Raw genomic sequence first — 230,686 nt, forward strand, 5'->3', positions numbered from 1 at the left:
AAGCGGCCGGAAGCACGTGACTTTAGTCATGTGAGGTTCACTAGCGGTAGAGAATTTCTATAAGGGATGTTGTTGCTTTTTCTTTGATTTAAATCGAATGCATAAGAAAAATGTAAGAAAATTTTCACCAAACGTCATAGATTTTCAGAAGAATATATGGTAGTATAGGGCTAACAAAAAAAGTATGTGAAAAAAAATAACAAAGCGGAAAGGAGATGCAGGTGTATGAATAAAAAATTAGCAGGTATTTTTGCAATGTGTGCTCTGTTGCTGACTGGATGTCAGGGAGCGAAAGAGAGCAGCAAGGAAATTACGCCGCCGGATACCGGATGGGGAAAAACAGTGGATGAAGTGCTTGCCGACTGGAATTTAGATCGGGATCAGGTGGAAATTTTCTCTGAGACCGAAAGTGCAGCCGCGATCGCAGTAGATACAGAAGCCACTGTTTTCGGCGAGCAAACTTCCAGAGTCATGTTTCAGTTTATCAACCTCGATCAGACCGGAGCGACGGGAAAACCGGTATTGTGCGAAGTAGACATCACCTACCCGGATGATGCCGATATGGATACCGTGAAAAAAGAGATGGAAAAATCCTACGGAAGTTCCAAAGACTCCATTACCCGCTATGAGCTGTACCAGTCGCTGGGCGACGATCAGCTCCCGGAATATACTTACAAAAAAGCAGATCAGCTTGCCGTCTGGTCCGGCGAGAGCCTGAAAGATGCGATTCCTTCCGATAAGAGCACCGAATACGAAACTGCCTGGGAAGCATACCAGCCTGGCCTTACTGCCGACAACTGGGAGAGCTACACTGAACAGACAAGCATGGCAACCGCCGTATGCGCATACGGCGCAGAAGCATTTCCAATGTTTGAAAAAAACGGTGTCAGCCTCGAAGCTTATCCGGGACTGGTATATGAGCAGGTGAAAAAGTAATATGAAATGTAACTATTCAGAGCCATGCGAAATGGAAGAAAATCGTGAATCATGCTTGCATGAATGAACGGTTTTCTGGAATTTCATATGGCGAGAAGCAACATCGAGATGCAGCGCAAGCGGAATCGAGATGGGGTTCTGAATAGTTACTATGAAATAAGAAAGTCATAAACTCCCGGCAGTGCCGGGAGTTTTTCCGTGCATAGGGAGAAGGAAAAGAGTGTGTCCCGGAAAAATTTATGATATACTGAAAAGAGAAAATTCAACTTTTGGAAGGTTCCCGGAATGTCTGTTTTGGAAGAGAGGTGATTCGCCCGTGTATTTTAAACCTGAAAGAGGAGAATCAGGAAAAACTGAAAAGCGGAGAGGCAACACAAAGAAGGGTTACGATTCCATAGAAAAATAGAGAAAAGCGTGCCTGGAGAACAGACACGCTTTTTAACGTCATGCAGAATGAAAAAGTCTGATGAATATTTGGAAGTACGATTTTAATTTGCACAATTCCGCTCACACAGGAACGCCAGCCCTTTCAGCAGAAGGTTCGGGTCATAGATATGAGGATGTAAAACGAGCGGTTCGACGAAGCGTGCCGCGCCGCCGGTGAGGATGAGGGTGGCGGGGGAGCCGAGTTCGGCTTCGATGCGCTGGACCATTCCGTCGAGCATCGCGGCCATGCCGACGATGGTGCCGGAGAGAATGCATTCTTCGGTGTTTCTGCCAATGATGCGTTTCGGGATCTGGAGGTCGAGCCGCGGGAGCTGGGCGGTCCGCTCGGAGAGGGCGCCAAGTCCCATATCGAGTCCCGGTGCGATGGCGCCGCCGCAGAAGACGCTGTTTTCCCGGATGACATTGAAGGTCGTCGCTGTTCCAAGATCCACGGTGATGACCGGCAGCGGATAATGTGCGGCGGCCCAGGCTGCATCAACGAGGCGGTCGCGGCCTACTTTTTCCGGTTCCGGGATGGAAAATGTCATGCCGAGATCACTTTCGGATGTGACGAGCAGCGGTTCTGTGCCGAACAGATTACGGACACATTCCTGCAGAAGCGTCAGAACCGACGGAACAACGCTGGAAATGATGACGCCCCGAAAGTCGGACGGGGAAAGATTCTTGTCTTCAAAAAGCTGCTCGATCGCAGATTCATACTGGCTGGCAGACCAGGTGTGGTTGATGTCAATCCGGGCTGTGAATTCGAGGGAATACGCTTGCTGCGGTGCGATCCGGACGCCGCCGAGCGTAACGGTTGTGTTCCCGATATCAATGGCTAAAATCATAAAAATACCTCGCGATTATTTTAAAAGTAGAGCTCTTTTGTACTTTTATTATAAAGCCTTTTTGCATCAATGGCAAACAGGATTGGTTGTAATCTGTTTTTCTGTCTGCTATACTTAAAACTATCATAGGAAAAAAGCTGCTTCGAGGCAGCAGAACGGAGTTACAATGGAAAATCTTGACGGAAAATGTGTTGTACTTGGTGTGACAGGCGGAATTGCCGCCTATAAAATGGCAAATGTGGCGAGCGGTCTTCGGAAAGCCGGAGCAGACGTGCATGTCATCATGACCGAAAACGCGACGCAGTTCATCACCCCGCTGACGTTCGAGACGCTGACCAACAACCGCTGCGTGGTCGATACGTTTGCGCGTGATTTTAAATATGAGGTGACGCATATTTCGCTGGCAAAAGCGGCGGATCTGATTATGATTGCCCCGGCTACCGCCAATGTGATTGCAAAAATGGCACACGGCATTGCAGATGATATGCTGACAACGGTGGTGCTCGCAGCGAAGTGCAAAAAGCTGGTCTCTCCGGCGATGAATACGGCGATGCTGGAAAATCCGATTACGCAGGATAATCTGGCGACGCTGAAAAAATACGGTTTCGGCATCATCGAGCCGACCGTGGGAATGCTGGCGTGCAAGGACGTCGGAAAAGGAAAACTGCCGGACCCGGAGGTGCTGCTCGATTATATCGCGATGGAGCTTGCCCGCGAAAAGACGCTCGCTGGTGTGCGTGTCACCGTGACTGCAGGCCCGACGCAGGAATCCCTCGATCCGGTGCGGTATCTGACGAACCATAGCAGCGGCCGCATGGGATACGCGATTGCGCGGGAGGCGATGCTCCGCGGCGCGCAGGTAACGCTGATTTCCGGCCCGGTTTCATTAGCCCCGGTTCTAGGCGTTGCGATGCGACCGGTGACGACGGCGAAGGACATGCTGGAGGCGGTGCGGGAGACATTGCCGGAGACGGATATTCTGATTAAGGCGGCCGCGGTTGCTGATTACCGGCCTGTGACGGTGGCGGATCAGAAAATCAAAAAGAAGGACGGTGACATGAGCATTCCGCTGGAGCGCACCGACGATATTCTGGGATGGGTGGAAAAGAACCGTCATCCGGGGTTGTTTGTATGCGGTTTCTCGATGGAAACCGAGAACATGGTGGAAAACTCGCGTGCAAAGCTGGAGAAGAAGCATCTGGACATGATCGCGGCAAACAATTTGAAGACAGAGGGTGCCGGCTTCGGTGTGGCGACGAATGTGGTGACGCTGATCACGAAGGACGGCATCAAGGAGCTTCCGCTCATGGGAAAAGACGAAGTGGCGGGCTGCCTGTTGGATGAGATTGCGGCGCGGCGGTGATCATGTTGAAGTGTGACTTTTTTTCGTTTCCTGGTTGACGAGGGAAAAATGAATGCGTTATAATAAGCACAGGCGCAGCGGCGCACTTTACTTTTACGAAAACAACGAACGATAGGATGGATAAACGTGGAAACGGAAACAGGGGAAGGCTATGCAGAGCTTTCTTCCGTTTCTGTTTCGTTTTTTTAAGGAGAAATTCGGATATGATATTTGAAACACATGCACATTATGACGATGAGAAATTTGATGAAGACCGCGCAGAGCTGCTTTCCTCGATGCAGGAAAACGGGATCGGGCGTATCATCAATGTCTCGGCAAATCTGGAATCACTGGAAAATACAAGAAAACTGATGGAAGCGTATCCGTTCATCTACGGCGCGTTCGGTCTTCATCCGGATGAGGTGGGCGACTTGAACGAGGATGTGATGGAGCGGATGCGGGGACTCTGCCGTCTGGAAAAGGCGGTTGCGGTCGGAGAGATTGGCCTTGATTACTACTGGGACAAGGAAAATCACGAAAAACAGCAGTATTGGTTCCGCCGTCAGATTGCGCTTGCGCGCGAGGAGAAACTTCCGATGATCATCCACAGCAGGGAAGCGGCAGCTGATACGCTCCGTGTCATGAAAGAGGAAAAATCGGAGGAGATCGGCGGCGTAATTCATTGTTTTTCCTACTCCGCAGAAATGGCGGAGGAATACCTGAAAATGGGATTTTATCTTGGCATTGGCGGTGTGGTGACGTTCAAGAATGCGAAGAAGATCAAAGAAGTGGTTCAGATGGCTCCGATGGAGCGTATTCTGCTGGAAACAGACAGTCCGTATCTGGCACCGGTTCCGTACCGGGGAAAAAGAAATTCTTCTCTGTATCTGCCGTACGTTGTGCGGGAAATTGCAGAGATCAAGGGAATTTCCGAAGAAGAAGTCATTGAGATGACAGAAAAAAATGCGGTCAGACTGTTTCAAACAGAGGAATAGGGAGCGATACCATGGGTGTTTCTTCTATTTATGTATTTGTTCGGAACAGGTTTGTCTGACCGTACAAATTGAATAGGAGAAAGCGAAAATGGTTGATAAAACAATGATGGGCGACAAATGCGCCGAGCTGGTGCGCGCCGCGATGATCGGTGCGCTCGCAGTGACACTGGGAAACCCGACAGCCGTTTATGCAGCAGAAGAGGAAACGGCCGATCCGGGACAGATTGGAATTGAGATTGCAGGGGAAGCAGCCGTTGGGGCTGCTTCTTTTTGCGTGGAGGAAGATGCGGCGGAGGAGGCACCTGCGGAAGCGGAAGAGGTGACAGAACCGGAAGGTACGCAGAATGATGAGATGGAAGAGGAAAGTGGATCCGAGGGAAAAGAAGATGAGACAGTCCCGGAGGAACCGGAACCGCAGGAGCCTGATGGCGGAGAGAATGCAGGAATGACGGAACCGGGAAAAACGGGCGAGACAGAGCCAGAGGGGCCGGAAAATGCAGAACCGGGAGAGGCAGGCGAGACAGAGCCAGAGGAGCCGGAAAATCCAGAACCGGGAGATCAGGGAGACATGCCGGAAACACCGGGAAACAGCGAAATGGATGGACCGTGGCCGGGCGAAGGGGAAGATATTTCCAACGATCCATGGCCGGGGCAGGAAGAAATCGGCGGCGGAGATGGGGAGCAGATGGAACCGCCGGAGGAAGAAAACGGATCTGCAGGAAGTGATGATGCAACTGGTGGGGACAAGACGGCAGAAGTCTCTTCGGATTCTGACTTATCACAGTCTGCGGAACCGCCAGCCGCCGAGGCTGAACCCGTCTTTTCGGCAGAGCAGGAAGCTGAGCGCACGCGGGAAAGCTACAGTGAGTGGCAGGCGGCAGAAGCTGAAAAAGTCACGATTTCCCGTATGCCGTGGCTGTTTCATACGGTTGAAAAAACATATGCTATCGCCGATGTGAATTCCTGGCTTCACGTCCGCGAAGGAAAAGGCACAAATCAGAAAATCGTCGGAATCCTGCCGAAGGGAAGCCTCTGTTATATTTTAGCGGATGCGGATTCTGACTGGGTTTATGTGGAATCCGGCGATGTCCGTGGATTTGTCTGCGCGCGGTATCTCCTGCGCGGAGAAGAGGCTGAAAAAGAGGTAAACCGTTGGCAGGAGGAAAGTTTTCCCATGGCGGAAATGTGGGTGAAGCCATGGAATAATAAGGCGTACACCTATACATATGCAACGACGAGAACACTTCTTTCTTCTGACGAAGCGCGCGGCGAGGTCCTGCAGTACGCGAAAAAATTCCTGGGAAATCCGTACGTCTGGGGCGGGACGAGTCTTACAAACGGCTGCGACTGTTCCGGCTTTGCCCAGCAGATTTTTGCTAATTTCGGGTATACCCTTCCGAGAACCTCACGCCAGCAGGCGAAAGCTGGAACACGCATTCCGGTGCAGGAGGCAAAGCCTGGTGATCTGCTGTTTTACCAGCGGGAGAGCGGGTTTATTTACCATGTCATGATTTATCTCGGTGATGGAAAAGTAATCCACGCTGGAAGCGAGGCGACGGGGATTCTGATTTCAGATTTTAACTATGAGAAATCGACAGAATTTGCTGTGCGGGTGATTTCGAAGGAAATGCGTGAGAGCAAAATAGAAACGGGAGATGTGGATAATGGGAGAAAAGAAGGAAACTCTGTGGATAACCAGACAACAGAAAACGGGAATGGTGGAAAACAGAAGGCGGGAGCAGAAAATGTGCAGAATACAAGTGCAGAAAACAGTACCGCAGGTGATCGGTTGGAAAGCGCTTCGGGAAAATATCTCGGCAATTTTAAACTGACCGCTTACTGCAACTGCGCCGTCTGCTGTGGCCGCTGGGCGAGTGGCCCGACCGCATCCGGAAAAATGCCGGTGCAGGGCCGGACCATTGCAACCGGCGTTCTGCCGTTTGGAACGAAGCTGAATATCGGCGGAAAAATTTATACGGTCGAGGACCGCGGCACGCCGTACGGCCACATTGATATCTATATGGAACGCCATGCAGACGCAGAGGAGTTCGGCGTGCGCTACGCGGATGTATATCAGTCAGAAGAAATCTGATAAAATTTGCCGATCACGGCGGCATGTGCATCCGTGCCGTGGCCGATATACGGAGTCCTTGCAATCGGGAGATCCGGTCCGGCCGCCTGGCGGACAAGCTGCGGCATATCCGGCGTCAGCTGGTCGCGTTCCATCTGGGAAAATGTTCCGAGGAGAATACCATTGATCTGTTCAAAGGCATGCATCATTTTCAGCTGGGACAGAAACGTAACCATCTGCGGAACGCCGCCGCCCATGGCTTCGAGGAGCAGGATTTTTCCGCGGAAATCCGGCTGAAAATCCGTTCCGGCGAGCTTCAGAAAACAGCGGATATTTCCGCCGATCATCACACCTTCCATGTGATCGCCCTGCAGAAATGTGCAAGGGAGGTCGAAGAGGCTGGGAGACTGCCCGGAAAAAGCGTTTTGGAACAGAGTGATCTGTTCGGCGCTGTGGTCGTACAGCAGATTTCGAACCTGATACAGCATCGACTCATTTCCAGTCGCAGTCGTGACAGCATTGACAATCGTCGTGAGATCACTGTATCCCCAGAAGCGCTTGCCGGAGGCGGCGATGACAGAAAAATCCAGATACGGTAGAACTTCATTTGCCATATCGCCGCCGGAAACATCAAAAATATCTGTGATTTCTGGGTCACAGTAAAGGTTCATCAACGCATCCGCCCGCTCCGCGCCCGTGCCGGAAAAGCCGGAACCGTTGTCGTAGAGGCAGGGGCTTAAAACAGGATCGAAGCCCAGCTCCCGCAGAATCTGACAGAGACGCGCCAGATCGGCGGAAAAGGAAGGATGCATGGGGTTGGAGCAGGCGGTAATACCAATTTTATGAGACATAAAGATTCCTTTCTCGGAGTAAAACAAGGAAAAATCTGCATTTTCGTGGCACACCGGTACAGCTTTTTCTTTGAATTTGCAAAGCAGATTTAGAGATCGCCGGTGTTTGCAGAATGCCGTTTTGGACAAAAATTATAAAGCTTTGAGGTCGTCAATCAGTGTCTGCACTTCCTCTTCCGTCGTTGCCCAGCTGGTGCAGAACCGCGCAATATTTCCGCCGTCCGCGGATTTCCCCATTGGCTCGAAAATATAGCGTTTTTCCAGAGTTTCCTTCTGCGCATCGGTGAGAATCACAAACTGCTGATTCGTAAAACTCTCCACCCAGAATGGAATCCCCTGCGCCGCAAATGCTTTGCGGAGTTTCATGGCAAGTTCATCGGCGCGGCGTGTCGCAGTAAAATAAAGATCATGCCCCAGCAGGCAGTGGAACTGCAGTCCGAGCAGCCATCCCTTTGCGAGGACAGCGCCGTTCTGTTTCATGTAGGCTTTGAACCGCTTTTTCAGCGAGTCAGCTGTAAGCACAACGGCCTCACCAAACAGCGCACCGCATTTCGTTCCGCCGAAATAGAAAACATCTGTGAGAGCAGTGAGATCCTCGAGAGAAACATCATTCTTCTCTGATCCAAGCCCGTATCCAAGCCGTGCCCCGTCCACAAACAGATACATATCATACTTCCGGCAGACCTCGTGAATCTTCGTCAGCTCCTGCAGCGAATACAGCGTTCCCTGCTCAGTCGGAAATGAAAGATATACCATCTTCGGCTCCGTCAGATACTCCGGCTCACCGCCTTCATAATAAGCCGCCGCACACGCCGCAATCTGTTCCGCCGAAATTTTACCATCCGTATTCGGCAGCTCCAGAATCTTATGCCCGGTATTTTCAATCGAAGCCGCCTCATGGCAGTTAATATGTCCGGTATCCGCCGCAATCACACTCTGCACCGGCGAAAGCGCTGCCGCCGTCACAATAAAATTCGCCTGCGTCGCCCCCGGAAAAAAATGAACCGCCGCATCCGCACAATGAATCTTCTCCCGAATCAGCTCCGCAGCCTTCTCACACCATTCATCCTCCCCATATCCACCATAACTGTTCCCATTAATAGCCCCCAGCGCCTCCAGAATCTCCGGGTGCGCACCGTGATTGTAGTCATTATTAAATCGTATCATCAGTTTATGTTCTCCTTAATTTGAATTTGAAAAATGCTGTTTCCATTATACGGCATCTGAAGGAAAACAGCAATTGGAGAACAAAAAGAGAAAATGCAAAAAAATGCAGAAGGAGGATTATCTGCATCGTACAATATTGGAGCAAGATATTTTATCCGTGAAATTTTAAAACCCTTACCGGCAACGGAAAGGTCTTTGCTGGAGGCAAAAGTTCCTGCAGTAAAGCGTAGAACCTCATGTGTTTATGCGGATTTGAGAGACTTAATTTCAGAAATGGAACTGCGAAAAGCAGCATAAACACAGGCAGATATACCGTGGACTACCTGTTATGTGGAGACCTGCCGTATCCGGCATGGAAGAAGCGCGTATCCGCGCAAGATCTAAGAAACAGGCGTATCCGCCGATATTTTGTCTGCCGCCTAAAGCGGTCTGAAGCACGTAACTTTAGTCATGTGAGGTTCAGTTCGTATAAAAACAGTATCGGAAAATAAGAAAAGAACCGACAGAGAAATCTGAGAACTAAACTAAAGATTTCCCCGCCGGTTCTTTTTCTATGCATCTATTTTCATCCATTATATATTTCGCATTGACTTTTTATATACCGATTGGTATAATGATAACAGAAACACACATAAGAAACCTGCAAAATCCAACAAAATTCGTCAAAATTGCCAAAAACTCACGCAATTCGACCATCACACACAAAAGCAGACTTCTTAAATACAAAATCAACAAAAGCATTTTAAACCAAAACAAATGCCAACTCACACGTAACAAACAACCACCCAAACACACCGCGGCCAGGCGAACTCCAGAGAGCGTCCCTTCCGCAACAAAGAGGATTCAAAATGGACAATCGTCAGCTAATCATGAACTCAGCTCTGACCCTCTTCTACGAAAGCGGGTACGACGCCGTCGGTGTTCAGCAGATCGTAGACTCCGCCGGAGTATCCAAACCAACCCTGTACTATTACTTCGGCAGCAAACAAGGCCTCCTCAAAGCCCTGCTAAACGAGCACTTTCAGCCCATGGAACAAAAACTCATCGAAGCCTCCGAAACCGGGAAAAACATCCCCGAAAAACTGTACCGCATCGCGCGTGCCTTCTTCAACGGAGCCTCCGAAGACCCGAAATTCCATATGCTGATGATGGCACTGTTCTATTCCGGAAGAAAAAGCGAAGGCTTCCGCACCGTATACCCTATGATTGACCGGTTCTATCACCTGTGCGTCGACGTCTTCGACAACGCCAGCGCCGAACTCGGCAACATGAACGGCCGTCAGGAACAATTCGCCGTAGGCTTCTCCGGAATCCTGATGCACTACCTGATGATGACAGCAGGAGATCAATCCGATCTTTCCAACCTCGTCGTCCGGGACGAAGAAGTCTACCGTCTGGTACACCAGTTCATGTATGGAATTTACTCATAACCCAAAAACAAGGAGGACAAACAAAATGGCACCATGGTATGAAGAGGCAGAATTTTATCACATCTATCCGATTGGACTGACCGGCGCGCCGAGAAAAAATGAATCGGAAGAAACCGTACACCGCTTTTCCACACTGGAACAGTGGCTTCCGCACATCGCAGATCTCGGTTGTACCGCAATCTATATCGGCCCCTTGTTTGAATCAACCACACATGGATACGACACAAAAGATTACAAACAGGTAGACCGCCGCTTAGGCGACAACGCGGACTTTGCCGCATACGTAAAAAAAGCCCACGAACTCGGCATCAAAGTCGTCGTAGACGGTGTCTTCAACCACACCGGCCGCGAATTCTTTGCCTTCCGCGACATTCAGGAAAAAAGAGAACAGTCCCCGTACTGCGGATGGTACAAAGGAATCTGGTTCGGCGGAAACACCTGCTATAACGATGGATTCTCCTACGAAGCATGGAGAAACTGCTTCGAACTCGTCAACCTGAATCTCCAGAACCAGCAGGTCCGCGACTATCTCCTTGATGTCATCGACTTCTGGATCGACGAATTCGACATCGACGGCATCCGTCTCGACTGCGCCGACTGCCTGGATTTCGGCTTCATGGAGCAGATGCGCGCACGCACATCCGCCAAAAAACAGGACTTCTGGCTGATGGGCGAAGTCATCCACGGCGACTATGCGCGCTACATCGGAGACGGCCAGCATCTGCTGCACAGTGTCACAAACTACGAGCTTCACAAAGGACTTTATTCGGGACATAACGATCATAACTACTTCGAAATTGCACATACGATCCGCCGCGAATTTGACGAAAACGGCGGCATTTACAAAGGAAAGAAACTGTACAGCTTCGTTGACAATCACGACGTAGACCGTCTGGCCAGCAAGCTGAACGTAAAAGAAAACATGATTCCAATTTATGCGCTGCTGTACTTCCTGCCGGGCATCCCGTCCATCTATTACGGATCGGAATTCGGCATCGAGGGAAGAAAAGAAGGCGGAAACGACGATCCGCTGCGTCCGGCGCTGAATCTGGAAGAACTGGAGAAAAATCCGCCGGCAGAAAAACTTCCGGCATGGATCAAAACATTATCAGACGTCAGAAAAAAACATCCTGCAGCACGAACGGGAAGATACCGCGAACTCATGCTGACCAACCGCCAGTATGCCTTTGCACGCCTAGATGAGACAGACGCTCTGATCACAGCAGTAAATAATGATGAAAACCAGAGTGCGGGAGTCTGGATTCCTGCATCTTGCGACGGAACATGGAAAAACGCGGTAACCGGAGAAGCCATTTCTCCGGAAAATGGAAAACTTTTTGTTGAAGTACCTCCGTGCGGCTGTGTTCTGATTGAAAAAGAAGCATAAAGGGGATTTTTTCTATGAAGGAAACTGCGAAAACAACGGCAAAAACAACAGCGAAAACCAGAAAAGCGCCAAAAAAACCGGCGGGCTATCAGCCAAGATTTTCTGAACTGGATCAGTACTTATTTGGCCAGGCAACCCATTACGATATTTTCCGGAAAATGGGTGCGCACCTGGACAAAAAAGACGGCAAAGTAGGAGCCTGGTTCACCGTATGGGCTCCGCATGCGGCGGAAGTATCTGTCATCGGCGAATTCAACGGCTGGGATGCCCATGCCAATGTGATGCGGAAAGTCGGCGAGGACGGCGTTTATGAAGTGTTCATTCCGGGCGTGACCGAGGGAATGATGTATAAATATTACATCCGCACACCGGACGGAAGAGAACTGTACAAAGCAGATCCATACGCATTTGCATCCGAAAAACGGCCGGGTACCGCGTCAAAAGTAGCGGAAATCGAAGGCTACCGCTGGGGTGACAGCGAATGGCTGACGAACCGCAAAAAATTTGACGTTCAGAAATCCGCGCTCTCCATCTACGAAGTGCACCCGGGCTCCTGGATGAAACATCCGTGGTCCGAATCCAACCCGGACGGATTTTACAATTACGTTCAGTTCGCACATTCGCTTGCCGATTACGTAAAAAAAATGGGCTATACCCACGTAGAGCTGATGGGAATTGCAGAGCATCCGTTTGACGGTTCCTGGGGCTATCAGGTAACGGGCTATTACGCACCGACCTCCCGCTACGGAACACCGAAAGAGTTTAAATATCTTGTTGATTATCTGCATAAAAATAAAATCGGTGTTATTCTGGACTGGGTACCGGCACACTTCCCGAAAGATGCGCACGGCCTTGCTGATTTTGATGGCCAGCCGCTGTATGAGTACGCCGACCCGAGAAAGGGCGAGCACCCGGAGTGGGGAACGAAGATCTTTGATTACGGCAAAAATGAAGTGAAAAACTTTATGCTGGCAAATGCGCTTTATTGGGTAGAAGAGTACCACGTAGACGGTCTCCGTGTCGATGCTGTTGCTTCGATGCTGTATCTCGACTACGGAAAAGAGCCGGGCCAGTGGGTGCCGAACAAGAACGGCGGAAATGAAAATCTCGAAGCCGTCGAGTTCTTCAAACACCTGAATACCCTGGTGCGCGGACGAAACAAAGGTGTCATCATGATTGCCGAGGAGTCCACAACGTGGCCGAAGGTAACGGGAAGCGTAGAGGACGGCGGCCTGCATTTCTCCTACAAATGGAACATGGGATGGATGCATGACTTCCTCGATTACATGAAGCTCGATCCATACTTCCGCAAATACAACCATAACAAGATGACCTTCGGCATGACCTATGCATTTTCCGAGAACTACATTCTGGTGCTCTCGCACGATGAGGTTGTCCACTTGAAATGCTCGATGATCAACAAAATGCCGGGCGATCTGGAGGAAAAATTCCAGAACCTGATGGTAGGCTATGCTTTCATGTTCGGGCACCCGGGCAAAAAACTTCTGTTCATGGGACAGGATTTCGGACAGCTCCGCGAGTGGAGCGAGGAACGCGAGATCGACTGGTTCCTGCTGGCAGATGAGGGGCATCAGCATCTGCAGACCTTCTTCAGTGACCTGCTGAAAATGTACCGCAAGTACCCGGCACTCTACGCGAACGACTGCGGCTACGAAGGCTTCCAGTGGATCAATGCCAACGACGGCGACCGCAGCATTTACAGCTTCGTCCGCTGGTCACCGACAGGAAAAAACAACCTGTTGTTCGTCTGCAATTTCACACCGGTCGAGCGTCCGGATTATATGTGTGGCGTACCGCGCAAAAAACAGTACCGCCTGATACTCGACAGCTCCGATATGAAATACGGCGGCCCGACCGAAAAACGCCAGGTAGCCTACCGTGCCAAAGAGGGAGAATGCGATGGCCAGCCATATCGGATTGCATATGCACTTCCGGCGTATGGTGTGGCGGTGTTCAGCTTCTAAAATAAGATAGCTACTAATTTTCATTAATATCATGACCGGCAGAGAACGAAAGAGATTTCTTAAATCTGTCGGTCATTGTGTTTTGTGTTCGAAGGAAAAGAGGTGTTGATTTGATGAAAGAAGAAAGAAAAGAGCCGATACAGATTCCGCACATCCAGACAATCAACGATCACATTTCCTATCTTACACCGACAGAACATCCACTTTCGGCAAATGTTGTGATCATCGAGGGTGATGCATTTTTCTGGGTATATGACGTGGGAAATCATCCTGCGGTTTCAGAAATTCTGCAGAAAAAGTCAGAACAGACAGGAAAAGAAATTCGGGTGATTTTATCCCATTTTCATCCCGACCATATCGGGAATCTGTCGGAGATTTCGTGCGAAGCGGTTTACCAGGGGAAAAATACGTTTCGTTATACAAAAACAGGAACTGTGATAGAAGAAGATACGTGGTTTCAGGACGGTGACGTGTGGTTACATTTATTTCCGATTCCATCGAGTCATGCCAAAGGATCGCTTGCATTGGAAGTGGATGAGACGTGGTGCTTTCTCGGGGATGCGGCATATGCGACGCAGAAAAACGGACAGACCGTTTATAATGCCGAGCGCCTGCTGGCAGAAATCCGAGTTCTGAAAAACGTGCGTGCGCCGCATTTTTTCCTAAGTCACAGCGAACCGTTTCAGCAGAACAAAGAGGATGTGCTGGAATGGATGGAAGCGATTTATGAGAAACGGAAACGAGATGAATCATATATAAAAACACCCCAGCGCTTATGACAGGGAGTCCTTCGAGGCTGAATCAGTTATGCCACTTCGGCAATTCACTTTCTTTCACCGAAACTGATTCAAGATCCATATTCGACCAATATGAGCCGATATCTGAACTTGTGAAGTATTCAAAATTGCCCGTGGAAGATTTCAGCTTTCCATTCTTGACTCCATTGCAGACATAAACCAGTTCGTAGTTTGTCCCATCCGAAAGGTTAAATCGAAAACTGGTCACATCTGCGCCTGTGATTTCCTCGACTTGTTTGTCTGTCAATGATAAGTTTTCAAACATATGATACAAGTCTGTTATATCAGTTTTTGCAACGACTATTTTCTTTTCTGCTGATACCGGTGCTCCCGCATAGTGGTACATTTCGACATTTTCAACATCTCCAACTTCAAAAGGAAAGTCGATATGGACCGTTTCTTTGCTACAGCCGACCAGTACCATCATTAAAATCAGAAAGGATATCAAATTTGTCGCTTTTTTCATATCATTGCACTCCTCGTCATGTTTTTGACAGGTCAAGAGTTCAAAAATCCTCTTGCAAGCGAGCTTGCATTAGCTTTTTGAGCCTGGTATCATGATGATTTGAGTATATCATAGTTTAACCGAATCAAGCAAGTCACCTGCTTCCATTGCGCGAAGCAATAAGCAGGGGGTTGGGACTTACTTGATTCGGTTAAAAAAACAAGGGAGATGAAAAAATGAATGAAATTATAGCTTTACAGAAATATGAAAACGAAGCACAACTTGCAAAAGAGCTGATTCGAGGATTTTGGCTGGCTCATGGTGATTATGTTATAACCGACGAAGAGGCCGCGGAGAATCTTGCTGCCTGGACAGACAAAGGGCATGTGTTTTATTTTATCTTAAAAGAAGAGATCCCCATTGGATTTGTGCATCTCGGAAGCCGCGGGGCGGAAGTTGACTGGATCGAAGATCTTTTCGTACTTCCGGAATACCAGGGAAACGGATACGGAAGTCATGCGATTGCGCTGGTCGAAGCCGAGATAAAAAAGTATTCTGAATCTGTCTATCTTGAGGTAGCTGCGCGAAATTTTGGAGCGATGAAACTCTATCATAGATTGGGATATCATTGCCTGAACACTGTGACGTTACGCAAAGATTTTCAACCGGAGAATTTTGAAGTGATTCGCAGCGAAGAGCTTTTGGGGTATCCGTTGGAAGTTAAGAAGTATATTAAGTAGAATCTCACGCCGATTTGCGCAGCAAATCCAGACCTCCCCACCGCCCGCCTCAATGTCAGCCCGGAAGTGCGTCTGTGTCGTCTGGGACTGTGCCCTAGGGCACAGTCCCAGGCGGCGCAGGTGCACTTCCGGGTGTCCGTTTTTTAAACAACCGCAACCCCCGCCATCCCCAGTACCGCCGCAATCGCAAACAGCACCAGCAGATGCACCGGATAAAACGCATAAAATGGATACTTCAGATTCAATCCTCGTTTTCCGTTATAAAAATGCACCGGGATCATCGCCAGAAAACAGGTGATTTCATTCAGGCTCAGCAGCGTAAGTACGGCGCAGCCAATTCCAATACAATACATCTTATTGTTACGCAGGTTATACATCAGAACAATCGTCAGAATTCCCATCGCACTGTAATCGGTTTTCAGCAGTGTAGCAACAGTGCATGCCGCTACGATCACCAGCAGTTTTCCAATGGAAACTTTCCAGTTGGCTCCCCGCCAGTTTGTACCGTCCTGATGCGTTTTTTCATCAATCTTCTGCAGGAAAATCATCATCACAAGGCCGATAAACAGAGTGAAAAATACATTCTGATAATTCAGATAAAACGGTTTTCCCGCAAATGCAAGGTCAAACGGAACTTCTGAAACCAGTGCGAAAATACCAAGATTCAGAGCATACTTTTTCACATCATGTGTATGTAGAAATCCCTCAATTAACAGAAAACAGAAAATTGGAAAACTGATTCGTCCGATGGCACGCATAATCATGTCCGCGTAATAAATCACAGCTGTGTTTCCTGTGGAGAGAAATGATGCGCCTCCGTCCGAAGCGTTCACCGCATCCAGAAGACCACGGGAAATCAGGATTCGGTCGAAAAGTACAGCTGCAGTGTGGTCGATCAGCATACAGACCATCGCAATGATTTTCAAGGTACTGCCGGGAATTTTACCGGCGCTTTTTACGGGTTTCGCAGTAGTAGCTGCCATATAAAACATCCTTTCTGGAACGCAAACGAAAGGCAGACTGTGCAAGCCGTCTGCGGATCAGGTTCCTGTAACGACAAACAGCAGAAAATCCTGCTGTTTTGCCAGAGTTGTAATACTATGATTATACGTTCTGAGGAGGTTAATGTCAAAGAAAAAACAGTTTGAAATAACGCAGAGTATGGAAGAATCTGCCAGTCGGGTAAATGAAAATAGAAAGCGTCTCCGGGCTCATCCCAAAACGAACGGGGCAGCGTACCAATTCGTAAACCAGAATTGGTACGCTGCCCCGTATTTTAAAATACATCCAGGTCTTTTCCGTTCACGACATATCCATCATACCCTGCATCCCGGATTTCATCCAGTATCGCAGTATCGCGCCATGCCATCTCGGCGGCAAGGTTTTTGTGGTTATCCTGTACATTCATATGGTAAATCCGGTGATACGTAACGAGCAGTTTCGGATTTGCCTTTTTTGCAACACCGGCAAGATCCGTGCTTAACGTATGCACTTCCCGGTGGTATTTCTGCCATTTTGGTTCGCGGCAGGAGATTCCGGCGGCGTATTCCACTTCGTGCAGCAGGATATCACAGCCTTTCGATTTTTCTGCCACGAGATCCAGCGGAGCGGTATCGCCGGTGATGACGATTGTGCGGTCCGGTGTGGTGAATTTATAGCCGTAGCATTCCAGTGTTCCGTGGCTGACCGGAAAAGCCTCCACCGTAACCAGGTCATCCCGGTAGACAATGCCGGATTCAATTTCTGTTACCTCAACGCGGTAGCCGGATTCGTTTGCTTTTTCGAAACCGTGAATTCGGAAATCAATGTCGGTTTCATAGGCCTGTAAGATATGATCGGTCATGTGCTGTAAGCCCTTTGGCCCGAAAACTTTCAATGGAACCGGGCGCTCCAGCACCCACGGAGTAAAAATCAGATCCGGGTACCCTGCGGTATGGTCTGTGTGAAGGTGCGTACAGAAGGCAACGGTCAGAAGATCCGGCCGCAGGGCATCCACGCCGTTAAAATAGGCGGCTGAGGCCTGGCGGACAACGCCAGGGCCAAAATCTACCAGATAAGCACGGTCACCGACCACGACAGCGGAGGAAGGTCCGTTGGCATTCGGACACGCATTTGGTGTGCCGGTTCCGAGAAGAACAAGTTTTGTCTGCATTCTTTCTCTTTTCCTTTTCTTTTTTTGTTTCTGTTTCTGTTTATGATTTTCTGTTACGATTTCTGCTTTTGCCTTATTTCTCTTCTTTTGATTCATTGTTTTTGGTTTCCGGAAGATGCTTAATGGAAATTCCGGTAAATCCATAGAAAATACTGAAAACCGGGGTCAGGTAAAGCAGGAATAAGTACGGGAAAAATGCCGACCATGCAACACCAAGTGTGCCGGCCATGTATACGCCGTAGCCATGCCATGGAATCATAGGACCAGCCATAGTTCCGGAGTCTTCGAGGCAGCGGGAAAGAATTTCCGGTGCAACCTTGCGCTCTTGAAAGACAGGTGCCATCAGACGGCCGGTCAGAACGTGTGCCATCGGCTGGGAGCAGCTGATGAGGCTGGTCACGTAACCGACAATCATCGTTGCCAGGATCATACCTCCATCGCTGTTGATTCTCTTTACAATCGCCTGAAGAATGTGATCCAGTACACCGAGTTTTTCCAGCATGCCGCCCATGCCGACAGCAAAGCAGATAATGGCTACGTACTGGAGCATGCTTCCCATGCCGCCGCGGTTTAAGATGGATTGTAATACCGGTTCTTCGATTGTGGTTGTGTAACCGTTGTAAGCTGTGCGGATGATGCCCTGCAGAGTATCGTGCTGCACAAAATAGGAAACAAATCCGGCAGCGAAGCTGGAAAGACCAAGTGCAGAGATCGCATTTACTTTGCAGAGGAGCAATACAATAATCAGGATGGCAGGGATCATGGTAATCCATCCGAGCTGGAATTCACCGTTTAAAGCATCGATGTAAACGGTAATGCTTCCCTCGGTATAGCTTCCGCTGGTCTGCTGGAAACCGAGAATAGTAAAAAGAATTAAGGTTATCACATATGTTGGAAGGGTGGTCCAGAGCATCGAGCGGATATGATCGCCAAGTTTGGCATCTGCAACGGCCGGAGCAAGGTTTGTGGTATCGGAAAGAGGACTTAATTTGTCACCGAACATGGCACCGCAGATGACAGCACCGGCTACCATGCCAGGATGGATACCCATGGCGTTTCCGATCGCCATCATGGCAACACCTGCGCTTCCGGCGGAACCATAGGAAGTACCGGTTACAATACTCAAAATGGAGCAGAACAGCAGCGTCAGAGGCAGCAGCCAGGACGGGTTAATCATTTTTAAGCCCCAGGAAATGATGGTGGCAATGGTGCCACTCTGCAGCCAGGTGCCGATCATGACACCGATGGCCATCAGAAGGCAGAGCGTCGGGACGACCATACGGATGGCATCGTATGCGCCGGCAACAATGTTGGCGTAAGAAATACCGAAAATCTTACAAAACAGATAGATAAAAATCCAGCTTGCAAACAGGCCGATCATAGGACCGCCGGTTTTCAGGCGGATACAGACTGCGACGGATACGATGATCAGCAGCAGCAAAAGCAGTGACTGTGGCAGATTGAGTTTTTTTTCTTTCGTTCCGCTCATAAAAAAATCCCCCATTCATAGGTAAAATGATTTGCCCATTCAACGCGTTAAAGTAGAAAAGACATGTAATATATTATAATGGTGAAATGCAGAAAAAGCAAGGGAAATTCTCTTGATTTTTTGTTCTATGGTTGCTATAATAAGCGTGAGTGTGGGGCGGAGGATAAACTTCGGCCCTTTTGCAGCTAACTATAAACGGAATCAACAAGATAAAGAGGTTAAATCAATGACAAGAATAGACATTATTTCAGGTTTCCTGGGCGCAGGAAAAACAACCCTGATCAAAAAACTCCTCGGAGACGCACTGAAAGGCCAGCAGGTTGTCCTGATCGAGAACGAATTCGGTGAAATCGGAATCGACGGAGGCTTCTTAAAAGATGCCGGTATCGAAATCCGTGAAATGAACTCCGGCTGCATCTGCTGCTCTCTTGTGGGAGACTTCGGCGCAGCATTAAAAGACGTTATCACCAAATATCACCCGGACCGCATCATCATCGAGCCGTCCGGCGTAGGTAAACTCTCCGACGTCATCAAAGCGGTTGACGGCGTAGAAAAAGAAGCAGGCGTAGCCCTGAATTCCGCAACAACCGTAGTCGACGTTATGAAATGCAAAATGTATCTCAGAAACTTCGGCGAATTCTTCGAGAATCAGGTAAAGAGCGCAGGAACCATCATCCTGAGCCGTACCGATAAAGCCGATACGGAAAAAGTAGAGGCAGCTGTAAAAATGCTCCGCGAACTGAATCCGGAAGCACACATTATTACCACACCGGTTGAAGTACTGGGTGGTAAGAAAGTACTCGATACGATGGAAGGTGCCATCATCAACCTTGCGCAGGTAGAAGAGGAAGAGCATCATCACCATCATCATGACCACGACGAGTGCTGCTGCGGCCATGACCACGATGAGGAGCATGAGCACCATCATCACGATCATGATGAGGACGAACATGAACATCATCACCACGACCATGACGGCGAGTGCTGCTGCGGCCACGATCACGACGAGGAGCATGAACATCATCACCACGACCATGATGACGAGTGCTGTTGCGGCCATGATCACGACCATGAGCATCATCATCACCACGATGACGAGTGCGGATGCGGTCATGATCATCATCACCATCATCACGCAGACGAAGTTTTCACAAGCTGGGGTCAGGAGACTGTGAAGACCTTTACCAAAGAGCAGATCGAAGGCATCTTAAAGAAACTTTCCGAGGATACCGCTTATGGTATGGTTCTTCGGGCCAAAGGTATGGTAGCAGGCGCCGACGGACAGTGGATCTATTTCGATATGGTTCCGGAAGAGTACGAAGTACGTGACGGAGCACCGGAATTCACCGGAAGAATCTGTGTCATCGGTTCCAAATTAGCAGAAGATAAGCTGGCAGAGCTGTTCGGACTGTAAAAATACAAAGTAGCTGCGAAAATTACGGTCCGCAGGGTACCTGTGAACTGTAGTGAAGCTGCCGCATCAGAAACAAAATCCGATGTGGCAGCTTTTTTCTTGATTTAGAGACAAAGCAAAAGGTACGCCCGGAATCTTAGCCGCAAAAGCAAGTGCAGAAAGATTCCGGGAGTACGTCAAAGACAACGGAGGTACAAAATGTACGAAGAAGACGAAGTAGAAATTCCGATTTATCTCATAACAGGATTTCTGGAGAGTGGAAAAACCTCTTTTATCAATTTTACCGTAGCACAGGACTATTTCCAGATCGACGGACCGACCCTTCTGATCACAACCGAAGAAGGTGAAGTAGAGTACGACGAAAAAGAACTGCTCAAACACAACACCGTCCTGGAAATCGTAGAAGGACCAGAGCAGTTTACCCTGGATTACCTGAAAAAACTGAACCGCAAATACCGCCCGGAGCGAATCATTCTCGAATACAACCCGCTCTGGAGCGTAAAAAAACTCGAAGAAATGGAACTGCCGCGCGGTTGGGGCATCGTACAGGAGATCGTGACCGTCGACGCAAGCTGCTTCCAGATTTATATGCAGAATATGAAATCCGTCTTCATGGAGATGGCAAAAAATGCGGATATGGTTATGTTCAACCGCTGTCGTCCGGAAGATCCGCTTCCGGCATTCCGCCGCAGCATCAAAGTAGTCAATCAGGCATGCGACGTTCTGTTTGAGAATGAAGAAGGCGAAATTGACAACATTTTTGAGGATCAGATGCCGTTTGATACCGATGCCGATGTGATCGAGATTGATGACGCCGATTACGGGATCTGGTATGTCGATATGGGCGACAACCCGGAGCGTTACGAGGGCAAGACTGTTCATTTCCGCGGTATGGTATTAAAGAGCAAGGATGTCGGAGCCGATTTCTTTGTTCCGGGCCGTATGGCAATGACCTGCTGTGCAGATGATACTTCTTTTATCGGCTATGTCTGCAAATGCGCAAGCGCCAAATCTCTCGTAATGGGTTCCTGGGTTGACGTGACTGCAACGGTAAAATGGGGCTATATGAAGGTTTACGACGGCGAAGGCCCGGTTCTGTATGCAAAAGAAATCAAACCGGCCAAAAAGCCGGAGAGCGAACTGGTATATTTTAACTAAAGAAAAAGAACAATCATACATCAGACAACAGAGGGCAGGGAAAGTTTTTTCTGCTCTCTGTTGTCTGCATTGCAGGAGGAAGTATGTTTATTATAGTAGGTTTGGGAAATCCGACGCGCCAGTATGAGGGCACGAAGCACAACGTCGGATTCGACACCATCGATTACCTGATCGACGAATATCAGATCCCGTCTTCCGGTGCAGGCCACAAGGCGCTGTTCGGAAAGGGCATGATCGCAGGCCAGAAAGTCATTGTCGCAAAGCCGATGACATATATGAACCTGAGCGGTGAGTCCGTGCGGGAGCTGGTGAACTATTACAAAGTGAATCCGGAGAGCGAGCTGATCGTGGTTTACGATGATATCAGCCTGGCGCCGGGACAGATCCGTATCCGCAAAAAAGGAAGCGCGGGCGGCCACAATGGCATCAAAAACATCATCGCCAATCTCGGTACCGACCGTTTTATGCGTGTGAAAGTCGGTGTCGGTGAGAAACCGAAAAACTGGGATCTGGCGGACTACGTGTTAAGTCCGTTTACGAAAGACGAACGTCCCCTTGTAAATCTGGCGATCGAGCATGCGGCAAAAGCGATCGAGCAGATGCTGAACGGGGATGTGGACGCAGCTATGAATGAGTATAACCGCAAATCTGCAAACCCGGCAGAGTAAGGAAAATGAAAGCGTTATTAGAACCGATCAAAGAAATTGCCCGTTTTGACGAGCTGTTCCGTGATCTGAAAAAAGGAATCGCAGGTGTGACGGTGATCTCGGGCTGTCTGGAAAGCCAGAAAGCCCACATGATCGCAGGCCTCTCCGAGGATGCCCCGGTGCGGCTTCTGATCGCGGAAAATGAATTAAAAGCAAAAGAATTATATGAGGATTACCGGCTGTACGATGCGGAGACGCTGTATTATCCGGCGAAGGACCTGATTTTCTATCAGGCAGACATTCACGGAAATCTGCTGATCCGTCAGCGGCTTCAGGTGATCCAGGCACTTCTTGAGCGGAAGGAAGTTACCATCATCACCAGTGTAGGGGGATGTATGGACTTTCTTCTGCCTCTTGGCGTGTTCGAAAAACATTGCATCCATCTGCGCAATGACAGCGAATTCGATCTGGATAAAATAAGAAAAGAGCTGGTGCGGCTCGGCTATGAGAGTACCTTTCAGGTGGAGTCGACCGGCCAGTTTTCCGTCCGCGGCGGCATTCTCGATATTTATCCGCTGACGGAACAGAACCCGATCCGGATTGAGCTCTGGGGCGATGAGATAGATTCCATCCGAAGCTTCGATGCGGAGAGCCAGCGGTCGATTGAAAACCTCGAGGAAATCACAATCTATCCGGCATCGGAGCTGATTTTAACAGAGAATACGATTGCGCGCGGTGTGAAAGCGATTAAAAAAGAGGCAAAAGCGCAGAGCACAAAGTTCCGCGACAAGATGATGACGGAGGAAGCGGCGCGTATCCGCCATGCGGCAGAGGAAATCTGCGATCAGATCGGCGAGGGCGAAATTCTGCAGGGAGCGGAGCAGTATCTTCATTATTTTTATCCGGAGACCGTCTCGTTTCTTGAGTATCTGCCGGAGAACAGCCGCATTTTCCTAGATGAGCCGAACCGCATCATCGAGTGTGCCGATGCGCTGGAAGCAGAATTTCAGGAGAGCGTGAGCCACCGTCTCGAAAAGGGATACCTCCTGCCGGGACAGGCGAAGCTGATGTGCAGTACGGCGGAGCTTGTGGCAAAACTGAACCGCTGCGGCTGTGTTGCCGTGTCGCTGATGGAGCCGCAGAAGGGCGAGTGGAATATCCGTGACGAGTTCAGTGTGACGGTGAAATCGGTTAATTCGTATAACAATCAGTTCCCGCTTCTGGTAAAAGATCTGAAATCCTGGAAAAAAGCGGGTTACCGTATTGTACTGGCGAGTCCGTCGCGGACGAGGGCGCAGCATCTGGCGGAGGACCTGCAGAATGAGGAGATTCCGGCCTTCTACAGCGAGAATGAGAAGCGTGTTCTGAAACCGGGCGAGGTCATGCTGATCCACGGCGCGGCCCGCAGAGGCTTTGAATATCCGATGCAGAAATTTGTGCTGATTACAGAGACGGATATTTTTGGAAAAGAGAAGAAGAAAAACCGGAAGAAATCGGAGTATTCCGGTCAGAAAATCCAGAATTTTGCGGATCTTTCGATCGGTGACTATGTCGTGCACGAGAGCCACGGTCTTGGTATTTACCGCGGCATCGAGAAAATTGAGATGGACCGCGTAACGCGTGATTATATGAAAATCGAGTATGCGGGCGGATCGAACCTCTATGTGCTGGCCACCCAGCTCGATACGCTGCAGAAGTATGCGTCCGGCGAAGCTGCAAAGGTGCCGAAGCTGAATAAGATCGGCGGTCAGGAATGGAATAAGACGAAAACACGGGTTCGCCATGCGGTAAAAAATATCGCACAGGATCTTGTGAAGCTGTATGCCGAGCGGCAGGCGTCATCCGGCTATCAGTTTGGAAAGGATACAATCTGGCAGAAGGAATTTGAGGAACTGTTTCCGTTTGAGGAGACGGACGATCAGCTTGCGGCGATCGAGGCGACAAAGGCGGATATGGAGAGTAAAAAGATCATGGACCGCCTGATCTGCGGCGATGTCGGATACGGCAAAACCGAGGTTGCAATCCGTGCAGCGTTCAAGGCAGTACAGGAGAGCAAACAGGTCGTCTACCTCGTTCCGACCACTATTCTGGCACAGCAGCATTACAATACGTTCGTTGAGCGCATGAAGGACTTTCCGGTGCGCGTTGATCTTCTGTGCCGGTTCCGCACGCCGGCAGAGCAGAAAAAAACGCTGGAGGATCTGAAAAAAGGACTCGTGGATATTGTCATCGGAACACACCGCGTTCTGTCGAAGGACGTAAAGTTCAAAGATCTTGGCCTTCTGATTGTCGATGAGGAGCAGCGGTTCGGCGTGACGCATAAAGAAAAAATCAAACAGCTGCAAAAAAATGTGGATGTTCTGACACTGACGGCGACGCCGATTCCACGTACCATGCACATGAGCCTGATCGGCATCCGGGATATGAGTGTGCTCGAGGAAGCACCGCAGGATCGCCAGCCGATCCAGACCTTTGTCTGTGAATACAATGAAGAAATGGTCCGCGAGGCGATTAACCGTGAACTTGCGCGGGGCGGGCAGGTTTACTATGTCTATAACCGTGTCCAGTCGATTGCGGATATGGCGAACACGATCCAGAAGCTCGTGCCGGATGCAAATGTGGGCTTTGCGCACGGGCAGATGAAGGAGCGCGAGCTCGAGAAGATCATGTACGGCTTTATCAACGGAGAGATCGATGTGCTCGTGTCAACAACGATCATTGAGACAGGACTCGATATTTCGAATGTCAACACGATGATTATCCACGATTCCGACCAGATGGGACTGTCACAGCTCTATCAGCTCCGCGGCCGTGTCGGTAGGTCGAACCGGACGTCGTATGCGTTTCTGATGTACCGCAGAAACAAGATGTTGAAGGAAGTGGCGGAGAAGCGTCTCCATGCGATCCGTGAATTTACGGAGATGGGAAGCGGCTTTAAAATTGCAATGCGTGATCTTGAGATCCGAGGCGCCGGAAATCTGCTGGGCGCAGAGCAGTCGGGCCATATGGAATCGGTTGGATACGATCTCTATTGTAAAATGCTCGCAGAGGCTGTCCAGGAGGCGAAGGGCATCGCACCGGCAGAAGCGTTCGAGACAACGATTGATCTGAATGTCAGTGCCTATATTCCGGACAGCTACATCAGCAACGAGTCTCTGAAGCTTGACACCTATAAGCGAATTGCGGCGATTGAAAATAAGGAAGAGTATGAGGACATGACGGAGGAGCTGACCGACCGCTTCGGGGAACCGCCGAAAAATGTACAGAATCTTCTGGCTGTTGCAGAACTGAAAGCGCTGGCGCACTGTGCGTATGTGACGGAGCTGAAACAGATGGGCGATTCGGTACGAGTCACCTTACAGCAGCATGCAAAAATCGATGTGGCGCGGATTCCGGAGCTGCTGCAGAAATACCGAGACGAACTGAAATTCCAGATGGAGTCGCTGGCGTTTGTCTACACGCCGCGGCGGAGAAATTCAAAGGAAAAGATCGATCTGCTGGAGAAGAGCCATGCACTGGTGGAAGATCTGCTGCAGATCACACAGGAGTGAAATACTCGCATAACCACAAAATCGTGTGAAAAAGGCGTGAACAGGGAAGAAAAAAGTTGCCCTGTATCAACAAAAAGGGTATAATAGGAAAAGCGTTTATAAAAATCGATGCAGGACCGGAAATTCGAACGTGTAAAAAGAAAAACTCTTTTTGAGCATACATTTCGCCCTGCATGAGGAGGAAGTAATGAAAAATTTAAAAGCAAAAGCAGTCTGCGTTATGCTGAGTGCTTCGATGGCAGCGATGGGACTGACTGGCTGCGGTTCCGACAATGTGGACGGAACAAAAACGGCAATTACTGTAAATGACGAGTCGATTACACTCGGACAGGCAAATTTCATGCTGAGATATCAGCAGGCAACCATGTACAATTATTATTCCAAGATGTACTCGATGTACGGAATGCAGATGCCGTCTGAGATGTACGACAAGGAAGGCGACGATGGAAAGACTACCGGGGAAACGTTCAAGGAGCAGTCTCTTGATACGATCGAAAAAGAGCTTCTGATGCGGCAGCACGCAGAGGAATACGGAATTTCCCTGACAGACGAGGAAAAACAGCAGGCGAAAGAGGCTGCACAGGCATTCGCAGATAAGAACGGTGACGATGTGATGAAAAAGCTGCACGCAACCGTTGAGGACATCCAGGATGCACTGGAGCTGTATGTTATTCAAACCAAAATTTATGATCCGATCATCGCAGATGTAGATACCGAGGTATCCGATGAAGAGGCAAAGCAGACCGCCATCAGCTACATCACGGTATCCACAGCAGGAACCGAGAAGGATGACGATGGAAAAACGATTGATTTGACGGACGAGGAAAAAGCGGCAAAGAAAGAAATCGCACAGAGATTCCTGGATCTCTTAAAAGAGTCTGAGGATCCTGCAGCCGCATCGTTTACCGATCTGCGCAAGGAGCTGAACGATCAGTTAAATGCGGAGAATACCGCAGATTCCACCGATTCTGCAGATGGCTCCGATGAGAGCAGCTCTTCTTCCGGTGCTTCCGACACAAGCGCATCCGACGCTTCAAGCGCAAGCACATCGAGCAGTTCCGACAGCGATTCCTCCTCTGAGGTTTCTTACCTGACCTCTTCCGAGACATCCTTTGGAACCGGATCGGAAAAAGACGATGACGATACCTGTTCTCTTGGAGATAAAGTAGCGGAAGAAGCAGCAAAGCTGAAGGATGGCGAGTATTATGACGGTGTCATCGAAGGCGACAATGCATATTATGTGATCCGTGTAGATAAAGCATTCGACGAGGATAAAACCGAGTCCAGAAGACAGACTATCATTTCCAACCGCAAATCGGATAAGTACAACGATACACTGGACGGATGGGTGAAGGAGAGCGATATCAAGGTCGCATCAAACTGGAAAAAACTTGAAGTAACGGACGCAGATCTGTATACGATGACAGTTGACAGCGCTTCTACAGATTCCACAGATGGAACCACAACCGACAGTACAACAACGGACAGTACCGCAACGGACAGTACAACGTCTGACAGCACGACATCAGGCAGTACCGAAACGACATCGACAAGCAGCACAGGCACTGCTTCAACGTCTTCAAGCACTGCAGAATAAAAGCATACGATACAGGACAAACGGCAGCCGGATCCGGGAGAGGGATCCGGCTGCTGTTTGTGTCTGAAAATATTTTGGAACAAAAAAAAGAAAATAATAGGGAATTTGTAGAGTAAATTGACAATAGTAAGAAGTTCATTTAAAATGAAATTACAACCAGAGTGTATCTCGCAAATTGCGGAAATAATTTTTCAGACACGCTCTAATGTTCAGGCGAAAACGATGTACCAGGAAAGAAGGTGGAGAAATGAAGAAGGCAGTAATTTCCGTACTTGTCGGTACAGCAGTATTGGCTTTCGTTGCGTGTGGAAAAAATGCTGCAACGGAAAACAGTTCCGATTCGGGTGTTTCAACGGTATCGGCATCCTCGCAGGTGGAAAATGGACAGAAAGCAACCCGTGTGAACCAGGGAACAAATTTGTCTCCGGGGTCACCGAAGAATATCCCGTCCGGTGGGGGGAACAGCTCGGGCAGGACACATCATTCGGAGACGCATCATTCGGAGACACATCATTCAGACGCGCATCATGATTGAGAATGTCGGGGTTTGCTGAACATCCGTGAACAGAAACAGACGAAGGGGTATCCAAAACGGATACCTCTTTTTTTACTTGTCGGGAAAACAATACAATGCTATACTGAACATGAATTTGACGCGAAAAGCGCGGCAGGTTCAGAAAAAAACAGCCGGGATTTGTCAGTATACGCGGACATGTGCTGCAGGTAACTCGGGCAGAATGGAGAAAAGAAAATGACAAGAGAAGAATTTGAACAGCTTGCCGGAGCAGGTGTCATTTTATTGGATGGCGCAACCGGATCAAATCTGACAAAAGCGGGAATGCCAAAAGGAGTCAGTACAGAGCTTTGGGTTCTGGAGCACCCTGATATTCTGGCAAATTTACAGAAGGCTTACGTGGAGGCGGGAAGCCAGATTGTCTATGCGCCGACCTTTGGTGCAAACAGACTGAAATTAGCGGATTATGGAAGAGAAAACGAGGTGGAGGAGCTGAATGCACGCCTGGTGGATATCTCGAAAAAAGCGCTTGCAGGAACAGGTGCGCTGATTGCGGGAGATTTTTCTACGCCGGGAAAAATGCTGCAGCCCAAAGGCGATCTTTCTTATGAAGAGCTGCTGGAATCCTACACAGAGCAGGTAACAGCGGTAGCAAATGCGGGCGTTGATCTTCTGGTAGCGGAGACGATGCTGAGCGTAGACGAAACGTGTGTCTTTATGGATGCTGCACTTTCTGTCTGCGATCTGCCGATTATGTGTTCTCTGACGCTGGAAGCAGACGGTTCTGCCCTGTTCGGCGGAAACGCTGTGGAAGCAGTTGAGACACTGCAGGAAATGGGAGCATCCGCCGTAGGACTGAACTGCTCGGTCGGACCGGATCAGCTTGAGGCAGTCGTAAATTCCATGAAAAAAGTGGCAAGAGTACCGGTTATCGTAAAACCGAATGCCGGCCTGCCGAAAATTACGCCGACCGGTGAGGCAATCTACAGCATGGATGCGCCGACGTTTGCAAGATATATGAACATTCTGGTAGACGCGGGTGCAGGCATTGTCGGCGGCTGCTGCGGAACAACACCGGAGTATATTCGTCTGGTGAAAGAAATGCTGGATGCGAGAAAGTAAATCAAAGATTACAATTCGCAGGAAACTGTGAGATGTAATGAATTCCCCTGTTGCGGACAAAATCTGTACGGGGGAATTTTTTTACGTTACCGGAAACTTCGTTGAATTTTCCGATAAAGTAAAAAGCCCTCCGGGCAGGATTCTTTCTTACAGAGAGCAAGACAAAACAGGTTTCAACGATCTGGTTTGATGGACAGTCTGGGTGGAGAAAAAAAGATAGGAAGTCTGGAAAAAAGACATGGAATTGTGGAGAAAAGTCTGGTAGAATACGTGTCGTGTGGAAAACTTTCCGTAAGAAAGGATGATGAAGGATGTATCAGAATTATATTTTTGATTTATATGGAACTCTGGTAGATATACATACGAATGAAAAGAAAGCGTATCTCTGGAAAAAAATGAGCCTGTTCTTCGGCATGAAAGGGGCCGCCTATGAGCCGAAAGAACTCCGGATGGCGTATGAGACAAAAATCAAAGAGCAGGAAGCTGCGCTTAAAATGGAATGCCGCGGCAGCCATGTACCGGAAATCGACATTGCGGATGTGTTCCGGCAACTGTTTGAGGATCAAGCTGTTTCGGTAACGGAAAAAGAAATTGCAGATCTGGCGAAAATGTTCCGTGCGATTTCGATAGAAGAACTGAAACTGTTCCCCGGCGTGCCGGAAATGCTGCAGCGTTTAAAAGACGCAGGAAAGAAGGTTTTTCTGCTGTCCAACGCACAGGCGCTTTTCACCGCGCCGGAAATTTCCCTGCTCGGCCTTACGAAATACTTTGATGGAATCCTGCTCTCATCGGATGCCGGTGTGAAAAAACCGGATCCGGCGTTTTATGAGATGCTGCTGAAGCAGTATCACCTCGATCCGGCAGAATGCCTGATGACAGGAAATGACGATATCGCTGACTGCCACGGTGCAGCCTCTGCCGGAATTGCAAGCCGTTACGTGGCAACGCGCCAGTCACCGAAAATAAACGACCCGCTGCCGGAAAACTGTGAGAAGATCGCGGCGATTGCGGAGTTATTTTAACTGAAGAGCATTCAGCAGCACTCCTGAAAAAATAATGCGAAAAAAGGGGCTGTCGCACTACGTTCATTTTCTTAGTGCAACAGCCCCTTTTGCTTATGTCAGGAAAGGAATCCTTCAGTTTTTCCGCATTCCTTTATCCCACCGGAATTTCCGATAGCAGGCATAAATCAGAACACTGCATACCAGCCATCCCGCCGGATAACCAAGTGCAATCGGAATGATGGAATCAAATATATGAGACATCACAAACAGGTAAATCTGGCGGAACACGACGAAGCTTCCGAGCATTACGATCATTGGTGTTCTGGTGTCTCCTGCGCCACGCAGGACGTTGGAATAAACCTGGTTGACGCAGCAGAGAATGTAGAACGGGGAGAGCAGATACAGGAACAGGGTTCCGTAACGAATCACAGCTGCCTCCTGGTTAAACAAATAGACCATTTGCGGAGCGAAAATCAGCAGAGGAATCATCATCACAATGGTTACAAGCTCAGCAAGCAGGAATGCGGTTGTAGCACCCTTTTTTGCACGGTCAATGTAGCTGGCACCGACGTTCTGTCCGGTGAAGGTGGTCGAAGCAAGACCAACACTCATCATCGGCAGCATCATAAACTGGTCGATTTTCATGCAGGCACTCCAGCCCGCCATAACATCCGAGCCGAATACATTGATATAGGACTGCACGAAAACGTTGGAAACGGAAGTCACCATCTGCTGGATCGCTGCCGGCAGTCCGACGCAGACGATGCGGTACAGCAAAGACCAGTCCATGCAGAGCTTTTTCCAACAGATGCGGTACGGGCCGTCTGTTGTGGTCAGCACATACAGCGTCAGAACCGCCGAAAGGCACTGTGCAATAACGGTTGCAAGCGCCACACCCTCGATTCCCATGCCGAAGGAAACGACAAACAAAAGATCGAGCACGGTATTGACAACAGCGGAAAAAATCAGGAAATACAGCGGATGGCGGGAATCGCCGACAGCGCGGAGAACGCCGGAGCCCATGTTGTAGAACATCAGACCGGCAACACCGCCAAAGTAAATTTTAAGATACGTTGCCGACTCACGGATGACGTCGTTCGGCGTACTCATCATGCGGAGCATGTACGGTGTAATGAAGATGCCGAGAATAGTAAAGACAATAGAGAGAAAAAATGTCATCACCAGTGTCGTGCTGACGGTGCGGCTGACCTTTTCATCCGCCTTTGCGCCATAATACTGAGAGATAATGACACCGGCACCGGTGGAAAGTCCCATGAAAAAGCCGATCAGAGAATTGATGATCGGACCGACAGAGCCGACGGCGGCGAGTGCTTCCTTGCCGACAAAGTTGCCGACAACGATGCTGTCAACGGTGTTGTAAAGCTGCTGGAAGAGATTTCCGGCCATCAGCGGAAGCGAGAAGAGAAGAAGCTGTTTCCAGATAGAGCCCTGGGTCATATCGCGGGCTTTGCTCTTTTGTACTGTTTTCGTCATAGTAGTCCCCTTTTTTACGTTGATTTTACCTTCTTTTTTATTGTAGCACTTTGAAGTTGTGATGGAAATATCCATTTTTGACGTGATTTTCGGACTTTGTTGATATAAACAGCCGAAAACGGAAGTGAAAAGAATTGTTTCCGAATAAATTGTCTGGTATAATAAGAAACAGATGCGTAAATGCAAAAACGACAGTTGTTTCGAAGCCTGATGAAACGGAAGGATCGTGAAGATTTTGCAGCAGTTTTTGAAAACTGCGCATCACAGAATAGGATTGGGCAGAAAGAGGGTAGCTGAAATATGGGAGATTATTTTGTATGTAGTAAAACAGATCCGGTAGTGGAGACAAAGGCGGGAAAGGTACGCGGCTTCCGCCTGAATACGACGTATGCGTTTCATGGAATCCATTACGCTGAGGCGGACCGTTTCCAGATGCCACAGCCGGTGAAACCATGGAAAGGAATCAAAAATGCGCTGGCGTACGGCTATGTATGTCCGCTTTTAAAGCAGGACGAGCCGAACATGGAGGTGCTGGTACCGCATCGTTACTGGCCGCAGGACGAGCATTGCCAGAACCTGAATGTCTGGACACAGAGTCTTGATCCGGGTGCGAAAAAGCCGGTCATGGTATGGCTCCACGGCGGCGGCTTCAGCGCCGGCTCTGCGATTGAGCATGTGGCATATGAGGGGGATCACTTAAGCGAGTTCGGTGATGTCGTTGTTGTTTCCGTGAACCATCGGCTGAATATCCTCGGTTATCTCGATCTCTCGCCGTTTGGCGAAAAATACAAAAATTCTGCGAATGCAGGAAACGCAGATATGGTAGCTGCATTGCAGTGGGTACATGACAATATCGCGGCATTCGGCGGAGACCCGGAGAATGTTACGATTTTCGGTCAGTCCGGCGGCGGTATGAAGGTAGCAACGCTGATGAATACGCCGGCAGCAGACGGCCTGTTCCAGAAGGGTATCATCGAGAGCGGTGTTTATGAGGCAAAGGTTTATCAGAAAGAGGACGGAGACGGCACCGCGATTGTGAAGGCTCTGTTAAAAGAACTGAATCTGGACGAGTCCGAGGTGGAGAAGCTTGAGACGATCCCGTATTATGAGCTGTCAAATGCGTACAATAAAGTTGAGGCAGAGGTTGCTGCGAAAGGCTGCTATATCGGACAGGGACCGATGGAGAATGGCTGGTTCCGCGGAAATCCGATCAAGTGCGGATTTACGGATCACGCTAAAACGATTCCTGTGCTGGCAGGAACCAACATCGGTGAGTTTGATTTTGGACCGGTTGTGCCGGGAAAACATGAGATGAACCGTGAGGAACAGATTGCGTTCCTGACGAGAAAATATGGTGATGCAACGCCGGAGCTGATTTCTCTTTTTGAAAAAGCATATCCGGACAAAACAATTGTGGATCTGTGGTCTGTGGATACGTTCTTCCGTCCGGACACGATCGAATTCATTCGTCAGAAATCGGAGTTTACAGAAGCGCCGACTTATTCCTATCAGTTTACCTATGAATTCCCGATCGATGGCGGAAAAGCCGCATGGCATTGTGCCGAGATTCCGTTCGTATTCCATAACATCGACCGCATCGCCGTATGCAATGTCCCGGGCGAAACAGACCGTCTGCAGGAGCGTATGGCCACCGCCTGGATCAACTTTGCCCGCTACGGAAGTCCGGAAACCCCATCCCTCCCGAACTGGCCGGCATGCACCCCAGGGGATGAAGCAACCATGATTTTCGACAGAACCTGTGAAATCCGCCGCAACTTCGATCACGAGCTGGTGAAAAAATTGGTGGAAACCGAGTATAACCCGATGACACCGGTTGTGGAAGACGAGGAAGAGGACGCGTTCTTTATTCATTAATTAATTGACTCATAGCAATCCCAGAAAAAACAGCCAGAATGTTTTGCCTCAGTTAAAAACATTCTGGCATTTTTCAACTTATGCTAAATTGAACTTAAGGCAAGAATATCGTATGATAGAGGTAGAAAGAGAAAGGCGCAGGTGGAATATGGGAGTTTATCTGAATCCGGGAAATGAAAAATTTGCAAAAGCGGTTCAGTCCGAAATTTATGTGGATAAAACAGGGCTGATCGAGTATACCAATCAGGTGATTAATACTGTGCAGAGATATGTCTGTGTCAGCCGTCCGCGGCGCTTTGGAAAATCTATGACGGCGGATATGCTGACGGCTTATTATGGGAAGGAATGCGATTCCAGAGAACTTTTTTCTGGATTGAAAATTTCTCAAAATGCTGTATTTGCACAGCACTTAAATCAATATCCTACGATTTTTTTGAATATGCAGGAATTTCTGAGCCGGAGCAAGGAAATTGGCCAGGTGATTGACCGTGTTCGAAGAATGCTGCTGCGGGAACTGAAAAACAGTTATCCGGACGTGGACTACTTTGACGATACGGATCTGGTAGAATCGCTGCAGGATATTTATGCGGCAACAAAACAGTCGTTTGTCATTATCATTGATGAATGGGACTGTGTTTTCCGGGAATATCAGCAGGATAAAAAAGCACAGGAAGAGTATCTTGATTTCCTGCGGGATTTTCTGAAAGATAAGGTTTACGTAGCACTTGCCTATCTGACGGGTATTCTGCCGATCAAAAAATATGGAACCCATTCTGCACTGAATATGTTTGATGAATTTACAATGCTTGATCCAGGGCCGCTCGCAGAATATGTAGGATTTACGGAGCAGGAAGTAGAAGAACTCTGCGGCCGGTATCAGATGGATCTGGCAGAAATTAAAAACTGGTATGACGGCTATTCGTTCCCGGGAGAAAGTTCGGTTTACAGCCCGCGTTCGGTTGTCAATGCCATGCGATTCCGGAAAATCGGCAATTACTGGAATCAGACAGAAACATTTGAAGCACTACAGTGGTATATTGATCTGAATTTTGACGGCCTGCGGGATGACGTACTGCAGATGATGGCAGGGAAAAAGATTCCGGTGAACACGGGCAGTTTTACGAATGATATGACAACTTTCCGGACAGAGGATGATGTGCTGACACTGCTGATTCATCTTGGATATCTTGGTTATGAGGAACAGAATAAATATGTTTTTATTCCGAATGCCGAGGTACAGTCAGAATATGCCAGTGCGGTAACCGTTTCCCAATGGGGAGATATTTCAAAGGCACTGAAAAATTCCGCAGATCTTCTGCAGGCTGTGTGGGAAAAACAGGAAACACAGGTAGCAGAGGGAATTCGGCTGGCACATTTTGAAACGTCACAGCTTCAGTACAATGATGAAAATGCGTTGAGCTATACGATTTCACTGGCACTGTATGCAGCACGGAATTTTTACACGGTTTACCGTGAACTGCCAGGGGGAAAAGGGTTTGCGGATCTTGTTTTCGTACCAAGAAAAAGATACCAGGACAAACCGGCGCTGGTTGTAGAACTGAAATGGGACAAAACAGCAGAGGGTGCGCTTGCGCAGATTAAGGACAAAGAATATTGCAGAAGTCTGGAAGAATATCAGGGAAACTTGCTTCTGGTAGGAATTAATTATAATAAAAAGACAAAAGAACATGTTTGCAGAATTGAGGAATATCAGAAGTAAAAGGGAGAGAAGGTATTATGAATACTGAAAATCGTAATATTCGTTTTACTTCAACGGTAATTTGCAGGATCTTTTTGGGGATTTACTTGAAGATTTGCTGGTGGGAGAGAATCAGATTCTTGAGGGAAAGACGACAAGGTGGGAAGATGAGCAGAAAAACAGTCTGATCCTGTCTTTCCCGGACACGGATACATCGGAAGAGCGCGTTATTTTTCTGGGACTGGGAAATCTGGCTCACAAACAGATCGTAAAGGGTATTTTATTTCTGGCAGTAGAAATTGCGTATCTCCTGTTTATGATCGAAGGCGGTATCAACAATCTCTATCATCTCATCACCCTGGGCGGCCGTGCGCAGGAAGAGGTGTGGAATGAGGCCAAGGGTATTTATGAATATACCGGCGGCGATATGACAATTCTGTTCCTGCTCTACGGAGTAGCAACGATTTTTATTACGGTTCTCTTCTTTATGATCTGGCGTGTCAATATGAAGAGCGCTTATGAGGTAGAGTGTCGTGCAAAGGAAGGGAAACATATCAACACCATCAAAGAGGATCTGGAAGCACTCGTTGACAAGAGACTGCACTGGACCCTGCTGACACTTCCGATTCTTGGTATTGTGATTTTCACAATCCTTCCACTGGTCTTTATGATCTGTATGGCTTTCACCAGCTACAGTAAAGTCGGCGACCATCTGACGATTTTCCACTGGGTTGGACTGAAAAATTTCAGTACGGTTCTTGGCATGGGCAACTCGATCGGCAAGACATTCTGGTCTGTTCTTGGATGGACCCTGATCTGGGCTGTGCTCGCTACCTTCCTGAACTATATTCTTGGTATGATTCTTGCGATTGTCATCAATCGTAAAACAACCCGTATCAAGGGATTCTGGAGATTCTGTTTTATGCTCTCCGCTGCAATTCCGCAGTTCGTTTCTCTTCTTCTGATGCGTACGATGTTAAAGGACAACGGCCTGATCAACAACCTCTTGGTTCAGGCCGGTCTGATCAGCAGTCCGCTTCCGTTCCTGACAAATGCGACCTGGGCGAGAGCAACGGTTGTTATCATCAACCTCTGGGTTGGTATTCCGTTTACCATGATGCAGGTTACCGGTATCTTACAGAACATTCCGGGTGAGCTTTACGAGGCAGCCCGTGTTGATGGCGCAGGTCCTGTGACAATTTTCTTTAAGATTACGCTGCCGTATATGCTGTTTGTCACGACTCCGTATCTGATTACGACGTTTACGGGTAATATCAACAACTTCAACGTTATTTATCTGCTGACTGCAGGAGCACCGGTTCCGGTCGGAGCAACCGCCGGAAAGACGGACCTTCTGGTTACCTGGCTGTACAAGCTGACGGTTGACTTACAGTACTTTAACGTTGGTGCGGTTGTCGGTATTCTTACCTTTGTCATTCTGGCTGTGGTTTCACTGATCACGTACCGGAATACTGGTTCTTACAAGAACGAGGAGGGATTCCAATAATGAATAACAAAGAGAAAAAAACACACTCCATGAAAGCGCGCGGAATGATTTCCGATGTGATTGTACATGTGGTTCTGGCACTGCTTGCGATTGTGTGGGTGATTCCGGTTCTGTGGATTGCACTCTTAAGCTTCAGTACACAGAAGGGATCTTATGTTACCAGCTTTTTCCCAAAGGGATATACGCTTCATAATTATGTGCGTCTGTTTACGGATACGCAGGTTTTGGACTTTCCGCAGATGTTTAAGAATACGTTTATCATTGCTGTGTTCAGCTGTCTGATCTCTACGGTATTCGTGCTTTCGGTTTCTTACTGTATGTCGAGAATGCGTTTTAAAATCCGTAAGACTTACATGAACATCGCGATGATCTTAGGTCTGTTCCCGGCATTTATGTCGATGGTTGCTGTCTACTATATCTTAAAGGCAGTTGGTCTTTCGGAGGGATCAATGATCCGCGTGGCATTGATTCTGGTGTACTCGGGCGGTTCCGGAGCGGGATTCCTGCTTGCAAAGGGATTTTTCGATACGGTTCCGAAGGCACTGGATGAGGCGGCTTATCTGGATGGAGCGACGAGATTCCAGGTGTTTACGAAGGTGACAATTCCGCTGAGTAAACCGGTTATTGTGTACACGACGTTGAGTGCATTTCTGGGACCGTGGCTGGACTTTATTTTCGCAAAGGTTATCTGCAGAGCGAATGCGAAGTATTATACGGTTGCACTGGGTCTGTGGAAGATGCTGGAGAAGGAGTATATCGACAGCTGGTATACTTGCTTTGCGGCGGGAGCGGTTTGCATTTCGGTGCCGATTGCGATTTTGTTTGTTGTAATGCAGAGATATTATACAGATGGGCTTTCAGGAGCCGTCAAGGGATGATTTGTGGAGCAGCCGATGAGGGGTCGGCTGCTCTATTTGTGTGTGGGGGACGGATCTGACTCCGGCGCCGTGGCACCTGCCGCACAGACGGGCGCGGTGGCATCGACGGGCGGATGATGACGTGTGGGAGGAGGTGGATTGAGGAACCGAGGCTATTCGACAGGAAATCTGATGATTTCCCGTCTCAGAGCCTCTTGACTTCCGGCCTGGATGGCCGTCCGTCATCCTCACCCCACTGCCTCCCACGCGTGCATCATCCGCATGCCGCCGATGCCAATGCGCCCGTCTGCGCGGCAGGTGCCACGACGCCGGAGCCAGATCCTGGGGTTGAAGGACGGGAGGAGGGGCTGGATCTGCCCGGAGGGCAGATCGGCGTGAGATTGTTGTGTGTGGAAGGGGAGAGTGTGTTGGAGGACGGGGAGAGGGCTGGATTCGCCCGGAGGGCGAATCGGCGTGAGTTTGTTGACTGGTGCGAAGTTTGGAGATAGAATGAAAAAAATATTTCCGGAGTTTTTTGTGCTTGATTTTATGAGAACAGAAAAGTTCCGGGAACATATTGTGTGAAATTTGGAGGTTTTGCGGTATGGATAGGATTCGACTGAATGCTTCGGAGTGGATGGATTTTCGGAGTGGAGAAAAGAAGTGTTTTTTGCTGACGAACGGACTGGGAGGTTATTGTTCGCTGACGGTGATGGGGAATGCGGCGAGGAATGATCAGGCGCTGTTGATGGGGGCACTGAAGGCGCCTACGGTGCGGGAGCATCTGATTTCGAATGTCTGGGAGACGTTGGAGGTGGATGGAGAGGAAACGGAGCTGTTTTCACAGGAGTTTGTGAATCGGACGCAGAATGTGGAGGGGTTTCGGTTTCTGGAAGGATTTGAGATGGGGAGTCTGCCGGTATGGTTTTACCGGGTGAAGGGGATTGAAATTGAGAAGACGATTGGGATGGTTCAGGGGGAGAATACGGTTCTTGTCCGGTATCGGGTGAGAAGTGGGAAGAAGGGGAGTTTTTCGGTTCGGCCGGTGATGCGGTTTGCGGCGAAGGGGGAGCAGCTGCAGGAGGGGCAGGATTTTGCGGTGGATCGGAAGTGCATTGCGAGCAATGGTGTGATTCTTTCTTATGGGACAAATGGGGAGCTTCAGATGGAGAAGGAGAGGATCTGGAGGGATTTGTTTTTTGAGCAGGATGCGCGGGATGGAAGAGATGGCATCGGAAGTGCTGTCGTGAATCATCGGATTCGGTTTGAGATGACGGGAGACGGCAGGGAGCAGGTCTTTTTTGTTGTGTATAGTCTCGCGGATGATGTGGATAAGTGGGATGAGGAAAGGATTGCGCTGTGGATAGAAGAGGAAGAGAAGCGGCAGGAGATGATTGCGGAAAAGTCCGGGATTTCTGATCCGGTGGGAAAGCGGCTGGCGGTGAGTGCGAGTCAGTATATTACGGAACGTGCATCGACAGGTGGGAAGAGTATTATGGCTGGTTTTCCTTATTTTGCGGACTGGGGGCGGGATACGATGATTTCGCTGCCGGGGTGCACGCTGGCAATTGGGGAGTATGAGGAGTGTAAGAGCATTCTTCGGACTTTTATGGCATATACAAAAGAAGGACTGATGCCGAACCTGTTTCCGGAGGGGGATGCGCTTCCGATGTATAATACGGTGGATGCGGCCCTTTTGTTTCTGGATGTGGTGTATGAGTATTACCTTGAAACAGGAGATCTGGAGTTTGTGCGCGAGGCGTTTCCGGTGATGGAGGATATTGTGTTCTGGTATCAGAAGGGAACGGATTTCCATATTAAAATGGACAGTGACGGGCTGATTATGGCCGGGGGCGGTCTGGAGCAAGTGACGTGGATGGATGTGCGGATTGACAAGGAGCTGCCGACACCGCGTCACGGGAAGCCAGTGGAGATTAATGCGTACTGGTATAATGGTCTGAGGATTCTGGAAGAGCTGGCGCCATTTGTCGGAAAGGATGGATCGGCGTATGGGAAGCTTGCGGAGCAGGTGAAGAAGAGTTTCCTCGAAAAGTTCTGGATGGAAGAGGAAGGATATCTGAAGGATGTGCTGAACGGCACGTATGAAGAGAAGCAGTTCCGATGCAATCAGGTCTTTGTGCTGGCACTTCCGTTTCAGATGGTGAGTCAGAAGCAGGGGCAGCGGATCTTACAGGCGGTCAAAGAAAAGCTGTATACGACAGCAGGACTGCGGTCATTGGAGATGGAGGATCCGGCATTTCATCCATGGATCGGCGGAAGCCAGCCGGAGCGTGACAGGGCATATCATCAGGGGACAGTCTGGGGATTTCCGCTTGGGGCGTATTTCCGTGCGGTGCTGAACTATTTCCCGAAGGAGGGAAAACAGGAAGTGCGCCGCGGACTGGACCGTCTTGCGAGCTGGATGCAGGAAGGATGTCTGTTTCATCTGGCGGAGATTTATGATGGTGCGGCGCCGGTGATGTCGAAGGGATGCTATGCGCAGGCGTGGAGTGTTGGAGAGATTCTGCGGGTTTACAAAGAAATGGAGGGAAAGAAGATGAATGCGGTGGTGAAAAGAACGCCGGCGGAGTGGAAAAGCTTTTTTGAATCGGAAGAATTTGTGGAAAACTTTACGTATGAAGGGGATGACCTCGGTGTCTCGGTGAAGAAGAGCAGGGAATGTGATGGAAACTGGCAGATGCCGAAAAAGGATGAGCAGTTTGTGACAGAGTGGAAGCTCTGGGCGCCGACAGCAATGGAGGTTTCGCTGGAGCTGTTTTCACGTGGCAGCAGCCGGGAGCACGGGGACCGAAAAATAGCCTCGATTGCGATGACGCGCGGTGAAAAGGGTGTCTGGAGTTGTGCATTGCAGGGAGCGCGGTATGGAACGTATTATACGTATCACATTCTGCACTCAGATGGCGTTTTTGATACGGTCGATCCGTACGGCGTGGCTTCTGGTGTTGATTCGGAGCGGAGTATGGTAGTAAATCTTGCAGAGACGGACCCGGTGGGCTGGGAGCAGGATAAAAGACCGGAAATCCGGCCGGAGGACCGCTGTGTGTATGAGCTTCATGTGAAGGATTTTTCAAGCGATCCGAATTCCGGTGTTTCGGATAAGCACCGTGGAAAGTTTCTGGCATTTACGGAAGAAGGCACAACGCTGAATGGAGACGGAATTCATGCGACAGGGCTCGATTACCTGAAATCGCTTGGCATTTCTCATGTGCATCTGCTTCCTGTTTTCGATTTCGGCAGTGTGCCGGAAGACGATGCGGAAGCGTTCAACTGGGGATATGACCCGGTGCAGTACAATGTGCCGGAGGGATCCTATGCAACCGATCCGTTCCACGGGGAGGTACGTATCCGGGAAATGAAGGAAATGGTTCAGGCACTGCATAAGGCCGGCATCGGTGTGATTATGGATGTGGTATACAATCATACGTACAATCTCGATTCGCCGTTTCAGAAAACAGTTCCTTACTATTATTATCGTGAATGGGAGGACGGCACGATTTCCAATGGTTCCGACTGCGGAAACGAGACAGCGAGTGAGCGGGAGATGTTCCGCCGCTTTATGGTGCGCTCGGTTTGTTACTGGGCGAAGGAATATCATATCGACGGTTTCCGCTTCGATCTGATGGCACTGCATGACACGGAGACCATGAATGCGATCCGCACAGCTCTGAACCGGATGCCGCGCGGCGAGGAGATTCTGGTTTACGGTGAACCGTGGAAAGCAGCGGCAAGCGCAATGCAGGAGGGATATTTTCCGTCGGATAAACAGAATATCGGAAGGCTGATGGATGGCATTTCCATGTTCTGCGACGATACGAGAGATTCGATCAAGGGAAGCGTTTTTATTGCCGCAGAGGGAGGCTATGTCAATGGAAAAGAGCGTCTTTCCGCAGGAATACTTTCTGCGACAGATGGCTGGATGGACGGAAAAGGAGCCTACGAGCCGCGCAATGCGAGCCAGCTGATTCCGTATGTGTCGGCACATGATAATTATACACTGTGGGATAAATTAAAACTGTCCGATCCGAAGCGGAAGGAGGATGCGGAGCCGGATTTTGGCAAGATGGATGAGCGGACGCTTTCGATGAACCGTCTGGCGGCGGGCATTGTGATGACCTGCAAGGGAATGCCGTTTTTCCAGGCGGGTGAGGAATTTGCGCGCACGAAGCATGGCGAAGGAAACAGCTTCAAATCGTCGTGGCAGCTCAACAAAATTGACTGGACACGCGCCTTAGAGCAGGAAGAGCTGGTGGACTATTACCGTGGTCTTCTCGCTCTGCGCCGAAAATTTCAGGCATACGGAACGTGCGAGCCGGACTGTAAAAAGACATTTTTCCGTGAAAACCAGATCGCAGGTTACGAACTGGAATACCCGGATGGCCACGCAGTCTGCGTCTTCTACAATCCATGGGAAAAAGAAGCTTTGCAGAAACTTCCGGAAGGAAACTGGAAACTGCTCTGCGATGGAAAACGCTGCGCAGAGGATGGAGCAGAGATGAAAGAAAGCATGATGCTTCCGGCAAAATCGATGGTTCTGCTGGCGCGGGAGTAAAATTGTAAATTTTGTCCCTTTTTGTCGGAATGCTGTCTGCGGAAACGGGCATCGATCATTCTGCCAGGCGGCGAGCGGGAATCAATTGTTTTTCGTTTAACAGAAAAATGCACTGTGGAATTGTCCGACGACGTTCCACAGTGCATTTTTATGTTTATGTGAGCAATGAGTCAGGATCTGTGCTTACACGAGATCCTGGCGATATCTAAGAGTTCGGATCATTATTCGTCCACAACTTCCAGTACATCCATCGGGCAGGCTTTCGCGCAGATACCGCAGGCGATACATTTGGAAGCCGGATTTCCCTCGGTTTTTACGATCAGGCCAAATGGACAGGCCTTCGCACAGGCTCCGCATCCCGTACATTTTTTCTTGTTGATCATGTAAACGCCCTTCGGGTTCTGGGTAATGGCGCCTTCCGGACAGGCCTCGGCACATTTACCGCACTGCGGACAGGCGATCGGGCGGACAGCCTTTTTCTCTACGATCTGCAGACATGCCTTGTCCGGATCAAATACCTTATAAAATGCCTCAGAACATGCTCCCACACAGGCAAGACAAGCCATACAGGTGCTGCCTTTTTTTACTTTCAGTTTTTTCATTTTGTTTTATCCTCCGCTTAAAGATGTTGTTTTTCCTATTTTACCATTTTTGAACTTTTTTCTCAATGATATTTCCGGAATTTGCCATCTTTTTCCTGCTTGCGGTTTTGCTTCCGTTTCGCATGGCTTTGCACAGATACAAAAAATCTTAAGAAAGCAGACGGAAAAAAAGCAGTTTTTCTTCGGAAAATATACAAAAAGAAAAATCGGAAATTTGTTATGATGAAAAGGAAGAATGTACTCTCAATCATCTCACAAAATCAGGCACAGAAAGATTTTGGGAGTACACCATAAGATCGGGAGGGGGATTTTTCATGATCCGTGAAAACAATACACTGGAATGGCAAGAGACAGCAGAACAAAAAAGAATGACACAAAGAAGGATAATACAAAGAAGAGAAAGAGCACGGAGACGAAAAAGAAAGGTATGGCGGATCCGCGGGCTGCTATTGCTGTTCGGCTGTCTTCTGTTTTTGGGCGGTGTGCGGCGCTTCCGGCAGAATCCGATCCAGCGGTATGCGAAAGCAAACGGCATTTCAATGGATCAGTACCCGGAGGAGCTGTTGTCGCTTTACGAGAGAAACAATGAGACGGAGACGTTCGTCGAAGAATATCCGTTGAAAAAAGAGGAGGAGCCGGAGATTGACCTGAGCGACCTGTCATCCGCATCGGAGGTTCCGCTTCTCTTGCAGTGGGATCAGAGATGGGGCTATCACCGATATGCCGGTGAAGTGATGGGATTAAGCGGCTGCGGACCGACAGCACTTTCCATGGTTGCCATTTTCATGACCGGCGATATCACAAAAAATCCGCGCTGGGTCGCCGATTTTGCCTCACAGAACGGCTATGCTGTAGACGGCAGCGGAACCGCCTGGTCTCTGATGCTGGAAGGAGCCCGGCAGATCGGCCTTTCCAGCAAAGAAATCCCTGTGGAACGGGAACGGGTGGAAAACAACCTGCAGGCCGGAAACCCCATCATTGCCCTGATGGGACCCGGGGAGTTTACCAGCAACGGTCATTTTATCGTTCTTACCGGATTGCAGAATGGCAGACTGAAAATCAACGACCCAAACAGCAGAAAAAATTCCGAAAAAACCTGGGATATCGATCAGGTGCTGGAACAGACAAAAGCGGTATGGGTATATTACAAATAATAAAATAGAAGACATACCCATCAAAGCCTCCGAATACACTGTAAAAACAGCGTCTTCGGAGGCTTTTTGTGAGGGACTATATCGAAGAGCGTGCTGTGGAGACAGCAATTTACATGATTGAGACGAAAGCGACCGTACGGCAGACGGCGAAAAAATTCGGAGTGAGCAAAAGTACCGTGCATAAGGATCTGACATCACGTCTGGTACAAGTGAATCCGGGTCTGGCGGCAGAGGCAAGGAAAATTCTGGATGTGAACAAGTCTGAACGCCACATTCGCGGCGGCATGGCAACGAGAGAAAAATATCTGCATCAGAAGCAGAAGTGAACGAAAGTGAACCAAAGAAGCTCTTTCCTAATTGCCTCAAATAGGGTATGATAGAGAAAGAAAATTACGAAAACAGAGGGAATTTTATGAACGATTATATCCTGGAAGTCTGTGTGGACTCGGCGGAGTCGGCGCTTGCGGCGGCAAAAGGCGGGGCAAGCCGGCTGGAGCTGTGTCAGAATCTGGTGATCGGCGGAACAACGCCGGGTTCGAAGCTGTTTGAGGTGATCCGCAGACAGACAACCATTCCGATTCATGCATTGATCCGCCCGCGGTTCGGGGATTTCTGCTACACCCCATATGAATTAGAAGAAATCCGCGAGGAAGTCGCGATGTACCGCGAACTTGGTGCAGAGGGCGTTGTGGTCGGTGTGCTGAAAGAGGATGGAACGATGAATATGGCGGCAATGGAACAGCTGATGGAGGCAGCCGACGGCATGTCCGTGACGCTGCACCGCGCGTTTGATGTCTGCCGCGATCCCAAAGAAGCGCTTGAGCAGGCGGTATCGCTTGGTATGAACACCATTCTTACCTCCGGTCAGCAGAACAGTGCGGTAAAAGGAGCAGAGCTTCTCGCCGAACTGCAGCGCCAGGCGGCGGGACGCATCCGTATTCAGGCGGGCGGCGGTATCTGCGCGGATGCGATCCGCGAGCTGTATCCGAAAACCGGCGTGACCGCCTACCATATGTCCGGAAAAATCGAACTGGCGAGCCCGATGCAGTATCGGAAAGAAAATGTGAACATGGGACTTCCATCCTTAAGCGAATACACCCTCTACCGCACCGATGTTAAAGCCGTGCGCAGCGCGAGAGCGGTACTGGAAGAACTTTAAGAAAATAAAAAAAGAAAAGAAAAGGACATAACATTATTATGAAAGCAAATACCATCAGCGGCCAGCGGCAGTATGCGTTCGTCAGCCAGTTTAACTACATCCGCGAAGCCGGAACGAAAGGCGAAGAAAAAGCAGCCTGCCGGATCGAAAAAGAACTTTCTGAAATCGCAGAAAAATGGGGGCAGGGCGAATTGCAGATCCGCCGCGAGCCGTTCGAGATTGAGACATGGCAGGTTGACGAAGCTGTCTTTACGGTCACAGAGCCATATGAGAAAACATACACCGTCCGCGGCTGCTTCGCGGCAGCCAATACCGCTCCGGAAGGCGTGGAGGCACCATTCCTCTACGTAGAAAACGGCGACCCGGTCAGCCTTTCCCATGCAGAAGGGAAAATCGTCCTGATCAACGGCGGTGCCAATGCAGAAAACTATGAAAAACTGGAAAAAGCAGGAGCCGTCGGATTTCTGATCCTGACCGGAACGCCACTGGACAAAGATGAGGACCGTCTGCCGGACTACCGCACCCTGCGCGGCGTAAAAAATCCGAAACTGCCGTGCGCCGTCATTCATTATCTTGATGCGATGGAACTGGTAGAACGGGGAGCGAGCCGTGCACGCCTCATTTTACAGCAGAAAAAAATCAGGAGAACGTCGAAAAATATCATCCTGCGCATCCCGGGAACCGAGCAGCCAGAGGAAATCCTGACGCTGACGGCTCATTACGATTCCGTTCCGCAGGGACCTGGTGCATACGACAACATGGCGGGCGCAGCGATCATCATGGAGCTGGCACACTACTTCGCCGAAAACCGCCCGAAACGGACACTGGAATGCATCTGGTTCGGCGCGGAGGAGCTGGGTCTCTGCGGAAGCCGGGCGTATGTGAAAGCGCATGAGGCAGAGCTGGCGCAGCACCGCTTCAACATGAACGTCGACCTCGCCGGACAGGCCATCGGCGGAACCGTGCTTGGCGTGGCAGCAACGAAAGAGGCATGCGACGTGATCATGGAGCACTTAAAACAGGCGGACAAAGGCGTATCGCTCATCAACAACATCTGGAGCAGCGATTCCAACACCTTCGCATGGAAGGGCATCCCGGCGATGACGCTGAACCGCGATGGTTTCGGCATGCACACCTGCCACGATACGATCGACTGGATCTCCGCCTGGTCACTGAACCGGAGCGCCGGTGTCCTGGGCGAAATTGCCGAGTATCTGGCGGATGCAGAACCATTTCCATTTGAAAGAGAAATTCCGGCAGATTTTGCGGAGAGATTAAAAGCTTATTTTGGAGAATAAAAAGGAGAGAACATCATGAGCAAAAAACCAGTATTAGTCATCATGGCAGCAGGAATGGGAAGCCGTTACGGCGGATTAAAACAGATTGATCCAGTTGACCCGTACGGAAATATGATTATCGACTTTTCCATTTATGATGCAAAACAGGCAGGTTTTGAGAAAGTCATCTTTATCATCAAAAAAGCCATCGACGAGGCATTCCGCGAGGGCATCGGCAAGCGAATTGAGAAATACATGGATGTAGAGTATGTTTACCAGGAACTCGACGTTCTCCCGAAAGGCTACGAAGTGCCGGAAGGCCGCGTCAAACCGTGGGGAACCGGTCATGCGATTCTCTGTGCGGCAGAAGCCATCGACGGCGCACCGTTCGCAGTCATCAATTCCGATGATTATTATGGAAGAACGGCATTCGAGGAGATCTACCGTCAGCTGACAACCGAGCAGGACGGCGCGACCTATCAGTACGCGATGGTTGCCTACGACCTGTACAAAACCCTGACCGACAATGGCCACGTAGCCCGCGGCATCTGCACCGCAGACGACCAGAACCACCTTGTCGGCATTCATGAGCGCACAAGAATCGAAAACCACGGCGGACAGGCCGAATACACCGAGGATGACGGCGCAACCTGGACCGGATTGCCGCAGGGAACCATCGTTTCCATGAACCTCTGGGGCTTCACACCGAGCATTCTGATCGAGCTGAAACGCCGCTTCCTGCCGTTCCTCGAGAATGTATACAAAACCAACCCGTTAAAAGGCGAATACTTCCTGCCGTTCGTTGTCGATGAACTGCTGCAGGAGAAAAAAGCGGAAGTCACCGTACTCCGCTCCTATGATAACTGGTACGGCGTAACGTACAAAGAAGACAAAGAAAATGTCATGGCAGCACTGCAGAAATTAAAAGACGAGGGCCGTTATCCGCAGAAACTGTGGGAAGAATAACAAACGAACGGTACTGGGAAATTTTCTCCATGAGTGCATCTTTCGCAATGAAAAGAAATCCTGTATAATGGATGGAAGGAAATGCAAGGAGAATACCAATGGATACCTTATATATTGTAATACCAGCCTATAATGAGTCGGAAAATATCAAAAGAACGATCGAGGAATGGTGTCCCGTCGTGGAGAAGCATAACGGCGGCGGTGCGTCCCGTCTTGTGATCATCAACGACGGAAGCCGCGACGATACGTATGAAATTGCTTCAGCAGAGTGCGAAACCCACCCGTTGCTCACCGTGCTGACGAAGCCAAACGGCGGCCACGGTTCCACCGTTCTGTACGGCTACCGCTATGCACTTGAAAACGGTGCGGACTATATCTTCCAGACCGATTCCGACGGTCAGACCGATCCGGCGGAGTTCGAAAAGTTCTGGCAGATCCGCGAGGACTACGACGCCATTTTCGGAAACCGCACAAGCCGCGGCGACGGCTTTTCCCGCGCTGTCGTGGAAAAAGTGCTGTGCGCGGTGCTCTGGACCTATTTCCACGTATCCGTGCCGGATGCAAATGCCCCGTTCCGTCTGATGAAAGCAGACTACGTGGCCGAGTATCTGCCGCTGATGCCGGAAAACTACAATCTGCCGAACGCACTGCTGACTGCCTTCGGAGCGTATTTTCACCGGAAAATCCGTTTCATCCCGATCAGCTTCAAGCCGCGTCAGGGCGGAACAAATTCCATCAACATCCGTAAAATCGTAAAAATCGGCCGTCAGGCGCTGCACGATTTCTGTGAGATTCAGAAGGCGGCTGCGAAAAAAAGAGGATAAAAAATAATATAAGAGAAGGAACGTATCCCATGTTTCATGAGATACGTTCCTTCTTTTTGTATGCTTATTTTTTATTATGGACCTTATTTTTAATAGAAGCGATGCGATCTTTTCTGATTCATGGAATCCTTTAGTGCCAGAAGTGATTCGATCAGGATCAGAAGCAGGATCACAGCGATCATGACTGCGAGGATCTGATTTGTTCGCTGATGGAACCAGGAGCCGATTCCTGTGTGTGCAGTCTGTGTATTCTCGGTCTGTGCGGCATTTTCAAGAGCTGCAGTTTCCGAAGTAATAATCTGTGCATCCGGGTCTGTTGTTCTGACAGATGGTACAATCTGCGTTGCGGCTGGAAGCTGGCTGGAAGAAGTAACAGCGGATGCGGTAACTTCCGGGTGGATGGTGGAAAGATCAACTTCTTCGTCTTCTGTAACAACTGCGCTGGCAATCGGTTCTGCTGCGATCGGTTCGGATGCAGGAACCTGTTCCGGTGCGGTTTTGGATGCAGGAGCTGCGGTTTCCGGAAGAATATTTTCCTGTGCCGGCTGTTCCGAAGCAGATGGCTGTACCACGGTCGGGGTTTCTGCCGGTGCGGATGGCTGTTCCGGAACGGATGGTTCTGGAGCGGCCGGTTCTTCCGGAACTTCCGGTACAGATGGCTCTTCTGGAAGAGATGGCTCCGGGTCAGTTGCCGGTGTTTCCGGGATTGCGGTACAGTAAACAAGAGAAGTCATCGCCGCCGAAGAATCCGTAATCACAACGGAACCGCCATTGGAAACGGCCTGTCCATTAACATAGAAGGAAATCTGATCCATATCCAGTGTGTAGCCAGGTTCCGTAACCATCGATACGGAGAACGTTCCGTTTACTTCCTCGACCGGTTCGCTGTTCTGATACAGGACATAGGAACCATCATCGGAAAGATATGACATGGTGACCGGCGCATCCATTGTGGAATCCTGAAATGTCAGGGCAGCATCGGTAAAAGCAAGGGCCGCCTGATCGGTGTTCAGATAGAATTCCAGGTCCTGTGCATCGTAATGGGTGAAGTGAATGGTAATTTCACCGGCGTCTGTATTTTCTGCACTTGGAACTGTCTCGGCTGCTGCCGAATACGGAGCGGAAAAAAATAATCCGGCCGCCAGGAGGCCTGCCATTCCGAATCTCAGAATCAAATTTCCTGTGTGTTTTTTCGTTGTCTGTGTGCTGTGTAACATATGACATCCTCCTTTCACCTGATCGGTTTCTAATGTCGGTCTGTTTTATTTTCCTGCGGTAAGTTTCACGTATAAATTGAAAGAAAAATAATTGATAAAATATAAATTTTCTTTCTTTTTAAAGATTATACCATATGTAGAAAGAAATATCATGTAAAAATAAAAAGTTAAAAGAAAATTTGAAAATGCGTCAAAAGTGGAAAAGGTTTGTAATGCATGTCGAAAAATAGAAAAAGAACTGTCACAATTTCTTAAAAAATATTTGCGGAAAAAGAGGGCAGAAAGGGCAGAATGTGAAACAAAAGCAAAATAAAAAGAAGGAAACAAGACACGGAAAAGTATTCCAGGCAGGCCGCATGCAGAAGAAAAAGTGGGAATAAAAACCGATCCAATTCGTCAAAAAAGCGGAAAAGTGGTGAAAAATTGTGGGTTCTATGAAAAAAACGATGGGAAAAGACAGGAATGTTGTCGAAATATTCTAGTTGACAAAAAGATGTAACACTGGTAGAATCGGTTTGTAACAAGTTGTAACAAAAACGTAATAATTGTTCAGGAGGTAAGTATGACATTCAAAAAAAGTTATGTGCCGGGCATCCTGGGGAGCGTGCTCACACTGACTGTCATCATGGCTGCACCCGTAAAAGCAGAGACAAAGGAAGAAACCATTTTAAATAAAACAGACTGGAGCACAATGGCTGCAGCAAACGTAGAAGGATATGTCAACATCCGCAGCGAGGCAAACGCAGATTCCGAGATCGTCGGAGTTCTGATGCCGGGCTATGCGGTTACTGTAACAGAAAAAGGAGACGAGTGGAGCAAGATCTCTTCCAATGGTGTAGAAGGCTACATAAAGAATGAATATCTGGTATTTGGGGAAGAGGCAAAAGCACATTACCGCAATATGTGCGGTATCACCGGAGTTGTTCAGGCGGACAGCCTTCGTGTCCGTGAGGCAGCATCCACAGATTCCGCGCAGGTTGGAACACTGACACAGAATGGTGAAGTCAGCATATTCGGCGAAGAGGCTGACTGGTATCAGATCCAGTACAGCGGAAGCAGCGCATACGTTCATGGAGACTATGTGACACTTTCAGAGGAGTTAAAAGGTGCTGTTTCCATGGAGGAATACCAGGCATCACAGGCCTGTGCGGCAAGCAGCGCAGCAGCAGCCTCCACAGCAGGCAGTGCATCGGTAATTTCCGCAGACAGCAATGATGTGGCAATGCTTGCAGCACTGATCGAGTGCGAGGCAGGCGGCGAGAGCTACACAGGAATGGTGGCAGTCGGAGCGGTTGTAGTAAACCGTGTCAACAGCGGTTCCTTCCCGAACAGTGTTTCCGGCGTTATTTATCAGAGTGGACAGTTTACACCGGTTGCGACCGGAACTTTCCAGAGTGTGCTCGCACGCGGAGCGAGAAGTGACTGTTACGCAGCTGCACAGGCTGCACTTGCAGGTGAGAGCCCGGTTGGCGGATGCCTGTATTTCAACAGCGGCTACGGCAGCGGAATTCAGATCGGATATCAGCATTTTTATTAAAAACAGGCGTGGAACCTTTGCAAGGGGATAGGCAGAGGGAAGACGCATTCCCATAGATTGACAGAACAGAAAAACGAGTAAGTGAACAGGGGAGACGTTCGCTTACTCGTTTTTCGTTTTATTGCAAATCGTTGTTGTCGAAGATTTTTAACAGCTTGGTCTTCCGGTTATCGGCCCGGAAGTCTGCCAGCGTCTGCCGCAGTGTCGTGTGGCGGATACGGTAGGTGTTGGACAGGAAACAGAAAAATGTGATGACCCAGAGAACCGGCCAGAGAAGTACGCATTTATGAAGCTTTGGGAACCGCAGCTTCATCTGAATATGGCCTTCGTGGAACCAGGCATGGATACCGGTGTGCTGGTAGGAACCGCTGCTGACAATTTTTCTCTGTGTATCACTGCCGAAATCGCCGTCTGCGAGAATTTTTTCCAGAAAAATGGCACAGTCAGAGGCAGAGCAGTGAACCTGCGGATCAATGGAGGCAGAAAGACCGAAATAAATACGGCAGGATTCCAGAATCAGCTCATAAAGATGAAAAATTTTCGATTCCCGGCACCAGAAGTGGATTTTTTCAAAATTAACCTCGGAGGCATAACGTTCCAGATACAGAGTGAAATCGCAGAGCAGACGGCTGCCAAAACCGCTGTAGAGGTAATGCTTGAGCATGTGATGCAGCATGTAAAACACATTTTCCGTTGGCGGCAGTACCGGATAGGTCTGACCGTAGAGTTCCACGAAAGATGGTTTCAGATGACTGGCGGAAAAAATTTCGTCCACCAGTTCATTGGCCCGGGAAAACTGATAAATACCGACGATGCGGTAATGGAGTTCCAGCGTAAAGGAGCGGCCAGTCTCGGGAAAAGTGAAGCGGTAGGTGACATGGTGATCGCTCTCCTCCGGCTCCTCCGTGTAGCCATGAGCGTTAAGAATCCGGCAGGCACGGGAAAAAGCATCTTTTTCGGGAATATAAAGATCCAGATCTCCCAGCTTCCGATATTCGGGAATGGGATAATTGGCGGCGAGACTGATGCCCTTTAAGAGAAAGCAGGGAATCTTCTCCGCAAGGAGGAGCGAAAAAGTAAGGCGTGTAAAATGTTCCAGCTGATAATAGGAGAGCAGCATCTGCTTCGTCTGCTGTTTGAGAGCAGAAAACTGCGGCTGCTGTTCAAAATATGGCAGAAGAAACGGAAGCGAACAGTGTTTTTCGGCCAGACGGTATAAGGCGGACGGATCCACACCATCAAGCGGGACCGGTTCGGACAAATCCGTGCATAAATTTTTTAAAATCTGTAAATAAACGGCATCAAGCGGCTGCATAAGATACTCCTTTGGGGAAAAGATTTTTCAAATATGTTTTAGTATATCACAAAATGGAAAAAGAAAGTGCAGAGAAATAAAACTTTATTACAGATATCAATAAAAAGCAAAATAAAGTTTACAATGCAATTGGGTAGGGCTATAATAGAACTATTAGTATCCTTGTTTTTCTCTGAGGTAAGAAAGAAAAGCAAGACGCAGAAGAATGGAGATAAAAATGACCAGAAAAGGTGATTTTGTACTCAGACAGATTGCAGACGAATATGTTCTGATTCCATATGGGGCGACGGCGGAAAAGATGAATCAGGTACTCACACTGAGTGAAACAGCAGCTTTTATTTACGAGCAGACCGGCGATGCCGTATCTGCAAAAGAGATTGCAAAACGGCTCGGAAAAGCTTACGATATGCCGGCGGAGGAAGTGCAGGAGGACGTAAACGCAGTGCTGGAAACATTCCGAAACTATGGTATCCTGGAGCGTGTTTGAAAAATCTACGAAAACGGCGAGGTAGCGTATGATAGTATTTTTAGTCGGCGGCGAGAGCAGACTGATGGATGCTCTGATCACCAAAATGGAAAAAGACGGACATAAGACATATCTGCTGACCGGAAAGCGGGATGGAAGAGGAAAGTACCGCCGCGTCTTCGAACGGTATAATTTCCCCTACGACAGCGAGAGCGTGCGGGAAATTTTTACCAATGTAAACCCGGATCTTGTTATTTTTCTCGGAGCTTACGATACCAACTATGACTGGAGTGATGCCAGAAGAGAGTCGGTCCGTTACACCGCAGATCTGACAAACCTTCTTTCGGCGTATGCATTTAAACAAAATGGTCGTTTTGTGTACCTGTCTTCCGAAGTTGTTTATGGCCGGTCTTACAGCAGCGATATCCACGAAACGGAACCGGCATCGTCCAAAAGCTTTCAGGCAATGGCGATTTTGCAGGGAGAAAATATCTGCAAAAGCTATCGTGACACCAGAGAGATGGACACGCGGGTTCTGCGCTTCGATCATATGTATGATATTCCACGGAAAGGAAAGGCCGACAATAACCCATGTTTCCAGATGATGCTGGAAATGCTGAAAACCAATCAGATTGCAGCAAACAGCCGAAATGTTTTTTCCATGATTTATCAGAGCGATGCGGTGGAGTTTGCGTACCGCGTGATGATGGCAGAGCATCCGAAATATCCGCTGTATCACATTTCTTCCGGCGAGGTCATCAGTCAGATGAAACTGGCAGAGCTGATTCAGCAGAATGCGGGAGACGGAACGACGATTCGGGATGATACCGTCGGGGAGGGCTATCGCCTGGTGCTGGATGGCAGACGGTACAGGAAAGAATTTGACGGAAAAATTTTTGTCCCATACGAAGAAGGCGTAAAAGCTGTTGTAGAGTATATGAAGAAATACAGCAGTTCCTTTTTACAGAGAGAAGATACGGGCGCCGGATGGGGCAACCGGGTCTGGAGACTGCTGGTGCGGATTTTCCGCATGCTGGCTCCGTATCTGGAAAACCTGATCTGTTTTATCCCGTTCTTTATGATTCATAACCGTGCGGTCGGCAGCCAGTATTTTGCAAAGCTGGATGCGTATCTTTTGTATGTGCTTTTGTTTGCGATTGTGTATGGACAGCAGCAGGCGATCTTCTCAGCGCTTCTGGCGACGGCTGGCTACTGTTTCCGCCAGATGTATAACCAGAGCGGTCTGGAAGTGCTGATGGATTACAGTACGTATATCTGGATGGCGCAGCTTTTTATCCTGGGCATGGTAGTCGGTTACATGCGTGACCAGATTCATCATATCAAAAAGGACGATCAGGAGGAGATCGGCTATCTGCACGGACAGCTTGGCGATATGACTGAGATCAACGACAGCAATGTGCGGATGAAACAGATTTTTGAACTGCAGCTTGTCAACCAGAAGGACAGTCTTGGAAAAATTTATGAAATTACATCGTCACTGGATCAATACGGTGCCTATGAGGTGCTTTTCTATGCAGCACAGACGATTTCCAAGCTGATGAATACGGAGGATGTGGCGGTTTACACCGTTGCCAACCAGTCGTATGCGCGTCTCTTTTCCTTTACTTCGCCGACGGCCAGAAAGCTGGGAAATTCCATCCGCTACCCGGAGATGGAAGCGATGTATACGGATCTGAAAGAACGCCGCGTATTCATCAACAAGACGATGGATGAGCGCTATCCGCTGATGGCGCAGGCCATTTATGCGGAGGATGAAATGCAGATCATTCTGATGCTGTGGGGACTTCCGTGGGACCGCATGAACCTGGCCGAGTCCAATCGTCTGACGGTCATCAGCTATCTGATTCAGAATGCGGTTGTCCGTGCAAACCGTTATCTGGAAGCACTCCGGGAGCACCGTTATCTGGGCAACAGCAGCATTTTGGAAAAAGAGGCATTTACACAGCTGGTAAGTGCGTTTTTTGAGGCAAAGCGGAATGGACTGACAGAATGTTCCCTGGTAAAGATTACCTGCGGAGAAGAAAAATATCTGGAAGCAGCAGAGGTGCTCGGAAAGAAACTGCGACAGACCGATTACGTCGGAATGCTGGATGGCGGCCTGTATGTATTGCTTTCGGATACAGAGGAAAAGAATGCGCTGGGTGTTATTACTCGTTTTGCAGAAGCTGGATATGAGAGTACAATTGCAAATGGGGAGGTGGCCGCATGAGCATAAACGGAACACTGGCGTTTGTGATCCTGTGGATCGTGAATGCTCTGATTGCGCTTGTGTATCTGCTGGTTGGAATTTTCCTTTATGTTCCGGCGTGTGATCTGAAAAGAGAGCAGGGGGAGGAGATTCAGTACGACAATCGGAGAGCATTTTTTATTCGTTTTATCGTCATGGTTCTCTGCCCGGTCGTCGGTCCGGCATTTTTTCTGTGCAGTTATCTGATTTACAAGACGGTATTCCGCCAGGCGGTCGATCTGGAAGATGTTATTTTCAGCAAGGAACGTGTGCAGACACATCTGAAAGCGGACGAGGAGCGGGAGCGCAACATGGCGCCGCTGGAAGAATCGCTTGCCGTCAGTGACAAGCGGAATATGCGTATGCTGATGCTGAATGTGATCCGCGGAGATATGCAAAAATCCCTGGAATCCATTACCATGGCACTGAACAGCGAAGATTCTGAGACATCCCATTATGCGGCCTCGGTATTGCGGGATGAGCTGAACGATTTCCGGTCCAATGTGCAGAAAATGTACACGCAGATGCAGCAGGAAACAGAGACGGAAACAGAATGTGAAGAAATGCTGATCGATTATATGAATCGAATTTTAAGTCAGAAAATTTTTACAACAATGGAGCAGACCAAGTATGTCAATATGCTGGAAGAAGCGGCCGAATCGCTGTACCAGAAAAACGGTGCACGAATTACGGCAGACCGGTACGAGGGACTGTGCCTGAAACTTCTGGATTTAAAAAAAATTCCGGAAACCGAAAAGTGGTGTATGCGTCTGGCACGGCAGCACGGAAATGCGCTGGCAGCGTATACCTGCCGGTTAAAACTGTATTTCACAATGGGGGAAAAAGAGAAATTCTTCGAAGTTTTGCAGGAACTGAAAGAGTCTGATATTATTATTGATAATGAGACGCTGGAGCTGATCCGGATTTTCAGTTAAGCAGGAAGAAAAAGAAAAGCAGAAAGGAGGAACAGAGATTATGACAATGAAATGGCTTACAATTTTACAGTTTCTGGAAATTGTCGCGGCATATGGCATTGTAACTTTGTTCCTCCCATGGCTGGTACTCCGGAAGCGGTTCCGCCGTTTTTCTGCTGCGGAACAGCTGACCGGATATTTTTTTGCGGGAAATTTTTATATCATCTATCTGGTATATCTGCTGCAGTTTCTTCATATCAGCAATCGTGTGACACTGACGGCAGGCACCGTGGGGCCGTTTCTTCTGGTGTGGATCTGGAAAAGAAGAAGTAAGATTCCAGGTGTGATCGAGTGGGTTCTGGAGAATGTAGAGCGTCTGCTGAGTGGAGAACGTGGAAAGAAAACTTCGCTTGTGCAGCTGCGAGGGACCATTTACAGGCGGTTTTTCCGTGGAAAAAGAAAGCAATGGCTGAATGTGCTGCTGGAGCTTGCTGTGATGGGGGCCGCGATTGCGGCAATTACGTATGTCTATGGGCCGAATATGATCGAAGCTTACGGTTATAAAGCCAGTGATATCCCGGTACACAACTACTGGATCAATGAGCTGGATCGGAACAACATCTGGGTTGCAGGTGTGTACCCGTATGGATTTCACATCGTGATTTATTATCTGCATATGGTGTTTGGGATCAAAACGTATGTCTTGCTGCGGATCTTTGGCGTAGTGCAGACATATTTTGTATATCTGGCAATGGTTGTGGCGCTGAAAATGGTGTGCAAGGGAAGATTTACTCCATATCTTGGCGTGCTGTTCTATGTGATGGATATTTTTAACCGGAATACGTATGCAAGATTTGAAGGTGCGCTGCCGCAGGAATTCAGTATGATCTTTATTCTGACGTCTGTCTGCATGGCGATCCGTTTTTTTCAGGAATTTGCAAAAGAGCAGAAGGCAGAAGAGAATGAAAAAAAAGAACTGGATCAAAACTGCCGTTGGTATCTGATCCAGTTTGCCATTGGATTTTCGCTTACGCTGACGATCCACTTTTACAGCACGATGATCGCCGGGCTGTTTTGCATTGGCGTTGCAGTCGGCTTTTGTTTCCGGTTTGCCCGGTGGAAGTATTTCCGCAGAATTATGGCAACGGGAATCCTGAGTGTGCTGCTTTCTGTACTGCCCATGGCGGCGGGTGTTGCGATGGGAAAAGGACTGCAGGGATCCCTGTACTGGGGATTAAGTGTTATCAATGGAGGAAAGGATGATGAAACGGAAGCGACAGATTCTCTGGTGGAAAATACAGAGCTGAGCACCATTTCGGAAAGTGAGGGGACAGAAAACAGGGATGGCGGCTCAACAGTCAGTGCATCACAGGTCGAGGCGCTGAAAAAAGCGGCTGAAGAGAAACTGGCAGAACAAGCGAAGGAGCAGCAGAAGCCATTAAAGGAACGTTTAAAAGAAAAATTTGCAGCAGTTCGAAGCAGCATTCGCGTAAATGTGATGAATGTAAAACCATATATTGTGGAAATTACCCTGGGAAGTATTGTGCTTTTGGCTGCGCTTGGAAGTTTGATGGTGCTTTTACGGGAGATTGATTTTGCGGGAGTGATTTTTTCCACTGCCTTTTATCTGCTCTGTATGTGCTGTCTGCAATGTGCATCCCTGCTGCATTTGCCGGCATTGATGGATCCAAACCGCTGCAGCATTTTCCTTTGCTATTCGGTTTGTTTTTCATGGACGCTGGGAGCAGATGCCATCGTACATCTCCTGATACGATGGTGGAAGAAAAGATGGGTCAGCAATGTTGCATCTATCCTTACTTTAGTCATAGCGGTTTCTGCTGTGATATCAAATGGTCTTCTGAGAAAGCCGATTGTTGTAGACGCTCTGGAAGATAATGGAGCGATTGCCTGCGTTACCAATATTTTAAAAGAAAACAGGAATTTCACCTGGACCATCTGCTCTGCCGATGATGAACTTCGAATGACGGAGTTTTACGGCTACCATTATGAGACCATTACTTTTCTGCGTGAACTGCAGGATCTGGAAAAAAATCCGGAGATCATTATGCCGACACAGAATGTATATTTTTTTGTGGAAAAAATTCCAATTGATTATGCGGGAAGTACCAACCACAAAGAAGTAACCGTGGAGGGAGCAGAAGCATCCCTTCCGTCAGCAGGCGGAATTGAACCGTATTTTGCAGAAAACCGGTGGTATACGATGTGCCATATTTATTACTGGACACAGAAATTTAAAGAACTTTATCCAGACGAGATGGAAGTCTATTATGAAACAGACAGTTTTATTTGTTATCGTGTACAGCAGAACGTAAACAGTCCGTACAATTTTGCAATTGATTACGGATATAACAATCCAACGCCAAAGGCAGGAAGCGAGGAAGAATAGAGATGGTTTCGCGTAGAAATTTTGTAGCAATTACAATCATTATGGCGATCGTTCTTTTCTTATTCCAGGGATTGAATGTGGCAAGAGAAAAGCTGAACTATTACGATACAAATGCATATGCGAAGGATAAAGAAACGTTAGCGGATGGAAGCGGAGCATTTGGAGCAGTGGATGCTTCCGATCAGATTAACATAGAGGGCAGCAGGGGAACCATTGTTTATATCGGAGCAGAAAAGAGCGACTCTATCGGTACCGTTGTTCAGGAATGGTGCCGGTATATGAAATATGAGTCAGCAGTCTATTCATCGATAACAAAATATGAGAAAGCAATGGAGAAAAAAGATACCAGGCTGCCGGAAATGGTGATTGTGAATTCGGAAAATATAGACTGGACAACCGTAAAGGATACCGTGGAACTGCAAAAATGTACAGAACAGGGGATTCATCTTGTATTTGCAAATCTGCCTGATGTTTCTGTGATAAAAAAGAATCAGAAATTCATGGAATTGCTTGGCATCAAAAAAATTACAGCAGATCAGGTAACGGTGAAGGGAATGGATTTGTATGCGAATCTGATGCTTGGCGGAGAAAACATTTATGAGGCGAAGAAACAGGAAGAGAAAAAGATGCAGGATCTTGAACTGACTTTTCCGTGGTTTAAACTGGCAGGTGGTACGAAAGCTTATATGAAAGGTATTCCGGAAGACAGTACCTTAAAAGTGCAGGAACATCCCGTTGCAATCTGGCGAAAAAGTACGGGAAATGCCTATGTTTTTGCAGTAAACGGAGATTATATGGAGGATGAAACGGGACTTGGAATCCTGACCGGAATGCTTTACGAGACAAGAGATTATCTGATTTACCCGGTCGTAAATGCACAGAATCTGATTGCTGCTAATTTTCCGGTTCTGACAGAGGAAAATACAGCACAGATGCAGGAGATTTACGGCAACACAGCAACAGCTGTTAACCGTGATATCATCTGGCCCTCTTTTGCTTCTGTTTATGAAAAGAATCATCTCGGACTGACCTGTATGCTGGCGCCGAAGCTTGATTACAGCAGTACAACAAAACCAGATGGCAGTATGCTGAACTATTATGTGAAACTGATTAATGAGCAAAAAGGGGAAACAGGGCTTTCCGGTACTTGTGAGTCAGAAACGGATGTGATACAGAAACTGCAGGAAGATCAGGAGTTCATGCAAAAAAAATTGAATACGTTTGCTTTTTCTTCTTTTTACGCTGGAGAACAGACGGATGAAGAAATGGAAAAAGCATTGCAGCAGCCTGTTCTTGAACAGATTCGTACGGTTGTAAAAGCCAAGGATACCGAGGGGGATATTGTAAGATATCAGAACGATCAGGTTACAAGCCAGAAAGTGATATCGGAAGAAGAGGAGCAATTTACATACCGTTCCTGGATGAAAGTAAAGAGTGTGGAATCTGCACTTGGATATACCAGTGTTCTGCTGGATTTGGATGCTATTCTTTATCCGAAAACAGAAGAGGATCGCTGGGAAAATATCGGCAAGGAATTTGCGGCGAATCTTTCTACGTACTGGAAGCTATTCTCCGGTTTTGACGGCACGACCGTATCGGAATGTGACACCAGAATCCGGACATTTCTGAATTCCCGTTATGAAGATGACAGAGAAGACAATGCCATCACATTAAGGACAACAGGAACCGATGAAACAGCGTATTATGTTCTTCGCACGCACAATGAAGATGTCAGAAAAGTTACAGGCGGAACAGCAGAAAAACTTGAAGATTCCGCGTGGCTGATTCGCGCAGAGCAAAGTGAGGTAAGGATTACGCTTGGAGCATCGGATCAACGGTATTACTATGAGAAAGGGGCGAAAAACGAATGAGAGTCTGCATTGTTGCGGAAGGATGCTACCCTTTCGTCGTAGGAGGTGTTTCAAGCTGGGTACACAGCCTGATCCAGCTGTTTCCGGAAACGGAATTTGTGATTCTTGCAATTGCGGCAAATCGTTCCCAGCGGGGAAAATATGCCTATGAATTGCCGAAAAATGTGTCTGCGGTCTATGAACTTTATCTTGACGATGTGGACTGGAGCGGCAGCAAGAAACTGCACAGAAAACGGCTGAAAAAAGAACAGTATCAGGCACTGCGCAGTCTGATTCTGGATCAGGACATCGAGTGGGATGTTTTGTTTGACCTTTTCCAGAAAGAAAATGTTTCCCTGAATGCGCTACTGATGGGGGAGGATTTTCTGAATGCGGTCAGAGACTGCTATAATCTGAAATACAGTCAGATTGTCTTTTCTGATTTCCTGTGGACGATGCGTTCGATTTATCTGCCGCTGTTTCTCACCATGCAGACGGAAATACCGCGTGCCGATTTGTACCACTGTGTTGCAACCGGTTATGCGGGGGTTCTTGGTGCCATGGCAAAACACTTCTACGGCAGCCGTCTCCTGATTTCTGAGCACGGAATTTACACCAGAGAGCGGGAAGAAGAACTGATCAAAGCCAAATGGGTAGAAGGAATCTATAAAAATATCTGGATCGATCAGTTTCGAAAAATGTCAAAGCTGGCGTACAACGAAGGGACGCTCATTACATCACTGTTTGAACATGCACGGGAACTGCAGATCGAACTTGGCTGCCCGATCGAAAAAACCATGGTCACGCCAAACGGAATCCGTGTGGAAAATCTGCAGAATATTCCGGGGAAAACGGAAGAAGATGAAGGAAAAATCAACATCGGTGCGGTACTGCGTGTGACCCCGATTAAAGATGTCAAAACGATGATTCAGGCATTTGGTTTTGCGAAAGAAAAAGATGACCGTCTGAAACTCTGGATTATGGGACCATGGGAAGAAGACCGGGAATATGCCGAGGAGTGTTTCCAGCTTGTCTCGGATATGGAAATCCCGGATGTTGTTTTTACCGGAAGAATCAATATCCGCGATTATCTTGGAAGAATGGATGTGACCATTCTGACCAGCATAAGTGAGGGACAGCCGCTGACCATTCTGGAAAGCTATGCGGCGCATAAGCCGGTGATTGCAACGGATGTCGGAAACTGCTATGGACTGATTTACGGGGAAAGTGATGATTTCGGTGCGGCCGGAATTGTCACGCATATCATGAATATTGAAGAAATCGCGCAGGCGATGCTGGATATGGCGGCAAATGAAAAAATGCGCCTGGAAATGGGAGAGACCGGCTATCGCCGTGTGATGGAGAAATATAGAGTAGAATATATGCAGAAAACATACTGGGAGATTTACCGGGATTTCGCAGAACAGATGGGGCTGGAGTGGAAGGAAGAATCGGTAAAACTGCCGGATAAGGAAAAGTAAAACCGGAGCAGGCACAAAAAAGGAGGAAGAGGATATGGCAGGAATCGGAGTTCGGCTGAATCGGATTTTTGAAAAAAATACACTTACGACAAATCTGGTTGGATTTTTCTACAGCACCGTAGTGACGGTTGCGCCCATGTTTGTCATCATTATCAATCTGATTTTAATGGAATATCTGCTGGATTTTGCCAGTGTGGGATATGTGACAAGAGAGCTGTTTTCCTGCACGATTCTTTATACCTTTATCTTTTCTCTTCTGACGGCGTCCCCGTTTAATGCGGTGCTGTCCCGCTATATGTCTGATGTGATCTACGAAGAGCGGTATCAGGATATTTTACCCTGCTATCATATTGGTATGCTTCTGAACATTGGTCTCAGCTGTCTGTTGGGGATTCCGTTCTGTCTCTGGGAACATTTTGTGGGAAAGGTACCAACCGCATATGTATTCTGTGGCTTTTGCGGTTATATCAGTCTGGTGCTTGTTTTTTACTCGATGATTTATCTTTCTATTTGCAAAGATTATCAACGGATTTCACAGTATTTTTTCTTCGGCATGCTGGTGGCATTTGTCCTTGCCCTGATTTTACACTTTATTCTGAAGTGGGAGACAACATGGAGTATGCTGTTTTCTCTGACGATCGGATTTTTTGTGACGGCAACGCTGGAAAATGCGCTGATCCGCCGGTATTTTGTGCGAAATAGCAATCATTACCGGCCGGTACTGCAGTATTTTAGGAAATATTGGAAATTGATTTTTACAAACTTTTTGTATATCCTTGGGTTATACATTCACAATTTTGTGTTCTGGACAACGGATATGCGGATGGAGATTGCAAAAAGTTTCGTATGTAACCAGCCATACGATATGGCATCCTGTCTCGCCATGTTTACCAACATTTCCGCAACGATCATCTTTATTGCGCGTGTGGAGATGAACTTTCACGAAAAATATAAACTGTACTCGGAGGCAGTCATCGGCGGAAAAGGCGCCGATATTGACAATGCGAAGAAACGGATGTTCCGTCAGCTTTCCAGTGAACTGATGACACTGGCGCGGTTACAGTTTATCATTTCTGTTGTGGTTTATCTGATCTGTGTTATTCTGCTACCAGGGGAGGGATTTTCCGGTATGACACTGAAAATTTATCCGTCACTTGCGGTTGGATATTTTATTCTGTTTCTGATGTATGCGGAAATTATCTTCCTGTATTATTTTGACGATCTGACAGGGGCAATCTGGACAGCGATCGTGTTTTGCCTGGTGACATGGATTGGCAGTCTGATTGCAACACATTTACCGGTGATCTGGTATGGCGCCGGGGTCATAGCAGGAGCATTTGCAGGATGGAGTGTGGCATATGCGAGACTGCGATGGGTAGAAAAAAACATGGACAGACATGTCTTTTGCCGTGGAAATCTGATTCCTCAGGGAAAGGGGAAACGGCCATCCGGTATGGTTTATGAAAGAAAAGCAGAGCAAGAGCAGAAGGAGGAAGCGTAAATGAGCACAGCAGCAATTGTAAAAGCTTGCGTTATTTTGATGGGAATTGGAATTATGATCGTTACCTTCGTGCTTCATGCGAAAAAGAAGCTGACCGTAAACCTGGCAGTTACCTGGGAACTGCTTGGAATTGCAGCAATCTTAAGCGGAGCGGTTCCGAGATTTTCCGGATGGAGCAGCCGGATCGGGCTTGGGAGCCTCGTTGTTCTTCTGATCACAGCGCTTCTGGTTCTGTGGGGCGTTTACCAGATGACAATTCAGATCTCTTCCCTGTTAATGAAAAACCAGGAACTGGCGATTCTGGTTTCTCTTTTGAACCAGGAGAATGAAAGAATTCTGAGAGAACTGGAAAAACTGACGGGCAAAAATGCAAGAGAGTTATAAGGGAATAGAAGAAGGAAGAACGAATGAAGAAAATTTTGTTTGTGATCAACACCCTTGGCCGGGCGGGAGCGGAAACAGCGCTGCTGGAACTTTTGCGCCGCCTGGATGCGGAGGAATATGAAATTTCACTTTACGTACTTTTGGGGCAGGGTGAAATGATTTCCCAGGTACCGCAGAGGGTACATGTGAAAAATAAGAAAATCTGTACCGCTTCTGTGCTGTCCGGTGCGGGGCGGAGAAAACTGATACAGACATCTTTTCTGGCGTTTTTCCGCCATGGTCGCACCATAAAGAAAATGCAATATGTGATACAAAATTTTTTCCGAATGAAAAAAACTGGAAACATTCAGCCGGACAAGCTGCTCTGGCGTGTAATTTCGGATGGAGCAGACCGATTTTCGGAAACCTTCGATCTGGCGGTTGCTTACCTGGAAGGCGGTTCTGCTTATTACGTTGCCGATCATGTGAATGCTAAGAAAAAAGCTGCCTTTGTCCATATTGCATACGGCAATTCCGGTTATACAAGGGAAATGGATCGGGACTGCTACGAAAAGATGGATCAGATCTTTACCGTTTCGCAGGAGACGCGCCGTCATTTTCTGGAATTTTATCCGGAATATGAGAAGAAAGTGCAGGTTTTTCACAATATTCTCGATACAGACCGGATTGCGCGTGAGGCGCAGCTGCCGGGCGGTTTTTCAGATTCCTATACAGGAATTCGAATCTTAACTGTCGGAAGACTGGCCTATCAGAAAGCATATGACATCGCAATTCCGGCCATGAAAAAGATCCGCGAAGATGGCTATGAGGCGCGATGGTATGTACTGGGAGAGGGATCCGAGAGAAATGCGCTCGAAAAGCAGATTGCAGAGCTTGGCCTGCAGGAAGATTTCCAGCTGCCGGGTGCAAAAGAGAATCTGTTTCCTTATTATGCACAGTGTGATCTCTACGTTCATGCAACACGGTTTGAAGGAAAAAGCATCGCCATCCAGGAAGCGCAGACACTTGGCTGTGCTGTGATTGCATCGGACTGTGCGGGAAACAGAGAGCAGATTGTGGACGGGGAAGATGGTCTTCTCTGTACGCTGACACCGGAAGGCATTGCCGAAAAAGTAGAAGAACTGCTGGATGATCCGAAGAAACGGGAACGGCTTGCAGCAGCGGCAAAACAGAAAATGAACGGTCAGACAGAGGAAATCTGGAAACTGCTGAATCTAATGAAATGAGGCGGACATACATATGAGACAAAAAGAGGTACTGCTGATTATTCCGGCATACAACGAGGAAAAAAATATAGAAAAGGTCATGAAACAGCTGGCGCAGCCGGAGATAGCAGATATTGTTGATGTGCTGGTCATGAACGATGCTTCTTCTGACAATACCAACTGGCTGGCGAAGGAATATGGCTGTGCGGTGGTTACTCATGTTTTTAATCTGGGATATGGCAGTGGGCTGCAGCTTGGATATAAATATGCAATCCGAAGGGGCTATTCTTATGTTATTCAGATGGATGCGGATGGGCAGCACGATGTGTGCAATATCCCGAAAATTTACCAGAGATTAAAGGAAAAAGATGATGATGGAAGAACGCCGGACATTGTGCTTGGATCCCGTTTCATGAAGGGGAGTACAGAGTTTGAAGTTTCCTTTGCAAAAAAAATGGCATTTGTCCTGTTTCGAAAAATGCTGTATTTGGCAACTGGACGGAAAATTGCGGATCCGACAACCGGACTGCAGGGTTTAAGCCGGAAAGCTGTTTTATACTATTCCAAATATAATCATTTCGATGATAAATATCCGGATACTAATATGATTACTCAGATGCTGCTTCTTGATTTTAAAGTTGTGGAGATTCCAGCTGTTATGCATGCTCGGACTTCGGGGAAAAGCATGCATTCTGGTTTGAAGCCAATCTGGTATATGATGCGGATGTTTTACAGTGTCCTGGCTGTGATTTTCCGGTGTAAGGTATTGAAAATGGATGCAGGAGCAGGACGGATTGATGTGGAGAGAGAAGATAAAAAGTATCCTGAGCTGGCAGAAGGGAAGAGAAGCTAAAGGCAGGGCAGAAAAGAAAGAATTTCCAGAACTGCGGGGAAAACAGGATAAAAAAGAGCTTTTCCAGAAAGCGATACTTCAGGAAAGCAGGAAAGCGATACAGAATCCCGGGTGTGGCTGGTATCATTTATATACTTTCAACGCGGCGCAAACCGGGGAACCGCTCTACATCGCCTGTGAAGAGGAAGAACTTGTCCTTCTCAGAATTGATATCGGAGCATTCCGGGACAAGCCGATTTCAGAACCGTCTCTGGAATGGATTCGAAGGATTCTGGCATTTTTTCGGGAGAAAAGAAAAGGAATGATCCTGCGGTTTTCCTATGATCTTGAGGGAAAAGGACTGGAGAAAGAGCCGGGCAGTATCCGTCTGGTGGAAGAACATATGCAGCAGATCGGAGAAGTCATTCGGGAATATGCGGACGATATTTTTGCAGTACAGGGAATTCTGATCGGGAACTGGGGCGAAATGCACGGTTCCCGTTATCTGACCCCGGATGCCTTTCGAACCCTGACCGATACCATGATAAAAGCAGTGGACGGCGCCTGCCCGGTTGCAGTGCGGAAACCGGCGCAGTGGCGGGAACTGACTTTGGGATGGACGGAGCAGGAAAAGAAAAAACTGACTCTGTTTAACGATGGGATATTCGGATCGGAAACGGATCTTGGAACGTATGGCACACTGTCACCGGAAACACCGGGACAGAAAATCTGCAGCCGGGAAGAAGAACTGGAATGGCAGAAAAACGAAATGTGCGGAAAATTTTGCGGCGGAGAGGCCATATGGGGAAGTGGGGCAGAACCGGCTCCTTTCGTCTCGGCCCCAAAAGCAATGGCGGATCTCGAAAGAATGCATATTTCCTATCTGAACAGTACGTATGATTTACGACGGCTGGAACAATGGAAAGCAGAAACGGTCGAGGACGAAAGCGGCCTGGAGGCAATTGGAAAACGTCTCGGCTATCGGTTTGTTGTGGAAGGTGTGGAGTTTGTTTCGGAAAGGGAAGAACTTCAGATTACACTGGAAAACAAAGGATTTGCAGAACTGACCGAAGAGGCAGACTGTTATCTGGAGCTGGAAAGAAACGGAACGCTTCAGAAAAAAATACAGATTGCAACAGATGCGAGACTCTGGAAGAGCGGAGAAAAAACCACTCTTTGCCAGAAAATAAAACTGCCTGCGGAATTAGCAGAACCAGAAGAACAGAAACTGTATCTGGCGCTGTACCGCAGGCGGGATGGAAGAACTATTTCATTTGCCAATCAGGGAGAAAAACAGGGACGCCCCTTTTTGGGAATTTTCAAAATTGACCCGATTGTTTTAATATAATTTGCTGATTTCGAGCGTACCAATCGAAAATCCATGCGTATCATGAGAAAATGTGTTTGCGGGCAAAATTTCCCTTTGCAGAACAGGATCCGTCATCTGGAAATATACCGTATAACTGCCTTTGGTGAGTCTCGCAAGCGGGAGAGAAATAGAGAGCTCTGCAGTAGTCCCCGGTATCCAGAATCTGGAATCCGAAGAGATGGGAAATGAGAAAACCTCACCATCGGAAGAAACCAGGGTGAGCTGTAAATCCAGTTTTCGATAGCAGACAGAAAAACCAACATTTTCCAGCCGTATCTGAAAATCAGACGAATCCAAAGCAGTGTCCTGGATGACATAGCGGTATCCCAGATGACGCTCGATATAATCATAGCCGGACAATCCGTTAAAAACGGAAGCTTTGTCTTTGTAAGCAGCTGCTTTCCATTTATCCAGAACCGCGGGATCGTGTTCCGAATTCAGATAGGAGACATGCATGCGCGATAAATCCTGAATGGCATGTGCGAGATCATTCAATGGGTTATCCAGAGTGACCTCGCCGCCGTTTGGGACGAAATTGCAGAGTTCATTCTGGAAGGAAAGCTCATCCTCACGAACCCAGGCGGAACGGTAAGTGTCTGCGGAGGCAGCGGTATCACCATAAGTGCCGGTATCGTTGGCCGTTCCGAGCATACCATCGTTAAACAGTCCAAGCCGGGAGGAAAGCGAACCATCAAAAGCTGTTTCCTTTGTCGGCCGTTCGGAGGAATCCAGAATTTTCCGCCTCTGTACCGGTGTGCGGACAGACAGAAAAACCGAAGGATCCGTTACCTCTGCCAGATGGTGCATCAGGGTAGTACAGTCCTCATCGGACATGTAGTGAGAATTGTTCATTTCCCCGCAGTTTCCGACAAAAATGCCCTGCATCAGAAAAACACAGTCCGTGTAGCGATTTACAACTTCAGCTGTCTGGTCCATGTGACGCAGAATTTGCTCCAGACTTTGCGGCTCTGTTTCCATTGCTTTTCCATCCCAGTCGTAGAGAAAACGTAAGATCACCTGACTGCCATGTCTCTGCCAGGCAGAGAGAATGGTATCAAGCTGGGAAAGAGCTGAATCGGAGAGATCTTCGTTTGAAAAATTCTGCAGATTCACTTCCAGCATGACAATTCCCTGCCTGTTTTTGGCGTCGGAATCAGAGGCGGCAGGAAGATTCGAGAGCGAATCGCTTCCAAGAACATAGCCATACATGTGATAAAATCCAATGTATGGATTGGATAACTCGTCTGCGGATTCTGTGCATGGTTCCGGCATGTAATTCGCACGATAAAAAGAACGGATACCAAGAAATGCGAACAGTGCAAGGAATACCAGAAGCAGAAGAAAAAACAGAAGATAAGAAAATGATTTTTTTCTATTTGTTTTCATAAAGGAAAGCCTTTCCAAAAGGGATACTGCCATTCACAGGTATCTGGAAACGGCAGCAACGATAGCAGGTATTAGATATATGATACCATTTTAATGTTACAAAATCCATGAAAACAGTGGAAAATAAGAGTGATGTAAAATTACGGAACTGTTTACCCGCGTAGCATGTTATAAAAACGAGAAGAAGGAGGAACTTATGCGCATTAAAAATTTATTCCGAAACAGTTTTTTCAGTATGCTTTCACAGTTTGCGCTTCTGATCCTCGGCTTTTTCAGCCAGCGTGCCATGAACCTGTACATGGGCGCGGAGCTGGTTGGAATGAATGGTGTTATTTCCAATGTCATCAATATCCTTTCCGTGACGGAGCTTGGCATATCCACGGCAATCGTTTACCATTTGTATGGCGCGCTTGCAAGAAAGGATGAGGCAGAGATTGCATCGCTGATGAATCTTTACCGAAAGGCATATCACGTCTTTGCTGTTCTTGTATTTGCGGCGGGAATGGCGGTTCTGCCGTTCATCCACCTTTTTATGAAAAATAACAGTTATTCGTTATCCTATATCCGCGTTCTGTATGCGATGTGGCTGGTTCGAACCGTTCTTTCTTATCTTTTAACGTACCGGAAGTCGTTGCTGATTGCGGATCAGAAAGAATACATTGCAAGCATCACCGGACTGATTTTAAATGTGGTCAGCTATCTGGCGATTATTCTGCTGGTTACATGGGAACAGAATTATCTGCTGGCGCTTGGTATTGGAACCGTAACGGAAGTCGTGCTGAATATCTGGATCAGCTGGTATGTGGAGCAGAAATATCCGTTTTTGCGCCAGCGGAGAAAAGAAAAGAGCACATCGTCTCTGACGAAAAGAATTGTAAGAGATCTGAAAAGCCTGTTTATTTCCAGAATTTCAGAAAAAATGCTGTATTGCACGGACAACCTGATTATTTCCGGTTTTATCGGGGTCGGTACGGTAGGACGATATGCAAATTACTGTATGATTACGCAGGCGATCAGCAATATTCTCACGATCCTTGCGAATACGATCCAGCCGACGGTCGGAGATTATTTTACAGAAAAAAATCGTCAGAGAAATTATGAGATTCTGCGGCAATTGACCTTTGGCTTTTTCTGCATTGCGTCGGTTGTATCGGTTGGCCTGTTTTCTCTGATTACACCATTTGTCCGTGATATCTGGCTTGGTCCTTCCTACGAACTTGGCTGGGGAATTACTGTTTTTTGTATTGTAGTATTGCTGGTTCGAATTATGGGATTGCCGCTCAGCCTTGTGATGGGCGTGACGGGACTGTTTGAAAAAGAGAAAAATGTCGGAGCATCCTCCGCACTTCTTAATCTGATCGTGTCACTGGCACTTGTAAAACCGTATGGGATGGCAGGCGTTCTGCTTGGAACCTTACTGTCTTATCTGCTGCAGATCTTGTATCGGTATATCATTTATTTCCGGGATTTCCTCGAGATGCCGGGAGAGGCGCTGCGGTATGCGCAGGATATCGGAGAGTATCTGGCAGTCATAGCGGGCGAAGTTCTGCTGATGCAGAAAATCGTACCACTGATATACGGAGCAGGCGGTATGCTTCTGTTCTGCGTCTGCTTTCTCCTGTGTATTGCGATTCCGCTGCTGCTGGATCTGGTGATCTTTGGAAGAGGCTGGAGACTTCAGAGCATTGTAACCATGGTGAAGGGAATGCGAAAAGCCTGATGCAATAGAAATTTCTCTGTGCATTTTGAAAAAAATTCGGAGAGGACAATGAAAAAATCAGTGCTTCTGAAAAAACCTGCGGAAAAAAGCCGTTACCGACCAGAAAAACGGGCGGACAGGGCGTAAAAAGAGCCAGATGGAAGAAAGCATCCGATAAATTGGATACGAAACAGAAAACGATTTTCCATTGCGTACGACACCAGTCAGTTTTCCATGAATCTGCTCCGGGGAAAGAGGTCCTTCCACTTCGGTCTGATTGTCCCCGACCAGATAGAAGCCATCCCTGGTAATTCGGCAGATGCGGTGCAGAACAAGGATTCCCTGCACACGGCGATACAGAATTACATCGCCGCGATGAAGTTCGGAAGGAACACAGTGTTCAATGACAGCTTCGTCCCGGCCCGGAAGAAAAAGAGGATACATACTGTAGCCCTGCGGTTTCAGTTTGACGGCAGAACCGTTTTTTAAAAGTTGTTCAATATCGTAAGTGTACATAAAAAACTCCATTTGGCGGATACGCCGAACCGACGAAATGCGTGGCATTTTGACGAGTGGCTCTGAATAGTTACCTGAATTTTATTATAACAGCTTACCCTGAAAATAAAAAGGATGATGAGCAGAAAAAGCATAACTTTACATACAAAACGAAAGACAGCAAATATAAGAAAACAAACACAGGAAGGGAAATCAGATTATGAGAATCAGAAGGCAGGAAGGATATTTACTGCAGAAAATCGGGAACACACATTATCTTCTGCCTTATGGGCAGAAAATAGCAGACCAGCAGCGAGGAATGGAGCTGAATGAGACCGCACGGATTCTCTGGGAAGCGCTGGAAACACCAAAAACAATGGAAGAACTTCAGCAGAAAATGATTCGCTGTTATGAAGTGCCGGAAGAAGAGCAGGAGGAACTGAAAAAAGATATTCAGGCTTTTGTGAAGGAGCTTCTTGCCTTTGGTGCGGTACGACGGGAACTTGGTTCTCCGGATGGAACTTGCGCCGGAGAATTGAAGATCGCAGGAATTTCCATTGCTGTTTATGGAAAAGAGGGCTGCATTCCAAAACAGTTTGCTTCTTTTGAGAAGAAAAGAGGAAAGGAAGAAGCAACAGAGAAAACAGAAGGAGAGGCAGCGAAAAAAACAGGAGAAAAAGAAGTGGAAGAAACGGTGATAAAAACAGAAAATAGGCAGGATGCGGCGGATCTCACGTTAGAATTGATCGAGCATGTACCGGAAAGCCACCAGAATGGAAACATTCTGATCCGGAATAAAGATCTGACAGTCTGCGCGTGGGAAGAAGGCTATGTCCTCTGGTTCCCGGCTCTTAAAAATATCTATGAAATCTGGATGAAAGCGGATGGAAGCTTCGCCTGTATTTATTACCGTCTGCCTATGACAGAAGAAGAGCAGGATTCCCTCTTTCTGGCGATCCGGCCGGTATTTCTGTTCCTGGCACAGAAAAAAGGCATGTTTGTGCTGCATTCCGCATCTCTTCTTTATCTGGAAAAAGCATGGCTGTTTTCCGGTCCGTCGGGAATGGGAAAATCGACTCATACGGCACTTTGGAAAAAACTGTTTGACACGCCGTTTCTGAACGGAGATCTGAACCTCATAGGAAAAGAGGGCGATCAGTTTGTAGTATACGGAATCCCGTGGTGCGGCACATCAGAAATTTTCACAGTCGAAAAGAAAGAGCTGGGAGGGATTGTGCTGCTGGAAAAAGCGCCGGAGGATAAAATCGTTTCCCTGACGAAAGAGCAGAAAACACTCCGTGTGATGCAGCGGATGATCTCGCCGCCCTGGACGGCAGGGCTGATGAAAAAGAATCTTGCTTTTGCGGAAGAAATTGCAAATGAAAAGCCGGTTTACTTCCTGCGCTGTACGAAAAATGATACAGCGGCAGAAGTGATGCATCACAGAATCACGGAGGATGAACTTGCGCAGGAGGCTTTAAAATGAGAAACTTGTGGACAAAAATAAAAAAATGCCTCCAGGCGGAAATGCTTCAGAAGATGTGGAAAGAATTTCTGTGGATTGCACAGTATGCCAGACGATACTGGAAAGCCATGATTTTCTATACCGCACTTGGTGTTTTCGGAACCGGTGTTTCTCTTGCGTCCAGTGTGATATCGAAAGATCTGGTTGATATTATCACCGGGCACCAGACAGGAAAACTTTTGCAGACCTTCGCACTGATGATCGGCTTTTCTTTTGGAAATACCCTGATTTCGCAGGCATCTGCGTATGCATCTACGATGATTAACCTGAAGGTAGACCGCGAAATCCAGAATGATATTTTTGCCAAGATTCTGGTCACGGACTGGGAATCGCTGACAGCGTATCATACCGGAGATCTGGTAACACGGTGGAGTTCTGATGCTTCAAATATTTCCAGTGGTATCCTGAACTGGCTGCCGAATCTTGTGATCTATACTGTGAAATTTATCAGTGCATTGGCGATTGTGGTACATTATGATCCCACCTTTGCCATTTTTGCATTGCTTGGCATCCCGTTCAGTGCGCTTCTGTCCCGCCCGCTGCTGCGCCGGATGACGAACAATAACCAGCGGAGCGCACAGATGAGTGCGAAACTTTACGGATTTAATCAGGAAGCATTTTCCAATATTCAGACAATCAAGGCATTCGATATGATCCGCTTTTATGTCGATCGCCTGAAAAATCTGCAGCAGGAATACATCAAAATGCGCCTGGATTTCCAGAAAATGTCGATTGCAACCTCGCTTCTGATGACGTTAATCAGCTATCTTGTATCTTACAGCTGCTACGGATGGGGAATTTACCGTGTCTGGAGCGGGGCAATTTCTTACGGAACCATGACCATGTTTCTGTCTCTGTCCGGTACACTGACGGGTTCCGTCAATTCGCTGGTCAGCCTTGTGCCATCGGCGATTTCTCTTGGCATCTCAGCCGGCCGTCTGATGGATATTGTGGAGATGCCGCAGGAGGACTACAGTGCGGATCGGGAAGTGGAGCAGTTTGCAGAAAAATACCGGGCAAGCGGCATCGGGCTTGCTATGGAGGACTTGAGCTATACCTACCATACGGGAACAGAAGTGTTTTCGAAAGCATCACTGGAAGCGTGGCCGCATGAAATTATTGCACTCGTCGGCCCGTCCGGCGAGGGAAAGACAACGATGCTGCGGCTGATCTTATCCTTGCTGCGTGCCCAGGGGGGAGAAGCATGGATTGGTGCAGGGGAAGACAGAGAACAACGGATTGCACTGTCGCCGTCCACAAGGAAATTGTTTTCTTATGTGCCACAGGGGAATACGATGTTTTCAGGAACAATTGCAGAAAATATGCGAAATGTGAAACCGGAAGCCACAGATGAAGAGATCGTGGAGGCGTTGAAACTGGCATGTGCATGGGAATTTGTGGAGAAACTGCCGGATGGTATTGAAAGTATGGTGAAAGAACGCGGCGGCGGATTCTCAGAAGGACAGGCACAGCGGCTTTCGATTGCGCGTGCACTGCTTCGAAAATCTCCGATTTTGCTGCTGGATGAAGCAACTTCGGCGCTCGATGTGGCGACGGAACGGAAAGTGCTGAAAAATATTATGACAGATACGTATCCGCGAACCTGCATTGTAACGACACACCGGCCGACGGTGCTTGGAATCTGTACGAGAGTGTATGCGATTCGAGGAAAGAAGTGTGAGGAGCTGGGCGAGAAAGAAATTTTGGAGATGGAGAAGGATTTCTAAAATTGAAGAAAGTTGCAGAATTGAAAGTACCTGCAAAATTTGGAGCCGAATTTGTAAAAACAGGTTACAAGCGAATAAAAAATGGAATGCCAAAAGGCATTCCATTTTTTAGAATACGGGAAGTGATCCATTAATCGGTAATGCTTACTCCAGTAATTGCAAGACCTGCATCGGAAGTAACAACCAAGTCACCGAAACCGATATTATCGGTTGGATTCTGATGATAAGCCAGTTTTACTTTCAGTGTAGTGGTTTCGTTACCGGAAATAAGTCCTGCGCCGCCAGAAACATAAGTAACATTCTGGTTGAAACTGATAGTCAGAACCTGGGCTTCCTTGGTATGATCAGCATTATGCTTTCCATTTACCTGAATACGGTAATCGCCACGTCCGTTTTCTGGAGTCTGGTGAATATATGCAGATGCAGTATAACATCCACTTGCCGCATAAACACCTTCTGCCATACCAGAATCAATTGTAACGATTGGTTTTGTGTAATTTTTAGTCATATATATTCACGTCCTTTTCTTGCAAAATCATCCTTGGTTACAATTCTTATTATAGGAGGAAAATCCCGCAAATGTCAATAGATTTGGGGTAAAAATGTTACTATTTCGATTAAAAAACAAGAACGTTCCGATAACGTAATGCCAAAATAGATGCAGATAAATTTCCGCCTCTGAATATGGAACAAAATTTACTTTTCAAACTGTGATTTCTGCGGAAAAAGTTTGGAAAAGGCATCGTTCAGTTCCCGTTTTACATGTTTATATGGGATTTCAAAATTGCTGTCATTGATGCAGATGCACTTTGCAGTCTGCTTTGTGATTGTCTTTACCAGTTCCGGGTTTTCCGGTTTTAAATTGAAGTATTTACAGAACTTGTGCGTGTTTCTTGGAACGAAATCACCACTCAGTTTCTGATATTCCCGCAGAACATATTGGCTCACATCATCTTTATGACGAAATGGGTGGCTGCAGACACCGTCTAACAATTCTTCTTCCTTTTCCCAGAAGAAACGATAAGTCTCCTTTTTCAAAGGAGACGGGCCATGAACGGTGTAAAAACCGGTAAATCGTGGAAATGCCATTTCCAGAAGATTATATCCAAAGTACATGGGAGGATATCCGATGTGAAAATAGGCACCTGGCTGCTTTTTCATGTTTTCCCGTTTGTCAAAGTACTTGGCAAGCAGCATAGTATTGTTCAGATAGATATATGGCATAATGGTATCTTCTACGTTTGCAACATCGGGCTGCAGGGCAAGCATATCAACGGGTTTTCCGTTTTCAAAAAAATCGGTTGGCTTTATTGGATGCAGCAAAAACATATCATCATTAAAATAAACAAAGTGTTCCGACAGATTTTTTATCCGGTGGAAATTCCACTCAATGGAATGCGAGTTAAAGGTGGGGAGATATTTTTCGGGAATAAAATCTTTGTGTGAAACAATCTGCAATTTTGGACATTCTGTATTGAGCCACGCCGGCAGATGACCGCATGTTACAAAATATACGTTATTTACCCATGGAGCAAAGTTTTCTATCGAACGAAATAGATACTTTAGAATTTCCCAGTCGCGATAGCGTTCAATACGGTCGTCGATATCAACAGAAACTCCTTGCTTTTTTTTGGCGTTCTGTTTTTGGCGAAACCATAAGGGGTCTGATCCGTCCACCCATGTGATGACAAAATCAATGATCTGTTTTTTCATTTGTAACGATCCTTTCGTATATTGTACCAAAAAAAACAGTATACTTTCGATAACGAAACAGTACAAAAAATCAGTTTACATTGTCAAAGTTGTTCAATTTTCTTTGTAGAAGTTGATATATTTTTTTCTTTACTTTAATAGTGAGAACGATTTATTTAGTGTTTAAGGAATTTTTTGATATAATGTATAAATGTTGTTGGTATACAATTCAGTATAATCTTTTTCCAGATATGTTTGTACAATTTGGTTTTGAATCTGCACATTGCGCCCTGTTACTATGTACATAGGCTCTCTGTGCTCGAATAAATTTTGAATATGCTGAAAAATTTCATTTGAAAGCATCGAAAAATGGTCTGCTGTAATACAGTATTTGTCATAAGGTTCAAGTCCAGACAGCAGCCATTGGGAACTTGTCTCATAATTATATACACTGGACCGCTCATTTTCTGGTATTTTATTTAAGATAGCATCTGGTAATAATGGATATATCCATTTCCAAGATTCATGATTAACAACATGACAAAAGCATCCAGACAGATAAAACGTATTTTTTTATGATCTGTTCGCCAAAGCCATATATTGATGCAACTGCTAAGTAGGAATACTGCCAGTAATGTCCAACGTGCGGAATATATCCGAAAAATGTTTTCAGGAAAAATAGGAATGGGTGTGCAAATGTTTGACCCTTTTATAACTTTAGCACAACATATACTGTGGTGTAAAGAGTGGATGAGAAATAGCTTGTTTTATAGAATAATGGAGGAATCAATACGCTGAGACATTTGTAAATGAAAACAAAAAGAAAGCAAAGTTCAGTTGACGTTTCTTTAAAAATCCGCTATATTTTGGGTACAAAGAATAGGAGAAGAGGAAAGAAAAAAGATGTTTTATCCACTGGTAAGTGTGATTATTCCGGTCTATCAGGCGGAAAAATTTCTGACGGAGTGTGTTGAGAGCGTACGAAAACAGGACTATTCAGAGTTGGAGATTGTTTTGGTGAATGACGGTTCAACAGATCGTTCCAATCAAATGTGTGAGGAACTTGCTGCAGCAGATCCAAGAATCCGTGTGATTCATCAGAATAATAAAGGCAGTGGAGCAGCCAGAAATGCAGGGATAAAAGAAGCAACAGGAAAATATCTTCTCTTCCTGGATGCAGACGACAAGCTGGACGATTCATCTGCCATACGTTCCCTTGCCGCACGGGCAGAAAGAGAGCAGGCAGATATTGTGATCGGAACATATCGCAGATGGAGGGCGAATGGCGAAAAAGTGAAATGCTGCAGTAATCTGGAAAAAGAAAACCCGGACAGCGCAGAGTTCCGGTTTCATGGATTTTTTCAAAAAGGAACGCTTTCTTACGACTGGGGAAAACTCTACCGCAAATCTTTTCTGGAGTCTCACGATTTGTGGATTCCCCCATACAGTTACGCCGAAGACAAGGCACATAATTTTAGATGCTGTGCATGCCATCCGAAATATGCTTTTGTCCCACAGAGCATCGTTCTTTACCGTGAAAATCTCCAGTCCCTGACATATCAACCGAAAAAGAATCTGATGAGAAACTGGATTTTGATTGCATCTGATTTTGAACAGTTTCTGAAAGAAAAGCATCTTTCCAGAGAATATGGAGATCTGATTTTCTTTCATCTGCTCATTGGTGCAATGTATCTTGCCAAAGAAGAAATGACATATCAAGGGAAAAAAATTCGTGTCGCGGCGAAGATATTAAAGCAATACAGCAGAAACCCGTTTGTAGAACAAAAACTGACACTAAAAGAGTGCATTCGTTATACAAGGCAGATTAAATCGCTGTTTTGGAAATTATTAGCATTTACCTTGGTACTTTTTATACAGATGCATATGTATTTTGTTGTGGCAGCTGTTTTTGTATGGATGTCAAGCCTTGGAATTGATAGTTTATAAATAAAAAATCAGTCTTTATATTTCCTTTCTTTATTTCCTTCTTGAAAGAGCTGTTTTCCAGTTTTTCATTTTTATAGCCATTCCTTTCACTTCACACAGGTGCAAAACGTTATGAAAATGTAATCTGCTTTTTCGAACGCTTTAAACATTACAAATTTCTTCGTTTCTATAACTGCATCACAACAGATAGGAGTGTGTAAAGAATGGTTGTAGCCGTTTTAAAATGAAAAGATGTGATGGAAGAATAAGAAGATCGGGTTTTCTGCGCTGTCTCTGTGCGACCAGTTCTTAAAATCCTGTCTTTTTTCTGAATATTCCACCTCTCCGCTTGCTATTTTCATTCTCATATAGTATCATGAATCCAACAGCCAAGAAATCGGAAAGGAGAGAGGAGCATGGAATATGCAGTGTACTGGCTGATTGCGCTTGTGGTTTTGCTGGTGATTGAGGCGGCAACGTTAGGTCTGGCAACCATCTGGTTTGCGGGCGGCGCCCTGATTGCTCTGATCGCAGCTATGTGCGGAGCCGGATTTGTAATTCAGATGGTCTGCTTTCTTGTTGTATCGCTGATACTTCTGATTTTTACACGTCCTGTAGCCGTCCGTTTCCTGAATAAGGATACCTTAAAAACAAATGTAGACCGCGTGATTGGAATGGAAGGGATCGTCGCAGAAGAGATTTCCAACCTGGCAGGCACCGGAAAGGTATCGCTGGGCGGAAACACCTGGACTGCGAGAACGGAAAGCGAAGGAGGCATTATCCCGAAAGAGACCGTGGTGGAAGTGCTCCGTGTGGAAGGCGTCAAGCTGATTGTAAAGGTCAAAGAAAAAGAAGGAGGAAATGAAACATGAGTGGTGGAGGAATTGCAGGAATTTTAATGATTTTTCTTCTTGTGATTGTACTGTTTATTGCAGCATCGTGTGTGAAGATCGTGCCGCAGGCCAGTGCTTACGTTGTTGAGAGTCTTGGAAAATACAAAGGCACCTGGGCAACCGGTCTTCATTTTAAGGTTCCGTTTATCGAGCGCGTGGCAATCCGCGTGAACTTAAAAGAGCAGGTGGTGGATTTCCCGCCGCAGCCGGTCATTACAAAAGATAACGTTACGATGCAGATTGATACGGTCGTATTTTTCCAGATTACCGATCCGAAGCTGTTCGCATACGGTGTTGTAAATCCGCTGATGGCCATTGAAAACCTGACCGCAACGACACTTCGAAACATCATCGGAGATCTGGAGCTGGACGAAACACTGACATCCCGTGAGATTATCAACACGAAGATGCAGGCAGCTCTCGATATCGCAACCGACCCGTGGGGCATTAAAGTCAACCGTGTTGAGCTGAAAAACATCATGCCTCCGGCAGCCATTCAGGAAGCCATGGAGAAACAGATGAAAGCAGAGCGTGAACGCCGTGAAGCAATCCTGATTGCAGAAGGTGAGAAAAAATCGACCATCCTGGTTGCCGAAGGTAAAAAACAGTCTGCGATCCTGGATGCAGAGGCAGAGAAGCAGGCAGCGATTCTTCGTGCTGAGGCAGAAAAAGAGAAACGAATCCGCGAGGCAGAAGGCCAGGCGGAGGCGATCCTCAAAGTACAGCAGGCAAATGCCGATGGTATCCGTGCCATCAAAGAGGCAGGTGCTGACGATGCGGTTCTTACCTTAAAGAGTCTCGAGGCACTTGGTGTTCTGGCGAATGGAAAAGCAACGAAGATTGTTGTTCCGTCCGATCTGCAGGGACTGGCAAGTCTGGCTACCACATTCAAGGGAATCGTGGAAGAGCAGAAAGGCCCGGCAGGGAAAGAAGGACAGAAATAAAAAAGCAGGATTCTCCCGTGAAACGCATCATGCCGGACACGGGAGAATTTTTTATTGCTCTGCATCCGGAGGGAGCTGCCACTGGCAGATTCTGTAGTTGCCGGTAAGAATAACAGAATAAAAATGTATAAAAATACATATATTATGAATAATACAAGTAAAATACGTAAAAATATACATTTCACCCCTTGACAGATGCGCCGGCCTGTTTCATAATAGAAACCATCTTAAGCGATAAAAATACATTACATACCGATATATTTAAGGAGGAACACACCATGGATTTAAAAGGACGCGATTTTCTGACATTAAAGGATTTCACCCCGGAAGAGATTTCCTATCTGCTGGATCTGTCCGCAGAGCTGAAGGATAAGAAAAAGAAAGGCATTCCGGTGGACACCCTGCGCGGTAAAAACGTTGCGCTGATCTTCGAGAAAACCAGCACCAGAACCCGCTGTTCCTTCGAAGTAGCCGCACATGATCTCGGCATGGGAACCACCTATCTTGACCCGACCGGTTCCCAGATCGGTAAAAAAGAGAGCATCAAAGATACGGCCCGCGTTCTTGCAGGAATGTATGAGGGAATTGAGTACCGTGGATTCGGCCAGGAGATCGTAGAGGAGCTGGCAAAATATTCCAAAGTCCCGGTATGGAACGGACTGACCAACGAGTACCACCCGACCCAGATGCTCGCCGATATGCTGACAATCCAGGAAGAGTTCGGCCACTTAAAAGGCATCAAACTCGTTTACATGGGCGACGCCCGCTACAACATGGGAAATTCCCTGATGATTGCATCTGCAAAAATGGGTATGGATTTTGTAGCCTGCGCACCGAAGAAATACTTCCCGAACGCGGAACTCGTTGCACAGTGTGAAGAGTATGCAAAGGAGAGCGGCGCAACCATCACCCTCACCGAGGATGTAAAAGAGGGAACGAAAGACGCCGATGTTATCTATACGGATGTCTGGGTATCCATGGGTGAGCCGGACAGCGTATGGGAGGAGAGAATCCACGATCTGACTCCGTACCGCGTGACAAAAGAAGCAATGGCAAATGCCAAGGATACCGCGGTATTCCTGCACTGCCTGCCGTCGTTCCACGATCTGAAAACAAAGATTGGAAAAGAGATCCACGACCGTTACGGACTGGATGAGATGGAAGTTACCGATGAGGTATTTGAGTCCGCACAGTCGAGAGTCTTCGAGGAAGCAGAGAACCGCATGCACACGATCAAAGCTGTGATGGCAGCAACGCTTGGTGCATAAACTTTCTGGTGGAAAAACCGGAACAGACTGTGTATAATAGAAGAATGGCAAGACACGTACAGCAGCGCTGCGGAGCACGTCTTTCGCAGCGCTGCTGTTGGTTTATGTGAGGAGTGTGAAGATATCATATGCTGGAAAATAAAAGAGCTGAGACACTGCGCCTTCTGCGAGAATCAGGAGAAAATGTTTCGGGTCAGGATTTGTGTGAACATTTTGGAATTTCCCGTACTGCAGTGTGGAAGATCATGAATCAGTTAAAAGAGGAAGGATACGAGATCGAGGCGGTACAGAATAAAGGTTACCGTCTGCTGAACGAGCCGGATCTGATGACGAAGGACGAGCTGGAAAGCCGCACGCATACGAAATATGTTGGACAGACGGTCTATTACAGCCATGAAGTAGATTCGACAAATACGTGGGCGAAGCGCCTGGCGGAAGAAGGAGCGCCGAACGGTACACTGACAACGGCCGAGACGCAGACCGCTGGAAAAGGCCGCCGCGGAAGAGTCTGGAAATCGCCGGAGGGAACTTCCGTTTCGATGTCCCTCCTGCTGTACCCGGATCTCGAGCCGGCCAAAGCGCCGATGCTGACGATTGTGATGGGACTTGCTGTTGTGCAGGGGGTACAGAGAGCGCTCGGCGTCGACACGAGAATTAAGTGGCCGAACGATGCGGTGCTGAACGGGAAAAAGCTCTGCGGAATCTTAACCGAGATGAGTGCACAGATCGATTACATCAATTATGTCGTCATTGGAACGGGAATCAATGTGAACCAGACGGAGTTTCCGGAAGAAATTGCTGAGATCGCGACGTCACTGGCGATCGAAATGGGGCATCCGGTCAATCGGGCGAAAATAGTCGCAGCGGTGCTGGAGGCGTTCGAGGAGAATTACGAAAAATTCCTGGAGGCGGGAGATCTCTCGGCGCTGCAGGAAGCCTATGAGGCTGTACTTGCAAATAAGGATCAGCCGGTGCGTGTGCTGGATCCGAAAGAGCCGTTCGAGGGTGTGGCGCTCGGCATCACGTCGACGGGTGAGCTGCGTGTGAGAAAAGAGGATGGAACGATCGCGGAAGTGCATTCCGGCGAGGTTTCAGTGCGCGGCCTGTACAGTTATGTATAAAAAACTTGGATCAGGAAAGGAAAATATATGTATTCAGATGATGAAAAAGTAGTGCTCTGCGGAGCGAGTGCGTATGAGCAGAAATATTATTTTAACCAGGATTTTGCATCCCTGCCGCAGTCCGTGCAGGATGAGCTTCATATCATGTGCGTTATGTTCACCGTGGAAATCGGCGGCATTTTCACCATGTGGTTTGACAGTGACGGCAGTCTGCAGTTCGAAACAGAGGCTGTAGATGCGGATGCGATGTACGATGAGATCGGCGGTGCGCTGCGGATCAAGCAGTATCAGGAGGAGAAAAAGGATCTGCTGGAATCTCTGGAGCTGTATTACCGCGTTTTCTTCCTCGGCGAGGAAGTGCCGGAGGAAGCGTTCGCAGAAGAAGACGGAGAGAAGCCGGATGGAAAGTAAGAAACGTACGCTCCAGACGATGTCTCCGCTGAAAATCGGAAATGTGGAAATGCAAAATCCGCTCGTGCTCGCACCGATGGCAGGTGTGACGGATCTGCCGTTCCGCGTTCTCTGCAAGGAGCAGGGAGCAGGCCTGATCTGTATGGAGATGGTCAGCGCGAAGGCGATTCTGTATAAGAACAAAAATACCGAGGATCTGATGACGATTCATCCGGGTGAACATCCTGTATCGCTCCAGCTTTTTGGCAGTGATCCGGAAATTCTGGCGCAGATTGCCGCACAGATCGAGGAGCGGCCGTTTGACATTCTGGATTTTAACATGGGCTGCCCGGTGCCGAAGGTCGTCAACAACGGCGAGGGCTCCGCGCTGATGAAGGATCCTGCGCTGGTGCGGAAGATTGTGACCGGTATGGTAAAGGCAGTGAAAAAGCCGGTGACAGTTAAAATTCGAAAGGGCTTTAACGAAGAATCGGCGAATGCTGTGGAAATTGCGAAGATCCTCGAGGACTGCGGAGTGGCTGCAATTGCGGTTCATGGAAGAACGAGAGCGCAGTTTTATTCCGGAAAAGCAGACTGGGATATTATCCGCCGGGTAAAAGAGGCAGTATCGATTCCGGTTATCGGAAACGGCGATGTGACAGATGCGGCAAGTGCCGAGGCACTGGTGGAGCAGACCGGCTGTGACGGAATCATGATCGGACGCGGCGCGGAAGGAAATCCGTGGATTTTTAAACAGATTCTTCATTATATGGAAACAGGCGAAACGCTTGCAAGGCCGACCCAGCATGAGGTAAAAGAAATGATGCTCCGCCATGCACGGATGCAGGTGGAATACAAAGGCGGCGCGATCGGCATCCGCGAGATGCGCAAGCATGTTGCATGGTATACGGCAGGCTTTCCGCATTCGGCAAAGCTGCGCGCGGCGATCAATCAGGTGGAGAGCCTGCAGGCGCTGGAACAGATGCTGAATGAGTGGGAACGAGGATAAAAAATAAGTCAAAAAAGTACCTATGATATGCCAATATTGATATATCATGGGTGCTTTTTCTGTGCTATACTGATAAACAGAGGTATTGGGACAAAAAACACAAAAGAGGGAGTGTAGTGTATGACTATGAAGGAACTTTTCGCACCGTCCGACATGACGGTGGGAAAGCCGTGGGAAAAGATTGTAGCTTTTACAATCCCTATGCTGATCGGCAACATTGCCCAGCAGCTCTACAACACGGTTGACAGTATTGTAATCGGAAAATATGTCGGGGACAACGCGCTTGCGGCAGTTGGAAGCGCCAGCCCGATCTTAAACCTGCTTCTGGTTCTGTTCGTCGGAATTTCCGTCGGCGCCGGCGTCATGGTGTCGCAGTATTTTGGAGCAAAACAAAGAAAAGAGCTTTCGATGACGATCGGAAACTGCGTCACGCTGACAGCAATTTCCTCCATCATTATTATGATTCTGGGAGCCGTCCTCTCAAGGCCGCTGCTGGAAATGCTGAAAACACCGGATTCTATCATCGACTGGTGTACCTCGTATCTGGTGATCCTGATGGTGGGCTGTGCCGGCAGTGCGTACTATAACATTCTATGTGGTATCCTTCGCGGACTCGGCGATTCGATTTCGGCGCTGATTTATCTGCTGGTGGCAACGGTCATCAATATTGTATTGGATATTGTATTCGTTTCCCAGTTCCACATGGGCGTTGCCGGAGTTGCATACGCGACCGTGATTGCGCAGGCAATTTCTGCAGTACTCTGCATGTGGCGTCTGATGCGTATGACCGACATTTTTGATTTCAGACCCAAATATCTGAAAATGAAAAAACAGTATTCGATGGAAATTATCCGCCTTGGTCTGCCGTCCGGTATTACCCAGGCGATCTTCTCCATGGCGATGGTTATCGTACAGTCGCTGACCAACAGCTTCGGTGAAATGGTTATCGCCGCGAATGTTATCATCATGCGTGTCGATGGCTTTGCAATGATGCCGAACTTTTCGTTTGGTACCGCGATGACAACGTATGCCGGTCAGAATGTCGGTGCACGCCGTATGGACCGCGTAGAGCAGGGCGCAAAACAGGGAACACTGATTGCAGTCGGAACCTCAACGACCATTACCCTTTTAATTGTTATTTTCGGCCATCATCTGATGGGAATCTTTACGAATACCACAGAGCTCGTAACATTAAGTGCCAATATGATGAAGATCCTTGCGGTCGGCTATATTGCCATGGCAATAACACAGTCGCTTTCCGGCGTCATGCGTGGAGCAGGCGATACGATGACCCCGATGTGGATTTCGATGGTTGTTACCGTTGTAATCCGTGTGCCGCTGGCATACGGTCTGGCCTTTCTGACCAGAACGCCGGAGCTGCCAAACGGACGATATCAGGTACTCTGGATTTCCATGCTGGTAAGCTGGTGCATGGGTGCGCTTCTGACGCTGATTTTCTATAAAAAAGGAAATTGGAAAAAGAAAGCACTGACAGGAAGCTCATCCGAAAAATAAAGGAAAAATAAGAGAAAGATGCAGGAAGGATTTGTGAAAAAGAAAATCTTTCCTGCGTTTCTTTTTTTCTTGACATTCCGTGGGCAATCCTTTATACTACTTTAATTGTTAGGATAGGCGGAGTCTATCCTTATTTCAACCGGGAATACTGAAAATACAGCGCATTTCCGGAGAGTTTACAGAATAAAATCAGATATGACTGGATACAGAAACGATAGAAAGGGTGTATAAAATGGAACAGAAAAAAACGATTCTTACCTATGCCGGCCTGAAAAAACTGGAGGACGAGCTTCATGATCTCAAAGTAAACAAACGTAGAGAAATTGCCGGTAAAATCAAAGAAGCAAGAGAGCAGGGAGACCTTTCCGAGAACGCCGAGTACGATGCAGCCAAAGATGAGCAGCGTGACATCGAGGCAAGAATTGAAGAGATCGAAAAAATCCTGAAAAACGCAGAGGTTGTTGTTGAGGACGAAGTAGATTCCGATAAGATCAATATCGGATGTAAAGTAGACGTACTGGATCTGGAGTATGACGAGGAAATCGAGTTCCAGATCGTTGGCTCCACCGAAGCAAACAGCCTGGAAGGAAAAATTTCCAACGAGTCTCCGGTGGGAAAAGCTCTGATCGGCGCGCACAAGGATGATATTGTCGATGTAGAAACACCGGCCGGAATTATGCAGTACAAAGTACTTTCTATCCAGAGAAATATCTAAAAAATACAAAGAAAAGGGAGTGAAGAGATTGGCACAGCAGACACAGGAACAGGATATTAACCACTTACTGAAGGTTCGCCGCGAGAAACTTGCAGAGCTGCAGCAGAACGGAAGAGACCCGTTCCAGATTACAAAGTTCGATCAGACACATCATTCGCTTGAGGTGAAAGGTCTTTACGAGGCACATGAGACTGAGCTGTTAAAAGACCGCCAGGAGCCGAACGTAGAGGGAATGGATGAGGAGCAGGCGAAAGAAGCTCTTAAAAAGGATTACGAAGAGAGAAGAAATATCATGGACGCAAGCCCGATCCATGTGGCAATTGCAGGACGTATGATGTTTAAGAGAGTCATGGGCAAGGCATCTTTCTGCAATATCCAGGATTTACAGGGAAACATCCAGGTATACGTTGCAAGAGATGCGATCGGAACAGAGTCTTACGCTGATTTTAAAAAATCTGATATCGGTGATATCTTCGGAGTGGAAGGATTTGCTTTCAGAACAAGAACAGGTGAGATTTCTATCCATGCAGAGAAGGTGACACTCCTCTCCAAGAGCTTACAGATCCTCCCGGAGAAGTTCCACGGTCTGACAGATGTAGATACCCGTTACCGTCAGAGATATGTAGACCTGATCATGAACACAGAGTCTAAAGATACCTTTATCAAGCGTTCCAAGATTCTCAGTGCGATCCGCAAGTACTTAAGCGGAGAAGGATTTATGGAAGTTGAGACTCCAATGCTTGTACAGAACGCAGGTGGAGCAGCAGCAAGACCGTTCGAGACACATTTCAATGCCCTGAACGAAGATCTGAAGCTTCGTATTTCCCTGGAGCTGTACCTGAAGAGACTGATTGTCGGAGGACTCGAGAAGGTATATGAGATCGGACGTGTATTCCGTAATGAGGGTCTTGATACAAGACATAACCCGGAGTTCACTCTGATGGAGCTTTACCAGGCATTTACAGATTACCACGGCATGATGGATCTGACAGAGAACCTGTATCGTTTTGTCGCACAGGAAGTGCTCGGAACGACACAGATCGTATACAAAGGAATCCCGATGGATCTCGGTAAGCCGTTCGAGCGTATCACAATGGTTGACGCAGTGAAGAAGTACGCAGGCGTTGACTGGAATGAAGTTGAGACTCTGGAGCAGGCAAGAGAACTTGCAAAAGAGCATCATATTGAGTTTGAAGAGAGACATAAAAAAGGTGATATCCTGAATCTCTTCTTTGAGGAGTTTGTAGAGGAGCATCTGCTTCAGCCGACGTTCGTTATGGACCACCCGGTTGAGATCTCGCCGCTGACGAAGAAAAAGCCAGAAAATCCAGAATATGTAGAGCGTTTCGAGTTCTTCATGAATGGATGGGAAATGGCAAATGCTTACTCTGAGCTGAACGACCCGATCGACCAGAGAGAACGTTTTAAAGCCCAGGAAGAACTGCTTGCACAGGGCGATGATGAAGCCAATACAACAGATGAAGACTTCATGAATGCATTGGAGATCGGTATGCCGCCGACCGGTGGTATTGGATTCGGCATTGACCGTATGTGTATGCTTCTGACAGGAGCTGAGGCAATCAGAGACGTGCTGCTCTTCCCGACAATGAAGTCACAGGGCGCTGCGAAGAACGAAGCAAACAACGCAACACAGGTAAAAACAGAAGAAAAATCGGCAGAAAAAATTGATTTTTCTAATGTAAAGATTGAACCGCTTTTTGAGGAAACGGTTGACTTTGACACTTTCAGCAAGTCAGATTTTCGTGCGGTAAAGATTGAAGCATGTGAGGCAGTTCCAAAAAGTAAGAAGTTATTGAAGTTCACTTTGAATGACGGAACAGACCGTAAACGCACGATTTTAAGCGGTATTCACGAATATTATGAACCGGAAACACTGGTCGGAAAAACAGCGATTGCTATTGTTAATTTACCACCAAGAAAGATGATGGGAATTGATTCTGAAGGTATGCTGATTTCAGCAGTACATGAGGAAGATGGTAGAGAGGGATTAAATTTACTGATGGTAGATGATAGAATTCCAGCAGGTGCAAAGCTGTATTAAAAATCTAATATAAGATTTAAAAATATGGACTTTTTGGTATGGAGTACGACAAGAGTACGACAAATTGAACCTCCTTAATGGGCTAAAATAAATGATTTTAAATAGCCCAATAAAGCCAAAGCAATATTTTTGTACTATGAGGACACTTTTCTAAGAGAAATTTTAGAGAAGTGTCCTTTTTGTTATGGTCAAGAATTTCAAAATGGAGGGAAAAACATGAATAACACAGCGTTAAGAGCAGAAACAGAAATTACAAACACAATTATCTTCAAAAATGAGAAACACAAAGAATTTTATCAAACATATATGAAAAAATGCCGTCATCAAGATGTGTATCACAAAGCCCTGATTTATTGTCTTGGGATTAGTGAAGATACAAGAGTTAATATAGATCGTATTTACGATTTGAGAACAGGATATGTAAAGACAGAATGTCTTCAAGAGGGCTGGCAGACCAGTGGCAGCGTAAGGATTGTCCGTATGGCTTTTAATTTATACTGTAATGGTACACCAAGCGTATATGATTATGAAAGTGAAGAAGGAAAATTACAGGAGTATGCAGGATATACACCGGAGGAGTTATTTTGTTGTGGATATGCAAGATACTTTTGGGAGGCAATCAAAATTCGTTATCCGGAATATTGCTTTTAGAGGAGAAGAAGCATGTTAAAAGTCAGAGTTCAGGGAACAAAATCAGATATTCGATGGTTTCGGGAAAAGTTGGAGCAGCACCCTCAGATAGCGGTGCTGCAGGTATCTGACCTGTTTTCCAATAAAGGAACTACAAAATATTTTCGTATGTACGCAGAGATAGAAGAAAAGAAAGGCGGAAGATAAGTATGTGTAAAGTAATCGCAATCGCAAATCAAAAAGGTGGAGTTGGAAAGACAACAACTTGTGTCAATTTAGGGATTGGCTTAGCAAGAGAAGGAAAAAGAGTTCTTTTAATAGAAGCCGACGCACAGGGAAGTATGGCTGCAAGTTTAGGGATACAGGAGCCGGACGAGTTGGAAGTTACCTTAGTAACAATCATGGAAAAAGTAATCAATGATGAAGATGTTGAACCAAATGAGGGGATTATATGGCATGATGAAGGCATTGCCTTTATTCCGGCGAATATTGAACTGGCAGGATTAGAAACTGCGCTGGTGAATGTGATGAGCAGAGAAATGATATTAAAACAATATCTTGATACAGTGAAGGCACAGTATGACTATATTTTGATTGATTGTATGCCGTCATTGGGAATGATTACAATCAATGCACTGGTAGCGTCTGATTACGTGTTGATCCCGGTAGAAGCAGCGTATCTTCCGGTAAAGGGACTTCAGCAGTTGATTAAAACGATTGGGAGAGTACACAGAAAATTAAATCCACAGCTTTCTATCATGGGAATTTTATTTACAAAGGTTGACCGAAGAACAAATTTTGCAAGAGATATAGCCGAACAAATCCGGCAGGTATACGGAACAAGAGTACATATTTTTAAGAATTGTATTCCTCTGTCTGTTCGGGCTGCAGAAACAACAGCAGAAGGAAAGAGTATTTATCTGCATGATCCGAGAGGAATAGTAGCAAAAGGATATGTTTGTCTGACAGAGGAGGTGCTTGCACATGAGGAGTAAGAGCGCAGAAAAAGTAAAACTTTCTTCTTTTGATGATTTGTTTGGTAAGGAAGAACCAGTAAGTGGTGAGGTAGTTACTTCTGTTCCGATTGATTTACTGCACCCATTTAAAAATCACCCGTTTCATGTGCTGGATGATGAAAAAATGGAAGAAACCGTAGAGAGCGTCAAGCAATATGGGATTTTGATGCCGGGGATCGTCCGCCCTTATCCAGATGGCGGATATGAGGTAGTAGCAGGGCATCGCAGGTGGAGAGCCTGTGAACTTGCCGGGTTAGAAGAAATGCCTGTTATTATTCGTGATATAGATGATGATACTGCAACGGTGCTTATGGTAGATACTAATATCCAAAGAGAGGATATTCTGCCAAGTGAAAAAGCATTCGCTTATAAAATGAAGTATGAGGCATTGAAACATCAGGGAAGTAAAGGGGAAAAATATACTGCTGAAATGGTAGGAGAAACAGCAGGTGACAGCGGAAGAACCGTTCAGAGATATATTCGTCTGGCAAATTTAATCAGCGGACTATTAGATCTTGTTGATGTGAAGAGAGTTCCTATGATTGTAGGAGAAAAACTGTCTTATCTTACAAGGGAAGAACAGGAGCTTGTTTTGGAGGCAGTGAGAAATTGTGAAATTATTCCAACAGCGGCACAGGCAGAAGCAATCAAGATGTTTAGTGAAGAGAAAAAACTGGACGGAAATGCCATATATGGACTGCTATTAAAAAAGAAAAATAGCGGGAATGGAGTAACGATTTCAGCGAAGAAAATCAGCAGTTACTTTCCACCTGCGTATACAAAACAAGAGATAGAGAATGTAATTTATACCTTGCTGGAACAATGGAAAAATGGCAGAGAGGAGGAATTGGAGCATGGAGAAGATACAATTTGATTATTATAGGGGAATGGAGGCAGAGCAGTACAGTTTTTACCGTGTTCCCAAAATTCTGTTCACTGCAGAATGTTTTAAAGAGCTTTCTTGTGAAGCGAAGGTACTCTACGGTCTATTATTAGACCGTATGAGCCTCAGTATGAAAAATCATTGGCTGGATGAAGAAGAACGGGTGTACATTATTTTTACCGTAGAGGAAATTGCAGAATTATTAAACTGCGGAACACAAAAAGCGGTAAAATTATTGAAAGAATTGGACAGTGAAAAAGGGATTGGATTGATTGAAAAAAAACGTTTGGGGCTTGGCAGACCAAATGTAATTTATGTGAAAAATTTCTTGGTTCAGAAAAATGACGAAGAAAATGGGGATATGTCTGATTTGCAGAATTGTGAAAATCACAATTCAGGAGTTGTGAAAACCACAATTCAGGAATGTCCAAAATCACAATTCCAGAATGATGAAAATCACAATTCAGAAGATGTGGAACCCATAGACATAGGAACAGAAGAATTGGAAAAGGAGCCATATTTGAACGGTGAGAAGGAAATTTTAGAAAATATGGAGATAAAAATGCAGGAAAATGAAGAATTTGGAGAAGAAAACTTCCAGAATTGTGAAAATCACAATTCAAGAGTTGTGAAAACCACAATTCAAGAGTTTCCAAAATCACAATTCCAGAATGATGAAAATCACAATTCAGGAGTTGTGAAAACCACAATTCAAGAATGTCCAAAATCACAATCTAATAATACTGATATTAACAAGACAGAGAATAATGAAACAGAGAGTAGTAATATCCTATCAAATCTTATCTATCCGGAAAAAGAAAAAACGATAGATGAGGTTGAGCAGAGGAATACATATCGAGAAATAATTCGGGAAAACATTTCGTATGAATGTTTCCGGAATGATACTCCACATGCAAGAGAAGAAGTAGATGAGTTAGTGGAACTGATGGTAGAAGTTATGGTTATGCCGGATCAAGGGAAAATCCGGATTGCTGGAGAAGATAAATTAGTATCACTGGTAAAAAGCCAGTTTATGAAGTTGACACATGCCCATATTGAGTATGTTTGTTTTTGCCTGAATAAAAATACAACGAAAGTCGGGAATATTAAGTCCTATCTTTTAACTGCACTTTATAATTCGGTTCTGACAATCAATCATTACTATCAGGCAGAAGTAAACTATGATTTATATGGAGGAGGATGGGGAAAATGAGGCAGGAAATTTTTTGCCGTATGATTTTTGTGACAGAGGTATTCCTGTGGACAGTGATTTTTTATCCATTTTGCGTAGAAGCAGGGACTTGTGATTACTTAAAGTTATGGATACTGGTAGGGATTCCTTTTGGAATCCGTAAGATGCAGATATGGATTGTTCCAAGAAACAGAGATGTAGGAAGTACCATTGCCATGTTGGTGTTTCAAATGCTGATTGGAGGTATGATAGGTGGAGTTGTATTAGTATGGAAACTTTTTTATTGCTTGTTTTTATGGTATTACAATTTTATAGAGAAATTAAAAAATTGATAAAATAGTAGAAGATGATAAGAGTTGAGAATGTTCGGCAGCCTGAAAATGGCTGCCTTTTTGTGTTTTGAAACTTTACGACATCATGGCGCAAGGTGAGATTTTTGGAAAGAAAGGAGGGACTACTTTGGGTAACCGGGCAGTATCGCAGGAGTTGATTATGTTGGGAAATCGTATTCGGGAGTATCGGAAGGAAAGGGGATTTTCACAGGAAATTCTTGCTGAGAAATCCGGTGTCAGCACCAATACGATCAGTCGTATCGAAGGGGGACAGATGGCAATGTCAGTGGGGATTTTACAAAGAATTGTAAAGGCTCTTGGGGTAGACGCCAATGTGCTGCTTGGGGTAAGTACAGATGGAAATGAAATAAATATATGGGTATCTGCATTTTCCTGTCGAGTACAGGCATTAAAGGAGAATGAGCAGGAGATTTTAAAACATACCATGAACGCCTTAATTGAAAGTATGGAGAACAACCGATTAAAAATTTCTACGGATAGGAGTGGTCAGGTTCCACATACCCGTTGAGGAAAATAATAGGATAAGCTGTTACACTAAGCATAAGAAATCCAGTCAGTAAGAAACGTGGAGAAGAAGAGGATTATGGAAGGTTCCAGTCCCGTTAAAAAAAACGGGTATGCCTGGGGCTGTTTTCTATTGTCTTAACATACGTTTAAGCTGGTATTTCTGGCTGCCCGTTGAAAGGTGGTCAGGATATGCTTACGTTAGCAGAGTTAAAACATTTCATGTCTGTTCCAGTTCCGGAACAGAATTACCCAACTGCAAAGTATTTAAAAACACATGGCACAATATTGATGTCAAAAAGAATTGCTACGAATGCAACAATCTCAGTTTATCAAAATGGGTATGCCCTTTATGAAATAGCTGGTCTTACAACAGTATTTCCTGTTTGTGCTTGTCAGGATTATAGCTATGAGATGGAAGAAAGTGAAATTTCAGAGCAATGGTTTGAAAAAGAGGCTTGGTATCTTCGTTTGATTTTAGAAGGTGAGGATCGTATCAATCGAAATCTGGAAGCAAGGCAACAAAGAAAGAGTATTTCTTATAGTGCAGTTTCAGAAGAATGGGGAGTTTTAAGTTCTTTAGAAACAACTGTTTTGGAAACAACGATAAGGAAAGAAACGATGCGGGAATTACTTGGACTACTGACAGATCGGCAGAAAGAAGTGATTGTACAATATTTTTGGGAACAGAAATCTCAAAGTGAAATTGCAGAAAAACTCGGTGTTTCTCATGCCGCCGTATCGAAAATCCTGACAAGAGCAATCAATCGGCTTCGTAAAAAATGTATGGAATGGAAAGAGGCTGTATAAGAGGAGGAAAAACTGAATGCGAGGGAAAAAGCCAAAAGAGAGAAAAAGTTATGTATTGAGAATGCCAGACGGTTCGTTGATTGAAGTAACCAGAGAAGTATACTTAGAATGGTATCAGTCCAGACGAAAAGAAAGATACCAGATGGAAAGGCAAAAGAAACAAGGGGTGTGTAGTTTAGAGGAACTGAATGGATATGGAGATTTGGAAGAAGAAAAATATAGTACAGAGGAAACGGTGCTTTGTAAGTTGTATGAAGCAAAAGTACGGGAAGGAATAGCTCAGTTGGCAAAGGAAGATGCCCGTTTGATTTATTTGCTATTTTTTGAAGAGGTGACGATCAAAGATGCGGCTCAAATTATAGGATGTAGCCGGAAGACTATTTATAATCGGAGAAAACGTATTTTGTCAGAACTGCGTTCTATTCTGCATGATTTGGGAATTGTAGGCGGTACTTTTTAAAAAAATATGATTATTCTCTTTCATAGACCTGAATTATAGACTATAATAAAATAAAAATTTTAAATTTGTACAGGAGAGAAATATGTCATTGATTGAAGTTTTATTATCATCAGCAGTCATAGTTGCAGTAATACAATATTTTCAGGGTGAAAAGAATAATAAATTGCAATATATTACGGAAGAACGAGCAAAATGGAGAAAAGAAATAAAAGAGATAATTTCAGAAATAAGGATAGCAGACTTTCAAACAATAGAAAAGTGTTTGACGGATTTGGGAAAAAACTTAAATGCGTATGGTTATTATCCAGATGGTAGGTATGAAAATGACAAGCTTGATTTTTTGAAAGATGAACATATATGGAGAGAAATGGACACAATTCAAAAAGCAGCAAATGAACATAATATGCCTAATTTCGAAAAGTCAAAAAAGAATTTAATACACTATTTGTTTTTATTATTAAAGTTTGACTGGGAACGATCTAAGCAAGAGATAAAAGGTGAAAAAGCAATTCCAATTTCTATTGTTTCATTTGGAATGGGAGTAATAATTTGTGTATTTTCTAGATTCCCTTTAAAGAGTATGCAAGAAAATCTAATCAATATTTTCATTTTTATAATAGCGTTTTCATTGCCTTATATATTGTTATGGGTAATATACGGAATAGAAAGAATGCAAATTTTGAAAGCAAAAGATTGGTATTCAAAGATGGACAAAGTGACTCTAAGTTTTAGTTTAGTTGGTGTGGAACTAGTAGCTATACTGATTTTAGCATGGAAGTGGAAAAATTTTGAAATGATATTTTTGTTTGTGGCAATCGCTGTTTTACTTGTTCCATATTTAATTATATCAAATCAAGAAATGTATCGAAAATATGATGTAAGTGTGCGAAAAATTTTAGAAAGAAGAAATTAGAAACAATAAACCTGCAGGTTATTTTAAAGAAAAACTTGCAGGTTTATTTAGTTAAAATTTTAATGCTTTAAAGAACAGAGCCTCTTGTAAATGCTTATCATTATAATCAATCATATCAAATTTCTAATATTTATTCTTCTGAATGGTTAAAAAATCCCCTTTCTAATATGCGATTAGTGAAGGGGTAACACAAATCTTAAAAAAATCCCTTTTTTGTACCTTGAAAATTGAATTGCCTGTCCAAAGTGATACCTGATATTGAGTGGGCATTCTGCCTGCCTTATCAGAGAAAACGCTGCGAAAGGAAATTTGGAGTAGGAACGGATTTGGAAAGAGAACAGGCAGGACTTAGAGAAGGGAGTGAGTTGGAAAAAAAGAAATAAAATACATCGTATCAGTAAAATATAGAAAAGAGGCAGAGAAAAGTATGAAAAAAACAGTAAAAAGAATTTTCTCATGTGTACTTTCGGCACTTACAATCTTAACCTCTGTTGTACAGCCGATGACAGCGTATGCAGGAGAAACAAATCCAAAATCTTATGAAATGGAATACCCTGCGCTGGAACAGGTAAAAGCTCAGCTTCAGGAAGATGAGATTGTAACTGTGCAGGATTATGAAGTGGAAAAAGGCAGTGACTTTGATATAAAGACAGATTTTTCCAGCATGAAGTTTCATTCTGACCAAGTAAAAGTGACATTTTATGAAGCAAAAAATCAGAAGGGGCAGGATTTTCACGTAGACCATGCAGACACTTATCAGGCAGTGTATTTTGTAGAGCCAGTTCGGGAAGCGCCGAACTATCATGTGATTAGAAATATCACAGTTGCTGATCATAAAGAGAAAGAAAATCCGTCACTGTCAAAAGAGAATGGAAAACAGGAGAAAAATTCAGAAGAGGAAGAAGATGCGTCACAAAAAGAGGAACAGATTTTAACAGAAGATGAATTTTCACAGGCACTTGAGGAAAGCAAGAAACAGGATACTTATGATGAAGAATCCGGGTTAGGTCTTTACGATGTGATGGCACAGGCAGGGGAACAGGAGATTGATCTTTTTCAGATGAAAGAAGGAGAAACGGTTACTTTTGTAGCAAATTCTTCAGATCAGGCAGCAAGGGCAACACAGACGGTTACAATAACAAAAGGTCCGTTATATCGTTATCAGGATTATGATCTGGGTACTTATGTGACAGAGCCTTATTTTATTTCTTATGGAAATGTCCATGCCACTGCTTATTGTATCCAGCCGTCTTTACCGGGACCGGGAACAGGCACTTATACAATCACAAAAATTGAGGATAATCAGGCACTTGCAAAGGTCTGCTATTATGGGACAGAAGCGGCAGGAAAAGAAAGTTATTTTGCAAAACATCATAGTGATTTTTCAGAGGGAAAGCGGTTTATCCTTACGCATATAGCGGCAGCGTATGCCTATGGAAGTGCAGATGCCTTTTATGGAGCAAATGAAACAGCAAAATCTTTGGCAATGGAAATCTACAATTATTGTGTAGGAAAGCCGGAAATTCCAGAGGTTTCCATGTCTTTTTCTAACAATCATGTGAAGGCATTTCAGGAAGGGCAGGAACAGCGGACAGAGGATATTACATTTACTGCAGATTCTTTGCAGTCTATTACCATGCAGCTTCCAAAAGGAGTTGTATTTCATAACCTTACAACTGGAAAAAACAGCGCTGCCGGAGCAAAGGTAACACTTTCGGGCGGAACGAAGTTTTATTTAAGTGCGCCGCTTACACAGACAGAAGATGTGGAAGGTTCTTGGACAGCAACCATGCAGGGAAGTATTACAAAGGATTACTCTGCATATAAACTGACCACAAATGACAGTGTGCAGGATTTGGCATTTGTATTTGGAGAAGGAGTGGAACAGGAACAGTACGTTGAATTTTCTGTAGAGTGGATGAAAAATGCGAAAATAGAACTTGTTAAGAAAGATCAGGGCAGTCAGAAGAAAATGGAAGGAGCGGTATATGGTGTATATCGTGATGAAGATTGCACAGATTTGATTGTAGAAATGCCTGCAACGGATAAAAAAGGTGCTTCCAGCGTTACCATAGAAAAGGCACAGGATACCGTTTACTTAAAAGAAATCTCCGCACCACAGGGATATGTGCTGGATACAAAATCCTATGGCGTGAAATTGGAAGTAGGAAAGACGGTACAGATAGAAGTTACGGATCGGGAGCAGCTTGCTTCTTTAACCGTTTATAAAGAAGGAGAAGTTTTGACAGGCGCAGAGGTTACGGGAGAAGGGGTGACCTTTTCTTATACAAAAGAGAAACAAGAAGGTGCTGTGTATGATGTTTATGCAGAAAAAGAGATTGTCCGGGCAGATGGAACAGTTGCTTATAAAAAAGGTGCTGTGGTGAAAAAAGGACTAAAAACAGGAGAAGATGGAAGTGTTACACTTTCGGAACTTCCGCTTGGTACTTATAAAGTAGTGGAAGTAAAAGCACCTGAAAATTTTGTATGCAAGGGAGAATCCCAGACAGTTACCTTGTCCTATGCAGGACAGAATGAAGAAGTTGTTTTTGAAATCGTAACATTTGTAAATGACAGGCAGAAAGCAAGTGTGTCCGTAAGAAAAGAGGATCAGGACACGGAAAACCCACTGGCAGGTGGTATTTACGGATTATATACGGCAGAAGACGTCTATGGAAAGTCTGAAAAACTGCTGGTAGAAAAAGATACTTTGATTGAAAAAGTTACAACGGGAGAAAATGGAACAGCCAGTTATCAGGCAGACCTCCCCATTGGATATACTTACTATATCAAAGAATTGCAGGCACCCGCTCAGTATGTAAAAAATGAAACCGAGAAGTTTTCTTTTCATTTTCAGTATGTAGAGGGAGAAGAACAATGTTCTTTTTCTCATACGTTTCAAAATGAGAGGGTAAAGGCAGAAATTATTTTGGAAAAAGAAGACGCCGAAACAGGAAAAACACCACAGGGAGATGCGTCTTTAAAAGGAGCGGTGTATGGACTGTATGCCCGTGAAAATATCGTGCATCCAGATGGGAAAACCGGAGTCTTATATCAGAAGGACGAACAGGTAGCGACTTTAAAAACTGATGATAAAGGCAAAGCAGAAGTAAAGGATTTATATTTAGGAAGTTATTACATCAAGGAGATTACGCCTCCGGCGGGTTATCTCTTAGATGAAACTGAGCATGATGTGATATGCGATGATGAAGGCGATACGGTTGCCATTGTAAAGAGAGTTTGCAATGTAAAGGAACAGGTGAAAAAACAGCCGTTTCAGTTAATTAAAGCCGGAAATAATGGAAATACAGACGCAGAACTCTTAAAAGGAGCAGGTTTTCAGGCATATTTGGAATCTTCTTTAAAGAAAAAAGAAGATGGAAGCTATGATTTTGCTTCTGTAACTCCCGTGGTAATTGGAGAGAATGGAGCAACAGAGTTATTTACAGACGAAAGAGGGTATGCTTGCAGTATCCCACTTCCGTATGGAACGTATGTGGTCAGGGAAACAACAACACCGCCAAACTATAAACCTGTAAAAGATTTTATTGTCCGTATTACAGAGCATAAGCCGGATACACCGCAGATCTGGAGGGTTCTTCTGGATAAAGAGTTTGAGGCAAAGTTAAAAATCATAAAAAAGGACGATGAAAGTAAAAAGCCTGTACTCAAAAAGGGGACAGAGTTTAAGGTATATGATTTGGACAGAAAAAAATATGTGGAACAGGTTACTACCTATCCTACAACGGTAGTGCATAAGTCTTATTTTACAGATGAAACCGGGTATTTAATTCTTCCTCAGAATTTGGATGCAGGACATTACCGTATTGAGGAAGTCACAGCACCAGACGGTTATACTTTGAATGAAAATTATTATGAGGTTTCCGTAGCTTCTGATACAGCATATCAGATGGACAGTATTTCAGGAGATGTCATTATTGAAGTGGTATATGAAAATCACCCGGTAAAAGGGAAATTGCAGATTGTAAAAAAGGGAGAAATCTTAGAAGATTTTGATAAAGATTTTTCTTATCAGGAAATCAATCTTTCCGGTGCAGTCTTTGATTTGTATGCGGCAGAGGATATTTATACTGCAGATGGTCAGAAGGACGAGCAGGGAAACCGTACATTAGAGTACGCAGAGGGGACAAAGGTTGCTACCCTTACAACAGATCAAGAAGGAAAAGCAAGTGTGTCAGATTTACCACTTGGAACGTATGAGCTGGTAGAGATTACAGCGCCCGAAGGATTTGTGAAAAATCCAGAGTCGCAGAAAGTGACATTCAAATATGAAGATCAGAAAACTCCTGTAATTGAGCAGGAAGTCCTGTTAAAAAATGAACGTCAGAAAGCAAAAATTTCCGTAGTAAAGCGAGATGCAGAAACAAAAAAAGAAATAAAAGGTACAGTCTTTGGATTGTATGCGAAAGAAGATATTCAGGTAGGAAATCAGACTTTAGTAAAAGCGGATACACTGATTGGGAAAGCTGAAACAGGGGACGATGGAAAGGCAACATTTTCTTTTGATCTGCCATTTGGAAAATATTATGTGAAGGAACTGGAAGCACCAGTGGGCTATGTATCTTCGGAGCAAGTGATTGATGTCGATTTTTCCTATCAGGGACAGGAGATTGATGTGGTAGAACTTACATCAGAATTTTTAAATCAGCCGACAAAAGTTTCCATTACTAAAGTTGATACTGCAACAGGAGTCGAACTTTCCGGGGCAACCCTTATGGTACTTGATAAAGATGGAGAAATTGTAGACAGTTGGAAATCGGTCAAAGGAGAAGAGCATGTCATTCGTGGATTAAAAGTTGGAGAAACGTATACTTTAAGAGAGGAAACTGCCCCGTATGGTTATCTGAGGGCAGAGGAAGTTTCCTTTACTGTGAAAGACACGGAGGAAATTCAGAAAGTGGAAATGAAAGATGATGTGCCGACGGGAAGTATTCTGATTAACAAAAAAGGTGAATTTTTAGAAAAGGTATCAGTCTTTGAGCAGATTGGAGGCTGGATTTCCCATGTATTTGAATACCTGTCAGGCTCATTGAAAGAGGTTACTTTTGCAGTGTATGCAAGAGAAGATGTTCCGGCGGCAGATGGGGAAAGCAAGGATTATTATAAAAAAGATGAATTGGTAGCGGAGATTACCACAGATCACGCAGGTGTTGCAAGAATTTCCGGTTTGCCACTTGGAAAATACTATGTAAAGGAGAAAGAAACAGCACATGGATTTGTGTTGGATAAAGAAGCCAGAGAAATTGACTTGCTATATCGTGATCAGGAAACAGCAGAAATTACATATTCCACAGACTGGCAGAATAAACGTCAGAAAGTGGAAGTAATTGTGTGGAAGAAAGAAAAAGATGCAGACCGTATGCTTCAGGGTGCAGTATTTGCCCTCTGTGTCAAGGAAGATATAAAAGATGCACAGGGAAACGTAATCATGAAGGCAGATACCGTCATTGAGGAACAGGCAACAAATGCACAGGGAATGCTGCGTTTCGAGGCAGATTTACCAGTGGGATATACTTATTATATCAAAGAAACAGTTCCGGCACCGGGCTTTTCCATGACAGAAGAGAGAAAAGAATTTACTTTTGATCCAGAAAGCAGTCAGGAAGAGTGTGTATCTTATGAGTTTACTTTTGAGAATGTACCGACAGTCGTAGAATTTACAAAAACGTCCCTGACAGACGGGAAAGAAGTAGAAGGTGCGAAACTTCAGGTAAAAGATGAGCAGGGAAAGGTCATTGACGAATGGATTTCTACAAAAGAACCACATGTTATCAAAGAACTGGTGGCAGGTCATACTTATGTGTTGGAAGAAACACTTCCGGCAGATGGTTATGTAACAGCAGAAAGTATTTCTTTTACCGTAGCAGATACAGGAGAAGTCCAGAAAGTGGAGATGAAAGATGATATTACGAAAGTCGAAATTTCTAAAACGGACATTTCAGGAAAAGAGCTTCCCGGCGCAAAATTAACGATTTTGGATCAGGAAGGCAATGAAGTAGAAAGCTGGACGTCTGGTGAGAAACCTCACTATATCGAGATGCTTCCGATTGGAAAGTATACACTTCATGAAGTGTCTGCACCGGACGGGTATCTGGTAGCAGAGGATATTATCTTTGAAGTAAAAGATACCGGGGAAATCCAGAAAGTTGTGATGAAAGATGAGAGAAAGCCTTCTGAAAATGGGGAACAGCCACAGGAATCAAAACCGACAGGAAATGCCCCAAAAACAGGAGATACCAGTCATGCGGAGTTATGGGTGTTGTTATCTGTAACAGCAGTATTACTGGCAGGTTCTTCTTATTATTGGATTAAGAAAAGAAAAAAATAGTATGGGGATTCCCATAACAGGAAAGGCGGTCACAGAAAAATCTGTGGCTGCCTCTTTTTAAAGGAGTAGAAATCATGGTAGGAAAAATAATTTTGGGATTTGCTGTTATTTTAACATTTGGCTTATATTGTTGTATTCGTGTAGGTAGTCAGGCGGATCGTCAGATGGAAGAAATGCTGCAAAAGAAAAGGAAGGATCAGGAAAATGGAGAAAGCGGATAAAAGAAAATACGCAGAGGACAAACCTTCTATGTGTAAGGACTGTTACTTTTGGAACAGACGAAAAAATAGCTGCACCAGAAAACAGTGTTACTATCTTCTTCCAAAACAGCCAGAGAAAGATGCGAAAAGAAACGGACAATGTGCAGGATGTCCGTATGGAAAATACTCTCCCTGCATTGGGTATTGCTTGCAAAAAATTTTGCAGGAAATGAGAAAGAAGAAATCGGGAAAGGAAGAAACAGCCTATGCAGGACGAAGTGAATGAGAAAGTCGTATCCTTGTGTATCCGTGGAGGGAAGATTTCTGCACAAATTCTAAAAAGTGCATTACTGAAAACTTTGACAAAACTGGAACAAAAGAAAAGCCAGAGAAAGCAACAGAATACGGCATATAAGGAAGAAAAAAATTCGGCAGTTTATAAAGGAAAACAGAGTATGGAAAAACTCAGGGAGCAGAACTGTGAACTTTCTAATATTGAGATTACAGATGGCAATATCAAATCCTTTGAAAAGTATGCCAGAAAATACAATGTTGACTATTGTCTGAAAAAAGACCGCTCTTCAGAACCGCCTCGTTATTATGTGTTTTTTAAAGCCAGAGATGTAGATTCTATGACAGCAGCATTTAAGGAATATACAGGCTGGAGTATGAAGCAAAGCAAAAAAGTATCCATACGGAAAAAACTCTCTCAGGTAAAGGAACGTCAGGCACAGCACCGAGAAAGACAGAAGACAAAGAGTAAGGAGAGAGATACCGCACGATGAAAAAGAAAGAACAGAAAAAAGAAAAGCAGTTCAAAAAAGTATGGGAAAAGCTATGGCAGAGTGTCATAGGAAGGCTGTCAGAGGTAGACATAAAGAGATTGTTTCTGACAAACCTGCTCTATGTACTTGTATTTTATGTAGTGAATAAATTGGCATGGCTTTATCAGTATTGTCAGGGAAATTCTTTACTGGAACGCCTGAGTGTTTTGACATTGAATGTATCGTTGGCATTTGAGAATATTTTGCCGAGTTTGAGATTTTCTGATATAGGAGTGGGATTTACAGGTGCAGTTTTATTAAAAGGGATTGTTTATTTTAAAGGAAAGAACGCAAAGAAATTCCGTCAGGGAGTGGAATATGGTTCTGCCCGTTGGGGGACAGCAAAGGATATTGCACCTTTTATGGACTCTGTATTTGAAAACAATATCATTCTTACGCAAACAGAAAGGCTTACCATGAACAGCCGCCCGAAAAAACCGAAGTATGCCAGAAATAAAAATGTCATGATTATTGGTGGTTCCGGCTCCGGAAAGACGAGGTTTTATGTGAAACCTAATTTAATGCAGATGACGCCGAATGTTAGTTATGTAGTGACTGATCCGAAAGGGACTATTTTAGTAGAATGCGGAAAGATGCTGCAAAAAGGGACACCAAAAATAAAAGACGGAAAGCCGGTACTGGATAAGAATGGGAAGGTAATCTATGAACCTTATAAGATTAAGGTTTTAAATACAATCAACTTCAAAAAGAGTATGCACTATAACCCGTTTCGTTACATACGCAGTGAAAAAGATATTTTGAAACTGGTCAATACGATCATTGCCAATACAAAAGGTGATGGGGAAAAATCAGGAGAAGATTTCTGGATTAAAGCGGAACGATTGCTGTATTGTGCTTTAATTGGGTATATCTATTACGAAGCACCGGAAGAAGAACAGAACTTTTCCACACTTTTGGAATTTATCAATGCTTCTGAGGCAAGGGAAGATGATGAAGAATTTAAAAATGCAGTTGATGAACTGTTTGAGGAACTGGAAAAGGAAAAACCGGAACATTTTGCAGTCAGACAATACAAGAAATATAAACTGGCTGCCGGAAAGACTGCGAAATCTATTTTGATTTCCTGTGGGGCAAGGCTGGCACCGTTTGATATTGCAGAATTGCGGGAGCTGACTTCTTATGATGAGCTGGAATTGGATATGCTGGGAGATCAGAGAACTGCAATGTTTGTTATTATTTCTGATACGGACGATACGTTTAATTTCCTTGTGGCAATTATGTATACGCAGCTTTTTAATTTGCTGTGTGACAGAGCAGATGATGTGCATGGAGGACGTTTACCTTACCATGTGAGATTGTTATTAGATGAGTTTGCCAATATCGGGCAAATTCCAAAATTTGATAAGCTGATTGCGACCATACGAAGCAGGGAAATTTCTGCTTCGATTATTTTGCAGTCCCAGAGCCAGTTAAAGACAATTTATAAAGATGCTGCAGAAACCATTTTAGGGAATTGCGATACGATGTTGTTTTTAGGAGGAAAAGAAGGAAGCACTTTAAAGGAAATATCAGAAACATTAGGAAAGGAAACCATAGACCTTTATAATACTTCCGATACCCGTGGACAAAGCCGATCCTATGGATTGAATTATCAGAAGACCGGAAAAGAGCTGATGAGTCGGGACGAGTTGGCTGTCATGGATGGAGATAAATGTATCCTTCAGCTTCGTGGAGTGCGTCCTTTTTACAGTAATAAGTTTGATATTACGAAGCATAGCAGATACCGGGAATTATCGGATTATGATAAAAAGAATACTTTTGATGTGGAAGCCTATTTAAAACATCAATTTGAAATCCGAAAAAAAGAGGAGTTTGAATTGTTTGAAGTAGAGGGAAAACAGGTGGATACAGAAATTTCAGAGCAGGTATAAGTATATTGCTCTTTTTTATTGGATAAAACTTTGCGACATGATGGCGTAAAGTAGGAAGGAGTGTTTATTGCAAATTTTTTAAAGAGGTGGAGGCTGCTCAAAAAAAGGAAATACAGCCACTACGATATAAGGGCAGAACCATAAGGGAATATGCCCGCAGCACAATCAAAATTTGAGAAAGGATAAAACGGATAAAGGGAAAAGGGCAGACTGTTGATGAAAATTCAGCAGTTTTTTATTTGTGCAAAAATAACTTTTATCTGTTTCAAGTGAATTATGGATTTTTTTAGCTCAGCGGTAGATATTTTACAGACGCTTGTGGTGGCAATCGGAGCGGGTCTGGCGGTATGGGGTGTAATCAACCTTTTAGAGGGATACGGAAATGATAATCCAGGTGCAAAATCACAGGGTATTAAACAGCTTATGGCTGGCGGAGGCGTCGTTTTGATTGGTACACAGCTTATTCCTCTTTTGAGTGGATTATTTTAAATAAACGAAAGGAGAACCGCCCATGTTCGATGGCATTTTTGAAGCAATCGAGGAGTGGATGAGGGGACTTCTGACGGGAATGGTGGAATCCAACCTGACAACAATGTTTACAGACGTTAATGAGAAAACAGGAGAGATTGTGGCTCAGGTTGGACAGACACCACAAGGCTGGAATGGAAGTATTTTCAGCCTGATACAGAATTTGTCCGATTCTGTCATTGTGCCGATTGCAGGTATGATTATCACATTTGTACTTTGTTATGAACTGATTTCCATGTTTACAGAAAAGAATAACATGCATGAGGTTGATACATGGATGTTCTTTAAATATTTTTTAAAAATGTGGGTAGCTGTGTATCTGGTCAGCCATACGTTTGACATTACTATGGCAGTTTTTGATGTAGGGCAACATATCGTCAATGCTGCCGGAGGTGTCATTGAGTCGGATACGGCAATCAATGTAGACACGATGCTGGAGCAAATGAAAACAGCAATGGAATCTATGGAGATTGGGGAACTTGTGATATTAGCATTGGAAACCATGCTGGTCAGTTTATGTATGAAAATCATGTCTGTACTAATTACGGTAATTCTATATGGAAGAATGATAGAAATTTATCTTTATACCTCGGTTGCACCAATTCCGTTTTCCACGATGTCAAATCGGGAATGGGGACAGATTGGAAACAATTATTTCCGTGGGCTGTTTGCCCTTGGATTTCAGGGATTTTTTATGATGGTGTGTGTTGGCATTTATGCAGTGCTGATTGCGACCATTGAAATTTCAGATAACATGCACTCTGCATTGTTCGGAGTGGCAGCATATACCGTAATTTTATGTTTTAGTCTGATGAAAACAGCAAATTTAAGCAAATCAATTTTTAACGCACATTAAAGGGGGAATGAGAATGGGAAAATATCAAGTGATTTATGCAGATCCTCCGTGGGCATATCGGGTTTGGAGTAAAAAAGGAAACGGGCGATCAGCGGAAAGTCATTACCCAACCATGAGCATAGAAGAAATAGCAGATTTGCCAGTAAAAAAATTGGCAGATGAAAATTGTGCATTGTTTTTATGGGTTACATTTCCACTTCTAAAAGAAATCTGGAAGGTAATTGATGCGTGGGGATTTACCTATAAAAGTGTAGCATTTGTGTGGATCAAACAGAATAAAAAAGCAGATTCTTTGTTTTGGGGTATGGGGTACTGGACAAGAGCCAATGCAGAGATTTGTATTCTTGCAACAAAAGGAAGTCCAAAACGTTATTCCAAACGTGTGCATCAGGTTATTGTAAACCATATTGAGGAACATAGTAAGAAACCAGAGGTGGCAAGAAGACGGATTGAGCAGTTAATGGGAGATGTACCACGTATTGAACTGTTTGCACGTAGAGAAACACCAGGATGGGACGTGTGGGGAAATGAAGTTGCCTGTTCTTTGGGAACAGAAATATTACAGGAAAATAAAAGAAAGGAAACATCAGAGAAGAAGATGGGAGATTTGCTGAACCTGTGACAGCCATTTTCACTCTGGTCGGAAAAAAGATGGCATTTGTATCCGTACCAAAGGATTTGACAAAGGTAAAAAATAAAGTGGTCTTGAATTTGACAAAAAGGCAGCTTCTTTGCCTTTCGATTGCGGCGGCAATGGGATTACCGTTTTATTTTTTAACAAAAGACTGGATTGGGACGAGTAATGCAGCAACAGGTATGGTCATTCTTATGGTTCCAGCTTTTTTATTTGCAATGTATGAGAAAGATGGAATGCCACTGGAAAAGATTTTGTTCCATATTATTCAAGTGAAACTGCAACGTCCAGCAGTCCGCAAATATGAAATAGAAAATTTTTATGAGAAGGAGGAAAATTCGCAGACGGAGAGAAAGAAAAAAGGAGGGAAGCCTGATGGTAGACAGAATGGATAAGAGAAAACCTGTAAAACTTACAAGAAGTGAGAAAACAGCCCTGAGGCGTACCGAAAAACTGGCAGTAAAATTAGAAAAAGAACAGGAAAGGGCAGATAAAATCCGCAGGAAAAAGGAAGCAAAAAGAGCTGCCCGTGAGGAAAAGAGGAGAAAAAAAGGAAGCAGAAAAAGTGGATCGCAGAGAAAGGATAAGAAACCTACACCGAATAAGAGGATAGAAAAGAAGCATTCCTATTCAGAAAAGAAATCTTCTACCGGAAAGGTGAGATGTACCAATGTGAAAAGAAAACAGGAACGGAACATATCAGCACAGAACTCCATTCCATACAGAGAGATGGCAAAAGACGGAATTTGCAGGGTTCAGGAAAAGTATTATTCCAAAACAATCCGTTTTTATGATATTAACTACCAGCTTGCCCAGAATGAAGATAAGAATGCTATTTTTGAAAACTGGTGTGATTTCTTAAATTATTTTGACAGCACCATACATTTTCAGATTTCCTTTATCAATCATCACAGTAATATGAAGGAATTTGAATCCGTAATACAAATTCAGCCACAGAATGATGCTTTTGATGATGTGCGTATGGAGTATGCACAAATGTTAAGGGATCAGCTTGCAAAAGGGAATAATGGTCTGGTACGGACAAAGTATATTACTTTCGGAATTGAAGCAGAGAATATCCGGGAAGCAAAACCAAAACTGGAGCGTATTGAAGCCGATATTTTAAATAATTTTAAGGTTCTTGGTGTGTCTGCATATCCATTGAATGGAGAAGAAAGGCTGCAAATCCTCTATGAAACTTTTAATCCGGAAGAAAAAGTACCATTTCAGTTTTCTTATGACAGGATCTTACGTTCTGGCATGGGAACAAAGGATTTTGTAGCGCCTACCAGTTTTGTTTTTAAAGAAGGGAAAACCTTTCAGATGGGAAATACCATAGGTGCAGCGTCGTATCTTCAGATTTTAGCACCGGAGTTGACAGATAAAATGCTGGCAGAATTTTTGGATATGAACAGAAACCTGATTGTAAATCTTCATATCCAGTCCATAGATCAGATGAAAGCCATTAAACTGGTAAAAAATAAGGTGACAGATATTAACCGTATGAAAATTGAGGAACAGAAGAAAGCAGTACGTGCAGGATACGATATAGACATCATACCTTCTGACTTAAATACATACGGAGGAGAAGCCAAGCGGCTGTTGGAAGATTTACAGTCCAGAAATGAGCGAATGTTTTTGGTAACAGTTCTTTTTCTGAATACAGCAAAAACAAAGCAGGAATTGGATAATGCAGTATTCCAGACTGCCGGGATTGCACAGAAATATAATTGTTCTTTACGACGTCTGGATTATATGCAGGAGCAGGGATTGATGAGCAGTATTCCGTTGGGAATGAATATGATTCCGATTAAACGGGCATTGACCACCACATCTACTGCTATTTTTGTGCCTTTTACCACGCAGGAGTTATTTATGGGAGGAGAATCCCTATATTATGGCTTAAATGCGTTATCCAATAACATGATTATGGTAGACAGAAAGAAGCTGAAAAATCCAAATGGTCTGATTCTTGGTACGCCTGGGTGCTTTACTGGGGAAACAAAACTGCTGTTACCCGATGGAAGAAAAGTCAGCTTTTTAGAATTGTTTGCAGAGAAAGAGGAAGTTTTTGTCAATAGTTTTGATTTCCAGAAGCAGGAGCTTGTAAAAGCCAGAGGATATGACGTGCGGTGCACGAAAGAAGTTACGGAACTGGTAGAGGTAGAACTGGAAAATGGAGAAACAGTACGCTGTACTCCGGATCACTGGTTTCTTACGCAGTCGGCAGGATATGTGGAAGCCTGTAACTTGAAAGTAGGGGCAAAGTTTATACCGGAACATGAAGTGAAGGCAGTCCGTTTCCTGAGTTTAGAAGAAGCGGTTCCTGTTTATGATATTTCCGTAGAAGGCTATCAGAATTTTCTTTTATCTTGTGGCGTAGTGGTACATAACTCAGGAAAATCTTTTGCGGCAAAGAGAGAGATTGCCAATGTATTTTTTGCAACACAGGACGATATTATTATTGGCGATCCAGAGGGAGAGTATTACCCATTGGTACATGCACTGGGGGGACAGGTGATTCATATTTCCCCAACAAGCCACGATTATATCAATCCGATGGACATCAATCTGGATTACTCTGATGATGACAATCCTCTTGGATTTAAGAGTGATTTTATCTTATCTCTCTGCGAGTTGATTATGGGTTCCAGAAATGGAATTGAAGCAGAGGAAAAATCTGTGATAGACCGTTGTCTGCCATTGGTATATCAGAAATATTTTGAAAATCCAATACCGGAAAATATGCCGGTACTTGGAGATTTATATGACTGCCTGAGAAAACAGGAAGAAGTACAGGCACAGAGGATTGCCACAGCGCTTGAAATTTATGTCAATGGCTCCCTGAATGTATTTAATCACCATACCAACGTAGAACTGAATAATCGCATTGTATGTTTTGATATTAAAGATTTAGGAAAGCAGTTAAAGAAGTTAGGAATGTTGATTGTACAGGATCAGGTGTGGAACCGTGTGACCGTAAACCGTGTAGCCCATAAGTCTACCCGATACTATATAGATGAGTTCCATTTGCTTTTGAAAGAAGAGCAGACTGCCGCTTATTCCGTAGAAATCTGGAAGCGATTCCGTAAATGGGGAGGTAAACAAAGCATAATACTTAAAATATTGCAAAGGAGTATTGTGTATGCCGTCTTAATTGAAGCCGAAGGAAACAATTAAGAGTATAAGTGGAGAAGAAAACGGGAAGGGGGTTGCAACCCTAATCCGAGTGGAAGTTTCAGAATAATATTTGAAACACACGCAACGCATAGAGCCTGAACCCCATTCTGTGATGTTTGGGAATATAATGGCTCCACGAGGCTCCGCTGTCGTTTCGGTTTGTGTAAAAACACAGGACAAAAAGATATGCTATGCCGGGAATGAAGGGACATTCCGATGAAAATGAGTGAAAACTCCGGAGGGACAGATAAAAAACTGTCTGTTAATCACAAACAGATACCAACAGGAATTACGCAGAACATTAAAGACCTCCTTGCCAGCCGTGAAATTGAGAATATTTTTGAAAACTCTGATTTCATTTATATGCTGAATCAGGCGGCGGGAGATAGACAGATTTTAGCAAAACAACTGAATATTTCTCCGCATCAGCTTTCCTATGTGACAAATAGCGGAGAAGGAGAGGGATTGATTTTTTATGGAAATGTCATCATTCCTTTTAAAGACCGTTTTAATCATAATCTGCGCCTGTATTCGCTTATGACAACCAGACCTTCGGATTTGGAAAAACACGCAGGAAAAGGTGTTTAGGATACGAGAAAGCAGAGAAAAAGGAAGTGATATACGATGCAGGAACATAAATATCAGGCAAGAGAAAAGCCAGTCCGGGAGATAGAACGTGAGGAAAAAACAAAGATCAGACAGGAAGGAAGGGGGCTGGCACGAGATAGACCGATTGAAAAAGCATTATCAGAAAAAAATATAACGGATAAAGAAACCGTGCTTGCAGAGAAAGAAGAGCAGGAAGTTTCAGCCGGACAAAGAAAAAAGAAACAAAACATGTTGAAAAAATTTGCAAGCCACAGAGAAGAAGACATAGATGGGAAGTTCTCCAGAGAACCTGTTACCATTTCAGAGTCGGCGGAGAAATTGGAAGGAGAGAATGGAAAGGAAGAAATATCAGAACATTCTCTCCGCATGGGAAATCTTCGGGTAAAAGCAAAGAACCAATCTTTCGAGAGCGAGAGTTCACAACGGGACAGCCGTAAGAAAAAGCTGGTACAGGAACATGCCCGTAGGAGAAAAACAGAGGAAGAGAATGCTGTCAGTCCAGAAGATGGAAAGGGAAGGAAACCGCAGGATAGCTCTTTAGAAAGTTTTCGGGAAAAGAAACAAAAGCAGAAGCGGTTGCAAGAAGAAGCAGGACGTTCCCAAAAGAAAATTTCTTTTTCCGATGAGGGAAATGGCATGATCCGTGGTGCAGGAATGGGGATTGCCAAAAAAGGAATTTCTGTAACAGCCAGTGCCATTGAAAATTCTCTGCAAACACAGGAAACAGATGAAAATGCGGCGACAGAAGGGGCAAAGCAATCCGGAATACTTAGCGAACAAGCCTTACGTTATGCCGTAAAAAAGTCAAGACGACAGGTACAGTATCATAAAGGAAGATATAAAGAGGAGGAATCGGTAAAGAATTCCTTGCATTTTGATCCTATGCAGGGAACTGCAGACGATATAAAAACAGAGAGAGCAGGAAAACAGGCACAGGAGAGAAAACATCTGTTAAACCGTTTCTGGCAAAAACAGCGTTATAAAAAAGCAAGGCAGGCAGCACAGCAGGGAGAAAAGACAACTGCGGAGGCAGCAAAGACAGCGCAGACTTTTTTAGAAAAAGCAAAAAGCATTGTGACGTCTTTTTTTAAGACACATAAGGGATTTTTTGGAATTGTGATTGCGATTCTTCTATTTGTCCTGATGATAGGTGTGGGAATGTCCAGTTGCAGTGCGGTATTTCAAGGGACTGTTTCTACAGTTGTAGGGACAACCTATGCCAGTGATGATGAAGATATTTATGCCGTAGAGGACGCCTACTCCAAATTAGAGGCAGAGTTAAATCAACAGATTAACAGTATGGAAGCCCGACATGAGGGCTACGAGGAATACCGCTATCAGGTGGACGAGATTTCACACAATCCGTATCACCTGATTTCTTATTTTACAGCCTTATATGGGGACTTTACTTATGAACAGGTGGCAGGAGAAATAGAAGAAATCTTTCAACAGCAATACCATTTAACGACAGAAGCAACCAAAGAGGTTGTAACAGAAACAAAGAAAGTAAAAGTAGGAGAATCTCTTGGAAAGGTTGTAACCAGTGGATATTGTAACTGTTCTATTTGCTGTGGAAGCTGGTCAGGCGGTCCGACAGCAAGCGGTGTCTATCCAAAAGCAAACCATACCATTGCGGTAGATGCCAACAATCCGTTTGTACCCATTGGAACAAAGGTTGTAATGAATGGTGTGGAGTATACGGTGGAAGATACGGGAGCATTTGCCCGTTACGGCGTTCAGTTTGATGTTTATTATGATAATCATGCGGCGGCTTCTGCACATGGACATCAGACTTGGGAGGCTTTTATTGCGGACAGTAATGGAAAAAATGAGATTGAAGTCACAACAACAGAGGAAGTAAACCGTATGGACATTACCCTGACCAATAAAGGCTTGGATGCTGTTCTTCGCAGCCGCATGGACGAAAATGAAGAAAAACGCTATGACATTTATAATACCACTTATGGAAATCGGGACTATCTCTTTGATAAAAATACCATTCCAATGGGTGGAGGAAATGGCGGTTTTGGGTATGAAATTCCACCGGAGGCTTTGACGGATGAACGCTTTGCTAATATGATACGGGAAGCAGAAAAATATTTGGGTTATCCCTATGTATGGGGCGGTGCATCTCCAAGCACCAGTTTTGATTGTTCCGGATTTGTATCATGGGTAATCAATAATTGTGGCAATGACTGGAATGTGGGACGACAGACTGCTGACGGGTTACGTTCCTGTTGTGCTTATGTTCCGCCGGAACAGGCAAAGCCGGGAGATTTAATTTTCTTTCAAGGCACGTATGATACGCCGGGAGCAAGCCATGTGGGGATTTATGTAGGCAATCAAGTGATGATCCACTGTGGTGATCCCATTCAGTATGCAAATATCAGTACCCCATACTGGCAGCAACATTTTATGGCATTTGGCAGACTTCCTTAAAAAGAGATGGAGGCAGGATATTGAATAAGAAGTTACAAAAAGTGTTAGAGGAAATTGAAAAAACAGAAACAAAGATTACACAATGGCAGGAACATTTGAAAATGCTGCTGATTCAGAAGAAGCAGTTGGAAGATACAGAAATTTTAAAGAGTATCCGTTCCATGCACCTTGAGAGCCGGGAGCTTTTGCAGGTTTTAGAAAAACTGCAGAAAGGCGAGTTTCAGCTTACCGGGAATCGTTACGAGAATCCACGCAAAAGTGATTTTTCAGAAAAAGAGGAAACGAAGGAGGAAACAAATGGTGAACGTGAAATTTAAAAAATGGCTGGCAGCCTGTATCGTAAGTATGGGAATTGCTTGCAGTACCGGTGCGACAGCATTTGCATATACAGGGGAAGGAATACCGACAGAGCAGGGAACGGAAGCTCCTACTCCGATACCGGAGCAGACACCAGCCCCACAGGAGGGGCAGACGGAAGAGGAAACACCGTTTTCTGTTCCGGGGAACGGACAGATTCTGGACGATAAGAACAATGACAGCACAAAGCAGTTTTTGACAGTTCAGACAAAAAACGGGAATACCTTTTTTCTTGTTTTAGACCGTTCCAGTTCTACCGAAAATGTGTATATGCTTTCTATGGTAGATGAAAATGATCTGGCAGAATTTGTTCCAGAAAAGAAGCCGCAGACAGAAACTCCGTCTGTGGTCATTCCGGAAACAGAGAAAAAAACGGAGGCAGAAAAGCCAGAGAAAAAAGCAGATAAGGCAGAAAATCAGACGGGTGTACTGCTTGCAATCGGTTTACTTGCGGCAGGCGGCGCAGGAGCCTATTACTATTTTAAGGTTGCAAAACCGAAAAAGGCAGAAACAGATGCCGAAGATGAAGATTTAGAATTTTATAACGGTCCGTATATCAATGAAGATGAAGATGAAGATACAGAGGACGCAGAAGAAACAGAAGAATAGAACAAAACAGGGACAGCTTATGAAAAGGTTGTCCTTTTTGAAAAGGAGAGGAACAATATGTTTTTAGTATTAGGAGAAAAGCCCAGTGTTGCACAGGCATTGGCAGAAGTATTAGGGGCAAAGAAAAGAGAAGACGGTTATCTGGAAGGAGAGGACTGTATTGTAAGCTGGTGTCTGGGACATTTGGCAGAGTATGCAGCCCCGGAAGTATATGATGAAAGGTATAAGAAATGGGAGTTTGCAGACCTTCCAATTCTTCCAAAGGCATGGGAGTTACGGATTGCCAAAGATAAAAAAGAGCAGTTTGATGTATTAAAAGAATTATTAAACCGAAAAGATTTGGAATATGTCGTAAATGCCTGTGATGCAGGTCGAGAAGGGGAACTGATCTTTAAAAGAGTGTATGATTTATCGAAAAGCAGCCTTCCAGTGAAAAGATTATGGATCAGTTCTATGGAAGAACAGGCAATCTGTAATGGATTTTCCAATTTAAAAAATGGAAAAGCGTATGAAAGACTGTGCGAAGCTGCTGTTTGCAGGGCAAAAGCAGACTGGCTTGTTGGCATGAATGCCACCAGAGCATTTACAACTACTTATTATAAGAGAATGGTCGTAGGAAGAGTACAGACGCCCACTCTTGCTATGTTAGTGGAACGTCAGAAGAAGGTGGAAAATTTTGAGAAAGAAGCCTATTATCAGGTGGAACTTCCGGTGCTTGATTTTTTTGTTACATCAGAAAAAATGAAAAAAGAAGAAGAGGCAGATGCACTGGTAAAAATGTGCGAAGGAAACCCCATTCACATTTTAAAAGTGGAACGCAAACAGAAAAAAACAAATCCGCCAAAGCTATATGATCTTACTACGCTGCAAAGAGAAGCAAACCGATTTTTTGGATATACCGCACAGGAAACATTGACAGAGCTGCAGAAATTGTATGAAGAAAAATGGGTAACGTATCCCAGAACAGACAGCCAATATATCACAGAAGATATGGAACAGTCTGTACTGGAACTTTTGGATATTCTTTCAGATATGCTTCCTTTTTGTAGCAGGGAGCTGGTAGGGAGAAATGTAGGGGCAATCATCAATAACCAGAAGGTTTCCGATCATCATGCGCTCCTTCCAACGAAAGAAGCATGGAAACAGGATATAGGGACTTTATCGAAAAAACAGAAGGATATTTTCTATCTGATTGGACAGAGATTAGCACAGGCAGTTTCAGAAGCGGCGGTTTTTGAAGAAACAGAAGTATCGGCAGAATGTGCAGAACACCTTTTTGCAACAAAAGGGAAGAAGATGGTAGAACCGGGGTTTCAAAAAATTTTGAAAGCATTTCAGGAAAATATGAGAAAATCAGAAGAAACGGGAGAAAAAGAAGAAAAGGTTTCGATTCCGGAAAACATTTCAGATGGAATGGAAATAGCAGGAAGGAGACCGGAAAAGAGAAAGCGTTTTACAGCATCGCCAAAACCGTATTCAGAAGATACTCTGCTTTCTGCAATGGAAACAGCCGGAAATCATTCTTTTGATGTGGGAACAGAGAAGAAGGGATTAGGAACTCCTGCAACAAGAGCGGGCATTATTGAGAAATTGGTGTCTTCCGGATATGCCGTAAGAAAGGGGAAGCAGCTTCTTCCTACGAAAGAAGGAATTGCATTGATTTCTGTATTGCCAGAAGAATTAAAATCAGCGGCTTTAACAGCAGAATGGGAGAATGAATTACTTCGTATGGAGAGAGGGGAAGTTATCAGCGAAACATTTATGGAGGACATTACGGAATTTGTCCAGAAATTGATTGCAGGTTGCGGGGAAATTCCAAAAGAGGAACGATACCGTTTTTACGAAAAAGAAAGTATCGGGAAATGTCCGGTATGCAGAAGTCCTGTGTATGAAGGGAAAAAGAATTTTTATTGTTCTTCCCATGATTGCAATTTTGCCCTTTGGAAAGAGAGCCGTTATCTCGTTGGAATGAAAAAGACGTTGGATCAGAAAATGGCAAAGGAACTTTTAGAGCATGGGAAAACCCGTGTGACTGATCTTTATTCCCAGAGGACGGGAAAGAAGTTTACAGCAGATTTATTGCTGGAACTGCAAGGGGATAGGGCAAGTTTTAAAATGGAATTTCCAAAAAGAAAATAGAAAGATGAGGAGGGATTGCTCATGGGAAAACTCTATGAGATTTTGGGACTTGCCCAATATGAAGCTGAAAAAATCAGCAGTTCTCCAAGAGATTGGCTGCATTATCTGGATACTGCATCACAACTGTACCGTTACTCTTTTTCTGATACACTTTTAATTCATGCACAGCGTCCGGGGGCAACTGCCTGTGCAGAACTGGAAGTTTGGAACCACAAAATGAAACGGTGGGTAAACCGGGGAGCAAAAGGGATTGCTTTAATTGATGACAGATACCCGAAAAAAAGACTGCGATATGTATTTGATGTTTCCGATACACACAAAGTGCAGGGGGGAAAAACACCGTATTTATGGCAGTTGAAGGAACATCAAAAAGAGTCGCTTTTGAATCATTTGTCTGAGGTATATGGTCTGGCAGGAGAAGATACCGTTGCCCTTACGTCGGCACTTTGGAAAATTGCAAGAGATATGACAGAGGAAAATCTGGAAGAAGCAATGGAAGGTCTGGAATATGAAGTAGAAGGCACTTTTTTAGAAGATTTGGACGAACAGACCATACAGACGGAGTTTCGGGAGTTGCTGCAAAACAGTATCTTTTATTCTTTGTCACGTCGCTGCGGTCTTGATCCTATGGACGTTTTGGAAGAAGGGGATTTTACTGCAATTACAGATTTTCGTTCGATGTCAGTCCTTCCGTTTTTAGGAAATGCAACCAATCAGATTGTAGAACCGATTCTTCGGGATATTGGGCGGACAGTATGGAGAATGGACTGGGAAGAACAAAAGGAAAAATCTCAAAAAAGGGTTGAAAATTCTTCTCAGACACATTATAATGAATTTAACACGTTAATGCAAGAAAGCGAAGAAAATGGAGGAAATGAGAATGGAACTGACATACTACCGCAAAGGGGATTACCTGTTTCCGAACCTGACAATAGAAAACGAACCAGTGAACATCGGGAAGTACGGAATGCTTCGGAAAACATTCCTGAAGGAAAACCGGAAGAACTGGTATCAGAGCATGTTGCTGACAGGAAAATTGGAGAAACATCTGATGGAAATCGAGAAAGCAGCACAGGAGAGAATGGAAGTTCTGATGAAGGGGCTTCTTATTCAATATCCGGCTCCGGACAAGGAGGCAGATCAGATGAAGTGGGTGGCACACCTGAACAATCTCCAGCAGATGGCAGAGGAGAGCGTTTTGACGGAATTGGTATACAATTAAGCGAGGAACAAACAGAACAGGATTTCGATGGAGCAGAGGAAGAAATTGCCTCTGCTCTTTCTTTGCCCCAATTACCTCCCGTAGAAAAACAGATTCGTGAAATTGAAGAAAGGCAGGCTGCTCTTTATGCAAAAGAAGTGACAATTTCGGCAGAAGTTGTAGATGAAGTATTGCGCTATGGAGGAAACCGGAAAGGAAGTCATTTACGGATTATCTATAATTTTATGATCGAGCAGCCAGAAGAAGCGTATACAGAATTTGTCCAAAAAGAATATGGAAAAGGTGGTATCGGTTTACAGATTTCAGGAAGGGAGTATGCAGTCTGGTATGATGAATTAGGTATGCAGATTGCAGTGGGGCATACGGTACGTGATCATGTATTAGATAAAGTATTCTTATCTTGGGAGGAAGTCAGTGGAAGAATACACCAGTTGCTCAGACAGGGGGAGTATGCGCCGCAGGTTGTTTTAGATGCTGCAAGAGAAAATGCGCTGAAAGAACATGCAGACGTCTTAATTTATATGGAACAGGATATGGCAGAGGGCGTTGCAGAACTGGTATTTGAAGATACAGAAGTATTCCGCAATACTTTTCCAACGGTTACGGAAAAGGTTTGTGCGTTACTGGAGCAACCGGGGTATTTGGCAGATTTGAATGAGCGATTGGAAGCACTGGCAGAGTATTACCAAGAGGATAAAGAGATTATGCGCTTTCATTTTTATCGCCCGGATAAAGTCTTAGAACAGTTTCAGAAATTTGCGAAAGAAGCAGTTCCTTATCAGGCAAGAGAAGGGTTTGCTTGGGAGGAACATTCTATTTTTATCACACAAGATGAAATTGATGCGTTTTTAGTCGGCGGTGGTTCCTATCGTGATGGAAGACTCAGTACCTATTCTTTTTTTATTCAAGATAAAAGCGAAAGAGAAAAAGCAGATTTTGTAAAGGAAAGCTATGGAATTGGTGGAAGAAGCCATGCACTTTCCGGAGCGGATCATTCTCATGCAGATTATGATGGGAAGGGATTAAAGCTGGAAAGAGGCTCTTACAGTCACCCGGAGGCTACGGTATTTTTGAAATGGACACAGGTGGCAAGGCGTATTGAGTTTTTGATTGATCAGGATTTTTATTTAAAGGCGGAAGATTATACAAGAATGCCCTCTTATGAGAGAGAACAGATGGCGAACCGTATTGTTTCCTTTTATTATCGGTTGCCAGAGGAGATTGAACGTCCATTTTCAGACAGTTTTTTAGGGGAAGAAGAAAGACAGGAGTTACCACTTCTGTTAGAGCAGGAAGAAACAGCGGAAGAACTGGTTAAAAAAATGGATGAAGCTATTGCAGCCTTGCCGTTAGAATTTGAGAACTATGAAAAGCGTGTGGAAACCCTTGCAATTCTTCATCAGTATATAGAAGGGACGTATACGCTGTTTCCAGAGCGGCAAAAAGAACTATCCGTTGCGTATGGAGAGCAACAATTATCCCTGTTTGATTTTATGCAGGCAGAGCCACTTGATACAGAAAAATCGAAAGAACCAATCCTATCGCAGTCTAATACGGAGGTTGGAGATACGATAGATGTGATAGGTGCAGATGGAGAAATCATAACGGCTGTTCCACAAAAACGAAATCAGACAGAGGAAGATGTTGCCCCACAGCAGAAAAAAAGTGCAGAACAACAGAATAACTTTCAGATTACAGACGATGCGTTGGGAGTTGGAAGCCCAAAAGAAAAGTTTCGTGGAAACATAGAAGCAATTTCTTTATTAAAAAAGTTGGAAGCAGAAAACCGTTTGGCAACATCGGAAGAACAGGAAATTTTATCCAGATATGTTGGCTGGGGTGGTCTTTCAGCGGCATTTGATGACAGAAAAGAAGAGTGGAGTCAGGAATATCAGGAATTGAAAAGTTTACTGAGTGAAGGTGAATATAAAGAGGCACGTTCTTCTACGTTGAATGCTTTTTATACACCGCCTACGGTGATCAAAGCCATGTATCAGATTTTAGAAAATATGGGCTTATCTACGGGAAATGTACTGGAACCTTCCTGCGGTGTGGGAAACTTTATGGGGCTTGTGCCGGAGAGTATGCAGAACATTCAGATGTATGGCGTAGAATTAGATCCGATTTCGGGAAAGATTGCAGGTCAGCTTTATCAAAAGAACCGCATTGAGGTAAAGGGATTTGAAAAAACAGAATATCCGGAAAGTTTTTTTGATTGTGTGATTGGAAATGTGCCATTTGGAAATTATCAGGTATCAGACCGAAAATATGATAAGTATTCTCTGATGATTCATGACTATTTTATTGTAAAGTCCTTGGATTTGATACGTCCCGGCGGTGTAGTAGCAGTGATTACTTCAAGCAGGACAATGGATAAAGAGAGTGAAAAAGTGCGATTACAGTTTGCGGAGAAAGCAGACTTATTAGGCGCAATCCGTTTGCCGGAAAATGCGTTTCGCAAAAATGCCGGAACAGATGTCGTATCCGATATTTTATTTTTCCAAAAACGGGATCGGGCGGTGCTGCAGAAGCCTTCTTGGGTGGAAGTGGGAGAAACCGAAGAGGGATATAAAATCAATTCTTATTTTGTAGAACATCCGGAAATGGTGTTGGGGGACTTTGCTTTCGAGAGTAATCAGTATGGAAGAATGGAAGTTACGGTAAAACCGAAGAAAGACATTTCTTTGGAAGAACAGTTAAAAGAGGTTATTCCTCTCATTCAAGGGCAGATTACAGTCAGGGAGTTTGACGAATTGGACTTAAATGAAACAGAAGACTCCATTTTGGCTGATCCGTCCGTGAAGAATTTCAGCTTTGCAAAGGTTGGCGGACAGGTATATTATCGGGAAAACTCCAGAATGAACCGTATGGATTTACCTGCTGTGACAACAGAACGTGTCTTAGGCATGATAGAGCTTCGGGACATTACCAAAAAATTGATTGACAGCCAGATGGAAGATGCCAGTGAGGAGGAAATCAAGAATCTTCAAAAGGAATTAAACCAAACCTATGATACTTTTACAGCGAAATATGGACTGATCAACAGCACTGCAAACCGTCGGGCATTTTCACAGGACAGTAGTTATTGTTTGCTTGCTTCTCTGGAATTTTTAGACGAAGAAGGAAAGTTAAAAAGAAAAGCGGATATTTTTCATAAGCGCACAATCCGAAAGGCAGAACCGGTAGAGCGTGTGGATACCGCAAGCGAAGCGCTTGCTTTGTCTTTGGCAGAACGTGCAAAAATAGATTTGTCCTTTATGACAGAATTGACAGGAAAGCCAGAGACAGAGATTATCGAAGAATTAACAGGGGTTATTTTTCAAAATCCATTGACAGAAAAGTGGGAAACTTCAGATGAATATTTATCAGGGAATGTCCGGGTAAAGCTGGAAGTGGCAAAACAATTTGCTGAAAATCAGGATCGCTATCAGGTGAATGTACAGGCACTTGAAAAAGTGCAGCCCAAAGAATTAGAAGCTTCAGAAATTGAAATCCGGCTTGGTGCAACGTGGGTGGACGCAGATTATATTACTGAGTTTATGGGAGAACTCTTTCAGACACCAGACTATTACCTTGGAAGTCGGATTGAAGTAAAATATGCCCCGGTAAACGGACAGTGGAATATTTCAGGAAAATCGCTGGATACGTATGGGAATACGAGGGTAACTGCTACTTATGGAACAGCTCGTGCAAATGCCTATCGTTTGCTGGAAGATGCGTTAAATCTGCGGGATACGAAGATTTATGATACGATACAGGACGCTGACGGAGAACACAGGGTATTAAATAAGAAAGAAACCATGCTGGCACAGCAAAAGCAGGATATGATTAAAGAAGCCTTTAAGGAATGGATTTTTCGTGATATAGATCGAAGGGAAGCTTTATGTAAGAAATATAACGAGATTTTTAATAGTATCCGTCCCAGAGAATATGATGGAAGTCATATTCAATTTGTAGGAATGACACCGGAAATCACGCTGATGCCACATCAGAAAAATGCAGTAGCTCATGTATTGTATGGAGGAAATACATTGCTGGCACACTGCGTAGGGGCTGGAAAAACCTTCCAGATGATCGCAGCGGGAATGGAAAGTAAGCGGCTTGGTCTTTCGCAGAAAAATCTTTATGTTGTACCGAATCATCTGACAGAACAATGGGGAAGTGATTTCCTCCGGTTATATCCGGGAGCCAATGTGCTGGTATCTACAAAGAAGGATTTTGAGCCAGCGAACCGAAAGAAATTTTGTTCTCGGATTGCCACAGGAGATTACGATGCAATTATCATTGGACACAGCCAGTTTGAGCGTATCCCACTGTCAAAAGAGCGTCAGATAGCAATGATTGAACAGCAGATAGAAGAAATTATGCTGGCAATCGAAGAAGCACAAAGTGATGACAGCCCACGTTATACCATAAAACAGATGGAAAGAACGAGAAAAGGTCTGGAGAAAAGACTGGAAAAATTAAACGATGATACTAGAAAAGATGATGTTGTGACCTTTGAGCAGTTAGGGGTAGACAGGCTGTTTGTAGACGAGAGCCATTTTTACAAAAATTTGTTCCTTTATACAAAAATGAGGAATATTGCAGGGATTGCACAGACTGACGCACAGAAAAGCTCAGATATGTTTATGAAATGCAGATATATGGACGAATTGACGGGAGGAAAGGGCGTTATATTTGCCACAGGAACTCCCGTTTCGAATAGTATGACGGAATTATATACCATTATGCGGTATTTACAATATGATACTTTGCAAAAGTTACAGTTGGGACATTTCGACTCTTGGGCGGCAACTTTTGGGGAAACGGTAACAGCGGTGGAGTTGTCACCGGAAGGAACGGGCTATCGTGCAAAAACACGGTTTGCCCGTTTTTTCAATCTTCCAGAATTGATTTCGCTTTTTAAAGAAAGTGCGGATATTCAGACTGCGGACATGTTGCATTTACCCGTGCCGGAAGCAGAATATATCAATGAAGTATTAAAGCCAAGCGAAGAACAACAGGAATTAGTGGCAGCGTTTGGGGAACGTGCGGAAATTGTAAGAAGTGGAGGTGTGGACGCTTCTGTTGATAATATGCTTAAAATCACCAACGATGGACGAAAATGTGCATTGGATCAGCGTCTTATCAATGACATGCTTCCGGATTATGAAGATAGCAAGATTAACCGTTGTGTGGAAAATACCTTTTCCATTTGGGAGGAAACAAAGGAGCAGCTTTCTACACAGCTTATTTTCTGTGATTTATCAACACCGAAAAATGACGGTTCTTTTAATGTATATGATGATATTCGGGAAAAACTGGTAACAAAAGGGATACCCAAAGAGGAAATTGTGTTTATTCATGAAGCGGGAACCGAAACAAAAAAGGCAGAACTTTTTGCAAAAGTGCGTTCCGGTCAGGTCAGGGTTTTACTGGGTTCTACCCCAAAATTAGGGGCAGGGACGAACATTCAAGATCGCCTGATTGCCTTGCATCATTTAGATTGCCCCTGGAAGCCTGCAGATTTGGAACAACAGGAGGGAAGAATTTTGCGGCAGGGCAATCAAAATAAAAAAGTCAAGATTTTCCGGTATGTGACAGAAAATACATTTGATGCGTATATGTGGCAGATTTTGGAGAATAAACAGAAATTTATTTCCCAGATTATGACAAGCAAATCCCCTGTCCGTGCCTGTGAAGATGTCGATGACACAGCATTGTCGTATGCGGAAATTAAGGCGTTGGCAACAGGAAATCCTTATATCAAGGAAAAAATGGATTTGGATATACAGGTAAGTAAATTGAAATTATTAAAAGCAAACCATACCAGCCAGAAATATAAACTGGAAATGGATATTGCAAAGAATTATCCGATGCAGATTGCTGCACAGAAAGAGCGCCTTGCGGGGCTTCGATCTGACGCAGAAGCTGTCCGTCCTATTTTTGAGAATGAAGATTTTTCCATGATTATTTCCAACAAAACATTTACGGATAAAAAAGAAGCAGGAACCGCACTTTTGGCGGCATGTGAAGGACTAAAAGCTATTCATACAGAGGGCAAGATAGGAACTTTTCATGACTTTTCTTTATACGCAAAATTTGATGCTTTTAATCAACGGTACATCATGACCATTAAGAGAAAATGCAGTTATCTGCTTGAGATGGGAAAGGATATTCTTGGAAATTTACAACGTATCAGTAATGCGCTAGGTGGAATTGAGAAGAAAATGGAAGAAACAGAGCAAAAATTAGAAACATTGCAGAAACAGTTGGAAACAGCACAGGAGGAGGTTGTGAAGCCTTTTCCAAAAGAAAAGGAATTGCAGGAGAAGATGGAAAGGCTTGCAGAACTGAACTCCCTTTTGAATATGGACGAAAAGGAAATGCCACAAGATCAGGAGAAAGAAGTAGATCAGGTGGCAGATTTGCCTAGAAGGTCAGTCAATTATGCAGGCAGAGTGTCAGAAGGTCGAAAAGGGAAAATAGAAAAATCTTCGGTGCTTGGCAGATTGAAAACCACACAAAGAAATATGGAAAAAGGCTGGAAAAATAGGAATATGCAGAAGAAAAAGCAGGAACAACAGTTATAGAAGTGAAGTCCCGTCAGGAAGCTGGCGGGACATTTTACTATGGAGGATTTGTCTATGGCAGGAAATAGAGAGCAGCAAATGTATGAAATTACGAAGCAATTGGAAGAAGGTGTAAAAGAATTATTTACATCAGAACGGTATGCAGAATATTTAAAAACCATGTCAAAATTTTATAATTACAGCTTTAATAATACGGTTTTGATTGCACTGCAAAGACCAGAAGCAACTTTGGTAGCAGGGTATTCCGCATGGCAGAAAAATTTTCATCGTCAGGTGAAAAGAGGAGAGAAAGGAATTCAGATTATTGTTCCCTCACAGAGGAAAGAAAAGGAAGTTGTAGAAAAATTTGATCCGGAAACAAACGAGCCGATTTTGGGACCGGACGGGCAGCCAGAAACAGAAGTAGTTGAGCATGTCGTTTCTGATTTTCGGGTAGTCCGTGTATTTGATGTATCACAAACGTATGGAGAGCCTTTACCGGAACTTGCAATACAGGATTTAACAGAGCAGGTACAAAATTACCCCTTATTTTTACAGGCGGTCAGAGAACTGTCCCCTGTTCCTATTTGCTTTGATGAAACAGAAGGAGAAGCAAAGGGATATTACAATAATAAAAAGAAAGAGATTGTTGTGAAAGAAGATATGAGTGAAAGTCAGACGATAAAAACACTCATTCACGAAATCGCCCATGCAAAGCTGCATGACAGGGAAGTATTGGAACAGGCAGGAGAAGAAAAAGATCAGAGAACAAAGGAGATAGAGGCGGAAAGCATTGCTTATACGGTGTGTCAATATTTTGGACTGGATACTTCTGACTATTCTTTTCCTTATATTGCGGGGTGGAGTGAAAATCTGAAGATGTGGGAATTGAGGACTTTCATGGACGCAATACGAAAAACAGCAGGAGAGTTTATTAAGGAACTGGAAGGAAAAATGAAAGAATTGGAAACAGATAGAAATGAAAGAGATAGTATTCAAAACGAAAAAGAAATAAAAATTGGTATGGATACCAAAGAGGTGGAACTGGAACAGCATGAAGGCTTATGGCATACGGTAGAAGAAGTGGAAATTGAGAAGGAACATTTCTATCTCATGGAGCATAACGAATATGGGGCTTCAGTTGCACCGGTTCTGGTAAATGAAAATGGGAGAGTGGTCGCACAGGATTTGGAAAATGGTCTGGATCAGGAGGCTATGAAAGCAATCAGAGAGTATCTGGAAGAAAAAGAGATTGATAAAAAGCAGGATAAGGGGGAATTTTTAAGCGCAAGTCTATTTGAAGAAGCAGAAAGAGAAGCGGCTTATCAGATAGAAACAACGGGGCAGTTTTTCTTTATTCAGGAAACAGAGGAGGGGTATGATTATACCTTTTACGATCAAGAGTTTCAAGAATTAGATGGAGGGGTATACGATACCTTTGATGTTACACTTCAAGAAGCAGCAAAAACACTGCTATTAGAGGAAGGGGCAGATTTGACTGTATGTAGAAAGATAGATAGTGAAATGCTTCAGGAACAGGTTGAACGGGCAGAATATTTTCCGCAAAAGTCGTATGAGGCATTAAAACCCTTGATGGAGAGTGAAGAAAATAACATAGCTTTCCGATCCGGATATGGGTACGTGATGTTACAGAAAATTTCAGAAGGCTATGAATATATCATTTATGACCAAGCGTTTCGTGAGATTGGTGGACAGTTTTATGAGAATATAACTGCCTCTAAAGAAGAAGTTGTTTCTTGGATATTTAGAGAGGAAGGAATGGGTGAATTACCTTGCGAGCCGTTTTCCTATGAAGAACTTAAAAAATCTGTAATAGAAGGGGAGAAAAAGAGATTATATGAAGGGGAACTGGCATCAACTTCACAGATTGATATTCGGGAAGAAGAACTGTTGCATGGGGAGAGCCGTCAGAACATTGAAGAATCGGTGCTTTGTTACGCACAGGCGGAACTGGAAGAGGCTGGATATGAAGAAATTACTTTATTGGCAGCAAGAGTATATGGAAGCCGCACAAGAGAAACTTTATATAGGGAAGACTCTGATCTTGACGTGGTGCTTTCTTATACCGGGGACATCAGGGAAGATGTCTTTTTTAATCTGCTTCAGGAAAATGGAATACGGATTGCTGGATTAAAGATTGATATAAATCCGATTTCGTTGGAAAAAACAGGGACATTACAGGAATACATGAAGCGAGCAGAACAGTATCTTGACGAAAGAGAAGTAGAAAAGCAGGGAAGGACACCACAGGAAACGGTACAAGAACCCAAAATTTCTTTTTATGCTGCAGAATGTATGGAATTTCCTTCTATGGGAGAATATTATGAAAATCTGACATTGGAAGAAGCTGTAGAAAAATATAAAACGATTCCAGAGGATCGCATTCATGGGATAAAAGGAATTGGATTTTGTCTGGAAGATGGCAGCATTTATGACGGGGAATACGAATTGATGTCTGGAGGGAAAATCTCCAAAGACTTGATTGATTTAGTTCCCCATTATAAAGAAAGTCCGTTGGTACAAAAGGCAATGCGAGATTTAGAGAGAATATTGGCAGAAAAACAACGGGAAAATACAGCGGAGCAGGCAAAACCAGAGGGAACAATGGGAAGAAAAGTTTCTGTGCTAAAAGCCTTAAAAGAGCGGAAGGAACTGTTAAAGAAACAGGAGAAAAAAGAAGAAACGTCCCACACCCGTAAGAAAGAAGCGGAATTGTAATGAAAAAATGGAAATACAGGAGAAGCGGTTATGGCAGGTAATCAATTTGCAGTGTATCAGCTTAGAGAAATTCCGGAAAACAGAAAAAAGCGTTTTCGTTCTTATGCAGAATTACAAAAAGAACATATTCAGATACGCTATACAGATTATAAGCAAGTATATAGAAGTTGGATGCGGTATGATGAAACACCGGATAATATCCGAAACCGTTTGGCAAAGCAGTTACCGAAAAATTTTTCCGGACATGCTCTAAGTATCGGGGACGTACTGATTTTAGATAAAAATGGGGAAGCGGCAGCCTATTATTTGGAAAAAGAGGGATTTACTGTTTTAGCAGGTTTTATTCGGAATGGTTCGTCCAGTACATTGATTTCTCTTGCCACTACCAATTTTCATATTGAAGGGAAAGAAGGAAGCTGGCTTGCCTTCGATAATCTGGTGGTGGAAGGAAAAGAATTTTTCCTGATGGAGCATACGACATACGGAAAAAATGCCGCTTGGGTGGTGGTAGATGGAAGTGGAAAGTTAATAGTGGATCAGGTTACGACGGGATTTGACGAAACAGTCAAAGAACAGATTGTTTCCTATCTGCACCCACAAGAAATACGGGAAAAAAGTGGAAAACCTGTTTTGGAAAACTGGCAGAAAGCCTATGAAAATGGAGAATATTTAAGAAGTGCAGAGATCACAGAAGAACAAAATTATAATATGATTGATGGAAGAATGAATAATCTGCCAGTAAAGCCCCGTAAGATAGGAACACGAATTTCTGTGTTAGACCGTTTGCATTTAAAACAGGCGGCTTTAAATATGAAGAATTTGCCACAGCCGGTTATGGAGAATGAGATGGAGAGGAAAAGGAAATAAAAAGAAAGGGAAATCGGAATTTGTGTATTCGGATTTCCCTCGTTCCCTTTATAGTTCTTTTAACATAGCGAAATATTTTGGGCGTTCTGCTTCTGGGATTTTCAGAGCTACCATAGCCTCTTCGGTAGTCAAGTTTAGTGTTTCCATTAGATTGCGGATACTGTCTAAAGTATTTCGCTCGGTAGTACTTTCAACAATTCCCTGACTTAAATTACACATCAGCGACACCTCTCTTTCTAAATTCTGCGTCATTTCAATATCAAAATCATCATGGAGAATTCTTTCTTTTTCCTTCGGTGTTGTTTCTGAAGAAAGTAGGACATTTAATAATTTTAAAACTCCGTGATAATTCTCACTGTCCGGTTTGCCGAGGCAAATTATAACAGCAGACATCAAATCATAATTTTCCACTTTTTCGGTGACATGTCCCACAAGCGATTTTTCTGCAATGTAATATTGAGTAATAGTATTTTCTCTGGATTTTGGTGGGTTCATACAAATCCAGATGGAGTAGACTTTGCGAATCTTATCGTACTGTGCAGATGAAAATACAGTACCATATTGAGCAGAAATCATACGGCTGCAATAGTATATGCTGCGTTTAAGCAACGGATAACCGGGATAAAAATTGTTTTGTGCTTCTACATTGATAATTAAACGGATTAACTCACCGGACTTTGGTGCAGTTGCTGCGAAACGAATATCGTAGGTAATCGTTCCCTCCGTAATGGTTTTATCTTCTGTGCGTTCTCCCTTGATTAAAGAGGGATTGGTCTGATCAGGCAGAACCGGAACTTCTGCGACTTGCGGTTCACCTTCAATATATTTTTCAATGATTTCTGAAATGCTACATTCCCGATATTCTTCCAAACAATTTTTCATAATCCAAGCAAGAATGATTTTTTCAGAAAGCAGCCGTTTACAAGCAGAGTCATAATCTGAGTTGCTTCCTGCGGTACGAATTGTTTGCGATAGCGTTGTTTCCAGTTCCACTAAATCACCACCTTTTCTATCTTGCCTTTAGTATAAAGCAGATAACAAAAGAATACAACAAAAAAAGGAAGAAATTTCTGGAATATAAGATTTAGCGTGGTGGCAGATTCTTTTCAGAACTTTTTTCAAAATCGGACCGTCCATGAAGAATCATCTCTACATTTTTACATACAGTCTGCAATTCTTTTTCGTATTGTTTTCTTTTTTGATATTCCTGATGCTGTATATTTTTAATGGATAGCAGCTTTTCTTTTTCAGATTTCAATAGCTTTATAGAAGGCAGTTTTTCACTTGCTGTTTGTTGTTTCAAGAAATTTCGTGCAGTTTCATAAAGCGTGATTTCTGATAGATGTTCCTGTCGGAATTGTTTTTTATTTTTTGCGTGTAAAAATTCCCTGTAAACAGATTTATTTGCAAGATATTGCCCGGTGTAATGAATTTGTTCATTGATCCTTTTCAATTCCTGCTGTGTGGAACGGAGGTTTTTTCGACAGTTGGCAGTTTCCGACTGTGATGTAGTAAGTGCAGTTATCAAATCATCTTCTGTGGAATAGCCACGTTCCTGTACATAAGCAATGGTTTTTGCCATTTGCTGTAAATTAGAAAGTTTTACTTTTCTGTCATAAACCGGATTGCGCTGTGCTTTGACACGTTGCTGCAGATCTATGACAAGTCGCAGGTCTGATTTTATAAAACCGAAGGCTTCCGTTTCTTTTTCTTCCGTAAATGCAGAGGTAGTAGAGTTAGAATAAGGAGTGAAAATATCTGATCTTGTGTGAGATTGATTTTGGGATTCTTTCTTCTTTTCCCAAATTGAAAACAGATAATCTTCTGTGTAATGGGAACCTAGCGCTCTTCCGGTAATGAACTTATTTCGCTCCGGGTGCAGATAGCTGAAACGCCCTCGGCTTACTTTTAAAGTAATCTGATAGTTTTTCAAAAGTGTCGCTTGAAATTCTTCTATATTGCAGGAAGAAGCGGCAGCGTATTCAATAGCGGTTCGCAGATACTCCTTTTGTGTCTGGAAAACTGTTTGGCGTGGAGCAATTCCTTTGGACAACATTTCTTTATTCAGAGTGTCCAATTTTTTCTGTCCGGTGTGCTTTGCACGATACTCTCTGTCTGTAATTTTTTTCTCTGCCGGAGAAAGTAAATCTACCTGATGTAAGTGTTCCCTGTGGCAAATATCCATAAGTGAGCGTTTTAAATAAATGAGATAAGCCGGTGTTAGATGATGCTTGTATCCGGCATGGGTATCGCAGGGGCGTTCCATAAATGTCTGGGGTTCCACATCATATTTTCTTAAACTGTTGATTACAATATGTACATGAATGTTTCCACTTTCATTATTTCCGTCTGTATGGGTACATACAAGAGCCTGATGTCCCGGAAAATTTTTTTGAGCATACTCTAATCCGAGCTGTTGTGCTTTTTCTCCGGTCAATCCATGTTCTTCGGTATCTTTTGGATCAAAGCTCAGAATATAGTGGTGAGATTTGATGTCATCAAAATTCTGGTTTTTATGATATTGTGCATTTAACTCCTTACATTCCAAATCAAAAGAGAAGGGATCGCAGTTGATACCGTCAATGTAATATTCCTTTCTTGGAATGAGTTCTCCATTTTCATCAAGGATTGGCTTTTTCGTATGTTCATCATGTTGAAACAGAAGATAACGTTGTGCTTCTCCATAGTCCGTATTTTTAATTGCAATGTGCTTAAGAATTGCCATATTCATTACCTTTTGAATGATTGGGAACAGATACATTTTGGGAAGAAAAGCTTCCGGCAAGTTTTAAGACTTCGTATTTCATTTCATAGATTTTAGAAAGACTCTGTTGGAGAGATTTTTGTATTTCCTGTGAATGAATACCGCCGCTATTGAAGTACCGGGCAATCTGATTTAGATTGCTTCCTATTTTTCCAAACTCGGCAATCAATTTTTTTAATTCCGGAAGATCAGCCACCAGTTCATATTTTAGAATTGTTCTTTTGTTCATAATTTGTTTGCGGGCAAATTCTGCTAAAGGCAGATTTGCGGCTTTTGCCTGAGAAGATATAATTTCGTATTCCGTATCAGTAAGGCGGAGCATAATTTGATGCGTATGCCGTAATGATTTTTCTTTTTTAGGTCTTGCCATCGTATAAAATCTCCTTTTATAAAAATTCTATTTATATATAAGCCGATAGAGGGAACTATATTGGTAAATGCAAAATAACTGTGAAAATAGTTTGAAAACATGATACAATAGAAAAAATAATTGTATGGAGGTTGACTTATGCCAAGAGGAAGAAAAAAACAGAATGTGCTTACTTTGGAGGAGCAGCTTGTAATAGTAAACGAAAGAATTCAGGAAGTAGAGAGTGACTTGAAGCAGCTTCGTTCACAGAGAAAAGAAATTCAGGAGAAAATTGAGGAGCAGAAAAAAGAAACATTGTTCCGAGCAGTAGTTGCTTCGGGAAGAACCGTAGAAGATGTTCTTGCGATATTAAAATCCCAAGATCAGAAAGAAGAACAGTGATTTAGAAAAAAGATGTTTATTGCTACGAAAAGTGTAGTAGTAAACATCTTTTTTTATTACCGTGATGGAACAATCACGCTGCGCCTATCAAGATAGGAGCCAATGTATATATTTGAAAAATATGATGACGTCGAGGGTATGGGGAGCGAAATCCTCATCAAGTTTGCCGAGTAGGAAAAATCACGGAGTGAGTTTTGAGTTACTCAGGCGAAACTTGCTTTAAAAAATTCTGTATAATACGCAAAAGTTACAAGTAGATGGGGTAAAAATTACATGTGAAGAAAAAATGTGAAAAACTGAAGTATTATATAGAAAAATGATTATCTGACTTAGAAAGAGAGGAAACAAGTATGGAATCATTAAATAAAGAGAAAGATTTATGGTCAAATGTAAGCGTAGAAGTTATGGAATCAAGAGATGAATTTGGATGTTTATTCGATTTTAATTGTTTTTGGGATTGCATTTGTTTTGAGTGCTTTTGCTTTCACTAAAGTATAAGGAGGGACAATTATGAAATCTATGAATGAAAATAATCAATTATGGTCAGAAATTGACATCGAAGAATTAGAAGAAAGAGAAGAGTTTGGATGCTTTACATTGTGCTTCGATTGCTTTTGTTTTAAATGCTTTGGATTTTAAGTGTTTAGCAAGTTAAATAATTAAAGTAGAAAGTCAGATAATCATTTTATTTATGAAGGAGGAAGAGAATAATATGGGAATTCTTACAAAATATATTGTTATATACAAAATGAATGAAAATAAAAATGTTTTAATTAACACGCTTAATAGTGCTATAGATGTTATCGATAATAATACTAGAATGAAAATTGAGAATATGATGAAAGGCGAAAAGGAAATTACTTGTGAAAATGAGCCAGAATTATATCAGCAATTAAAATTGCGAGGATATATATATGAAAAAGAAAACGAGGAAACAGAGATAAAAAATAGAGTTATAACAATGGATACTATTGTTAAAGATAAACTAAAACATAAAGGTTTTACTATATGTCCTACAATGGGATGCAATTTGAGATGCACATATTGTTTTGAATCAGAAGATTTGCACAAGGATTTTTCTATAATGACTGAACAACAGGTAGAAGCCATTTGCGAATATATTTTAGAACAAAAGGTAGAACAAGAAAAAAAGAATCCTAATTTTGATAAAATAAATCCAATGCAAATAAAATTATTTGGTGGGGAACCATTATTGAAGTGTACTAAAAATGTTGTAGAGAAAATTTTAAAATTTTCTGCTCTAAACAATATTCGTGTGGCGATTATAACAAATGGGACAACTATTCCTGATTACATAGAATTGTTAGAGAAATATAAAAAAATTATAGCCATTCAAATTACAGTGGATGGACCGGAGAAAATTCACAATCAAAGACGAATAAAAGCAAATGGGATGGGAACATTTAGTGAAATATGCGAAAATATTGAGCTGATTTTAAAATTGGGAATTACCATTCAATTTAGAATAAATGTAGACAAGGAAAATATTTATTATTTGAATGAATTAGAAGAAGTGATAAGAAAAAGGGGATGGGGTGATAATCCATTTTTTATTCCATATGCGTCTCCAGTATTAGATTTTTGTGGGAATATGAGCAGTGCATTAAAAGAACATGAATTATATGAAATTTTATTAGAGAAAGGGTACTATGGAAAAAGTGACAGTTTTATTAAAAGAGTGGTTTCTCCGTGTATTGGATATGTAGAGAATTTCTTTGGGAACAATACGAAAATTAAGCCGTGGAAAACATCATATTGTGAAGCAACATCGGGAGGCGAATTATGTTTTGCGCCAGATGGATTGATTTCCACATGCTTAACATACATAGGAAAAGGCGAACTTTCAGTTGGTAAATTTGACGAAACAGGTGTATACATTGATGAAGATAAATTTGAACTTTGGTCAGGAAGGAATGTCGATAGAATTCCGAAATGCCGAGAATGTAAGTTTGCATTTTTATGTGGTGGAGGATGCCCGGTGATGGCTTTAGAAAAAAACGGAGAGATTGATTGTTGCGTATGTAGTGATATAGAAAAAACTATAGAGAAGTATATAAAACATAGATTAAAATAAGAAAGTGGATGATATTTTGGAATATGATTACTTGAAAACCAAACCTTATGATACAAGAACGTTACAAGGAGAAGAGGGAAAAAAATATATTTTGAGTTTCTCTGATAAACATCATATAAAAGTGTCAGAGGCGGCAAAAGAAATAATTGATTTATTTGATGGAAATCATACTTTATTTGATATCCAGTGTATTCTTCAAGATAAAGGAATGGAAATAAATGAGTCAGAATTAAAAAAAATAGTTCAAGATGTTTTAATTGATAATGGAATTTTGGAAGGAAGTACTTTTAAGAATAAAAAAGGAAATAGTATGCTATGGATTAAAATTCCATTGATTGATAGTTGTAGACTCAACAATATATTTTCTATATTAAAGTATGCATTTGAAAAAAAAGTATTATTTATAAACATGCTTTGCCTTGTGGTTTGTGCGGTGGCATCGATATATATGATTTTGCATATGGAAAATGAAAAGCCGCTTAATTCTATATTGATAATGGCTATAGGATATTTTTCATTAATTATACATGAATTTGGTCATGCATCGGCAGCATATAAATATAAAATTAATGTTGGGAAAATAGGTGTGGGTATGTATTTTTTATATCCTGTAATGTATATTGATATGACTAGTGCATGGCGTTTGCCTTCTAAGCAGAGAGTGATACTTGACGCTGGAGGAATGTACTTTCAAGCATTAACTATAATCCCTCTTACGATTATAGGATTTATAAGTCAAGAGAGTTTATTTTTTATATGTAGTATTTATGTATTAGCTATGAGCGTATATAATTTGCTACCGTTTTTAAAATTAGATGGTTATTGGTTGTTTTGTGATTATTTTGAATTAAACAATTTATCTCAGAATGCATTTAAAATAGTAAAAGCACAAATAGTTAATAGAAATAATAAAGTATCGAAGAGAAAAAAAATGTATTATATTTTTTCGATAGTATATGCAAGTTCTATTATATTTATGTTTATTATAGGTATTATTTATTCTATTACAACTATAAGAAATTGGGAGTATGTAGTAGAGATTGGGAGAAAAATTATTTATACAATTCATAGTGGTAATTTCCAAGCAGTATTTCGATATATCAATTCTATCTTAATTTATATACTTCCATTGATATTTATGGTTGTTATGCTTATAAAAGGGTTAGTTAGATATGTCATGGAGAAAAAAGAAACTCAAAATAAAGCAGATATTGCTTGAAATAGTAAATATAGGAAGTGGTGTATATAAAATGATTCAATTAAAAAATATAACAAAAGACTATCTAGATGGGACTCAAAAACATGTAGTTTTGCAAGATATTAATTTAAGAATAGAACGTAATGATTTGATTACTATACAAGGAAAATCAGGTGGAGGGAAATCAACATTATTACAGATAATAGGTTTACTAACTGAGCCATCGGGGGGAAGCGTGATCTATAATAATATAGAAGTGGACATGAAACAGGAAGAGAAAGTAGATTGTTTGAGGAAAAACAATGTGGGATTTGTATTTCAAACACCTAATTTAATCTCCTGTTTAAATCCTTTGGATAATATTATGTTACCTGCGACAGGAAGAGAGAAAAAAGAAATTAAAAAATACGCAGAAAGTTTATTGAAAAAAGTTGATTTATATGAAAAAAGATTTGCTAGAACGAAAACGTTATCAGGTGGAGAGGCACAGAGAATAGCTATTGTACGTGCATTGATTAATAAACCTAAGATTATATTATGCGATGAGCCTACAGGAGCATTAGACATAGAAACGGGAGAAAAGGTAATACAATTATTATATGAAATATGGAAAGAAAATAAATGTGCTATGATTATAGTTACACATGATTCAAATATAGCTCAGATTGGGAAACGTCAGTTGGTATTAGAAGGGGGAAGACTGCTTGAACGATAATTATATATTGAAAAAGTATGGGAATAAGTTGATTTATGATAATAAATGTATTAGTTTTTTTTTATTTTTGTCCATAGTTATTGCAATTAGTATATCGTTATCAATTCCTCAAATACAAATTAGTGTAGAAAAATATTGGCATCAAAATGCATATAAAATGAATGGTGCAGATTTAAAAATTGAGATGAAGTATCCAATAGAAGAGTTTGATGAAAAAATAGAAGATTTAAAAAAGGACACAAAAATAGATAAATCAAAAGTATATAATACAACGATTAAAAAAGATAACAAGGAAGTATATGGAGATTTAATTGTTGGTGATTATTTAATTAAAGAAAATGAAGCAATATTATCTAAAAATTTATCTAATGCTTTAAATGCTATAGAGGGAAGTTATATTTATTTGGGAGATAAAAAATATACAGTAGCAGAAATAGAACAAATGCCGACAGGTGTAGGAGAGCAAGCAGAAGAAATGGGATATATAAAAGTTTCAGACATTGGGAATAACTCGCAGAAACCATATTCTGAACTTCTTTTTATTAACAGTAGTAATTATAAAAATATAGAAAAAGATTTAAAAAAAATTGCGGCAAATTATTCATATAGTACAGTGTTGGATGTTGAGAAAACATTGTTAGAAAGAAATAGTACAAATATGTTGGCTTTGAATGTATTAAATACAATCAGCATAATTATGACTGTTATATCTATTTTTAGTAGTAGCATACTGCTGATATCAAAATATCGAAGAGATATTGCTGTGATGCAATTAGTGTCCATTAATGTAAAAGAAATCAGGAAAATATTTCAGCATCAATTTAAAAAAATATTATATTTGGCTATTATGATTGGAACCTTTATAAGTATAGTAATGTCTAGAATGATAATTTATAATAATGATATAATTTACCATTGTACACAACAAATGATTTTAAAATTATTATTAGGTATATTATTTTTTGCTATTGTTTATGATGTGTATATTTATATTGCTTGTACAGTTATTTGCAAGATTAAACCAATGAAAATTATTAGAGGAGAAAATCAAAAAAATATTTATAGAGGTCTAATTATAGAAGTTACTATATTTACACTAACAGTTCTACTAATGTATTCGGTTTATGTCGGAGAAAACAATATTTTTGCTGGCAGTGTGTTAGTTCTTTGTATGATTGTGTTTTTTTTGAGTGTGGTTTTTATATTATTAAAATTTATGAAAGCATTTTGCTGGATAGATAAACTATATAAATATACCATATATAATCTTGAAGAGCATATACACTCGACAATGATTATTATTTTAAGTATGTCATTTACTATTTTATTTTTTCTAATTGGTTTTACTATGAGCAGTATAGTTGCAAATAGTTATGGGAAAGAATTGAAAAGTAATATCAACTATAATTATATGCTGACAACTGATGATGAAGAAAAAATCGATAAAGTTTTAAAGCAAACTGAAAATACAGGAATGTATACTAAACTCAATATGAAAAGTGGGATTTTTTATTTGGATTCTAAACCTAAGGATAAGATTATGTTATGTGCTATTGAGAGGGACAAATATAATGTAAAATATAATATTGTTAAAGGAGAGGATATATTTGAGGGAGATCTAAATAAAATTATTGTTTCTGACGAATTTGCAAAAAAACAAAAGATAGATATAAATGATAAGATCTTGATTGGGGATGATAAAGCACAATTACTATATACGGTTAAGGGTATTTATAGATCAGGAGGAATGAATGTTAACCATATATTATTAGCCGAAAAGGAAACAAGTGTTAAAGAATACGGAACAATGTATTTAGCGAAAATAGTAAAGAGCGGAATAATCGAGAAATTAGATGGTGTACAAATAGTAGCATTAAATAATATTGCCGGTGCTTTAGAAAAAGAATTAAATAATATCTTGGGTATTTTTAAAAGCATGTGTGGTATTTGTATTATTTTATCATTACTATTTAACATAAATCTAGTATATATTGATCTTCTTGAACAAAAAAAGAACTTTACTATAATGAGAGGAATTGCAATAAGTAAAAAGCAGTTGAGAAGGCATTTGTTTATGAAGATGCTAATTATCTTAGGATTTACATTATTTTTATCAGTTGGAAATTATTGTACACTTATATATTATGCAATGCGTTTTATGTTTAATGCGAGAAATACAATAACAATAGAAATGATACTTATACCAGTGGGAATAGCGATCTTAATGATCGGATTAGTTTTTGTTATACCGCTGATTACAATTAAGAATTTTAATAATTATGATGAACTTAGAACAGAATAGCATCCGTTTTTGAAAGGAGTGAAGATGATATGCAGCTTATAATTACAATACTGGTTTTTATAGTATTAGGTGGGGCTATGAGTTTAACATATCAGTTTTACAAAATAATAGTGTTAGATGCAAAAAGCCGAGGATTAAAACATCCACATTTTTGGGGATTATTTTCTCTTAGCGGACAGGAAGGAGGAGGGGGAATTATATTTTATTTACTTGGTAGAAAAAGATATTCCTCATGTATGACAGATGAGTTGAAATTAGAGTTGACACATAGAACTAAATTTAGTGTTTTATCATTTTTAAGCGTAATATTAAGTGTGATAGGGTTGATTCTGCTATGCTTTTAGAAAAAATGTTTTTGTGTTGTGGAATAGTGATTCCAGAAATTAAGAGGGGAAATGGGACAAGAAGAATATGGTTTGAATGGAATTGAATTATAAGAATGACATATATGAATATTCTCGTCTCCGGAAACTGATATTCCAGAAGAAGGAAACTCTTTGATTGGCTTATTTACAACTTATCAGGTATTGCGGTATTGTCAAGCGCAGAGCCGCTTTGCGGTGCTGTAGCAGGTTTTACAATGCCGCAATATCTGATAGGATTTCACCAGTCAATCAATGATTCTTCGGTTTTCTTCTGATTAGACAGCACGGACACAAACGACGGAATATTCATATATAAGCAGAATTTCCGTAACAAAAAGAGAAAGCCAGCGTCTTGAAACTCTGGCTTTGTAATGGAGGCTTAATAGCATCAAAGTAAATAACTTGTTCGGGCGTAAGTATTCTTTATATAACATTAATTGTTGTTGAAACTAAAGATCACATAACAATATTTTTATAGTAAACACATCTTCTGTGTAATCAATTAAAACTGAACCGTGATATTTATTAGCTACTTTTTTTATGGAATATATTCCATATCCATGATCAGTGGCATTTGACTTTGTTGTTTTGAAATCCCCAGATGGGGTTACATTAAGCACATGTTTAAAAGAATTTATACATGTAATAATTAAAGTCTGATTTTCGTATCTAGCAAAAAGCCTAATATATTTTTTGATATTATCATTTTGTAAAGTAGCTTCAATTGCATTATCAAGAATATTACCAAACAGTATTCCTAAATCAGCTGCTTGAAATGGGAGAACAGGAGGTACATTTACTTCTATCAATAAATCTATAGAAGTGTTATTTGGTATGAGTGCAAATTTACTATTTATAAGAGTGTCAAGAATAAAATTTCCAGTTTTTGATGTAATAATATTATTTTCAGGTGATATTATCTTTAAACTGTCCATATAATCTTTGGCTTTTTCATACTGGGATTCTTTCAGTAATTTAGACAGTATAGAATAATGCTGCTTAAAATCGTGGCGCATTTTCTTAAATGTAGATTGCATTTGTTCACGCTCAGCATTAGATTTTTCAAAAGCCTTTAATTGTTGTATATATATAGTATTTTGATGTCGTATCTCAAACTCTTGGGCGAGAAGAATGTATACTTTAAAAATTACTAAATTCATAGCCAAGATTATTAAAAAACTAATTATAGAAATACCAAATACAGATTTTTGATCCGATTGTCCACATAAATAAAAAATGTTATACATTATATAAAGGCTACCAGCAGGAATTAAAGTTATCAATATATAATATTTTGAAGGTATATTTTGTACTTTTTCATTTAAGAAAAATTGTCTTAAAACAACGACTAAAAACAAGGTTAAAATTTTTGATAATACTGATCCTATGAAGTTTAAATTTGTAATATTTAGGTTAATCAATAGAAAAAAAGCACCTATCAAAAATTCTTGTATAGTCCAAATAGAACAAATTAGAATAGAAACAACAATTTTGGAAAAAATGTTTCCAGTAAAGTGATATGTGCAAATAAAAAAGACTAAAATAATATTTAATATTAGTTTGAAAGAAGAGGGGATAGAAGTACAATTCATGAAGAAGAGTTGCCAAATAATATAAATAATCCAAAAGAGAGGATTGTGTTGGTGTACTTTTTGTTTTTCAAAAAAAATAGAAAAGTAAAGTTTTAGAATAATTATTGCAACGGCAACGGTAAAAATATTAACAAAAAAATTAAAATTCAATTAGTTCCTCTCCTTTAACCTGGCAGAAAACTTCGTTTACAGATTTTCTGCGTTTTTCACTTATAGTAAATTCCGTACCATCAAATAATTCAATCATATCGTACCTATATTTTTTAACGTACTTAGGATTTACAAGAAATGATTGATGGATACGATAAAAAAGAATGTTTTTTTCTTTGAGAAAATTTTCAATAACATTAAGCTTTTCATAACATTGCATAGTTCCAAATTCGGAAATAATATATGTGATTCGTTTATTGCTTTGAAAGTATAAAATTTTATCTAACTCTATTTTATAGACTTCTCGATTGAATTTATACTGAAAATATATGGGTTTTACAAAAAGTTTCTTGATGGCAGCAAGAAAGTACGATTCAAATTTTTGGGAGTCAATAGGTTTTGTTAGAAAACGAAAAGCATCAACTTCAAAAGCTTCTTTTGCAAAAGATTCATGGCTAGTAACATAAATTAAAAGGGATTTTGAACCAAGTTGTCGGAGTTCTTGAGCTGCGACTATTCCATTTTTATGTTTCATTTCAATATCTAAATATATAATATCATAAATATGACCAGTTTTGATATGCTGAAGCAGGTTTTCTCCGTCATAAAAAATATCAATATTTACGTCTAAGTTTTTAGTTTCGCTCAACAAAGTAAGATTTTTTTCTAGAGCAGAAGTTAGTATTATATCATCATCACATATTGCAATATCAATCATCATTTGTTACCTCGCAAGTGAGTATCATTAGTAGGTGCCCAATAGCACTAAGAATAACTAAGATTATCACCATTATACATAGTAAAGTATATGGATTCAATAAAAAGAAAAATTATTTTGTAAGATTTAAGGCGTACTTAAGTAATTGAGAAAGGTCATATCTTTTATCAGGGGGACATTCTTCTAATATTTTATCAAATATTAGAGTTGAATTTATATTTCCAGTTAACACATAAGTAAGATCTACATCCAATTTTTCGTGAAGCATAATTAATTTTTCTAAAGATAACCCGTGACAACCTCTTTCTATTTTTCCGTAATAGGCTGGGCTGATTTCTATTATTTCGGAAAATTCTTCTTGAGTGTATCCTTTATTCAAACGGATTTGCTTTAAACGCTTACCAATATTTGCATATAATTCTTTGGTGTTTGATTTAGATGTTATGTGTTGAGTCATGATGCCTTCACCTTCTTTAAATAATAGTTTCTATAAATGTATAATACACGACATATAGGATAGTTTTAATATATAGATATGACTTATTTTAGGTCGAATATGTATATAAATATTAAAAAAATATTAAAAACAGCATTTAGAACAATATGTGGAGTGCAAGAAAAAGTTACATGTAAGTAGGGAGAAAATTACATGCAACGGCGTATGGAAGCAGAATGGTATATACTCATATATGCAAAAGAAAGTGAGGTAATAAACATGAAGAAAGCAAAACGAAATGTAGCAGTAAATGGATTGATGATGTTGGCGTTATTTTTTAGTACAATGGCAGCTAATACGTATTGTATGTGCATTTTTTATCAACCAAGAAAACCTAAAGAATTAGAAAGATTGAAAAAATTTTAATGGAAAAATTCATAAACGAATTTGTGAAAAGATATTTTACCGGTGAAGAACTAATTATCTATCGGTATGGCTTATTAGTTGGATGCCAGTTTATTATATTTTTAGTTTTCACTATAATAATTGGAATATCCTTAGGAATGCTAGTAGAAAGCGTAGTATTTTTGTTCACTTTTTATTCAATACGTTCATATATGGGCGGAGTACATTTGTCGAGATATAAATGGTGTTTGCTATTATCGTGTACGGTTGTCGCATTACTGTTAGTGATAGTAAAATACACAAATTTGAAGAATTTTTATGGAATAGCATTATTTATATGTATGATGTTATATATATATGCAATTTGCAATATAAAATGTTATGATGCTAAGAATTTTGAGAAATGTTATTTTATTAAAAAGATAAAAGCGAATGCTGTAAAAATAGTATGCTTATATGTTTTTTTTCTCATCATTGATTATAGGGATGGTTTAGAAATTATAGTATATACCTTAGTAACGGTAATATTGGCAAAAATAATAGGGAAAAAGAAGAGGGAAAACCTTTAGAACATGAATATATCTATAGTAATAAGAGGAAAAGCATGAAATGGGAATATAAAGAAGTAAATAGAATATTGAAGTATGGCATGGGTTTAATGTTTATGGGGTGTGGAACAGTACTTATGTTGAAAAGTGATTTAGGCGTAGCGGCATTTGACGCTTTATGCATGGGGATGTCTAGAATAGTAAACTTCTCAGCTGGAAAGTGCTGTATGGCTTTAGGAATTCTAATGATTTTTTTAAATGCAATTTTGGAGAAAAAAATTCCGAATATTTTTTCATTTTTAACGAGCTTAATTGTAGGTATGTGCATTGATTTCTGGATGAAAATGATTGGTTACAATCCCAATGAAAGAGTATGCCAATTTTTCTTTTTAATAATAGGTATACTGATAAATACTTTTGGGATAGCTTTATACATATCAGCAGGATTATCTAAAGGACCAATAGATCAGTTGATGTTAAATATAAGTAATTTATTAGGCATTAGTATAAGATTGGGAAAAACATACATAGAAACAATTTTTTTAATAATTGCATTGGGACTAAAAGGACCGATAGGTATAGGTACAATTGTTGTTACTTTTGTATCAGGTGCTTTAATACAAAAATTTTTATACATAATTAAAGAAAGGAAAGAAAAACGAGATGGATATGTTACAAGAGAATAAAAATAAAAATGTGGTGGTTTTATTTTCGGGAGGGATAGATTGCAGCTTAGTTTCCCTATTGCTGAGAAAAGAGGGGTATAGGGTGCATTTATTGCATTATGATCATGGAGCAAGCATCTCTAATGGGTTGCATCGAATTAGATTTCAAGAGTTAAAAAATTTAATGGGAGAAGAAAATGTTTTGCTACAAGAATTATCGCATAGAGGACTTTTCCGCAAACTGGCTTTGGCAAATATAGAAAATGATTTTGCACAGTACAAAACGAATATGATTTGTTTAGGATGTAGATTGGCGATGCATATAGAAACGATTACATATTGCTTGAAAAATGATATACATATTGTGGCGGATGGAAGTGTGAAATATCAAAATGATTTTCCAGAGCAAAATGGCGTGGCACTAGAAATTTTTAGAGGGCTATATGAAAAGTATGGAATAGAATATAAGACATTATTATCAGAAGTTAATTCAGCCAAAGATGTGAAATATAGATTATTAGATAATGGAATTTCTATACAGTCTATGGAGGATACATGCTTATTTAGCAATACGTTTAACAAGGCAGAAGAAAAATCTATAAAGGAATTTTTAAATGCAAGGTTGCCTGTTTGTGATACGTATATAGAAGAAAAATTGTGCTTGATGAAGTAAAGGGAGGCAGATGACTATGATTGATAAAGTAGGTGGCATAATAATAAAAAACAAAAAAGTTCTCGTTGTTCGTAAAAAAACAAAAGAAAATTTCCCGGAATTTATTATTCCCGGTGGGAAAAGGGAAATAGGAGAAACAGATGTAGAAACGTTACAGCGTGAAATACAAGAAGAAGTAAACTTGAAAGTTGTGAAGGCGGAATATGTAGATGAGTATGAAGATATAGCAATTTTTGAGAAAATTCCAATTGTGGTAAAGGTATATTTATGTGAAGTAGAAGGAGAAGTAAATATAGATAATGAAATAAAAGAGTTTTGCTGGATTGATAAAGATTATAAGAAAAACGGAATAAAAGTAGCTTCTATTTTAGAAAAATTTGTTTTACCTGAATTAATAAGGCGCAAACTGATTTGATAAGAGGGATAAGCGATATGAGAAACATGTTTGTATTTGATTTAGATGGAACAATAATTATAGACAACCAGATGTTAGATTCAGTTTTGTATGAAACATTAAAGTCATTGGAGAAAAGAAAAGAAAAAATAGTTTTTGCTACTTCAAGATCATTGAGAGGCGTAAAAAAAGTACTGCCAAAGCAATTGCTGAATCATCCGTTAATTTTGTGCAATGGAGCATTTGCAGTTTTAGATAATGAAGTTATCGCACACGCAAGTATTCCGAAAGAGGTATACGAGAAAATATGTTATTATTTGGAAAAAAATAATATTCCATTTTACTTAGACATGGGAAATGAAATCTTTATTCCAAAGGATAGTGAACTTGATTTTTTTAAAATATTAAAAGAAGAGGCGAAAAATGAGAGGGTATATCATGAATGGGGTGACATAAAGGGTAAGGTATATAAAATAGGTGTGGTTACAGGAATTAGTTCGGGTATATTGAAAAAGATAGAAGATATTAGTGGAAAAATTAAAATTTATCAACACACAGACAAAACAATAGATATAGTTCCAGAAAATTGTTCGAAATGGAAAATGTTACAAGAACTTGGATTGACTGCCGATGTGAAAAAGATCATAGTGTTTGGAAATGATGCCAATGATATGGAAATGATACAAAATGCAGACATAGGAGTGGCGGTATATTCTCCTAATAAAAAACTATGTGAAGTGGCAGATATGCGAGTGCTTGATAGTTCACCTGATAGTTTAGTGAAAAAGATAGAGGATATTTATGAGATTTTGAAGTAACTAAAAAATATGTATTACGCAGATTAGAACAGATGAGATAGCGAGAACAGTAGATAATAACTACTATTCTCGCTTTTTAATTATGAAAATTTATTCATTTTAATTTACAAGAATAAATTTATTTTGTTCATAGTCGAACATTTGATGTACATCATTCGGGATAAGAACGAAAGGAAAAAGACTTTTGCTCTTATCTTCAAATAGGGAGGAGGTGAACTCTATGGAGCAATCTTCTTCCTATGATGAAGAAACAATTAGGCACCAATTTGATCGTAAATGTAAATTGGCTTTGCAAGGAGAAAAAATAGATTATGAAAGGCATCTTTCATATCGTCAGAAACACGAAGTTTTGTTTTGCGAATTACCGGAAACAGAATTTTGGAAACTTTCTACAGTAGATGAATATACAGCAGAAAGCTATTTCCTAACAGATGAACAATTTGATGTGAAGATAAAAAATGAATTGTTGGCGAAAGCAATAGAAACGCTGACAGAAAGAAAAAAAGAAGTCATTTTTTTATCTTATTTTCAGGGAATGTCGGATGCTGCAATTGCTCGTAAGTTAAATCTTGTGAGAAGTACAGTATGTGAACATCGGACACGATCTTTAGAACTGTTGAAAAATACGATGGAGGAATATGGATATGAAAACTACAGATAAAAATGAAAAGAGCATAAATGTGTTACCGTTTGCTGTTGTTCAAAAGGCAGTGGAGGGAGATATTGTATCAATCAATAAAGTAATGAAACATTATGAGGGATACATATCTTGCTTGTCTGTACGAAAAATGTATGACGAATATGGAAATGAGTATTATTGTGTAGATGAAACTTTGCGTAGCAGATTAGAATCAAAATTACTGAAAACAGTTTTAGGATTTAAATTGATACACTAAAAATTCTTGAAAAATAATGAGTATTGCACCTTGATAATTAGATATTCTTCCTGCAGAACATAGAAAGTAGTGGAGCCGGTAATCAGTACGCCATGACTATTGAATTTTTCAACTTTGCGACATCATGTCATAAAGCTGAGTGATACGAGCGAGTAATATTGAGTTGCAAACAAAAATGGGAATTTTGTGCGAGGATACTATTTTTGATAATGATACTTCCGGAGAAGGCTGTCCGGTCTGAAAAGATGGTGAAAATCCAATGTGACTATATCCCGTAGTCATCTGCAGGATTATTTAAAATAATGTCGTTAAAGAAAAGGAATAAAAAATATGCAAAGAGAAACAAAAAAAGAAAAAAGGAAAAGATTGGTCAGATATAAAGAAGGTGCAGAAATGTATAGTATGGGGCTGAACAAGTTTCAGGCATTAGCAAAAGATGCCGGAGCTATTTTAAAGATAGATCGTATGGTACTGGTTGATTTGGATATATTTGATGAGTATCTTGAAACATTTCGAGTATAGAGGATAAATGTATTTTATATAGGGGAAAGATTTTTCAAAATGAAGAAAAACGCACTTGACTTATGGTTAAACTAAAAGTATAATAAAGGAGAAATGAATGGAGGTGTATAGAGTGGCGAAGATGGGAAGACCAAAGTCAGCAAATCCGAAAAATACTTTGATTGGATTGAAGTTGACGGAAGAAGAAGCCACAAAATTAAAAGAATATGCGTCCAAACATGACATGACCATAACAGACGTGCTACAAAAGGGAATTGATTTGCAATATGCAATGGAAGATTCCGAAAGAAGCTAAATGTGAGAACTCTTTCCTTGAGAAAGGAGAACAATGACATATTCAAGGAAAGATAAGAAAGGCAGAGTATTAAGAAAGGGAGAAACACAACGTAAATGTGATGGGAAATATGTATATACATATACGGATACGTTAGGTAGAAGACGGAGCATTTATTCAAAAGATATTAAGACATTAAGAGAACGTGAAGAACAGTTAATCAAAGATCAATTGGATGGCTTGGATACTTATGTTGCAGGGAGTGCAACGGTTAATTTTGTTTTTGATAGATACATTTCTACAAAATCAGAGTTAAGAGCCACAACGAGAACGAACTACAAATATATGTATGATCGTTTTGTGAGAAATGGCTTTGGTAAAAAGAAGATTTCTACTATCAAGTTCTCAGATGTTCTACAGTTCTATCATCATTTGCTGAAAGATAAGAAAATACAAGTGAATACACTTGAGATTATTCAGACAGTGTTGCATCCAACCTTTCAATTAGCAGTAAGAGATAATATTATTAGAAATAATCCGAGTGATGGAGTAATGGCACAAATCAAGAAGTTGCCCGGAAGAAATCATGGTGTAAGACATGCCTTAACCTTAGAGCAACAAAGAGCTTTTATAAGATATGTTGAAGATAATGAAAAATTTGAAAACTGGGTGACATTATTCAAGTTTTTGCTTGGTACTGGTTGCAGAATAGGCGAAGCAGTAGGAATCCGATGGGAAGACATAGATTTCAAAAAGAGGCTCATTAGTATTAATCATAGTTTGGTTTATTACAGTAGAGAATATAAAGAACATTCGATGTGTTCATTTTCTATATCATTGCCAAAGACTGAGGCGGGTATACGGATTATCCCTATGATGGATACAGTTTATGAAGCTCTGAAAAAAGAATATGCTTTTCAAGAAGAAAATGGATTTAATGAAACAGAAATTGATGGCATGACAGGATTTATTTTTTCAAATCGCTTTGGAAATGTACATAATCCGCAAGCTATCAATAGAGCCATTAAACGTATATATGAGGCGTATAATGCTGAAGAAGTAGTAAAAGCTGCTAAGGAAAAAAGAGAGCCGATTTTAATACCACATTTTTCATGTCATCATTTGAGGCATACTTTTTGTTCTAGGTTTTGTGAAAATGAAACAAATTTAAAGGTAATTCAGTCTATCATGGGACATGCAGATATTGAAACTACGATGGACATTTATGCAGAAGTTACCGAAACAAAAAAACATGAGTCGATACAAGAACTGGCAAGAAAATTAGATGTATTTTAGGAAAGAGTCTGATTTGGTTTTGCTGAGGAGGTACGACAAAATTTGTAAAGTACGACAGGAGTACGACAAACTAAGAAGTCTTAATCAGGTTTAAGAGTTCATAAAATAAGTGATAAAAGGCAATTCAGTGTTGCAATAAAGGAAAATAAATTGTATACTATATGCTAGGAATCGCAATCCCGACAATGAAATCACAGGGCGCTGCTAAGAACGAAGCAAACAACGCAGCTCAGTCTGGTGCAGCAGCTCCGGCAGAGACAAAAGTAGCTGAGAAGGTTGATTTCTCCAATGTGAAGATTGAACCAATCTTTGAAGAAATGGTTGATTTCGATACATTTGCAAAATCTGATTTCCGTGCAGTTAAGATTCTTGAGTGTGAAGCAGTTCCGAAATCCAAGAAGCTTCTGAAGTTTGTACTGGATGACGGAGAACGCAAGGATCGCGTGATTTTAAGTGGTATTCACGAGTATTACGAGCCGGAAGAACTGGTTGGTAAGACAGCAATCGCTATCGTTAACCTGCCACCGAGAAAGATGATGGGAATTGATTCCGAGGGTATGCTGATTTCAGCAGTACACGAGGAAGATGGTCACGAGGGACTGAACCTTCTGATGGTAAATGACAGAATCCCAGCAGGTGCTAAGCTCTATTAAGATGATGTAAAGATGTACCGTTTTACCAAATAGACGGGACGTACTTCATTTGATAAAAAACTAAAAAAACAGCGATTTACATTAAACTTACATCAATTGATGCAGAAATCGGTGCAAGCAAGGGAAAATCGCATAATTAGTGCAATGGGTGGGCAATTCCAATCGGAGTTGCCCATTTTCTAAAATGAATGGAAATGCAAATCGATATTTAGCGAGGTAAAGATATATGCTTCATTTAGAAAAAGTAAATGGTAATAATGTCTGGGATATCCTGAAACTGACGGTATCGAAATCGCAGAAGAACTTCGTTGCCACCAATGAGATCAGCATCATTGAAGCGTATACTGCAATTACGGGAAACGGTCATGCATTCCCGTTTGGTATATATGATGAGGATAAGCCTGTAGGCTTCCTGATGATTGGTTTTGATGTTGATGATTATTGGACGGATGCACCTGAAATTGCAAAGGGAAACTATAATCTGTGGCGTCTTATGATCGATAAGGCATATCAAAACAGAGGGTACGGAAAAGAAGCGGTCAGCCTTGCATTAGAGTTCATAAAATCTATGCCTTGTGGAGAAGCGGAATACTGTTGGCTATCATATGAACCCGATAATGCAGTTGCCCGTCAGATGTATCGCTCTTTCGGTTTCGAAGAAACCGGTGAAATGGACGGCGAAGAACTGATCGCTGTTCTGAGACTGCAATTAACAACTTCAAGTTTTTGAAACTGAGAAATAGGAAGTTGTGGAGGTAATTATCAATGAGAAATATTTACGATAATAGTGAATTTTTTGCCGCATATGCGGAAATGGGAAGAAGCAAAGATGGTCTGAAAGCTGCTGGAGAGTGGCATCAGTTGCAACCGTTATTCCCTAAATTACAGGGAAAAAAAGTTTTGGATTTAGGATGTGGTTACGGTTGGCATTGCAAATATGCCGCACAAATGGGAGCTACTGAAATTCTTGGTATTGATAGTAGTCAAAAAATGATTGCAAAAGCAGTAGCTGATAACTCTGATGACAAAATCAAGTATAAAGTTTGCGGTGTTGAAGAATACATTTATCCTGAAAATACTTATGACCTAGTTGTTTCTAACCTGGTACTGCACTATATCGAAAATTTAGCTAATGTTTATCAAAAGGTGTATTGCACATTAAAAGTAGGTGGGTATTTCCTATTCAATATTGAACATCCGACTTTCACCGCAGGTGTTAATGAGGATTGGATTTATGATGAAAATGGGAAACCTAAATATTGGCCAATCGACAATTACTATTACCCAGGCGAAAGAGAAACCAATTTTCTTGGTCAACGAGTAATTAAACAGCACCACACATTAACGCAGATATTGAATCCACTTATAAAATGTGGTTTTCAAATTGAGGCTATTGAGGAAGCAATGCCTCCGGCAGATATGATGGGTATGCCGGGAATGTGTAATGAAATGCGTAGACCTATGATGTTGTTGGTTAAGGTTAAAAAGGTTTAATAAACAACTTCTAGTTTGTAGATGCAAATACATAGTAATTATGGTGTAGGGGACAAGGAATTGTTCCTTGCAAATCGCAATTTATAAAGGAGAATATTGATGAACCTATTTTTATGTTCGCACTTTTCAAGTGTAGGAAGTCTGATAAAGGAAGAAGTTGAAAATAAAAAAGTCGCATTTATTCCAACAGCTTCGCTGCGTGAAGGCTACACCGGTTATGTCGGCTCGGCTCGAAAATTATTCAAAAAGTTGGGAGCAATCGTAACTGAAATTGATATTTCAACGGAGGCTTATTCAACGATACAGTCTGTTTTTGAAGATGCGGATGTGATATATTTTACCGGCGGAAATTCTTTTTTCCTTATAGACCAGCTCCGTAAAACGGGAACGGATGAGCTGTTGAAGAAAGAATTGGCAAAGGGAAAACTGATGATTGGTGAATCGGCAGGTGCGATTATATGCGCTCCAAGCATCCAATATATCGAGCAAATGGATAAAAAGCCAGAGGACTACTCACAAGAAGATGATGCAGGGCTTGATTTGATTGATTTCTATGTTCTTCCGCATTATCTTACAGCACCATTTAAGAAAGTTACCGAGAAAATAATGACTGAGTTTTCGGATTTGAATCTATGCCCAATTAACAACCGTCAGGGAATTGTAATTGATGGTGAAGGTTCAAAGGTTATTTGTAAAGACTAATTTGAAAATTCAAGTTTGTCGGACTTACTCTACAATAATCAAAGACCGCTTACATCGTGTAGGCGGTCTATTTTCTTATTCAGAAATATTTGATTTTGAGCTTTCTTTTCTTGGCTGACATTACCTTGCAGAGAACATTGTCAACCCCGTCGGTATATCTGCCTTGTGCTATCAGGCTGTTCTTTAAACGGATAAGTGATTGTATTACTCTGCCATATTCGTCATCATTAAGATAGATGAAGCACTTGAATTGATGGGCAGGTAGACTATATGTATGGAGAAGCACTTTATAAGCCTGAAATGAAAGAAGGAAATCCTATAAGGTTATATAGTTTGGATGAAATCACGGAGATATTCGGTAAATTAGGACTTCGTATTTGTAACAGCTTTGCTGATTTCAGTGGAAAGCCGAGTTCTGATAATGATATTCAATTGATGGTTTATTCCATACGAGAATAAAAATAGAGTAGACGAATTATTTAGCAATCTTCATCAAATCTTTATTTTTTTCTGTTAGGTTATATTTCAGTAAGAAATGAAATATGGAAGGAAGGATAGTAAAGATGGAAATGATGTTGCAGACACAAAATTTGTGTAAATATTTTAGAAAGCAGAAAGCGGTAAATAATGTTTCACTTAATATAGAAAAGAAACAGATTTATGGACTGCTTGGACCGAATGGTGCGGGAAAATCTACCACATTGAAAATGTTGACTGGTATGATGAAACCAACTGCAGGAAAGATTTACTTTGATGGAAAACTTTGGGATAGGAAAGATTTATCAAAAATAGGAGCGTTAATTGAGAATCCGCCTATTTATGAAAATCTTTCCGCCAGAGAGAATTTGAAGGTAAGACAATTATTGCTTGGTACAGATGAAAACAGAATTGATGAGGTCTTGCAGATTGTATCACTTACAAACACCGGAAAGAAGAAAGCAGGACAGTTTTCTTTGGGAATGAAGCAAAGACTAGGCATTGCAATGGCATTGCTTGGAGAACCGGAACTTTTGATATTGGATGAACCTACGAATGGATTAGATCCAATAGGAATCGAGGAATTACGAGAGCTGATCCGGTCTTTTCCGGAACAGGGAATCACTGTAATTCTCTCCAGTCATATTCTCTCAGAGGTACAGTTACTTGCAGATAAAGTCGGGATTATTTCAGGTGGAATCTTAGGATACGAAGGAGCATTAAAGCAGGGAGATAATCTTGAAGATTTGTTTATGAATGTGGTAAGAAAAAACCAGAAAGCAGGTGAAATCCATGGTTAATATTATAAAAGCAGAACATCAAAAAGCCAAAAGAACCATGCGAAAAAAGTTTATCTGGGGATTTCCTCTTCTTACATTTGTCATGGCATTTATATTTACTCTTGGGATGACAAATGCTTATGCAGAAAGTGTTTGGAACTGGTGGTATACACTTTTGCTGCCGGGGATGATTGCTCTATTTTGTTATCTTTCTGTGGCGCAGGAGAAAAAGATAAAATACTATCATTTAATGACTATTCCCACAGATAGAAGAAAATTGTTGCTGGGGAAAATTATTTATATTGGGTACATGATTTTGTTTTCTAATGTGATTGTGTTTGCAGGAGCAACGCTTGGAGGCTTTCTTCTAACGACACATGTTCCAGTTGGAGGAGCGTTGATTGCAGTATTGTTTCTGACGGTTTCTGAGTTATGGGAGATTCCGGTAGCTTTATTTTTAAGTGAACGATTTGGAATGATTGTAAACCTGTTCGTCTGCCTGTTTATTACCGTCAGCGGTGTGGTAATATCACAAACCAGAATCTGGTATGTACTTGTTTCTGCAATCCCTATGCGAATGATGTGCCCGTTGCTTCATGTTTTACCAAATGGACTTGCCGCAGAAGCAGGGAATCCTCTTTTGGATACGGGAGTCATTGTTCCGGGAATGTGTCTCTCAATCATCTGGTTTGTTTTTGTAACGGTTCTGTTTTTGAAATGGTTTGAGAGAAGAGAGGTGAAATAAGATGATTGGAAGATCTCTTAATGCAGACTTGCGAAAGATGAAAGGAACATCTGTGATTCTGGCACACTTACTGATTCCGATTATAACCAGCGTTATATTTTTAATATATTACTTTTTTTCACCATGGAATGAAAATATGAAAGTGATTGCATTTTATCAGGCAATAGGAGCAGGACTTCCGGTACTTATTGGAATTTTTACAGCAAGTGTGATGGAACAAGAACAAAATGCAGGTAATTTTCAAAACCTGTTGTCTTTACCGGATAAACCTGCAGCATTTTTATCGAAACTGTTGATGCTACTGGTTTTGTGTCTGTGCTCTATCCTATTGACAGCAATCATATTCGGAATTGGATTTGGAAGAATCGCATCAAGCGATATCGAAATCATGAAAGGATGTATATTTGCAGCATTGCTGCTGTGGGGAAGCAGTGTTCCACTTTATCTGTGGCAGCTGATTCTGGCTTTTCAGTTTGGAAAAGGGGTATCCATTGGAGCAGGGATTATATCAGGACTAATTAGTGCATTGATGCTTACCGGACTTGGAGATTATGTGTGGAAATATGTATTTGTCTGCTGGACGGGTAGAGTACCATATACTTATCTGCAATCTGTATTGGGAGAAACTAGTGTAGGTGAATGGTTGTCATTCATACCAGGTTGCTTAATATTTACAGGGATTAGTATGGTATACTATTTTTGGTGGGTAAACCACTGGGAAGGAAACAGAATATCGGAATAGAATCGAGGGAAACTATGGCAAAAATACTGGCAGTTGATGATGAACCGGCAATTCTGGAAATGATAGAAAGCATTTTGAATAAGGATGGACATCTGGTTACCAAAGTAAGTAATCCACTAAAAATTAATATGGAAGAATTACATCGTTATGACCTGATTTTACTGGACATTATGATGCCTGGAATTGATGGCTTCGAATTATGCAAAAGAATTAGGATACTTGTGGATTGTCCGATTTTGTTTCTTACGGCAAAAACGGAGGAAAACAGTCTGGTAAACGGACTCTCTTTAGGAGCAGATGATTATATTTCAAAGCCATTTGGAGTGATGGAACTTCGGGCAAGGATCAATGCACATCTTAGAAGAGAGCACAGGGAACATTCTGTCCGGATGGTTTTAGGGAGAGTCTGCATTCAGATGTCTCAAAAGAAACTGTTGATGGATGATAAAGAACTTCCGTTTACGAAAGCAGAGTACGAAATCTGTGAATTTCTGGCTAAAAACAGAGGACAGGTTTTCTCGAAGGAACAGATATTGGAAGCGGTCTTTGGCTTTGACAATGAGAGTAATGACAGTACTATAATCACGCATATCAAAAATATAAGAGCAAAATTTGCGGATTATGATTATATGCCGATAAAAACAGTCTGGGGGATTGGATATAAATGGGAAGAGTAAAGAGAAGCAATGCACTCAGCAGGATTTTTATGAGATATGTACTGGTCATGCTTGGATCATTAGTTGGTTTGGTGATTGTTGCTTATCTGCTGCTGTGCCTTTTGATTAGTGTGGGCTGTATTTATCCGGCAAATTATGCAGAGCAAAAGATTAATGAAGCATATGATACGATTCTACGTGCAGATAAAGTGACTGCTGAGATGATTCCCGCACTTTGTGATTATGTAATCTTTTCAGAGAATGGAGAGAAAATAGGTGGAGATCTGTCAGAACAATACGAACAGATAGCATGGAATGTTGCAAAGTACGGAAACGCATCCGGGAAATATTTTTATAAAGTAATTGTAAGGGAAAATGAATATGTTGTATTGCAATATCGCCTGACACCTCAATATCATTCAGCTTTTTTGAGGGAGCATTTTATAGGACCACAGAATGTGATGAGTATTATGTCAGTGATTGGAGCGGTAGCGATTATCATCATTCCGTCCATACGTTTTGGAAAAAGAATCAAAAAGCAGATGCAGCCTGTATTAGACGCAATCAGACAAATAAAGGATCAAAATCTGGAATATGAGACATCCTGTTCCGGTATCAAAGAGTTTGATGACTGTTTATCGGCAATCGATGATATGCGAGATGCATTGCGAGAATCTTTAGAAAAGCAGTGGAAAACAGAGCAGGAAAAGAAACAACAGATGTCTGCTTTGGCGCATGATATTAAAACACCTCTTACGATTGTACGGGGAAATGCAGAACTACTTTCAGAGACTGAACTGACCACAGAACAGAAGAATAATATCACTTATGTTTTGAACGGCACAACACAGATACAAAGTTATGTAAAACAGTTGATAGATGTCACAAAATCATGGAATTGCAGTGATGTTACCTATACAACGGTGAGGTTAGAAGATTTTTTCGCAGATATAAAGGAACAGGCACTCGGACTGGTAGAAATCTATCACCAGAAAATAGATTGGAAGGCGGGACAAAGTGATAAAAAGGTAACGATTGCTTATGATCCAATGTTCCGAGCCGTAATGAATGTGATTCAGAATGCAGTGGAGCATACAAAAGAAAATGGAATCATTTATATTGACGCAAAGGAGCAGGATGGCCGGCTGACATTCATTGTGGAGGATAGCGGATCAGGATTTACAAAAGAAGCATTATTGCATGGCACAGAGCAGTTTTTTATGGATGACACAAGTAGAAATGGCGAAGCCCATTATGGAATGGGACTATTTTTTGCAAAAACTGTGGCTGAAAAATATGGTGGAGGTATTAAACTTTCAAATTCTGAAAATACAGGTGGGGCGAGGGTAGAAATATTTTTCCTGAGTAGTCAAGAAACAAGCTAAATGAAAAGTCTAATCCCCCAGCATAGCTGGGGGATTAGACTTTTCATTTATACGGATATTCGCAAACTACAAGATAAAGCCAAAACTTCATATACTCTAACAGTTAGCGAAAGATGCCAGAGCAGTATACCATGTCAAACGAATTGTGTTAGTTAATCTGGATCTTATTGATGAATATCTGGAAGCATTCCGTGATGAAGAATTTTGATGAAAGAACAGGAGGAACAACTATTCCTCGAAAATTGAGAATTACATATGTTCAATTCTTTGTATTAGGTATATATTTTGAAAAGTTATCCGGTTATACTGACAATATCAAAAGGCAGAACTGTTAGAATGAGGTGAGCAGATGGATACAGCACAGAGAATAAGGATAATTCGGATGATTGAAAAAATAGAGAAGAACCCAGAATTCAGTAGTAAAATCGGTGTGAGAAATACATCTGAGTTTATATCAAGTAAACAATCAAAAAAATGAATGATTCAAATCATAACAGGAGTCAGAAGGAGTAGAATATGTTATCGTTATTATTTGCTATATGCATGATCTGGTTTATTGGAAAATTTTTTATATTTGGTGTAAAAGCATCCTGGGGAATCTTAAAGCTGCTCTGTACAGTTGTATTTTTCCCGGTGATTTTGATAGGAATGGTTGTTGGCGGACTGATTTATATTGCACTTCCATTGTTGATCATCGGCGGAATCATTGCACTTATATCATCTAACTCATAAAAATACGAGGAGGGAAGAAATTATGGGATATGATATAGAAAAAGAGAAACGAGAAGCGATTGAAGCAGGACAACGTGCGTTAAGTAGTCTTCGGACAGCAAAAGAGAACCTGAACAGTGCAAAGAATTGGGGCTTGGTGGATATGTTTGGCGGTGGATTCTTTTCTACGATGTTGAAACACTCCAAGATGGATCAGGCAAGACAAAATATGGAACAGGCGAAATATGATCTTCGTAATTTCAGTAGGGAATTAAATGATGTGAACGTGGCTTGTAATTTAAACATCAATACTGGAGACTTCTTATCCTTTGCAGATTATTTTTTTGATGGATTTGTTGTGGATTGGATGGTGCAGGATCGAATCAATAATGCTAGACATCAGGTGGAAGAAGCTATCCGCAGAACGGAATACATCATAAACCAGTTACAGCATATGTAAAGGAAAGAGGCAGTGAACCATAAATAGGTTCGCTGCCTTGTTTTTTCATACTTATTTCTGTTTCTTTTTTTCTTCTCTGAGCAATTCGATGTTTAGTCCCTGCTCTCCGGCTGTTTTATCAACCCAGAGATTCAGAGAATCTATTGCCAGAGAAATTTCATCCAGTTTGTTGCTGATAAAAGCAAAATCCTTGATCTCATCATCACTGATCTTACCGTCACGGGCAATCTGGATCAGACGTGTGGTAAGAGGATTAATCTCATTCAGACTGGCAATGGTTTCCAGGATTATATTGGACAAGTCAGAAACTTCGACTTCCGGGACATAACGGTGACCGATTTCGCATTTATGAGAGCAGTAATAATTGCAGAGATCTGGTCGCCCGTAAGCGTCTGCCATCTGGATAATATCATAAGGTGTAGGTTCCTGCATTTCATATTCAAATTTTTCAATTTTAGAATCAGAAACAGCAGTCATTTTTTCGCTGGCTTCTAATCTGGTAAGACCGGCTTCTTCCCGGCAAATCTGATAAATTGTTTTATTTTCTCTTGTAGATTGTTTCCCCATGAGAATAACCTCCCCGTATATCGCCGAACATGAGAATTATCAGGTGTTAAGTCCACATGCTGTGCGTGTATTTTCTTTATAGATTTTATTATACTTGAAGCATCAGTAAACAACAAGTGCATTGTTGATACGGAATTATGAAAGGAAGAAAAAACATGAGGAAAACTAGAAGTGATTGTAGAGTAGGAACATTTGAAAAGAAGCATGGTCTTCCACCGGGGACTATTAGAAACAAAAATGGAAGAGATACCAGAAGTGACAAAAAAATTGGCACCATTCGCAAAGAAGCAAAGTAGGAACATAATCATGGAAAAGAAAATAAGAAAAAGATATCATTCAGAAGAAGCTGTAAAAAAAGCGTTAAAAATTGAATCATTTCGAAATTTAACAAAGGATAAAGTGATGGAGTTTACATCTATGATTCCATATATGGAAAAGGAAGTGGCGCTTGAAATAATAAAGCAGTTCCCAGTATATGTAGAGTTTGTGGAATCAGCAATAGAAAATTATACACAGTTATGCAAAACAATTTTAGAAACAAATAAAGAAGAATATGAACAAGCAGTTCATGCACATCAGTATGTTCTTGAGACCTTCGCAAATCAGCTGGAACAAGAAAACTTAACAGAGGAGGAAAGAAGGGACTTTTCTGAAAAAATGATGGAAGAAGCTGATAAAATAACGGAATTATATTTACAGCAGCAGAAATTTCATGAGCGAGTGTTCAAGACGATTGGGGGAGTTGTAACATTAGCTTTGGGAGTGACGGTAACAATGTTAGGTTTAAAAGCAATTGGTAGCGATGAAGATTTACCTCAACTAGATGATGAGAATCAGAATGTTGCATAATAGCTTTATCTATAATTGAAAACAACAAGATGGAAAGGCTCAGGAAAAAGTATTCTGGGCCTTTTGTCTTAGAAGGATAGCAGTATAAAAGAGCAGGGATTTTTATACCCCATCTATTGATATACACTGTAACCATCAAAGAAGATTAAATCATAAAATTCAAAGAAATGGAGGAGTTGGCAATGGAAGGTTTTAACACTGGTGATGGTTACATGGGATTGGAGACTGTGAGAAAAAGTCTGTAACACTTTTTCTATGCGAACCCTACAAAAATATTAGAAGAATAACGTATGCAAAACTTCCTGTTTGCCAACTTGCCCTTTGAGAGAGGAAAAATCCTTTTCTCAAAGGGCTTTTTTGTTTATACGGATATTCGCAAACTTACAAGATAAAGCTAAAATTTCATATACTCTAAGCACAAGGAGGTTGAGGTTTATGAGCCAAACAGCACAGTGTCTAAGGCATATAAGCCACGAACCTGGTATACATTCTGCCAAATGGGAACAATGACGCAGGGTATCTGTAAATTAAAAAATAATGAAAAGAAGAATAAAAAAATACAACACGAAAGGATGCGTCAAGGTAATGCAAGAATTATCGTGATACATCCTTTTGTATTTGGATTGAGTATTTTTCTTTCCCTGCTTGTCAAAAGTAATGGATGGAATGTATAATATTGTTAATGATCCAGAGATATTTATTTTGGAAACAGCTTAATCAATTTGGAGGTATAAAATGAAAGCACATAAGTATTGGTCAATCGGAGCGTTAATTACTATGATTGGAACTTTTTATACTGGATATAAAGGATCCAAATCAGGTCATAGGTATTTTGCGTGTAGCACTCTTATATGTATGATCATGTCTATGTATACGGGACATAAAATGATTTCAGGTAATAAAAGAACAAGAAAACAGGTGGAAAATACAAAAGCGGAGGAATAGTAAATGTTAGAGTTAGGAAAAAAAGCACCGGACTTTGAATTGCCGGATCAGAATGGAGAAATGCATAAATTAAGCGATTATGCAGGAAAAAAAGTGATCTTATATTTTTATCCAAAGGATAATACACCAGGATGTACGAAGCAGGCATGTGGCTTTTCTGAGCGTTATCCACAGTTTACTGAGAAGGGAGCTGTTATTCTCGGAGTAAGCAAGGACTCTGTAGCGTCTCACAAGAGATTTGAAGAAAAATACGGACTGGCATTTACGCTATTAGCAGATCCGGAGCGTAAAGTTATTGAAGCATATGATGTCTGGAAAGAAAAGAAAAATTATGGAAAAGTATCTATGGGTGTAGTAAGAACTACATATCTTATTGATGAGCAGGGAATCATTATAAAGGCAAATGATAAAGTCAAGGCGGCAGATGATCCTGAAAATATGCTTAAGGAATTGGCATAATGAAGATTATTTTATCACCTGCAAAAAAGATGATTGTAGATACCGATAACTTAGCACCGGTTGAACTGCCTGTCTATATTGATAAGACAGCAGAAGTATTAAACTGGATGAAAAGCAAATCAAAAGAAGAACTGAAAGCTATCTGGAAATGTAATGACAAGATTGCAGAGCAGAACTTTAACAGATTGGAAAATATGGATCTTTATAACAGGCTTACTCCGGCTGTTTTAGCATATGAAGGGATTGCATTTCAATATATGGCACCATCTGTGTTTGAAATCCAGCAGTTTGAGTATTTGCAAAATCATTTAAGAATCTTGTCTGCGTTTTATGGCATTTTAAAACCAATGGATGGTGTGACTCCTTATCGTCTTGAAATGCAGGCAAAGGTTGGAATTGGAGATGCAAAAAATCTGTATGAGTACTGGGGAGAATTGTTATACCGCTCAATAATCGATGACAGGAGGATTATCATTAATCTTGCATCAAAAGAATACTCAAAATGTATAGAAAAGTATCTGACATCACAGGACAGATATATTACGATTGTATTTTGTGAGTTATCCGGAGATAAATTGGTAACAAAAGGTACCTATGCCAAGATGGCTCGGGGTGAAATGGTCAGATTCATAGCGGAAAATAATATTGAAAATCCGGTGGAGATTCAGAAATTTGATAGACTCGGATATTCGTTTAGGTCTGATTTATCTTCAGATTCAGAATATGTATTTGAACGCAAAATAAAATAGTTATTCAGGTAAAAGATGCTCAGTTTGACAGTTTTTATAATAATGAGAATTATTACTATTTTTATTGACAGCAGGATGATGGTGGTATATAATCCTTATTAAGAACTAATCCTAATAAGGAGGACGAATGACAAGTAGGAGAAATACCATTCAAAAAGATCTCGTAAGAAATACCGTATACGAAATGAGAAGACACGTTACGGCGAATGAAGTGTATGAATTTATAAAAGAAGCATATCCAACAATTGGAAAAGGAACGGTATATAGAAATCTTGATATATTGGTAGAGGAAGGTGCATTAAGAAAGGTTGAAGTTCCGAATGGACCGAACCGGTTTGATTTTACATTGAAAAATCATTACCATGTAAGATGTATAAAGTGCGGTGAAATTTTTGATGTGGATATGGATCAAATACCGGATTTACTGGAAAGAATTCATAACACTCATGGAATTGAATTTGTGGATTATGATATTTCATTTAAAGGCATTTGCCCGAAATGCAGGGAGAAGGTAAAGGAGGAACAGCATGGATAGGAAAGCAATGTATAAGTTGAGTTATGGACTGTTTATATTGACCGCTAAAGAAGCAGAAAAAGATAACGGATGCGTCATTAATACAGCCATTCAGGCAGCTTCGGAACCAAACCAGTTAAGTATCTGTGTAAATAAGGCAAATTATACGCATGATATGATTCAAAGAACCGGAAAATTTACTGTATCAGTTTTAAGTCAGAAGGCACAATTTGAATTGTTCAAACATTTTGGCTTCCAATCAGGAAGGGATACCAATAAGTTTGAAGCATTTGAGCAGTGTGCCAGGGGCACAAATGGTATTTATTATATTACAGAAGGTACAAATGCATACATTTCTGTGACAGTTACTAAAACAGAGGACTTGGGTTCACATACGATGTTTATCGGTGAGATAACCGATATGGAAGTTTTAAGCAATGTTCCTTCAGTAACATATGATTATTATCAGAATAATATTAAGCCTAAGCCACAGGAGGTTGGAAAAACAGAGGACAGTCAGACAATATGGCGTTGCAGAATTTGCGGATATGAATATGTAGGCGAGGAATTACCAGATGACTTTATATGTCCTTTGTGCAAGCACCCGGCATCAGATTTTGAAAAAGTAGTAAAGAAACGGAGGTAAAAGAGATGGCGGCAAACGAATATGCAGGAACACAGACAGAGAAGAATTTACAGGAGGCATTTGCAGGGGAATCACAGGCAAGAAATAAGTATACCTATTTTGCTTCTGTAGCGAAAAAGGAAGGTTAGTATAAGAAGGTATGATGGTATGAAGATATTAGTAATTCCTGATGTTCATCTTAAACCGCAGATGTTTAAACAGGCTACAGCTCTTATGCATCAGGGAATTGCCGATCGAGCGGTATGTCTGATGGACATCCCTGATGATTGGGACAAGCAATATAATGTCGGACTTTATGAAGAAACTTATGATGAGGCTGTTCGGTTTGCAAAAGCATTTCCGGAAACAGCCTGGTGCTACGGGAATCACGATTTGAGTTATCTGTGGCATTGTCTGGAGAGCGGTTATAGCTCCATGGCTTCAATGACAGTGCAAAGAAAGTTGTTGGATTTGCGAGAGGCTGTTCCAGAAGATAATCCCATTAAATATGTTCAGAGAATAGACAATGTTCTCTTTTCTCATGGAGGCGTACTGAATTTCTTTGTAGAGGAATATGTTCCGCGAGCAAAATATAATGATGTGGATGCTGTGCTAGAGACGATTAATCAGCTCGGAAGAATCGAGATGTGGAATGATGCATCGCCGATCTGGCTGAGACCACAGCATTCAAAAATGAGATTATATAAGCCACGTAAGTTGTTGCAGGTTGTAGGTCATACACCTATGGATGCAATTACGAAAGAGGGAAATCTGATTAGCACGGATGTGTTTTCAACTTACAGAGATGGAAAGCCAATTGGAACAGAGGAGTTCCTCTTGCTCGATACAGTGACATGGGAATACTGCGGAATTAAGATGTAGAATCCGATACGTAATTGGATGCATATTATGTCTGCGTCTCAAATACGCTGCTTCTTTTTCATACTCTGTAATGGAAAACCAACGAAAATCTCTTTTTACCTCAAAAGAAAGTAATAGCCACCAAAAATATCGGAAAAACTTTGTGAAAAAATAGAATTGTGTTTCGCAAGGGTCCCCTGTAAAATAGCGGCAGGAGGAGAAAGAGAGAAAAGGAGCTTCTTAATCTTATGGGAACAAATGAAAAGAATATGACTGCGGGATCCCCCGGAAAACTGATCATAACGTTTGCCATACCACTGATGCTCGGAAATATTTTCCAGCAGTTTTATACGATGGCGGACACCATGATTGTTGGCCAGGTGGTAGGAGTAGAAGCGTTGGCGGCAGTAGGCGCCGGAGACTGGCTGGTCTGGCTGGTGCTGGGCATCATGACAGGTATCACACAGGGCTTTTCGATTCTTGTATCGCAGTACTATGGAGCAGGGGAAAAGGAAAATCTGAAATGTGCGGTGGCGAAAAGCTATATTATGACAGCATTACTGTCTGTGATTGTACTTGCAGTAAGTGAAGGCGCAGTTTATCACGTTCTTTTATTTTTGCAGACACCGGATAATGTTATTGATCTGACGATGCTATATTTGCGGCTGATTTTTGCGGGAGTCCCGATTATAGCTGCCTATAATATCTTTGCGGCGATCCTGAGGGCACTTGGAAACAGCAGATCTCCATTGATTGCAATGACCGTGGCAGCAGTGATCAATGTGGGACTTGACCTGCTGTTTGTGGCAGTTTTTGGCTGGGGCGTAGCCGGAGCAGCCGTGGCGACTGTTATTGCACAGGGATTTTCAGCCTTGTACTGTCTGCTTGTATTACGGAAAATCAGGGATATCCGACTGGAAAAGGAGGATTTTTACAGGCAGCCGTCTATGAGTCTGCGGCTTTTGAAGCTGGGGACTCCTCTTGCCATACAGAACGTGATCATTTCTGTGGGAGGACTTACGGTGCAGTATGTGATCAATGGCTTTGGCTTTCTGTTTGTAGCCGGATTTACGGCAACGAACAAGCTGTATGGAATTTTGGAGATGGCAGCCGTTTCCTATGGATATGCGATTACAACGTATGTAGGGCAGAATCTTGGCGCAAAGAAATATCAGAGAATCCGAAAAGGTGTGCGCAGCGGTACGTATATGGCAGTGCTCACTTCTGTTTTCATTTCCGGTATGATGGTGCTGATTGGGCGTAATATATTGTCTCTGTTTGTATCCGGTGAACCGGAGCAGATCCGACAGGTATTAGATATTGCATATAAGTATTTGTTTATCATGGCTGTCTTTTTGTGGATACTGTATTTGCTGCATGTGTATCGTTCCGCGATCCAGGGGCTGGGCAATACTTTGATTCCGCTTGCCAGCGGCATTGCAGAATTTGTGATGCGTGTCAGCGTTGCGCTGCTGCTGCCGAAATGGATCGGCGAAGAGGGAATATACTATGCCGAGATCTGTGCATGGAGCAGTGCGGCTGTTTTACTGATCATAAGCTATATGATTCTGATACGAAAATATAAAGATGCTAAAACGTCAGAAAGCTGATGCAGTCTCGCCTGCAAGAGGATTTTAGATCTCTTACCCCGCTTAAAGCATAAGTAAGAAATAATACAAAAAAAGCAGTGCTGCAGAACGCAAACTACAGGAAACAGATGGGAAGGCGTACCCGAGGTACGACAAAAATCTGTCATGCGGTAATTTGCGCTCTGTGGGACTGCTTTTTTGCATGATTCTTGGAGTTTTGGGGAATTACGACAAGAAATAACCAAAAATTTCAATAACTAATCCAAAAATATTCTATTTTTTTTCAGACCGCTTGTGATTATAATGAATTCATCAGCTAGGAACGAAGCGAATCTAGCAAAATCACCAAACGGGAGGAATAAAAATGAAAAGAAAAGCATTAGCAGCAATTATGGCAGTAGCTATGGCAGTATCCATGGCTGGTTGTGGAGGATCCACATCAGAGTCTAAAGATTCTACCCAGAAAACAGAAACAGCAGATTCTACGGCATCAACGGGCGGAAGCGTAGAAAACAAGGACAAACCTCTGTGCTGGTTCAACCGTCAGCCATCCAGCAGTGCTACCGGCGAACTGGACAAAGATGCTCTGAACTTCAACGGAAATACTTATTATGTAGGTTTCGATGCAAACCAGGGTGCTGAGCTGCAGGGACAGATGGTTCTGGATTACATCAAGAAAAACGCAGACACGATCGACAGAAACGGTGACGGCGTAATCGGATATGTTCTGGCAATCGGTGATATCGGACATAACGATTCTATCGCCCGTACACGTGGTGTTCGTTCCGCACTTGGAACAGGTGTAGATGCAGACGGCGGAGTAGATTCTACACCGGCCGGAACAAACGTAGACGGAAAAGCAAAGGTTGTGCAGGATGCAACTCTGGATGTAGACGGAAAAACATATACCATCCGTGAGCTGGCTTCTCAGGAAATGAAAAACTCAGCAGGTGCAACATGGGATGCTGCAACAGCTGGTAACGCGATCGGAACATGGACAGCTTCCTTCGGTGATCAGATCGATGTTGTAGTTTCCAATAACGATGGTATGGGAATGTCAATGTTCAATGCATGGGCGAAAGACAACAAAGTTCCTACCTTCGGTTACGATGCAAACAGCGATGCTGTAGCAGCAATCGGTGAAGGATATGGCGGAACAATTTCTCAGCATGCAGACGTTCAGGCTTACCTGACACTGAGAGTTCTGCGTAACGCACTGGACGGTGTAGACATTGATACCGGTATCGGTACAGCAGATGAAGCCGGCAACTGCCTGACAGAGGGTGAGGATTACAGATACAGCGAAGAAGAGAGATCTTACTACGCATTAAATATTGCTGTAACAGCCGATAACTACAACGATTTCACAGATTCCACAAAAGTTTACGATAAAGTTGCAAAACAGCTGGATGAAAGCAAGAGCCCATCCAAAAAAGTATGGCTGAATATCTACAACGCATCGGATAACTTCCTGAGCTCTACCTATCAGCCACTGCTGGAGAAATATGATGATCTGCTGAACCTGAAGGTAGATTACATCGGTGGAGACGGACAGACAGAGTCCAATATCACAAACCGTCTTGGAAACCCGAGCGAGTATGATGCTTTTGCAATTAACATGGTTAAGACCGATAATGCAGCAGCATATACATCACTTCTCTCCAAATAATTTGAGACAGAATAAGAGTGTAAATGGTAACGATTCGGAGCCATGCGAAATCGAGATGAGGTCTCTGAATTGTTACCGTAAATGAATGAAATTATAGAGGGGTGTCAGCAATGATACCCTTCTTTATTAAGAAAAGGAAGCGCAGCTATGACAGATGATAAGAATAAATATATCTTATCGATTAACGGCATGAGCAAATCGTTCGGTAGAAATAAGGTTCTGAAACATATCAGCATGAATGTCAAACCTGGAACCATTATGGGACTGATGGGTGAAAACGGTGCCGGAAAATCGACAATGATGAAATGCCTCTTTGGAACCTATCAGAAAGATGAAGGAACCATCGTATTGGACGGAAAAGAAGTGAATTTCTCCGGCCCGAAGGATGCACTGGAAAACGGAGTGGCAATGGTACACCAGGAGTTGAACCAGTGTCTTGAAAGAAGTGTTGTAGATAACATGTTCCTTGGAAGATACCCAAAGAATTCCGTTGGAGTGATCGACGAAGGAAGAATGAAAAAAGAAACATCAGACCTGTTCAGAAAACTGGGAATTACAGTTGATCTGACGCAGCCAATGAAGAAAATGTCTGTATCTCAGAGACAGATGTGCGAGATCGCAAAAGCGATTTCCTATCATTCCAAAGTCATTGTACTGGATGAACCTACATCATCCCTGACTGCACCGGAGGTTGAAAAACTCTTTAAGATGATGCGTCAGCTGAAGGCGCAGGGAATTGCTCTGATCTACATTTCACATAAAATGGATGAAATATTTGAAATCTGTGACGAAATATCCGTACTGCGAGACGGAAGCCTGGTCATGACCAAGCCAAGTAAAGAAACGGATATGAACGAACTGATCGCCGCCATGGTTGGACGTTCTCTGGACAACAGATTTCCGCCTGTAGACAATACACCGGGAGAAACGATTCTCTCCGTACAGAATATATCAACAAAATATGCACCGAAACTGCAGAATATTTCCTTTGATATCAAAAAAGGAGAAATTTTCGGATTCTATGGTCTGGTCGGTGCCGGTCGTACGGAACTTCTGGAGACCATCTTCGGAATTCGTACAAAAGCAGAAGGAAATATCGTATATGATGGAAAAGTACTGAACTTCTCCTCCCCGAAAGATGCTATGGATCACGGATTTGCTCTGATTACAGAGGAAAGAAAAGCCAATGGTCTGTTCCTGAAGGGCGATATTACATTCAATACTACCATTGCGAATATGAAGCATTATAAGAGCGGAGTCGCATTATCGCATGACAAGATGGTGCGTGCAACGGCTGAAGAAATCAAGATCATGCATACAAAATGTATGGGACCGGATGATATGATCGCCAACCTTTCCGGTGGTAATCAGCAGAAGGTCATCTTTGGTAAATGGCTGGAGCGTTCACCGAGCGTATTCATGATGGATGACCCGACACGAGGAATTGATGTTGGAGCAAAATATGAAATTTATGAACTGATTATCAATATGGCGAAACAGGGAAAAACAATCATCGTTGTTTCTTCCGAAATGCCGGAGATTCTTGGTATTACCAACCGAATCGGTGTTATGTCTAACGGACGTCTGGCCGGAATCGTAAATACCAAAGAAACAAACCAGGAAGAATTATTGAGACTCAGTGCTAAATACCTGTAACAGGAGGAAAATTGGAAATGGCAGAAAACAGCGTTATTATTTCGTCGGAAGAAGAAGCAAAGCTTTTGAAGCCGATCGATGAATATGTGGAAGAAATCCAGAAAAAAATCGATGCATTACGTGCAGACGGCTTTGACAAAGTGAGCGATCTGAAAAAACAGATCGCGATTGCAAAAGAAAACAAGAACTTATCCGCAACACAGAGAGATAAGATCATTGAAAACAGCAAAAAAGAGCTGGAAAATGCAAAAAAAGTAGAAGCAGACAACAAAGAAGAAATCAAAAAGCTGATCGCAGAGGCAGAAAGCTATCTGGCCGCGCATTACAAAAAGGATTATTACGACGTAGTAAACAAAAGCTGCAAAGCTGCAAAAGCAGAAGAAAACAGCAGATATGAGAAGGTCAAAGCAGATCTAAAGAGCGAGCATCAGAAAAAGGTTGCTTCTCTGAAGGGTGCAGAAGAGATTAAGGCTGAGAAATATGTGCTCAAAAATAAATTGTTTGATGCACAGATGGCTCACGAATCGAAGCTTCAGGAGATCAAGGACAGAAGACATGAAGCATTCATGCATAAATATCACCTGATCGACCTGTTGCGGGCTTCCAAATTTACATTCCCGCAGCAGAGAATACAGAAACTGGAAAATTACAGATATACCTTCGATTTATCTCAGTTCCTGTACAAAAACGGTCTGTATATTGTAATCATTCTGATCTTCATCGCACTGTGTATCATCACACCGATCGTTAAAAATACACAGCTGCTGACTGTTACCAACATCCTGAATATCTTACAGCAGGCATCCCCGCGTATGTTCCTTGCACTTGGTGTTGCCGGTCTGATCCTGTTAACAGGTACCGACCTTTCTGTGGGACGTATGGTTGGTATGGGTATGGTTACAGCAACCATCATCATGCATAACGGAATCAATACAGGTGCCGTATTCGGACATGTATTTGACTTCTCCGCTATGCCTGCTACAGCGAAAGCACTGTTTGCACTGTTAATGTGTGTAATCCTTACGACAGCATTTGCCATGATTGCCGGATTCTTCATGGCGAGATTCAAAATGCATCCGTTTATCTCTACCATGGCGAACATGCTGATCATCTTCGGTCTGGTTACCTATGCGACCAAGGGTGTATCCTTCGGTGCGATTGATTCTGCCATCCCGAATACTTTCATTCCGCAGATCGGAAAATTCCCGACCATCATTCTGTGGGCTGTTGCAGCAGTTGCCATTGTATGGTTTATCTGGAACAAAACAACTTTTGGCAAAAACCTGTATGCGGTAGGTGGAAACCCGGAAGCGGCAGCAGTATCCGGTATCTCTGTATTTAAAGTAACAATGGGAGCATTTATGCTGGCAGGTATCCTGTATGGCTTCGGTTCCTGGCTGGAATGTAACCGTATGGTTGGTTCCGGTAGTGCAGCTTACGGACAGGGATGGGATATGGATGCCATCGCAGCCTGCGTAGTTGGTGGTGTATCCTTTACCGGTGGTATCGGTAAGATCTCCGGAGTTGTAACCGGTGTACTGATCTTTACCTCCCTGACATATGCCCTGACGATTCTGGGTATTGATACCAACCTTCAGTTCATCTTCGAAGGTATCATTATTCTGGCAGCTGTAACACTTGACTGTCTGAAATATGTACAGAAAAAATAATGAAAGATTCATAAACAGATAGAATATAAGACAGCCCGGTCGTCCGATGGATGACTAGGGCGGTCTTTTATTCTGTTCTGGCAAAAATTTTTGTAACTATTCATTCAGCAGAGAGCAATCTTCTGCTATAATGAAGGAACAACAACGTACTCCGGAAAACAGGGGGATAAGAATGGAACAATATAAAGTGATTCTTGTCGATGATGAAGTAGAGGTCATCGATGTTATGAAAAAAAAGATCCATTGGAATGATCTGGGATTTGACGTAGTGGGAAGTGCCACCAACGGCGTGAAGGCTTTGGAGCTGGTGGAAAAACTTCAGCCGGATGTGGTACTGACGGACATTAAAATGCCTTACATGGATGGACTGGAGCTGGCAAGAAAACTGAACCAGGACTATCCTAATATTTACATTATGCTTTGCACCGGCTTTGACGAATTCGAGTATGCGAAAGAGGCCGTCCATCTGGAGATTAAGGAATATATGCTGAAACCCATCAGCGCCACCGAGCTGTCAGAGAGCCTGATGAAGCTGAAAACAACACTGGACAGGGAACGGGAAGAAAAGTTAAATGTAAAAAAACTGGAAGACTATTTCCAGGAGGTATTACCAAAGCTGCAGTCCAATTTCTTCATTTCCCTGATTGAAGGAAGAGTCAGAGAAGAGGACTATGAACGATTCCTTTTGGATTATCAGGTGGATATGAAGGGACCTTTGTTTTGCTGCATTATCTTTCATACCTCGGAAAATGATGTGCCGGATGGGATGAATCCCTTATTATTATCCATGTCCGTGGAACGGGAGATCAAACAGCGGCTGATGGAGAACTGTAATTGCCAGGAATTCATTTATATGGGTAATACCATTCTGATTATGGAACTCCATTCAGAAGATGAGATAGCTCAATTGACGGACAAGTGTGACCGGTTCTGCCGCTGGGCATGGAGAATTATGGGGGCGGCGGTTACCGCAGGGATCGGAACCGTCTGCAACAGTCTGTACGACATCAGTATTTCCTACGAGGGAGCCAGAGAGGCGGTATCCTATCGTGTCCTGTACGGAACGAAACGAGCCATCAATATCGCGGAGATCGTTCCTAAAGAGTCAAAAAAGGCGGTTCCCTTAGAAGAGACAAGGATGCAGGAGCTGTTTCGTGCCATCCATGTAGGGGATCAGGAGAAGATCCGGAAAGAAGCCATCAAAGAGACAGAAAAGCTCCATAAGAATGCAGCCACCATCAGCCAGTACAATCTGGCTACCATGGAGATTGTCAGCGGATTTTTCAAATTCTGTGCCAATAATTCCATGGATTTCAATGAAATTTCCGGAAATGTACAGAACCTTTATGAAAGAGTGACTCAGTTGGATGAAAGCTCTATGACAAACTGGATCATCAATATGTCTATGGCGATCAGCGAAAAACTGAGAAGTACCAGAAACAGTACCTCCAGACGGATCATCACCGATGCACAGAACATCGTAAAAGACAGATATATGGAACCGGCGCTCTCGCTGGATGATGTGTGCGCAGATCTTGGTGTGTCCAATTCTTACTTTTCGTCCATCTTTAAAAAGGAAACCGGTCAGTCCTTTGTCTCCTATCTTACCGATTACCGAATGGACAGGGCAGAAGAAATGGTGCTGAACACCGATGAAAAAAGCTATAAGATCGCAGAAAAAGTGGGATATCAGGATGCGAACTACTTCAGCTATGTATTCAAAAAGAAATTCGGTGTTTCCCCTTCCAAATACAGAGCTTCCGGAAAATAAAAAGACGGAAAGCAGAAAGAGCAAGCACAGAAAGACTCCGAGAGTACATCAGGCAGAAAAGAGGGAACAGGTGAAAGGGAAAATACATGAAAGATAGAAAAAGAAAGCCGGATTCCAGGAAGAACATCGTATTTAACATACAGTCGATCATCCTGTCTGTCCTTATGGCGATTTCACTGGTTACGATCATTGTAATGGGATTGCTGCTTTACCATCGATTCAAGCTGGCATTGGAAAAAACAGCAGTGGACAACACGGAAGCTACTGTAGAGGCTACCGTGGACCGGTTAGATGCAGACCTGCTGGATATCCGGCAGATTATAAACGGGGCAAACTACAACGTGGTCCAGCAGTTTGATATATCCAGCGGGGAATTCTCGGAGCAGTTCAGTCTGCTCTATGAGACCAACTCCGATAAGATCCAGAGCCTGGCTTTGTATGACCCCAAAGGAAATCTGATTGCATCGGAGCCGGTGGCGGCAGAAAAGAAAAATGTGAAGGTGCAGACGCAGGAATGGTATAAAAATGCGGAAGATGCCATTGAAAATATACACTTTTCCACACCGCATATCCAGGAGCTGTTTGAGGACGGCTCTTATCGGTACCAATGGGTAGTTTCCCTGAGCAGGTATGTAGATGTCAACAAGGGAGAGACACCGGAAACCGGTATTCTTTTACTGGATATGAAATATTCTGTGATCAGGGACGTGATGAAGCAGATCAATGACTGTTCCGGCGGAATCTACTATTATCTGACCAGTCAGGACGGAGAGATGATCTATCATCCACGGGGAACGGAGTTAAACCGCGGATTATTTGAAGAAAACAGTCTGGACGCGGCAAAATACGAGGACGGAACCTACGAGATCCGTTCCGGCGGTCAGAACGAGACCGTGATCGTCGGCAGCGTAGCCTATACAGGCTGGAAAATGATCGGTGTTGTGCCGGAGAGTGTGCAGGCGGCAAACTACAAGAACTTCCGTTACTATGTATTTGCTACTGTTCTGGTTCTTATGGTCATGCTTTTGGAGGGAAACCAGCTGGTTTCCCGGAAGATATCCAAACCGATCCGGGAGCTGGATGCTTCCGTCAAGGCCCATGAGGCAGGAGGAAAACCGGATATCTATATCGGCGGCTCCTCGGAGATCCGCCATCTGGGACATTCTGTGCAGAAGTCCTATGAACAGATCGAAAAACTGATGGACGAGATCATCCGGCAGCAAAATGAACGAAGAAAAAGTGAACTGGATGCCCTGCAAAGCCAGATCAACCCCCATTTTCTGTATAATACACTGGAGTCCATCACATGGATGGTGGAAGCCCAGGAAAATGAAGCAGCGGTTCGTATGATTTCCGAACTGGCAAAATTACTTCGTGTCAGTCTGTCACGGGGTAAGACCATCATTCCCATTAAGGATGAGCTGCAGCACAGCAGAAGCTATATGAATATCCAGCTGGCCCGGTACAAAGAGCGGTTTAAAACAGAATTCCGGATTGAGGAAGAGATTGAAAACTACTGCATTGTAAAGCTGGTGATCCAGCCCATCCTGGAAAATGCCATCTATTATGGCGTTGGCAATATGGATGAGGATGATGGCGGCATGATCATCGTCAGCGGAAAAAAGAAAGACGAGGACATTCTGATCACCATCGAAGACAATGGGATGGGCATGCGGGAAGAAGTCCTGGAAAATATTCTGACGGATAACAGCAAGGTTCCGAAGCATGGTTCCGGTGTGGGCGTAATCAATGTGCATTCCAGAATCCGGCTGATGTTTGGCGAAGAATACGGACTTTCCATAGAAAGCGAACCGGACGAAGGAACAAGGGTTACGATCCGTATTCCGGCAATCCCATATACACCGGAAAACGCAGAAGCATTGGAATTACAAAAATACATACAGAGGAGACCGGGCGGATGAAAAAGAACAGAATGAAATTTCTTATAATTGAGTTTCTTTTGCTGCTGCTGGCAGTATTCTTTGTATGGAAGATTTTCGATCAGAACGTAGCAGAGCCCCGGATTGCGGTGATTCTTCCGGAGTCCGGTGACAAACGCTGGGATGCCCTGATCAAGGGAATGAAGCAGGCTGCGGCAGAGAACAACGTTCATATGATCATCTGCAATACGGAAGAGATCGACGGGCCGGAGGCGGAAAGAGAATTTATCAGGGAACAGAAGGACAACGATATTGATGGCTTTATCATATATCCGGCACCCGGTCATGAGACGGAAAATATGCTGAAAAAAGAGTGTGGAAATAAACCGTATCTGCTGATTGCAGATGGTCTGGCGGTAAAAGAAGGGAAAACTGCCAGTCCCACGATCCAGCCGGATTACCGGGAGATCGGAAGATGGCTGGGAGAACGGCTGAGAACAAAAAAGCAGAAGATCGGAATTATCGCCGACTGGAAAATGTCCGAGGCTGTACAGGCGGAGATTTGTGGATTGAACGAGGCGCTGGAAGGCAGCGAAAGCAAGATCAGCTGGTGTATTTACCGGAGAAAAGAACAGGACATTGTGGAGCGGATGAAGAAGGAAACAGAGGCGGATGCTCTTGTCATCCTGGATGCAGGAATATTGGAAGAGTTTGGAGAGCAGGCAGAAAATGGAACATACGAGGGCGCGGAGCTCTATGGAGTGGGTTACAGTCTGAAGACGATTGCACTTCTGGATAACGGAAACATTCAGGGGCTGGCTGTGCCGGACGGATATGAAATCGGCTATAAAAGTGTGGAAGAAATAACCAAAAGGATCGAGCACAGGTCTTATAAAATGCAAGGATATATAACCGAATATCAGGTACTTGGCAAGGAAAATTTCTCTATGGACGAAGATTTAGAAAGGTTTTTATATTCCTATGAATAAAAAGAAAAGAAGGGTGGCAGTATTATTATCTGCCACGATAGGGAGTGCGGTGCTTGTGCTGTCGGGGTGTTCCGGCAAGTCGGACCAGACAGAGAAAACCCTGCGGGTCGGAGTGATAACCTACACGCAGGATGATCCTTTTATCAATGGACTGACGGATGAACTGAAGGCGCAGCTGAAAGCCATGGAAAACAAAGAACGAAGGATTATCGTATCGACAAAAAGCGGAAACGACGATCAGCAGGAACAGAACGAAAAGGTGGAAGAGATGATTGATGCCGGCTGTGATGTGCTCTGTATCAATCTTGTGGACCGGACAGCTCCGTCCCGGATCATCCGAATGGCAAGGAATGAAGACATTCCGGTGATCTTCTTTAACAGGGAACCGGTAAGAGAAGACCTGATGCAGTGGGAAAAGCTGTATTATGTGGGCTGTGATGCAGAACAGTCCGGGATCATGCAGGGTGAGATCGCAGCAGAATACATCAACAGCCATCCGGAAGTCGATAAAAACAAGGACGGAAAGATCCAATATGTGCTTCTGGAAGGAGAAGCGGGCCATCAGGATGCCATCAGCAGAACGGAATATTCCGTAAAGACACTGATGAAAAAAGATGTTATACTGGAAAAGCTAAGTTATCAGTTAGCGGACTGGAACCGGGGACAGGCGGAAAACCGCATGAACCGTCTGATCAGCCAGTACGGAAAAAAGATTGAACTTGTTATGTCCAACAACGATGAGATGGCACTTGGGGCTGTGGAAGCCTATCGGAAAGCAGGCTATGTCCGTGAAGACTGGCCGGTGATCTTCGGAATTGATGGTCTGGAAGAGGCTCTGGAAGCCGTAAAAGCAGGAGAAATGCAGGGCAGCATCCTAAATGACAGAGTGGACCAGGCAAAAGAAATGGCGAAAATGGCAGTGAAGCTGTTCGAGGGAGAGGACTTTGACCAGGAAAGCCTGAAAGAAGGCCGGTACTATTTTTCGGAATATCAGAAAGTAGACGGTAGCAACATCGATGAATACCTGAACGCAGAAGAGGCAATTTCCCACTCCGAAATGTGAGCAGGAAGCCTGCGTTTGCAGGCAGAAAGAGAAAGTGGAGATGTATCTTTACTTCACAGAATGAGGAAAAAACAGATGGAATATACATGGACCAAAGATTTTTACCAGGAGACAGATCCGGCGAAACGGCAGCAGATCTTAAAAGAACATATCGGAGAGGAGGAAGCCTGGGAAGAAGAATACCGGGATCGGCTCTGGACGGCCCGATACGGAAAACGGAGGCTCCAGAAGGATGAATTTGTCAAATGCCTGATGGAACTGAAGTATCTGGCGGAAGGAACCTCTCTGGATCTGGGAGGCGACAGAAGAAAGATGGGAGCCCGGATTCTCTCCACGTTGTGCCTGGCGGAAGCCATGCAGTCAGAGGAGAGATATCAGAAAATTCTTGAGGATGAACTGTACAATGTATTCCTGAAGTTTATTCAGGTCAGCAGAGGAGGCAGAGGATTCACCTCTCTGGTATTCGGCATGGGACAATTATCCGAAGAAGGAATCGCGAAAAAAATCGCCGAGCAGATCAGTGTGATCGTCTTTAAGGCGCCCCGCCTGCTTCGTATGGAAAAAGAATTCACCCTGCTTCGGGAAGCCGCGCTCCGGGCATATCGGCAGGAGTATCCGAACAGGGAGCATTTCCTGAACAAATATTGAGATGATTGCAGGAAATATCTGAAAAGTGACAGACGGAAAGAGAAAGGAAAACAAAATGGAATACAGAAAATTTGACAATGTCATAGTAGCAAGGATTGACAAAGACGAGGAAATACTGGAGCAGCTGAAGGTAATTGCCATAAAGGAGAATATAAAGCTTGCCGGTATCCAGGCTCTTGGAGCGATCAACGATTTCACAGTTGGAGTATATAAGACAGACAAAAAGAAATATGATGCAAACAGCTTCCAGGGGTATTATGAAATTACATCACTGACAGGTACAATCAATACAATGGACGGAGAATATTATGCGCATCTTCATATGAGCGCCGGAAATCAGAACGGCGAGGTGGTTGGAGGACACCTGAACAGAGCGATTGTCAGTGCAACCTGTGAGATGGTCATCACGGTAATTGACGGAAGAGTGGACAGAGTTCATGATGAGGAAACCGGACTTAATATCTTTAAGTTTGATTGAAGCTTGACAGGAAATAGCGAGAAACGTATTATGATTTAAGAAAAAGTCGATTTCCCGCATAGATGCCGGAAAAGGAGGTATATGGGCTATGGGCAAGGAACATTATTCGATCCTATTTTGCAGCTTAACCGGTAATACAAAGAAGCTGGCTGATGCAATCTATGAAACACTGCCAAGAGACAAGTGTGATTATTTTGGTACGAACGATTCGCAGGTACCGCAATCCGACGTATGCTATATCGGATTTTGGACGGACAAAGGGAATGCGGACCAAAAGACATTAGAATTGTTGTCGAAATTAAAAAATAAAAAGATTTTTCTGTTTGGAACAGCTGGATTTGGCGGAAGTGATGCCTATTTTGAAAAGATTCTCGGACAAGTCAAACAGTCGATCGATGCAAGCAATACGGTCATCGGTGAGTATATGTGCCAGGGAAAGATGCCGCAGTCTGTGCGCGAACGGTATGTGAAAATGAAAGAAAACCCGGAACATCCGGCCAATCTTGATCTGCTGATTCAAAATTTTGACCGTGCTTTGTCACACCCGGACAGCGAAGATTTGGAAAGATTGAAAAAGTCATTATAAGATAGAAAAGTATGTTGTGCTTGATAAAAATAATCAGATAAGAGCAAAATTCGCGAAATGATTGCAATGGATCGTCAAATGGAATAGAATGGAGAGAAAAAAGAAAGGTGTGAAAAAGGCAGGGCTGGCAAAGCATATCCGGCAGATGAGGTCATGCAGAAACAAAAACAATGAAAACTACAACAAAACAAACTCATTTATACAGTAACACGGATCTTCGCAAGCTTTTAATTCCGATCATCATTGAACAATTGCTTTCTTCCCTGATGGGAACTGTCGACACGATGATGGTCAGCAATGTCGGGTCTGCCGCAATTTCGGCAGTCTCGCTGGTGGATTCCATTAATATCTTAGTCATTCAGGCGCTTTCTGCGCTGGCGGCAGGAGGAGCGATTCTCTGTTCGCAGTATATTGGAAGCGAAAAACGGGATGGAGCAATCCGTTCGGCACAACAGGTGCTTTTTGTTATGACAGTTTTGTCCGTCGCATTATCCGCGGGCTGTCTGATTTTCCGTGTTCCGCTGCTGCGTGTTATTTTCGGGGCAGTGGAAGCGGATGTTATGAAAAATTCACAGGTGTATTTCCTGTTTACGCTGCTGTCATTCCCGTTTATCGGTCTTTACGATGCGGGCGCATCGATTCTGCGGGCGCAGAACAACAGCCGCAGTCCGATGGTGATTTCGGTGATTTCCAACTTTATGAACATCGGCGGAAATGCCATTCTTATTTTCGGCTTCCACATGGGTGTCGAAGGAGCCGCGATTTCGACTTTAATTTCGCGTATTTTCTGTGCGGTTGTCGTACTGTGGAAGCTTCGGGATGAAAGCAAACCGATTTTTGTGAAGCAGTATCTTTCCATTCGGCCGGACTTTGGTTTGATCAAAAAAATACTGTTCATCGGTATCCCATCGGGAATCGAGAACAGTATGTTCCAGTTTGGAAAGCTGGCGATTCAGTCCACTGTGTCCACACTTGGCACGGTTGCCATTGCCGCGCAGGCGATGACGAACATCCTTGAGAACCTGAACGGTGTCGCTGCGATCGGTGTCGGCATCGGACTGATGACGGTAGTCGGTCAGTGTCTCGGCGCGGGCCGGAAGGATGAAGCAATCTACTATATTAAAAAACTGTGCTGGCTGTCAGAAGTGGTTATCGTTGCAAGCTGTCTGCTGGTATTTGTGCTGACAAAACCGATTACGATGATCGGCGGTATGGAGGCAGAGAGTGCAAAGCTCTGCATGCAGATGATGATCTTTATCACGATTGTAAAGCCGCTCTGCTGGGTCATGGCGTTTGTCCCGGGATACGGCATGCGGGCCGCGGGAGATGTAAATTTCTCCATGATCACGTCCTGCTGTACGATGTGGCTGTGCCGTGTGAGTCTCTGTATTTACCTGTGCCGCGTATGGGGATTCGGCCCGATTGCGGTCTGGATCGGTATGGCGGCAGACTGGAGCCTGCGGTCCATTCTCTTTACCATCCGGTTCAAATCAGGAAAATGGCTGAATCATCATTTGATAGAAGAAAAGAAACAGGAGAGCTAAACATCTTCTTCCGGTAAAAAGGAAAGCGCATATGCAAGAGAGTCGTTGAGATGAGATTTTTGACCGCGGCTGGAAGCCGTACCGGATCAATCACCTGAGCTGGTGGAAAGAGGAGCTTGCATCCGAAGAAGAGATGGAAGAGGGACGGAACAATCTTGCAGCACACGACAATCGGAATGTAGATGAAAAGAAAATCCTTTTGTACGAACAGATCATTCGGGTTGTGTAGAAACAGGAAGAAAAAACTGGATTTTTCCAGTACCGGATGATAAGATAAAACTGTGTTTCGGGATGGCTTAAACATATGGAGGTGCAGGATGGAACCAATTTATTTGTCAATCCAGCAGAAAGAAACTGGCAGCCGCATCAAATCCCTTCTTCGTGAAAGCGGATACACCGTGAGAGACATTCAGAATGCCATGGGTTTTGAAAATCCACAGGCGGTCTATAAATGGATTTCCGGCAAGTGCCTGCCAAGTCTGGACAACTTTCTCATTTTAAGCAGATTATTAAACACAAGCATCGAAGATATCCTCGTCATTGACGGGGATATTCCTCGTTTCCGAAGCAAATACAGAGAAATCCGAGAAAGATTAAACCGCTGGTATAATGACAAAATCGTTATTTTGTGATACAGTGAAGAAAAAGCAGAAAAAGAACCGGTTAAAAAGGTTTTGGAAAGGAAAAACAGATGTCAGCAGGAATACGTTTTGGCTACCGCAATTTAGAACATACCCCAGAAGCAACGTTTGTCGTCAAACAGCGTGGCTTTGTTTTGATATGTTCAATTGAGAAAAGCGACAGAACGGATTCTGTGGAATATGATACGGGAGGATCAAATTAGACGACCGCATCAGACAACTGGATACGAACGAAGAGGAGCCGCTTATCTTATGTTGAACACATGGGATAGGTGGCTTTTTCTATTAAATTTTTATATCAGAACAAATTGAGAAGGGAGAAACCCGGAATGGATCAGATCGAAATCAAAGGAAAAGTAAATACAGCCATCTGCTATGCCAGGGTCGTAGAGGAGGAAGCCATCGAGCAGATCCGCCGCATGTGCGATTATCCGATGACGGAAGGCTCGCGGATCCGCATCATGCCGGATGTGCATGCGGGAAAAGGATGTACGATCGGAACAACGATGACCATCCGCGACAAGGCAGTGCCGAACGTCGTCGGTGTGGACATCGGGTGCGGCATGTACACCGTAAATCTTGGAAGAGCCGAACTTGATTTTGCAAAAATCGACGAGGCGGCACATGTTATCCCGTCCGGCATGAATGTCTGGGAGGGGAGACAGGAACGTTTTGACCTGATGACACTTGCCTGCAGCCGGGAATTAAAAGACACAAAACGCCTGGAGCGGTCGCTTGGAACCTTAGGCGGCGGCAACCATTTTATCGAGATCGATGAAGCTGCCGACGGCACAAAATATCTCGTCATCCATTCCGGCTCGCGGAATCTCGGAAAACAGGTGGCAGAGTATTACCAGAATCTGGCAGTGCGGCTGGACCGCGGTTATGACGAGTACCTGGAAAAACGCGAGGAGCTCATACGCACCTACAAAGAGCAGGGCCGCAGAAAGGAAATCCAGGAGGCGTTAAAACAGCTGCAGTGGAAACCGGACGAAGCGCAGATGCCGGAGGATCTCTGCTATCTGACCGGAAAATATCTGGAAGCCTATCTGCACGACGTGGAGATCTGCCAGCAGTTTGCACGCCGGAACCGGGAAAAAATGGCGGAAATCCTGCTGGAACGAACCGGCCTTACCGGCACCGATGCGTTCCACACGATTCATAACTATATCGACACAAACGAGATGATACTCCGAAAAGGCGCAATCGCAGCGCACAAAGGAGAACGAGTGCTGATTCCGATCAATATGCGTGACGGCAGTATTCTCGCCGTCGGAAAAGGAAATCCGGAGTGGAACGATTCTGCCCCGCACGGAGCCGGACGGCTGATGTCGCGTAAAAAAGCGAAGGAAACCCTGGCACTGGAGGAATACCAGAAGAGCATGGAGGGAATCTATACGACTTCCGTCAACGAACATACCCTGGACGAGGCGCCGATGGCGTACAAATCGCTGGATGACATTCTCGATATAGTCCGTGCATCGGTCGATGTCGTGGAGGTGCTGCGTCCCGTTTATAATTTCAAAGCATCAGAATAGAGGCGGAGGAAACCAGTAAAATTCCTCCGCAAGAAGGAGGAAGAAAAAATGATGGCAATTCCGTCAATTGATATGGAAGCAACAGGAAGAAACATTACAAGACTGCGGCAGCAGGCAGGCCTTACCGTCCGCGACCTGCAGGAAATTTTCGGTTTCACCACCCCGCAGGCAATCTACAAGTGGCAGCACGGCACCGCCATGCCGGCAATCGACAACCTGGTCGTGCTGGCAGCGGTACTGAATGTGTCGATCGATGAGATCGTGATTGTGGAGACAAGAGAGCTTGTGCTTGCGAGTGCATGAAGTCCGGTTCTGATCCGGCGCGCCGGAGCGGCAAAGCCCGAAGGGGGGGGAGCAATCCGCCCGGTGCGCAAAAAACGCAGGATTATACCGCAGGTTGAATGACAAACCACATACGATGAGATATAATAAAGACATAACAAGGGCAGGTAAGCCTAGCAGCGAAGGCGGCGGACTGTAAATCCGTTACAATAGAAACACCGTTGGTTCGAGTCCAACTCTGCCCATGCAAACCGGTCGCGGAAAGTCTCCCCCGGCTCCGTTGACTTTATATGTGCAAACTGATAAGATACTCATAAGTATGTTCTTATGGGTATCTTATTTTTGTATTTCAAAAAGAAAAGGGGAAATTAAATAATGACAAAAAAGAAAATCATTGGCCTTTGCATCGGCGCTGTCGTTCTTGCCGTGGCTGTGGCCGGTGTGAAGGAAGGCAGCTGGCTGATGAAGCATCGCCGGATGCAGAATGAGTTTACGCATGAGATGAATGCATTCACGACTAAAACAAACGCTGAGCTGATCCAGCCGACGATTGTTGCGGAGGATGATATCTACGGCTGGCTTTTCCATGAGGAAGATGACGGGCTGTACATGAATCTCTATTACCGGATCAAAAACGAGTCCAATCAGCACGAAATTGCATCCAGTGAATTTCCTGTGAAGATCAAAAAGGAGCTTCTTGCGGATGATGAAGTGTGGAGCAGAACGACGCGGACCGCGAAAAATCAGGTTCACGCGGAATACCTGGAAGGAGAAGATGACATGACGGTTTCGTTTGACGTCTATTACCAGTGTGAGGGTTCCTGCGGGGAATATTTTGCGGATATTACCGTGACGGACAGTGAGACCGGAAAGCTCTACTACAGCAGTGAAGCAGAAAATGAAGCGGCAGAATAGGAGGAGCGATGGCCGAAAAAGAAAGCAAAAATAAATGGCACACACCGGCGGAGCGGATTATGATGCTGGGGTTTGCTGCGGTGATTCTGCTGGGGACAATTCTTCTTTGCCTGCCGGTTTCTGCGGCGGACGGAAAAAGCGTTTACTGGCTCGACGCCCTGTTTACCGCAACGACATCTGTCTGCGTGACGGGCCTTGTCACCGTTCCGACGGCGACGACATGGAGTACCTTTGGAAAAATTGTGATCCTCGGGTTGATTCAGTTCGGAGGTCTTGGCATCATGGCGTGCCTGACGATGGTGTTTCTGATCCTGCGCCGGAAAATCAGTCTGCAGAGCCGTAAACTGATCCAGGACACTTACAATCTGCCGGTTTTAAAGGGCAGCGTCGGTATTGTGCGGAAGCTGCTGATCGGCACGGCGGCGGTGGAGCTGGCGGGAGCCTTTTTCTACAGCTTCTGGTTTGTGCCGGAATACGGTTTCTGGAAGGGAATCGGCTACAGCCTGTTCCACTCCGTATCCGCCTTCTGCAACGCCGGAATTGACCTCGTCGGGGAATCCTCGTTCGCCCCGTTTGTGACGAACCCTCTCATCAACTTTACGACGATGGGCCTGATTTTCTTAAGCGGCCTTGGCTTTCCGGTCTGGTGGGAAGTTCTGGAGCGCGTGCAGGATCTTGTAAAAGGAAAACGGACCCGGAAAAACTTCGTGCGCGGCTTCACGCTCCACACCAAACTGGTTCTGACGACAACCGTCATTCTTCTGTTCGGCGGGGCGCTTCTGATCCTCGCGCTGGACTGGAACAACGCATCCTCGCTTGGCAGCTTAAAACCGGCGCAGAAGGCTATGGCGGCCTTCTTCCAGTCCGTGACGACGCGAACCGCCGGCTTTGAGACGATCCCGCAGGCAAACTTCTCGGACGGCTCCGCGATGGTAAGTATGATCCTCATGTTCATCGGCGGCTCTCCGATGGGAACGGCGGGCGGTGTCAAGACGACGACTGTTGCGATTCTGCTCGTGGTCGTCGCATCCTACATCCGCGGCGATTCCGACACCGTGGTCTGGGGACGGAAGGTCATGGAAGAAAACATCCGCACCGCGGTCGTTATTTTCTTCTTCGCACTGACGATGGCATTCACCGCGACGGTGCTTCTGATCTCTGTCACCGGAAGTCCTCTGCTGGACTGCCTGTATGAGATCGTTTCCGCTGTGGCAACCGTGGGACTGACGCGGTCGCTTACGCCGACCCTTCCGGCGGCGGGAAAAATCATCGTAATTCTGGTCATGTTCATGGGACGTCTTGGACCGGTTACGCTGGCTATTGCACTGCGGCGGAGAAGCGGAAGAAAAGATGTGGATATCCAGCGCCCGGAACAGCGGGTGCTGATTGGATAAAAGAGGAGAAAAAACATGAGTAAACAATACGCAGTCATCGGACTTGGAAAATTCGGCTTCGCCGTGGCGACGACGCTGGCGCAGGCAGGAAAAGAAGTGCTCGCGGTCGATAAAGACCCGGAGCTGGTACAGGAGATCGCCGATCTCGTCACATATGCGGCGCGCGCGGACATCACCGACAGCCGTGTTTTTGCATCGCTTGGCATCAGCAACATGGATGTCGTGATCGTCGGCATCGCTGAAAATATGGAGTCGAGCATCCTCGCCACCCTGCAGGCAAAAGAGGCGGGCGTGCCGCTCGTCATCGCAAAGGGCATGAGCCAGATGCATGCCAATATTTTGAAAAAAGTCGGCGCGGACCGCGTCGTGATGGCGGAGAGTGAGACGGGCATCCGCCTCGGAAAAAGCCTGATTTCCGGTGGCTTCCAGGACTTCTTCATGCTGTCGGATTCGTTCTCCATGGTAGAGCTTCCCGTGCCGGAAGAGTGGACGGGGCATAACCTCGAGGAGCTGGATCTGCGGAAGAAATACAGTATCAACGTAATCGCCGTCAAGGACGGGGAAGACATCCGTGTCACGGTCAATCCGAAGACGCTGCTCCGCGCAGAGGAAGTGCTGATTCTGATCGGCGAAAACAAAGAACTTGCCAAATTGATGAAAAACAGGAAATGAGGGGACCATTCATGATTACAAGCAGCAGCAATGCACAGGTAAAAAACATTATTGCGCTGAACAAAAAAGCAAAAGAACGCCGGGAGCAGGACGTTTTCGTGGCGGAGGGCTGGAAAATGTTCCAGGAAGCGCCGCGGGAATGGCTGAAAAAAGTATATGTGTCTGAGAGCGGCAGCAAAATGCATGAAATGCCGTCCGACGGGACAGAATACGAAGTAGTGGACGACCGCGTGTTCCAGTCCATGTGCGACACGAAGACGCCGCAGGGTGTTTTAAGTGTGATCCGCATGCCGCATTACACCGAAGAGGAGGTGATGGACAACGGAAAGACACCGCTTCTGATGGTACTTGAGGATCTGCAGGACCCTGGAAATGTTGGAACAATCATCCGCACCGCAGAGGGCGCAGGAGTCACCGGCATCATCATGAGCCGCGGTACCGCGGATATCTTCAATCCGAAAACGATCCGTTCGACGATGGGCTCGATCTACCGTATGCCGTTTCTGATCGTCGACGATGCGGTCGGATTTGTAAAAGGCTTAAAAGCGCGGAAGATCTGTACGTACGCGGCACATCTGCATGGCGTGCATTCCTACCGCGAGGAGGATTACACAAAAGGAACGGCATTCCTGATCGGAAATGAGGGAAACGGCCTGACTGATGCAATGGCAGAGGCCGCCGAGTGCCTGATCCGTATTCCGATGGAAGGAAAAGTGGAGTCGTTAAACGCAGCGATTGCATCCGCCGTTCTCATGTATGAGGCACACGGCCAGCGCGCATAAAAGAAAGAGCGTTACCGGTTTTCTTACATTTCTCTTAACCTGCCGGAAACCTACTCGACAGAACCGGTATTTTGAGCTAAAATAGAAAGAGCAGAGTCCGGGCTGAATTTCTGTCAGTCCGGTAAAACTGTAATATTTGCCAGAAAAGCAAAAGCTGTTTTGGGAGGAAGGAAAAATGAGTGAGAAAAAAAACATCAGTAAAAAGGAGCTCCGAAGAAGAAAGCGGAAGCGTGCGCTGATGATCAAAACAGGAATTCTATGTGTTCTGCTTGTCATCTTCGGCATTGGAATCTGGGCTTTGGCCGGAGGAACAGAAAAAATCCAGCAGAAAGCACAGGAAAAAGAGGATCAGAAAACAGCAGAGGTGGACGGTTCCGTATCGTCGGACAGCACGGGAAGTGCTGAAGCGCCGACAACGAAAGCACAGATTATGGCGGAAGCCGATGCACTTGCGCAGACATACGATTACGATGGAGCCATTGAAAAGCTCCAGAGCGTAGAGGGCGCAGCAACCGACGCGGATATCATCACAAAAGTAGCAGAGTACACCAGCACGAGAGATGCCTGTGTGCGCGTCAACGTCAACGAAGTAACCCACATTTTCTATCATTCTCTTGTAGTCGATCCGCAGAAAGCGTTCTATCAGGACAACGCACAGACCGCAGGCTTCTGCCAGTGGATGACCACCGTGGATGAGTTCAACGCGATCACCCAGCAGATGTACGACAGAGGATATGTCATGGTTTCGATCAACGATCTCGTGAAAAAGACCGTAGATGATGACGGAACCGTTCATTACGAGGAAGGGGACATTTACCTGCCGGAGGGCAAGAAAGCATTCGTTCTTTCTCTGGATGACCTTTCCTATTACCACTCTTACGACGGACGCGGCATTGCCAGCAAAATGGTAGTCGGCGACGACGGAAAACCGACCTGCGAATACATTCAGGATGACGGAACTGTTGTGACCGGTGCTTACGACTGCATCCCGCTGATGGATCAGTTTATCGAAGCGCATCCGGATGCCGTATACCACAATGCGCGCGGAACCGTAGCACTGACCGGCTACGATGGAATCCTCGGATACCGCACCGACGGTGATTACAAGACGAGAGAAGATCTGACGGATGATCAGGTAGCATGGCTTGATGCACACCCGGATTTCGACTGGGATAAAGAGTGCGAGGAGGCGAAAAAAGTAGCCGATGCGATCAAAGCAGACGGCTGGACATTCGCAAGCCATACCTGGGGCCATATCCGTGTCGGCGACAAACCGATCGAGACGATCCAGGCGGATACCGAGAAATGGCTGACGTATGTTGCACCGCTCATCGGCGGAAGCGATATCATCATCTTTGCACATGGACAGGATCTTTCCGACTGGCATGATTACACGATGGACAATGAGAAGTTTGCTTACTTAAAGAGTCAGGGCTTCAACATCTACTGCAACGTAGATTCCTCCCAGTATTTCGTTCAGGTAAGAGACAATTACCTGCGTATGGGACGAAGAAACCTGGATGGATACCGTCTGTACCAGAACCTCTACGGAGGCGGCGAGGACAGAACAAGCGATCTGTTTGATTCTGCCTCTGTTATTGATCAGCATCGGCCGGTAGATGATCCATCCCTTTACAATTTAGGTTAAAGAATTTTGAAAATGAAAAAGATCTCACAGAACTTTCTATTATTTATAGAAGAAAGTCTGTGGGATCTTTTTTTCAGCAGGGCGAACCATTTACAGATATTTTTCTACGAGTGGAAACGGCAGAGGCCCGAGACGGAGCAGTTTTTCATGGAAACCGATCAATGAGAATGAGTCACCTTCCTGTTTCTGCACTTCCGAGAGGAGCTGCGAAAACGAGAGCGATCCGACACAGTATTTCAGATAGTTCGCCGGTGTCTCGAGAATATACTGATATAAAGAGGCAGCGGCCGACGCATCCGTGATGCCGAACTGCGCCAGAAAGGCTGACGCATCCGAGAGGAGCCATCCCTGGCTGTGGATTCCGAGATCCAGCAGCGAGCAGAGGGTAAGATGCACCGAGCGGTTCAGATACCAGAGACGGCAGAGCGCCTGCGTGTTTGCATCGAGATTACGTGCGGCGTAGCGGCAGGCATATGATTCAACGTAGGTTGCCCATCCTTCTACATAACCCGACGGCGCGTAGAGATGGCGGATCAGAAGCGGGTCGGAGCGCGAGAACGAGACGGTCTGGTACAGATGGCCGGGAAAGCCCTCGTGGGCAAGCGTCGAATACAGCTCGATGCCGGTCATCTCATCCGCGGGATTCAGGTAAATGGAGTTGGGTGAATTGACATCGGCGGGCGGTGTGAGATAAAAGGCGGGGCTTAAAAAATCCTTGAGGGAGTCATCCACGGTCTTTACTTCGTATGCGATACCCGAAAGAACGGGAAAATCTTCAGAAACGGCATTCTGCAGATCGGCAAGCATTTCCTCCGGCGTGGAGAACGGCAGCACGAGCGCCTGCTCGGAGAGGGAGAGCGACGGATTCTGATCGAGAATGATCTGCATTTCGGCACACTGGTCCGCAAGCTGCTGTGTTAAAAGGCGGGTCAGCTCCTCCGGTGAAGCGTCAACACCGACGCGGCTGCGGAGAAGATACGCATAGTAGGAAAGTCCGCCTTCCTGCCGGGAAAGACCGCCGGCGTTCTGCGTTCCTTTGCCGCGGAGTGAAGAAAGCGCATCGGAAAGAGAGCGGTAGGCGGGAAAAACACAGGAGGTAAGGAGTTTTTCATGCGTCTGCAGACAGAGATTCCTTTCCGCCTCAGAAAACAGTGAAGACGCCTGCAGTTTATTCTGAAAAACGGTGTGGAGCAGATGGATTTCCGGTGTATCCGCGTCGGCGAGAAAAGCACTGCACTGGCGGATAATGCCATCGACCGCAAGGTCATTCTGAAACACGCCCTGCCGGGATTTTTCCTGTTCGAGTGCGATGAGGTCGGAGAAATAGCGCGGGAGATCCTGCAGAAGATGGAGGTAGTCGGCGATATCCTGCTGTGTGCGGAACGGGTACTCTGCGAGCAGAATGGGAAGCTGTGCCTGAATCCCGAGCGACGGACCGAGCGGTTCCGCAAGAAGGCTGGTGCTGCCCGGCATTTTCTCGCAGTCCAGCTCGTAGAGCAGAAGATCGAGCGTGATCTGATTTTCCGCGGAGAGGCGGTTGCGATGAAAGGATGTGAGCGTTGTTTCCACACTCTGCAGCAGGGCATCATATGAGGTGCGGTCAGGGATGGAAACCGTGCCGAACGAGGCGGTGCCGGGGGCAATTCCGCGGGAAGCCGGATCAGCGAGGGTATAGTGGAGCGTGATGGCAGAAGAGGTTACCTCGGAGTGGAACCGTTCCTCCACATACGCGGAAAACCGGCGGTTCTCACCAGGGGAAAAGAACGGGGAAAAATACCAGAACAGCAGGGCGAAAAGAAGTCCGCCGCACAGAAGCAGAGGGAACAGGATGCGGCGGTGCAGAGAAGCTGGTTTCATAGAATAGGCTCCGGTGCGGACAGTTATCATAAAGTATGAAAAAAATGCTGATTTTATGCGCTTTTTCCGTGGCCTTTCATTTGACTTTCCAAAACGGCTTTGCTATAATCAGTAACGAATGAAATAAGGGACTTTTCAGTGCGGAACGGATTTGAAAAAGAATCCGCGAAGATAAAAGGGAATCAGGTGGAAATCCTGAGCGATCCGGTCACTGTAAGCAGGGAGTGTTAGCTGCAGAAATGCCATTGTGCGAAACGCATGAGAAGGCGCGGCTGCCGTGAAGATCTGCGAGTCAGGAAACCTGCTGGAAAGGTTAGTGAATCGCTTCCGATGAAAGCATATATTCATGGAAAGATGTACGAAGCAAAATCGGACATCTGCTTTTTTGTCGCCATGCGTCCGAAAAAGAGCTCCGGTGGAGAAACTCTTTTGCAGAAAAAGCAGATGTCTGTTTGTCTTTTCGCAGAAAAAATGTGTCCTCAAAAACAAGATTACTTGCAGGGAGACATCATTGACGGGGACAGGCACCGCCCAGCTGCCTGAAAAAGTCAGACGGAATCCGGAGCAGATGCGCGAAGGATATCCGAAGAAAAGGAGAAGTTATGAAAGGAAATTCAAGCAAATTTCTGGCACTGCTGCTGTCGGCGTCCATGATCATGAGCCCGACTGCCAGCGTATTAGCAGATACGCAGGAAAAAGCAGCACAGACAGAAAGCAGCGCAGCCGCAGAGGAAGCGCTGCAGAGCGAAGAAACAGCAGAGACGGCAGAACCGGAAACAACACCGGCAGAAACCGAGAGCAGTGAAAGCACTGCAGAGACTCCGGCAGAAGAGCCGACGGAAACACCGGCTGCGCCTGCAGAGGATCAGACACCGGCAGGATCTGACGAGACCGAGACACCATCTGCAGATGAGGATGCTTCGGAAGATACTGCAGAGGACACTGCAAAAGACGGTGAAGAGACTGCCGATACCACAGAAAAAGAGCCGGAAGCAGCAGATGAGACTTCCCAGGATGCTGAAAAAGAAACACCGGCAAAAGAAGAAACCAAAGATGCTGTAAAAGAGAATACCAGTCCGGCGGCAGAACAGCCGAAAACGGAAGTAAAAGAAACAACCAAAAATGAGGCATCCAATACAGCCGAGGAGAAAGAAACAAAAGCAGCGGAAGCAGCAAAACCGGCAGATGGTGAGTATGAGACTTCTGCAGAAGCAACCGGAAGCATGTTCCGTGTGATTTCTTCCAGACTCATCGTAAAAGATGGAAAACTGAAAGCATCCATTCTGCTGAGTGGAACCGGCTATGATTACCTGTATACGGGAACAGCAGCAGAAGCTGCCGCAGCAGATGAAAAGAGCTGGATTGCTCCGACAGGAAGCGAAACCTATACGGATACGAAGACCGGTGCAGAAAAGACCGGATATCGTTTTGAAATTCCGGTGGAAGAGCTTGACAAACAGATGGATGTTGCCGTTCGCTCAGCCAAGAAAAAAACATGGGCTGATAAAACTGTTACGATCCACAGCACCGCTGCAATCCCGACCGTAACCCCGGAACCGACCGAGCCCCCGGCCCCGAGTGAAACACCAGGCGATGATTCTTCCGAGACACCAGTCAGCGTAGAAGCACCTGTTGTAAAGGACAACGGTCAAGCATTCAAAATGTTCCTCATCTCTGAGGCAACCATGATCAACAAGGGCGACAAACTTGTTCTTACCCTGAAAACAAACAACACATCGTTTGATAAACTGTATTTTGGAAATAATGATGACCTTGCAAAAGCACCGGTTATTCAGGGAATGCAGGAAGCAAACGACGGTTTTTCCTTTGCGTTTGAAGTAGATGCTGACAAAGCCGGCACAACCGTTCCGATTGTTCTTGGAAAGAAAGACGGAACCTGGTATACGAAACAGCAGCTTTACTTTGTGATTCCGGGAACGAAAACACCAGATGTTACACCAACCCCGGAACCGACCGTAACCCCGGAACCGACTGAGACCCCGGCACCAACCGCAACGCCGACCCCGGAGCCATCTAAAGTTCCAAATGGCATTTACAGCGGAACCGCCGAGACGGGTGCTCAGATGTTCAAAGTAGTGGCTGTGGAGCTGACCGTAAAAGACGGTGATATGAAAGCTAAGATCACCTTAAGCGGTGTTGCTTATGACTACCTGTATATGGGAACTCCGGAAGAGGCAGCTGCTGCAGATAAGAGCGCATGGATCGCGGGCATCGGAACAGCGGATTATACGACCGATGACGGACAGACCAAAACCGGAATGCAGTATGAAATCCCGGTAGCAGCACTTGATCAGCCGCTTACCGTTGCATCCCATTCTGAAAAACGGGACAAATGGTATGCAAGAACCATCACCATCGCATCAGCAAGTCTGAAAAAGACCTCAGATCTTCCGGCAGATGAGACAAACAAAATTGCAGACGGTATCTACGAAGCAACTGCTGAGACTGGTGCAGCAATGTTTAAAGTAGTCAAAGTAAAACTGACTGCAAAAGATGGAAAAATGACAGCACTTATCACCTTAAGCGGAGTAGGTTACAATTACCTGTATCTGGGAACAGCAGCAGATGCAGCAGCAGATGAGAGTGCATGGATTGCATCCAAAGGAGAAGGTGAGTACACCTTAAACGGCGAGACCAAAACAGGACTGCAGTTTGAAATTCCGGTAGAAGCACTGGATCAGGGCCTGGCAGTGGCAGCTCACGCAGTAAAGAGCGGCAAATGGTTTGACAGAACCATCACGATCGCATCCTCCAGCCTGAAAAAGACCGGAGATCTGCCGTCAGATGATTCCAACGATCCGAAACCAACCCTCGTTCCGACCAAGACCCCAACCGTATCTCCATCCGAGACACCGGTTGTAAAACCGACCAGCACTCCGACTCCGGCACCGACCCAGAAACCGGCCGATACCAAACCGGAGCAGGAATCCAAATATGAGTCTGACTTAAGCGGCGGCACATCCAAAGTAGACAGTGCAACCACACTGGCAGACGGCGTTTACACACCAGACGGATTCTCCTTCTCCGGCGGATCCGGAAAGGTAACCATCTCCTGCAGCAAGATTACTGTAACGAACGGACAGGCTTATGCAACGATCGCATTCAGCAGTCCGTACTACGGATATGTAAAAGCAAACGGAAATAAATACATGGCAAATGTCAGCGGCGGAAGCAGCATCTTCACCATTCCGGTTGAGCTGAACAAGAACAATACCATCATCGGTATGACCACCAGAATGTCCGTTGCCCATGAGATTTCCTACAACATCTTCATCTCCCTGGCAGCAGCAAAGAAGGGCGGCAGCACTTCTTCCAGCACAGGATTTGTAAAAGCAGACGGAACAATCTCCACGATCAGCACCGATAACTCCAAGCTGGATACCACCGCTCCAGAGATCATGGGACTGGAATACAAAGCAGAGACAAAACTTGCTTACGCAGAGTACTTCAAGATGTATCATTACGACGAAGGTATCACCCTGCTGGAGATCGATATGACAAAAGATACCGAGCGTGATCCGGAGAAACAGACCGAGGACGACAAGAAAGCAGAAGATACCAATACCGCAGCAGCAGAGGATACCGCAGCAGCAACCGACGAGGAAGAAGCGGCAGCAGCATCCGATTCCAAAAAGACCAGCACTGAGAAAGCGAAAGATCTGACCGAAAAGACGAAAGAGCTGTACGAAGGCAATGTTGTCAAATATCTGATTGTTCCGAAAGATGTTGAGATTCCGGCAGGACTGGACAAAGATATGATCGTGATCCAGCTTCCGGTTGAGAAAACATACGTAGCATCTGAGGATGCCCTGAAACTTCTCGATGAGCAGTTAGACGCAGCAGAGAGCATCAAAGCAGTCGGCATGGAGCAGAAAGACTGCCAGATCGAAAACATTGCAAAAGCAATGGAAGACAAAAAAATCTCCTTCGACGGAGCATTCGATGATCTGGACTACAAAGCTCTGGTAAAAGACGAAATCGACTTTGCAATTCTTCCGTCTGAGTTCCTTCCGGGAAATGCAAAAGATGAGGAAGATGCTGATGCAGCCGACGAGACCGCAGATACCAAAGCTGAGGATCAGAAGGACGATAAAGACGATAAGACAACGGATGAGAAAGCAGACGAAGACAAGACTCCGGAAGAACTTCTGAAAGAGGAAAATGAGCGTCTGTCCGACACCGCAGAGCGTCTGGCAACCCTGACCATTCCGATGCTGGTTGACCGTTCCGCAGACGAGAAGACCGATCTTGCGAAAGCAGAGTGGCTGAAAGTCTACGGCGTGATCTTCGGATGCGAGGATCAGGCAAACGAGCTGTTCCAGCAGATGGTAAAGGCAGAAGAGAATAAATAAGTACAATAATTTGCAGCAAAAAATGAGAAAGGGCTGCTGCCGTATGGCAGCGGCTTTTTCTTTCAGAAAGGAATATCAAATGACAGGAAAAAACGAAAGAAAGCTGAAAAAATGGGCCGCACTTTTTCTTGCAGCAGCGATGTCACTGACGGCCTGCGGCAGCACCGCATCAACGGGAAGCAGCACATCGTCCGCGTCGGGCACTTCGACAGTTTCTGAGAGCAGCACATCCACAGCATCCGCAGCAGACGTTTCCGAAAGCCAGACGGAGAGCACATCCGTCTCGGAAAGTACGGCTGAAAGTGAAAGCACCTCCGAAGCCACTGCTGAGAGCAGCACCTCCGGGAGTGATACCGCATCCGCGGATGGTTTCGCAACGACAGACGATGTCAGCGACGCACCGGACATCACCGGAATCACCATCGAGAGCAAGATGGTCCTGAATTACGCCGAGTGCTTTAACGTATACTACTGCACAGACGGCTATAAACTGATCGATGTCAAAGACGGCGCGCAGTATCTGCTCGTCCCGGACGGAAAAGAGGCGCCGGATGACCTCGATTCCGACGTAATTGTAATCCATCAGCCGCTGGAACGCATCTACATGGCAGCAACCTCTCCGATGGCGCTGTTCGATGCCATCGACTCCCTCGATACGATTCGTCTCTCCGGTGAAACCGCAGACAACTGGTACGTACAGGATGCCGTTGACGCGATGAATGCCGGAACGATGATCTTCGCCGGAAAATACAGTGAGCCGGATTACGAACTTCTGGTCAGTGAGAACTGTGATCTGGCCATTGAATCCACGATGATCCTCCATTCCCCGAAGGTACAGGAGATGATCGAGATGCTCGATATTCCGGTCTTCATCGACCGTTCCAGCTACGAATCCCAGCCTCTTGGCAGAACCGAATGGATCAAACTCTACGGTGCCATGCTGGACAAAGAGGAGGAGGCAGCCGACTTCTTTGCAAATCAGGCAAGTGTTGTGGAAAATCTGAAGGATTTCCAGAATACCGAAAAAACGGTCGCTTTCTTCTATATTAATACGAGCGGAGCTGCCGTTGTGCGGAACCCGGAGGACTATATTTCCAACATGATCGAGCTTGGCGGTGCGCGCAACGCCTTCCGTGATCTCCAGGACGACAGCGGAAAAACATCCGTGCCGATCACGATGGAGCAGTTCTACGATACGGCCGAAGATGCGGACTACCTGATCTACAACGCAAGCATCGATTCCACCGTCAAAACCCTGGACGACCTGCTGGCAAAGGATTCCATGTTTGCCGATTACAAAGCAGTCAAAGAGGGCAACGTCTGGACAACCGAGAAATCCATGTATCAGGCAACCGATAAAATTGCACAGTTTACCAACGACATTAACCTTCTGGTAACGGGCGGCGATCCGGATCAGATGGTATTCTTAAGAAAATTATCCTGATGGAGGAACGTATGTCAGAGAAAAAAAATATGACAGGAAAAGAGAACAGTTTCCATATGGAAAACTTCCGGCGCCGTTCGCGGTATGCCGCTGTGTTCCTGGTGCTGATTCTGGCGTTCGCCGCCATCACCGTGCTGAATATCAATTCCGGAAACGTAAATATTTCGATTCCGGAAATTTTCCGGATTCTGCTGCGGCGGACCGGAGAGGGGAAAGCGTACAATATTATCTGGAAAATCCGCCTTCCGCGTATTCTGATGGCGGCAATCCTAGGCGGTGCTCTGTCCCTGTCGGGCTTCCTTTTACAGACTTTCTTTGAAAACCCGATTGCCGGTCCGTTTGTTCTTGGAATTTCCTCGGGAGCCAAAATGGTCGTGGCGCTGACCATGATCTTTTATCTGGAGCGGGCGCGCAATATCACATCTTACACGATGATTGTTGCAGCATTCTTAGGATCCCTTCTCTCCGTCAGCTTCATTCTGCTGATGTCCCGGCGGATCAAAAATATGGCAGGACTTCTCGTCGGCGGTATTATGATCGGTTACATCTGCTCGGCGGTCACGGATTTTGTTGTCACCTTCGCGGAGGATTCCGATATCGTCAACCTCCACGGCTGGTCACAGGGAAGCTTCTCCGGCATGAGCTGGAGCAACGTAGCGATCTCTGCGGCTGTGATCGGCATCACCTTTGTCATCACGTTCCTGATGGCAAAACCGATCGGTGCATATCAGCTCGGTGAGGCGTATGCGCAGAGCATGGGTGTCAACATCAAAGTATTCCGCATCGCGCTGATTCTGCTTTCGAGTATTCTCTCCGCATGCGTCACCGCATTTGCCGGTCCGATTTCGTTTGTCGGCATTGCCGTCCCGTTCCTCGTTAAACAGAGCCTCGGCACATCGCGTCCGCTCGTCGTAATCCCGGGAACGTTCCTCGGCGGAGCCGTCTTCTGTATGATGTGCGACCTGATCGCGCGTATGGCGTTTGCACCGCTGGAGCTGTCCATCAGTACGGTCACATCGATCTTTGGTGCGCCGGTCGTCATTTTCATGATGCTGCGCCGGAAAAGGGGGTAAGAGAATATGAATGAATATTATTTTCATCTGGACCACCTGACGGTCGGCTATGATAAGAAGCCGCTGATCAAAGATATCTGCATCGGCATCGAAAAAGGCGAGATCGTTACGCTGATCGGACCGAACGGTTCCGGTAAATCAACGATTCTGAAAAGCATCACCCGCCAGTTAAAGCTGGTCGGCGGAAATGTGGAGTTTGACGGGAAAAACCTGCATGAGCTTTCGTTCCGCGAGTTGTCCACGAAGATGGCTGTTGTGCTGACGGAGCGCATGAAGCCGGAGCTGATGACCTGCCACGATATCGTGGCAACGGGCCGCTATCCGTACACCGGACGGCTCGGCATGCTGACCCGCGAGGATGAGGAGAAGGTCGAGAAGGCGATGCGCGCCGTTCATGCCGAAGAGCTCGGCGGCCGCGATTTCAACGCCATCAGCGACGGCCAGCGCCAGAGAGTGCTTCTTGCGCGTGCGATCTGTCAGGAGCCGGAGGTCATCATCCTCGACGAGCCAACTTCTTTCCTCGATATCCGCCACAAGCTGGAACTGCTCGCGATTCTGCGCCGCATGGCAAAGGAGAAGGGCATCACCGTCATCATGTCGCTGCATGAGATCGATCTGGCACAGAAAATTTCAGATAAGATCATCTGCGTCAAGGGCGATGCTATTTCCCATTTCGGCGCACCGGAGACAATTTTCCGCGAGGATATCATCCGCGAACTGTACGAGATTGACAATGGTTCGTTTGACCCGTGCTTCGGAAGCATCGAGCTGCCGCGGCCGGAGGGAACACCGCGCGTCTTTGTCCTCGCAGGCGGCGGAACGGGAATCCTGGTGTTCCGGAAACTGCAGAAGGAAAATGTCCCGTTTGCGGCAGGCGTCCTGTATACGAACGATATCGATTACCAGCTCGCCCGCATTCTGGCGATGGAGACGGTAACCGAAGCACCGTTCCAGGAGATCAGCGACGAGGCATTTGCCCGCGCCTGCGAGCTGATGAAGAGCTGTGAACGTGTCATCGACACCGGCGTCCCGGTGGGCATGTGCAACCGCCGGATCGAAGAGCTGAGGGCAGAAGCAAAGCGGCTTGGAAAGCTGGCAGAGTAAAACAAAGAAAAATCCAATCAAAATCTCCTGTCTGGGAACGAAACAATCGTTTTCCGAACAGGAGATTTTCTTTTTGCAGCCATTGTAAAAACAGCAAAAGAACACGAAAAATGTAATATTAAATTGTACGAAAAATTCACACAATTCAAGTCAAAAACCAACAGAGATTGACACTTAAAAAGTCAAGTGCTTTATAAAATCTTTTGGCGAAATAACGGTTTTCTCTGTTATGACCAAAACACGCGTTCTGATTTCGCAAGATTTAAACACATGCTTTCCACACCGTTTTTCGTGGATAATGTGGATAACTCGGTGTATAACTTGTTTTTAGGCATGTTTTCGGTGGTTAACTATGTGGATAACTTGTGGACGGGATGTTTATAAAATTGGCCCGTGTGGAAAAAACCCGGTTTCTTTGTGCAATTTCGACAAAAGAGGTTTTAAAGTTTTATACGACTGATATGAAAGGTTTTTCAGATTTCAGAAACTACGGAAAAACAGAAAAAAGCAGGCAGTTCTCCGTACAATACGAAGAATGCCTGCTTTTGCTGTATTCTATTCGAAAGAAGCCATCAGTGGCTGATCAGATATTTCTCTACCGAAGTCACACAGTTCGCGCCGTCGGCGGCTGCCGTGATGATCTGACGGAGCTGCTTCGTGCGGACATCGCCTGCGGCGAACACGCCCGGCACGCTCGTCACACCGTCTTCGCCGGCTTTGATGTAGCCAGCCTCATCGGTTTCTACGGTGCCTGCGATCAGTGCGGAGACCGGAACGATACCGACGGCAATAAACACGCCGTCTACCGTGATCATACCGGCTTCTCCTGCCTTTTTGTTCGTTACCTTCACGCCGGACACCATCTCGTTTCCCTCGATGGAATCCACAACCGTATCCCACACCATTTCCACATTCGGCAGTGCCAGCAGTGCATCCTGGAGAACACCGGCTGCCCGCAGTTCATCGCGGCGGTGGATCACGTAAACCTTTTTGCACGTTCTGGCAAGGAAAATCGCATCCTCCACGGCGACATCGCCGCCGCCGATAACGGCAACGGTTTTGTCTTTGAAAAATGCGCCGTCACACGTTGCACAGTAAGAGACGCCCATGCCGGAGAGTTCCTTTTCACCAGGTACATTTAACGCGCGGTGCTCCGCACCGGTTGCAAGAATGACCGTTCTGGCATGATACTCATTTTTTCTCGTGCGGACAATCTTGATCTCTTCGTCAAGAACAAGCTCCTTCACACGCTCGCGGGAAAATTCCGCGCCCATTTTTTCAGCGTGTGCGCGCAGCGTGCTTCCGAGATCCATGCCGCTGATGCCCGGAAGGCCGGGATAGTTGTCTACTTCATAGGTATTCAGCACCTGGCCGCCGCTTGCAAAGTTTGCCTCAATCGTAAGAGAGGAGAGCTTTGCGCGTTTCGCATAAATCGCGGCAGAAAGACCCGCCGGGCCGGAGCCGATGATGATAACGTCGTATAAGTTTTCCATAAAAATCCTCGTTTTCGTCTGTAGTAAGCTGCCATGCAGCCATTTTTCTGAAAGTATCGTTACGGAGCCGGTGTTTCGGACGGTTCCTGACTGTCGGAAACGGAAGATGAATCTTCCGCGGAAGTTTTTTTGGCTTCTTCTTCCGGCGCTTCCGGCTGGTTGTGAACCACCTTGATGCTGCGTACCAGCTTCAGATCGTTGTCGATGCCGATTTCAGTGTAGTCCAGCTTTTCGTCATCACTATAGAATGTGTAGAGTGTCAGGTTACTATCCTCTTTTTCCGTTTTTTCTGATTTGGCATCCCCTGCCTTCGCCAGAAAATCGCTCTCGGAAGTGCCGAGCGTGATGCCGTTTGTGATTGAAATCGGAATCTTTGTCGTATCGAGATCGCCGTACAGCGAAGTAACAAAACAGTTGCGCACTGTCGTCGCCTCCGCGCCGTAATTATGTACGGTGCAGTAAAGCTTCTGACCGCCCTTTTCCAGCGTGACGTAGCCGTATTTTCCGTTTAAAACGGCCGTATCGGACTCTTTCGTATTGACGGTCCAGTCGTGGTCCAGAAGTTCACTGACCGGAACGGGAAGATGATAGAGTACATCGTCAAAGCGGACGGTCCAGTCGTTGATTTCAATGCTGTCGGCTTCCGGTGCCTGGTAGGCCTCCACTTCCGGTGTTGTGGCATCGCTGACACCATCGAGCGCTTCTGCATCAGCCGTGGTCGTAAAGTTCTGCATATCGAGGGAATACAGAATTCCCGTTTTGTTATCGAAGCCGAGCGTGATCGTCTGGTACAGCCCGTACTCATACGTGAACTGCACAGAGGTATCGGTCTCATAACGGTCCTTTGGCGCACCGTAGATGCTTTCCGCATCCTCCATCAGCGACTGCTGCAGAGTGACGCCGTTCGGCAGGCCGACATAGATATTCTGGCCCTCAGCGGTCGAGGTGTCGATGTGAATGCCTCCGATCAGGCATTCCGCCACTGGCTTTGCCGTGGTATCCGGATTGGCAATATCGACGGTAATCTGGTTTCCGTCCTTTTCAAAACTTTCGCCCTCTGAGAAGGATTCCGGCTGGATTTCCTTCGTGTCGTCGCCGCTGTAGACCCAGCCAAGCGCTGTAAAATCCGCGTAGGATTCCGGAATTTCGTATGTATCGCCCCAGATGGCAAGCTGAAAACTGTTCAGGTTCTTCGAGAGATCCACATCGTATTCCGGAATCTCATCGGAATCGCCGGAGGCCGCCAGATTGTCTTCGGGGTCGTCATCGTCGGTACTCTGACTGATGGTTGTGATCGGAATCGTTTCTGTTTTCTTTCCGCAGCCGCTCGTTCCCACGAGGAAAGCGGCAAATACTGCTGTTAAAACCCAACGGTATTTTTTCATCAAAACCTCCTCATAATAAATGGTTAAAAATATTTGAAAGTTACTTCATGTAGGTAACGATATCAGTTCCCCCTATTCTATCACATTCCGCTTCGTTTTCCAATGTCTGAAGCGGATTTGAGAAAAATGGTTTTTCAAACGCGCGGTACGGAATACATATTTAGTAAGGAACTGGAAAGGGCAGAAGTCTGGGAGGAGGCTGTGTATGCGTTTTACAAAAATGCAGGGCTGCGGAAATGATTATATCTATGTAAATGCCATGGAGGAGCGGGTGGAGAGTCCGGGACGGCTGGCAAAAGCGGTAAGTGACCGCCATTTCGGCATCGGCGCGGACGGGCTGATTCTGATCGGGGCATCCAAAACAGCAGATTTTTCGATGGAAATGTACAACGCCGACGGCTCGAAGGGCGCGATGTGCGGCAACGGCATCCGCTGTGTGGGAAAATACGTGTACGAGCATGGGCTGACGAGAAAAACGACGCTGACTATCGAAACCGGCAGCGGAAACCGTGTGATTCATCTGCAGACGGGGGAGAATCTGAATGAGATCTGTCAGGTGACAGTGGAGATGGGAACGCCGGAATTCCGCGCCGCACAGATCCCCGTTGTTTCTCTGGGGGAATATGTGCTGGAGCATAAAATTACCGTGTGCGGGGAAAATTATACGATGACCTGCCTTTCGATGGGAAATCCGCATGCGGTGATTCCGGTGGAAGATGTGGAAAAAATATCCATTGCAAAGACCGGTTCCGCTTTTGAACACCTTTCCTGCTTCCCGGACCGTATCAATACAGAGTTTATCCAGACTTTAGATCAACACACAATAAAAATGAGAGTCTGGGAACGTGGGAGCGGTGAAACGCTGTCCTGCGGAACGGGAGCGTGTGCGGCAGCCGTCGCGGCGATGCTTTCCGGCTGTGTTTCGGAGGGAGAAACTGCCGTAGAACTGCGCGGCGGCAGGCTTTTCGTTACATGGGACCGGACGAAAAATAAGGTCCTTCTGACCGGCCCGGCCGAGACCGTTTTTGAAGGAACGCTTGCAGAACGAATTTGAAAAATGCAGATTTCTGTCTGCACGAAAGAGCAGTATGCAATATTCTGAAAATAAAAACTTACAGGAAATGCCTTTTCTTTTCAAAAGAAACATGCTACAATATGTGGTGCCCGCTACAAGAAAAGGGTGGGGGACACACAAGATATAGTGTTTGATTTGGAGGACACCACAATGGTTTATATTATCAAAAAGGACGGCACCAAAGAAGAATTCGACGCGCAGAAGATCGTTCGTGCCGTAAATAAATCCGCACAGAGAATCCTGTATACCTTCTCACAGCAGGAGATTGACTTTATCTGTAAGTTCGCAACCGAGCACGTATATTCCCTTGGAAAGACCGAAATTCCGATCAGCGATATGCACAATATCGTGGAGGGAGCACTCGAAAAAGTAAACCCGGCTGTGGCAAAAAGCTACCGCGATTACCGCAATTACAAAACTGATTTTATCCATATGATGGACGAGGTCTACACGAAGAGCCAGTCCATCCGCTACATCGGCGACAAGAGCAATGCCAACACCGACAGCGCCCTCGTTGCAACGAAGCGAAGCCTGATTTTCAACGAGCTGAACAAAGAGCTGTACCGCAAGTTCTTCATGAACCGCAACGAGCTGCAGGCCTGTAAGGACGGCTACATCTACATCCACGACCAGTCCGCACGTCTCGATACCATGAACTGCTGTCTGTTCGATGTCGGAAACGTTTTAAAAGGCGGCTTCGAGATGGGAAATGTCTGGTACAACGAGCCGAAGACACTTGACACCGCATTTGATGTCATGGGTGATATCGTCCTCAGCACCGCTGCACAGCAGTACGGCGGCTTTACCGTGCCGGAGGTGGACAAGATCCTTGCTCCGTACGCACAGAAGAGCTATGATTACTACGTAAAAGAGTTCCTGAAATATACCGACGCATCCTGGGAGGGTGCACAGGAGAAAGCCATCGAGTATGCGATCGACAAAGTAAGAAGAGAGTGCGATCAGGGATGGCAGGGAATTGAGTATAAACTGAACACTGTTGGATCTTCCCGCGGTGATTATCCGTTCGTTACCGTGACCCTCGGCCTTGGAACGAGCATGTTCGAGAAGATGATTTCCATCTCCCTTCTCGAGGTCCACAAAAACGGACAGGGCAAGAAAGGCCACAAAAAGCCGGTGCTCTTCCCGAAAATCGTCTTCTTATATGACAAGGCAATTCACAGAGAGGGCGGCATCGCAGAAGATGTCTTCGAGGCAGGACTTGACTGTTCTTCCAAGACGATGTATCCGGACTGGCTGTCGATGAGCGGCGAGGGCTACATCGCCGAGATGTACAAGAAATACAAGAGAGTCATCAGCCCGATGGGATGTCGTGCTTTCCTTAGCCCGTGGTACGAGCGCGGAGGCATGGAGCCGGCAGATGAGAACGACAAACCGGTCTTTGTCGGACGTTTCAACATCGGAGCCGTTTCCCTTCATCTTCCGATGATCCTGGCAAAATCCCGTTCCGAGAACCGCGATTTCCACGAAGTGCTCGACTTCTACCTCGAGATGATCCGCGATCTGCACAAACGGACCTACGATTACCTCGGCGAGATGCGTGCATCCACGAACCCGCTGGCTTACTGTGAGGGAGGTTTCTACGGCGGCCACTTAAAACCGTCCGACAAGATCCGCCCGCTGTTAAAGCCGATGACCGCATCGTTCGGTATCACGGCGCTGAACGAGCTGCAGGAGCTGTACAACGGAAAATCTCTTGTTGAGGACGGACAGTTCGCACTTGACACGCTGAAATATATCAACGACAAGGTTGCCGAGTTTAAGAAAGAGGACGGCATCCTCTATGCGATCTACGGCACACCGGCAGAATCCCTGTGCGGCCTGCAGATAGAGCAGTTCCGCAAACAGTACGGCATCGTCCGCAACGTTTCGGACCGCCCGTATGTGAGCAACAGTTTCCACTGCCACGTAACCGAGGACATCACCCCGATCCAGAAACAGGATCTCGAGGGACGTTTCTGGGAGCTCTGCAACGGCGGAAAAATCCAGTACGTGCGCTATCCGGTCGGCTACAACAAAGGCGCGATCAAGACACTGATCGAGCGTGCGATGGAGCTTGGCTACTACGAGGGCGTAAACCTGTCCCTGGCTTACTGCGATGACTGCGGCCACCAGGAACTCGACATGGATGTCTGCCCGGTCTGCGGTTCCAAGAACCTGACAAAGATCGACCGTATGAACGGCTATCTTTCCTACAGCCGTGTCCATGGCGACACACGTCTGAATGAAGCAAAGATGGCGGAAATTGCAGAGAGAAAATCGATGTAATCATTCATGAAATAATCAATGGAACAATCAATGGAATAATCAAAAGCCTCTGAGAAAAGTCCGGTGTGAATGTGACTTTCCTCAGAGGCTTTTTGGGTATTGTATCCGGTGGAAGCTGCCGGCGGCAGGGACTGCAGATGATGTGAGAATTAATCTTCGACATCGCGGGTAATATTTCGAACCCAGATGTACTTTTTATAATGATGATAAACGGCAGGAAGCTTTACAATTTCATCGAGATTTACAATGCAGTAAACCACCATAACCGGAAGCTTCAGCCAGAATGCGGCAAGAAAGCCAAGCGGTACAGAAAAGCACCACATAGCGCCGATGTTTCCCTGCATATCAAATTTCGCATCGCCTCCGGCACAAAAGATACCGTCGAGAACGGTGGTGTTGACCGATTGTGCCATCAGGTTCAGACCGCAGAAGAGAAGCATGTACTGCAGGTACTCGGCTGCGGTATCGGAAAGTGGGGCAAAATGAACGATGGCTGGGGAAATAAGCATCAGCAGGCCGCCGGTCACAATGCCGATGGCAATGGAGAGATGGCTTAAACGTCCTCCATACTCACGGGCTTTTTCCAGCTCGTTCGCGCCGAGCAGATTTCCGATCAGAACACCGGCACCGCCGCTCACACCGCGGATCAGGCAGGAGAGGAGGCTCTTTGCAATCGAGGTAATCGAGTTTGCTGCAACAGCATCGCTTCCCATGTGGCCCATGATAACGGAGTACAGAACGTAGGCAATTCCCCAGACGAGGGAGGCCGCAAGCACGGGAAGCGTGTAGCGCCAGAAGTCTTCTGAAAGTATTTTCCCTGCGGAAGAGAAGAGGCGGTTCCAGAGAATCCGTACACGCTCCGGTTTCTTTGTCTCGAGATAAGCCCAGATCAGTTCCACAACGCGGGCAGCTACCGTTGCATAAGCTGCTCCGCGGATCCCAAGTGCCGGAGCACCGCAAAGACCGTAGATGAGGATGGCATTTAAAATGATGTTCAGTACAACCGCAGTGGAACTGATGCGGGAGCTGACTGCTGCATGACCGGTGTTTTTCAGCAGGATCAGATAGACCTGCGAAATACCGCAGAGTACGTAGGAGAGTGCAACAGCGCGTAAATACTGGCTTCCGCTTGCAACCAGGGCCGCATCATTTGTAAAGATGCGCATCAGCATTTCGGGACAGAAACCGGCAAGGATGGTAAACAGGCCGGAGAACAGCAGGTTGGTGCGAAGTGCGATCGGAATCACTTTTTCGATCGAAGCGGCATCCTGTTTCCCCCAGTACTGCGCTGCCATAATACCGGCGCCCGCCGCGATGCCTGAGATAAAAAGGCTCAAAACAAACTGCACCTGTCCGGCCAGTGAAACAGCAGACAACGAAGTCTGATCAATCCAGCCCAGCATGATCGCATCCGTTGCGCTGACGAGAGCCAGCATAAAATTCTGGATCGCAATCGGAAGGACGAGGAGTTTTAGTTTCTGGTAAAATTCATCCTTAAAATTCATTCGTGTTTTCATAAAAATTCCCCCAAAGTATAAATAGTAGTTTTTGCTGTATTATAGCGGAAAGGAAATGGGAAAACAATGGCTAAAACAAGCTATTTTCTGGTCATTTTTGACATTCCCTGTATAATATAGAAGAAAAAGAACTTTTCCGGTGCCCGTGTCCGGTACGCCGGAAAGCGGAGAAGAAGTTTGATCAGAAAATCAGGTTTCCTTCAGCAGAAACTCCAGGATTTCTGCTATCAGAATAAATATGCCGGCAGCGGCTGTCTTTATAAAATCCAGAAATCCATGCAGGAGCTGGAGAAGCTTTTGAAAAAGAAAGATAAGAAACGGAAGTAGGTTCGGCTGCCATTGGAGCCGTCGTCGAAACAAACGGAAATATACGAAAAAATTGTGAAATTTAATAGAATTATAAGACCTGTTTTCGCTGTTTTTAACAAAAGTAAAGAAACAGTGAAAAAAAGGTTGCTTTTTTCGGCAGAATCCTTTATAATCTTATTTGTGTTCAGCGAGTGGATCATCCAATGAAACACAGAAAAACAAAAGTAAGCGCCTTTAGCTCAGTTGGTAGAGCAGTAGACTCTTAATCTATTTGTCCAGGGTTCGAGTCCCTGAAGGCGCATCGAAAGCACTGTTTTTGCAGACCTGAGAGCTGCGGGGACGGTGTTTTTCTTGTTTTACAAGCAAAATACCAAAAGTCTGTGTATCAACTTTTTTACATTGCGATAGAAACAGAGAAAAACCGGCAGCGGAGCGGTCTTACTTTTCAAGAGACCGTTCTGCTGCCGGTTTGTATTTTGGATGGGAATCAAATCATTTGCGAAAGCATTCCGCTACAGAAACCGTGCCTCCATCTTACAGATCGGGTTTCCGATTGAGGAAAACTTCTCCTCATATTCCGTCATTACATTTCCTTCTGAGAGAACCACATCGTGGTGCAGATCGTATGTGAATGCAGTGAGTTCCCATCCTTCTGCATTTTTCATCTCTTCAAGAGAGTAGTCAAACAGATCTTTATTATCGGTCTTGAATTCCAGTGTTCCGTCCTTCTTTAAAATCTTCTCGTACCGTGCAAGAAACTCATGCGATGTCAGTCTCCGTTTCGCATGGCGGTCTTTCGGCCACGGATCGGAGAAGTTGAGGTAAATGCGGTCTACCTCGCCCTCAGCAAACACTTCCGGAAGCTGGCGTGCATCCATGCGGATAAAGAACAGGTTTTTGATTTCCGTCTCCAGTTTTTCCCGTTTCTGTACTGCGCGGAGCAGCACGCTGTCGTACATTTCAATGCCGACGTAGTTGATTTCCGGATGCAGAACCGCCATATCCATCAAAAAGCGGCCCTTTCCCATACCGACCTCAATATGAATCGGATTTTCATTTCCAAAAATTTCAGCCCACCGTCCCCGGCAGCTCTCCGGCTCCTGCACAACGAACGGACAGGAAGCAATCACATCTTTTGATCCTCTGATATTTCTAAGGCGCATATGCGTAAAATTCCTTTCTTAAGTGATAAATATTAGAATAAAAGCCAATCATATCCAGTATATCATAGCTCCCGAAAAAGCAAAACAGAAAAATCCCGTTTTCAAATTTTCAAAGTTTTCAAAATACTATATACAATATCAACCTGCACATAGCATTTCTTATCAGCAATATGACAATCGGATTGGAACCATATCGAAATCATATGAGGGACCATCTTTTGGCTATTGAGATTGGAAGAAAAAATATGACCCATTGTCTATTTTTAATCAAAAAGTCGATCGAAATTCCACTTTTTTTTACGATTTCAATATGTCAACTTTGGAAAAAAAGGTGTAGAATACTAACAGCAAAGATGCGGGGAGTTTTCCTCGTCTTTGTTGTCTTTTAAATAAATAAGGAGGGAAAGCGATGCTATGGAATCTGTAATTAACAAACTTGCAGAGATCGAAACGGCTGCTACCAAGATTATGCAGGCTGCCGAGAATCAGAAGAAGCTCCAGGATGAGCAGCAGGAAGAGCGGATTGCAAAATTCGATGCAGATCTGGAAGCGGAAACGGCAAAGCGGATTGAAGAGATCACAACAAAACTTCATTCTACTACAGATGCGGATCAGAAAAAGCAGCGGGACTCTGCCGCCGAACTTCTATCTTCACTGGACGCTTATTACGAGCAGAATCACGGAGCACTGTCCACACAGATTTACGAAAACATTATAAGGAAGTGAAACGATGAGCGGTCTATTATCCTACAGCGGCCTTACCACAAAGATAAGAGCCATGCAGAGCCATCTTTTAAACGACCAGAATTTTCGGGAAATCGTGGAACTGGAGAGTGTACCGCAGGCAGTTTCTTACCTCAAGCAGCATAAAGGCTATGAGGATCTGTTTGAGGGCTACAACGAAGCTGACCTTCACCGAGGTCAGATCGAGAAAATGCTGCGCCTGACGGTATACCGGGATTTTTCCAAGCTGTACCGTTTTGCAAATGTGGAGCAGAGAAAGTTCCTTGCGCTCTACTTTAAACGATACGAAGTGTCCGTTATCAAAGAATGCCTGAACACGGTATTTGATCACCGTGATGTGGTATTGAACCTGTCCATATTCGACGAGTTCTTTAACAAGCATTCCCAGCTGGACATCAATCTTCTGGCGTCCTCCAGGACGATCGAAGAACTGATTGCGAACCTGAAAGGGACAGAATATTATGCCCCGCTGTCGCAGCTCGCGGATATCGAGCGTCCGACCCTGTTCGACTATGAGATGACCCTGGATCTGTATTACTTTGCACAGATGTGGAAAGACAGATCAAAAGTAGTGACAAAGCGGGATCTGGAAGAGCTGACCGCTGCATGGGGAAGCAAGTTTGACATGCTGAACCTTCAGTGGATCTACCGTTCCAAACGCTATTATCACATGACCAGCGCACAAATCTACGCCCTGCTGATTCCGGTTCATCACCGGCTGAAAAAGGATGTGGTAAAGGCACTGGTAGAAGCCGAGAATATGAGTGCATTTTCCCAGCTGCTGGAACAAACCTATTATGCGAAACGGTATGATTCCTTCAAAGTCGATACGCTGGAATCCATGTATGCAGCCATTATGAAGCACATACTTTCCAGTGAATCCAGACAGGATCCTTATTCCGTTGCCACCATATACTCATACCTCTATCACAAAGAGCACGAGGTAAACCGGCTTATTATTGCACTCGAGTGCGTACGTTACCGTATCAGCGCTGACGAGGCAATGCAGCATATCGCAAAAACTTAATACACGGGGAGGTGTACTCATTGATTGTCAAGATGAAATTTTTGAGCATCACCGGGCCGAAAGCCGACATTGACCGTGTGGTCAACACTTATCTCTCAAAATATGAGATACATCTGGAAAACGCTCTGACGGAGCTGTCTACGATGCAGAATATCACACCGTATATCCAGATCAACCCATACAAAGAGACCTTAAAACAGGCGGAAGATTTTACAGCACTTCTGCCGGAAGACAAGCGTACCACCACGAAAAGACTTTCCCTGGAAGATGCCATCAACTGTGTCCATGGTTTGGATCACACCCTTGGCCAGTTGAACCAGGAGCGTACAGAACTGGAAGCAAAAAAGAAAGACTTGATGGAAAAAGCACAGAAAATCGAGCCGTTCCAGGATCTGCACTGCAATCTTTCCTCCATTCTGGATTTCCACTTTATCAAATTCAGATTCGGAAAGATCACAAAAGAGTATTACAACAAGTTTGAGAGCTACTGCTATGAGAACAGCGATACGGTATTCTACCGCTGCCATTCCGATGAGCAGTATGTATGGGGCATTTACTTCTGCCCGAGAGATCAGGTCACGAAAGTGGACGCCGTATTCTCATCCCTGCACTTCGAAAGAATCTACGTTCCGGACGAGTACAGCGGAACGCCGGAGGATGCTTACGCAGCACTTCAGGCAGAAATCAAAAAGACAGACGATGCACTCAGCGAGTGCTCACGGAAACTGGCAAAATGCCTTTCGGATTCCGCAGAGGATCTGGTTGCAGCAAAAGAGCAGTTAGAGCAGCTCTCCGGCAACTTTGATGTCCGTCGCCTGGCAGCCTGCACAAAATCTAAGAAGGAAACCTTCTATATTCTGTGCGGCTGGATGTCGGAAAAAGATGCCGCTTCCTTCCAGAAGGACATCGAAAACGACACAAATCTCTTCTGCTTCATCGAGGATGATGCAAACAACGTTCTGCGTCAGCCGCCGACAAAGCTGAAAAACCCGAAAATCTTCCGTCCGTTTGAGATGTACGTGAAGATGTACGGACTGCCAAATTACAATGAAATTGACCCTACGATTATCGTAGGACTCACCTATGCCTTTATTTTCGGAATCATGTTTGCCGATGTAGGACAGGGATTGTGTCTGCTGATTGGCGGCGCACTGCTGTACCACTACAAGAAGATGGATCTGGCAGCGATCATGAGTACCTGCGCGGTATTCTCTGTGATCTTCGGATTCTTGTTCGGCAGCTTCTTCGGATTTGAGAATGTCATACCGGCCCTCTGGCTGCATCCGAAGGAAGCGATGACAACGCTTCCGTTCATCGGTTCGATGAACACCGTATTTGTCGCAGCGGTTGCATTTGGTATGTTCATGATTCTGACAGGAATGGTTCTGCATATGATTAATGCAGCAAGAAACCATAAGCTCGGCGAGCTTCTGTTCAGCCAGAACTCCCTGGCAGGCTTCATTTTCTACGGAGCCCTTGCCGTTACACTCGTTCTCCTGTTCAGCGGCCATAAAGCTCCGGCTGTCGGCGTGATGGTAGTCATGTTCGGTATTCCGCTTCTTGCGATCTTCTTAAAAGAGCCACTGGAGCGTATGGTAGAGAAGAAGGGCAATGCATTTCCGGAGACTGGAAAGGGAATGTTCTTTGTACAGGCATTCTTCGAACTCTTCGATGTGCTTTTGAGCTACTTCTCCAACACAATTTCCTTTGTCCGTGTCGGCGCATATGCAGTCAGCCATGCGGCTATGATGGAGGTTGTCCTGATGCTCGGCGGAGCAACAGGCGGCGGCAGCATCAGCTGGCCGGTTATTGTTCTCGGAAATGTCTTCGTTGCCTGCCTTGAGGCACTGCTGGTAGCGATCCAGGTACTGCGTCTGGAGTATTACGAGATGTTCAGCCGGTTCTATGAAGGAGACGGAAAACCGTTTGTTCCGTTTTTGAAAAAAGGCGAGAAATAAAAGAGGATTCAGAGCCATGCGAAATGGAAGTGAATATGGCGGGAAGCTGTATCGGGAAAAAGTGAAAATGGCTCCGGATCGCAGCAAAGAGTAAATTTAATGAATTAACTTCAGGAGGAAAACTATTATGAACTCAGCATTTGTACAGGTACTTACTGCAATCGCAATGGTATTAACCATCGTTGTTCCTATGACTTATTACTTCAAAGGTGAGCACAACAAAAATCGTTACAAAAAATCTCTGGCAGCCAATGTAAGCGGCTTCTTCGGCCTTCTGCTGATCGCAACCGTTGTTTCCTTCGCAGGCGCAACAACTGCATCTGCTGCAACAGAAGCAGGCGCTGGTCTTGCAACCGGTCTTGGTTACATCGGTGCAGCTCTTGTTACAGGTCTTTCCGGTATTGGTTCCGGTATCGCCGTTGCATCTTCCGCAAGCGCAGCTCTTGGAGCAATCAGCGAAGACGGCAGCATCTTTGGTAAATCCATGATCTTCGTAGCTATGGCCGAAGGTATCGCTCTGTATGGTCTGATCATCTCCTTCATGATTCTTGGTAAACTTTGATTCCAAAACCGGAAGGTATTGATCTTCACCTTAAGTTGGAGGAATCATAAATGAAAATGTTCTTGATCAGTGATAACGTAGACACTCAGACGGGCATGCGCCTGGCCGGAGTGGAAGGCGTTGTCGTTCATGAGCGCGAGGAGCTTTATGATACACTGCAGAAAACACTGGCAGACAAAGAGATCGGAATTATTCTCCTTACAGAAAAGTTCGGGAAGGAATTCCCGGACATTCTGGAGGATGTCCGCCTCAACCATAAGCTTCCGCTGCTCATTGAAATTCCGGACCGTCACGGTACCGGAAGAGCGCCGGACTTTATCACTTCCTTTGTAAATGAATCTATTGGATTAAAACTGTAAGAATGCCCTGGAGGTGACACACATTGACTACTGAGGAAAAACTTCAGAATTTTTATAATCATTCCCTGGACAGTGCAAACCGTGAAGCAGAACGTGTGATCGGCGATCACCAGAAAGCTCTGGATAAGATCTTCGAGGAGCATAAAGCAACCGCAAGACGTCAGGCAGAAGAAGAAGTTGCTGCCGAGACCGAGAAAGCAAAACGTGATGTCAATAAGACACTGTCTGCGGATCAGCTTCATATCAGACGGAAGCTGTCCCGTAAAAATCTGGAATTAAAAGAAAAACTGTTTAAAGAAGTTCGTGAAAAACTTACCGCTTATAAAAAGGATCCATCCTATGAGGAGTATCTGGAGCGCAAAATCCGCGAAGCCGTTACGTTTGCCGGAAATGACAAACTGACCTTATATCTGGATCCGTCAGACGAAGCTCATAAGGCTTCCCTGGAGCAGAAACTCTCCGTAACCCTTACCATTTCGGCCATGCCGTTCCTTGGCGGCGTGCGCGCGGTCATTCCGGAGAAAAATATTCTGATCGATAATTCCTTCGAGACCCTTCTGAACGAAGAGCGGGAGAATTTCATCTTTCACGGAGGTGTAGAGCATGAATAAAACCGGAGTTATCTATGGAATCAACGGTCCGGTCGTATATCTGAAAGGAAACACCGGATTTAAAATGTCCGAGATGGTTTACGTTGGTAAAGAACGTCTGGTCGGCGAGGTTATTGCCCTGACAAAGGATACCACTACAGTACAGGTTTTCGAGGAAACCACAGGACTGAAACCAGGCGAAACAGTTACCGCATCCGGAGATGCCCTCTCTGTTACACTGGGACCTGGAATCCTGAACAACATTTTTGACGGTATTGAGCGTCCGCTGTCCGAGATTGCAAAGCAGTCCGGTAAATATATCAGCCGCGGTCTTACCGTAGATTCTCTGGATACAGAGAAAAAATGGGATGTCCATGTAACTGTTTCAGAAGGCGAAGAGCTGATGGGCGGCGCAATCATTGCAGAGACACAGGAGACCCGTTCCATCGTACACAAATCGATGGTTCCGCCGGATGTCAACGGCACGGTTATCTGGGCTGCCAAAGACGGAAAGTACACCATCCTTGACCCGATTGTAAAACTGAAACTGGAAGATGGCACCGAAAAAGAGATCACACTGGCACAGAAATGGCCGATCCGTGTACCGCGTCCAACCCTGAAAAGATATCCGGCATCCGTTCCGCTGATCACAGGACAGCGTATCCTGGATACGATGTTCCCGATCGCAAAAGGCGGCACAGCAGCCATCCCTGGCGGATTCGGTACCGGAAAAACCATGACCCAGCACCAGATCGCAAAATGGTCTGATGCCGATATCATCATCTATATCGGATGTGGAGAGCGTGGAAACGAGATGACACAGGTTCTGGAGGAGTTCCAGGAACTGATCGACCCGAAGAGCGGCAACCCGCTGATGGACCGTACCACCCTGATCGCCAACACATCCAACATGCCTGTTGCAGCCCGTGAGGCATCTCTGTATTCCGGACTGACACTGGCTGAGTATTACCGCGATATGGGCTACGATGTAGCAATCATGGCAGACTCCACATCCCGTTGGGCAGAGGCACTTCGTGAGCTGTCCGGCCGTCTGGAGGAAATGCCTGCCGAGGAAGGTTTCCCGGCATATCTGGCATCCCGTCTGTCCGCTTTCTATGAGCGTGCCGGCATGATGCAGACCCTTTGCGGCGCAGAGGGAAGCGTATCTATCATCGGAGCCGTATCTCCGCAGGGTGGTGACTTCTCCGAGCCTGTTACCATGAACACCAAACGTTTCGTCCGCTGCTTCTGGGGACTGGACAAATCGCTGGCTTACGCCCGTCATTTCCCGGCGATCCACTGGCTGACCAGCTACAGTGAATACCTGCAGGATCTGTCGCCGTGGTACAAAGATCACGTAAACAAAAACTTCGTAGATATGCGAAACCAGTTAATGGGAATCCTGAACTCTGAGAGCTCCCTGATGGAAATTGTAAAACTGATCGGTAGCGATGTTCTTCCGGATGACCAGAAGCTGACCCTGGAAATCGCCAGAGTTATTCGACTGGGCTTCCTGCAGCAGAACGCATTCCATCCGGATGACACCTGCGTATCTCTGGAAAAACAGTACAAGATGATGGAAGTTATTCTTTATCTGTACAAGAAATCCAAAGCGCTCGTAACGATGGGCATGCCAATGTCCGTACTGAAAGAGGACAAGATCTTCGACCGCGTCGTTTCTATTAAATACGATGTACCGAATGACCGTCTGGATCTGTTTGACACATACAAAAAAGATATCGACACCTTCTACGATAAGGTACTCGAGAAGAATGGTTAAGGAGGGAATTCATCATGGCAATTGAATATTTAGGCCTTAGTGAGGTCAATGGCCCTCTGGTTGTTCTGGAAGGTGTAAAAAATGCTTCCTACGAGGAAATCGTAGAATTTACCGTAGACGGCAATGAGAAAAAACTGGGACGTATCGTTGCCGTATACGAAGATAAAGCCGTTATTCAGGTATTTGAGGGAACTTCAAGCATGTCTCTTACCAATACCCATACCCGTCTGACCGGACATCCGATGGAGATCGGACTTTCCGAGGAAATCCTGGGACGTACCTTTGACGGTATCGGAAAACCGATCGACCGCATGGGACCGATTGACGCAGAGGTAAGAAGAAACGTCAACGGCCTGCCGCTGAACCCGGTTACCCGTAAATACCCAAGAAACTATATCCATACCGGTATCTCTGCAATCGACGGTCTGACCACCCTGATTCGTGGACAGAAGCTGCCGATTTTCTCCGGAAACGGACTTCCGCACGACCAGCTGGCAGCACAGATCGTACAGCAGGCATCCCTGGGAGATTCTGATGAAAAGTTCGCAATCGTATTTGCCGCTATGGGTGTTAAATACGACGTAGCAGAGTTCTTCCGCCGGACCTTCGAGGAAAGCGGTGTATCTGACCACGTTGTTATGTTCCTGAACCTGGCAAATGACCCGGTTGTAGAGCGTCTGATCACTCCGAAGGTAGCGCTGACAGCTGCCGAGTACCTTGCATTCGAGAAAGGCATGCATATCCTGGTTATCCTGACCGATATCACATCCTTCTGCGAGGCTATGCGTGAGGTTTCCTCCTCCCGTGGAGAGATTCCTTCCCGTAAAGGTTATCCTGGATACTTGTACAGTGAGCTGGCTACGCTGTATGAGCGCGCCGGAATCGTACAGGGCGTAGAGGGATCCGTAACACAGATTCCGATCCTGACCATGCCAAACGATGATATCACGCACCCGATCCCTGACCTGACCGGTTACATCACCGAGGGTCAGATCGTACTGGACCGCCAGCTTCACGGCCAGTCTATTTACCCGCCAATCAGCGTGCTGCCGAGTCTTTCCCGTCTGATGAAGGACGGTATCGGTGAGGGCTACACAAGAGCCGATCATCAGGACGTAGCGAACCAGCTGTTCTCCTGCTATGCAAAGGTAGGAGATGCGCGTTCCCTGGCATCCGTTATCGGTGAGGATGAGCTTTCTCCGATCGATAAACAGTACCTGGTATTCGGTAATGAATTCGAGCATGAATTCATCGGCCAGGGAATGGATGAAAACCGTTCCATGGAAGATACGCTGAACAAGGCATGGGAGCTTCTTGGACTGCTTCCGAGAGAAGAGCTCGACCGTGTCAACACCAAGGTTCTGGATCAGTATTATCATCCGACCACCATTGATGCAGTAGCAAAAGCAAAGGCAGAAGCCGATGCCATGAATGAGTAAGCGAGAGGAGTGAGATCGGAATGGACCCGAATACCTTTCCTACCAAGGGAAACCTGATTCTTGCAAAGAACTCTCTGAAACTTGCCCACATGGGTTACGAGCTGATGGACAAGAAGCGGAATATTCTGATCCGCGAGCTCATGGGCCTGATCGATGAGGCGAAGGATATTCAGCGTCAGATTGATGTGACGTTCCGCGAAGCATATGCGGCGCTGCAGATTGCTAACATGGAGATCGGTATCACCAACGTACAGACCGTGTCCTATACCGTTCCGGTGGAGGAATCCATCCGGATCAAGACAAGGAGTATCATGGGCGTGGAAATTCCGCTGGTAGAGGCTGATACGTCCGGACAGGCCCCGACGTATGCTTACTACAGCACGAAGGAGTCCCTGGATCAGGCAAGACAGGCCTTTGAAAAAGTAAAAGACCTGACCTTAAACCTTTCCATGATAGAGAACTCGGCGTACCGCCTTGCTGCGGCAATCAAGAAAACACAGAAGCGTGCCAACGCGCTGAAGAACATCACGATTCCGCATTACACCCAGCTGTCCAAGGATATCGCGGACGCACTGGAGGAGAAGGAGCGCGAGGAGTTCACACGACTGAAGGTCATCAAACAGAGAAAGAACAAGGCAAGCTGATAAGGCTTTCCCGGAATAGAGATGAAAAACCCGCTTGGGCCGCGAAGAGATTTGCGGTGCCGGGCGGGTTTTTATGTGTCATGCAAAAAATATGTTTTTGGCTGTACTTTTTGTGCAAAAATTTTATAAAAATTTTCTATCTTTTTAAAACGGTCTTTGCTATAATACGTAAGGCGATTGTAAAAAAAGTTAAGATTTTGTAAGCTGTAATGCTTTTTGGAGGCAGGAAGATGAAACACAAGAAACAGAAAAAAACGAAAAAAGCAGGGCGCATTCTGCTGGCTGTGTTTGCAGTGTTGATCGGAACGCTTGGCGTGCTGCTGTTTACGTCCGAGCGCTGGATGCGGAAAACATGGCCGAATCTGAGCATGGAAGAGCTTGTTTACCAGTTAAAGGCCCCGATTGCCGGAACCAGCCATGATCTTCTGATGAGTTATGTCTGCTCAAGTGCGCTGATCGCAGCGGCAGCACTCATCCTTCTGATTCTGGTCAGCATTTTTCTTCGGGAAAAACGCAAAGCCCATGTGGCGTTCGGGATGATCTGTATCGCGGCAGGAGCCGCCAGCATCGTCTATTCCATCAATGACGTGTGGGCAGCACTGGACGTAAAAGATTATCTGAAAAATCAGAGCACGTACAATACCGTGGTAGAAGACAACTACGTAGATCCGGACCGCGTGAATATCACGTTCCCGGAACAGAAACGAAATCTGATCTATCTCTATCTGGAATCCATGGAGAGCACCTACGCAGACAAAGCCTCCGGCGGAGCATTCGATAAAAACTATATCCCGGAGCTGACCCAGCTTGCCGCAGACAACATCAGCTTTTCCAACACGGAGCTGCTTGGCGGCGGCCAGCCTACCGTAAACGCAACCTGGACCATTGCCGGAATTTTCGCACAGACCTCCGGTCTGCCTCTCAGCATCGGAATCCAGCGAAATGAGATGGCATATCAGGCCAGCTTCTTCCCGGAAATCAATACCCTGGGTGATGTCCTGGCGGATGAAGGCTACAAGCAGTATTTCTTCATCGGTTCAATCGGACAGTTCGGCGGCCGGGAAGAGTACTTTAAAGAGCACGGTGACTACGAAGTAGACGATTACAGCTGGGCTATGGAAAAAGGCCTGATCCCGGAAGGATATTACGAATGGTGGGGCTATGAGGATGAAAAACTCTTTTCCTTTGCCAAAGACCGCCTGACCGAAATCGCAGCAGAGGGAGAGCCGTTCAACTTCACCATGCTGACCGCAGACACCCATTTTGAGGATGGATATCCGTGTGAGCTCTGCGATGAAGAAAACGACGGTGACAACCAGTACGGAATGGTTCTGCACTGCTCCAGCAAGCAGGTCACCGAGTTCGTTTCCTGGATTCAGCAGCAGGATTTCTACGAGAACACAACGATCGTAATTTCTGGCGACCATCTGACGATGGATTCCGATTTCTGTGAGAACATTGATCCGGACTACACCAGAACCGTATACAACGTGATCATCAACTCTCCGATCCAGCCGCAGCAGGAGAAAAACAGAAGTTTCACCACCATGGACATGTTCCCGACCACGCTTGCCAGCCTCGGCGCCACCATCGAGGGCGACCGCCTCGGCCTTGGAACCAACCTGTTCTCCGGCGAGCAGACACTTGCTGAGAAGCTGACCTTTGACCAGTTCAATGATGACCTCTCCCAGAAATCCAAATTCTTCGAGAAAATGGAAGAGCAGGTAACCTCCATCTGGACCAAAACCGATGAGGGCTGGAAGTTCTACATCGAAGACGAAGACCGCTGGGCCAAAGGCGAATGGGTATCCCTGAACCCGCACCGCTATGCGAATGACACCGAGCAGAGATACTACATCGATGCAAACGGCTATGCTGTCAAGGGATGGAAGCTGATCGACGGAAAGTGGTACTACTTCTCCGTCAAGGGAAGCTACCGCCTCCTTGAAGGACCTTGCGACGAACCGTTTGATGTGGATGAGTCGCAGTATTCTTAAAAAATAGAACATATAAAAACACCGGCTTCCCGGAGACAGATAAAAATCTGTTTCCGGAGAAGGCCGGTGTTTTTTGTTAATTCAGAGAGAGACTACAAAAGAGTGATGTATGATTCGATTATCTTGCCTGGAAACGGTCATAAACGGTTTGCACAATTTCTACTGCACGATCAACATTCATCTGCTTCAGCTGAGCGATAAAATCATCATATTCATCCATAGAAATAACACCTGTGATAAACTGAGATGTTTTTTCGTTTACAATTGTCGTAACATCAGTCATGATTTTGCTGTATTCTTTGTTTTCGTCTGAAGAAATACCCATAGCACTGACATCAGGCAGACAGTTTTCGGTGCCAGCTTCTGCCCAGATATCATAGGAAACAAGATCTTTTTCCGGAACGGCGGCAAGCTCACGTTTCCAGTCCTGCAGGCAGACACGGGAAGGTGGCATAGTGAAATAAGCCATTGCCTGTGCAAAAGTATAATCTTCGTTGGCAGTTACTTTGGAGGTGAAAACTGGAGTTCCGTCTTCCTGATATTCAAAAGTATCGCCCTCGGTACCATAGTTGGCTAAAAGAGCACCTTCCTCGCTGAAGAGATAATCCAGCCATTTTACACAGAGCTCGGCATTTGGAGAATCTGCGGAAACTGTGATGCACGGACCGAGCAGATAATACATATTTAATTTTACAGTATCTTCAGCATTTACTTTCGGGGCAGGAACAGGAACGTACTCGGCATTTGGATCTGAGTTTGCACCTTCGTATGCTGCGATTAATGTGTAAATAGAGCAAAATGCACCGGTTTTTCCTGTGGTAACCATTGCATTGTCCGGAAGGACTGCGTTTGTAGACATAAAGTCAGGATCAATTAATCCCTCACTGTACCAGCGATGCATCATTTCAACATAATCTTTCCAGCCGCTTTCAATCGGTCCGTATTTAACAACGCCGTTTTCCTGATAGAAAGTATTGGAAACTCCATAACCGGCATTTAAGGCATTGGCAAATACATCATATCCAGTATAAGAAAGCGTCAGCGGAGCAGTTGCACCTTCCTGGTCTTTAAAAGCAGTAAGCATGGTTTCCCAGTCATCGTAGGTGACCGGAGTATCCATACCGAGGTCATCGAGCCAGTCTTTGCGGACATACATGCCGGCATATGGTCCCTGCTGTTCTGACATGATCTGATAGATACCGACCATACGTCCGTCATTGGTATAAGCACTGCGCTTCAGATTTTCATCTTCTTCTCCGGCCTTTTCGAGAGCAGCCATATAATGAGGAGCATACTTCTGGATGAGATCTGTCAGGTCCATATAATAGCCATCGTCTACAGCGGCATCAAGACCGTCAGGATAAACATAGGAAGGGCCACTGTTTTTGATCATATCCGGCAGTTCGCCGCCTGCGATCATAAGATTGTAAGCAGATGCTTCGTCTCCAATGGCGGGATGCTGAAATTCAATATGTACATTCGTTTTTTCTTCCAGCTTTTGAAAAAATTCTGTATCACCGAGAGAATCTACAATACTTGCAGCATTGGCATCCATAGGAGTCCAGAGAGTTAATGTTGTTTTCTCATCCACTAATGGAAGAGAAACTTCAGTATCTGCAGCAGAAGTGTCAGAACTTACAGAAGAAGCTGCAGAAGAAGTATTAGAAGAAGCAGAGGTGGAACTGCCGGAAGAAGTGCTGCCGTTAGCACCGCATCCTGCCAGAAGAACAACGCTCTGTAATAAGGCGCCCATGCGTATAGCCTGTCGTATTCTTTTTTTCATACTTGAAATCTCCTTTTCTTTTGATTTTCGTTCTAATGTTCGTGCACGTTACCTGTATTATAAGAGAAAGGTGGGAAAAAAGAAAAGAACCAGTTTTTGCGTCAGGTGCAGTTTGCCGTCAGAATCAGAATTGCCAGAATGTGTTTTGATTGCCGTTTTGCGTGATCCTTGGGCAATTTTGAGACTTTTCCGGGGGTGCGTGCTATAATTTAAGGAAGAAAATGCATGGGGGATGCAAAAGATGAAAGAGAAAAAAATATTTTTATCCGTGATGAAAACGTATCTGGTGTTGGTGATGATCCTGTTGATTGTACTGATTGGCTGTTCTTTTTATTCCTATCAGAGTTTTAAGAGCAATACGAAAAATGCGCAGGTTGCATTATTAAATCAGGTACAGCATGAGATGGACATTCGGCTGGAAAATATTTCAAAGATCAGCCAGCTTCTGGCGGATCATCCGATTGTTCAGGAAATAGCGGAACTGGAAGATGAGCAGCCGGAGTATCAGCTGAAGTATACAGAATTGAATCAGGTTCTGCGCAATGAAAATACGATGCAGCAAAGTGAAGCAGAAACGGTATTGTATTTTAAAAACAGCAACGCTGTGTTTACTGGAAACTATCGGTACCAGGACGAAAATTTGGATGCATTTTTGAAAAAGAAAGGAATTTCTGAAGAAGAATTTCAGAATCTGGTTTCCCTGGAAAGAAATAAGGGAGCATATCAGATTTTAAAATCGGGCACAAAAAGTGCGGTACTGATCCATTTAAACCCAATTTTGGATAAAAGCTATCATCGGGCTGGTGTAGTTATTACGTTTGTTTCTGTCAGAGAGTTTGAAAAAATATTAAACCTGAGTGACTATATTGAGCAGAGTATTTGCTGCATGGCAAACGGAGATCGCTCCCTGATGATTGGTACCGTTCCGGAGGGACAGGATGTGCTGCAGCAGAACAGTTATGAAGAGATTGTGTGCAATTCCGAACCTGTGATGCAGGAAATACAGGGAAAACGATATATTACAATGGGAATATCTTCCCAAAGCGGAGTATGGAACTATTATTTTTCTATTCCAATGTCGATTTTTTATCAGCAGAACAGAACATATTTTATCATTATTGCGGGTGCTGTTCTGATGAGCCTGTTGGCAGGCGTTTTTCTGGCATGGCATTACAGTAAAGCATTTTCAGAACCAATCCAGGAGATTCTGGATACGTTTCGGATGGATGGAGCAGACAGTTATCCTGAAATGATGAAATCCTTGGAAAAAACAATGCTTGTCTATGAGTATAGGCTGCATGACATACAGAAACAGTTAAGAGGAAGTATGCAGCAGCAAAAAGATGAGTTTCTGTTTTCCATGTGCAGAGGTAATATCAATGAGAAAAAAGTACAGGAAAAACTGAGTAAATATGAGATTTCATTAAAAAATGCTCCGTTCGAATTTATGATGTTCCAATACAGGGAGATCGAAGAATCTACATTTTGTGTGAATGGTACGGTAGATTATGATCTGCTGTTGTTTGTAAGTCAAAATGTTATTGAGGAGTTGCTTTGTAAGAACGGAGGGGCTGCATTTCGTCATGACAGAATGATCTTGTGTATCTGTCAGCCGGTGGAAGAGGCTGATGTACTCAATCAGCTGCTGAACCAGATCGTTGATTTCCACAAGGATGTTATTCATGCAGAACTGTGTGTGTTCCGCGGAGGCCAGGGCAGTGAGCTAAGCGATATTCCAGAGCTGTTTTTAAATGCGGAGGAAATGGCAAACTATAAGACTTTCTGGGAAAAGGATATTCCGAATATTTTAGACTATCGTGACAGCAAATCCAGGAAAGCGCTGGAAGAAGATTCTATTTCGCTGGATATTCAGAAACGCTTTTTAAATCTGCTGTCCATCAAAGACTACACGAATGCGTATGAACTGCTGACAGAACAGTTAAATATGGTGGAACAGGGAGAAATCAAAAACTTTCAGTTGGAGCGATACAAAATTTATGGTTTGGTAAGCAATCTGTTGGAAGGAATTCCACATGTGGATCAGCTCGAGAAAAACAGCACGGAAGAAGCAAGACAGATCGGTGAGATTCTGGAATCACTTTCTAATGTAAGATCACTGCAGGAGATCAGGGAAAAAATTGATCTTCTGTTTGAAAAAATTATTTCCTATCAGAAGGGAACGGAGAAAGAAGGCTTTCCATGGGTATGGGAAGTGCAGAGTTACATTGAGAAAAACTATGCAGACCCGCAGATGGATGTGCAGTATCTGGCGGAAAAGTTCCATCTGTCAACATCACATCTGAGCAGAAACTATAAAAAAGTAACGTCAATTGGTGTGAGAGACAACATTCATATCGTGCGGATTGCGAAGGCAAAAGAACTTTTGATGCAGGGAATGAGCGTGCAGGAAATTGCGGAAAAGGTAGGATATGTGGAATCCAGAGCATTGATTCGTACGTTTAAACGGTATGAAGGAGTGACTCCGGGCCAATATCGGGAAACTATGGTGCAGAAATAGCAGAAAATGAGTACCACCACAAGAAAAGGCCATAAAAAAGCAGCAGAAAAAGGAGGGAAGCCACAAAAAGTGGTTCTTTCGAACCGGCAGGGAAGACGATACAATCAGATTAATGATAAGTCCGGCGGGAAGAAAGGAGCACATATGAAAACAAAAAAATTTACAAGGAAGGAAATCGTAAAAGACTGGAAGAAAAACAAACTGCTGTATCTTATGGCGGTTCCGTTGATTGCATTTTTTATCGTATTTGCATATCTTCCAATGGGAGGCATCCTGATGGCATTTGAAAATTACAAGCCAAAACTTGGAATTCTCAGAAGCCAATGGGTAGGTCTGGAAAATTTTAAAGACTTTTTTCAATCGGTATTTGCGTGGCGTGTCATTCGGAATACGGTTGTGCTGAGTATGTTGCAGCTGATCATTGAGTTTCCGCTCACGATCATTTTTGCGCTGCTTCTGAATGAACTGAAGGATTCCATTTTCAAAAAAGGTGTACAGATGATTACCTATATGCCGTATTTTATTTCCATGGTCGTTCTGGCAGGTATCATTGTAGACTTTACCAAAAGTACAGGTGTCCTGTCGCAGATCGTTACCTTTTTTAGTGGAAAACAGGTAAATCTGTTATCCGATCCGGCGTGCTGGCGTCCTTTGTACATTGTTTCGGATTTATGGCAGGGACTTGGCTTTGGAAGTATTATTTATGTAGCAGCACTTTCCGGCGTGGATCAGGAACTGTATGAGGCAGCAAAAATTGACGGAGCAAACCGCTGGAAACAGACACTGCATGTAACACTGCCTGGAATTTCCTCCACCATTATTATTATGTTGATTCTGCGAATCGGTTCCATCATGTCGGTTGGATATGAGAAGACCATTCTTTTATATAACCCTCAGGTTTATGAAACCGCAGATATTATTTCCAGTTTTGTTTACCGAAAAGGTCTGGAAGAGTTTAACTATGGATACAGTACGGCTGTCAGTCTGTTCAACTCTGTGATTAACTTCATTATGCTTGTAAGTGCAAATGTTATCAGCCGGAAGTACTCGGAAACAAGTCTGTTTTAGGAGGAAAAAACATGAAAAAAACAAAAACGTCTCTGGCGCGAAAAATATTTATTGTATTTGACTATCTGGTTCTAATTTTTCTTGCAGTTGTATGTTTGCTGCCGATTCTTCATGTGGCGTTTGCATCGGTTTCTGATCCCAACTGGGTCATGAACCAGAGCGGATTGATTTTAAAATCACATGGTTTTACGCTGGAGGGATATAAGCTGGTATTTCAGACAAGACAGTTGATGGGAAGCTATGGAAATACTCTTTTTTATGTGTTTGCATCGACAGCACTTGGAATGCTGATTACTGTATTGGGAGCGTATCCGCTTTCGAAAAGCGATCTGCTCTGGTCGAATGCACTGATGCTGATTATTTCCTTTACCATGATGTTCAGCGGAGGAATTATCACGTTCTATATGGTAGTAAGAAGCCTTGGAATGTACAATACCCGCCTTGCGGTTATTCTTCCGACGTGTGTCAGCGCATTTAACCTTATTCTGGTCAGAACGGCAATGGCAACGCTTCCGAAAGAACTGGAAGAATCTGCGCGTCTGGATGGGGCAGGACCAATTGCTGTACTTTTTAAGATTGTTCTTCCATTGATAAAAGCAACGCTTGCAACAGTAACGCTGTACTATGTAGTTGCAAACTGGAATTCCTGGTTCAATGCATCCATTTTCCTGACAGACCGGGACAAATATCCACTGCAGCTGATTCTGCGGGAAGTACTGATCCGAAACGATACAAGTTCGGCAACATCCGCATCTTCAGGAGAACTTGCAGGACTTGCGGATTCTTATAAGCAAATTATAAAATACTGCACCATTATGGTGGCATCTGTTCCAATTTTATGTTTTTATCCGTTTGTTATGAAGTATTTTAAAAAGGGTGTTATGGTAGGATCAATCAAAGGCTAAGGAGGAAGATCATGGAATTTTACGAAAAAGTCAATCGAATTGCGAAAACAGAAAAAGGAGAAATTGAGGGGATTCCGGGAAATATTCCACAGTATACGGTATTTAAAGGGATTCCTTATGCAAAAGCCCCAGTTGGAGAGCTCCGCTGGAGAGAGCCGCAGGAAACAGAAAAGTGGGAAGGCGTTTATCATGCAGATCATTTCGGACCGATTGCGCCGCAGATGCGCCACCCGAAAGGCAGTTTGTATGGTGATGAATTTTTCCAGTCCGCAGAAGATATGAGTGAAGACTGTCTGTACCTGAACATCTGGACGCCGGAAGTGAAGGAGGAGAAAAAACTGCCGGTTCTGTTCTGGGTACATGGCGGCGGACTCACAGGTGGATATGGATTTGAACCGGAGTTTGACGGAGAAGCTTTTTGCAAAGAAGGCGTGATTCTGGTAACGTTTAATTATCGTCTGGGCGTTCTTGGATTCCTCTGCCACGAGGATCTGGCAAAAGAAAGTGAGCATGGTGTTTCTGGAAACTATGGTCATCTTGACCAGATTGCCGCACTCAAATGGGTAAGAAAAAACATTGGTGCGTTTGGCGGAGATCCGGATAATATTACAATTTTTGGACAGTCTGCGGGTGCATTCAGTGTGCAGACAATGCTTGTGTCACCGCTTACCAGAGGAGATATTGCCGGAAGTATTATTATGAGCTGTGCGGATATCAACTGGCCGGATCCAGGCATGGGGCAGAAACCGATGGAAACAGCAGAAAAACAGGGCGCTGAATTTATGAAAGATGCAGGATGCCATTCCATAGACGAACTGCGCGGCAAGAGTGCAGATGAGCTAATGGCAGTTATGATGAAGGGATTTATGAAATATCCGATGGGAACGGTGATCGATCATTATCTGCTGGATGAGGCAGTATCCGACAGTTATTATCAGGGAAATTACCCGGATCTGCCGATGATGATTGGAAACACCGCCGGGGAATGGACTCTGGTATTCGGCGTACCGGAAGACCCGGAAGTCTGGAAAGAACAGCAGCGTCAGATGATGGGACCTGCAGCGGAAAAATACCTGGAACTGCTGCAGGTAGAGAAAAAAGAAGACATTATGCGCGCGATTCAGGAAAGCCATTCCTGGATGGTAAAAAACAGAGTATTGTGTGAGCTGAATATCAGACATGATCATAAACCGTGCTATCTGTATCTGTTTGACCACGATCTTCCAGGGAACGAGGCAGGATCCTTCCATTCCTCCGAGCTGTGGTATGTATTTGGAACTGTTGCACGCTGCTGGCGTCCAATGACGGGAACGGATTATGATATTTCCAGAGTTATGACAAAAAGCTGGGCGAATTTTGCAAAACAGAAAAATCCAAATGGAGAGGGTGTACCGGAATGGAAGCCATATCAGCCGGAGAATCCTCAGAACATGGTATTTTCGGAAAAGACAGAATGCAAAGAAATCAAAGAACTGGAAGTACAGCGGTATTTAAAAGAAATTATGCTGGAACATGCATAAAAGGCTGAAAGAAAAGGAACCTGGGCAGAAAAAGCAGGTTCCTTTTCTACATAAAAAGACAAATTCCAGGGAAAAATTCTCCGCTCCGCCTTTTGGCGGAATTTTCTGCATTTTTTGGTACAAAACGTATAAAGATTGTGAAATAAATAATTATCAATTGAATCATCTTACAAAACATGGTAAAATATGGCTATCAATCGGCGGACAAAGCGGAAAAAAGAAAGGGGATTTGAAAACAATGGGTTACAAATCAGACATTGAAATTGCACAGGAATGTACCATGCAGCCGATCACAGCGATCGCAGAAAAAGCAGGTATTGATGACAAATATCTGGAGCAGTACGGAAAGTACAAAGCAAAAATTGATTACAACCTGTTAAAAGACACCGATGCGGAGGATGGAAAACTGATCCTTGTTACAGCGATCAACCCGACACCGGCAGGAGAAGGAAAAACAACAACATCCGTAGGACTGGTAGACGGACTTTCCAAAATCGGCAAAAAAGCAATGGTTGCACTTCGTGAGCCATCCCTTGGACCGGTATTCGGCGTAAAGGGCGGAGCAGCAGGCGGCGGATACGCACAGGTTGTTCCGATGGAGGATATCAACCTTCACTTCACCGGTGACTTCCATGCAATCGGCGCAGCAAACAACCTGCTGGCAGCTATGATCGACAACCACATTTTCCAGGGCAACGCTCTGAATATCGATCCGAGAAAGATCACCTGGAAACGATGCGTAGATATGAATGACCGTCAGCTTCGAAGCGTTGTAGACGGCCTTGGCGGAAAGACAAACGGAATGCCAAGAGAAGACGGCTACGATATCACCGTAGCATCTGAGATCATGGCAGTTCTGTGTCTGGCAAGCGACATCTCAGATCTGAAAGAAAGACTTTCCAGAATCATTATCGGATATACCTACGGAAAAGTAGCTGAGCAGAAACCGGTAACCGCAGGCGATCTGCACGCAGAAGGCGCTATGGCAGCACTCTTAAAAGACGCTCTGAAACCAAACCTGGTACAGACTCTGGAAGGAACACCGGCCATTGTTCACGGCGGACCATTCGCAAACATCGCACATGGCTGCAACTCTGTAACAGCAACCAAAATGTGCCTGAAATTAGCAGATTACACTATCACAGAGGCAGGCTTCGGTGCTGACCTTGGTGCTGAGAAATTCCTCGACATCAAATGCCGTATGGCAGGCCTGAAACCGAACGCAGTTGTAGTCGTAGCAACCGTTCGTGCCCTGAAATACAACGGCGGCGTTCCGAAAGCAGAACTGAACGGCGAGAACCTGGAAGCTCTGGAGAAAGGTATGCCGAACCTTCTGAAACACGTAAGCAACATCACAAACGTATACAAACTGCCATGTGTCGTTGCCATCAATGCATTCCCGACCGATACCGAAGCAGAGCTGAAGCTGGTTGAGGAGAAATGCAAAGAGCTCGGTGTTAACGTTGTTCTGTCCGAGGTATGGGCAAAAGGCGGCGAGGGCGGCGTAGCCCTGGCAGAAGAAGTTGTCCGTCTCTGCGAGCAGCCGAACGATTTCACCTATGCATACGATCTGGAAGGCTCCATCGAAGAGAAACTGAACGCCATCGTTCAGAAGATCTACGGCGGAAGCAGAGTGGTTCTGACCGCAAATGCACAGAAACAGGCAAAACAGTTAGAGGCTCTCGGATTTGGCAACTGCCCGATCTGTATGGCAAAAACCCAGTACAGCCTGACCGACGATCAGACCAAACTCGGTGCACCGACCGGATTCGAAGTTACCGTACGTAACCTGAAAATCTCCGCAGGTGCAGGCTTCATCGTAGCCCTGACCGGTGACATCATGACCATGCCAGGTCTGCCGAAAGTTCCGGCAGCAGAGCGTATCGATGTAGACGCTACTGGAAAGATTACAGGACTGTTCTAATAACACAGGATATCGTCTTGAAAAGACAGAATAAAGCATGAAATAAAACACAGAAAAAAAGAGACATTCCTTCGTGAATGTCTCTTTTTTTACGTTTTTATTGCAAAATATTACAAAAGATAATATAATTTCTAATGGTAACATGGAGAGAAAAGCAGATATAATATAGTAAGGGAGTTACTTGCCAATGACATCGAAGAAAAAATTGAGAAGTCTTCTGGGCGGTACACTTTTTATGGTGCTGATGCTCAGCGTACATCCGACGACTGTTTCCGCGAGTGCTGTGGGGAGCAGCACGGTGATGGACCAGTCTGTGGAGACAGAGGATCAGCAGAGCGGGATACAGAGTGAAACGCAGACACAGGCTTCACAGGACAGCGGTGCTGCTGTGCGGGCCAGTCAGAATGGCTGGGTTAAGGCAGGCGACAGCGGCTGGTATTTTTATGAGAACGGACAGCTGAAAACAGGATGGCTTTACCGGAATGGAAACTGGTACTGGCTGGATCCGGACCGGAACGGCCGCATGGCAGAAAACAGCTGGTTCACATACGATAATAATTTTTATTATGCCAAGGGAGACGGAGCAATCTATAAAAATGGTTTTCAGGAAGTAGATGGAAACCTTTATTATTTCCAGAGCTGGGGCGGCATTCAGAGAAATGTGTATCTCAGCATCAGCGGAAAAATGTATTATGTACAGGAAAATGGTATCGTTGCCCGTGGAATAGTCAGAACAATGAATGGACATGGTGATCTCTGCGCATTTGATGATACTACGGGAGCGCAGATCACACAAAAAGGCTGGCTGAAAAAAGGCACATCATATTATTGGGTAAGAGAAGACGGCGTCCTGCAGACCGGCTGGCTGCTGTACGATGATAACTGGTACTGGTTTGATGATAATGGTGTCATGATGGCATCCGGCTGGAAAGAAATCAACAACAATCTGTATTACTTCCAGAGCTGGGGCGGCATTTATAAAAACGGTTTCCAGAGCATCGGAGGAAACGAGTATTATTTCCGGAGCTGGGGTGGTGTATATCGAAACACCTTCTTTACCGTAAAAGGAAAAACCTACATAGCGCAGAATGACGGATCGATCTATCATGCCAGCCAGACCGGCTGGGTTCAGCTGGGAGATCAGACTTACTGGATCAATCAGGATGGTTCTGTTCAGACCGGCTGGCTGAAGCTGGAAGGCAAATGGTACTGGCTGAAAGCGGACGGCACACGTGCTGCATCTGAATGGATCACGTATGACAACAACCGATACTATTTCGACGGTGACGGTGTGATGTACACCGGAATGAAAGAGGTTGACGGAACAAGATATTATTTCCACAGCTGGGGCGGCGTTTACCATAACGAATCTTTTACCTGGCAGGGAAAGAAATACTGGGCAAAGGATGACGGAACCTTCTATACAGGTGTCTGCGATATCAATGGAAAGAAATACTATTTTCTGGAAGACGGCGAGCAGATTACAAAAGAGGGCTGGTATCTGACCAACGGAACGTATTACTGGATCAACAAGGATACGTCGCTTCAGACCGGCTGGGTGAAATATGACAACAACTGGTACTGGATGAAAGAAGACGGTACGATGGCATCGTCTGAATGGATCACCTACGACAAAAACCGCTACTATTTCCGAAGCTGGGGCGGCATGTACACCGGAATTCATACCATCGGCGGAACAAAATACGCATTCCAGAGCTGGGGCGGTCTGTACCATGATCAGACATTTACCATCGGCGGTAAAACATACTATGCCAATTCAGATGGAACATTTGCCACCGGCTGGGTGCAGAACGGCGGAAAAACGTATTATTTCGATGAGGACGGCACAAGCCATACGGGCTGGCTGCTTCTGGACGGAACGCATTACTGGATCAACGCCAATGGAACCAGAAGAGATGACGAGCTGTTTCAGTACGACGGAAACTATTATTATGTAGACAAAAACGGCGTTATGGCGACAAGCGGCTGGGTATACTGGGATTATAACTATTATTATCCGAGAAGCTGGGGCGGCATGTACAAGAATGCGTTTATTACCTATGATAATAACCTCTATTACCTTGGATCTGACTCGAAAATGGCAATCGGCTGGCAGTCGATTGGCGGAAATACATACTATTTCCGAAACTGGGGCGGCATGATAACCGGAAAACAGGTGATCGACGGAAAAACGTATGTGTTCGATGAGGACGGCAAGCTGGTACAGAGTCCGGACGGATTTGAACCGTCCGCGCAGATCGGTGTCCGCACCGTACGGAACTTTCTGAAAAATGCACTGCTTCCGCTTGGAAACACCCTGTATATCTGGGGAGGCGGCCACACAGACGCAGAGGCAGAGAGTTACGGCGTCAATGCGCAGTGGAAACAATTCTTCAATACACAGAATTCCACCTACAACTATTCCGATCATCTGTATGAGTACGGAAAAGGTCTTGACTGTTCCGGCTATGTCGGATGGACCGCACATCAGGTGACGAAAGAGTATGCAACGACAACCTCCACTGGAATGCCGGCCTACTTTGCAAGAAAAGGCTGGGGAACCTGCGTGACAGGCGATACGTCCCAGAAATTTACGCCGGGTGATGTGGTCAGCAAGAGCGGTCATGTCTGGATTGTCATTGGCCAGTGCTCGGACGGCAGCGTGGTTGTCATTCATGCGACACCGCCGTATATTCAGCTTGGCGGAACCGTTTCTTCAACAGGAAGCATTAACAGTGAAGCTATTGAGCTGGCAAATGAATACATGAAAATGTATTATCCGGTTGCGTATGAGCGGTATGGTGTAAAAGTTCTTGACCGGTCCTATCTGACCGGTGTGAATCATTTCACCTGGAGCAGCAGTATCTTAAGTGACAGTGAAGGCTACCGCAGGAAGAAACCGGCAGAAATCCTGAACGATCTGTTCCAGTAAAATATCTTCTATAAAAAATAAGAGAGAATACAAAAAAACTTTGTAGTTCGTGTATTCTCTCTTTCTTTTTGCGCTGGAATTGTCTATACTAGAAGGTGCGTGAAAGACGCAGATCAGAAATACAAAAGAAAAAATCTGGAAAATAAAAATACAAGGGGAGTAAACATGCGAAAGAGCTGGAAATGGGCGCTCTGTCTTGGCGTAGTGTCGTTGCTGCTGCTGGGCGGCTGCGGAAAAGAAAAGGCGGAACCAGTGGATCTGGTGCTGGTAACCGACGGCAGTGAGGTAGCTTCCGATGCCGTGTATCAGTCAGCATGGAACGGTCTTGCGCAGTATGGAGACGAGAGCGGTCTGAAATATGAAGCAAGTGTTCCGGCAGGACGGACAACAGAGGACTATGAAAACACCATCAAAGAGGCGGCGCAGAAGGGAGCATCCGTTATCGTCTGTGCCGGAACGAGCATGAGCCGCGCCGTTTACGATGCACAGCGCGACTGGAAGGATGTCCGTTTTCTGCTGCTGGAGGCAGAACCGGTCAGTGAGAGCGGCCGCAGCCGTCTCCGCGGAAATACAGAAAGCCTGGAAATTGATGTATCAGAGGCCGGCTACCTGGCAGGATATGCGGCAGTACAGGCCGGCTACACGCACCTGGGCTATATCGGACAGAAAAACGAAGAGAACGGAACAAAGTACGGGACAGGTTATGCACTCGGTGCAGAGGCGGCCGCTGCGGATCTGGGACTTGGAGAAAACAGCATCACGCTGGATTATACGTATCGGAAAAGCAGCAGCGTATCACCGTCGTATTTGGAAAAAATCAAAAGCTGGTATGGTGAGGGCGGACAGATTCTCTTCTCGGACGGTGCATCGTATCAGAATGTACTTGGCGCAGCAGCATCTGCGGCAGGCGGAGCACTGATCGCAAACGGCGGCGTGGAGGAGTACGCCAATGCCGTGTTGAAAGTACGTCTGGATTATGGAACTGCAGTTTACAATGCGTTAAAAGAAATGAAACAAAAGGATTTTGAAGGCGGGAAAATTGTAACGCGCGGCGTGGCCGATCAGGAAATCAGTCTGGAATGGAATCAGGATGCGGTGCCGTACTTTACAGAGGATCAGTACCGGGCACTCTGTGCGAAATTCTCCGCAGAGGACTTTTCAATCCCTGACGGCGATGCGCTTTCCTCGCCGGATCAATACAAATTGAGTTGTGTGAGTGTACAGAAGGTAAAATAACATGTATCGTTACTGTTCACGAATTGTTTACAAAAAGTCGGGATATTTTTCCTTGCATCCATTTGTGAATTGTGATATTATGTAAAAGAATTGGGAAAAATATTTCAAAATTGTTACAGAATAATTGAATTTCTAAGAAACAGGGAAACCTGAAACAAAGAAACCTACATACAACGAATCAATTTGGGAGTGAAAGAATGAGAAAAAAATTTCTTGCCTTAAGTTTAGCAGTGATCGTAAGTGCAGCTCAGGTAATGACAGTAAGCGCCTCGAAACAGGAGCAGTTACAGCAGCAGCAGGCAGCACAGGCAGAGACCAGCGCACAGCTTGACAACGCAAAAGCAGAAATCGACGATCTGGAAACCAAAAAGAATCAGATTACCGGCGAGATTGATGACCTGGACGCACAGCTTGTTGTAACCATGGCATCCGTGGAAAATCTGAAAAATGAAATTGCAGAGAAACAGACAGAAATTGAAACAACACAGGAAAAACTGGCACAGTCCCAGGCTGAAGAGGACGAGCAGTACGAGCTGATGAAAAAACGAATCCAGTTCCTCTATGAGAGCGGCGGAGACAACGGCTGGGCAGCACTTCTTCTGGAGGGAAAAGATTTAAGCAGCATTCTCAACCAGGCTGAGTACACCCAGAAGTTATACAAATACGACAGAGAGTGCCTGCAGGAGTACATGGATCTTGTACAGCAGGTAACAGACTACAGCAATCAGCTTGCAGATGAAAAAGCAGATCTCGAAGCCAGTGAGGCAGAGCAGGAAGCACAGCAGCAGTCCCTTGAGGCAATGCTTGAGCAGAAAAAAGCCGTTTCCGATGACTACGAAAACCAGATCGCAGACCTGAACGACATGGCTGCACAGTACAACGCAGTACTGGCAGAGCAGAACGCAAAGATCCAGCAGATCCAGGAGGAGATTGCAGCCGAAGAGGCAGCAAGAAAAGCCGAAGAGGCCCGTCAGGCAGCAGAAGCAGCCGAGGCAGCCCGCCAGGCAGAAGCAGCAAGACAGGCAGCAGCAGAAGCAGCCGCAAGCAGTGCTGCAAATAATACAACAACGGCAGACAACACACCGTCCAGCACAGGAAGCTCCACCACGACAACAACACCGTCTAACGGAGGAAGCTCTTACGATGATTCTTCGTCCAGCGATACCAGCAGCTCGGATGATTCCAGCAGCTCCAGCAGCACCGGAAGCGCAACCGGAAGTGCCATCGTATCCTATGCAACACAGTTTATTGGAAATCCATACGTATGGGGCGGCACAAGCCTTACCAACGGAGCTGACTGCTCTGGTTTTATCATGAGCGTTTACGCACACTTCGGATACGACCTTCCGCATTCCTCCAGTGCACTGCGTGGTGTAGGACGCGGTGTATCTTATGCAGAGGCTCAGCCGGGCGATATTATCTGCTACAGCGGCCACGTAGCCATCTACATCGGCGGCGGTGCAATCGTACACGCAAGCAATGAGCGCGACGGTATCAAGATCAGCAGCAACGCAGCGTATACCACGATTCTTGCGGTAAGACGTGTGGTTTAAAAAAGAATTACATAGTAAGAATTTTCAGATCCCGGGAGAGAAAAATCCCGGGATCTTTTGCGTTTTGCTTAAAATTGAGTGCATTCGCGTTAAAACTGTGATATACTAAAGCACATCGGAGATACAAGGGCGTATTGACCAACAGAAGGTCAGTATGCCCTTTTGCTTGTTAGGAAGAAGGGAGAATCGTTATGAAACTGGAAAATTATTTTCGTCGTTTCGGTATTCGGAACGGATCTGGTGCGGAAAGTAGCGTCAGTGCTGTCCATCTGCATTATCGCCGGTCTGCTGATCGTCTACGTCCCGAACATCATCGCCGGAGCCGGAAAGATCGGCGATACTGTAAACGCCATGAAAACCGCAGACCTCCCATTCGGCAAAGCCCTGTACGCCGCATTCCTCTACGGAACCTTCCAGCTTGCCAATGTCGCAGTCTTCGTCCAGCATGCCAAATCCTTCGAAAAACCGCAGGATGCCGGAAAGAGCATGGCAGTCGGTGCCGTATTAAATGCCCTTCTGATGATCATGGTCGTCCTCGGAATCATGACCGTATACCAGAACCCGGAAATGATCCAGCAGAGCGTCCCGACATTATTTATGGTTCAGCAGGGCGTCGGCAGTAAATTCATGACACCGCTGATTTCCGTACTGATCATCCTCGGTGCCGTATCCACAGCCGTCAACATGGTTGCCGCCATGGTCAAACGAATCCACGCCGGTCTCGCTGAACGAAGCAGCAGAACAGAAACCGCAGGCAAAATCAGCCGCACCCAGATCCTTGCCGCGCTTGTCTGCTGCATCGCGGACTTCCTTATCGCACAGTTTGGTCTGCTGACGCTGATCCAGAAGGTGTACAGCATCCTGGCATACCTGGCAATCCCGGTCATCTTGGTGCCGTACGTGGTGCACATGGCGGTGATGCGGTTTGATACGAAAAAATAGAAAAGAACAATAAAAAATTTGTAACAAAAATTTACACCGCAGAAAGAGAGATTTGCTTCTGGAGAATGGAAGTATTTCGCAGACAGCAGAAAAAAGAAGATTCATGCAGAGCAGATGTGAGTCATAAAGAAATGACATGCGTCTGCCTTTTTTCTGTGCGTCTGGCAGAGTATGTGTCGGTGACAAAGCAGAAAACAGGAACTCTTCTTTGGGACTCGATTGTGCCGTCAAAATATGGTATACTGCAAAAAGGATCAAAAAGCGGATATTGATATTTCACGGGAGGGGAAGAAGATGAAAAATGCACCGGCTTATGTGAAGGTTTACAGCAGACTGAAAAACGAGATCAATAAGGGAACATATCCTGTCGGGGGATTTCTGCCGAAGGAGTGTGAACTGGAGAAAATCTATCAGGTCAGCCGTACTACGGTACGGAATGCAGTAAAGATGCTGGTGCAGGAGGGACTGGTTGAGGTTCGCCAGGGTTCTGGAACGAGGGTGCTGAATCATAAGGCAATTCAGAATTATAACAAGGTCACATCGGTCACGGAATCCCTGATGAAAAAAGGATATCGGGTAACGACGTCAGATATGATGATCGACATCATTTCGGCGGACAAACAGCTCGCCGATGAACTGGAAATTCCGGAGGGAACCAGCGTGGCGAGGATTCAGCGGCTGCAGCTTGCGGATGAAGAGCCTGTTACGCTGATGGAAAATTATATCGAATATGCGAAAGTCCCTGGCATCGAGGCGTATGAGAATCAGTTTGTAGCGCTGTATCAGTTTCTGGAGGAGAAATTCGGCTTGCAGATTGATGAGACACGAGACAGAATTTCAGCGAAATCCGCGACCTT

At 44.4% G+C, this 230,686-nt stretch carries 191 protein-coding genes, 2 tRNA genes, 5 pseudogenes and 1 riboswitch (1 of these 199 cut by a window edge); of the genes and pseudogenes, 170 read left to right on the plus strand and 28 right to left on the minus strand.

Annotated elements, in window-relative coordinates:
* Positions 1-225: 225 nt before the first annotated feature.
* Positions 226-936 carry a hypothetical protein gene (locus tag PGS38_RS03510; protein WP_118641147.1) on the plus strand — a complete coding sequence of 237 codons (711 nt, stop codon included), beginning with the start codon at positions 226-228 and terminating at the stop codon, positions 934-936.
* 488 nt (positions 937-1,424) lie between these two features.
* On the opposite strand, the gene PGS38_RS03515 is transcribed toward PGS38_RS03510, so the two are convergent.
* Positions 1,425-2,210 (minus strand): type III pantothenate kinase, encoded by a 786-nt coding sequence (locus tag PGS38_RS03515; RefSeq protein WP_022461121.1) that lies wholly within the window; start codon positions 2,208-2,210, stop codon positions 1,425-1,427.
* 166 nt (positions 2,211-2,376) lie between these two features.
* Between PGS38_RS03515 and coaBC the strand changes: the two genes are divergently transcribed.
* The 3 genes from coaBC (at position 2,377) to PGS38_RS03530 (ending at position 6,639) form a co-directional block, all read left to right on the plus strand.
* Entirely contained in the window at positions 2,377-3,573 is a 1,197-nt protein-coding gene (coaBC, locus tag PGS38_RS03520) for a bifunctional phosphopantothenoylcysteine decarboxylase/phosphopantothenate--cysteine ligase CoaBC (RefSeq protein WP_270475925.1), read from the plus strand.
* Positions 3,574-3,776: 203 nt separating this feature from the next.
* Entirely contained in the window at positions 3,777-4,547 is a 771-nt protein-coding gene (locus PGS38_RS03525) for a TatD family hydrolase (RefSeq protein ID WP_117813433.1), read from the plus strand.
* Between the two features lie 88 nt (positions 4,548-4,635).
* Positions 4,636-6,639 (plus strand): NlpC/P60 family protein, encoded by a 2,004-nt coding sequence (locus PGS38_RS03530; protein ID WP_270475926.1) that lies wholly within the window; start codon positions 4,636-4,638, stop codon positions 6,637-6,639.
* Here PGS38_RS03530 and PGS38_RS03535 read toward each other — a convergent pair.
* Complete coding sequence (locus tag PGS38_RS03535) at positions 6,621-7,469, minus strand: LD-carboxypeptidase (protein WP_118595548.1); 849 nt, start codon at positions 7,467-7,469, stop codon at positions 6,621-6,623. The two genes, PGS38_RS03530 and PGS38_RS03535, sit on opposite strands and share 19 nt — an antisense overlap.
* 132 nt (positions 7,470-7,601) lie before the next feature.
* Entirely contained in the window at positions 7,602-8,636 is a 1,035-nt protein-coding gene (locus tag PGS38_RS03540) for a threonine aldolase family protein (protein ID WP_173827489.1), read from the minus strand.
* Positions 8,637-8,729: 93 nt separating this feature from the next.
* On the opposite strand from PGS38_RS03540, the gene PGS38_RS03545 reads away from it, so the two are divergent.
* The 5 genes from PGS38_RS03545 (at position 8,730) to PGS38_RS03565 (ending at position 14,217) form a co-directional block, all read left to right on the plus strand.
* Complete coding sequence (locus tag PGS38_RS03545) at positions 8,730-8,933, plus strand: hypothetical protein (RefSeq protein WP_243104942.1); 204 nt, start codon at positions 8,730-8,732, stop codon at positions 8,931-8,933.
* A gap of 551 nt (positions 8,934-9,484) precedes the next feature.
* Entirely contained in the window at positions 9,485-10,066 is a 582-nt protein-coding gene (locus PGS38_RS03550; protein WP_173827488.1) for a TetR/AcrR family transcriptional regulator, read from the plus strand.
* A 25-nt stretch (positions 10,067-10,091) separates the two neighbouring features.
* Positions 10,092-11,453, plus strand: coding sequence for an alpha-amylase family glycosyl hydrolase (locus PGS38_RS03555; RefSeq protein WP_118601732.1), 1,362 nt, complete (start codon positions 10,092-10,094; stop codon positions 11,451-11,453).
* A gap of 14 nt (positions 11,454-11,467) precedes the next feature.
* On the plus strand, positions 11,468-13,438 hold the full coding sequence (gene glgB / locus PGS38_RS03560) for a 1,4-alpha-glucan branching protein GlgB (RefSeq protein WP_082424829.1): 1,971 nt from the start codon (positions 11,468-11,470) through the stop codon (positions 13,436-13,438).
* A 113-nt stretch (positions 13,439-13,551) separates the two neighbouring features.
* The gene (locus PGS38_RS03565) at positions 13,552-14,217 is read left to right on the plus strand and encodes an MBL fold metallo-hydrolase (protein ID WP_055225761.1); all 666 of its coding nucleotides are present in this window, start codon (positions 13,552-13,554) and stop codon (positions 14,215-14,217) included.
* A 22-nt stretch (positions 14,218-14,239) separates the two neighbouring features.
* Here PGS38_RS03565 and PGS38_RS03570 read toward each other — a convergent pair whose 3' ends face one another.
* Positions 14,240-14,701: a hypothetical protein gene (locus PGS38_RS03570; RefSeq protein WP_117801648.1), complete on the minus strand. Its 462-nt coding sequence runs from the start codon at positions 14,699-14,701 to the stop codon at positions 14,240-14,242.
* A 215-nt stretch (positions 14,702-14,916) separates the two neighbouring features.
* Here PGS38_RS03570 and PGS38_RS03575 point away from each other — a divergent pair, with 215 nt between their 5' ends.
* Complete coding sequence (locus PGS38_RS03575) at positions 14,917-15,420, plus strand: GNAT family N-acetyltransferase (RefSeq protein ID WP_117761329.1); 504 nt, start codon at positions 14,917-14,919, stop codon at positions 15,418-15,420.
* A 143-nt stretch (positions 15,421-15,563) separates the two neighbouring features.
* Here PGS38_RS03575 and PGS38_RS03580 read toward each other — a convergent pair whose 3' ends face one another.
* From PGS38_RS03580 to nhaC, 3 genes are all read right to left on the minus strand, one after another.
* Positions 15,564-16,403 (minus strand): TraX family protein, encoded by an 840-nt coding sequence (locus PGS38_RS03580; RefSeq protein ID WP_022462626.1) that lies wholly within the window; start codon positions 16,401-16,403, stop codon positions 15,564-15,566.
* A gap of 293 nt (positions 16,404-16,696) precedes the next feature.
* Positions 16,697-17,572, minus strand: coding sequence for an MBL fold metallo-hydrolase (locus PGS38_RS03585; RefSeq protein WP_118742109.1), 876 nt, complete (start codon positions 17,570-17,572; stop codon positions 16,697-16,699).
* A 73-nt stretch (positions 17,573-17,645) separates the two neighbouring features.
* The gene (nhaC, locus tag PGS38_RS03590; protein ID WP_270475929.1) at positions 17,646-19,061 is read right to left on the minus strand and encodes a Na+/H+ antiporter NhaC; all 1,416 of its coding nucleotides are present in this window, start codon (positions 19,059-19,061) and stop codon (positions 17,646-17,648) included.
* Between the two features lie 226 nt (positions 19,062-19,287).
* Here nhaC and PGS38_RS03595 point away from each other — a divergent pair, with 226 nt between their 5' ends.
* The 8 genes from PGS38_RS03595 (at position 19,288) to PGS38_RS03630 (ending at position 30,086) form a co-directional block, all read left to right on the plus strand.
* Positions 19,288-20,475, plus strand: coding sequence for a GTP-binding protein (locus PGS38_RS03595; RefSeq protein WP_055225755.1), 1,188 nt, complete (start codon positions 19,288-19,290; stop codon positions 20,473-20,475).
* Between the two features lie 198 nt (positions 20,476-20,673).
* Positions 20,674-21,633 (plus strand): TIGR03943 family putative permease subunit, encoded by a 960-nt coding sequence (locus PGS38_RS03600; RefSeq protein WP_055225753.1) that lies wholly within the window; start codon positions 20,674-20,676, stop codon positions 21,631-21,633.
* Between the two features lie 83 nt (positions 21,634-21,716).
* Complete coding sequence (gene pth, locus PGS38_RS03605; protein WP_118750584.1) at positions 21,717-22,301, plus strand: aminoacyl-tRNA hydrolase; 585 nt, start codon at positions 21,717-21,719, stop codon at positions 22,299-22,301.
* Positions 22,302-22,306: 5 nt separating this feature from the next.
* Positions 22,307-25,831 carry a transcription-repair coupling factor gene (gene mfd / locus PGS38_RS03610; protein WP_270475930.1) on the plus strand — a complete coding sequence of 1,175 codons (3,525 nt, stop codon included), beginning with the start codon at positions 22,307-22,309 and terminating at the stop codon, positions 25,829-25,831.
* A 187-nt stretch (positions 25,832-26,018) separates the two neighbouring features.
* Positions 26,019-27,428: a SurA N-terminal domain-containing protein gene (locus PGS38_RS03615; RefSeq protein WP_270475932.1), complete on the plus strand. Its 1,410-nt coding sequence runs from the start codon at positions 26,019-26,021 to the stop codon at positions 27,426-27,428.
* A gap of 247 nt (positions 27,429-27,675) precedes the next feature.
* Entirely contained in the window at positions 27,676-27,963 is a 288-nt protein-coding gene (locus tag PGS38_RS03620) for a hypothetical protein (protein ID WP_055220917.1), read from the plus strand.
* A 216-nt stretch (positions 27,964-28,179) separates the two neighbouring features.
* Positions 28,180-29,064, plus strand: coding sequence for a homocysteine S-methyltransferase family protein (locus PGS38_RS03625; protein WP_117510893.1), 885 nt, complete (start codon positions 28,180-28,182; stop codon positions 29,062-29,064).
* 311 nt (positions 29,065-29,375) lie between these two features.
* Complete coding sequence (locus PGS38_RS03630; RefSeq protein ID WP_117801642.1) at positions 29,376-30,086, plus strand: HAD family hydrolase; 711 nt, start codon at positions 29,376-29,378, stop codon at positions 30,084-30,086.
* A gap of 114 nt (positions 30,087-30,200) precedes the next feature.
* Here the strand turns inward: PGS38_RS03630 and PGS38_RS03635 are convergent, their stop codons facing one another.
* A complete protein-coding gene (locus PGS38_RS03635) occupies positions 30,201-31,562 on the minus strand; it encodes an MATE family efflux transporter (protein WP_117805277.1) in 1,362 nt (453 codons plus the stop codon).
* Between the two features lie 300 nt (positions 31,563-31,862).
* On the opposite strand from PGS38_RS03635, the gene PGS38_RS03640 reads away from it, so the two are divergent.
* From PGS38_RS03640 to pulA, 5 genes are all read left to right on the plus strand, one after another.
* Entirely contained in the window at positions 31,863-33,437 is a 1,575-nt protein-coding gene (locus PGS38_RS03640; RefSeq protein WP_117805276.1) for a carboxylesterase/lipase family protein, read from the plus strand.
* 148 nt (positions 33,438-33,585) lie between these two features.
* Positions 33,586-35,157: an AAA family ATPase gene (locus PGS38_RS03645; RefSeq protein ID WP_117761311.1), complete on the plus strand. Its 1,572-nt coding sequence runs from the start codon at positions 33,586-33,588 to the stop codon at positions 35,155-35,157.
* Positions 35,158-35,320: 163 nt separating this feature from the next.
* The gene (locus tag PGS38_RS03650) at positions 35,321-36,643 is read left to right on the plus strand and encodes a carbohydrate ABC transporter permease (protein WP_243104946.1); all 1,323 of its coding nucleotides are present in this window, start codon (positions 35,321-35,323) and stop codon (positions 36,641-36,643) included.
* On the plus strand, positions 36,643-37,521 hold the full coding sequence (locus PGS38_RS03655) for a sugar ABC transporter permease (protein WP_243110793.1): 879 nt from the start codon (positions 36,643-36,645) through the stop codon (positions 37,519-37,521). The genes PGS38_RS03650 and PGS38_RS03655 overlap by 1 nt, the downstream gene beginning before the upstream one ends.
* A 583-nt stretch (positions 37,522-38,104) precedes the next feature.
* Positions 38,105-42,070: a type I pullulanase gene (gene pulA / locus PGS38_RS03660; RefSeq protein ID WP_270475934.1), complete on the plus strand. Its 3,966-nt coding sequence runs from the start codon at positions 38,105-38,107 to the stop codon at positions 42,068-42,070.
* Between the two features lie 221 nt (positions 42,071-42,291).
* Here pulA and PGS38_RS03665 read toward each other — a convergent pair whose 3' ends face one another.
* Positions 42,292-42,672: a 4Fe-4S binding protein gene (locus PGS38_RS03665; protein WP_022463049.1), complete on the minus strand. Its 381-nt coding sequence runs from the start codon at positions 42,670-42,672 to the stop codon at positions 42,292-42,294.
* Between the two features lie 314 nt (positions 42,673-42,986).
* Between PGS38_RS03665 and PGS38_RS03670 the strand changes: the two genes are divergently transcribed.
* The 6 genes from PGS38_RS03670 (at position 42,987) to PGS38_RS03695 (ending at position 48,052) form a co-directional block, all read left to right on the plus strand.
* On the plus strand, positions 42,987-43,826 hold the full coding sequence (locus PGS38_RS03670; RefSeq protein ID WP_270422391.1) for a C39 family peptidase: 840 nt from the start codon (positions 42,987-42,989) through the stop codon (positions 43,824-43,826).
* Positions 43,827-43,894: 68 nt separating this feature from the next.
* Complete coding sequence (spoIIID, locus tag PGS38_RS03675; protein ID WP_055220903.1) at positions 43,895-44,152, plus strand: sporulation transcriptional regulator SpoIIID; 258 nt, start codon at positions 43,895-43,897, stop codon at positions 44,150-44,152.
* Between the two features lie 86 nt (positions 44,153-44,238).
* Positions 44,239-44,985 (plus strand): copper homeostasis protein CutC, encoded by a 747-nt coding sequence (locus tag PGS38_RS03680; protein ID WP_119188906.1) that lies wholly within the window; start codon positions 44,239-44,241, stop codon positions 44,983-44,985.
* A 38-nt stretch (positions 44,986-45,023) separates the two neighbouring features.
* Positions 45,024-46,283, plus strand: coding sequence for a M20/M25/M40 family metallo-hydrolase (locus tag PGS38_RS03685; RefSeq protein ID WP_270475936.1), 1,260 nt, complete (start codon positions 45,024-45,026; stop codon positions 46,281-46,283).
* A gap of 15 nt (positions 46,284-46,298) precedes the next feature.
* Positions 46,299-47,228 (plus strand): nucleotidyltransferase family protein, encoded by a 930-nt coding sequence (locus PGS38_RS03690; RefSeq protein ID WP_055220899.1) that lies wholly within the window; start codon positions 46,299-46,301, stop codon positions 47,226-47,228.
* A gap of 98 nt (positions 47,229-47,326) precedes the next feature.
* Positions 47,327-48,052 (plus strand): glycosyltransferase family 2 protein, encoded by a 726-nt coding sequence (locus PGS38_RS03695; RefSeq protein ID WP_270475938.1) that lies wholly within the window; start codon positions 47,327-47,329, stop codon positions 48,050-48,052.
* 89 nt (positions 48,053-48,141) lie between these two features.
* Here PGS38_RS03695 and PGS38_RS03700 read toward each other — a convergent pair whose 3' ends face one another.
* Positions 48,142-49,269, minus strand: a complete 1,128-nt coding sequence (locus PGS38_RS03700) for a hypothetical protein (RefSeq protein ID WP_270475939.1) — start codon at positions 49,267-49,269, stop codon at positions 48,142-48,144.
* A 562-nt stretch (positions 49,270-49,831) separates the two neighbouring features.
* Here PGS38_RS03700 and PGS38_RS03705 point away from each other — a divergent pair.
* A complete protein-coding gene (locus tag PGS38_RS03705; RefSeq protein ID WP_055220896.1) occupies positions 49,832-50,806 on the plus strand; it encodes an SH3 domain-containing protein in 975 nt (324 codons plus the stop codon).
* Positions 50,807-50,924: 118 nt separating this feature from the next.
* On the opposite strand, the gene PGS38_RS03710 is transcribed toward PGS38_RS03705, so the two are convergent.
* A complete protein-coding gene (locus PGS38_RS03710; protein WP_022461109.1) occupies positions 50,925-52,121 on the minus strand; it encodes a nucleotidyltransferase domain-containing protein in 1,197 nt (398 codons plus the stop codon).
* Positions 52,122-52,338: 217 nt separating this feature from the next.
* Between PGS38_RS03710 and PGS38_RS03715 the strand changes: the two genes are divergently transcribed.
* The 11 genes from PGS38_RS03715 to PGS38_RS03765 are packed head-to-tail and all read left to right on the plus strand — an operon-like array spanning position 52,339 to position 66,757.
* The gene (locus PGS38_RS03715) at positions 52,339-52,608 is read left to right on the plus strand and encodes a PqqD family protein (RefSeq protein WP_022461108.1); all 270 of its coding nucleotides are present in this window, start codon (positions 52,339-52,341) and stop codon (positions 52,606-52,608) included.
* Positions 52,609-52,636: 28 nt separating this feature from the next.
* Entirely contained in the window at positions 52,637-54,817 is a 2,181-nt protein-coding gene (locus PGS38_RS03720) for an NAD-dependent epimerase/dehydratase family protein (RefSeq protein WP_022461107.1), read from the plus strand.
* Positions 54,814-55,770: a hypothetical protein gene (locus PGS38_RS03725; protein ID WP_022461106.1), complete on the plus strand. Its 957-nt coding sequence runs from the start codon at positions 54,814-54,816 to the stop codon at positions 55,768-55,770. The genes PGS38_RS03720 and PGS38_RS03725 overlap by 4 nt, the downstream gene beginning before the upstream one ends.
* Before the next feature lie 40 nt (positions 55,771-55,810).
* Positions 55,811-58,156, plus strand: a complete 2,346-nt coding sequence (locus tag PGS38_RS03730) for a hypothetical protein (protein ID WP_117813386.1) — start codon at positions 55,811-55,813, stop codon at positions 58,154-58,156.
* A gap of 2 nt (positions 58,157-58,158) precedes the next feature.
* Positions 58,159-60,027, plus strand: a complete 1,869-nt coding sequence (locus PGS38_RS03735) for a DUF2194 domain-containing protein (RefSeq protein ID WP_055220894.1) — start codon at positions 58,159-58,161, stop codon at positions 60,025-60,027.
* Positions 60,024-61,487, plus strand: coding sequence for a GT4 family glycosyltransferase PelF (pelF, locus tag PGS38_RS03740; protein ID WP_022461103.1), 1,464 nt, complete (start codon positions 60,024-60,026; stop codon positions 61,485-61,487). Before PGS38_RS03735 ends, pelF begins: the two co-directional genes overlap by 4 nt.
* Positions 61,488-61,521: 34 nt before the next feature.
* Positions 61,522-62,988: an exopolysaccharide Pel transporter PelG gene (gene pelG, locus PGS38_RS03745; RefSeq protein WP_022461102.1), complete on the plus strand. Its 1,467-nt coding sequence runs from the start codon at positions 61,522-61,524 to the stop codon at positions 62,986-62,988.
* Positions 62,989-63,372, plus strand: coding sequence for a DUF2304 domain-containing protein (locus tag PGS38_RS03750; protein ID WP_055220892.1), 384 nt, complete (start codon positions 62,989-62,991; stop codon positions 63,370-63,372).
* Between the two features lie 23 nt (positions 63,373-63,395).
* Positions 63,396-64,598, plus strand: a complete 1,203-nt coding sequence (locus tag PGS38_RS03755) for a glycosyltransferase (protein ID WP_022461100.1) — start codon at positions 63,396-63,398, stop codon at positions 64,596-64,598.
* A 13-nt stretch (positions 64,599-64,611) separates the two neighbouring features.
* The gene (locus tag PGS38_RS03760; protein ID WP_022461099.1) at positions 64,612-65,430 is read left to right on the plus strand and encodes a glycosyltransferase family 2 protein; all 819 of its coding nucleotides are present in this window, start codon (positions 64,612-64,614) and stop codon (positions 65,428-65,430) included.
* Positions 65,375-66,757 (plus strand): DUF4832 domain-containing protein, encoded by a 1,383-nt coding sequence (locus tag PGS38_RS03765; protein ID WP_055220888.1) that lies wholly within the window; start codon positions 65,375-65,377, stop codon positions 66,755-66,757. Before PGS38_RS03760 ends, PGS38_RS03765 begins: the two co-directional genes overlap by 56 nt.
* On the opposite strand, the gene PGS38_RS03770 is transcribed toward PGS38_RS03765, so the two are convergent.
* On the minus strand, positions 66,749-68,164 hold the full coding sequence (locus PGS38_RS03770; protein ID WP_158565045.1) for a DUF4832 domain-containing protein: 1,416 nt from the start codon (positions 68,162-68,164) through the stop codon (positions 66,749-66,751). The two genes, PGS38_RS03765 and PGS38_RS03770, sit on opposite strands and share 9 nt — an antisense overlap.
* Positions 68,165-68,360: 196 nt before the next feature.
* Between PGS38_RS03770 and PGS38_RS03775 the strand changes: the two genes are divergently transcribed.
* Positions 68,361-69,884, plus strand: a complete 1,524-nt coding sequence (locus PGS38_RS03775; protein ID WP_055220885.1) for a lipopolysaccharide biosynthesis protein — start codon at positions 68,361-68,363, stop codon at positions 69,882-69,884.
* A gap of 57 nt (positions 69,885-69,941) precedes the next feature.
* Here PGS38_RS03775 and PGS38_RS03780 read toward each other — a convergent pair whose 3' ends face one another.
* Positions 69,942-70,379 carry a S24/S26 family peptidase gene (locus tag PGS38_RS03780; RefSeq protein ID WP_117813382.1) on the minus strand — a complete coding sequence of 146 codons (438 nt, stop codon included), beginning with the start codon at positions 70,377-70,379 and terminating at the stop codon, positions 69,942-69,944.
* 199 nt (positions 70,380-70,578) lie between these two features.
* Here PGS38_RS03780 and PGS38_RS03785 point away from each other — a divergent pair, with 199 nt between their 5' ends.
* The 3 genes from PGS38_RS03785 to PGS38_RS03795 are packed head-to-tail and all read left to right on the plus strand — an operon-like array spanning position 70,579 to position 73,744.
* A complete protein-coding gene (locus tag PGS38_RS03785; protein ID WP_173815412.1) occupies positions 70,579-71,844 on the plus strand; it encodes a PqqD family protein in 1,266 nt (421 codons plus the stop codon).
* Positions 71,841-73,610, plus strand: coding sequence for a peptidase domain-containing ABC transporter (locus PGS38_RS03790; protein ID WP_118719481.1), 1,770 nt, complete (start codon positions 71,841-71,843; stop codon positions 73,608-73,610). Before PGS38_RS03785 ends, PGS38_RS03790 begins: the two co-directional genes overlap by 4 nt.
* A 2-nt stretch (positions 73,611-73,612) precedes the next feature.
* A complete protein-coding gene (locus PGS38_RS03795) occupies positions 73,613-73,744 on the plus strand; it encodes a hypothetical protein (RefSeq protein ID WP_256372496.1) in 132 nt (43 codons plus the stop codon).
* Here the strand turns inward: PGS38_RS03795 and PGS38_RS03800 are convergent.
* Complete coding sequence (locus PGS38_RS03800; protein ID WP_055220877.1) at positions 73,741-74,118, minus strand: hypothetical protein; 378 nt, start codon at positions 74,116-74,118, stop codon at positions 73,741-73,743. The two genes, PGS38_RS03795 and PGS38_RS03800, sit on opposite strands and share 4 nt — an antisense overlap.
* Before the next feature lie 188 nt (positions 74,119-74,306).
* Positions 74,307-75,323: a Stealth CR1 domain-containing protein gene (locus tag PGS38_RS03805; RefSeq protein ID WP_270475947.1), complete on the minus strand. Its 1,017-nt coding sequence runs from the start codon at positions 75,321-75,323 to the stop codon at positions 74,307-74,309.
* Positions 75,324-76,205: 882 nt separating this feature from the next.
* On the opposite strand from PGS38_RS03805, the gene PGS38_RS03810 reads away from it, so the two are divergent.
* The 37 genes and pseudogenes from PGS38_RS03810 (at position 76,206) to PGS38_RS03990 (ending at position 125,904) form a co-directional block, all read left to right on the plus strand.
* Positions 76,206-77,249, plus strand: a complete 1,044-nt coding sequence (locus PGS38_RS03810) for a glycosyltransferase family 2 protein (RefSeq protein ID WP_055220873.1) — start codon at positions 76,206-76,208, stop codon at positions 77,247-77,249.
* Between the two features lie 395 nt (positions 77,250-77,644).
* Entirely contained in the window at positions 77,645-78,100 is a 456-nt protein-coding gene (locus PGS38_RS03815) for an NfeD family protein (RefSeq protein WP_055220871.1), read from the plus strand.
* Positions 78,097-79,065, plus strand: a complete 969-nt coding sequence (locus tag PGS38_RS03820; RefSeq protein WP_022461086.1) for an SPFH domain-containing protein — start codon at positions 78,097-78,099, stop codon at positions 79,063-79,065. Before PGS38_RS03815 ends, PGS38_RS03820 begins: the two co-directional genes overlap by 4 nt.
* A 278-nt stretch (positions 79,066-79,343) precedes the next feature.
* The gene (gene argF / locus PGS38_RS03825) at positions 79,344-80,333 is read left to right on the plus strand and encodes an ornithine carbamoyltransferase (RefSeq protein ID WP_055220869.1); all 990 of its coding nucleotides are present in this window, start codon (positions 79,344-79,346) and stop codon (positions 80,331-80,333) included.
* Between the two features lie 128 nt (positions 80,334-80,461).
* The gene (locus PGS38_RS03830; protein ID WP_055220867.1) at positions 80,462-81,454 is read left to right on the plus strand and encodes a biotin--[acetyl-CoA-carboxylase] ligase; all 993 of its coding nucleotides are present in this window, start codon (positions 80,462-80,464) and stop codon (positions 81,452-81,454) included.
* 27 nt (positions 81,455-81,481) lie between these two features.
* Positions 81,482-81,865: a DUF6145 family protein gene (locus PGS38_RS03835; RefSeq protein ID WP_022461083.1), complete on the plus strand. Its 384-nt coding sequence runs from the start codon at positions 81,482-81,484 to the stop codon at positions 81,863-81,865.
* Entirely contained in the window at positions 81,855-82,853 is a 999-nt protein-coding gene (gene dusB / locus PGS38_RS03840; RefSeq protein WP_022461082.1) for a tRNA dihydrouridine synthase DusB, read from the plus strand. Before PGS38_RS03835 ends, dusB begins: the two co-directional genes overlap by 11 nt.
* A gap of 120 nt (positions 82,854-82,973) precedes the next feature.
* On the plus strand, positions 82,974-84,368 hold the full coding sequence (locus PGS38_RS03845) for an MATE family efflux transporter (protein ID WP_117805257.1): 1,395 nt from the start codon (positions 82,974-82,976) through the stop codon (positions 84,366-84,368).
* A gap of 232 nt (positions 84,369-84,600) precedes the next feature.
* The gene (gene greA / locus PGS38_RS03850; protein WP_022461080.1) at positions 84,601-85,083 is read left to right on the plus strand and encodes a transcription elongation factor GreA; all 483 of its coding nucleotides are present in this window, start codon (positions 84,601-84,603) and stop codon (positions 85,081-85,083) included.
* Between the two features lie 28 nt (positions 85,084-85,111).
* Positions 85,112-87,145, plus strand: coding sequence for a lysine--tRNA ligase (lysS, locus tag PGS38_RS03855; protein ID WP_270475951.1), 2,034 nt, complete (start codon positions 85,112-85,114; stop codon positions 87,143-87,145).
* Positions 87,146-87,361: 216 nt separating this feature from the next.
* Positions 87,362-87,796 (plus strand): DUF6075 family protein, encoded by a 435-nt coding sequence (locus PGS38_RS03860; RefSeq protein WP_270402494.1) that lies wholly within the window; start codon positions 87,362-87,364, stop codon positions 87,794-87,796.
* Positions 87,797-87,808: 12 nt separating this feature from the next.
* Positions 87,809-87,982, plus strand: coding sequence for a hypothetical protein (locus PGS38_RS03865; protein WP_004611644.1), 174 nt, complete (start codon positions 87,809-87,811; stop codon positions 87,980-87,982).
* Positions 87,983-87,984: 2 nt separating this feature from the next.
* Entirely contained in the window at positions 87,985-88,770 is a 786-nt protein-coding gene (locus PGS38_RS03870) for a ParA family protein (protein WP_270402374.1), read from the plus strand.
* On the plus strand, positions 88,760-89,665 hold the full coding sequence (locus PGS38_RS03875) for a ParB/RepB/Spo0J family partition protein (protein ID WP_270402373.1): 906 nt from the start codon (positions 88,760-88,762) through the stop codon (positions 89,663-89,665). Before PGS38_RS03870 ends, PGS38_RS03875 begins: the two co-directional genes overlap by 11 nt.
* Positions 89,646-90,887 carry a DUF6017 domain-containing protein gene (locus tag PGS38_RS03880; RefSeq protein WP_270402371.1) on the plus strand — a complete coding sequence of 414 codons (1,242 nt, stop codon included), beginning with the start codon at positions 89,646-89,648 and terminating at the stop codon, positions 90,885-90,887. The genes PGS38_RS03875 and PGS38_RS03880 overlap by 20 nt, the downstream gene beginning before the upstream one ends.
* Complete coding sequence (locus PGS38_RS03885) at positions 90,884-91,198, plus strand: DUF6050 family protein (protein WP_270402370.1); 315 nt, start codon at positions 90,884-90,886, stop codon at positions 91,196-91,198. The genes PGS38_RS03880 and PGS38_RS03885 overlap by 4 nt, the downstream gene beginning before the upstream one ends.
* A 127-nt stretch (positions 91,199-91,325) precedes the next feature.
* A complete protein-coding gene (locus PGS38_RS03890) occupies positions 91,326-91,727 on the plus strand; it encodes a helix-turn-helix domain-containing protein (protein ID WP_114002745.1) in 402 nt (133 codons plus the stop codon).
* 188 nt (positions 91,728-91,915) lie between these two features.
* Positions 91,916-92,533, plus strand: a complete 618-nt coding sequence (locus tag PGS38_RS03895) for a sigma-70 family RNA polymerase sigma factor (RefSeq protein ID WP_044986728.1) — start codon at positions 91,916-91,918, stop codon at positions 92,531-92,533.
* A gap of 16 nt (positions 92,534-92,549) precedes the next feature.
* The gene (locus PGS38_RS03900) at positions 92,550-92,993 is read left to right on the plus strand and encodes an RNA polymerase sigma factor (RefSeq protein ID WP_270402368.1); all 444 of its coding nucleotides are present in this window, start codon (positions 92,550-92,552) and stop codon (positions 92,991-92,993) included.
* 82 nt (positions 92,994-93,075) lie between these two features.
* Complete coding sequence (locus tag PGS38_RS03905; RefSeq protein ID WP_114002743.1) at positions 93,076-93,906, plus strand: hypothetical protein; 831 nt, start codon at positions 93,076-93,078, stop codon at positions 93,904-93,906.
* A gap of 427 nt (positions 93,907-94,333) precedes the next feature.
* Positions 94,334-100,255: a SpaA isopeptide-forming pilin-related protein gene (locus PGS38_RS03910; RefSeq protein WP_270402367.1), complete on the plus strand. Its 5,922-nt coding sequence runs from the start codon at positions 94,334-94,336 to the stop codon at positions 100,253-100,255.
* A gap of 74 nt (positions 100,256-100,329) precedes the next feature.
* The gene (locus PGS38_RS03915; RefSeq protein ID WP_270402365.1) at positions 100,330-100,476 is read left to right on the plus strand and encodes a hypothetical protein; all 147 of its coding nucleotides are present in this window, start codon (positions 100,330-100,332) and stop codon (positions 100,474-100,476) included.
* Between the two features lie 245 nt (positions 100,477-100,721).
* Positions 100,722-101,240: a PcfB family protein gene (locus PGS38_RS03920; RefSeq protein ID WP_270402363.1), complete on the plus strand. Its 519-nt coding sequence runs from the start codon at positions 100,722-100,724 to the stop codon at positions 101,238-101,240.
* A gap of 65 nt (positions 101,241-101,305) precedes the next feature.
* Positions 101,306-103,171 (plus strand): VirD4-like conjugal transfer protein, CD1115 family, encoded by a 1,866-nt coding sequence (locus PGS38_RS03925; RefSeq protein ID WP_416388405.1) that lies wholly within the window; start codon positions 101,306-101,308, stop codon positions 103,169-103,171.
* Between the two features lie 276 nt (positions 103,172-103,447).
* The gene (locus PGS38_RS03930; RefSeq protein WP_009461698.1) at positions 103,448-103,660 is read left to right on the plus strand and encodes a Maff2 family mobile element protein; all 213 of its coding nucleotides are present in this window, start codon (positions 103,448-103,450) and stop codon (positions 103,658-103,660) included.
* A 22-nt stretch (positions 103,661-103,682) separates the two neighbouring features.
* Positions 103,683-104,555: a VirB6/TrbL-like conjugal transfer protein, CD1112 family gene (locus tag PGS38_RS03935; RefSeq protein WP_270402361.1), complete on the plus strand. Its 873-nt coding sequence runs from the start codon at positions 103,683-103,685 to the stop codon at positions 104,553-104,555.
* Positions 104,556-104,568: 13 nt separating this feature from the next.
* Positions 104,569-105,177: an MT-A70 family methyltransferase gene (locus PGS38_RS03940; RefSeq protein WP_270402360.1), complete on the plus strand. Its 609-nt coding sequence runs from the start codon at positions 104,569-104,571 to the stop codon at positions 105,175-105,177.
* Between the two features lie 29 nt (positions 105,178-105,206).
* Complete coding sequence (locus PGS38_RS03945; RefSeq protein WP_270402359.1) at positions 105,207-105,584, plus strand: PrgI family protein; 378 nt, start codon at positions 105,207-105,209, stop codon at positions 105,582-105,584.
* A pseudogene (locus PGS38_RS17640) lies at positions 105,565-108,291 on the plus strand (VirB4-like conjugal transfer ATPase, CD1110 family); the annotation flags it as partial. The gene PGS38_RS03945 and the pseudogene PGS38_RS17640, both read left to right, overlap by 20 nt.
* Before the next feature lie 354 nt (positions 108,292-108,645).
* A pseudogene (locus PGS38_RS03955) lies at positions 108,646-108,957 on the plus strand (conjugal transfer protein TraE); the annotation flags it as partial.
* A gap of 36 nt (positions 108,958-108,993) precedes the next feature.
* On the plus strand, positions 108,994-111,417 hold the full coding sequence (locus PGS38_RS03960; protein ID WP_270402357.1) for a C40 family peptidase: 2,424 nt from the start codon (positions 108,994-108,996) through the stop codon (positions 111,415-111,417).
* Between the two features lie 20 nt (positions 111,418-111,437).
* A complete protein-coding gene (locus PGS38_RS03965; RefSeq protein ID WP_270402356.1) occupies positions 111,438-111,734 on the plus strand; it encodes a DUF4315 family protein in 297 nt (98 codons plus the stop codon).
* A complete protein-coding gene (locus PGS38_RS03970; protein WP_270402355.1) occupies positions 111,715-112,383 on the plus strand; it encodes a CD1107 family mobile element protein in 669 nt (222 codons plus the stop codon). Before PGS38_RS03965 ends, PGS38_RS03970 begins: the two co-directional genes overlap by 20 nt.
* Positions 112,384-112,440: 57 nt before the next feature.
* Entirely contained in the window at positions 112,441-114,522 is a 2,082-nt protein-coding gene (locus tag PGS38_RS03975) for a type IA DNA topoisomerase (protein ID WP_270402354.1), read from the plus strand.
* Between the two features lie 21 nt (positions 114,523-114,543).
* Complete coding sequence (locus PGS38_RS03980; protein ID WP_270402353.1) at positions 114,544-122,319, plus strand: N-6 DNA methylase; 7,776 nt, start codon at positions 114,544-114,546, stop codon at positions 122,317-122,319.
* 54 nt (positions 122,320-122,373) lie between these two features.
* Complete coding sequence (locus PGS38_RS03985; protein WP_270402352.1) at positions 122,374-125,037, plus strand: LPD16 domain-containing protein; 2,664 nt, start codon at positions 122,374-122,376, stop codon at positions 125,035-125,037.
* Positions 125,038-125,067: 30 nt separating this feature from the next.
* Positions 125,068-125,904 (plus strand): YodL domain-containing protein, encoded by an 837-nt coding sequence (locus tag PGS38_RS03990; RefSeq protein ID WP_270402351.1) that lies wholly within the window; start codon positions 125,068-125,070, stop codon positions 125,902-125,904.
* Positions 125,905-125,952: 48 nt separating this feature from the next.
* Here the strand turns inward: PGS38_RS03990 and PGS38_RS03995 are convergent, their stop codons facing one another.
* The 3 genes from PGS38_RS03995 to PGS38_RS04005 form a co-directional block, all read right to left on the minus strand.
* A complete protein-coding gene (locus PGS38_RS03995) occupies positions 125,953-126,897 on the minus strand; it encodes a hypothetical protein (protein WP_270402350.1) in 945 nt (314 codons plus the stop codon).
* A gap of 91 nt (positions 126,898-126,988) precedes the next feature.
* On the minus strand, positions 126,989-128,629 hold the full coding sequence (locus PGS38_RS04000; protein ID WP_270402349.1) for a relaxase/mobilization nuclease domain-containing protein: 1,641 nt from the start codon (positions 128,627-128,629) through the stop codon (positions 126,989-126,991).
* Positions 128,616-129,038, minus strand: coding sequence for a plasmid mobilization protein (locus PGS38_RS04005; protein ID WP_270402348.1), 423 nt, complete (start codon positions 129,036-129,038; stop codon positions 128,616-128,618). The genes PGS38_RS04000 and PGS38_RS04005 overlap by 14 nt, the downstream gene beginning before the upstream one ends.
* Positions 129,039-129,176: 138 nt before the next feature.
* On the opposite strand from PGS38_RS04005, the gene PGS38_RS04010 reads away from it, so the two are divergent.
* The 7 genes from PGS38_RS04010 (at position 129,177) to PGS38_RS04040 (ending at position 136,073) form a co-directional block, all read left to right on the plus strand.
* Complete coding sequence (locus tag PGS38_RS04010) at positions 129,177-129,419, plus strand: hypothetical protein (RefSeq protein WP_270402347.1); 243 nt, start codon at positions 129,177-129,179, stop codon at positions 129,417-129,419.
* Between the two features lie 510 nt (positions 129,420-129,929).
* Positions 129,930-130,058, plus strand: a complete 129-nt coding sequence (locus tag PGS38_RS04015; RefSeq protein ID WP_270402346.1) for a hypothetical protein — start codon at positions 129,930-129,932, stop codon at positions 130,056-130,058.
* Positions 130,059-130,131: 73 nt separating this feature from the next.
* Positions 130,132-131,514, plus strand: coding sequence for a radical SAM/SPASM domain-containing protein (locus PGS38_RS04020; RefSeq protein WP_270402345.1), 1,383 nt, complete (start codon positions 130,132-130,134; stop codon positions 131,512-131,514).
* Positions 131,515-131,530: 16 nt separating this feature from the next.
* Positions 131,531-132,733: a zinc metalloprotease gene (locus PGS38_RS04025; RefSeq protein WP_270475953.1), complete on the plus strand. Its 1,203-nt coding sequence runs from the start codon at positions 131,531-131,533 to the stop codon at positions 132,731-132,733.
* Complete coding sequence (locus PGS38_RS04030; protein WP_270475954.1) at positions 132,687-133,427, plus strand: ABC transporter ATP-binding protein; 741 nt, start codon at positions 132,687-132,689, stop codon at positions 133,425-133,427. Before PGS38_RS04025 ends, PGS38_RS04030 begins: the two co-directional genes overlap by 47 nt.
* Positions 133,417-135,729, plus strand: a complete 2,313-nt coding sequence (locus tag PGS38_RS04035; RefSeq protein ID WP_270402342.1) for an ABC transporter permease family protein — start codon at positions 133,417-133,419, stop codon at positions 135,727-135,729. Before PGS38_RS04030 ends, PGS38_RS04035 begins: the two co-directional genes overlap by 11 nt.
* 29 nt (positions 135,730-135,758) lie before the next feature.
* Complete coding sequence (locus tag PGS38_RS04040) at positions 135,759-136,073, plus strand: hypothetical protein (protein WP_270402341.1); 315 nt, start codon at positions 135,759-135,761, stop codon at positions 136,071-136,073.
* Positions 136,074-136,543: 470 nt separating this feature from the next.
* Here PGS38_RS04040 and PGS38_RS04045 read toward each other — a convergent pair whose 3' ends face one another.
* The 3 genes from PGS38_RS04045 to PGS38_RS04055 form a co-directional block, all read right to left on the minus strand.
* Positions 136,544-137,836: a sensor histidine kinase gene (locus PGS38_RS04045; RefSeq protein ID WP_270402340.1), complete on the minus strand. Its 1,293-nt coding sequence runs from the start codon at positions 137,834-137,836 to the stop codon at positions 136,544-136,546.
* A complete protein-coding gene (locus tag PGS38_RS04050) occupies positions 137,826-138,557 on the minus strand; it encodes a LytR/AlgR family response regulator transcription factor (protein WP_270402339.1) in 732 nt (243 codons plus the stop codon). Before PGS38_RS04050 ends, PGS38_RS04045 begins: the two co-directional genes overlap by 11 nt.
* 109 nt (positions 138,558-138,666) lie before the next feature.
* Complete coding sequence (locus PGS38_RS04055; protein WP_270402338.1) at positions 138,667-139,011, minus strand: helix-turn-helix domain-containing protein; 345 nt, start codon at positions 139,009-139,011, stop codon at positions 138,667-138,669.
* 192 nt (positions 139,012-139,203) lie between these two features.
* Between PGS38_RS04055 and PGS38_RS04060 the strand changes: the two genes are divergently transcribed.
* The 24 genes and pseudogenes from PGS38_RS04060 to PGS38_RS04170 all read left to right on the plus strand — a co-directional run bounded on the left by PGS38_RS04060 (position 139,204) and on the right by PGS38_RS04170 (position 154,285).
* On the plus strand, positions 139,204-139,416 hold the full coding sequence (locus tag PGS38_RS04060; protein WP_270475955.1) for a cyclic lactone autoinducer peptide: 213 nt from the start codon (positions 139,204-139,206) through the stop codon (positions 139,414-139,416).
* A complete protein-coding gene (locus PGS38_RS17755) occupies positions 139,416-139,964 on the plus strand; it encodes an accessory gene regulator B family protein (RefSeq protein ID WP_270402336.1) in 549 nt (182 codons plus the stop codon). The genes PGS38_RS04060 and PGS38_RS17755 overlap by 1 nt, the downstream gene beginning before the upstream one ends.
* 35 nt (positions 139,965-139,999) lie before the next feature.
* Positions 140,000-140,629: a YczE/YyaS/YitT family protein gene (locus PGS38_RS04065; RefSeq protein ID WP_270402335.1), complete on the plus strand. Its 630-nt coding sequence runs from the start codon at positions 140,000-140,002 to the stop codon at positions 140,627-140,629.
* On the plus strand, positions 140,607-141,281 hold the full coding sequence (locus tag PGS38_RS04070) for an adenine nucleotide alpha hydrolase family protein (RefSeq protein ID WP_270402334.1): 675 nt from the start codon (positions 140,607-140,609) through the stop codon (positions 141,279-141,281). Before PGS38_RS04065 ends, PGS38_RS04070 begins: the two co-directional genes overlap by 23 nt.
* A 16-nt stretch (positions 141,282-141,297) precedes the next feature.
* The gene (locus tag PGS38_RS04075; RefSeq protein WP_270402333.1) at positions 141,298-141,696 is read left to right on the plus strand and encodes an NUDIX hydrolase; all 399 of its coding nucleotides are present in this window, start codon (positions 141,298-141,300) and stop codon (positions 141,694-141,696) included.
* A gap of 17 nt (positions 141,697-141,713) precedes the next feature.
* A complete protein-coding gene (locus tag PGS38_RS04080; protein WP_270402332.1) occupies positions 141,714-142,493 on the plus strand; it encodes an HAD-IIB family hydrolase in 780 nt (259 codons plus the stop codon).
* Positions 142,494-142,713: 220 nt separating this feature from the next.
* The gene (locus tag PGS38_RS04085; protein ID WP_270402331.1) at positions 142,714-143,154 is read left to right on the plus strand and encodes an RNA polymerase sigma factor; all 441 of its coding nucleotides are present in this window, start codon (positions 142,714-142,716) and stop codon (positions 143,152-143,154) included.
* Positions 143,138-143,389 (plus strand): helix-turn-helix domain-containing protein, encoded by a 252-nt coding sequence (locus tag PGS38_RS04090; RefSeq protein WP_270402330.1) that lies wholly within the window; start codon positions 143,138-143,140, stop codon positions 143,387-143,389. Before PGS38_RS04085 ends, PGS38_RS04090 begins: the two co-directional genes overlap by 17 nt.
* Positions 143,390-143,719: 330 nt before the next feature.
* Complete coding sequence (locus PGS38_RS04095) at positions 143,720-143,911, plus strand: DUF6462 family protein (RefSeq protein ID WP_270402329.1); 192 nt, start codon at positions 143,720-143,722, stop codon at positions 143,909-143,911.
* 112 nt (positions 143,912-144,023) lie between these two features.
* The gene (locus PGS38_RS04100) at positions 144,024-144,206 is read left to right on the plus strand and encodes a hypothetical protein (RefSeq protein WP_242982012.1); all 183 of its coding nucleotides are present in this window, start codon (positions 144,024-144,026) and stop codon (positions 144,204-144,206) included.
* Between the two features lie 33 nt (positions 144,207-144,239).
* Positions 144,240-145,481, plus strand: a complete 1,242-nt coding sequence (locus PGS38_RS04105) for a tyrosine-type recombinase/integrase (protein ID WP_270402328.1) — start codon at positions 144,240-144,242, stop codon at positions 145,479-145,481.
* A 170-nt stretch (positions 145,482-145,651) separates the two neighbouring features.
* A pseudogene (gene metG, locus PGS38_RS04110) lies at positions 145,652-146,134 on the plus strand (methionine--tRNA ligase subunit beta); the annotation flags it as partial.
* A gap of 226 nt (positions 146,135-146,360) precedes the next feature.
* Entirely contained in the window at positions 146,361-146,864 is a 504-nt protein-coding gene (locus PGS38_RS04115; protein WP_022461045.1) for a GNAT family N-acetyltransferase, read from the plus strand.
* 35 nt (positions 146,865-146,899) lie between these two features.
* Entirely contained in the window at positions 146,900-147,628 is a 729-nt protein-coding gene (locus PGS38_RS04120; protein WP_055225707.1) for a class I SAM-dependent methyltransferase, read from the plus strand.
* 99 nt (positions 147,629-147,727) lie between these two features.
* Positions 147,728-148,330, plus strand: coding sequence for a Type 1 glutamine amidotransferase-like domain-containing protein (locus PGS38_RS04125; RefSeq protein ID WP_270475957.1), 603 nt, complete (start codon positions 147,728-147,730; stop codon positions 148,328-148,330).
* 270 nt (positions 148,331-148,600) lie between these two features.
* Positions 148,601-148,789 carry a hypothetical protein gene (locus tag PGS38_RS04130; protein WP_055040005.1) on the plus strand — a complete coding sequence of 63 codons (189 nt, stop codon included), beginning with the start codon at positions 148,601-148,603 and terminating at the stop codon, positions 148,787-148,789.
* Between the two features lie 104 nt (positions 148,790-148,893).
* Positions 148,894-149,607, plus strand: coding sequence for a lantibiotic protection ABC transporter ATP-binding protein (locus PGS38_RS04135; protein WP_055225704.1), 714 nt, complete (start codon positions 148,894-148,896; stop codon positions 149,605-149,607).
* Entirely contained in the window at positions 149,600-150,331 is a 732-nt protein-coding gene (locus tag PGS38_RS04140; RefSeq protein ID WP_004853398.1) for a lantibiotic immunity ABC transporter MutE/EpiE family permease subunit, read from the plus strand. The genes PGS38_RS04135 and PGS38_RS04140 overlap by 8 nt, the downstream gene beginning before the upstream one ends.
* 1 nt (position 150,332) lies before the next feature.
* Positions 150,333-151,073, plus strand: a complete 741-nt coding sequence (locus tag PGS38_RS04145; protein WP_055040007.1) for a lantibiotic immunity ABC transporter MutG family permease subunit — start codon at positions 150,333-150,335, stop codon at positions 151,071-151,073.
* Between the two features lie 14 nt (positions 151,074-151,087).
* Positions 151,088-151,750, plus strand: coding sequence for a response regulator transcription factor (locus tag PGS38_RS04150; RefSeq protein WP_055195474.1), 663 nt, complete (start codon positions 151,088-151,090; stop codon positions 151,748-151,750).
* Positions 151,738-153,114 (plus strand): sensor histidine kinase, encoded by a 1,377-nt coding sequence (locus PGS38_RS04155; protein WP_055267396.1) that lies wholly within the window; start codon positions 151,738-151,740, stop codon positions 153,112-153,114. Before PGS38_RS04150 ends, PGS38_RS04155 begins: the two co-directional genes overlap by 13 nt.
* 112 nt (positions 153,115-153,226) lie before the next feature.
* A pseudogene (locus PGS38_RS04160) lies at positions 153,227-153,322 on the plus strand (DUF6462 family protein); the annotation flags it as partial.
* 308 nt (positions 153,323-153,630) lie between these two features.
* Positions 153,631-153,846: a hypothetical protein gene (locus PGS38_RS04165; RefSeq protein WP_055221652.1), complete on the plus strand. Its 216-nt coding sequence runs from the start codon at positions 153,631-153,633 to the stop codon at positions 153,844-153,846.
* Between the two features lie 22 nt (positions 153,847-153,868).
* Positions 153,869-154,285 carry a hypothetical protein gene (locus PGS38_RS04170; RefSeq protein WP_055225697.1) on the plus strand — a complete coding sequence of 139 codons (417 nt, stop codon included), beginning with the start codon at positions 153,869-153,871 and terminating at the stop codon, positions 154,283-154,285.
* A gap of 51 nt (positions 154,286-154,336) precedes the next feature.
* Here the strand turns inward: PGS38_RS04170 and PGS38_RS04175 are convergent, their stop codons facing one another.
* Entirely contained in the window at positions 154,337-154,852 is a 516-nt protein-coding gene (locus tag PGS38_RS04175; RefSeq protein ID WP_055182202.1) for a helix-turn-helix domain-containing protein, read from the minus strand.
* Between the two features lie 192 nt (positions 154,853-155,044).
* Between PGS38_RS04175 and PGS38_RS04180 the strand changes: the two genes are divergently transcribed.
* The 29 genes and pseudogenes from PGS38_RS04180 to PGS38_RS04320 all read left to right on the plus strand — a co-directional run bounded on the left by PGS38_RS04180 (position 155,045) and on the right by PGS38_RS04320 (position 183,269).
* Entirely contained in the window at positions 155,045-155,701 is a 657-nt protein-coding gene (locus tag PGS38_RS04180; protein WP_199596441.1) for a hypothetical protein, read from the plus strand.
* A gap of 735 nt (positions 155,702-156,436) precedes the next feature.
* Positions 156,437-156,646, plus strand: coding sequence for a DUF6219 family protein (locus tag PGS38_RS04185; protein WP_021737557.1), 210 nt, complete (start codon positions 156,437-156,439; stop codon positions 156,644-156,646).
* Positions 156,647-156,649: 3 nt separating this feature from the next.
* Positions 156,650-157,105, plus strand: coding sequence for a thioredoxin-dependent thiol peroxidase (gene bcp, locus PGS38_RS04190; protein WP_021737556.1), 456 nt, complete (start codon positions 156,650-156,652; stop codon positions 157,103-157,105).
* Complete coding sequence (gene yaaA / locus PGS38_RS04195; protein WP_055267392.1) at positions 157,105-157,854, plus strand: peroxide stress protein YaaA; 750 nt, start codon at positions 157,105-157,107, stop codon at positions 157,852-157,854. Before bcp ends, yaaA begins: the two co-directional genes overlap by 1 nt.
* Before the next feature lie 127 nt (positions 157,855-157,981).
* On the plus strand, positions 157,982-158,389 hold the full coding sequence (locus PGS38_RS04200) for a Fur family transcriptional regulator (protein WP_055225693.1): 408 nt from the start codon (positions 157,982-157,984) through the stop codon (positions 158,387-158,389).
* Positions 158,382-159,014, plus strand: a complete 633-nt coding sequence (locus PGS38_RS04205) for a flavin reductase (protein WP_117510121.1) — start codon at positions 158,382-158,384, stop codon at positions 159,012-159,014. The genes PGS38_RS04200 and PGS38_RS04205 overlap by 8 nt, the downstream gene beginning before the upstream one ends.
* Positions 159,015-159,019: 5 nt before the next feature.
* Positions 159,020-159,139: pseudogene (locus PGS38_RS04210) on the plus strand (ferritin family protein); the annotation flags it as partial.
* 22 nt (positions 159,140-159,161) lie between these two features.
* Entirely contained in the window at positions 159,162-159,875 is a 714-nt protein-coding gene (locus tag PGS38_RS04215; protein ID WP_117510120.1) for a metallophosphoesterase, read from the plus strand.
* Between the two features lie 227 nt (positions 159,876-160,102).
* Positions 160,103-161,464, plus strand: a complete 1,362-nt coding sequence (locus PGS38_RS04220; protein WP_117761998.1) for an MATE family efflux transporter — start codon at positions 160,103-160,105, stop codon at positions 161,462-161,464.
* 343 nt (positions 161,465-161,807) lie between these two features.
* A complete protein-coding gene (locus tag PGS38_RS04225; RefSeq protein WP_055228556.1) occupies positions 161,808-163,112 on the plus strand; it encodes a substrate-binding domain-containing protein in 1,305 nt (434 codons plus the stop codon).
* A 147-nt stretch (positions 163,113-163,259) separates the two neighbouring features.
* Positions 163,260-164,768, plus strand: a complete 1,509-nt coding sequence (locus PGS38_RS04230; protein WP_055228555.1) for a sugar ABC transporter ATP-binding protein — start codon at positions 163,260-163,262, stop codon at positions 164,766-164,768.
* 17 nt (positions 164,769-164,785) lie between these two features.
* Positions 164,786-166,438: a galactose/methyl galactoside ABC transporter permease MglC gene (locus PGS38_RS04235; RefSeq protein ID WP_055228554.1), complete on the plus strand. Its 1,653-nt coding sequence runs from the start codon at positions 164,786-164,788 to the stop codon at positions 166,436-166,438.
* Positions 166,439-166,610: 172 nt separating this feature from the next.
* Positions 166,611-168,209: a response regulator gene (locus tag PGS38_RS04240; RefSeq protein WP_055267740.1), complete on the plus strand. Its 1,599-nt coding sequence runs from the start codon at positions 166,611-166,613 to the stop codon at positions 168,207-168,209.
* 86 nt (positions 168,210-168,295) lie between these two features.
* Positions 168,296-170,131 carry a cache domain-containing sensor histidine kinase gene (locus PGS38_RS04245; protein WP_270475958.1) on the plus strand — a complete coding sequence of 612 codons (1,836 nt, stop codon included), beginning with the start codon at positions 168,296-168,298 and terminating at the stop codon, positions 170,129-170,131.
* Positions 170,128-171,078, plus strand: a complete 951-nt coding sequence (locus tag PGS38_RS04250; protein WP_055267736.1) for a substrate-binding domain-containing protein — start codon at positions 170,128-170,130, stop codon at positions 171,076-171,078. The genes PGS38_RS04245 and PGS38_RS04250 overlap by 4 nt, the downstream gene beginning before the upstream one ends.
* A 13-nt stretch (positions 171,079-171,091) precedes the next feature.
* Positions 171,092-172,141, plus strand: coding sequence for a galactose ABC transporter substrate-binding protein (locus PGS38_RS04255; RefSeq protein WP_330427082.1), 1,050 nt, complete (start codon positions 171,092-171,094; stop codon positions 172,139-172,141).
* Between the two features lie 75 nt (positions 172,142-172,216).
* Entirely contained in the window at positions 172,217-172,789 is a 573-nt protein-coding gene (locus PGS38_RS04260; RefSeq protein ID WP_119188926.1) for a DUF6553 family protein, read from the plus strand.
* 55 nt (positions 172,790-172,844) lie between these two features.
* Positions 172,845-173,267, plus strand: a complete 423-nt coding sequence (locus PGS38_RS04265) for a PPC domain-containing DNA-binding protein (RefSeq protein WP_119188927.1) — start codon at positions 172,845-172,847, stop codon at positions 173,265-173,267.
* An 88-nt stretch (positions 173,268-173,355) separates the two neighbouring features.
* Positions 173,356-173,853 carry a flavodoxin family protein BilS gene (bilS, locus tag PGS38_RS04270; protein WP_119188913.1) on the plus strand — a complete coding sequence of 166 codons (498 nt, stop codon included), beginning with the start codon at positions 173,356-173,358 and terminating at the stop codon, positions 173,851-173,853.
* Positions 173,854-174,023: 170 nt separating this feature from the next.
* Complete coding sequence (locus PGS38_RS04275) at positions 174,024-175,397, plus strand: MATE family efflux transporter (RefSeq protein WP_118666912.1); 1,374 nt, start codon at positions 174,024-174,026, stop codon at positions 175,395-175,397.
* Positions 175,398-175,714: 317 nt separating this feature from the next.
* Positions 175,715-176,029: a helix-turn-helix domain-containing protein gene (locus PGS38_RS04280; protein ID WP_022461712.1), complete on the plus strand. Its 315-nt coding sequence runs from the start codon at positions 175,715-175,717 to the stop codon at positions 176,027-176,029.
* Between the two features lie 338 nt (positions 176,030-176,367).
* Entirely contained in the window at positions 176,368-177,576 is a 1,209-nt protein-coding gene (locus PGS38_RS04285; RefSeq protein ID WP_118595948.1) for an RtcB family protein, read from the plus strand.
* Between the two features lie 48 nt (positions 177,577-177,624).
* Entirely contained in the window at positions 177,625-177,879 is a 255-nt protein-coding gene (locus PGS38_RS04290; protein ID WP_117510109.1) for a helix-turn-helix domain-containing protein, read from the plus strand.
* A 140-nt stretch (positions 177,880-178,019) separates the two neighbouring features.
* A tRNA-Tyr gene (locus PGS38_RS04295) sits at positions 178,020-178,103 on the plus strand.
* Positions 178,104-178,233: 130 nt separating this feature from the next.
* A complete protein-coding gene (locus PGS38_RS04300; RefSeq protein WP_119188915.1) occupies positions 178,234-178,773 on the plus strand; it encodes a hypothetical protein in 540 nt (179 codons plus the stop codon).
* 8 nt (positions 178,774-178,781) lie between these two features.
* On the plus strand, positions 178,782-180,167 hold the full coding sequence (locus PGS38_RS04305) for a TrkH family potassium uptake protein (protein ID WP_117801552.1): 1,386 nt from the start codon (positions 178,782-178,784) through the stop codon (positions 180,165-180,167).
* A gap of 15 nt (positions 180,168-180,182) precedes the next feature.
* Positions 180,183-180,839, plus strand: a complete 657-nt coding sequence (locus PGS38_RS04310) for a potassium channel family protein (RefSeq protein ID WP_118640769.1) — start codon at positions 180,183-180,185, stop codon at positions 180,837-180,839.
* Between the two features lie 11 nt (positions 180,840-180,850).
* Positions 180,851-181,621, plus strand: a complete 771-nt coding sequence (locus tag PGS38_RS04315; protein WP_055228546.1) for a TrmH family RNA methyltransferase — start codon at positions 180,851-180,853, stop codon at positions 181,619-181,621.
* Positions 181,622-181,796: 175 nt separating this feature from the next.
* Entirely contained in the window at positions 181,797-183,269 is a 1,473-nt protein-coding gene (locus PGS38_RS04320; protein ID WP_270475959.1) for a polysaccharide deacetylase, read from the plus strand.
* A gap of 90 nt (positions 183,270-183,359) precedes the next feature.
* On the opposite strand, the gene PGS38_RS04325 is transcribed toward PGS38_RS04320, so the two are convergent.
* The gene (locus PGS38_RS04325; protein WP_158583783.1) at positions 183,360-185,126 is read right to left on the minus strand and encodes a DUF885 domain-containing protein; all 1,767 of its coding nucleotides are present in this window, start codon (positions 185,124-185,126) and stop codon (positions 183,360-183,362) included.
* A gap of 119 nt (positions 185,127-185,245) precedes the next feature.
* Positions 185,246-185,449, plus strand: a riboswitch (cobalamin riboswitch).
* A 279-nt stretch (positions 185,450-185,728) separates the two neighbouring features.
* Between PGS38_RS04325 and PGS38_RS04330 the strand changes: the two genes are divergently transcribed.
* The 4 genes from PGS38_RS04330 (at position 185,729) to PGS38_RS04345 (ending at position 193,120) form a co-directional block, all read left to right on the plus strand.
* Positions 185,729-189,499 carry a prolipoprotein diacylglyceryl transferase gene (locus PGS38_RS04330; RefSeq protein ID WP_270475961.1) on the plus strand — a complete coding sequence of 1,257 codons (3,771 nt, stop codon included), beginning with the start codon at positions 185,729-185,731 and terminating at the stop codon, positions 189,497-189,499.
* A 79-nt stretch (positions 189,500-189,578) separates the two neighbouring features.
* Positions 189,579-190,943, plus strand: coding sequence for an ABC transporter substrate-binding protein (locus PGS38_RS04335; protein ID WP_243104910.1), 1,365 nt, complete (start codon positions 189,579-189,581; stop codon positions 190,941-190,943).
* Between the two features lie 56 nt (positions 190,944-190,999).
* Positions 191,000-192,016 carry a FecCD family ABC transporter permease gene (locus tag PGS38_RS04340; protein ID WP_117801654.1) on the plus strand — a complete coding sequence of 339 codons (1,017 nt, stop codon included), beginning with the start codon at positions 191,000-191,002 and terminating at the stop codon, positions 192,014-192,016.
* 6 nt (positions 192,017-192,022) lie between these two features.
* The gene (locus PGS38_RS04345; protein WP_118640763.1) at positions 192,023-193,120 is read left to right on the plus strand and encodes an ABC transporter ATP-binding protein; all 1,098 of its coding nucleotides are present in this window, start codon (positions 192,023-192,025) and stop codon (positions 193,118-193,120) included.
* Between the two features lie 572 nt (positions 193,121-193,692).
* Here the strand turns inward: PGS38_RS04345 and trxB are convergent.
* Entirely contained in the window at positions 193,693-194,613 is a 921-nt protein-coding gene (gene trxB / locus PGS38_RS04350) for a thioredoxin-disulfide reductase (protein WP_118601130.1), read from the minus strand.
* Positions 194,614-194,672: 59 nt separating this feature from the next.
* On the minus strand, positions 194,673-195,998 hold the full coding sequence (locus PGS38_RS04355) for a hypothetical protein (RefSeq protein ID WP_118640761.1): 1,326 nt from the start codon (positions 195,996-195,998) through the stop codon (positions 194,673-194,675).
* A 205-nt stretch (positions 195,999-196,203) separates the two neighbouring features.
* On the opposite strand from PGS38_RS04355, the gene dapF reads away from it, so the two are divergent.
* Together dapF and nrdD are read left to right on the plus strand one after the other, a co-directional pair.
* Positions 196,204-197,052: a diaminopimelate epimerase gene (dapF, locus tag PGS38_RS04360; RefSeq protein WP_022461696.1), complete on the plus strand. Its 849-nt coding sequence runs from the start codon at positions 196,204-196,206 to the stop codon at positions 197,050-197,052.
* A 171-nt stretch (positions 197,053-197,223) separates the two neighbouring features.
* Positions 197,224-199,359, plus strand: a complete 2,136-nt coding sequence (gene nrdD, locus PGS38_RS04365; protein ID WP_118640759.1) for an anaerobic ribonucleoside-triphosphate reductase — start codon at positions 197,224-197,226, stop codon at positions 199,357-199,359.
* A gap of 149 nt (positions 199,360-199,508) precedes the next feature.
* Here the strand turns inward: nrdD and PGS38_RS04370 are convergent, their stop codons facing one another.
* Entirely contained in the window at positions 199,509-200,876 is a 1,368-nt protein-coding gene (locus tag PGS38_RS04370; protein WP_118640757.1) for an MATE family efflux transporter, read from the minus strand.
* Positions 200,877-201,053: 177 nt separating this feature from the next.
* Here PGS38_RS04370 and PGS38_RS04375 point away from each other — a divergent pair, with 177 nt between their 5' ends.
* Positions 201,054-201,203 carry a hypothetical protein gene (locus PGS38_RS04375; protein ID WP_156327623.1) on the plus strand — a complete coding sequence of 50 codons (150 nt, stop codon included), beginning with the start codon at positions 201,054-201,056 and terminating at the stop codon, positions 201,201-201,203.
* Positions 201,204-201,413: 210 nt separating this feature from the next.
* Positions 201,414-201,486, plus strand: a tRNA-Lys gene (locus tag PGS38_RS04380).
* 211 nt (positions 201,487-201,697) lie between these two features.
* Here PGS38_RS04380 and trmB read toward each other — a convergent pair.
* On the minus strand, positions 201,698-202,348 hold the full coding sequence (gene trmB / locus PGS38_RS04385; RefSeq protein WP_117761983.1) for a tRNA (guanosine(46)-N7)-methyltransferase TrmB: 651 nt from the start codon (positions 202,346-202,348) through the stop codon (positions 201,698-201,700).
* 414 nt (positions 202,349-202,762) lie between these two features.
* Between trmB and PGS38_RS04390 the strand changes: the two genes are divergently transcribed.
* The 10 genes from PGS38_RS04390 (at position 202,763) to PGS38_RS04435 (ending at position 213,448) form a co-directional block, all read left to right on the plus strand.
* Positions 202,763-203,074, plus strand: coding sequence for a hypothetical protein (locus PGS38_RS04390; protein WP_055220224.1), 312 nt, complete (start codon positions 202,763-202,765; stop codon positions 203,072-203,074).
* 4 nt (positions 203,075-203,078) lie between these two features.
* Positions 203,079-204,119 (plus strand): V0D/AC39 family V-type ATPase subunit, encoded by a 1,041-nt coding sequence (locus PGS38_RS04395; protein WP_022461690.1) that lies wholly within the window; start codon positions 203,079-203,081, stop codon positions 204,117-204,119.
* An 11-nt stretch (positions 204,120-204,130) separates the two neighbouring features.
* Positions 204,131-206,077 (plus strand): V-type ATP synthase subunit I, encoded by a 1,947-nt coding sequence (locus PGS38_RS04400; protein ID WP_308054128.1) that lies wholly within the window; start codon positions 204,131-204,133, stop codon positions 206,075-206,077.
* A gap of 127 nt (positions 206,078-206,204) precedes the next feature.
* The gene (locus tag PGS38_RS04405; protein ID WP_022461688.1) at positions 206,205-206,639 is read left to right on the plus strand and encodes an ATP synthase subunit C; all 435 of its coding nucleotides are present in this window, start codon (positions 206,205-206,207) and stop codon (positions 206,637-206,639) included.
* Between the two features lie 50 nt (positions 206,640-206,689).
* Positions 206,690-206,998: a V-type ATP synthase subunit F gene (locus PGS38_RS04410; RefSeq protein WP_055220228.1), complete on the plus strand. Its 309-nt coding sequence runs from the start codon at positions 206,690-206,692 to the stop codon at positions 206,996-206,998.
* Between the two features lie 23 nt (positions 206,999-207,021).
* Positions 207,022-207,609, plus strand: a complete 588-nt coding sequence (locus tag PGS38_RS04415; RefSeq protein ID WP_055220230.1) for a V-type ATP synthase subunit E — start codon at positions 207,022-207,024, stop codon at positions 207,607-207,609.
* Entirely contained in the window at positions 207,602-209,368 is a 1,767-nt protein-coding gene (locus PGS38_RS04420) for a V-type ATP synthase subunit A (RefSeq protein WP_022461685.1), read from the plus strand. The genes PGS38_RS04415 and PGS38_RS04420 overlap by 8 nt, the downstream gene beginning before the upstream one ends.
* A 14-nt stretch (positions 209,369-209,382) precedes the next feature.
* The gene (locus PGS38_RS04425; RefSeq protein ID WP_022461684.1) at positions 209,383-210,807 is read left to right on the plus strand and encodes a V-type ATP synthase subunit B; all 1,425 of its coding nucleotides are present in this window, start codon (positions 209,383-209,385) and stop codon (positions 210,805-210,807) included.
* A gap of 20 nt (positions 210,808-210,827) precedes the next feature.
* Positions 210,828-211,451 (plus strand): V-type ATP synthase subunit D, encoded by a 624-nt coding sequence (locus PGS38_RS04430; protein WP_117801544.1) that lies wholly within the window; start codon positions 210,828-210,830, stop codon positions 211,449-211,451.
* A 230-nt stretch (positions 211,452-211,681) separates the two neighbouring features.
* Positions 211,682-213,448 carry a sulfatase-like hydrolase/transferase gene (locus PGS38_RS04435; RefSeq protein ID WP_117801543.1) on the plus strand — a complete coding sequence of 589 codons (1,767 nt, stop codon included), beginning with the start codon at positions 211,682-211,684 and terminating at the stop codon, positions 213,446-213,448.
* 118 nt (positions 213,449-213,566) lie between these two features.
* Here PGS38_RS04435 and PGS38_RS04440 read toward each other — a convergent pair whose 3' ends face one another.
* Complete coding sequence (locus tag PGS38_RS04440; RefSeq protein WP_055267699.1) at positions 213,567-215,231, minus strand: extracellular solute-binding protein; 1,665 nt, start codon at positions 215,229-215,231, stop codon at positions 213,567-213,569.
* Between the two features lie 241 nt (positions 215,232-215,472).
* Here PGS38_RS04440 and PGS38_RS04445 point away from each other — a divergent pair, with 241 nt between their 5' ends.
* The 10 genes from PGS38_RS04445 to PGS38_RS04490 form a co-directional block, all read left to right on the plus strand.
* Positions 215,473-217,749 (plus strand): helix-turn-helix transcriptional regulator, encoded by a 2,277-nt coding sequence (locus PGS38_RS04445; RefSeq protein ID WP_158579602.1) that lies wholly within the window; start codon positions 215,473-215,475, stop codon positions 217,747-217,749.
* 144 nt (positions 217,750-217,893) lie between these two features.
* Entirely contained in the window at positions 217,894-218,817 is a 924-nt protein-coding gene (locus PGS38_RS04450; protein ID WP_055267750.1) for an ABC transporter permease, read from the plus strand.
* An 11-nt stretch (positions 218,818-218,828) separates the two neighbouring features.
* Positions 218,829-219,722, plus strand: coding sequence for a carbohydrate ABC transporter permease (locus PGS38_RS04455; protein ID WP_117801541.1), 894 nt, complete (start codon positions 218,829-218,831; stop codon positions 219,720-219,722).
* Between the two features lie 11 nt (positions 219,723-219,733).
* On the plus strand, positions 219,734-221,242 hold the full coding sequence (locus tag PGS38_RS04460) for a carboxylesterase/lipase family protein (RefSeq protein ID WP_055267694.1): 1,509 nt from the start codon (positions 219,734-219,736) through the stop codon (positions 221,240-221,242).
* Positions 221,243-221,480: 238 nt separating this feature from the next.
* Positions 221,481-223,166 carry a formate--tetrahydrofolate ligase gene (locus PGS38_RS04465; protein WP_055267749.1) on the plus strand — a complete coding sequence of 562 codons (1,686 nt, stop codon included), beginning with the start codon at positions 221,481-221,483 and terminating at the stop codon, positions 223,164-223,166.
* A gap of 187 nt (positions 223,167-223,353) precedes the next feature.
* Positions 223,354-226,098 (plus strand): hypothetical protein, encoded by a 2,745-nt coding sequence (locus PGS38_RS04470; RefSeq protein WP_118640753.1) that lies wholly within the window; start codon positions 223,354-223,356, stop codon positions 226,096-226,098.
* A 165-nt stretch (positions 226,099-226,263) separates the two neighbouring features.
* Positions 226,264-227,334, plus strand: coding sequence for a BMP family ABC transporter substrate-binding protein (locus tag PGS38_RS04475; RefSeq protein ID WP_147398502.1), 1,071 nt, complete (start codon positions 226,264-226,266; stop codon positions 227,332-227,334).
* A 197-nt stretch (positions 227,335-227,531) separates the two neighbouring features.
* Positions 227,532-228,887 carry a C40 family peptidase gene (locus PGS38_RS04480; RefSeq protein ID WP_117510092.1) on the plus strand — a complete coding sequence of 452 codons (1,356 nt, stop codon included), beginning with the start codon at positions 227,532-227,534 and terminating at the stop codon, positions 228,885-228,887.
* 240 nt (positions 228,888-229,127) lie between these two features.
* Positions 229,128-229,829, plus strand: coding sequence for a hypothetical protein (locus PGS38_RS04485; RefSeq protein WP_173816457.1), 702 nt, complete (start codon positions 229,128-229,130; stop codon positions 229,827-229,829).
* Positions 229,830-230,123: 294 nt separating this feature from the next.
* Positions 230,124-230,686: the 5' portion of a GntR family transcriptional regulator gene (locus PGS38_RS04490; protein WP_055220242.1), read on the plus strand. The gene runs 157 nt beyond the window's last position; the window shows 563 of its 720 coding nt (coding positions 1-563); the start codon lies at positions 230,124-230,126; the stop codon falls past the right edge of the window.

The organism is Fusicatenibacter saccharivorans, assembly GCF_027667425.1.
Classification (GTDB): domain Bacteria; phylum Bacillota; class Clostridia; order Lachnospirales; family Lachnospiraceae; genus Fusicatenibacter; species Fusicatenibacter saccharivorans.

Coding starts and splice junctions, on each gene's coding strand:
- PGS38_RS03710 (WP_022461109.1), bottom strand. CDS start 52,121: ATGCAGCCGCTTGATGCCGTTTATTTACAGATTTTAAAAAATTTATGC.
- bilS (WP_119188913.1), top strand. CDS start 173,356: ATGGGCAAGGAACATTATTCGATCCTATTTTGCAGCTTAACCGGTAAT.
- PGS38_RS04175 (WP_055182202.1), bottom strand. CDS start 154,852: ATGGGGAAACAATCTACAAGAGAAAATAAAACAATTTATCAGATTTGC.
- PGS38_RS03510 (WP_118641147.1), top strand. CDS start 226: ATGAATAAAAAATTAGCAGGTATTTTTGCAATGTGTGCTCTGTTGCTG.
- PGS38_RS04450 (WP_055267750.1), top strand. CDS start 217,894: ATGAAAACAAAAAAATTTACAAGGAAGGAAATCGTAAAAGACTGGAAG.
- PGS38_RS03515 (WP_022461121.1), bottom strand. CDS start 2,210: ATGATTTTAGCCATTGATATCGGGAACACAACCGTTACGCTCGGCGGC.
- PGS38_RS04310 (WP_118640769.1), top strand. CDS start 180,183: ATGAGTAAACAATACGCAGTCATCGGACTTGGAAAATTCGGCTTCGCC.
- PGS38_RS03680 (WP_119188906.1), top strand. CDS start 44,239: ATGAACGATTATATCCTGGAAGTCTGTGTGGACTCGGCGGAGTCGGCG.
- PGS38_RS03765 (WP_055220888.1), top strand. CDS start 65,375: ATGTGGAGAGAGAAGATAAAAAGTATCCTGAGCTGGCAGAAGGGAAGA.
- PGS38_RS03525 (WP_117813433.1), top strand. CDS start 3,777: ATGATATTTGAAACACATGCACATTATGACGATGAGAAATTTGATGAA.
- PGS38_RS03595 (WP_055225755.1), top strand. CDS start 19,288: ATGACAAGAATAGACATTATTTCAGGTTTCCTGGGCGCAGGAAAAACA.
- PGS38_RS04205 (WP_117510121.1), top strand. CDS start 158,382: ATGGATAGGAAAGCAATGTATAAGTTGAGTTATGGACTGTTTATATTG.
- PGS38_RS03805 (WP_270475947.1), bottom strand. CDS start 75,323: ATGAAAAAACAGATCATTGATTTTGTCATCACATGGGTGGACGGATCA.
- PGS38_RS04280 (WP_022461712.1), top strand. CDS start 175,715: ATGGAACCAATTTATTTGTCAATCCAGCAGAAAGAAACTGGCAGCCGC.
- PGS38_RS03905 (WP_114002743.1), top strand. CDS start 93,076: ATGTCATTGATTGAAGTTTTATTATCATCAGCAGTCATAGTTGCAGTA.
- PGS38_RS03535 (WP_118595548.1), bottom strand. CDS start 7,469: ATGTCTCATAAAATTGGTATTACCGCCTGCTCCAACCCCATGCATCCT.
- PGS38_RS03540 (WP_173827489.1), bottom strand. CDS start 8,636: ATGATACGATTTAATAATGACTACAATCACGGTGCGCACCCGGAGATT.
- PGS38_RS03920 (WP_270402363.1), top strand. CDS start 100,722: ATGCAGGACGAAGTGAATGAGAAAGTCGTATCCTTGTGTATCCGTGGA.
- PGS38_RS04200 (WP_055225693.1), top strand. CDS start 157,982: ATGACAAGTAGGAGAAATACCATTCAAAAAGATCTCGTAAGAAATACC.
- argF (WP_055220869.1), top strand. CDS start 79,344: ATGGATTTAAAAGGACGCGATTTTCTGACATTAAAGGATTTCACCCCG.
- PGS38_RS04425 (WP_022461684.1), top strand. CDS start 209,383: ATGGCAATTGAATATTTAGGCCTTAGTGAGGTCAATGGCCCTCTGGTT.
- PGS38_RS03600 (WP_055225753.1), top strand. CDS start 20,674: ATGTACGAAGAAGACGAAGTAGAAATTCCGATTTATCTCATAACAGGA.
- PGS38_RS03640 (WP_117805276.1), top strand. CDS start 31,863: ATGGGAGATTATTTTGTATGTAGTAAAACAGATCCGGTAGTGGAGACA.
- PGS38_RS03735 (WP_055220894.1), top strand. CDS start 58,159: ATGGTTTCGCGTAGAAATTTTGTAGCAATTACAATCATTATGGCGATC.
- PGS38_RS03700 (WP_270475939.1), bottom strand. CDS start 49,269: ATGTTACACAGCACACAGACAACGAAAAAACACACAGGAAATTTGATT.
- PGS38_RS03585 (WP_118742109.1), bottom strand. CDS start 17,572: ATGCAGACAAAACTTGTTCTTCTCGGAACCGGCACACCAAATGCGTGT.
- PGS38_RS03780 (WP_117813382.1), bottom strand. CDS start 70,379: ATGTACACTTACGATATTGAACAACTTTTAAAAAACGGTTCTGCCGTC.
- PGS38_RS03770 (WP_158565045.1), bottom strand. CDS start 68,164: ATGAAAACAAATAGAAAAAAATCATTTTCTTATCTTCTGTTTTTTCTT.
- PGS38_RS04030 (WP_270475954.1), top strand. CDS start 132,687: ATGTCATGGAGAAAAAAGAAACTCAAAATAAAGCAGATATTGCTTGAA.
- PGS38_RS03750 (WP_055220892.1), top strand. CDS start 62,989: ATGAGCACAGCAGCAATTGTAAAAGCTTGCGTTATTTTGATGGGAATT.
- PGS38_RS03895 (WP_044986728.1), top strand. CDS start 91,916: ATGCTTACGTTAGCAGAGTTAAAACATTTCATGTCTGTTCCAGTTCCG.
- PGS38_RS03835 (WP_022461083.1), top strand. CDS start 81,482: ATGTATTCAGATGATGAAAAAGTAGTGCTCTGCGGAGCGAGTGCGTAT.
- PGS38_RS03555 (WP_118601732.1), top strand. CDS start 10,092: ATGGCACCATGGTATGAAGAGGCAGAATTTTATCACATCTATCCGATT.
- nrdD (WP_118640759.1), top strand. CDS start 197,224: ATGGTTTATATTATCAAAAAGGACGGCACCAAAGAAGAATTCGACGCG.
- PGS38_RS04150 (WP_055195474.1), top strand. CDS start 151,088: ATGGCAAAAATACTGGCAGTTGATGATGAACCGGCAATTCTGGAAATG.
- PGS38_RS03980 (WP_270402353.1), top strand. CDS start 114,544: ATGGGAAAACTCTATGAGATTTTGGGACTTGCCCAATATGAAGCTGAA.
- PGS38_RS04050 (WP_270402339.1), bottom strand. CDS start 138,557: ATGATGATTGATATTGCAATATGTGATGATGATATAATACTAACTTCT.
- PGS38_RS04185 (WP_021737557.1), top strand. CDS start 156,437: ATGAAAGCACATAAGTATTGGTCAATCGGAGCGTTAATTACTATGATT.
- PGS38_RS04105 (WP_270402328.1), top strand. CDS start 144,240: ATGACATATTCAAGGAAAGATAAGAAAGGCAGAGTATTAAGAAAGGGA.
- PGS38_RS03755 (WP_022461100.1), top strand. CDS start 63,396: ATGAAGAAAATTTTGTTTGTGATCAACACCCTTGGCCGGGCGGGAGCG.
- PGS38_RS03820 (WP_022461086.1), top strand. CDS start 78,097: ATGAGTGGTGGAGGAATTGCAGGAATTTTAATGATTTTTCTTCTTGTG.
- PGS38_RS03775 (WP_055220885.1), top strand. CDS start 68,361: ATGCGCATTAAAAATTTATTCCGAAACAGTTTTTTCAGTATGCTTTCA.
- PGS38_RS04410 (WP_055220228.1), top strand. CDS start 206,690: ATGAAAATGTTCTTGATCAGTGATAACGTAGACACTCAGACGGGCATG.
- PGS38_RS03625 (WP_117510893.1), top strand. CDS start 28,180: ATGACAAGAGAAGAATTTGAACAGCTTGCCGGAGCAGGTGTCATTTTA.
- PGS38_RS03635 (WP_117805277.1), bottom strand. CDS start 31,562: ATGACGAAAACAGTACAAAAGAGCAAAGCCCGCGATATGACCCAGGGC.
- PGS38_RS04455 (WP_117801541.1), top strand. CDS start 218,829: ATGAAAAAAACAAAAACGTCTCTGGCGCGAAAAATATTTATTGTATTT.
- PGS38_RS03575 (WP_117761329.1), top strand. CDS start 14,917: ATGAATGAAATTATAGCTTTACAGAAATATGAAAACGAAGCACAACTT.
- PGS38_RS03990 (WP_270402351.1), top strand. CDS start 125,068: ATGGCAGGTAATCAATTTGCAGTGTATCAGCTTAGAGAAATTCCGGAA.
- PGS38_RS03860 (WP_270402494.1), top strand. CDS start 87,362: ATGAATAACACAGCGTTAAGAGCAGAAACAGAAATTACAAACACAATT.
- PGS38_RS04395 (WP_022461690.1), top strand. CDS start 203,079: ATGAGCGGTCTATTATCCTACAGCGGCCTTACCACAAAGATAAGAGCC.
- PGS38_RS03645 (WP_117761311.1), top strand. CDS start 33,586: ATGGGAGTTTATCTGAATCCGGGAAATGAAAAATTTGCAAAAGCGGTT.
- PGS38_RS03910 (WP_270402367.1), top strand. CDS start 94,334: ATGAAAAAAACAGTAAAAAGAATTTTCTCATGTGTACTTTCGGCACTT.
- PGS38_RS03815 (WP_055220871.1), top strand. CDS start 77,645: ATGGAATATGCAGTGTACTGGCTGATTGCGCTTGTGGTTTTGCTGGTG.
- PGS38_RS04445 (WP_158579602.1), top strand. CDS start 215,473: ATGAAAGAGAAAAAAATATTTTTATCCGTGATGAAAACGTATCTGGTG.
- PGS38_RS03830 (WP_055220867.1), top strand. CDS start 80,462: ATGCTGGAAAATAAAAGAGCTGAGACACTGCGCCTTCTGCGAGAATCA.
- PGS38_RS03725 (WP_022461106.1), top strand. CDS start 54,814: ATGAGCATAAACGGAACACTGGCGTTTGTGATCCTGTGGATCGTGAAT.
- PGS38_RS04250 (WP_055267736.1), top strand. CDS start 170,128: ATGAAAAAGAACAGAATGAAATTTCTTATAATTGAGTTTCTTTTGCTG.
- PGS38_RS03975 (WP_270402354.1), top strand. CDS start 112,441: ATGTTTTTAGTATTAGGAGAAAAGCCCAGTGTTGCACAGGCATTGGCA.
- PGS38_RS04135 (WP_055225704.1), top strand. CDS start 148,894: ATGGAAATGATGTTGCAGACACAAAATTTGTGTAAATATTTTAGAAAG.
- PGS38_RS04140 (WP_004853398.1), top strand. CDS start 149,600: ATGGTTAATATTATAAAAGCAGAACATCAAAAAGCCAAAAGAACCATG.
- PGS38_RS04115 (WP_022461045.1), top strand. CDS start 146,361: ATGCTTCATTTAGAAAAAGTAAATGGTAATAATGTCTGGGATATCCTG.
- PGS38_RS04225 (WP_055228556.1), top strand. CDS start 161,808: ATGAAAAGAAAAGCATTAGCAGCAATTATGGCAGTAGCTATGGCAGTA.
- PGS38_RS04080 (WP_270402332.1), top strand. CDS start 141,714: ATGAGAAACATGTTTGTATTTGATTTAGATGGAACAATAATTATAGAC.
- mfd (WP_270475930.1), top strand. CDS start 22,307: ATGAAAGCGTTATTAGAACCGATCAAAGAAATTGCCCGTTTTGACGAG.
- PGS38_RS04005 (WP_270402348.1), bottom strand. CDS start 129,038: ATGGCAAGACCTAAAAAAGAAAAATCATTACGGCATACGCATCAAATT.
- PGS38_RS04290 (WP_117510109.1), top strand. CDS start 177,625: ATGATGGCAATTCCGTCAATTGATATGGAAGCAACAGGAAGAAACATT.
- PGS38_RS03845 (WP_117805257.1), top strand. CDS start 82,974: ATGACTATGAAGGAACTTTTCGCACCGTCCGACATGACGGTGGGAAAG.
- PGS38_RS04040 (WP_270402341.1), top strand. CDS start 135,759: ATGCAGCTTATAATTACAATACTGGTTTTTATAGTATTAGGTGGGGCT.
- PGS38_RS04260 (WP_119188926.1), top strand. CDS start 172,217: ATGGAATATACATGGACCAAAGATTTTTACCAGGAGACAGATCCGGCG.
- PGS38_RS04240 (WP_055267740.1), top strand. CDS start 166,611: ATGGAACAATATAAAGTGATTCTTGTCGATGATGAAGTAGAGGTCATC.
- PGS38_RS04460 (WP_055267694.1), top strand. CDS start 219,734: ATGGAATTTTACGAAAAAGTCAATCGAATTGCGAAAACAGAAAAAGGA.
- PGS38_RS04235 (WP_055228554.1), top strand. CDS start 164,786: ATGGCAGAAAACAGCGTTATTATTTCGTCGGAAGAAGAAGCAAAGCTT.
- PGS38_RS03960 (WP_270402357.1), top strand. CDS start 108,994: ATGCAGGAACATAAATATCAGGCAAGAGAAAAGCCAGTCCGGGAGATA.
- PGS38_RS04015 (WP_270402346.1), top strand. CDS start 129,930: ATGAAATCTATGAATGAAAATAATCAATTATGGTCAGAAATTGACATC.
- PGS38_RS04215 (WP_117510120.1), top strand. CDS start 159,162: ATGAAGATATTAGTAATTCCTGATGTTCATCTTAAACCGCAGATGTTT.
- PGS38_RS04405 (WP_022461688.1), top strand. CDS start 206,205: ATGAACTCAGCATTTGTACAGGTACTTACTGCAATCGCAATGGTATTA.
- PGS38_RS03875 (WP_270402373.1), top strand. CDS start 88,760: ATGAGGAGTAAGAGCGCAGAAAAAGTAAAACTTTCTTCTTTTGATGAT.
- PGS38_RS04075 (WP_270402333.1), top strand. CDS start 141,298: ATGATTGATAAAGTAGGTGGCATAATAATAAAAAACAAAAAAGTTCTC.
- PGS38_RS03985 (WP_270402352.1), top strand. CDS start 122,374: ATGGCAGGAAATAGAGAGCAGCAAATGTATGAAATTACGAAGCAATTG.
- PGS38_RS03790 (WP_118719481.1), top strand. CDS start 71,841: ATGAGAAACTTGTGGACAAAAATAAAAAAATGCCTCCAGGCGGAAATG.
- PGS38_RS03690 (WP_055220899.1), top strand. CDS start 46,299: ATGAGCAAAAAACCAGTATTAGTCATCATGGCAGCAGGAATGGGAAGC.
- PGS38_RS04125 (WP_270475957.1), top strand. CDS start 147,728: ATGAACCTATTTTTATGTTCGCACTTTTCAAGTGTAGGAAGTCTGATA.
- PGS38_RS04340 (WP_117801654.1), top strand. CDS start 191,000: ATGGAAAACTTCCGGCGCCGTTCGCGGTATGCCGCTGTGTTCCTGGTG.
- PGS38_RS03580 (WP_022462626.1), bottom strand. CDS start 16,403: ATGGCAGCTACTACTGCGAAACCCGTAAAAAGCGCCGGTAAAATTCCC.
- PGS38_RS04230 (WP_055228555.1), top strand. CDS start 163,260: ATGACAGATGATAAGAATAAATATATCTTATCGATTAACGGCATGAGC.
- PGS38_RS03810 (WP_055220873.1), top strand. CDS start 76,206: ATGTTTTATCCACTGGTAAGTGTGATTATTCCGGTCTATCAGGCGGAA.
- PGS38_RS03630 (WP_117801642.1), top strand. CDS start 29,376: ATGTATCAGAATTATATTTTTGATTTATATGGAACTCTGGTAGATATA.
- PGS38_RS04165 (WP_055221652.1), top strand. CDS start 153,631: ATGTTATCGTTATTATTTGCTATATGCATGATCTGGTTTATTGGAAAA.
- PGS38_RS04330 (WP_270475961.1), top strand. CDS start 185,729: ATGAAAGGAAATTCAAGCAAATTTCTGGCACTGCTGCTGTCGGCGTCC.
- PGS38_RS03570 (WP_117801648.1), bottom strand. CDS start 14,701: ATGAAAAAAGCGACAAATTTGATATCCTTTCTGATTTTAATGATGGTA.
- PGS38_RS04070 (WP_270402334.1), top strand. CDS start 140,607: ATGGATATGTTACAAGAGAATAAAAATAAAAATGTGGTGGTTTTATTT.
- PGS38_RS03530 (WP_270475926.1), top strand. CDS start 4,636: ATGGTTGATAAAACAATGATGGGCGACAAATGCGCCGAGCTGGTGCGC.
- PGS38_RS03785 (WP_173815412.1), top strand. CDS start 70,579: ATGAGAATCAGAAGGCAGGAAGGATATTTACTGCAGAAAATCGGGAAC.
- PGS38_RS03885 (WP_270402370.1), top strand. CDS start 90,884: ATGAGGCAGGAAATTTTTTGCCGTATGATTTTTGTGACAGAGGTATTC.
- PGS38_RS03620 (WP_055220917.1), top strand. CDS start 27,676: ATGAAGAAGGCAGTAATTTCCGTACTTGTCGGTACAGCAGTATTGGCT.
- PGS38_RS03655 (WP_243110793.1), top strand. CDS start 36,643: ATGAATAACAAAGAGAAAAAAACACACTCCATGAAAGCGCGCGGAATG.
- PGS38_RS04325 (WP_158583783.1), bottom strand. CDS start 185,126: ATGAAACCAGCTTCTCTGCACCGCCGCATCCTGTTCCCTCTGCTTCTG.
- PGS38_RS04170 (WP_055225697.1), top strand. CDS start 153,869: ATGGGATATGATATAGAAAAAGAGAAACGAGAAGCGATTGAAGCAGGA.
- PGS38_RS03940 (WP_270402360.1), top strand. CDS start 104,569: ATGGGAAAATATCAAGTGATTTATGCAGATCCTCCGTGGGCATATCGG.
- PGS38_RS03880 (WP_270402371.1), top strand. CDS start 89,646: ATGGAGAAGATACAATTTGATTATTATAGGGGAATGGAGGCAGAGCAG.
- PGS38_RS03550 (WP_173827488.1), top strand. CDS start 9,485: ATGGACAATCGTCAGCTAATCATGAACTCAGCTCTGACCCTCTTCTAC.
- PGS38_RS04335 (WP_243104910.1), top strand. CDS start 189,579: ATGACAGGAAAAAACGAAAGAAAGCTGAAAAAATGGGCCGCACTTTTT.
- PGS38_RS04465 (WP_055267749.1), top strand. CDS start 221,481: ATGGGTTACAAATCAGACATTGAAATTGCACAGGAATGTACCATGCAG.
- PGS38_RS04275 (WP_118666912.1), top strand. CDS start 174,024: ATGAAAACTACAACAAAACAAACTCATTTATACAGTAACACGGATCTT.
- PGS38_RS03945 (WP_270402359.1), top strand. CDS start 105,207: ATGGCATTTGTATCCGTACCAAAGGATTTGACAAAGGTAAAAAATAAA.
- yaaA (WP_055267392.1), top strand. CDS start 157,105: ATGAAGATTATTTTATCACCTGCAAAAAAGATGATTGTAGATACCGAT.
- PGS38_RS03760 (WP_022461099.1), top strand. CDS start 64,612: ATGAGACAAAAAGAGGTACTGCTGATTATTCCGGCATACAACGAGGAA.
- PGS38_RS04470 (WP_118640753.1), top strand. CDS start 223,354: ATGACATCGAAGAAAAAATTGAGAAGTCTTCTGGGCGGTACACTTTTT.
- PGS38_RS03930 (WP_009461698.1), top strand. CDS start 103,448: ATGGATTTTTTTAGCTCAGCGGTAGATATTTTACAGACGCTTGTGGTG.
- pth (WP_118750584.1), top strand. CDS start 21,717: ATGTTTATTATAGTAGGTTTGGGAAATCCGACGCGCCAGTATGAGGGC.
- PGS38_RS03685 (WP_270475936.1), top strand. CDS start 45,024: ATGAAAGCAAATACCATCAGCGGCCAGCGGCAGTATGCGTTCGTCAGC.
- PGS38_RS04430 (WP_117801544.1), top strand. CDS start 210,828: ATGGACCCGAATACCTTTCCTACCAAGGGAAACCTGATTCTTGCAAAG.
- PGS38_RS04000 (WP_270402349.1), bottom strand. CDS start 128,629: ATGGCAATTCTTAAGCACATTGCAATTAAAAATACGGACTATGGAGAA.
- PGS38_RS17755 (WP_270402336.1), top strand. CDS start 139,416: ATGGAAAAATTCATAAACGAATTTGTGAAAAGATATTTTACCGGTGAA.
- PGS38_RS04010 (WP_270402347.1), top strand. CDS start 129,177: ATGCCAAGAGGAAGAAAAAAACAGAATGTGCTTACTTTGGAGGAGCAG.
- PGS38_RS04085 (WP_270402331.1), top strand. CDS start 142,714: ATGGAGCAATCTTCTTCCTATGATGAAGAAACAATTAGGCACCAATTT.
- PGS38_RS04300 (WP_119188915.1), top strand. CDS start 178,234: ATGACAAAAAAGAAAATCATTGGCCTTTGCATCGGCGCTGTCGTTCTT.
- PGS38_RS04265 (WP_119188927.1), top strand. CDS start 172,845: ATGGAATACAGAAAATTTGACAATGTCATAGTAGCAAGGATTGACAAA.
- PGS38_RS04320 (WP_270475959.1), top strand. CDS start 181,797: ATGAGTGAGAAAAAAAACATCAGTAAAAAGGAGCTCCGAAGAAGAAAG.
- PGS38_RS03800 (WP_055220877.1), bottom strand. CDS start 74,118: ATGACTAAAAATTACACAAAACCAATCGTTACAATTGATTCTGGTATG.
- PGS38_RS04120 (WP_055225707.1), top strand. CDS start 146,900: ATGAGAAATATTTACGATAATAGTGAATTTTTTGCCGCATATGCGGAA.
- nhaC (WP_270475929.1), bottom strand. CDS start 19,061: ATGAGCGGAACGAAAGAAAAAAAACTCAATCTGCCACAGTCACTGCTT.
- pulA (WP_270475934.1), top strand. CDS start 38,105: ATGGATAGGATTCGACTGAATGCTTCGGAGTGGATGGATTTTCGGAGT.
- PGS38_RS03545 (WP_243104942.1), top strand. CDS start 8,730: ATGCAAAAAAATGCAGAAGGAGGATTATCTGCATCGTACAATATTGGA.
- PGS38_RS03915 (WP_270402365.1), top strand. CDS start 100,330: ATGGTAGGAAAAATAATTTTGGGATTTGCTGTTATTTTAACATTTGGC.
- glgB (WP_082424829.1), top strand. CDS start 11,468: ATGAAGGAAACTGCGAAAACAACGGCAAAAACAACAGCGAAAACCAGA.
- PGS38_RS03705 (WP_055220896.1), top strand. CDS start 49,832: ATGACATTCAAAAAAAGTTATGTGCCGGGCATCCTGGGGAGCGTGCTC.
- PGS38_RS04420 (WP_022461685.1), top strand. CDS start 207,602: ATGAATAAAACCGGAGTTATCTATGGAATCAACGGTCCGGTCGTATAT.
- PGS38_RS03670 (WP_270422391.1), top strand. CDS start 42,987: ATGATCCGTGAAAACAATACACTGGAATGGCAAGAGACAGCAGAACAA.
- PGS38_RS04095 (WP_270402329.1), top strand. CDS start 143,720: ATGCAAAGAGAAACAAAAAAAGAAAAAAGGAAAAGATTGGTCAGATAT.
- PGS38_RS03865 (WP_004611644.1), top strand. CDS start 87,809: ATGTTAAAAGTCAGAGTTCAGGGAACAAAATCAGATATTCGATGGTTT.
- PGS38_RS04245 (WP_270475958.1), top strand. CDS start 168,296: ATGAAAGATAGAAAAAGAAAGCCGGATTCCAGGAAGAACATCGTATTT.
- trmB (WP_117761983.1), bottom strand. CDS start 202,348: ATGCGCCTTAGAAATATCAGAGGATCAAAAGATGTGATTGCTTCCTGT.
- PGS38_RS04440 (WP_055267699.1), bottom strand. CDS start 215,231: ATGAAAAAAAGAATACGACAGGCTATACGCATGGGCGCCTTATTACAG.
- bcp (WP_021737556.1), top strand. CDS start 156,650: ATGTTAGAGTTAGGAAAAAAAGCACCGGACTTTGAATTGCCGGATCAG.
- PGS38_RS03720 (WP_022461107.1), top strand. CDS start 52,637: ATGATAGTATTTTTAGTCGGCGGCGAGAGCAGACTGATGGATGCTCTG.
- PGS38_RS03730 (WP_117813386.1), top strand. CDS start 55,811: ATGACAATGAAATGGCTTACAATTTTACAGTTTCTGGAAATTGTCGCG.
- PGS38_RS04060 (WP_270475955.1), top strand. CDS start 139,204: ATGCAACGGCGTATGGAAGCAGAATGGTATATACTCATATATGCAAAA.
- PGS38_RS04355 (WP_118640761.1), bottom strand. CDS start 195,998: ATGAAAAAATACCGTTGGGTTTTAACAGCAGTATTTGCCGCTTTCCTC.
- PGS38_RS03615 (WP_270475932.1), top strand. CDS start 26,019: ATGAAAAATTTAAAAGCAAAAGCAGTCTGCGTTATGCTGAGTGCTTCG.
- PGS38_RS03935 (WP_270402361.1), top strand. CDS start 103,683: ATGTTCGATGGCATTTTTGAAGCAATCGAGGAGTGGATGAGGGGACTT.
- dusB (WP_022461082.1), top strand. CDS start 81,855: ATGGAAAGTAAGAAACGTACGCTCCAGACGATGTCTCCGCTGAAAATC.
- trxB (WP_118601130.1), bottom strand. CDS start 194,613: ATGGAAAACTTATACGACGTTATCATCATCGGCTCCGGCCCGGCGGGT.
- PGS38_RS03970 (WP_270402355.1), top strand. CDS start 111,715: ATGGTGAACGTGAAATTTAAAAAATGGCTGGCAGCCTGTATCGTAAGT.
- coaBC (WP_270475925.1), top strand. CDS start 2,377: ATGGAAAATCTTGACGGAAAATGTGTTGTACTTGGTGTGACAGGCGGA.
- PGS38_RS03695 (WP_270475938.1), top strand. CDS start 47,327: ATGGATACCTTATATATTGTAATACCAGCCTATAATGAGTCGGAAAAT.
- PGS38_RS04130 (WP_055040005.1), top strand. CDS start 148,601: ATGTATGGAGAAGCACTTTATAAGCCTGAAATGAAAGAAGGAAATCCT.
- PGS38_RS03665 (WP_022463049.1), bottom strand. CDS start 42,672: ATGAAAAAACTGAAAGTAAAAAAAGGCAGCACCTGTATGGCTTGTCTT.
- PGS38_RS04220 (WP_117761998.1), top strand. CDS start 160,103: ATGGGAACAAATGAAAAGAATATGACTGCGGGATCCCCCGGAAAACTG.
- PGS38_RS03870 (WP_270402374.1), top strand. CDS start 87,985: ATGTGTAAAGTAATCGCAATCGCAAATCAAAAAGGTGGAGTTGGAAAG.
- PGS38_RS04480 (WP_117510092.1), top strand. CDS start 227,532: ATGAGAAAAAAATTTCTTGCCTTAAGTTTAGCAGTGATCGTAAGTGCA.
- pelF (WP_022461103.1), top strand. CDS start 60,024: ATGAGAGTCTGCATTGTTGCGGAAGGATGCTACCCTTTCGTCGTAGGA.
- PGS38_RS04370 (WP_118640757.1), bottom strand. CDS start 200,876: ATGAAAACACGAATGAATTTTAAGGATGAATTTTACCAGAAACTAAAA.
- greA (WP_022461080.1), top strand. CDS start 84,601: ATGGAACAGAAAAAAACGATTCTTACCTATGCCGGCCTGAAAAAACTG.
- PGS38_RS04090 (WP_270402330.1), top strand. CDS start 143,138: ATGAAAACTACAGATAAAAATGAAAAGAGCATAAATGTGTTACCGTTT.
- PGS38_RS04055 (WP_270402338.1), bottom strand. CDS start 139,011: ATGACTCAACACATAACATCTAAATCAAACACCAAAGAATTATATGCA.
- PGS38_RS04435 (WP_117801543.1), top strand. CDS start 211,682: ATGAAACACAAGAAACAGAAAAAAACGAAAAAAGCAGGGCGCATTCTG.
- pelG (WP_022461102.1), top strand. CDS start 61,522: ATGGCAGGAATCGGAGTTCGGCTGAATCGGATTTTTGAAAAAAATACA.
- PGS38_RS04475 (WP_147398502.1), top strand. CDS start 226,264: ATGCGAAAGAGCTGGAAATGGGCGCTCTGTCTTGGCGTAGTGTCGTTG.
- PGS38_RS04305 (WP_117801552.1), top strand. CDS start 178,782: ATGGCCGAAAAAGAAAGCAAAAATAAATGGCACACACCGGCGGAGCGG.
- PGS38_RS04065 (WP_270402335.1), top strand. CDS start 140,000: ATGAAATGGGAATATAAAGAAGTAAATAGAATATTGAAGTATGGCATG.
- PGS38_RS04390 (WP_055220224.1), top strand. CDS start 202,763: ATGGAATCTGTAATTAACAAACTTGCAGAGATCGAAACGGCTGCTACC.
- PGS38_RS04345 (WP_118640763.1), top strand. CDS start 192,023: ATGAATGAATATTATTTTCATCTGGACCACCTGACGGTCGGCTATGAT.
- PGS38_RS04285 (WP_118595948.1), top strand. CDS start 176,368: ATGGATCAGATCGAAATCAAAGGAAAAGTAAATACAGCCATCTGCTAT.
- PGS38_RS03900 (WP_270402368.1), top strand. CDS start 92,550: ATGCGAGGGAAAAAGCCAAAAGAGAGAAAAAGTTATGTATTGAGAATG.
- PGS38_RS04145 (WP_055040007.1), top strand. CDS start 150,333: ATGATTGGAAGATCTCTTAATGCAGACTTGCGAAAGATGAAAGGAACA.
- dapF (WP_022461696.1), top strand. CDS start 196,204: ATGCGTTTTACAAAAATGCAGGGCTGCGGAAATGATTATATCTATGTA.
- PGS38_RS03715 (WP_022461108.1), top strand. CDS start 52,339: ATGACCAGAAAAGGTGATTTTGTACTCAGACAGATTGCAGACGAATAT.
- PGS38_RS04315 (WP_055228546.1), top strand. CDS start 180,851: ATGATTACAAGCAGCAGCAATGCACAGGTAAAAAACATTATTGCGCTG.
- PGS38_RS03565 (WP_055225761.1), top strand. CDS start 13,552: ATGAAAGAAGAAAGAAAAGAGCCGATACAGATTCCGCACATCCAGACA.
- PGS38_RS04155 (WP_055267396.1), top strand. CDS start 151,738: ATGGGAAGAGTAAAGAGAAGCAATGCACTCAGCAGGATTTTTATGAGA.
- PGS38_RS04020 (WP_270402345.1), top strand. CDS start 130,132: ATGGGAATTCTTACAAAATATATTGTTATATACAAAATGAATGAAAAT.